Genomic DNA, 230,686 nt, shown 5'->3' on the forward strand with positions numbered 1-230,686 from the left:
ACCACACTGCTCGTTCCGTCGCCACCCGGGTACGAAGATCCAAACGTGACCGACATTGGTGATGGCGGAGTGGTGGTCGGCTCGGCCGATCTGCCCAGTTCGATCTGGTTCCATCCGATGGCCTGGAGCGTGACTCACGGTATCCAGCCACTTGAAATGCTGTCAGGCACCGTCACCGGCGCCGCAAGGGCTGTAAACGACCAGCCGTGGCCAGGCGCGGTCATGGGCGGCTACTGCAACGTTGGCCAGGACTACGCAACGCTCTGGATTGGCCGGACTGTCACTCAGATCGGCGGCGCCCGCAGCGGCGTCAGCGACATCAACAATTTCGGCCACGCCGTAGGCTCGGCGTACAACCAGTTCAATGTGCCGCGTCCCACGCTCTGGCGCGACGGGCAGATGTTCGACATCGGCGGTGATCCGCCAAATGCCACGGGATACGCTTACGGAATCAACGACTTGACGGAAGCAGTCGGGAATGCCACCACGCTCCGAACGGCATTCTATTGGCGCGACGGCGTGACTACCTATCTTCCCGAACCGTACCCGCCGTGTGGGTTGCGGAAAGCGCGCGCGATCAACAATGACGGGATCATTGTCGGCCAGGCAGCAGACGCAGCATGCAATCGAATCTACGCAACGGTCTGGGTGAGAGATGAGCACTTTCAGCCCTACCTTCTGAACGATCACATTCCGCGGTACCCGGGCGTAAGGCTGATCACGGCTGACGACGTCAACGACGCCGGCCAGGTGGCTTCGTACGGCGAGAACATCGACGGCGACGGCCGCGGCTATCTGGTCACGCCCTACCTTTTCGAGATGTCCGATCCCGTGCCGGGACGCGCCGGCACGGAGAACACCATCACCGTCACCGGCCTGCAACCCGATCAGCGCCTCGTCCTCGTCTGGGGCACGCAGGAAGGCGCACAGAAAATCCGCCCAGACTGCCCCGGCGGCACTCTCCTCATCCGCGACCCGCACGCCCTGCCAATGGCCCGCGCCGATGAAAACGGCATCGCGACGATCACAATGTTCATCCCGCCCTACGCCCGCGGCCGCACGATCCGCCTGCAGGCCATCGCGCCCTTCGAGTGCGAAATCAGCCACACCGTGACGTGGACGTTTGAGTGATGTGCATGGTGTCGGCGCACCAGGTCATCGACAGTCGAATGCGCTATCGCGTGGCCTGCGCTCGCCGAGCCTCGCTTAGACCACGCCACCCCGTGCAGATTCGAGCGGCACCCGCGGCGAAGGCCCGCTACGACTGCCACACAAACGTCTCGAGGAACTCGCGCAGGTGGCGGGCGGTCGGAAACGCTCGGGCGATGAGGTCGTTGCGCAGGCCCCGGCAGATGGCCTTGATCTCCGGCGGCTGTTTGGCGTACTGCTCTCGCCCGCCCACGGCGTCGTAGAGCAGGCGCACGAGGTTCTGCACGTCTTCCTTGAAGTGCGTGGGCGTGGGCTTGCCCCAGTGGAAAAAGTCCACGATCTTCACTTCGAAGAAGATCCCCTGCCGGCGGACCATCACGTTGCCATCGTGCAGGTCGCCGTGGTACTCGCGCAGATTATGCACTTCTTCGAGCCCGCGCGCCAGCGCGTAGATGAGATGCAGCGCTTCAAAGGGCGGCAGGCGCTTGCGCGGCTGCCGGGCGACGAAATCGCACAGCAGTTCGCCATCCACGTATTCCGAGATCAGGCACGTGATCGCCAGGTCGCGATAGCGGAACACTTCGGAGTGGTGGTACTGGATGACGATGCTGCACTTGTTGAGGCGCTCGAGTTTCTTGGCGTAGAACGTAACGGCCCGGTCGTTGACGTTGCGCTGCGGAAAGAAGAGTTTGGCGGCGCGATGGATGCCGGTGCGCCGCTCGACGACCTTGTAGACCTCGCCTTCCCAACCGCCGCCGAGGCGCGACTCAACGACGTACTTGGCGCCGATGACGCGGCCGGGTCGGAGGTTGAAGGCCTTGATCTGCGGAGGCTTGCCACGCATGAGCGGGGATCATATCACCCCGCCCGCCGCTCAACGGCTGCCTGCTTGTCTCCTCGCCCGGCCCGCGGCCTGCGGCGCCAGCGACAGTGAACGGGCGTCAGTTCACCAGCGGGTACACATCGTCGCTCAAGTCCAGCGGAGTCGCCTGACCCGTTACCAGGTACGCGCCCACCGCGCCGTAGTTCTCGTTGCGGTACGGGCCGACCACGCCGTACGTGGCCCCCGGGTGCACGCGCCCGGCCGTCTGCTGATCGAGCGTCTCAAAGTAGTAGGACCACATGTCCGTGTGCGAGAGCGGGATGCGCACGTTGGCGAGCCGGCCCGCGTAGGCCTGGCCGGTGCCGCCGGCGGAGGGAATCGAGAAGTAGTTATCGAGCTTGAGAGGGACGAGGTAGTCATTCTCGACGTTGGCGATGGCGGCGGGAATCTCGTCGTTGAACCCGGTGTCCACGAGCGTGATCTGGTCCGCCTGGTAGGCCGCGAAACCTGGATCGTTGCGGCCAAGGTCGCGCAGCTCCGCGCCCGCGGCGAGCACGACGTGCGTCCCCAGGCTGTGGCCGATGAGTTGAATCGGCTGCTCGTAGCCGGGCGCGACGTCGATGATGAACAGGGCGAGTTCCTGCGCCAGTTGCCGTCCCGACTGCCGGGCCCGAGCCGTCATGTTGGTGAAGAAGACCGCGTTCCACTCCCAGCCGACCACGTTGGCCCGCTGGTTGAAGGACGGGCTGCGGCCGAATGTCGAGTTGTAGTCGATCGAGCCGAACCAGCCGTGCACCGCGACGATCGTGGGTTTGGCCGGGTCGAAGCCGTTGTAGAACTCGAAGGCGCCCTGCTGCGCCCGGGCAGTAGCCGCGCCCAAGCCGCCGACCACCAGTAAAGCCGCTCCAGCCGCGACCGCGCGCCGGTGAAATACGTTCATGAATTCCCTCCCTCTCCGCGCTGGCCGGATCATCAAAGCAGCGGCCCGGCGGCGCCGATGTGTAGTTTCCGCGCTGCATTGTACCGAAAGGAGCCATTCGGGTTGGCGGGCGCCGAGGTCAGGTCTGCTGGCGGAAAGCGATGAGCGTCAGGTCATCGGGCTTGCTGGGCATGTTCGCCCCCGGCTCCATCATCCGGCTCAGGGCCAGCTCCGCCAGCGCGGCCACCGCCCTGTCGAGCGGACCCCGCCGGACCCGCTCGATAACCTCCGCGGGGTACAGGTTGTCAAACAAGCCATCCGTCGCCAGCAGCACCGTGTCCCGGGCCTGCAGGCGGATCGCCGGGCCGATCTCGATGCGCATGTCGGTGAGGCCAATGGCGTTGGAGATGATGTGCCGGTCCTTGTGGTGTACGGCCTCATCGGGGCAGAGCATCCCGGCTTCAACGGCGTAGGCCACCATGGAATGGCTGATGCTCTGGAAGTGGATCTTGCCGCGCTGCCCGATGACGAGAATCTCCGAATCGCCGATGTGGTACGGCCGCACGAGATTGCCGTCTATCTCGACCAGCGCCAGGGTCGTCGCGGCACCGATGCCCAGGGCAAGCACGGCGGCCTGGGCGGCTTCGATGCCGTTGAGAATCGCGGTGCGCAAGGCGGATTCGTCCTCGCCCACGGCCGCCACCGACCTCGCGAGCACTTCGAGCGTGAGTTCGGCGGCGTCGGCGCCGCCGGTCCGCCCGCCCACGCCGTCGGCCACGGCGAGCACCGACCGCTGCCTGTCGACCGGCAGGATCGCCAGCGCATCCTCGTTGTCCGTGGCCTTACCGGGGCTTCGGACGCTGGCGTACTGCACCTGGCCGTGCGAGAGCGGTGCGCCGGCGGTCTCGGGCGTGTTGGTCCGGCTCAGGACCAGATGCGGGGTATTGGGGTTCATGGCGATCACGTTGGCGCGATTCCTGCCTTCGGAATATCGGGCCAAAGGGGAATCGGACTGAATCGGCAGCCGCCGCCGGGCGGGCGCGCGGCCTGCGCATGCTATGGAGACGTCATAACCGGCCCTGCCGATCGGTACGGAGGCATGCTGCAGTTGCCATTGACGTGTTCAGATTGGATTCTTGGCAGTCGAGGGTGGCTGACCCAATGGTCCTTGGATCGGCCCTGACCGGTTTGCCTCGCCGGCCGGGGCCTTCTTACAGGTCCGTTTCGCTCCACCCAGCCGCGCCAAAGCCGATCACGAAGGGTCGGGGGCGGAAGATGTCGGGACCGCAGCACCCCCACGCGACCCGGTCCCCTACACCCGACCGACCCTTTCTTTCGCCACAGGAACCGGCGGATCGCACGGATGCGATTCGCCGGTTGTTCGTTGCCGCCACCGGAGCGGCGGAGTGAGGTCGCGCGCACTACCGTGTCGACGTGGCTCACCCGCGTGCATTTCGACGCCGGGCTCTGGCGCTGGTCGAAGTGCTCGCCGCGTTCGCGCTAGTGCACCTCGCGTTCCGCTCATTCATGAAGTTCACCGAACTCGGCAGGGCTGAATTGAGCGCCGGGCTCAACTACTCACCCGGCCTGGCCATGGTGCTTGTGACTGTCGTCATGCTGTTGCTGCATCGGCGCCGACCGGCCGCCTGGGGCTTGACGCCGCGCCCCTTGCCGCTGAACCTGGGTGCGGGCGTGCTCTCGTTCGTGCTTCTGGCCGCAGCGGGCGGGGTGCTCATGGCGTGTGGCTTCGCGCTGCGGCCGGCGAATCTCACCGCCGCCGGCGCGAGTCTGATCGCCGCGGTGAACGTCGTGGTCACCGTATTCGTGCTGTGGCTGCTTCGCCGCCAGCACCACAGCGGACCGCGGCTGCTCGCAGGGGCCAGCGCCGTCATTGCACTGGCCGTCGTGGCGGCTCCGCTGGCCCTCGCGGCTTGGCGCGATGAATCGATTGCCGAGGTTTCGCTGCACATGGGCTGGCGCCTCATCGGCGCGGCTCTCGGCGAGGAGGTCTTCTTTCGCGGCTACGTCCAGTCGCGGCTCAACGAGGCGTTCGGCCGGCCGTGGCAGGTGTTGGGCACGCGCTTTGGCGTCGGGCTGGTCGTCGCTTCGCTGCTGTTCGGGCTGATCCACGCGCTGAACCCGGTTGACTATTTCGCCGGCTCATTTCACTTTGCCTGGTGGCACGGGCTGACAACCGCCGTGGCTCCGTTCGGCTGGCTGCGCGAGCGGACGGGCAGCGTCGGCGCGGCGGTGGTTCTTCACGCGCTGCTTGATCTCGCGGCGATGCTGGTCTGAACGCTACAGCGAAGCGGCCACCTTGCGGAAGTGGTAGCCGATAATCGCCAGCCCCATCGCCTCAGCAAAGGCCTTGCGATGAAAGAGTGCAACGCGCGCGAGGAACAGCCAGAACTGCCGACGGCCGCGTGCCACGACGCCCATCGTCCACATCGAACGAACAAGCGCCATCACCTCGCAGAAGCGCATGCGCACCGGCGGGCCCGAGGGCCTGTAGTCTCGTAGAAACGTGGCGATGCGCCGGTAGTAGGTGCGCGGCGTATAGAGGTCATTGACGAGACGGCGATATCCGTCAACGAGCACCTGCCGGTCGAGCTTCGGAACGAAGTTGAGCGCCACGTCGAGGTTGTTGCCGCTGCTCTGGCCGACGATGCGCTTCTCGTGCGTGAGCCGCGTAAACAGGCGCGTGCCGGGCAGAGCGGTGAGCAGGCCGACCATGGCGGTCACGATACCGGCTTCCTGGATGAAGCGATGCTGCAGATCGAAGATGTGCGGCCGATCGCTGTCAAAGCCGATGATGAACCCGCCCATGACCTCCATCCCGGCGTTGTGGATGGTGCGCACGGCCCCGACGAGGTCGCGCCGCCGGTTCTGAATCTTGGAGCACTCGGCCAGGCTTTCATCCGACGGGCTCTCAATGCCTACAAACACGCGCTTGAAGCCCGCGCGCACCATGAGATCGAGCAGTTCGGGATGGTCGACGAGATTCAGCGACGCTTGGGTGGTGAAGTGGATGCGCACGCCGCGCCTCGCCTGCCAGTCGATGAGCGCGGCAAGGAACTCCATGGCGCGGGCGCGATTGCCGATGAAGTTGTCATCGACGATGAACACCGGGCCCTTCCACCCGGTGGCGAGCAGCGATTCGAGTTCACCGATCATCTGCGGCGGCGACTTGACGCGCGACAGCCGGCCGTACATCGCGGTGATGTCACAGAATTCGCAGTCAAACGGGCACCCGCGCGAAAACTGAACGGGCATCGTCGCGTACTCGTTGACGTGCAGCAGGTCCCAACGCGGCAGCGGCGTGGTGGACAGATCAGGCCGAGCCTCACTCTGGTAAAACCGCCGCAGCGAGCCGCTGCGCAGGTCGGCAACGAGTTGCTCCATGACGGATTCGGCCTCGCCGAGCACAAACGCGTCGACTTGTTCGAACCGCTCGTGCCCCGTCGTGAACAGCGGTCCACCCGCGATGATCTTCTTGCCGGCGGCACGGCAGCGGCCGATCACCCGCGCGGCTGAAGCGGCGTGAACGATCATCCCGGAGATAAAAATGCAGTCCGCGCGAGCGATCTGCTCGTCTGTCACGTCGGCGAGATTTACATCGACGAGTTCGAGTGGCCAGTCGGGCGGCAGCATCGCGGCAACGGTGATCAGCCCCAGGGGCGGAAACGCCGCCTTGCGCCGAAGCAGCGGCAGGACGTGGCTGAAACTCCAGAAGGTATGCGGCGTGGCGGGGGAGATGAGCAGAATGCGCATGAACGGACTCCGAAACGGGACATCCTGTAATTATTAGGATGCATTCATCCCTTTTAGCCACCGTATCTTGCCCTGATTCGCCAGGCACAAGCCTTAGCTGGGCTTCGGAAAGCGATGGCAGTCGATCACGTGGTCGTTGACCATCCCCATCGCCTGCATGTAGGCGTAACAGATCGTCGAGCCAACGAACCGAAACCCCTGCTTCTTGAGCGCCTTGCTCATCGCATCGGACTGCGGCGTCGCCGCCGGAATGTCCTTGAGGGTTCGACGGCGATTGACGATGGGCTCGCCACCGACGAACTGCCAGATGTACGCGTCGAATGAGCCATGCTCGCGCTGCACCTCAAGAAAGCAGCGCGCGTTGCTGATCGATGACTCGACCTTCAGGCGGTTGCGCACGATGCCCGGGTCCTTGAGCAGGCGCGCGACATCGCGCTTGCCGAAGCGGGCGACGGCGGCCGGATCAAAGTCAGCAAAAGCGAGGCGATAGTTATCACGCTTCTTGAGGATCGTCTCCCAGCTCAAACCCGCCTGCGCGCCTTCGAGAATGAGGAACTCGAAGAGCACGCGATCATCATGCGTCGGCACGCCCCACTGCTCGTCGTGGTAGGCAATGGAGAGGTCAGTCTTTGCCCATTCGCAGCGTTTCAATTGCGAGCCGCACATCTCTGTCTCCGGGGAGTGGCGGTCAAGGGTAGGGCGCGCCGGCGCCGGGTTTCAGCCCCAATCATCGCGGCGCGGCGCGAGGCTTTGGAATACCCGCAACCACCTCGATGGTTGTCCCGTATGGTTGGATCGGCGCGGAGTCGCGCCGGCGCCTGCTTCGCTTCCGCCATTGCTCGGGGAGAATCCGTGACTATTCGAACGCCGCTCGCGCTGCGCCCGCTCATACTCCTTGTCGCGTCGATCGCGCTGTCCTCTGCCGCCATGGCTCAAGTCAAGCGACTCATGCCGCTGGGCGATTCGATCACCAACGGCTCGGAGGGTGGTTATCGCACCGTGCTCTTCAACCGTCTCAATGAAGGCGGGGAAACGATCGACTTCGTCGGCTCGCTGCGCTGGGCCAATGATCGGCCGCTGCTGGCCGACTCGGACCACGAAGGCCACGGAGGGTGGCGCATCTACAACATCCACAACAACATCGTGGACTGGATGACGCGCTACGAGCCCGATGAGATCCTGCTGCACATCGGCACCAATGACATCTCGACGGGCGCCGATGCGCGAACCGCGGCCCAGCGACTCCGCCGCCTGCTCGACACGATCTTTCAGACTGATCCGCAGGTGCGCGTCTACGTCGCGAGCATTATCCTGCGCACCGATGACCCGGCCAAGGCGGAGATCACCGAAGACTACGCCGCCCTGACGCCGTTTGTCGTCATCGACCAGCAGCGCCGGGGATTCGATGCGCGTTTCGTGCCCATGCACCGCTTCATCGGGCCGGATGATCTCGAAGACGGCCTGCACCCCAACGCGCGCGGCTACGACAAGATGGGCCTCGTCTGGTGGGCGTATCGGCAGAAGACGCCCGAAGCGGCGCTGCTGAGCATGACCACGCCTTACGCCAACCATCCCGCCGAGTTGACCGCCCAGGGCATGGAGCCGGGCGCCCAGGTGAACTTCTACGCAACCACGGCTGATCTCGGCGAAACGGAGATTCCCGATCTCGGCGTCACGCTCGATATCAATGAGCCGCTGCTGCTGGGGAGCGCAACGGCAGACAGCGAAGGCGTCGCCACGCTGCTCGTGCCGAACGTCGACGAGTCGCTCCGGTCGAGAGTCATCCGCGTGCAGGCCGCAGCCCAAGGCCGCAAGACGCAGGCGCTGATCAAGATCGTGCGCCCGGGGTGAGTGCCTCAGGCGTTAGCCCATCGCAGCCCGCATTCAAGTGCCTCTGCGGCGAATTCGAGATGCAGCACCCGCCGGCGGCGCGCACTGTTGATGGACTTCCTTGATGCATGCAGGATCAGGGGGCGTATCAGAAGCACACCGCCCGCTTGCACCGGACAATAGACTGCCTGACGCCGACACTCGCCATGATCCACAGGCATGTTCAGGTCAGGCGAGCCCCGGTGTGACGCCGGAACGACGAGCAGCGCGCCGTTGGATTCGTCGCAGTCATCCAGATGCAATCGCGCAGTAAGCATCTTCGCCAACACACGCGCCGGCGGACGCACATGCCAGACCCCCGCCTTGATGGAGCAGGGGCCGTAGCCGTCTGCTTCGCGCTTTTCGCGCACCGCGATGGTGCTGTCGCGGTGCCAGGTGACATCCCAGTTGGCGCCGGCTCGCTTGTCGAACAGAAGCGACCGGACGACGAATGCGCTCGCTCCCAAGACTGCAACCGCGATGTCTCTCATCGAGGTGTCTGCCAACGCGCGGAAGGGGCCGGACGCATCCAGCGGCGAGCGAGCGCCAGCTCGGCCGCCATCCATGGCCATCACTCGATCGAATTCCTCGCGCAATGGCGCGAGCGCTTCCTCCGGAACGACTCGCGCCGCGAGAGCGACGCCGTCCCGGTTGAGTCGGAGCTTCAGATCTTCCAGTGTGTCAGCAGTGCCGATCACTCTCATGGCTTAGCACTTTCGTCGCGATCGTAGCTGCATGAAGAGGCGGCGGGACGGAACAGTCCGCCCCGCCGCGTGAAGTTCACTCGCGGAAATAGTCGCTGCGATTGGCGCCGTCAAAAGCGGCCGGATCGCAGGCAACACTTCTTGAACCGCAGGCCGCTGCCGCACGGGCAGAGGTCGTTGCGGCCGAGCTTCTCGAGCAGTTCCTTCTCGCCCATGGGTGTGGCGATCGTGCGGCGGCCGCGCTTGACGTTCGTCTCGCTCGGGTAGCCGCGCCGGCGCTTGCTCATGGGTTCGAGTTCGGGCCGTTCCTGCTGTTCGAAAGCACTGGAAAGCAGTGATCGTCGGCGCAGTGCTGGCGCGGATCATGGTTCGGTTGTGGTTGCATTGTGCACCTCCTTTGGGGTTGACCTGATTTGCCCGTCAAGTCATGGAGGTGTGGACAATGATGGCGGAGGCATGACAGCAGTCAAGGCGCTGATGCATCGCTCACGCGCCGCACGTAGCCGTCGCCGTAGGCCGCGAGAGGATCAGCGTTACCCGCGTCGGCGAGGGACTGAAGTTCATCCAGCCACCGCAGCATTTCAGGCTCAAGGACCTCTCTCCGCCGCGATAGCCCTCCGAATCCAGATCGAACCGGCTCCCTATCAGATCAATGAGTCATGCCTGGGGATGTTGTGCGCCTGACTCGTATTGATCTGCACGAGCCGCTCGCGCTGGATCTGTTTGGCGGTCTCGGGATCGACGTAGTCGGAGTGGCAGGAGAGTTTGGCCAGGGCGAGGTCGGCTTCGTGCTCGGAAGAACCATCCGGAGAACCCCCACCTCGACCATCGCCCGCTGAGCGGGGGGAGGGAGCTTTGCCCGCCACCGCCCGCTTCGTCTTCGCCGCCAGCGCATGAATCTCCTCCGGACTCAGCACGCCGCGCTGGCGCAGCACTTCCTGTTGCTCGGCGCTCAGCGCCTCGCTGATCTTCGGCTTGTCCCACGCATAGTCCGCTTCCTTGCCGGACGCGAACTCCTGGATCTCCTTGCTGATGCGCACCGAGCACCAGTCGTGGCCGCACATGGCGCAGAAGTCGGTATCGACGTCGAGATCTTCATCGTGCAGGGCGCGGGCGAAGTCGGGGTCGAAGCTCAGGTCGAAATGCTTCTGCCAGTTCAGCGCGGCGCGGGCCTTGGTCAGTTCATCATCACGGTCGCGGCTGCCGGGAATGCCCAGCGCCACGTCGGCCGCGTGCGCGGCGATCTTGTACGCAATGCAGCCCTGCTTGACGTCGTCCTTCTTGGGCAGGCCGAGATGCTCCTTGGGCGTGACATAGCAGAGCATCGACGCGCCGTGATAGCCGGCGGCCGTGGCGCCGATGCAACTGGTGATGTGGTCGTAGCCCGGGAAGATGTCGGTCACCAGCGGGCCGAGCACGTAGAACGGGGCACCGTGGCACAGCCTGCGCTGCAGCTTCATGTTGTATTCGATCTGGTCGAACGGCACATGGCCGGGGCCTTCGATCATGACCTGCACACCCTTGCGCCAGGCGCGCTCGGTGAGCACGCCGAGCGTTTCGAGTTCGGCCAGCTGGGCGCGATCGGTGGCGTCGGCGAGCCCGCCGGGCCGCAGGCCGTCGCCGATGGAGAACGACACGTCGTATCGGCGCATGAGGTCGCAGATGTCATCCCACATGTCGTACATGATGTTCTGGCGGTTGTGAGTGAGCATCCACTTGGCGAGCAGCGAGCCGCCGCGCGAGACGATGCCGATGAGGCGATTCTTAATAAAGGGCAGATGCTCGCGGAGCACGCCGGCGTGGATGGTGAAGTAGTCGACACCCTGCTGGGCCTGAAACTCGAGCGTCTCGAGAATCGTCTGCTCATCGAGGTCTTCGAGACGCTTGCCGATGATCATCGAGTAGATCGGCACGGTGCCGATGGGGACGGTCGAGTTGCGAATGATCGCATCGCGGCATTCATCGAGGTTGCCTCCGGTGGAGAGGTCCATGACGGTGTCGGCCCCCCACTTCACCGCCCACTCCAGCTTCTCGACTTCCTCTTCGGTGCCGGACGAAACGGGCGAAGCGCCCATGTTGGCGTTGATCTTGGTCTTGCTCGCGCGGCCGATGGCCATTGGATCAAGCTCGTAGCCCAGATGCACTTTGTTGGCGGGGATGATCATGCGGCCGGCGGCGACTTCATCGCGCACCTGCTCGGGGCTCAGGTGCGGCTCGCGCTGGGCGACGCGCTTCATCTCGGGCGTGATGACGCCGAGGCGAGCGTATTCGAGTTGTGTGATCGGCTGGAAGTCAGCCGGGTATACGACGATGCGCGTATCGCCGCGCGCTTCACTGAATGAGGCGCGAGCAAAGCGTGCCTGGAGTGAACCCGGACCGCCGACCGCCTCGCTTTCAATCCACGTCGTCCAGTGGTCGGGCAGAAAATCCCACGCGGTCTTATCCGAAGGCGCGGGCATGCCGGGCGTATCAGGCGAAGCGAACGCGAGCGGGCCTCCGACGTCGGCCGAGCGGGCAAATGAGCCGGGCGTCGTGCCGTGCCTGTGCGTCGATGGGTTCGCCGCGCCGTCGAGAGGCAGCGCAAAGAGCCCGGTATGTCCGTTGCGGCTGGGTGTGGTGGTCATTCTCATCTCCATCAAAGGTGGCGCTGGCCGTGTGCCGCGCTGTTCAATCGTCCCCAGGCATGATCTGGGATTCGATCAGATCGAAGTCGGGCAGGTCGATGTCCGGCCGGAGTCGGCGAAGCATCCAGATGCACTGGGCGCGGTGATGCGTGCCGTGCGTGAGCACGTGCATGATCGCCATGCCGCGCGTAAAGGTGAATCGCTCCGTTTCACCGCTGTCGAGTTTGAACTCGACTTCCATCATCTCTTCGAAACGGCTTTCAGCGAGCACCCTGCGGGCGATCGCGGCCAGGGCCTCGGCGGCCTCGTCGTGCAGCGCCAGCAGTTGCTGCGGGCTCTGGTCGGTGCCCTCCAGGCCCGGTCTCAATTCAACGGCGCCGATGCGATCGTTCCAGCGGCGCATGGCGCTGATGATGTGCGTCAGCGTGTCGCGCAGGTTGCCCAGGCCCATGTCGAAGCGCTGTTCAAATTGCGCGGCCGACAACTCGCTGCTGTAGCGCAGCAGTCGCCGGGTGGCCCAGCGATCGTGTTCGAGGAGCAGACCAAGGGGTGTGGCGGTGTCGCCGGGCATGAGCGTCGCTTCCCTCCGCAGTTCGCCGGGCGCGGAAGGCCCGGCTGGCTGATCAGGTTCCACGGGTGCATCTCAGCCGCGACTCCATTCACTGCCGCGGCGCCCCGAGCGTGAAGGGAAAGGATAGGGCGGATGGTGGCCGGGTCGATCGGGAATCGGGAAAGTCGAGTTCGAGGTGTTCACCGAGGGGTACGTCGGCCCATCGCGTCCCGAGTCGAGGTACCGGCGACAGATGGTTGCGAGCTGATCGGGAGCGGCACAAAACGGCGACTCGCCGGTTTATGCCAATTCGACGGCGAGTTCATCGTTAATCTCATCCGCCCAGTTTTCTTGAATCGAAGGTCCATAAGAACTCCCGGTGCCCCAGCCTCAGCGCACTTGATCATACGACACGGCGCGCTGCACGCGGCGACCGACCTCGCTCGCGTAGCGCCGACCGAGATCATCAGCATTGGTCCGAGCCCAGTCGGCCAGCCTGGTCGGGCCCGCGGCAGGCTCATCGGAGTCGAGCAGACTGCGCATCAGCCCGGCGATTTCTTCGCGGGTGATGATGACATCGCCGACGAACGGATTGATGCACTTGCCGACGGCGAGGCCGAGCATGGGCGGCATGGGAACGATCCATCGGCGCACGCCGAGGATACTGCGAATCGTGCTCACGAATTCGCGGAACGTGAAGCGTTCAGGACCGACGGCATCGGCTGCCGTATTGCCGGTGCGGTAGGCGTGGTCCACCATAAGCGCGGCCATGTCATCGACGTGCAGGGGTCGCAGGGTGTATGAGCCGTCGCCGAAGAGACCGAAGACGGGGAAGCGGCGGAGCACCCACGCGATGTTGTTGACGAGGATATCGAAGCGGCCGAAGAGCACGCCGGGGCGAACGATGGCATGCTGGATGCCGGTGGCGCGGAGAGCCTCTTCCAGTTTGTGCTTGCCGCGGTAGTAACCGAGGTCGTCGGCTTCATCCGCGTGAAGGATGCTTACGTGAACAATGCGCGGCACGCCGGCCCGGACGGCGGCATCGAAGAGTCGCTTCGTGTTGGCGACGGCGGAATCGAAGGTGAAGTTGCGGTGGTTGAACCGGACCCAGTAGGTGTTGTGCAGGACGGTCGCACCGCGCAGGGATTCCTCGAGACGGGCCGGGGCATCGAATGCAAGAGGGTGGATCTCGAGTTGATCGCCGAACGGGTTCGGGCGGTTGGGGGAGTTCGTCAGCGTCCGCACGCGCGCGCCTCGCTGCAGGAGCTGCTCGGTCAGGGAGCGGCCGGTGTAGCCCAGGGCCCCGGTCACGACGTGCAGAGGCGCAGCCCCGTTCATGTTCAACTCCCGCCGCTTGCCAGGTAAGGCCGCGGCTTGACTATTCTTGCGTGCCGGGTGGTCGAAGCGAACGTCTGCGGAGAGAGCGATGAAGATGAGGAGCATCAGCAGAAACATGCGAGCATCTGCAGGAGCGGCGATGGGCGCAGTCATGTGCTTGGCCGCGCCCGCCTGGCCGCAGAGTTCACCACTCGCAGCGGCGGATCGCGATGAATCCGTCCGCCTGCTGATCATTGCACCTGAGGAACTCCGCGAGGCGCTGGCGGAGTTCGCAGCCTTCAAGCGAGACCGGCTCGGCTCGGTGGACCTCATCCCGCTCGACGATGCTCTCAGCCGCGGGGCGGCCGAGGCGCTGCAGTATCCTGACGAGACGATCGACGACCCCGCGCGGCTCAAGCACTTCCTCTACGGGCAATGGAAGGGCGAGGGCATCACGCACGTGCTGCTCGTGGGCGACGCGGACGTGCTGCCGGTGCGCTACATGGTGCTCGACCGCATCACCGCCCCAGCCTTCGACTACGCGTTCTATCCGAGCGACCTGTACTACGCCGATCTCGCGCGGCGCGATGGAAGCTTTGACGACTGGAACAGCCGCAAGGATGACTTCCACAGCCGCTACTTCGGCGAGGTGCGCGGCGAGAAGAACAAGGATGACCCGATTAACTTCGACGACGTAGACTATCGACCTGAGATCGCGCTGGGACGCTGGCCGGTGAGCACGGCCGACGAGGCGCGGGCGGTCGCGGACAAATCGATGCGCCACGAGGCGGCGCTGGAGGCGCAGCAGGATGATGCTGCGCCGGAGGCAGCGCTGATCGCGGTCGGCGGCTGGGTCGATGCGCGCGGCAACCTGGATCAGACGGCGGCGAGGCTCCAGCCGCACTGGGCGATCGAGCGGCGCTACTACCGCGACGCCGGCTCGGCGGCCGACGCGCCCGCGCCGCCGGATGAGGCGCAACTGCTCGACCTGATCAACAGCGGCGTCGATCTCATCATCCACGCGGGGCACGGCAGCGACAACGTGTGGGAGCAGTGCCTGAGCGTCGCGACGCTGGAGAAGATCGAACCGCGCGACCGGTTGCCGGTGATGTTCTCGGTGGGCTGCTCGACGGCGCGGTTTGCGACGCTGCCGCCGTACGAGGCGTATGCGGATCTCGACCTGGCGGAGCATGCCGGGACCAACGGCGGCGAAGCGTTCACCGCTCCTCCGCCGCCGCCGTCGCCGTACGCGACGGGACGTTTCAACCACACGGGGCTTGGCGAGTCTTTTCTGCGCAGCACTGATCGCGGCTGCGTGGCGTACATCGGCTGCAATACGGGCAGCCAGCCGTGCGCGCTGACGCTGCTGGATGGTTTCTCAGCGGAGATGGCGCGAAAGCGAGAGGACGGTTCACTCGTGCGCATCGGCGACTGCTGGACCGCGGCGATTTCGCACTACTACGAGGCGGAGAACCTCGCGACGATTCAGCCCGACGAGGGCTGGTACCCCGCGAGCATCTTCTTCCAGGGGATGAAGTTCATGCTCCTGGGCGATCCGACGCTGCCGATGGGGCGATAATCGTTCTGCCTTCGCGCCGACCAGACCGAAGCGCGAGCGAGGCAGACTTGCGGCGTTGTCATTGAGTCATCTGCAAACGCGCCCACATCTCATATGCGGCGAGAACTACGACCGTGTTGTACAGCTCGCGGTTCTTCTCCGAAGGCTGACCACCACCCGCATCAATCGCTGTGTCGATGGAGCGAGCAAACGACTCGACATACTCGCTCAGTATCGGTCGGATGGCGGCGATGAACGCGGAGCGATCGTTCTGCAGGGCTCGCGGGAGGCGGGGCCGGGGGATTCTCGTGTAGAAGTGCTCGTACGCCTGGTCGTAGTCGGCCGCGTGCGCGCACAGCCGGGCCACCGCGTGGTCGATCGGGCGATACCCGTTCTCGTCGACTGCGAGGGGATCAGCGCCGGCCGCGAGGAGCGCTTCAGCTTTCACATCGGCATCGATCTGACCGTCCGCCACGTAGAACAGGAGCGGGCGCGGCGGTCCGCACTCGCCGCCGCAGCACCAGTGGCTTGAGCCGACGGCATTCGGATCGGCGCCAAGTTCACAGAGCACCCGCACCTCGATTCCGTACCCGAGAAATACCGCCTTGGCGAGCGGGGTCTCGCCGAGGTGGTTCTTCTGCTCGATGTTTACGCCCAGTTCCTTTAGATAGCCGAGCGTGTCGCGGACTGAGGTTGCTTCGGTTGCTTCGCCGCTCACGTCAATCGCGGCGTGAAAGGCGTTCCAGCCCAATTCGGTAACGGCGCGGAAATCAGCCCCCGCCTCGACGAGCGTTCTCATCACACGCAGGTCGCGATCCGACGACGCGACGGCTGACATGAAGATGGTGTAGCCACGGTCATCGGTCTCGTTGACATCGGCTCCGGCGGCAATCAGGGCGCGAACGCGATCGAGGCCGAGCTCGCCATCGCTGACCGCGCTGCGCAGCGGCGACCATCCCAGGTCGTCACTCTCCTCAAGCGACAGCCCATGATGCATGAGCAACTTGACGATCTCAAGCGATGAGGCGTAGTACATCGCCGTGCGCCGGCCGTCATCGCGGACATCGACTTGCGCCCCGCATTCGATCAAAAGGCGTACGCAGGCCGCTGATCCGCTGCTCGCCGCCTGAAAGAGGGGAATCTCGAAATGGCTCGGCGCCTCGGCCGGCTTCTCGAACTTCGAACCGACGTTTTCGGCAACCGAGCGAAACTCCTCCGGCATGCCCATCGCCTCCAATTGCGCCATGAGCGTCGCCTTGTGGTCCTTCGTCCGCTCCATCATGCGGCGATGTTCTTGAGCCGCGCTGTCGGCATCCCACACAGGATTTACCGGGAGCCCGCGGTCGAGCAATACGCGGAGCCGATCGACGTCGCCCGTCTCCGCGACGGTGGCGACGAGGCGCGCGGCGGTTCGACCGGACAGCGGAATGGCAGCGCCGGCGTCGAGCAGCAGGGTGAGGCGAGCCGCGTCACCCCCGGTCCGGTTGAACCACTCATGAACGCAACATGCATAGATCGCGGCCGATTCGCCTTGTCGAAGCAGTGCCGGGTCGGCTCCGAGCGCCAGGAGGACGCGCACGGTCTCGGCCGTGGCGCCGTCGCCCGATGCGGCCGCGGTCATCAGAGGTGTTCGATCACGGTAGCGCGCGTTCGGATCAGCACCGCCAGCGATCAGGCGTTCGATCGCATCACGATCCCCGCGACGGGCCGCGCGGTGCAATAGAGGCTCCTCGCGGGCGTTCTCAGGCGTCTCCTTACGCAGAGGATCCGTGCACTCGCTCATGCCCGCTTCCCTGTGCGAACTTGACCAAAATCCGCTTCAATGATGTCTACAAAACAAAGCCGACACCTGCTGCGGCTGGCTCGAGCTTTGCAGAGCGAATCGTCCAACCGGCGATGAAGCGCTCAACCGCTCTTGCGGCTCTTGCGCGTCGTCTTCCTGCTGCTGAACGACTTTTCGATCTGCTCGACGGCGTCGAGGTTCTTGCAGCCGGACTCGCCCTGGTCCACGTCCACCTTGCCGATGCGGCTGGCGGTGTTGAACGCGCGATCGCGCAGGTGCTCGTGATGCGTGCCGATGGCGATCAGCGCGAGGTTCATCCCCTCGCGGGCCCGGTTGGCCGATGAGTGAATCTCGCGCTCGATCTGGTTGATCGCCGCGTCGAGCAGGGCCGGGTAGATCATCACGCCGTCCTTCAGTGCGGCGGAAATGATGCCGAACCCGCAACGACGCTCAAACTCGCGCTTCGAGCGCGTCCAGCGGTCGATGCGGCTGCCGGCCTGCGGGCTCCGCGCCACCAGCGCCGAGAACGAATCCGCCAGCACGTAGTTGTCCACCTGCCGCACCCACTGGTCCAGTTCGCTTGCAGTCAGCGCCTGGGGATCGGCCACGAGCGTCGCAAGCATGCGGGCGTCGTGGTTGCCCGTCGCCCACAACTGGCGGGCGAGGTCGTGGTCGTTGTGCACCTTGCGCGCGATGGACTTGAGTTGGGCCGGGCTCACGCCGAAGCACTCGCCCTTGATGCCGTGCCTGACCGCCGCTTTGCGATTCGCGACGGTGCCCGCCTTCTTCAGGGCGGCCATGGTCTTGTCAAACGCAGGCGACGTGGGAATGGCCGCCGAGGCGCCCGAGTGAAGCGAGCCGTGATGGCCGTTGCGCGCGACGGGCGCGGGCCGCGTCTCCACGACGGGCGCCGCGGCGCCGGCGGCCGCGCTCTTGCTGCGGGGCGATCGGGATGGGGTTTTGGTTTGCGCCATCTTCATGGACCTCTTCTGGTCGACTGCTTGCCTGACGCCACGTCAGTGCCGAAAAGCGCTGAGACAAACCACCCGTTCGGCCTCTGGAGTCGGGAACCGAACCTGAGAGGCCCTCCGTTTGCCCGCCCGGACCGGTGGGCACATCGGGCCGCCCCAAAAGCCAGCGTTAGTGTAGGACACGTCAGGCCCGCGGTAGAGAGCAGCCGGGGCGTTTTGGTGCGAAAAGGCGGCCCTCAGCCGAGTATCGAGCCCAGCCGCAGGGCCCGGCGGAGGTCCACAATCTGCCCGCAATGGGTGCCGTTATGGAAGACCATCCGCGAAATCAGACTGCAAAGAGGGGTCTCAGCTCTGCCCCACCGGGCAGTTTGATCCAGACGCGAGTCCTCGATGGTGCGGGCGGCGTGCGCCAGCCGCTCGCAGGCTGCATTGAAGATCGCTGTGCTCCGCGCCAGGCCGGGGTAGCGCTGCGGATCGTCGGTCGGCTGCGAGTCGAAGGAGACGGACTCGGTGCCAAAGCGGCGCGCATCGCCGCGATCCGCCCGCTCAATGAAGTCGGCCTCGGGCAGCGCCTGACCATCGAGCCGCTCGGCCGCGCGGTGCATCGTCAGGGCGCAGTGGCCCAGGCACCACGCCACGTGATTGGGCAGGCCGGGCGCCTGGGTGGTGCAGTTGGAATCATCGAAGCCGGCGAGATACCGCCGGAGCAATTCGCCGCTGTCACACACGGCCCGGGCGAGCATCTCTCCACGCGTCATGAAGTACGTCTCCTGCTCAATCTGGCGAGTCGCAGCCGCTGCGAATTGAGGCGGCTTCCCCGGTCCGGAGCGCAAAGCAGCACACTACCATCGCTAAACAGGCGCATTGACCCCGGATTTGGAAAGGACCCGCAATGGCCCCGAACAGCACCGACTCCAAAGAGAAGATCGTTCACCTTCTGCAGAAATCGTATAACGCCGAACTCGAAACGGTCATGAACTACCTCGCCAACTCCGTCAACCTCGACGGGATCCGGGCCGAGCACATCAAAGGCTCGCTCCAGGCGGACGTCACCGCCGAACTGGGCCACGCGCAGCAACTGGCAGCCCGCATCAAGGTCATCGGCGGCTCGGTGCCAGGCTCGTTCAAACTGCGATGGACACAGGAAGCTCTCCAGCCGCCGCACGAGAGCACGGATGTGCTGGCGGTCATCAAAGGCGTCATCGCGGCCGAAGAGGAGGCGATCCGCGGCTACGAAGAGATCATCAAGGCCTGCGACGGCGTGGACTACGTGACCCAGGACCTGGCCATCACGATCCTTGGCGACGAGCAGAACCACCGCCGCGAGTTCATCGGCTACCTCAAGGAAATGGAGGCCGACCGGGCGTGAGCGGCGAACCGCGCTTGCTCTTCGTCTACGGCACGCTGCGCCGCGGCGGCGGACAACCCGCAGCCCAGCGGCTCCACCGACACGCGACATTCGCAGGGGAGGCTGTGATCAGCGGCCGCCTCTACGATGAGGGCCGCTACCCTGCAGCCGTGCCAGAAAGCGCGGTGGGTGAATCGATCCACGGCGAACTGTTCGAACTGCACGAGCCTGACCACTGCTGGCCGTGGCTCGACGCATACGAAGGCTACCGCCCGGCCGACGCCGCAGGCTCGCTGTTCATCCGCCGTCTGGCCCAGACTCGGCAGGCGACAGGCGTTCGACAAGCATGGGTGTACTGGTACAACCGGTCCACCGAAGGCCTGGCGCGGATCCCGACCGGCACTTACGTTACCCCTCAGGCTCTGCGCGCCCTCACGGCCTCAGCGTCAGGCGCAACACCGCCGTGCGCTGCAGAAGCACGAACTGATCGCCAGTGAGCTCAGGCAGCGGCTCGGCCACCAGGGCCAGACCGTTGTTGAGTTGAGGGTTGTCACTCCACAAGTGGATGGCGTCGAGCAGGCTGACGTTGTGGCCGAGGCTGATGAGTGAGCCCAGAACGATCGGGCTGGGCTGGCCTGAATCCGGCAGCAGGTGCGGCGGAAGATCGACCATGCCGAGTCCCGGCGGCGCGATCGCCGCCTTGAGATCCGCAAAGCCCGGGCGGTCCCGCCACCACGGCAACGCAACCGTGTAAGCGCTGATCGGCCCGATATCGGTTTCCGAAGGGCTGTTCGCATCGCTCCCGAACTGGACCACCACCTGCGCCGACTCGACATCATCGAGAGTCTTGCCTTGTGGAAGGAGGCTGGAGATAGACTCGATGTCGAATCGGTACAGCGCGATCGCCTCGGCGCGGTCGCTCGAATTGCCGAAACCGATTGGCAACAGGTCCGTGTGCCACGTCCCCAGACTCGTCGCGGCCGCCGAATGCGTCAACGGGACATCCACGTGCAGCGAGATCGGTAGTCCCACGGCCGAACACCAGTAGTCCACCACGGCATCCCGCATGGCCAGGTATTGAGCCTGCTGCTCTGCATTCATCCCCTCCTGAACGAGGTCATGCTCTTCCAGAGGATCAGCGGCGAGGTCATAGAACGCATGGCCGTCGGGCGGAATAAAGCCGACGGCGCCGGCTCGCGTGATCAGCTTGAAGCGATCGTCCGCGAGTGCAACCCACTGTCCCTCCACCTGCTCGGCCGGGCCGCGACTCGAGAGCGTGTAGCGGCGCTGCGCTCCCGGTTCACCCCAGCCGATCTCTCCGGCGAAGCTCAGACCGTCGCGTGGGCCGCGACCGCGCATATTGACGGGCAGTGCGGCGATGTCGGCCAGCGTGTCGAACACATCCACGGCGCTGACGAGTCGGTCGAGCTGCCGACCGTCGGCGGGAACGTTTTCGCCGAACACCACGAGCGGCACGCGCACGCCAGGCTCATAGAGCGAGCCCTTCCCGGGGCCCTCGGTCACCTCTGAAGGTGTGCCGTTGTCGGACGTGGCGAGAACGACCGTCCTGCTTTGCGATCGATATCGCCCGTCGCCGTTGATGACCTGCAGCTCGACCAGCATTCGGCCCAGTTCCGTGTCCAGCGCTTCAACGACCGCACGATACCGGTCGCGCTCCGTGTCGAACTGGCGATCAGGTTTGTAGTACGGCTCGCCCGAGGGTAGGAGCGAGTCGTCTACGCGCCACCAGCCGAGCGGTTCGCGCTGCGACGGGTCGGTTCGATCATGCGGATCGTTGGTGCAGAAGAACAGCGCATACGGCGCCGAGGGATCCGGACGCCCGCGCACCGCATCGACGGCCTGATCCACCATCATTGTGATCAGTTCATCGCCGACTGCAATCGGGTCGTCAAACGGGAGGAACTCGCTGCCGTCGATGAACACGTCAAAGCCCTGCTGCTGAGGAGTCACGCCGCCTTCTGCATCGACGCCAAGATGCCACTTGCCCACCAGTGCCGTGTAATAGCCCTCCTTGCGCAGCGCCTCAGCGATCGTCCATTCCTGCGTCTGGAGCGATCGCTTGATGCGCTCCTGCGGCGGTCCAAGATCTCGACGGACAATGTGGTATATGCCCGTCTCATTCGCACTGCGGCCCGTCAACAGGCACGCCCGCGTCGGCGAGCACACCGGATTGACGCGAACGGTCGTAAACGAGCGACCTCGCCGCGCGAGATTTGCCAGTTGCGGCGTGTGGCAGTTCAACCCGTTGGACCAGTCGGCGCCTTGAACCGCGTCGATGCCCTGATCGTCCGTCAAGATGAAAATCAGATTCGGCGGAGACTGTCCAAGGGCGCCCGCGGTCGCAGCCAGCATCATCGCGCCAATGCACGACCACACACAGCGCCCGCGCGCCGATAGCGTCGCAAAGCGTCCCCCCCTCGATACGCGCATTCGCATAGAACACCCTCGCCCGTCGGCTGGATCAGCCCACGTCAGCCCCGGTTATCGGTCCCCGACGGAATCACCCTCGGGGCGAATATACCACAGACGGCTGAGCACGCAAGGGTCATTCGGTTAAACAGAACGAGAAATAGCCAGAAAATGGGCCGGTGAGATGATCCTACACGTCGATCCGCTCCCGCCCGTTCAGATGGGCGAGAAATTGGGCAGATGCGTTCGCCGGGAATGCTCTTCTCCGGCACGGTGGTGTGCCCTACTCAAACTCATGCACGACAAGTTGGCTGATCTGGCAGTTGTCGGCATCGACGGCCTGGATGAGCACCTCGCCGAGGTTTGCTGCGTTGCGCGGGATGAATCGCGTGAGCGTGGCGATGCCGTTTGCATTGGCGGTGGCGGTGCCGGCGCGAATCGGGTTCTCAAGTTGGAGTGTGACGCCGTCGGTATGGTTGCAGCCGGGCACGAGGGTGCCCCCACCGGTCGTGCTGTAGAAGAAGTGAACGCGCGAGCCCGGCGTGCAGCCGGTGGCGCGGATGCCGTTGAGTGTTCCGGCGGTACCGGGTTGGGGGCCCTGAAGCGTCAGTGTCGGGCGGATGGGTGTGAGCAACACTGCGTGGTAGAGATAGTCACTGCCGCCGATGTGATCGCCGTAGGCGACGATCTCGCCGTGGTCGTTGATGTCGGCGACGTTGAGTAGTTGCCGCCAGGTGTGGCCCGGCGGCAGCAGTGTCATCACATTCACCATGGGACCGGAGCCTTCGTAAAGAAAGCCGCTGGTGTGTTCGAACCGGCGATCGACATCCAGGAATCCGACGACCTGGCCGGATTCATTGATGGCATAGGCTTCGGACTGTCCGCCGATGGACGGATTGTGAATGCTGCGGATGACGCGATCCTCCCACAACACGGCATGCCTGAGACTGCTTGAGTGAATGGCGTAGCCCGCGATGACTCCACCATCATTAATGTCCTCAGCTTCGCTCTGGCTGCCATTGGGTAGGGTTCCCAGATCAACCATTTCACTACTCTCCCATACAAAGGCGCGCTTCGCCGGCCCTTCATCACGAAAGGAGCCGCCGACGACCTGGTGGGAATTGTTGATTGCCGATGTGGAACTCCCTTGCCGGCCAAGATCCCCCAGATCAGTAAATTGGCCGTCAATCCACAAGAAGGCGTGGTATCCTGAATCTGGCAAGTCGGATTGACCGGCAACCTCACCGACATCATTGATCGAATGCCCGATGGAATCCTCGCCACTCAAAGTGCCGAGATCGACGACCGTTCCGTCGGCGCGCCACAGCACCGCGTGCTGAACGCCCAAGGCGATGTAGCTGTAGCCTGTCACCTCGTCAGAGTCATTGATGTCATTGGCCCTGGTGTCGAACCCTTGAACCAGAGGCTCAAGATACTCCACAACGCCATTGCGCCAGATGAATGATCTGACATCGACGTTCGACGCATCGAGCAGGCTCCCGACGATCACACCGTTGTTGTTGATGGCATACGGCGTATTTGCGCCCGCGCCACCGATGTCTCCCATGTCCACGATCGCGTAGCGCGCGGCCTCCTGGCCGCGCGCTGTGGAGCAGTGACCGGCCACTCCGAGCAACGCAGCGACAAAATGAGCCCATCGACGGGTTGACAGATGGATCATGCCATGCTCCTTCGACGGCGAGGCGATTCATGGGCCTGTCACGCCATGGACAGCCGGCCCCACCCTTCGTACAACCGCGAGCGCAGTGGCGTTCTTCCAGAAGCACCAGACAATTCAGCCAGAGCCGACGAGAGAATGCGGGCCGCATCAGCGGGCCGCCGGCATCGCATAAAGTCGTCGTCTACGCCATGAGCATCCGGCGCGCACGGATCGGGTTCAGCCAATCCGCTCCTGCGCGTTCATATGGGGACGCAGCACGGCCGGGATCGTCACGCTCCCATCTTCGTTCTGGTAGAGTTCGAGGATGGGGATGAGCAGGCGCGGGCTGGCGGCGACGGTGTTATTGAGTGAGTGGCACACGACAGGCTTGCCCGTCTCCGGATCGCGATAGCGGATGTTGAGCCGCCGGCACTGGTAGTCGTAGAGGCGCGAAGCGCTGTGCGTCTCGCCGTAGGCTCCACCCGGCACGCCGTCGGCGTCCTCTTCGCCCCGGCTGGGCATCCACGTCTCGATGTCCACCATGTCGGCGTTCTTCACGCCTAGATCGCCCGTGCAGCACTGCAGCAGCCGATAGGGCAGTTCGAGGCGCTGGAGCAGCGACTCGACGAAGCCGATCATTCGCTGGTGCCACTGCCGGCTTTCCTGCTCGTCCGCCCGGCAGATGACGACCTGCTCGACCTTGTCGAACTGGTGAATGCGATACAGCCCGGTCGTGTCTTTGCCCGCAGCGCCGGCTTCGCGGCGAAAGCACGTCGACACCGTCGTGTAGCGCAGCGGCAGCTGCTCGAAGTCGAGAATCTCCTCCTGGTGGTAGCCCATGAGCCCGACCTCGCCGGTGCCAGTGAGATAGATGTCGTGCCCGCCGCCGCGCTCGCTCTCGCGAATCTCATACGCCTGGTCGCGGCCGCTGGGGAAGAACCCGGTGCCGACCATCACCTGTTCGCGCACGATGACGGGCACGCTCAGCGCCGTGAAGCCGTGCTCGTTGGTCATCATGTCAAACGCATAGCGGAGCACGGCGTTGTGCAGGCGCATCCCGTCGCCGGTGAGCACGTAACTGCGCGACCCGGCCATCTTGACGCCGCGCTCGAATTCGAACAGCCCGAGCCGCTGGCCGATTTCGACGTGCGGGCGCGGCTGGAAGCCCTTGTTTTGCGCGAAGGACTCGTTCGTGTCGAACCAGGGGCAGTTCCAGCGGCGGATCTCGACGTTGTCGCTCGCATCGCGCCCGACGGGCACATCGGCATCGGCCGGCTGGGGTATGCGCAGCCAGATGTCGCGGCGCTGGGCCTCGAGCGCGCTCACCGCGCTGGAGAGTTCGGCCTCGCGCGTCTTGATCTCGGTCGGGCGGGCCTGCAGCCGCTGCATCTCCTGCTGCAGCGCGGGCTTTTCCGAATCAGGCGCCTTCTTGAGCCGGCCGGCCAGGGCGCCGATCTCTTTGCCGATGCGGTTCTTTTCAGCGGTCAGGTTCTGCAGTTCGGTCTGCGCTTCGCGCAGTTCGGTATCCAGGCGCAGCAGTTCGTCAATGTCAACGCTGACGCCCTTGTCGGCCGCAGCCTTGCGGAAGCGATCGGGATCATCGCGCAATTGCTTGAGGTCAATCATGGCGGGCGCATGGTAGCGGCCTGTCGCGAAGCGGCCAGATGCGCTACTTCGACGTCGGCGGGGCGGCCCAGTGCATCTTGGTCGTCAGCGTGCGCCAGTAGTTGTTGCCCGGGTTGGCCACGAAACTGACCCGCCTTGCGTACTGGCGGATCGACACGCGGTCCCCGGCGCGAAGCGCGGCGAACACCTGCCCGTCGATGACCATCGTCGTGCCCGGGTTGGCCCGCTCGACGCTCACGATCAGCGAAGTCGTCGGCGAAATGATGATCGGCCGAAACGCGAGGCTATGGGCCGCGATGGGCGTGATGGCAAAGCAGTCGAGGCGCGGCTCGATGATCGAGCCACCCGATGACACGCTGTAGGCAGTCGAACCGATCGGGGTGGAGATGATCAGCCCGTCGCCGTGCACCGAAGGCGTCGGCTCGCCGTCGAGCGTCAGGAAGAGTTCGATCATGCGAAACGGCGGTCCGGAAGTGATGACGCAGTCGTTCAGCGCGAGGTGGCGCTCGCGCGCGGCGGCGATGTCGCTGACGTCCGCGCCCTCCGGAAAGACGTGCACTTCGATGAGCATGTGCGAGTGCACCGCGAGTTCGACACCATCATCGAATATGTCGTGCGAGGCGGTGAAGAGGTCGGTCATGTGAAACTCGGCGAGGAAACCGAGCCGGCCGAGGTTTACGCCCAGCAGCGGGATGTCGAAGTTGACAAACCGCCGCGCCTGGCTGAGCAGCGTGCCATCGCCGCCGAGCACCACGGCGAGGTCCACGCCGGCAGTGGGCGGCTGCTCGCGCGACATCGCTTCGAACTCGGCCACGATGACAGCGCGCTGGGCGAGCCACTGGCGGAATTCGGGCAATACCGCCCGGATCTCGGGGCGGTCAAGATTGGAAACGAGAAGCACGCGCCTGGGCATGGCGAGAGAGTATATCGCCGACCGCCCCGCGCTGCGGGCGCAGCGACGCCCCTACCCTTTTGGCTGCACCGCTCGAAAGCATGACGGCAACGGACCAACCCACGTGACCGATACCCTTCGCATCAACGAGATCTTCCACTCGATTCAGGGTGAGTCGTCGTGGATCGGGCTGCCTTGCGTATTCGTGCGGCTCACGGGCTGCCACCTGCGCTGCACCTACTGCGACACCGAGTACGCCTTTCACGAGGGGCAGCGGCGGTCGATCGACTCGGTGGTCGAGGAAGTTCTGCACCATCCCGCCCCGCTCGTCGAGATCACCGGCGGCGAACCGCTGTTGCAGGAGGGCGTGCACGATCTGCTGAAGCGCCTCTGCGACGCCGGCCGCACGGTGCTCGTCGAGACCAGCGGCGCGTGCGACATCTCGGCGTGCGATCCGCGCGTTATCCGCATCCTCGATTTCAAGACGCCCGGCAGCGGCGAGGAGGCTCGCAACCTGTGGAGCAATGTCGATCATCTCACGGGGCGCGATGAAGTGAAGTTTGTCATCACCGACCGCGCCGACTACGAGTGGTCGCGCGAGATGGTGCGCGAGCACCGGCTGCTCGATCGGGCCGGCTGCGTCCTCTTCGCCGCGGTGTTCGAGCAGCCGCGCGGGCTCGAGATCGCCGGCTGCCCCTCGCTGCCGTTGGCAGACCTGGCGCGCTGGATCATCGAGGACGGTTTGCAGGTGCGCCTGCAAACGCAACTGCACAAGATCATCTGGGACCCGCAGACGCGCGGCGTGTGATCCGCTGGAACCCTACTTCTGCAGAGCCACATCCCCGCCGGCGACGATCGAGAACGCGACCACCGACTCGGCCTGGTTCTGGCTCTGCTCGTCAATGATGCGCACCTTCAGGCGATAGCGGCCCATCGTGAGATTCGAGGGCAGCTGGATCTGCCGGGGCAGGAAGAAGTCATGGCGCACCTTGCCGCAGATGTCCTCAGCCGGAGCGGCAGGCCAGGCGTAGACCATCTGCCCGTCGCGCTCGGTGTAGAGTTCGAGTTCATGGCGTACGCGCGTGACGTACTTACCGTCGCCGCCGGGCACCGATTTGAACCCTTCAATCTCGACGTAGGTGAGCAGCGGCGTCGGCCGCATCGCCGGGAACTTGTACGACTCCACCTCGTCATAGAGGCCGAAGTTGACGATGCGGCTGCACAGCCGGAAGTCAGCAATGCGCAACTGACCGGCCGCGTTGAGCGTGCCCGCGACCTCCTGCGTCTGTTTCAGCAGCGCATCAACGCCCGCGCCGGAAGAGAACGACTCGCCCGCCTTCGCAAAAAAATCCTGGTACGCACTGAGCACCTCGCGCTCGCGATCGGTCAGGTCGTGGATGGTCTGCGGGTCGGTGCGCCGCTGGCCGTCGAGCATCAGCAAAGCCGCGGCCACGAGATGCTCGCGCAGTGGCGAACTCGAATCCGCCGCCTGCATGGCCAATTGACTCTTGAGCGGCGGGATCAGATCCGCCAGTTTCAAAACGGGCGGGGCGCTCTGGGCCTGCGAATCCGCCCGCTGTTCAACACTGGCAAACGAAGCAGTGGGATTCGGTGACGGGGGGCCGATGAGGCGTAACGACTCGGACGACGCCTGCGGGCCCTCGTACACCGGCGGATCTTCGCGGGGCGGCGGCTGCACCGCGTGCCACATCACCGGCGGGCGCGCTGAAGTTGCGATTTCCGATTGCTCGTCGCGAAGGCGCTGGGCTTCCTCGTTGGCCCGGAGCCGCGCTCCGTTCTGGAGCTTCATGCGCTCCCAGCTGTCCAGCGGCATGAGCGGTGCGGCGACCAGCTCCTCGCCGCCCACCTGCCCGCCAGCCTGAGAAGGGGTCTCGAAATCCGAAGCGGGAGGCGCTTCGCGCGCACCCAATGGCGGCAGCGCCTGGGAGGCGTCGTAGCGCATGGGTCCGGCGGACTGATTCGCAGGACCCGTGCAGGACCCGATCGCCACGATTCCGGCGACAAGACACGCCGCGCAGCCAATGCCGGCAAAGCCGGAATGCAGATTGAAAGGAAGGAACTTGCGGTTCATCGACTCAGCCTCCTGCTGTCAAGCGGCCATCCTGGCCGGTGTCGAAGTACGGATTGCTCAGAGCTTCATCGTCCGCCCGAGCCGAGGACCGACAGAAATCGCACCGCCAGTTGTTCGACGGCTCGCTCGGAAGTGCCAAGGCTCTGCCTGGGCCGGTGCACCGCCCGCAGGCATTCGCGCATGAGTTCGGCCAGGTCTGTCGCCGTGCACCGCCTGGCGGCCGACAGAAGCGCACTGACGGACGGCCCCCACAGCCGAAGCTGGCTGCACACGACCCGTTCGTTCTGACCCGCGTCGAAGAGCCGGCGAGCCGCGTAGATCTTGCGCGAGAGGTCGGTCATGGCGTAGAAAATGGGTACGGGATCGAGCCGGCTGATGGTCATGAGTTCGATGACCTTGCCCAGCGCCGTGGCCCCGTCGCCGGTGAGCAGCGCGTTCTGCACTTCCCACGCCTTCTCCTCGCGCGAGAGTTGAATCTGCTCGGTCACGAGATCGACGTCGATGACCCCGCCCGCAGTCTCGGTCATGAGCGACAGCCGCGCCAGTTCGGTATCGAGGCGCGACAGGCTGGCGCCGATGCGCTCGACAAGCAGCCCGGCCGCCCGCGGATCGATCGTGCAGCCGTAGCGCTTGGCGCAGCGCTGGATGCAGAAGGAGATGGCCATGGGCGGCTCGAGCGGCTCGCACTTGACTACGCGGCCGACGCTTTCGACCATCTTGTCGAGTTTGCCGGGATTCCACGCCCCAGCGCGGAGCACAAGGGTGACCGACTCCACAGGCGATTCGGTGTAGTGCTCGATGCTGCGGCGGTTTTCGCCTCGCTTAAGGAACTCATCCGCCTCATCGACGACGATGATCTTGTACTGCTGCATCAGGCCGAGGCTGCGCGCCTCGTCGAGGACGTCGGCTGCGGCGGCGCTGCCGCCGTCGAAGTGGAGCACATCCACCTCGCCCCGCTGGGTCTCGATCGCCTCGCGCAGCGTCCGCAGGTGCTCGGTGCGGAGGTAGTTCTCCGGCCCGTGGAGAATGACCACCCGCGCCGAATCGTCCAGAGGCCGGCCGGCCGCACCGCCCTTTGATTTGGTTGCTCCGCGCTTGGCCATGCAAGTGGTGTCATAGTGGCCTGCGAGCCGGCGGGCAAGCGCGGCCATTCATCCCGAGCGGCGGTCCCGCTCTTGGAGGACGCCGTGGAGCAATCGGGGCGAAATTCCCCCTCCGCCAGCCGGGAGCTTCCCCTAGGCTGTATGTCCAGCCGAGGGCCATTGGATGCAGGAGCCTCCCGCCTTCCATCTGCCGCAGACCTCCGTGGGCAGCCACTGCTTCCACGCGATGGTCAAGCCCGTGGGCGCGGCGTGCAATCTGAACTGCCAGTACTGCTACTACCTGCACAAGGCGGATCTGCTCCATCAGCCGCGTCTGCCGCGCATGGATGACAACACCCTTGAGCAGCACATCCGCCAGTACATCGAAGCCCAAAACGGCGAAGAAGTGATCTTCTCCTGGCAGGGCGGCGAGCCGACGCTTCTGGGCCTCGACTTCTTCCGCCGCGTCGTGCAATTGCAGGATCAGTACCGCAAGCCATTCCAGCGGATCGAAAACGACCTGCAGACGAACGGCACCCTGCTCGACGAACAGTGGGCCGCCTTCCTGAGCGAGCATCGCTTCATGGTGGGTCTCAGCGTTGATGGTCCGGCGGAGTTGCACGACCGCTACCGCGTCTCGCGCGGCGGGCAAGGCACGCACGCACGCGTCATGGTCGCTGCGAAGCTGCTTAAGGCCCACGACGTCATGTTCAGCACGCTCTGCGTGGTGAATCGCTGCAACTCGCGCCAGGCACGCGCCGTCTACCGCTTCCTGAGTCGGGAAGTCGGCGGTAGGGTGATCCAGTTCATCCCCTGCATCGAGCCGCGCGACTTCCGCAACGCCGCTCCGGCTCAATGGGACCCATCCGAACTGCCGGTGGTGGGCACGCGGCGCGCCGCCCCCGCAGCCGCGGATTCGATCGTCACGGAGTGGTCGGTCGATCCGGTCGACTGGGGCAATTTCCTCTGCGACGTCTGGGACATCTGGTTCAAACACGACTACGGCCGCGTTTACGTCGACCTCTTCGAGACGGCGGTGGCGCAGCGCCTCGGCCTCCCCGCTCAAAAGTGCACCACCGCGGAGTTCTGCGGCAAGGCGATGGCGATCGAGCACAACGGCGACGCGTACTGCTGCGATCACTTCGTCTATCCCGAGTTCAGAATGGGGAACATCCACACGACCCACTGGGGAGACATGGCCTACAGCGAGCGCCAGCAGCAGTTCGGCTACGCCAAGCGCGATACGCTGCCGCGCTACTGCCGCGAGTGCCCGCACCTCCCGCTGTGCTGGGGCGAATGCCCGAAGAACCGCTTCGTCCGCACGCCGCAGGGCGAGGCTGGGCTCAACTACCTTTGCCCGGGACTCAAGCGGTTCTACGGCCACATCCGGCGCGATCTCGATGAGATCATCCGCCGGATTCGAAGCGAACAGTTCACGCGCTGAGCAGAGCGCGCCTCAAACGCGCTTGCCTTCGACCGTCAGCCCCGTGGTGCGGCGGCGCGTGGAGGTTGCGGCGCCGTCGGCGCAGTTCGGGCAGCCGGAGTTGCCCGGCCGGCCGAGCAGCGGCCGAACAATGAGCCAGATCCCGCCCAGCGCCGCGGCCGTCACGACGTAGAACTGCCAGTCCCCCAGCGGCAGGCCGTCCATCACGCCACCCCCATGAGCGTCAGCCCCTGATAGGTGATGAACGCGGCGACCCACGCCAGGCACGACATGTACGCGAGTTGCAGGCCGGCCCACTTCCAACTCCCCGTCTCGCGGCGGGTCACTACAAGTGTCGGAAGACACTGCATCGCCAGCACGAAGAAGACGAGAAGGCTGGCGCTGGTGGCCGCGGTGAACACCGGCGAGCCGTCATCGCGCCGGGCATTTCGGATCCGGTCGATGAAGCCTGCATCTTCCGCGGCAGCCTCGTCTTCACCGGTGAGAAGGATCGACATCGTCGCCACGAAGACTTCGCGCGCTGCAAAGCTCGTCAGCACGCCGACGGTGAGTTGCCAGTCATAGCCCACCGGTGCGAACACAGGCTGGGCCAGCCGGCCGAGCCGGCCGGCGTAGCTTTCTCGCGTCGCGTGGCTCGCCTCAAGGCGCTGCGCCTCGGTCACCAGGGCCGTGGCGCCATCAGGATCGTGCGGCATCATCTGCCGCGCCTGCTGGCGCATCTCCACTGCCTGCGCCGGCGCCTCAACATGCGGATAAGCGCTGAGCCACCACAACACCACGCTGATGGCCAGGATGATCGTTCCCGCGTTTTTGAGGAACACCAGGCCGCGATCGATCGTCGTCCACACTGCCGTTCGCAGCGCGGGCATCTTGTAGGACGGCAGTTCGAGCACCATCGGCCGCGACCGACCGCGCAGAATCGTCCGCCGCACAAGCAGCGCGGTGATCAACCCCGCCACCGCCCCCAGCACGTAGCAACCGAAGAACGCCAGACCCGCCAGCCACGGCCGGTCGCGAAAGAGCAGCGTGGTGAGCAGCACGTACACCGGCACGCGGGCCGAGCAACTCATGAACGGCGCCACGAGAATCGTCGCCAGCCGGTCGTGCCGATCGGGAATCAGTTTGGCCGACATGATGCCCGGCAGCGCGCAGGCGTGGCTTGAGAGCAGCGGGACGAACGCCTGGCCCGGCAGGCCGAAGCGGCACATGATGCGGTCCATCACGAATGCCGCGCGAGCGAGGTAGCCCGTGTCCTCGAGCAGGCTGATCAGGAAAAACAGCAGGCAGATCTGCGGCAGGAAGACCACCGTCGCCCCCACGCCGCCAATCACCCCTTCGGCGAGGAGATCGTTGATCGCTCCCGCCGGCAGTGCCGCGCTGATCCATTCGCCCAGCGCGCCGAAAGCGGTTTCGATGAAGTCCATCAGCGGCGTGGCCATCTGGAAGATCGTGATGAACAGGAGAGCCATGACGGCGGCAAAGATCATCAGCCCGAGCACCGGATGCGTGAACGCCTTGTCGAGCCGCTCGGTGAACGTGTCGCTTGCGGCGCCGATCGCTTCGGCTCCGCCCACGCTGCGGGCGACGGCGCGGTCGGCCCAATTCTCGAGCAGCGCCGGATCTGACGCGATGGCGCGCAGGCTCTCAACCGACGCATGATCTCCGTGTGCTTCGCGCACCGCCGCAAAGTCGTCAGCGGTGCGCACGAGTTCGTCGCGGATCTCGGCGGCGCCCGTTCCTCTCCTGGCCACGGTGGGCACGACCGGGCAGCCGATCTGCCGCGACAATTCCTGGGCGTCGATCGTCAGCCCGCGCCGCTGGGCGATGTCGGTCATGTTCAGAGCGATGACCGTGGGAAGGCCGTGCGCCAGCAGTTCACCGACCAGAAGCAGATTGCGCGGCAGGTTCGTGGCGTCCACGACGATGAGCACCGCGTCCGGCCGCTGATAGAGCGCCGAGCCCTGCATGATGTCGCGGCACACGCGCGACTCGGGCACCTCCAGCGTGAGCCGGTACACGCCGGGAAGATCGATGATCTCCAGCGCCACGGGATGGCGGCGATCAGCCGGGCAGTGGCCGACGCGCGCTTCGGCCGTGATGCCCGGAAAGTTGGCGGTCTTGGCCCGCAGGCCGCACAGGCGATTGAACAGCGTCGTCTTGCCCGTGTTCGGGTTCCCGAACAGTGCGACGCGGAGCGAACGAGGCTCGCCTCGCGGCGCGCGCCGCTCTGCCGCGACGTTGCGGACCTGTGTCGCGCTATCCGGAATGACGCGGGTCATGCTACGGCCGGACGGTCGGTGGGAGAACGAGAATACGCTGCGCCAGGCTCCGCGCCAGGCCGATCCTCGTCGATTTGACCTGCACGATCCATGGGTCGCCGATCTTGCAGATCTTGAGTTGGCAGCGATCCGTCATGCCCATGGCGTTGAGCATGTCGCAGTCTTCACAGCGCAGATCGGCCCGGTAGAACGTGGCGCACTGCCCGCGGCCGAGTTGCGTCAGGCTGACGGCGGCATCATCGGCTGGGGCGTGCGGGGTAGCTGGGAGAGACATGGCGTTACCTGGACCTCTCTGGGAGTAATTGAGACTCGTTCTCAATCGCTGCCATATTCATAGGCTGACCGGAGCCTTGACTCTAGTTTGCAGGCCATGATTGTCGGCTTCTGCCCCCGCCGCGAGCGCATAAAAGGACAATCCAATCACTTTCAGGGTGATTTCCCTGATGAACCCGCTGGACGCGCGAAGCCCGGAGGCGGAGCCGCGACCGCTCAGGCCGTCCACTGGCCCGCGTAATCGATCGGCCACGGGGTCGCCTGCCGCTCGGCGGCCTCGAAGAGACGCTTGGTGATCTGCCGCAGATGCAGAAGATCGTGCGCCGCCCACGAGGCGAGCAGTTGACCGGCGGGCACCGCTCCGACGCGCGGATGAACGTGCACGGTGGTCCAGTCGGGCGCTTCGAGCGACTCAAGCCAGCGCAGACTCGCCTGCCGCTCATCCAGGAATCGCCGCAGCGCCGTCCGCGGGTCTTGCGACTGATAGTCGCGGTCGCGGGCGGCCGCCTCGGGGTCGATGCGCGGCCAGTCGGTCTGGGGTTGCTTGAGAGTGAGTTTCACTCGCGTGCGAAAGTCTTCGACCTCTTCATCCGCCAGGTGGCAGAGGATTTCGGTGATGGACCACGCGCGTCCATCCTTGCCGCGCGCTCTAAGCGTTTCTTCATCGAGATCGCGCACCAGAGGTGCGAGCACAGCGGGAAAACGCGCGAGCATGGCGATGCAGTGGTGTGCGTTCATGAGCGATCTTAGTCGCAGCGTATCTACCGGTTTTCCACGTGAAGACCTGTTCATCCGACCCCCGCGTGAGTGTCTCACTGAGGCACTGACCTGATCCGTTCACGTGTCCCGCGGAAGTGTTGTTTCGAGTGATGAGTTCAAGCGGCGTTCGTCGATACAAGACGAACCGCCACGTCGCGGCGCCTGCCGTGTCCTTCGTGATGCGAGAGTCATCCAGCCTGGAGGGGCTGGAACGAAACCGAGTCCGGCGTCAAGCCTGAACTGCTGCCGAATCCGTGCGAGCCGCTTGCGGCGCGACGCGGTCACCCGCTTATCCGCGGCCGGCGAGGGGACGGCTCGTGCGAATCGCTTGCAGGGACGGCCTGCGCCGGACTCGACTACCTGGAGAGAAGGAGATGATCTCATGTCTCAGTCGAATGTTCGAGCGAACCACCGCCACGCGGTCGCGCCTTCAGCGCCGGCCGAGGTGCACTGCGCGCCCACGCCCCCATCGGCCGACGGTTCGGCCCTGCCGAGCCCTGGTCCAGCGCCCGGCGAACGATCCGGTGATCAGCCGGCGCGGCCGGTCAATGCGCCGGGTCGCTCGCTTGATGCGATCATGCAGGCATTTCGCCAGCAGCGCCGTCTCACGCAGGCGCAGGGGTCGCCGGCAGCGGTGATCGCCGACATCCTCTCGCGCACCGGCGGCGGGTCGCTGCTGGCCGACCTTAAGCGGCACGATTAGTCGTTTCGGGGCGCGATTCTTGTCGCACGCGCCTTCGCCGGCCGCTACAACAGTGCATGAGTCACCTGCCCCATGGACTGACGGCCGCCGCACGCGCCCGCCTGCGACGCGAACACACGCCCGAAGCGATCCAGTCGCGCCTCAGCGCCGGGATGCGGCACAGCTATCTGCGCGACTTCATCTACGGCGCCATCGACGGCGCTGTGACGACCTTCGCCGTCGTCGCCGGCGTCGTCGGCGCTGATCTGCCGCTTGGAGTCGTGATCATCCTCGGCCTGGGAAACCTGTTCGCCGACGGATTCTCGATGGCCATCAGCAACTATCTGGGCACGCGCGCCGAGCATCAGATCCGCACGCGCACGCGCCGCACAGAAGAAATGCACATTCGCACGATACCCGAAGGAGAGCGCGAGGAGATCCGTCAGCTCTTTGCCGGCAAGGGCTTCACGGGCGAACAGCTCGACATGGTCGTCGATGTGATCACCGCCGATCCGAAGCGCTGGGTGGACACCATGCTGACCGAAGAGCACGGGTTGGCGCTGGAAGGCGTCTCGCCCTGGCGGGCGGGACTCATGACGTTTATCGCCTTTGTGCTCATCGGATTCATTCCCCTGCTGCCGTATGTCTTTGACCTGATCGCCTCGGGCGCCTTTGGCGGCGCTGCATTCGAGTGGAGTGCGGCGATGACCGCTGCTGCGTTCTTCATCGTCGGCGCGATCAAGAGCCCGTTTGTGGATGAATCCTGGTGGCGCTCGGGGCTTGAGACGCTGCTCGTCGGCGGCATCGCCGCCGCCATGGCATTCGGCATCGGCGCAGCGCTGCAGGGATTGGCATAAAGCTTCAGTTCATCCATGCGCCATCTTGCGCAGCACCGTGTGCAGGATTCCGCCGTTGCGGTAGTACTCCACCTCCACCGGCGTGTCGATGCGGCACGTCGTGGTGAACTCAACGATCCGGCCGTCGCCGCGCGTCGCCCGCACCTTCACATCCTGGCGCGGCCGGATCGAGTCATCGACCTCGATGTCGAACGTTTCTGTGCCGTCCAGGCCCAGCGACGCCGCCGTCTGGCCGTCCTTGTACGTCAGCGGCAGCACGCCCATGCCCACCAGGTTGCTCCGGTGGATGCGCTCGAACGACTCGGCTATCACGGCTTGCGCTCCGAGCAGGAACGTGCCCTTGGCGGCCCAGTCGCGGCTCGAGCCCATGCCGTAATCCTTGCCGGCGAGGATGACCAGCGGGCAGCCGTCCGCGTGCCGGTTGATGTCGCTCTCCGAAGTCTGGCACGCGCCGTAGGCGACGGCCGCCTCGAAGATGGTTGTGATGTCGCCGGTGTGGAGACCGTTCGACTCGCCGAGGTACTTCGTGAAGCCGCCTTCCTTGCCGCCGGCGAGGTGGTTCTTGACGCGGACGTTGGCGAATGTGCCCCGCGTCATGACGCGGTCGTTACCGCGCCGCGAGCCGTACGAGTTGAACATGCTCACGGGCACGCCGTGCTCCGTAAGGTAGCGCCCGGCGGGCGAATCCTTCTTGATCGAACCCGCTGGCGAGATGTGGTCCGTCGTCACGCTGTCGCCGACCTTCACGAGACAGCGGGCGCCCCGGATGGCCCTGATCGGCTGCGGCGATGCAGGCATGTCCACGAAGAACGGCGGCTCCTGCACGTAGGTGGACTGCTCGTTCCACTGATAAATCGAGCCGCTGCCGGCGTCGATGGCGCGCCACTCATCGCTGCCGGCAAACACGTCGGCGTACTGCTCGATGAACTGGCTGCGCGTGACGAACTGCTCGACGGCCTTGTTCACCTCGTCCTGCGTGGGCCAGATGTCCTTGAGAAACACGTCCCCGCCGCTGCGGTCTTTGCCGATCGGATCGACGGCGAGATCGATGTCCATCGTCCCCGCGATGGCGTAGGCGACCACGAGCGGCGGCGAGGCGAGGTAGTTGGCGCGCACGTCGGGGCTGATGCGCCCTTCAAAATTGCGATTGCCCGAGAGCACTGCGCACGCGACGAGATCGCCCTCCTTAATGGCAGCGCTGATCGGATCGGGCAGCGGGCCGCTGTTGCCGATGCACGTCGTGCACCCGTAGCCGACGAGATAAAAGCCCAGCGCTTCGAGGTCTTTCATCAGGTTGGAGGCATTGAGGTACTCGGTGACCACCTTGGAGCCGGGCGCGAGGGACGTCTTGACCCACGGCTTGCGCGTCAGGCCGCGCTTGGCGGCATTGCGCGCCAGCAGGCCGGCGCCGATCATCACGCTCGGGTTGCTCGTGTTCGTGCAACTCGTGATGGCGGCGATCACGACGTGGCCATTGCGGAGCATGAACTGCTCGCCTTCGTACTCCGTCGGCACGCCATTGACGTCGGCGTCGATGGTCGCGACGCCTCCGGGCCCGTTCGTGCCTGGCGCGCCGCCCTCGCTGGCCCAGTTCGTTTTCGTCGTGCGCTCGGCGCGATTCGGCTTGCCGAACGTGTCCACCAGATCGCGGTTCCATTGTGAGCGCGCGTCCGTCAGCGTGATGCGATCCTGCGGCCGCTTGGGCCCGGCGATGGAAGGCTGAACCGTGCTGAGATCGAGTTCAAGATCGGCGCTGTAGCGGATGCGGCGCGACTCCTCGCGCCACATGCCCTGCGCCTTGTAGTACGCTTCGACCGACTCGATCAACTTCTCATCGCGCCCCGTCAGCCGCATGTAGCGCAGCGTCTGGGCATCGACGGGGAAAAAGCCGATCGTTGCGCCATACTCGGGCGCCATGTTGGCGATCGTGGCGCGGTCGGCGACGGCGAGATGATCGAGCGCTGGGCCGTAGTATTCGACAAATCGACCTACGACGCCGTGCGCGCGCAGGATTTCGGTCACGCGAAGCACGAGATCGGTGGCCGTGGCGCCGGCGGGAAGGCGGCCGGTGAGTTTCATGCCGACCACTTCGGGAATGAGCATGTAGATCGGCTGGCCGAGCATGACGGCCTCGGCCTCGATGCCGCCCACGCCCCAGCCGACCACGCCCAGGCCGTTGATCATCGTCGTGTGGCTGTCGGTGCCGACCAGGCTGTCGGGATAGATCGTGCCGTCTTTCTCCCACACCACCTTGGCAAGATACTCGAGATTCACCTGGTGGACGATGCCGGTGGCCGGCGGCACCACGCGGAAGTTGTCGAACGCGCCCTGGGCCCACTTGAGCAGTTCGTAGCGTTCGGTGTTGCGCTCGAATTCCTTCTGGCTGTTGATGGTGAGCGCCACGCCGGAGTTGAAGGCGTCCACCTGCACGGAGTGGTCGATGACCAGGTCGCAGGGGACGAGCGGGTTGACCTTTTTGGGATCGCCACCCATGCGCTGCATGGCGCTGCGCAGCGCGGCGAGATCAACGACCGCCGGCACGCCGGTGAAGTCCTGCAGCACGACGCGACCGGGCATGAACGGGATCTCGATCTCGCCGACAATGGTCGCGTCGTAGCTGGCGATGGCGCGCACATCCTCTTCGGAGACGATGTAGCCGTCGAAGTTGCGCAGGCACGCTTCGAGCAGAACCTTGATCGAATAGGGCAGCGAATCGACGCCGGCCATGCCTTGGGCAGCCAGAGCCGGCAGTGAGGCGTACTTGAACGACCGCCCAGCGGCGCTGAGCGTCGCGCGAGCCTGGAATGGATGCGAATTCGATCCGGCCATGGGTGAACTCCCGTCAGAATGAGATCGGCAAGAGGATGGAAGCGATCGCTGGTCCCGCCAGACTAATCTAGCACACGCGTCAGGATGTTCCAAACGAGCCGCCTCCACCTTCGCGCGAGCCGCGCGGCCACCGCCGCAATGCGGGGTTTTCCCCGAGGCTCGTCAGCGGCGCTCGCGCCATCGCCTACGATCGCCCTCCGCCGCCAGCAGGTGGCAGTGCCCGAGAGACGTCCGCCATGCACTTCCACAAACAGCCCAGTCCGCTGAGCCTCGCTCCGATCCGGGATCTGCAGATCACCGAAAATACCGTCGCGGCCGGCGGGCAGATCGTGCTCGGCGGAGCGGGAACGCGCCTCGCCGCCCGGGTGCTCGCCGGCGGCATGTTTGAACTTACGTTCAATCGCGGCACCGCCCCACTCCCGCGCCACACGCCGCCGTTGCACGGCCTCCCGCAGGCGGATCCGCACGCCCGTTGCGAGCACGATGGCAGTGAAGTGCGACTCGCGTCGAGCGACGGGAGCATGCTCACGCTGCGACTGCCCGACCTGGCCATCGGATTGGCGTGCGGCTCGGGCGAAGCGCGGGCGCCGCTCATACCCGTGAGCGCCGAGCAGATCATCGGTTTCTGCGGCGAGAGGTTCGGCATGGGTCTGCCGCTGCCGGCCGACACGCCGTTCTACGGCTTTGGCGAGAAGACCGGCCCGCTGAACAAGAACGGCCAGCGGATGAAGTTCTGGAACCTCGACGTGTGCAGCGACATGCCGCTGGGCTGGCAGAGCGATTCATACGACCCGACCTATTGCGCCATTCCCGTGGCGATCTGGCCGATGCGCAATGCAAGCGGCTCGGTGTGCTACGTAGCGATCCTCGTCGACAACTCCGGCCCGGCGTGGTTCAACTGCCAGAGCGCCGACTTCGGCCTGCCTGAACTGCTCTACTTCGGCACGTACTGCGGCGAGCCGCGCTTCATCTTCATGACCGGCTCGACAATGGGAGAAGTCTGCGCCAAGCTGCTGCGCCTCACCGGCGCGCCGCCGATGCCGCCGCTGTGGGCACTTGGCAATCATCAGTGCCGCTGGGGCTACGACGAGCAGCGCCTGTACCAGCGCATTGTCGCCCAGTACGCCGAGGAGCAGATCCCGCTGCACGGCTTCTGGCTCGACATTGACTACATGGATCGCTACCGCGTATTCACCTGGCACGAGCAGCGGATTCCGTCGCCTGAAAGACTGGCACAGTGGATGAGCGAACGCGGCGTGCGGCTGGTGACCATCATCGATCCCGGCGTGGCCATCGACGAGGATGATCCCCTCTACCGCAGCGGCTGTGAACAGGATCTGTTCTGTCATGCTCCTTCGGGTCGGCACTTCGTGGGCATGGTCTGGCCCGGCCAGACGGTGTTTCCCGATTTCTCGCTGGCCGAGACGAGGCAATGGTGGGCGGGGCAAGTCGCGGCGCACCTGAAGCGCGGCGTCCACGGCATCTGGAACGACATGAACGATCCCGCCACGGGCATGGCCGACGTCGATGACATGCTCTTTGCGCGCGGCGCCATCCGGCATGATTACCTGCACAACCTCTACGGCACGTTCATGGCCGAGGCGACGTTTCGAGGCTTTCGAGAGCACGACGCCAAAGCGCGGCCGTTTGTGCTGACGCGGTCGGCCTCGACCGGCATTCAGCGCTTCGCCGCCGTCTGGACAGGTGACAACGAATCAACATGGGCGCATCTGCGCATGGCTATTGCCGAGACGCTCAACCTGGCGCTCTCGGGCGTGTCGTTTAACGGCGCCGACATCGGCGGGTTCATGAACACGACCAGCGCCGAACTGCTCGTGCGCTGGTACCAGGCGTCGCTGCTGTTTCCGTTCTTCCGCAATCACTCGCACAAGGAGTCGGCCCACCAGGAGCCGTGGTGTTTCGGGTCGGCGGCGCGCGACATCATCCGCGACGCGATCAACCTTCGCTATCGTCTGCTCGGGCGCCTCTACACCGAGTTCGCCCGGCACATCGAGTCCGGTGAGCCAATCGTGCGGCCGCTGTGTTACTTCAGCGATGATCCGCTCTACCGGGATGTGTCCGACGAGTACGCGCTGGGAGATGACATCATCGTCGCGCCGGTGGTGCAGTGCGGCGCTTCAAAGCGGTACGTCGTGTTGCCGCCGGGCCAATGGTTCGATCTCGCTGAGCGCCGCTGGCTGCAGGGCGGTGCGGCTTTCGAGCGCGGCGCGGCGCTCGAAGATGTGCCGCTCTTCATCCGCCGCGGCACGATCATCTGCGAACCGATGCCACCGGGCGGGTTATTCGTCGGCTGGGACTGCGATCTCACGAAGGTGAATTGGCGCCTCCACTGCTTCGGCGACCGCTGCCGGGGCGTGCAGGTGATCGACGACGGCCTGACCTGGACCGACCAGCCGCCGCCGGCGCATGAACTGGCGCTGCAGGACGGTCAGTTCAGCGGCACGTTCCCGCTCGATCGCATCGCCGAAGTGATTGTGCATGGCGCAGACATAGCCGCACTCTCGATCGGCGTTGAAGTCCTGCGCCGAATCGATCCCAACGAGGGCGTGGATGCTCAGAAGGCGACCGCGCCGCTCGCAACGCTGGTGCGTTTGCGCGAATCGCGCGCGTGCGCAAGATTCACGAGATAGTCGAACTCAGACCAGAATCTGAGCGGCCGGATTGCTCCATTGCCCGAGTTCCTGGCGGAACTTGGTGCCTTTGTCCACGATGAGCGTGCCGGTCGCATCGACCTCGACCTTGAAGCGCTCGAGCGGGCGCGGAGCCGGGCCTTCGAAATTGATGCCCGTCTTGCGGAAACCCGAGCCGTGGCAGGGGCACTTGAAGATCTGCGCGGCCGGAAGCCAGTTGGGAATGCAGCCCAGGTGCGTGCAGACGGTGTTGATCGCGACGACCTTCTTGATGCCTTCCTCTTCGAGCGTGACGACCCAGATGTTCTGCGGCTTGTAGTCTTCGTAGACGCCTATTTCGGTGTAGGCCGTGAGTTTGCCGACGCGGACGCGCGTGGGCGGCAGGATCGGCGCCTTGGGAATCATGAACGACTGGAACCACGCGAGGGACGTCGCGCCGACGAAGACAAGCGCGCCCCACGCCGCGGCGACCGTGACGCCGAAACCGCGGCGCGTCATGCCGGCGCCGGAACTGACTTTCTCGGCGCGCTCTCGGATGCGCTCGGCGACGGATTTGCCGGGCCGCGTGTAGCCGGTGCCGACCATGGTGGCGAACTGGGCGTCGGGCGGCGCGCCCACCGGCAGCGCCTGCTGGATCGACTCGGGCTGTACCTTGGCCGTGCGCACCATGGCGCGCGGCCCGCCCGCTGACCGGCTGCCCGAGACATGCGCCGCTTCGAGCAGCTGCATCCACTTGGGATCGGGAGGAGCGTAACTGACGGCTGCAGCGGCCGCGCCTCCTCCGCCCTTGCCTCCCTCGGCGCCGGCGCCTGCGGGAGCTCCTGCGGCTTCCTTCTGCTTGGCCCACTCGGCCGGCTCGGGGCCTTCGACCTCGATCGCCTCAAACTTGATCACGTCGACCGGGCAACCCTCGGCCGCGGTGATGATCGAGGGCGTGAGCGGGCGGGTGAAATCCGCCTTGAGGGCCGGCGGCCGGATGACGCAGGTCTCTTCCTGCACATCGAAGACCTCCGGGCAGTCCGTCTCGCACGAGTCGCAGACGATGCAGCCGGGTGCGATCCAGACCTTGACGATTTCCTTGTGCGTTTCCGCCATTTCGACGCGCTCTCGCTGGAATCAGGTGCTTCCGCGGGTCCAGATCGACGCGACCGAACCCTGGGTTCAGATCATACGCTCCCGCTGAACCATCTTCAGATGATTCGGCTCAATTCATGCATCAGCCGTCCGATTCGCCGCTCGCCGCGGACTGCTGCTGCGCCTCGCGCGCGTCCAGGGCCGCTTTGGCCGCGGCGCGGACGGCGCTGTCGGGATCATCCGCGGCCAGTTTCGCAATCAGGTCCCAGACCGCCGGCGACTCGACCCGCACGGCAAATCCCTTGAGGCGCGGGTCGAACCCGACCACCACGTTGATGGTGCTGGTGATGATCTTCCGCTGTGACGCGGGATCGATCAGCCGCCCCTCCGGCACGCGGGCGTCGTAGGGCTGCTGACTCAGCCACTGACGGTCCAGCAGGGACATCACCACCGGGATGCCGCGCTGGTCGCCCATCACCGCCAGTGCCGTCCCGGCATTCCAGGCGATATCCCTGGAGGCGCCCGAGGCGGCCCCCAGTTCCTTAGCCAGCGCCTCGCGAACGGCGATGTCGCCCGGATCGGCCGCCACCGCGAGCACTGACATGGTGATGGGCACCAGCGAGTCGATCGGACGGTCGTCGCGCGGGTTTTCGGTCGGCCGCGGCGCGTTGCGCAGGACCTGAAGCAGTTCGGGCGCCAGAGGCCGCAGCGCCGCCATGTCGCCCCGCCAACCGTGCAGCCCCGAGACCGCGGCAAACCAGTCGTCAGGATCGTCCGACTGCAGAAACTCGCGGAAGACTTCTACCGTGGAGGGGTCGCCGAGCAGCCCGAGCGTTCCCATGATGGCGCGCGAAAGTTCTTCGTGCCCGCCGCGGTTGAGCCTGGCGATCTTGGGCAGTTCGCTGGCGAGTCGGTGCTCGTCTTCCTGCGAGAGCCCCGGGCCGGCCGGGTCGGACGCCTCTTCGATGATGCTCAGCAGACTCAGCGCGGTGCGGGCGCGCTCCTGGTCGGCCGGGGCGCCGCCGCCGGTCTTGCTCAGTGTTTCAAGCACGTTGCCCAGGCTCTGGGCTTTGCCTCCCAGCGACACGACCACGAGCCAGACAGCCAGCACGCCACCGACGATCAGCGCCGGGATGAGCACCAGCTGCAGCATCTGTCGACCGAAACCGATCGACGGCGCACCGACTGCCGCGCTCTGCCGGGCCGCTGCCTGCTCGTGCAGGGCATACGCCTCGCGGTCTTCCCGGCCGATGACCTCGACGGGATCGGGTTCGGCTGCGCCGTCACTCCGGGGAACGTCGCTTGACATGGCACCACCATCCATCGCGCCGCCCGGCGATCGTGAAAAAAAGCACGGGGCAGGCGCTAAAAAAAGCGGGATGTCCGAGACGGCATCCCGCTGTCGCGCCAATGGTAGTCGGCGGCGGCCGGATCTGCCACGCCGCGCCCATCTCAGAAGAGATCAGTCGGCGGGGCCGCCGGACCATCGCGCCCCGGCTCGGCGACCGTCAACACGGCGCAGGTGATCGAGCCGACCCCCGCCTGCCTCTCAAGGGTGCGGCAGGCTTCGGTGAGCGTCGCGCGAGTCGTCGTCACATCATCAACGAGCACGATGGAGCAGTTGCGCAGGAAGTTCAGACGCCTCACGCTGAACGCGCCGCGGATGTTCTCGCGCCGCTGCGACGGGCTCACGGCCCGCTGGGGCTTGCGCCCTTTCCTCTTCATGGCCCGAGCCAGGGGCAAGTCCAGCACCGAGGCGGCCCCGGCGGCGATGATGCGCGAATGATCGATCCCGCGCCGCCATCTCCGCCACGCCGAGGCGGGCACGGGCACGACCGCGTCGGCCTGCACGCCTGCATCTTTCAGGCAGCGGCCGAGGCGCTTACCCAGTTCCAGACCCATCGCATCCCACGCGTGAAATTTGATCTCGTGCACCCAGTCGCGCAGATCGCCGTGGTGCCGCCCGAGCCGCACGAGGCGCTCCCAGGGAAAGCGGCGCTTGCGGCAGGCGGCGCATCCCTTGCCCTCGATGAACTCGCCGGGGCCGGTTGAGCCGCCGCAGCGCGGGCAGTACGCCACACCGATGGCGTCGGGCACGAACGGCGGCCGGCCCTCCCGCGGGTCGCCGTCGAGCAGGCGCGCCGGATGCGGCCGCGACACCCCGATCCATTCCCGCTCGATGCATTCTCCGGCGCTGAGCCAAGCCGCAGACCAGTTCATGGCGAAACAGCATAGACCAGCCCGCCGCGATGGCCCGGCGATAATCAGCGAATGACCAGCGACAATCGCCAACCCGAAGTCGTCGCCCGGTGCGACGACTGGATCGTGGTGAACAAGCCGCGCGGCTGGCACAGCGTGCGCCTCGCGCATCCTGATGCAGAAGGCGACGCGGAGCCGGTGCTTCAGGACTGGCTGGCGCGGCAATGCCCCGCGCAGGCGGAGCTGACCGAAGCCGGGCTCGTGCACCGGCTCGATCACCTCACCTCCGGGTGCATTCTTGCAGCCCGCAGCGCCGAGTCGGCAGCGCGCCTCAAGGGGCTCATCGCCGCTCCGCACGGCGGCATCGCCAAGACCTACCTGGCCATGGTGCAGGGGCCAATCGGCGCCGGCTCGTTCGATCTCTACTTCCAGTCGCGCTACCGCCGCTCGCGCCGCATCACCGTCCGCGACACCGGCAGCGAGCGCGAACGCGGCAGGTGCGCGTGGCGCGTGCGACAGGAGGCGCCCGGTCGCACACTGCTCGAGGTTGATCTGATCGGCCCGGGGCGGCGGCACCAGATCCGCGCCGGCCTGGCGCACCTCGGCCACCCGCTGCTCGGTGACGATCTCTATGGCGGACCGGAATGGGACGGCCGCTTCGGCTTGCACGCGTGGCGCCTGGTCATCGAAGGTCATCGCGTTGAAGCGCCCGCACCCGTCGAGTGGTGCATCTGAACGGACCTGCTATCGTCGGCCATGCATCGAGCGGACGTGGCGATCATCGGCGCCGGCGCTGCGGGTCTGATGACGGCGATCCAGGCCGGTCGGCGCGATCGATCGCACTCAGGTAGCCGCCGCATCGTGCTGCTCGACGGCGCAGCGCGCATCGGCGCCAAGATCCTCGTTTCCGGCGGTGGGCGGTGCAACGTCACGCACGACGTCGTCGATGAACGCGCCTTTGCCGGCTCATCGCGCAATGCGATCCGCAAGGTCCTGCGGGCGTTCACCGCCGAGCAGACGGTCGCCTTCTTCGCCGAACTGGGCGTCACTCTCAAGCGCGAGGAGACCGGCAAACTCTTCCCCACCACGGATGATGCATCCACGGTCCTCGAAGCGCTGCTGCGCGAAGTGGAGCGCATCGGCGTGGCGCTCGAGCCGGCGCATCGCGTCGAAGCAATCGAGCGAGACGGCGGCGGCTTCAGAGTCTGCGGGCCGTGGGGCGAGTTGGATGCCCGCCGCGTCGTGCTTGCCACGGGTGGCAAGAGTCTTCCCAAGACCGGCTCGGATGGATTCGGCTACAACCTTGCGCGAAGCCTCGGGCACTCGATCACGCCGCGCATCTTTCCCGCGCTGGTGCCGCTGCGCCTGCCCGAGGGGCACTTCATTCGCGCCCTGAGCGGGCTCACGATCCCGGCGACGCTGGAGGTTCGAACCGCATCAGGCAAATCGCTGGTCTCGTTCACCGACTCGACGCTGTGCACGCATTTCGGCCTCTCGGGCCCGTCGGTCCTTGACATCAGCCGCTACTACCTCGACGCCCGGGCCGATGATCCGCAAACTCAACTCGTCATCAACTGGCTGCCGCTCACGAGCCGCGACGAGATCGACCGTCTGCTGCAGGCGCGCGATGGGCGGAGCGTGTCGAGCGTGCTGCGCGGCCTTCTGCCCGAGCGGCTGACCCGGGCGCTGTGCGAGCAGGCAAAGATCGATCCGGCTCTGCCCGTCAGCCGCCTCTCGCGCGAGTCGCGCCGGTTGCTGGTGCAGCACCTGACGGCTCTGCCGCTGCCGATCTCCGGCGACAAGGGCTTTGCCGTCGCGGAAGTGACCGCCGGCGGCGTGCCGCTGAGCGAGATCAACCTGAACTCGATGGAGTCGCGCCTCTGTCCGGGCTTGTTTCTCGTCGGCGAAATCTGCGACGTGGATGGCCGCATCGGCGGGTACAACTTCCAGTGGGCCTGGTCGAGCGGCTACGTGGCGGGGAACTCGGTCTGATCCGATCGATTTCAAGCGAGACGAAACTTGGCGCACTACCATCGTCCCGACCGCCTGGCGCATGAGTGAAGCGCAGACTAACCTCGCGACGAACCTCGGCGGAGTTTTGCTTCGCAACCCTGTCGTGTTGGCCGCGGGCACGTGCGGGTACGTCGATGAGATGGCCGATGTGATCGACCTGTCGCGCATCGGCGCGGTCACGACCAAGTCCATCACCGCCGAGCCGCGCGAGGGCAACCGGCCCTGGCGCATTCTCGATGCGCCCGCCGGGATGCTCAACGCCATCGGCCTGGCCAACATGGGACTCGAAGCGTTCGTGCGCGACCAGTTGCCCCGCGCCGCCAGTTGCCCGGCGACGGTCATCGGCTCGGTGGCCGGCAACAGCATCGCCGACTACGTCTCCATCGCGTCTGCCTTCGACGCCTCGCCGCACATCCCGGCCATCGAACTGAACGTGAGTTGCCCGAACACGGCTGACGGCCTGGTGTTCGGCGAGGATCCACAGTCGCTGCGAAACCTGCTGGCCGAAGTCCGGCCTGCCGTGACTCGCTCGAAACTCATCGTCAAGTTGAGCCCCAACGCGCCGTCGATCGTGAAGATGGCCCAGGCCGCGATCGACGGCGGGGCCGAGGCGCTCACGCTCATCAACACCTTCACCGCCCTGGCCATCGACGTGCACACCCGCAAGCCGCGCATCGCCAACGGCACGGCGGGCTACAGCGGCCCGGCGATCCACCCCATTGCGGTGCGCATGGTGCGCGACGTCTATCGCAGCGCGGCCCGGCCGGCGGGCGTGCCGATCATCGGCCTGGGCGGGGTGATGCGGTGGGAGGATGCGGCTGAATTCATCCTCGCCGGGGCGACGGCCGTGGGCATGGGCACGGCGCTCTTTGTAGATCCAAAACTGCCCCTGCGCGTCGTGGCGGGGCTGGGGCGGTGGGTGAGCAGCCAGGGATGTGCAAGTGTTTCCGAACTCATCGGCCAGGTGGAGATGTAGAAACAAGGGCGGATGGTCCGGCCCGGCCAGCGCGCATTGAATCCGCCGACCCCGCCCTTCGAGGGCCGACTTCGCAGAGAGAAGCATGCATCAGAAGAGCAGTCAAATTCCAGACCGCCCCTTGGCGCGCCTTGTGCTCGAAGACGGCACGATCTTCCACGGCCGCGCCTTTGGCGCCACCGCCGACGAGTCGGGAAATCCGCTGACCACGGCCGGCGAAGTCGTCTTCAACACTGCCATGTGCGGCTATCAGGAGTCGCTCACCGACCCCTCCTACGCCGGGCAGATCCTGACGATGACCGCTCCGCTCATCGGCAACTACGGCGTGAACGCGGAGGACATGGAGAGCAAGTCCATCCAGGTGGCCGGATTCGTCGTGCGCGAACTGAGCCGGGTCGTGAGCAATCACCGGGCGACGGTTGACCTCTCTACTTGGCTGGCGCAGGCAGGCGTGCTGGCGATCGAAGGTATGGACACTCGCGCCCTGACGCGCCTCCTGCGCACCGAGGGCGCCATGCGCGGCGTGATCAGCGCTGATGCCTCACTGACCGACGATCAACTGATCGAGCGGGCCAAGGCCAGCCCGAGCATGGCCGGCAGCAATCTCGCCGCAGACGTGAGCAGCCGTGAGGGATACGGCTGGACGCAGAATCTCGGGCACTGGGCCGGCCTGACGGATGAAAGCGGCCATCGCAGCCGAACCCGCCGGCCGCGCGTAGTCGCCATCGACTGCGGCGCCAAACAGAACATCCTGCGCCATCTCGCCGAGCGCGGCTGCGAGGTGCAAGTGCTGCCCTACGACGCTTCCGCCGAGCAGATCCGCGAACTCAAGCCCGACGGGCTGTTCATCAGCAATGGGCCGGGTGATCCCGCCGCAGTCGATGCGACCATCGACACGCTGCGTCAGGTCGCCGGCGAGGTGCCGACGTTTGGCATCTGCCTCGGACACCAGCTGCTCTGCCTGGCGCTGGGCGCGAAGACGTACAAACTGAAGTTTGGCCACCGCGGCGCCAATCAGCCCGTCAAGAACCTGCTCACCGGCCACGTCGAGATCACGAGCCAGAACCACGGGTTCGCCGTCGAGACCGACTCCATCCAGCAGGCCGACTGCGAGCCGACCCACATCAACCTCAACGACGGGACGCTGGCAGGGTTCCGGCACCGAAGCAAGCCGATCCTCGCCGTCCAGTACCACCCAGAAGCATCGCCGGGGCCACACGACGCGGCCTACCTCTTCGACTGCTTCCTGCAGATGATGGAGAGTCGCCGGCCGATCACACGCGAAGAAATGAAGGCGGCCTGGGAGTCGGTCAAGCCGGGGGTCGTCACGGTCTGAGGGCCGGTCGCGGTCGGGCGGCGCCCCGGATCGCGGCGGCGCTGGCCCGGAGACCTCTCTTAGGGTGTTGTCCCACTTCCCGAACGCCGATGGTGCCTGCTATAGTTACCGAATTGACAGGCGAGCGGGCTGCAGGCTGGTTGAGGACGTCAAGCCTCGCCCGGGTTTCCCGGCATTTTTTGGACTTTCTCCGCACCGCACACCGCCGATCACGCACACGCGAGAAGAAGGACGCTGCATCTCATGAACACGTCAGCCACGGCCGCCAATCGCCAATACGCAACTGAGACTCTGGAGAGCGCCGTAATCCGGTTCTGCGGCGACTCGGGCGACGGCATGCAGCTCACCGGCGGCGAGTTCACCACGACCTCCGCGATGTACGGCAACGACGTGGCGACATTTCCCGACTTTCCCGCCGAAATCCGCGCCCCAGCGGGCACGTTGCCCGGCGTGTCGGGCTTCCAGGTCAACTTCGCCAGCACCGAGATCTACACGCCCGGCGACAAGGTTGATGTGCTCATCGCGATGAACCCTGCCGGGCTCAAGACCAACATCGCCGACCTCAAGGGCGGCGGCATCCTCATCGTCAACGAAGACGCGTTCAACAACAACAACCTCAAAAAGGCCGGGTACGCGAGCAACCCGCTCGAAGACGAGTCGCTTAAGGAATTCAGACTCTTCAAGATTCCCATCTCGCGCCTGTGCGAAGAGTCGCTGGCCGAGACGGGCATGGGGGCCAAGGCGATTGGCCGGGCCAAGAACATGTACACGCTGGGCATCGTGTACTGGCTCTTCGACCGCTCGCTCGAGCCGACCATCAAGCACCTCACCAACCTGTTCGCCAAGAAGAAGAACCAGCCGGAACTGGCGGAACTCAACATCAAGGCGCTCAAGGCCGGCTACTACATGGGTGAGACGGCGGAGATGTTCCAGAGCCGATACGTCGTGCCCAAAGCCAAACTGGCGCCGGGCAAGTATCGGCAGATCTCCGGCAACGAAGCCACCGCGCTTGGGCTGATCGCAGGCGCGAGGCTGGCCAACAAGACGCTCACTTACGCCGGCTATCCCATCACGCCGGCGTCGGACATTCTCCACTTCCTCAGCGCGTATAAGAACTACCACGTCAAGACGCTGCAGATGGAAGACGAGATCGCCGCGATCTGTGCCGCGATCGGCGCTTCATTCACCGGCGACATTGCGATCACCGCGTCCAGCGGGCCGGGCATCGCGCTCAAGGGCGAAGGCATTGGCCTCGCGGTCATGACCGAACTGCCCGTGGTCATCGTCAACGTGCAGCGCGGCGGGCCGAGCACCGGCCTGCCGACCAAGACCGAGCAGGCCGACCTCCTGCAGGCGGTGTACGGCCGCAACAGCGAGTGCCCGTGCATCGTCATCGCCGCACGCAGCCCCGGCGACTGCTTCGACGCCGCCGTCGAGGCTGTCCGCCTGGCGGTCAAGTACATGACGCCGGTCATGCTGCTCACCGACGGCTACATCGCCAACGGCGCCGAGCCCTGGCTGCTGCCGCAAGTCGGCGCGATGAAGCCCATCGAGATCAAACACGCCACCGAGTTCAACGGACACAGCGACGACGCCGACGGCGAAGGCAACAACGTCTACCTGCCCTATCTGCGCAATGAGAATCTCGCCCGGCCATGGGCGATTCCGGGTACTCCCAAACTCGAGCACCGCGTCGGCGGCCTCGAGAAAGCCGAGAACACCGGCAACGTGAGCTACGACCCGCGCAACCACCAGCGCATGGTCGATCTCCGCCAGGCCAAAGTCGAGAAAGTCGCGCAGGACATTCCGCCCACCGAAATCCAGGGCGAGTCGAGCGGCGATGCGCTCATCATCGGCTGGGGCGGCACCTACGGCGCCCTCCATGCCGCCACCGAGCGGCTGCTCAAGCACAAGCAGAAGGTGGGCACGGTGCACCTGCGGCACATCAACCCGCTGCCGCCGGACCTGGGCGACATCATCAGTCGCTTCAAGCACATTATCGTGCCGGAACTCAACAAGGGGCAGCTGATCCGCATCATCCGCGATCACTTCCTCGTGGACGCCGTGGGCATCAACAAGGTGCAGGGCAAGCCGTTCCTCGTCTCCGAACTCGTCGCCGAGATCGAGGGCATCATCGCCCGCTAGACATCGAACGGCGCCTCGACGCGGACCGTACCAAACCAAGCGACCGGCCAATGGTCGACAGACCGACTGAATCGAGAAACTCATGACGCAGATCGAACTTCCCAAGTACACCGCCAAAGACTTCGCCACCGACCAGGAAGTGCGCTGGTGCCCGGGCTGCGGCGACTACGCCATCCTCGCCGCGGTGCGCAAGGTGCTGCCTGACCTGAACCACCGCAAGGAAAACTACGTTTTCGTCTCGGGCATCGGCTGCTCGAGCCGCTTCCCGTATTACATGGGCACCTACGGCATCCACGGCATCCACGGGCGGGCGCCGGCCGTGGCCACGGGCGTCAAGGCCGCCAATCCGGAACTCGATGTGTGGCTCGTGACCGGCGACGGCGACGGGCTGTCCATCGGCGGCAACCACCTCATGCACATGCTCCGCCGCAACGTCAACATCAAGGTGCTGCTGTTCAACAACCGCATCTACGGCCTGACCAAGGGCCAGTATTCGCCGACCAGCCTCGAAGGCCATCGCACGAAGTCCACGCCGATGGGTTCGATCGACCATCCGATTCATCCCATCAGTTTCGCGCTGGGCGTCGAGGCGACCTTCGTGGCCCGCTGCACCGACGTGAACAAGGGCGGGCTCAACATCCTCGGCGACGTGCTCAAGGCCGCCGCCAACCATCGCGGCAGCGCGTTCGTCGAAATCTACCAGGACTGCAACGTCTTCAACCACCAGGCCTTCTTCTACGCCACCGAAAAGGACACCGCCCGCGAGACGACCGTGCTGCTCGAGCACGGCAAGCCTCTGGTGTTCGGCGCCAACCGCGACAAGGGGGTCCGCCTCAACTCCACGCGACTCGAAGTCGTCAGCCTCGACAAGGTCAAGGAAGATGACCTGCTCTTCCACGACGAGACGGACCCGGCGCTGGCCTTCCTGCTCAGCCGCATGAGCCACCAGCAGGGCATGCCCGAGCCGGTGGGCGTGTTCCACCGCATCCACAAGCCGTGCTACGAAGACATGCTCACGGCGCAGATGAACAAGGCCATCGAACAGCGGGGCGAAGGCAATCTCGAAAAGCTCATCCACTCAGGCTCAACGTGGACTGTGGGCGAATAAGCGCCGCTGAAGCCGGTCTCCCGCCGATGTGCGAGAATGAAGAATCGCCTGCGGAGTAAGCCGCAGGCGATTTGCTTTCTGCGGCCAGCATCGAAACGACTGGTCCACCATCTGCAGAGCGGCGGCGTATGTTGACGAGTGCGATCGACGTGAAGTGCTTCAGATGGACAGCAGTACGTGCAGGGTCGAGAAGTTCAGAAAGCCCACACCGAGCATGACGGCCACGGCGAGGATCAACCCTTCCACTTCGTCGTGCTCCTCGAACGCCTGCGAGGCGCTCCAGAACGCCAGGCCCAGAGCGCAGACGATGCCCGATGCGAACGCAGCGATGTAGGCATACGTCCCGTACCCCGCCTTGGCGCCGAGAAAGAGCATCAGCCAAGCGACCAGCGCCCAGATGAACATGGGCAGCACGCCATACGCGAGCCAGCGGAACGACAGCAGCCAGTAGAACATTACGGCCTGATCGTTCTTGTGGAGAATAGCTTCGCGATACTCCGTGCCGCACTCCGGACACTTGTCGCTCGTGATGCCGCGCATGTCGTAGCCGCACTTGGGGCAGGTCCGTTCCTTCTCAACCGGAGTCGGAGGCTGCCAGAGCGCCACCGGACCTCGCTCGACCGGCGGCATCACGTCGTAGGTCTCGTCGCCGAGATCATCGAGCGAATCCTCGGTCGGTTGCGGCTGCTGCGGCGCTGCGCCCATGGGCGATCCCTCTGCGCCCAAGTGTACCATCGCGGCGGGGCGATCGCTTGTCCCGCCCGGGCCGATTCCGGCCGCGCAGCATGATCCCCGGCGCGCCCCGCCCGGCCGGCGCGGTCTACTTCACGTAGAGCAGTTCGCGGTACGTCGGCAGCGGCCAGAGGTCATCGGCGACGACCATCTCGAGGCGGTCGCAGTGCTCGCGCAGCCGGGCCATCATCGGGATGATCTCGTCGCGGATCGCCGCGCCGTGGGCGCCGATGTTGTGGTGCTCCTTTGCGAGCATGGCGTCGAGTTCGCTGATGCCGCCGCGCAGGTTCGTGACCATCGCGATGATCTCGCTGAGCATCTGCATCTCGTGCTCGCACTGCTGGCCGGCGGCCTCGGTGGCTGCGATCGCCTCGGCGACCTCGCACTGGTAGCGCAGCGCGGCTGGGAGAATGATCGTGCGCGCCATCGACAGCAGCGTCGCCGCTTCGATTGCCAGCGTCGTGTTGTAGCGCTCAAGTTTGATGTGGAAGCGCGACTCGTACTCGCGCTTGTTGAGCACGCCGTGGCGGCTGAACAGCGCCGTGTATTCCTTGTTGACCATCGAGATGAGCGCATCGACGCTGTTGCGGATGTTCGGCAGGCCGCGCTTCTCGGCCTCGTCCTGCCAGGCCTGCGAATAGTTGTCGCCGTTAAAGATGATCCGGCCATGGTCCTTGTAGATCTGCTTGACGACCTTGGTGACCGCGTCGCGCACCTTGACCGGCGTGGGGTCCTTGCCGATCTCCTTGCTCAGCGAGTCGGCGACTTGCGCGAGCGTGTCGGCCACCACGGTGTTGAGGACCGTGCAAGGCCAGGCGATCGACGCGGATGACCCTACGGCGCGGAACTCGAACTTGTTGCCGGTGAAGGCGAAGGGGCTCGTGCGGTTGCGGTCGCCGAAGTGGCGCGGCAGATGCGGCAGCGTGGTCACGCCGAGCTTGAGCGTTGCGGCGCGTTTGGAAGCGCCCTTGCCCGTCACGATCGATTCAAGCGCTTCGCTCAACTGATCGCCGAGGAAAATCGACAGGATGGCCGGCGGCGCCTCGTTGGCCCCGAGCCGGTGGTCGTTGCCCGGCGAGGCAATCGACGCGCGAATGAGCGGCGCGTACTGATCCACTGCGGCGATCACCGCGCAGAGAAACACGAGGAACACCATGTTGTCATGCGGCGTGTCGCCGGGCTCGAGCAGATTCACGCCCGTGTTGGTGGACATCGACCAGTTCGTGTGCTTGCCCGAGCCGTTCACACCGGCGAAGGGCTTCTCGTGCAGCAGGCAGTGCATGCCGTACTTGCGCGCCACGCGATCGAGCGTGGACATGGTCAGCATCTGGTGGTCAGCGGCGATGTTCGACCGCTCGAAGGTCGGCGCGATTTCGTACTGCCCGGGCGCAACTTCGTTGTGTCGCGTCTTGACCGGCACGCCCAGGCGGTAGAGGTCGCGCTCCACTTCGAGCATGCACGCGAGCACCCGCTGCGGGATCGCGCCGAAGTAGTGGTCCTCGAGTTGCTGACCCTTGGGCGGCTTGGCGCCGATGAGCGTGCGGCCGCAGGTGACCAGGTCGGGCCGCGAAAAGAAGTAGTGCGAGTCGATCAGGAAGTACTCCTGCTCGGCGCCGACGGTGGTGTACACGCGGGAGACATTGCTGCCGTCGCCCAGCAGGTTGAGCACCCGCATCGCCTGCTGGCTCAGTGCATCGTCGGAGCGGAGCAGCGGCGTCTTCTTGTCGAGCGCCTCGCCCGTCCACGATGCGAACGCGGTGGGAATGCACAGCACCGTGCCGTTGGGGTTCTCGCGAATGAATGCGGGGCTCGTGCAATCCCACGCGGTGTACCCGCGCGCCTCGAAGGTGGCGCGAATGCCGCCCGAGGGGAAACTCGACGCGTCCGGTTCGCCCTGGATGAGCGCGCTGCCGGAGAATTCCGTAACGGCCTTGCCGTCGGGCGTCGGAGAGAGGAACGAGTCGTGTTTCTCGGCCGTCAGTCCCGTGAGGGGGTGGAACCAGTGGGTGTAGTGCGTGGCGCCGCGCTCGATCGCCCACTCTTTCATGGCGCTGGCGACGACGTCGGCGACGTCAGGCGCCAGCGGCTCGCCGATCTGGATGGTCTGCTGGAGGCGGCGGAACACGTCCTTGGGCAGGCGCTTGCGCATCTGCTCTTCGTTGAAGACGTTTTCGGCAAAGAGCGCTTCGGCGCTCTTTTCGAGGAAGTTGATCGACGGACTCTCGGACCGCCAGCGAATGACGGAAAGAATGGCGTCGTGCCTTGCCGCTCCAAGACTCATCGCGCTCCTGCTCCTTCTGGTGCGAGATTGAGGTGACCCAGTCGCGGCGGCTCCAGCCCGATGCGCACGCCGCGTGAAGCAGCAAGCATCGCGGCCCGAACGCAAAAGGCAAGAAAAACCCGCGTCCGCGCTGAGACTTTCGCCTGTTGCCTGCCGCTTTGCCCCTGCCCGACGAGGCGGCTCTGGCCGCCAGCAGAAGCCGAGGGCCCCGTAAGCCGTTGAAACGGGCGGGGATGCGCCTGCCGGCGATCGCCGAGCGCGGCCGCCGGATCAGGGCCCTTCGTCGAGCAGTCGCCGCAGCGCCTGGCGGTAGTGCTGCATGGCCTTGTCGGCCTGACCGAGTTTCTCGTAGACCATGCCGAGGTAGTAGTGGCTCCGCGCCGGATCGGTGTTGAGCACGAGCGACTCGGTGAGCATCTTCTCGGCCTCTTCCAACCGGCCTTCGTGGAAGAGCAGAATGCCGCGCAGCAGTTTGCCGCGCCGGCTGGCGGCGTCGGACTTCATGACTTCATCGACGAGTGCGCCCGCTTCGTCAAAGCGCTGCATGGCGATGCACAGCGATGCGAGATCCAGCCGTGCTTCCATGTCCGCCGCATCGACTTCGATGGCGGTTCGCAATTCGCGCTCGGCCTGGTCGCGCAGCCCCTTCTCGCGCAGCAGGCTCGCGGCCGCACGGTGGCGGGCAGCGCGATCCGAGGGGGTGTCGTGGTGAAAGCCCTTGGCCGCGAGGTGCTCTTCGAGCTGCTTGTCATCGAGCAGACCCAGCGCATGGCGCCCGTACGCGTCGAGCATGTGCAGGTAGTCGGGCTTGTAGCCGGCGATCACGTGCGACAGGCGGCCTTTGGCATCGACGACGATCGTCGTCGGCAGGACGATGATGCCGAGTTTGCCATAGAGCACTCGGTCGATATCGAGCCCCATGGGCCCGTGCAGGCCGGCGCCATCGCGAAAGTCCCGGAACCAGTCGGCCTGCACGACGTCGGCCGTAACATACTGCAATTCGAGGTCATCGCGCTTCAGATCCGCGACCACCTGCTGGGATTCGACCATGACTTTGGTGGAACTGACCTGCTGCGCCGCGACGTAGACGAGCACCAGTGCGTGGCCCCGCGTCGAAGGATTGTCCAGCGGCGCATCGCCCAGCGATTTGAGTGAGTAGGCCGGAACGGCCTGCCCGACCTTGACGACGCGCAGTTCATCGCCGAGCGCGGTTGAGGCGACCGCGATCGCGGCGATCGGCGCCCACAGAATGCTCCAGCGTGCAGTGCTCATGACTTGCCCCTTGTCCACGGCGGCCTCAACAGCCGCGCTACTTTCCATCCGCGGCCGGCGCGGCCTGGCCGGCATTGCCTTCGCCGGGCCAGACGGCCGGCCTTTCGACCGGTTCGTATTCAACGGGATGATCACGGTTGTATTCGTACGGCACGTGGCATCCCGGCGCACACCTGCCGCCCGCGTTGAGCTTCTCGAAGTTGATCGGCAGCATCCAGCCTCCGGTGCCAAACGGCACGGAGTCGCGGATGTGATTTTCCTTGTTGCTCGCGTGCGTCTCGTGGCAGGCGCGGCAGGTGCGGCCCTTCGTGTCCTTGTTCACGTGCAGGTAGTGCAGGTTCAGATCGCCGTTGCGGAAATTGGTCAGCGCCGTCGTCCGCTCGTCGTGCACGAGATCCTTGTCGTGGCACGAGAAGCACAATGCGTAACTCTCCTCGCGGAACGGAGCGTAGAACTGCGGCGGATACTCCTTGATGAGCAGGCGGAAGTTGCCCCCGCCGTGAATCTCGTGGCAGGCGGCGCAGTTGCCCTGCGCCACTGGCCCGTGCAGGCTCTTACCCGTGGCGAAGACCGCCTTCATGTTCGTCAGGTCGCGGCCGTCGGGCATCTTGATCGTGCGGTCGTGGCACTTGAGGCACAGATCCACCATGTCTGTTTTGAGGATCGTCGCGTGATCAGACGCGTGCGGCTCGTGGCAGTTCAGGCACTCCTGGTCCGTGGTCACGGCCGCGTGCTGCGTCGTCGCCGTGTCCACGATGTGCTTGATCGACTCGTGGCACGAGAGACAGAGTTCCTTCTTGTCGGCGAGCAGCATCATCGGGTGATCCGACGCGTGCGGGTCGTGGCAGGCGGTGCAGTCGGTGTTCACCGGGCCGTGCACGTAGCGCATCCGCTCGACCTGCTCCTTGGTTGACGTGTGGCACTGCAGGCACAGGTCCCGCCCCTGCGTGAGCAGGAGGTGGTCGTACTGCGAAGCGTGAGGCGAGTGACACGCCGCGCACGCGCCGGCGGCCACGGGGCCGTGCACCGTTGATTTGCCGGCAAAGACGTTGTCGTGGCACTGCTTGCACAGCGCCGCCGAACTGTCGGCCTTGAGGATCAGCCGGCTCGTTCCGCCGTGCGGGTCGTGGCAGGCAAGGCAGTCGCCCGTCTTGAGCGGCTCGTGAACCGTCGTAGCGCCCTGCACGTTCATCTCGTGGCAGAAGAGGCACAGGTCCTTGGCTTCGCGCACGAGCGAGAAGGTGTGCAGCTGCGTATCCAACGGCGCGTGGCATGCATCGCAGGCGCCCACTGCGGCGGGGCCGTGCATGACTTCATGCGCCTTCACGTCGGCGTGGCAGCCCGAAGCCAGGCATGAGCCTGGCGCAATCTCGCCGGATGGCCGTTCGATGGGCGGTTGATTCAGCGCGGCACCGGCATCTGAAGAACGCTGCATTCCCATCAGCAACGATGCGGCGCCGATCGCTGCTGCAGTGGCGAAGATGGTCCAAGCCGATTTCATGGCTGACCTCCAGATTCCTTTTCCGGACCGGCGGGAGTGGCACTCTCGCCTGTTGTGGCATCCTCACCCGGCGTGCGGTGATAGGTCATGGCGACATGGCAGCCCGGGGCGCACTTGCCGCCATCCTCCGTGCGCTCGAATCCGAGGGGCATCATCCAGTTCGAACTCTCAAAGGGCACTTCCGTCGCCAGGTGCTGCTCGAGATCCGAGCCGTGGATCGCGTGGCAGGTCTTGCAGGAGCGTCCCTTTTCATCCCGATTCACATGGAGGTAGTGCAGGTTGCGATCGCCATCGCGGAAGTCGGTCAGAGCCGTCGTCTTCTCCGCGAGGACGAGATCTTTCGAGTGGCAACTGAAGCACAGCGCGTAGTTCTGCAGGTCGAAACTCGAGTAAAAGCCCGAGGGGAACTCCTGCTTGAGCAGCCGGGTGTGCGTCGAGCCGTGCACGTTGTGGCAGGCAGCGCAGTCGCCCGACTCGACCGGCCCGTGCAGGAAGCGCCGGCCGGTCACGCTGGCCGTCATGTTTGGAATGGTGCGCCCGTCCTCCGCCTTGACCGGCCGGTCGTGGCACGCCAGACACAGCGTCGTCTGCCGGTCGCGCAGCAGTTTGGGCCGGCCCGCGGCGTGCGGATCGTGGCAGTTGGCGCACGAATCCGCCGTGAACACGGCGGCATGCGGCGTGGTGGCGCCGGCGATCGCCTCTTCCAGGCCAGAGTGGCAGTCGAGGCAGAGCTTCTCGGTCGGCTGCTTGAGGTGGAAATCGAAATCCGACGTGTGCGCCGCGTGGCACGTCGTGCACTCCTGCCGCGCCGGCTCGTGCACGTAAGGCGCGTTGGAGATCACGTATTTCGTATCGGCGTGGCACGCGAAGCAGTGCTCGGATCCGCTGCCGCCCCGCAGCAGGTGCGCGTTGTTCGATTCATGCGGCTGGTGACAGGCCGAGCACTCCCCGGCCGCGAATGGCCCATGCGCGTGCTTGCCCTCTTCGAGGACATGGCAGGTCGAGCAGACCTGATCGATCGTCTCGCGAACGAGCAGAAACTTGCGGCCGGCATGCGGATCGTGACAGCCGGTGCAGCCGGGCGAATCGAGCGCTTCATGCTTGTGCAACTGCGTGTTGCCGGTCTGGTGGCAGAAGTTGCACGTGTCGTTTCCTGCGCGGACAAGCGGATAGACATGTCCGCCCGTATCCGCGGCGTGGCACGAGAAGCAGTCGCCGGCGGCGAGCGGACCGTGCAGGCGATCGGCCGCGCCGAAGACGGCGTGGCATTCGGGGGTGATGCAGGTCGCGCCTTCAGGCAGCGCCTCCGTCGGCCGCGGCGCGGGATGATCGGCTGCAATGAAGTGCGGCGTCGGCGGCGCGGGCTCGGACGGTGCCATGTAGCGCATGGCCGTGTCCGCCGTGCGTCGCGCCTCGACTGGAGGCTGCTCGCTTTCCTTCTCTTTCTTGCAGCCGCCGACGAGCGCCATCATCGCCGCCAGTGAAATGGCGATCACCCGCGCGCCGAGAGCCGGCCGCGGCCTGGATCGCATCGCACTGGTGGGCGGCCCTTTCATTACGGCTCGTTTTCTGCGGGGCTGGCGCCGAGTCGGCTGCCGATCTCATTGCAGTTGTCGATCGAGAGATTGAGCAGCGCCGTGGCATAGGTGATGTTGTGCACGCCGTGCGCGGTCCGGACGAACTCCACGTTCTGGCTGGCGTCGTTGAAGAGCCGCTGCAGCGCCAGCCGCTCGGCGTCGTCGGTGATGCTCGCGCCGTCGAGTGCGACGCGGGCCTCTTCCACCGCCGCCTGCGCCTGGCTGAGCAGCAGATCGACGGAGTTCTTCCATACGTCCAGCACGCCCGTGTAGCGCGTCCCGTGGCAGGTGTCGCATGCCTTCTGGGCGGCGAGGTAGGTGTAGCCTGACACGCCGTGCGAAGCGCCGCTGGTCTCTTCGAGGTGACAGGCGATGCAGTCCACCTGCGAGGTGAACATGGGGCTGGGCATGTTGGGTACGCCGAAGCCGCCGACGCCGCTGTACATCTTCGCCGGGCCCGAGTGCGTCGCCGAGTGGCACTGCGCGCAGCCTTCGGAGGACTCGCCGGTCTCGTGAATCATGCCGGCCAGCGAGAGCGCCCGGTTCGGATTTGCCGTGAGATGATGCTCGATCTGCACGTGGCAGTTTGAGCATTCGAGTTTGTGTTCGCTGACGTGGGCCCGGTGCATGAGTTGCGTTTCGCCGTACTTGGCCAGTTGCTGGGGCTGATTGTGGCAGGTCCAGCACAACTGGCGCGGCACCTCGCCGTCGCCCTTGATCGCCTCGGAGTGGCAGTTCTCGCAGGCCACCTTGCGGTCGAGATACTCCTGGTGGTTGAAGAGGCCCGTGGCGAGTCGGATGTCACCCTTGGGTGCACCGTGGCACGAGCCGCAGCCGCCGAGCACTTCTTCATCGCGCCCGTGCTTGACGCCCTTGAAGTGGCAGGTGAAGCACGTGTCGAGCGTCACCACCAGGTGCTGGCCCTGCACGATCTGCGAGTGACATGAGGAGCAGCGCAGTTCCTTGCCGCGGCGCAATTCGCCCAGGTGCGGCGCGTGATTGAAATGGATCTTGATCTTGTCGCCGCGCTGCGTGGGCACTTCCCACTCCACCAGCCCTTCGAGGAGGCGCTGGTCATGGCAACCCTCGCGCAGGCACGACTCGTCGCGGATCTCCGCGTGCGGCTTGGATCCGTAGGTCCGGGTGACGTACTTGGCGACCTGGCTGCTCGCCTGCCACTTGCCCTTGAGCGTGTTCTTGATACCTGGTTCCATGTGACAATCGACGCACGGCACGTCCTTGTGCGTCGATTCGTGCCAGGCCTGGTAGTACGGCTCCATGAGATGGCAATTACGGCAGAAGTCCGGCTCCATCGAGTACTCCGCAAACGCCAGGCTCCCTCCCACCACGATGAGCACCGCGTAACCCATCTTGGCCCACAGCGTCAGGCCGAAGGGGACATAGCGGCGTTTCACCCGCTTGACGCCCAGGATTCTCCACAAAGTGGGAATCGGCCGACCTGAATCCGGGGCCGTTTTCTCAGTTTCGACAGTGCCAGACATGTCAGACTCCATTCCCGAGACCTTCCGCAGGACCCCATTGCAACAGTTGCAACCCGCATGCCCCGGAGGCGTCACAGGGCCTGAAGTCCTCCCAGAATGATGAGCACCACCATGCCCGTTCCGATGAGCATCGCCACCACGCCGACCACGATCGCGGTGATCCGCTGCCAGCGGGGCGCGGGGCCGGTGCGGAACTTGTCAAGCCGCTGCCGCTCCACGAGGTGCGCGTATTCCGCGGCCCGCTCGTGTTTCATTTCCTCTTCCGGAACGCGGCCGGTGAAGATGACGTCATCCACGGGGAATTTCTCGAGTCGCAGGTGCGCGTTGAAGAAGTGGATGGTGAAGATGAACCCGACGGCCAGCAGCGCCTCGTAGCCGTGCACGACCATCGCGATGTTGAACGCCCAGCCGGGCAGCACGTGCGCTGCAGTCTCGGGGAACCACAGGAGCAGACCCGAGCCGCCGATGATGAACGTGCCGACGATCTCAGCCCAGTAGTCGAACTTTTCCCAGTACGTCCAGCGGCCGAAGGCGGGCTTGCCGCGCCCGGTGATGAACCAGCGGAACATGCCCACGCAGTCCTTCACGTCTTTCCAGCGCGGGAACAGCGAGTGCGGGCCGAACAGCCAGCCGAACACCGTGCGGGTCGGGCCAAGCGGGGTGGATCGCGCTTGCTGAGCCACCTCGCGGCCGGCCCTGAGGACGCCGATCACATGCAGGACGAAGTTGAACATCAGCATGATGGCGAAGAAGCGGTGCCACGTTCCTGCGGCATCGACCCCGCCAAACACGCTCGCCAGGGCGCCGGCCCAGGGCCGGTCGGAGAAGAACAGCGGGATGCCGGTGAACGTCAGGCCGAAGAAACTCGTGATCACCAGCACGTGATTGACGCGGTTGATGCGCGTGAAGCGGCGAATGGCCACACCCTTGCGCAGATCCGGCCGCGGGCCATTGCGCCGCCGCTCGATGACCATGCGGATGAACCACAGCAGCGAGTGCAGGCCAAAGAAGCCAAACGCGGAGCTGATGACGATCAGGAAGTACAGCCACACGCCGTGCAGCAGCGGATAGCGGTCGCTGTCGCGGTAGTCCGCGTGCGGGTCGAACATCGCGAAACTGGGCGTGGCGCCTTCGTGACACTTGGCGCACACCTGGACCCGGTGGTCGCCATGCAGAGCCGAATTGGGATCGCTGATGGGCAGGATGTCGTGGGCGCCGTGGCAGTCGCTGCAGCGCGCCGGCCGCGTCGAGCCCAGTTGCGTCACCTGGCCGTGGTAACTGTCGCGGTAGGTTTCGTAGAACGTGGCGCGGCGGGAGCCGGACATCGCCGGGTCGTTGTGGCAGTCGCCGCACTCGTTGACGATGTCAAGCATGAACGAAGACACGTTCGTGCGGGTGATGCTGTGCGCGGTATGGCAGTCGGTGCACACCGGCGCCTTCTGGCCGTTCTCTTCCCCGTTGACGCGCACCTTTGCGTGCACGCTCGTGGCGAAGGTTTCGCTGATGCCCACGTGGCAGCGGCCGCAGGTCGCGGGCACCTGGTCGCGGTGGACCGGCGAGCGTTCATCGGTCGCCGGATGCACTTCGTGGAAGCCGTGGCAGTCAGCGCACGTCGCGGCGACGACGAGACCGCCCTGCGTGATCGCCTTGCCGTGCACGCTCTCCAGATATGCGCTCACCAGCGCCTCGCCGCCCTGCTCGACGGAAGAATTGGTCGCGTGCTGGCTGTGGCAGCCGGCGCACGTGGCGACAATGTTCATCGGGTACGTCTTGGAGTTGCGGTCGCGCGGCGGGAGAATGTCGTGCCCGCCGTGGCACGTCGAACACGTTGGGGTCTGGCCGTTGCCCGGCTGGGGGCTTTCAGCGTGCACGCCGCGCGTGAACGCCGCCGCCTCGGACGTGTGGCAGGAAGACGTCGTGCACGACGCCGGCCGCAGCGTCTGAGCATGCGGCAGGGCCGCGGCGTCGGCGTGGCAGTCGATGCACGAGAGCATCGAGTGCTGCGGGAAGGGAATCTGGTCGGCTGAGATGTACAGCGCCGGCCGGGTCGCCGGCTCTTCCTCGCCCGGCACGGTCTGCCGGTCCGTCTGGCCGATCATCGATCGCCGCTCGAATGGATCCAGCGTGGCGATGTGCGCCTGGCCGTGACAGTTGAGGCAGCGGCGATTGTCGGTAGGCGAGGGGGCATCCTGTTGCGCCGGCGCCGCAGCGGCGACCGCGAACAGGATGCACACAACCATGAAAGCCTCCCGGCACCGGGAATGCGATTGAGGCTTGGACCGCTCAGCGGCGAAGCGCTTTCCAGACTGTCTGCTCAGAGGAATCACGATCCACCCGCTTCACGCAGTGTGCTCCCGGTCGAGGAAGGATGACTTGTAGTACACGAGCAGGCCGGAGAACGCCAACAGCAGCACCACCGCGGCAGAACCGACCTTGGTCTGCTGGCGCTGCTGCTCACGCAGCCGCTCGATGAGTTCATGCGTTGCCTGAATCCGATCAACCCCGTCGCCGATTTCCGCGGCGAAGTTGTTGATGTCGCGCATGTTGAAACTGTGAAACACCTGCCGCAACCGCGAATTCACTTCCGCGGCGTTCTGTTGCGCCTGCTCGAGCGAGAGGTTGCGATAGCCCCACGTGGTAAGATCGCCGCTGAGATCGGTCGATTTCGCAACCTGCGCTTCCGTCTCGATCAGAATCTCCTTGATTCGCTTGACGGACTCCATCGTCGCCGCCCGATGGCACGGCGAGCAGCGGCCGCCCTCGGCTCGCGAGCGCGTGTCGATGATCTCGGGCGAAGGCTGGGTGATCTTGTGGCTGCCCTGGCCGTGACAGTAGAGACACGTCGGGTCGCCGAAGTCGCCGTGCGGGCTGCCGAGGTGCTTTTCCTTGATGTCGGCGTGGCACTTGCCGCAGAAGTACGACACGGCCCGGCCGCGCGTCTGGCTCACGAATTCGCTCTCGTTGAGGTAGGTGACGAGGAAGTCCGCCTGCCGCTCGAGGTGCGCCGCCCGCTTGAACGCATCATCCGACTCGAACTGATCGCGCCGCAGCGCCGCGTTGCCGCCGTGGCATCCGTCGCAGCCCACGTTGGCCGCGTAGTGCACGCTGTGCTTCCATTCCAGTTCGACGATCTCGCTCGACCGGCCCGGCAGGTTCATGTGGCACTGCACGCAGTTGCTCTGTGCGTAGGGATCAGCCGCATGCTGCTCAGCGGGTGGAGGCGACGCTTCAGGTGGCGATGCGGCCTGGGCGCGCGAGGCGTGCAGCGCGATCGCGCCCAGCCCCGCCATCAACAGCAGGCCGTGGTGTTTAAGACCGGCGAACGGCGGCTCCGTCTCCGGCTGGCCCTCGCGGTAAAGCACGCGCCGGATCGCCCGCCGCTCGTGCGCCACCAGCGCGTAGAACACAATGATGGCGATGGCCGTGAAGATGAAGAACAGGGGACGGTGTCCGAAGTACTCGGAGAGCGGCGCCAGTTGCTCGCCCTCCGCAGTCATCCTTTCGGGCCAGCCGCCCCAGAACGTGAAGATGATCGCCAGCGCCGCCACAGTCGTCACCGCGATGCGGTAGAACCACTTCGGCCGCGTGCGCGCCCGTTGGCCGCGATACCAGAACGGCAGCAGCACGATAACGAGTATGACCGGCCCCTGGCTCAGAACGCCCCAGGTCTTGCCGCTCAGCCCCAGAAGCGTTGTCGGCCAGACGCGCAGGTACTGATACACCGCCAGGAAGTACCACTCGGGCTTGATGCCCACGGGCGTCGAGCCGCGCGGGTTGGCGGGCTGCTCCTCGTGAACCATCCCGTGCACGCCGAGCATGTCCAGCAGCACGGGCAGCGTGACCAGAAACATGATGATCGCCAGGCACACCAGCACGGAAACCGTCATCTTGATGATCTCGTTGGGCCAAAAGGGCTCCAACTGATCGGGTTCGTATTGCTCGCGGTAGTCAACGCCCATGGGCGTGTCCTTCCTGGTTCGCTCAAAGCGGCTTGGAAATCCCCGTCCGGCGGATCATGACAAAGTGCATCCCCATGAACGCGCTCATGATCGCCGGCAGAATCCAGATGTGCAACGAGAAGAAGAACCCCAAAGTCTCCCCCGTGATCGCCTTGCCTCGGCGGACCCACTCCACGATGCCCGCGCCGAGAAAGGGGACGGCGCTGGGAATCTCCGTACCCACCTTGGCGCCCCAGTAGCTCAGCTGCGTCCACGGCAGCAGGTAGCCCGTAAATGCCATCATCGTCGTGAGCAGCAGCAGCAGCACGCCGCTGACCCAGTGCAACTCGCGCGGCGCCCGGTAGATCTTGTAGTAGGCGATGCGAGCCATGTGCATGAGCACGAGCGCGATCATCAGGTTCGCCGCCACCGCGTGAATGCGCTGCACCAGCCAGCCCATGGTCACGTTTGACTTGATGAACGTCACGCTGTCCCAGGCGCTTTCCGGGTGCGGCTTGTAGTACATGAGCAGCAGCATTCCGGTAAACACCTGCACGAGGAACGTGAAGAACGCCAGCCCGCCGAAGCAGCCCGCCCACGAAAGCGTGCGCGGCACCCACTTCTTCGTGACGTTTTTTTCCAGTTCGGGCGTCACGTCGAAGCGGTTGTCAATCCAGCCGTAGATGCGTCGAATCACACTCATGTCAGTCTCTCAGGAGATGATGAGATTGCCTTCCTTGACTTCGAACGGAATTTCAACAAGCGGAGCGCTCACGGGGCCGCTGACGACCTGGCCCTCGCCGCTGAACACGGCGCCGTGGCAGGGGCAGTGGAAGTTGCCGTGGGCCGTGTCCCAGACCACGTTGCATCCCAGGTGCGTGCACGACGCGTTGAAGACACGCGGCCCGGCTTCGCTCATCACGACCACGACCTGCTGGCCGTGGAAGTCGGCGTAGTACGCCTGCCCCGGCGTCAGCCGATCAAGCGGAATCTGCACCGGCTTGGATTCACCCAGCCGCACGGGCAGTTTGAGGAACGCGACGATCGGGTAGACCACGGTTCCGACGGTGATCGCCGCAGCGCCGCCGATGCAGGCCTGACAGAAGCGCCTTCTGCCGCCGTCATGCGGTTCGCGTGGCCCATCATGGACGTGATCGCTGGCCATGGTCATTGCTCCGCTCCCTGCCGCTCGAGCAGCAGTTCAGCCGCCCGCTTGTAACTGGCGGCGGCCTCGGGCATCTTGTTGCGCTGTTCGAGGATCATGCCCATGAGGTAGTGCGCGCGGGGCTGGGTCGGATCGCGGTCGAGCACTTCGCGCACGAGCGTCTCGGCCTGGTCCAGTTCGTTGGCGCCGCGCACCGCCTGCACGTACGCCACGCCGAGCGTCGCTTCGACGAGATCGGGATTCTCCGCCAGCACGGCACGAAACTGCGCTTCGGCTTCGGCGATGCGATGGCGCTTCAGGTTCAGCCGCCCGAGGCCGAGCCGCGCTTCGACGCTCTGGGGCCACAGCGCGATGGCCTCGCGGTACTTCTCGTCGGCCATCTCGTCGAGGCCGCGCCGCGCCAGTTGCCGCGCCAGCAGCGTTACACGACCGGCGCGAATCTCCACCTCGCTCAGTTCGCTTGCTGCATCCGGGTGAAGCGCCGCTTCAAATCGCTCCACGCTCAGGCGCCCGAGTCCGACGAGCAGCGCGTCCGTCACGATGTCGCCCATGCGCGGCGTGACGCCTGCCAGGCTGTAAATCACCCGGCCGTCGCCGCCGACCACCACGACCGTGGGCATCACGCTCACGCGGTAGGCTTCGTACGCCCGCCGGTTCGGATCGTGCAGCACGACGCCGGCAAAGTCCAGCGCTTCAGCTTGCGTCTTCAGATCGAGGCGCGATGCGTTTTGGGCGATGACCAGCACGGGCGCGATGCGGTCGCCCGCCAGCCGGGGATCATCGAGCACGCGCTCGATCACCGCGCATCCTTCGCGCGTCGGCTGGTGGTAGAGTTCGCCGAAGATCAGAACATACGGCCGGCCCTGCACGCTCTGGGCGTCGAAGACGTTGCCGTCGAGGTCCGCGAGCACCAGCGGCGGCGCCTCCGAGCCGCGCGGCGGCATGGCGGCGCTTCCCGCCGCAATACACGCTGCCGCAGTCAGCACAGCGCCCCATCGCACGGCGGACGCAAGAAGATCGAGTCTCATTGGCGGCCTCCCTCGGGCACACTGGCGGGCTCGGCCTGCGACAGATCACCCCGGGCGTAACTCTGTTCTTCATGGCAGCCCGGCGAGCAGCGCCCGCCATCATCCATCGCTTCAAAGTTGATCTCGAGCATCCAGCCGCTCGAACCGAACGGCACCGCCTCGCGGATGTGGAACGGCCGCTTGGAAGCGTGCACCTCGTGGCAGGCCCGGCAGGTCCGCCCCTTTTCCTGATTCACATGCAGGTAGTGCAGATTCTGATCGCCCTCGCGGAATCGCGTTACACCAATGCCCGATCTGGCCGTCACCATCTCCGGCAAGTGGCACGTGAAGCACAGCGCGTAGCGATCAAGATCGAACGCCGCGTAGAACTCGGGCGGATACGTCTTCACGAGCAGGTTCGCGTTCTCAGCCGCGTGCGGCTGATGGCACGACGAGCACGAGCCGGCGCGAATCGGGCCGTGATGGTCCGGCGAGTCGTGCAGCAGCAGCGCCATGTTCGTCAGCGTTCGGCCGTTCCCCGTTACAAGTGGCTGGCTGTGACAGGTGAGGCAGGTGTCCGGCTCGGGCCGTTTCTGGAGACTGGGCAACGTCGAAGAGTGCGGCGAGTGGCAGCCGGTGCAGCCGTTGGCCTGGTGGACCGCGCCGTGCACCACCGGCGCGGCATCGATCTTCTCCATCATTTCGCCGTGGCACGTGGCGCATAGCTCATCAGTCGCCGCGCGCAGCATGAACGGGTTGGGCGAGGCGTGCGGGTTGTGGCAACTCGTGCAGCCCTGCTCCATCGCTTCGTGCACGTGCAGCCCGGCGCCGCTCTGCGCCACCTCGGTGTGGCAGTCGGCGCAGAGTTCGTTCGTGTCCTTGACGAGCAGGTTCGCCTTCCAGGAAGAATGCGGCTCGTGGCAGAGAATGCACGCGCCGGCCGCGACCGGGCCGTGCACGTGCACCAGCGGGTCTTCTTCGTGCACGTGGCAACTCACGCACAATCCGCGCGTCGGGTCGGCGATGAGCATCATCCGGTGTTCCGAGCCGTGCGGATCGTGACAGCCGGTGCACTGTCCGTTGGCCACCGGCCCGTGCACGACGGTCCGATGCTCCATGAGGTGGCAGTTGGAGCACAGCGTGTCCTGGTTGATGGTTTTGAAGGTGTGCTCTCGCGGCTCGTCGTACTGGTGGCAGGCGTCGCACTTGCGCTGCGCCGCCGGGCCGTGGACGAACTTGTGATCCAGCGTGGAGGCGTGGCAGCCTGCCTGGGCGCAGGATTCGACGGCCGTAGTGGGTCGTGGAGGTGCGTCTTCGGCAATGACAACGCCGTGTGACAGCAGCCCCGCCGCGGTTGCCGCCAGCCAAGCCGGTGACAAGCGGCTCCTCCATAACGTGATTTCGGGGTATTTCGACAATGCAGCCTCCATCGCGCCGGCTGGACGCTTGCACGTTCCGTGCCGCGCCGACCAAGCACTGCACCCCGGTTTCCGGACTCGATCGCTCGATTTCGAGGGCGCGGGCACGGAAGGAGGCCCCGCGCCCGGGGCGACTTTCCTGTTTGTGAGAATGCGCGGCGCCCAGGCTTCCCAAATGCGGAATGACAGAACCGGAAATCCGCACTCAGCCGCACCGCCGAGGGCCTCGCGCTCGTGGTATGGGACTTGCGACGACACTCCATCAACGAATGGAGCCCTCATGAAACATCCGCTGACTGTTCTCACTGTCGCCCTGCTCATCACCGCGCCCAATTTCGGCGCTGCCCGACCCTGGCAGACGCCGCCGGGGCACCCGGACGTCACCCCGCAGGGCCACCCGGCCGTGACCGACGCGCCTAAGCCGCCGCCCACGGACCATCCGCCGATTCCGGCCCCGCCGTACGCGACATCCGTCGAAGTCCTCGTCAACACCGCGTTCGAAACGATCTCGGGGGGGCGGGGCGAAGCGCGCGACTGGGACAAGTACCGCGATCTCTTCTTCCCCGATGCGCGTCTGTACAGTGCGCAGGTGATGGGCGACACCGCCGTCGTGGGCGGCATGACCGTCGATGAATTCATCGCCCGCGAGCAGAAGTACCTCGAAGGCTCGGGGTACTTTGAGAAGCCCATCAGTCTGAAAATCGAAGAATTCGGCCACATCGCGCAGGTGCGCAGCGTCTATGAATCGCGCCGCCGCGCCGAAGACGAAGCGCCCTACACACGGGGCGTCTACAGCATTCAGCTCGTCGAGTCGGGCGGCAGGTGGTGGATCCTCAACATGCTCTGGCAGCGCGAAGACCCGCAGAATCCGATCCCGGACGAGTATCTGCAGTAGCGCCCGCCTTCGACAATCATCTGTCCTCAGCGCAACTCGGGCCGGCCCGCCGACTTTCAGGCGGGCTGGCCGAGTACAATTTCACCCAGACCCGCGAGGTGTAATGCCAAAGTCGATTCTGATTGCCGAAGATGAACAGGTGCTGCGCGAGTCGCTGGCCGAACTGCTCACGCAGGAGGGCTACGAGGTGGTCGCGGCGCCGGATGGGAAAGCCGCCCAGGCCGCCGCCATCGAGCGGCCGTTCGATCTCGTGCTGTCGGACATCCGCATGCCCGAGATGGATGGCATCACACTGCTTGGCCATCTGGCGCGCCTCGCGCCGCAGACGCCGGTAATCATGCTGACCGCCTTCGGCACCGTGGACAGCGCCGTCAAGGCCATGCAGGCGGGGGCCGTCGATTACCTGCTCAAACCGGTGCAATTCGATGATCTGCTGCTGCGGATCAAGCGGGCCATCGAACACGGCGAATTGGCTCGCAGCAACCAGCGAATGACCGACCAGCTCGCGGCCGAGAGTTCATTTCACAACCTCGTGGGCGAGTCGGCCCCGATGAAGCGGCTTTTCGGGCTGGTGCACAAACTCGCCGCCGTCAAGAGCACGGTGCTGCTGCTGGGAGAGTCGGGCACCGGCAAGGAACTGTTCGCACGCGCCATCCATTACAACGGCATCACGCGCGACAAGGCCTTTGTCGCCGTCAATTGCGGTGCCATTCCCGAGACCCTCATCGCCTCGGAACTCTTCGGCCACCGCAAGGGCTCGTTCACCGGCGCCACGGCAGACCGCGCGGGCTACTTCGAAGCGGCCAACGGTGGCACGCTGTTTCTCGATGAGATCTCGACGCTCCCGCTGGGGACGCAGAGCATGCTGCTGCGCGTGCTCGAAGAGCGCGTGGTCGTTCCTGTAGGCGACACCAAGCCGCGACCTGTGGATGTGCGCATCATCGCCGCAACCAACCGCGATCTGCGCGAAATGGTCGCCGCCGGTCAGTTTCGCGAAGACGTCATGTACCGCCTGGACGTGGTGAAACTGGAACTGCCGCCGCTGCGCCACCGCCGCGAGGACATCCCCCTGCTCGTGCACCACTTCCTGCAGAAGTACGCATCGCAGATGAGCAAGCGCGTTCCCGGCATCACCAACGGCGCGATGCGGGCGCTGCTCAATCATGACTGGCCCGGCAACATCCGCGAACTCGAAAACGTCATCGAGCGCGCCGTGATCTTCGCCGAAGGCGACGAGTTGGGGGTACACGATCTGCCCTTCAAGGGAGTCGAAGAACCCGAGCCTGGCGAAGAACTGCGCGAGGCGCTGCGCCAGTTCGAGCGGCAGCACATCCTCTACTGCCTCCGCCGACACGAGTTCGACAAGACCACCACCGCCGAGCACCTGGGCATCGGCCTGTCGAGCCTCTATCGCAAAATGGATGAACTCGGCATCGCCAAACAACCCGAATAAAAAAGGTACCTGGCACCTTTTGTTAAGATGGGTGGTTTATTGCGGGTCAAAAGAGCAGCTTGAGCAGGTAGTCCAGCCGGCCGCGCAGGACGATCCGCTTGCCCGACTCGCGCATCACCTCGCGGATCTGCTGCCGGTAGGTCGGGTGATAGCAGTGGCTCGGGCAGTGCTTGCACGCCGGCTTGGGGTCAAACGGACACGTCGCCCGTTTCACCCAGGCGTGCTGCAGCAGACGGGCGCACTGCGGGCAGAGCACCGGCGGCCGGCGCATCACGTCCTCCCACCCCGCCGCCGTGATCGGCGCTTTCTCACTTTCTCGATTCTGGTGATTCGCGCTGCAGTACATCTCAATAAAGAGACCCAGCAGCCTCAGGTCTTTGCGGAGTTTCCGGTCCTCCGAAGCGTCTGATCGGAGCACCGGCAGGCGAAAAGTGCGATTGGCGGTTGAAAGGCTCATGGTTCCCGGCCATCGCACGTGCAAATGCCGTGCCCGGCCGGCCTGGCGCGCCGTTTGTAGATCAAGGCTCGATGCTCCGACGTCGCCTGCTACTGGGACTTGGCTCCATGATCGTCCTGTTCGCCGTACTGGCGATCGGGTCGGTCCTGCTGCTCAACCGCCTCGTCGGCGAGATCGACGACATCAAGGCCACCAGCACCACCTACATCTCGCAGTTGCACGATCTCGGCGGGCACGTCACCGGCGTCGAGTCGGCGCTCTACGCAGCCGGGCCCCAGGCGGTGCCCGCGGCGGCACTTTCGCAGACCGCGGCCGACATGCGCCAGGCGATCGACCGGCTCGGCGCCGCCTCGCTCAACTGGCCCGAGCAGTCCCCGGCGCCCGGCCTCGCCGGCCGGCTGGTCGAAACCGTGCCGGCTTTTGCCGACCGCCTCGACGCGCTGGCGCGGCTCTCGGATGCCGCGGACATCGGCGAAGCGCGCGACCAGGTCCTGCGCAGCCACGTCGGCGTTCAGACCGACATTCTCGAACTCACCCGACTGGCCCGGGCCTTCGCCGCCGACAGCCAGACCGCGATCACCAACCGCTTCCGCTGGATTGTGCTCGGCGTGGCGGTGGCGTCGATTCTCGTCGTCAACGTCTCGATCCTCGTCGGGCTGCGGACGGTTGGCCTCGTGCTGCAGCCGATGGAGCAGATCATCGCCGCCACGAGCATCTGGGCCCGCGAACGCTTCGACCACCGCATCGCACTCGACCAGCCCGATGAGTTCGGCCAACTGGCGCGTGCGCTCAACCAGATGGCCGATCGCCTCGAGGTCAGCGAACTGCGCAAGATCGAGACGCTGCAGCAGACGGCGCGCATGCTCAATCACGAGTTGAACAACGCCCTGGCGATCATCAGCCTGCAGGTGCAACTGCTCGACCGCAGCCGCAACGCCTCGCCTGAACTCAAAGACCGGCTGGATCGAATCCGCGCCTGCCTGGCGCGCATGACCAACACGGTGGACCTGCTCAAGCAGGTTCGGCGCATTGTGCTTACCGACTATGTGCCGGGCGAGAAGATGCTCGACCTGCCGCGATCGATCAGCGAGGGCGGCAGCGCCGAGGACGAGCCGCCGCCGGCCGAAGTCGCCGTGGTTCCCGCCTCGACCTCCACTCCCGCTGCCCAAGGCCCGCAACTCACGTGACGCACGCATTCTCCCCCGCCAACAACCGCCTGCTGCTCAGCCAGGTACGCTGGCTGGTGTCGCTGCGATGGGGCGCGGGCGCCGCCGTCGCGATCGCCGCGCTCATCGATCGCGTATGGCTTCAGTGGTTCCCAAACGCCACGGCCGCGCTCATGCTGGGCATAACGATTCTCGGCTTCAACGCCATGGTGGCCGCCTGGACGCGCCGCAGCATTCCGCTCATGCGCCACCCCCGCCGCCTGCTTCTGGCCGTCTGGCTGCAGATCGGCGTCGATCTCTCCCTTCTGGCGATCCTCACGGTGTGGACGGGCGGGCTGGGCAGCATCATCAGCGGCTTTTTCGTCTTTCATATGGTCTTCGCCAGCCTGCTGCTCGGCCAGGTGATGTCCTATCTCGCGGCGACATACGCCGTGTGCATTTTCTTTACGCTGCTGTGCACGCTTGGCCCTTCGCCGTCCAGCCGCGCCGACGCTCTGGCCGCAGTCGGCTTCATCCTGACGCTCTACCTCACGGTGTTCATCGCCAATCACCTCACGACCCGTCTGCGCCTCAACGAGCAGCGCCTTCACGAACACTCGCGCCGCCTCCTGGAGATGTCCCACCGCCTGCGCGATCAGCAGCAGGCGATGGTGCAGCACGAGAAGATGGTGGGTCTCGGGCAACTCGCCGCGGGCCTGGCGCACGAGATCGCCAACCCCCTAGCCTCGATGGACAGCGTGCTGCAGCTGATGATTCGCAAGCCCGAGCGAGCCACCGAGTCCGCCATTCGCACCCTGCGCGAGCAGATCGACCGCATCAGCAACATCATCCGTCAGATGACCGCGTTTGCGAGGCCCGACGATCCAACCGGCCCGCCGGTTCCGATCGGCCAACTCATCGAGCGCGTGAAGCGCATCATCCAACTCGACCCTCGCGCGCGGCACGTGCAACTGATCGAAGATCTCGATCACCGTCTCGCGGCCCAGTGGCTGGTTCCCACCGCCCTTGAGCAGGTGCTCGTCAATCTCTCGCTCAATGCGCTGGATGCGATGGCGGGCGTCCCGGATCCGCGCCTGACCATCCGCCTCATCCACCGCGCTCATCACAACGTGATCGAGGTGCAGGACAATGGCTCGGGCATCGCGCCCGAGGATCTGAACCGCATTTTCGAGCCCTTCTTCACCACCAAGCCGGTCGGAAAGGGCACGGGTCTGGGGCTGTCGATCTCGTATCGGCTCGTTGAGAAGCACGGCGGCACGCTGCGCGTGAACAGCACCGTCGGGCACGGAACGACGTTTAGTATGGTTTTTTCCAGCCCGCGAGCGGCGCTGCGAGCCTCGGAGCCGGCCGACCCGGAACCTGAGCCGGCCCGCGTTTGACCGCGTTCGCCAACGCGCGTACAAAGGGCCGTCCGCAAGTCTGACGCTGGGAATTGAGCCCGATGCGCACGCTGCTTCTGCTTCGACACGCCAAGTCGAGCCATGCCGACGAGGGCGTAGCCGACCACGATCGACCTCTCACCAGGCGCGGCCGCCGCGATGCTCAGCGCTTGGGCCGCCTGCTCGACGAACTCGATTTGATGCCGCAAGTGATCATCGCCTCGACCGCGCAGCGCACGCTGGAGACCGCCGAACTGCTCGTTGAAGCGAGCGGGACCGCGACGCGCATCGATCCGGATGAGCGGCTGTACCTTGCCTCAAGCGGCGCGATCCTTCGCATACTGCAACAGGCGCCGATACAGGCGCGTTGCCTGATGGCCGTCGGTCACAATCCAGGACTGGAGGAACTGCTGACCGGCCTCACCGGCCGGGCGGAGCAGATGCGCACGGCCACGCTCGCGCAGATTGAATTTCCCATCGACTCATGGACCGACGTGAAAGACGGCACGCGCGGCCGGCTCAAACAGATGTGGCGGGCGCGCGATCTGGATGACTCATAACGAGTCCGGCCAAGCGCCTTTCAACGCTTTGGCCCGACGCCCTCCACCTGGCGCAGGCGCCGCGCCAGCGCCGTGAGCGCGGTGTACTCGCCTTCGACGAGCAGTTCATCCCCCGGCTCGAGCACGGTCTCCGGCCCGGGGAAGAGCCGCGACCCATCGCTCGACTTGCGCCGCACGACGCCGATGCCGTGTTCACTCATCAGCTCCCCGACCTTGCGGCCGCACATCGGCCCGCCGTCGCATACCTGCCAGCGCTGCATGACCACGAGCCGGTCGTCGATGGCGAAACTGTACTCGATCGATCGATCGACGGCGGCCATGGTGAACGACGGAGCCGAGATGGCCGACTGCGACATCGCCAGGTGAATGTCGAACGCATCGCCCACCTTGTCGGCGATGTTCTGATCGAACATGCGCATCACCACGGGCAGGTCGGGAACGAGGTGGCGCGCATCGAGCGCGATTTCGAGATTGGCCAGGTCGTCATCGGTGGCGAGGATGATGCTCTTGGCCTTGCGGATGTTCGCCTCTTCGAGAAGGGCTTCGCGCCGGGCGTCGCCGATGAACAACGGCGAGCCGTCGCGGCGCACGTCTTCGAGGAACTGGTTGTTGGCGTCGCGCTCGAATACGACCACCGCTTCTCCCAGTTTGCGCAGCAGTTTGAAGACCCGGTAGCCGAGCCGGCCGAGGCCGACGAGCACCACGTGATCGTGCATCGATGTCGCCATGGTTCTGCACCAACTCCGTTCGTAGCGCCGGCGGTCGCGGAGCATCAGGGAGAAGTCCACGATGCCTTCGATGATGATGGTCAGCCCGAACACCGGCATGAGAAAGAACAGCGGGCGGATCGCCCATGACTCGGGAAACCGCTCGGGCGGCTCGCCGAACACGAGGCTCCACGAGTAATACACCGCCTCCCACAGCGAGAGGCGCTCCGGAGCGTGGTAGACGCGAAAGATCAGCGCGCCCGTCGCGACAATGAGAACCATCAGCAGCAGGCGCAGCCGAAAGTGTGCCACGGCGGTGCGGAAGAAGCACCATTCGCGCCACCAGCGCGAGCCGACGAACCGCGTCCGGCCATGCTCTGTTGGGATGTGCAATCGGTCGAGCCGTCGCCCGGGCATGCGCAGCCTCCGCAGGCACAGCGTATCCCCTCCGCGGCGATTGTTCCCGAGCGACTCCGATGCGCGGGCCAACTGAGAATCAGCGCCGCCGGTCTGGCTTGGCGCAGGGCGATCTGTTAGGATGATCCTGGCCGGCCGCACGGAAGTCCGGCCGGCTCCATTGACTTTGAGAGAGGGAGGCTGACATGCTTCACCTGATGCGTCGATCCGGATGCGCCGCCAGCGGCGCTGTGTTCGCCGCCTTTCTGGCCGTGACGGCGGTGGGGCTGCCCGCGCGCGTGGCGCTCGCCCTGCCCCCCCTGCCCGATGACTTCGTCAATGACGAGACGATGGTGCTCGTGGTTGTCGATCTCGTGCAGGCCACGCCCGCCGCGATCGACGCCACCGGCCGGGGCATCATCGAGAACATTCCCGAACTCGGCGAACAGATTGCCAAGTTGCGGACCGACTATGAACCGCTGGTGCGGGCGGGCGGTCGCCTCATCGTCATCGCCGGCGCCGAGCCGGAGAATGACGACCTCTTCGCGTTCATGCCCGTGGCGGGAATCCACGTGGACGCCGACAGCTGCGACGAAGCGGCGCTGACGGAGCTGCTCAAAAAGCACGCCAACGAGTTCACAAGTGAGCCCGTCATCGAGCGCCAGGGGGATTGGATGCTGCTCTGGCAGTCGCACCGTCTCAAACTCACCAACCCGCCCAAGGACGGGCCCGATCTCGAGCTGCCGGGCTTCGATCCCGAGCGCTGCAATCGCGTGCGCGCTGCATATGAATCAATGAACGGCCGGGCGATGGCCATCGCCTTCATCCCCACGCTGCGCGACCGCGACGAAGCGCGGGAACAGTGGGACGCCCTCCCCGACGAAATACACGAGTCGCCGGCGGGAGCGGCGATGCTGCTGCGCATGGCGGTGCAGATGCACGGCTGGATCGATCTCGGCCACAACCCATCCGTCACCGGCGTCATCGAACTGCCCGAGGCGTCGATGGCCGCGAAGCTCAAGGCGATCATCGACTCCTTGCCGGGCCTGTTCATGATGCAGCTCGAATCGCTCGAGGATGAAGAGGCGATTCAACTCGAGCAGGAAATGGAGCCGGAAATGGCGCTGACGTTTCGCGTTCTGCGCTCGCTCTCGTGCGTGCACCAGGGCAGCAAAGTGACGCTCTCGATCGGGCAGGCGGATCTGCGGCCGATTCTCGATCTCGCCGGGCCGATCCTCGTTAAGCAGCGCGAGCAGGCAAAGCAATACCAGGCCATGAGCCAGTCGCGACAGATCGGCATGTCGCTGCATTTGTACGCGAATGATCACAACAATCAGTGGCCGAATTCACTCGACGACCTCGTCACCGCCAAAATGATGACGCGCGAACAACTCGACGAGATGCTCACGCATCCGGTCACTGGCGAAAAGAACGCATTCCAGTATGTCAAACCGGACAAGCCGCTCGATCAACTCGAGGAACCCGCCCTCGTCGCAGTGCTCTACGAACTCAAGAACGGCCAGATCAATCGCGCAGGCATCACCTGCTACGCCGACGGGCACGTCGAGGTCGGCGAGCAGTAGCGGCCGCCAGGCACCCTACGATTCGCGCGTGCCAAAGCCAGCCAATCGCCAGCCACCTCGCCACGACGGCGCTGCTCGACGACCGCCGCGCAAGCCGCCGCTGCGCCTGCAGACCACGACGCTGTGGGAATACCCAAGCCAGCACTACGACTCGCCCAACGTCGGCGCCATGCAGGGCGACAAGGACTACGCCGGCGCGACGCCCTCGTGGGTCATCTGGCAACTGCTCACGCGCTACACCCGTGAGACCGACACGATTCTCGATCCCATGTGCGGCAGCGGCACGACGCTGGACGTGGCGCGCGACCTTGGCCGCAAGGCGATCGGCTTCGATCTCGCCCCTTGCCGCCCCGACATGGCCAAAGCCGACGCGCGGCACCTTCCGCTCGAGTCGCACAGCGTCGATTTCGTCTTCATCGACCCGCCCTACTCGACGCACATCGACTACTCGGATGATCCGGACTGCATCGGGCGGCTCGACGCGGGATCAGACGACGGCGGCAAGGCGTACTACGCCGCGATGCGGCAGGTCATCGACGAGTCGTTCCGCGTGCTGCGCAACCGGCGCTACTTCGCGCTGTACGTGAGCGATTCTTGGCGCAAGCGCAAGGGCCCGGCGGGCAGCGGCGCGGGCATCTTCATGCCAATCGGCTTCGAGCTGTTCAGCCTCATGCGCCGGCGCCTCCAGCCCGTGGACATCATTGCCGTGGTCCGCCACAACCAGAAGTTGAAGCGCGGCAACTGGCGCAAGGCGGCCGAGCAGGAGAACTTCTTCATGCGCGGCTTCAACTACCTGTTCATCATGAAGAAGGTCGGCGATGCCACGCCCGGCCGCGCAGGACGCGGCGGCGAGTGAGCCATAAGATTGCCGCTGCACCAACGCAGGGCGGAGGCAGGCGGAACATGGAATCGAGCGTCGCGTCGAACATCGCGCGGGGAGTGCTGCTGGAGAATCACGGTGATCGCATCGTGCTGGGCATTTCCGGCACGGATTATCGCCTGCACCTCAACGTCGCCGCGCCGATTGCCGCAGCACGCGGCTCGTCCATCACGGGCCGCATCGAAGCGCACGCGCGGCGGATCGACGTCACGCGCACCGGCGGGCACTTCATCGACCCGGTCTACGGCCGGCCGCGTATCATTCAGGGTCGCGTGATCGAGACGGCCCTGGAACATCCGATGATGGTGGTCAAAGCAGTTGTGCCGCTGCACATCCGCGTCCGGCCGCCGCAGAATCCATCAGATTTCGAGATCGGCGCGATTGTGAACTTCTCGGTCGATTCGGGCGCGCAGTTCATCCCCGTGGATGAGCCGCACTGAGGCGAGGGAATCGTCATGCACGATCGAGCGGCTCAAGGCGAGCCGCCCACCAGGCCGCTGGTCATCAGCCCCGATACGCGGCGCGGCTCGGGCAGCGCCGACGCGCGCACCCCGCCCGGCCAGACGCTTACGAAGAAGTGGCCAGTCCTGCACTACGGCTCCGTGCCGCACATCGACCCGGCGAAGTGGCAACTCAAAGTCTGGGGATTGTGCGAGAACCCCTACACGCTCGACTGGCGCCAGTTCAGCGATCTGCCGCACGTGGACCTGCGCTGCGACATCCACTGCGTCACGCACTGGTCGCGCCTCGACAACGTGTTTACCGGCGTGCCGACGAGGCTGCTCATCGAGATGGCCCGGCCGCGCGCCGACGCCAAGTTCGTCATGCAGCACGCCGCCAGCGCGCCCGGCAACGACTGGACAACGAATGTCTCCATCGACGAGTTCACCGCCGAAGACTGCATTCTGGCGACGCACCACGATGGCCGGCCGCTCGAGGCTGAGCACGGCTACCCGATCCGCGCCGTCGTGCCCCGCCTCTACTTCTGGAAAGGCGCCAAGTGGATCACCGGCATCGAACTCCGCGCCTCCGATGCGCCCGGGTTCTGGGAGGTGAACGGCTACCACATGCACGGCGACCCGTGGAAGGAAGAGCGCTTCGGCTGGTAACGCCAGCCGTTGGCGGCGAAAGGCTCCATGACTGGAAAACTCTCTCATGTCGATGAACGCGGGCGTGCCAGCATGGTGGATGTCGGCGGCAAGCCGCCCATGCGCCGCCGCGCCGTCGCCGAGGGCTTCTTCATCGCTCAATCCGCGACGCTCGACGCCGTCATGGACGGGCAGCTTCCCAAGGGCGAGGCCCTGGCGGTGGCGCGGGTCGCGGGCATCCTGGCGGCAAAGCGATGCGACGAATTGGTTCCCCTTTGCCACAGCCTGCCCATCGAGGCCGTGCAGGTGGACTTCGAACGCCGTGAACATGGAATCCGCATCACGGCCAGCGCGTCATTGACGGGCAAAACGGGCGTTGAGATGGAAGCCCTGACCGCCGTAGCGGTCGCGGCACTGACGCTCTATGACATGACCAAGGCCATCGATCGGGAACTGCGGATCGAAGGCATCCGGCTGCTTGAGAAGACCAAGGCGCCGGCGGCGGACGGTCGGTAAGTGGGGCCTGCACCGGAGTTTGGGGCCCGGCCGGGCGGGCAGGCAAGAATTGGTCCCCGCCGGGGCATCTGGCCGAAGTCAACGCATGGCAGGGGCCGGACCGGCCTTGGTTGGGGGTGGACTCCCCGCTACCATTGCCCTTATTCATTCGATTTCCTCACGGGTGGTTCATCAATGATCATCGACCTCGAAACGCAGGTGTGGACCAATGCGTCGCAATTGGGAGCGGAGTCCACGGACTGGCGACTGAGGGAAGACGTAGAAACCTGGACTTCGATTGACGCCTCTCCCGCCGTGCATGAAGCGGCCATGTCGTGCGTGGATGTGGCCGTCGTGCTCGGGTTCCGCAGCCTCCACCTCGACGCGCACATTACTTCGGAGAGTGTCGCGGCATTTGTCGGCCGCCAGCCAAACCGGCGCATCGGATTCGCCGGCATCGACCCGATGTGCGACGGCGCCCTCGATGACATCGACAAGGGCCTGGCCCTTGGTCTCTGCGGCGTGGTCATCGCGCCCGCCACTCAGAATTTTCATCCGACCCACTCCCGGGCCATGCGCGTCTACGAGCGCTGCCAGGCCCTGGGCGTTCCCGTCCTGGTGCGGACCCAGCGCCGCCCCACTGCCGCGACGAACATGTCCTACGGCCGGCCGTTGCTCTTTGATGAGGTGGCCCGGGCATTCCCGAATCTTCGGCTGGTCATCGGCGGACTCGGTTATCCGTGGACGGACGAGTCGTTCGTGCTCATCGGCAAGCACCGGCACGTGTACACGGATCTGGCCGGCCAGGTCTCGCGACCCTGGCAGTTGTACAACTCGCTGATGGCCGCCTTCGAACACCGCGTGATGGAAAAGATCCTCTTCGCCTCCGGCTTCCCCTTCGACACTCCCGAGCGGGCGATCTCGCGCATCTACTCGCTCAACAGTTACAGCCACGGCACGGACCTGCCCTCGATTCCGAGGCAGCACCTTCGCGGCATCGTCGAGCGCGATGTCTTCCACTGCCTGGGCATCGAGCGCCCCGGCGGTGCAAGCCTGACCGGCGGCATGTCGCTTCCCCCAGAGACAGTCGAAGTCATGGAAGAGGATGATGATCTTGATGCCCAGATCACGACGCTCACCGGCATGCTCCGGGAGAACGTCGAACCCGCGCCGCGCTGGAACGCCTGACCACCGCTCGCTGCTGGCGGCCCGATTCGCGCGAGCCCTTTTCGTCGCGCTGTGTCTGCTGCTGATGACCGGCTGCGGCCTGATGGGCCACTCCGGCGGCAACATCGAAGTCGTCGGCCTGGGCGACGATCCCGCCCGCCTCTCCGGCGATCTGAAAACGGCCGTCTACCGCTCGCGCGACGCCAATACCGCCACCTTCCTGTTCAGCGACCTCTCGCTGGACGATCTCAAGAACGGCCGCTTCGCCGACGGTCGCGTCATCTGCGTGGACATGGCCTGGCGCCCCAAGGCCGGCTCGACTCCTGTCGATCGCACCGCGACGAACTGCACCGTCCGGCAGGTCATTCTCACCGGCAGCGCCGCGGGAATCTATGACGGCGCCGGGTTCCTGGCTCCCGCGGACAGGGCGGGAAGCAACTCGTTCGGCGGATCAATCTCGGACGCGGTGCTGCGCCTTACCGAGTCCAGCAGCGGGTTCGATGACCTGCTCGGCCCGGCTGAACTGAGCGGCTCGTTCACGGCCCGGCGCGATGACGCATCGGTCGATCAGATCGCTGTGCGCCTCAACACCGAAGTGACGCGCCGCCTGGGCCACCGCTTTTACGTGCTGGGCTTCTGAAAGGCGTTCTGCGTGCACTCACTTGAGCCCTCCCGGGCGGTTGTGCCGCGCGGCGGGCGGCTCTACACTGTCCCCGCTGGCAGGCCGAACTCTCAGGTGAGGAACACACGGGTGAGATGGACATCACAATTGCTGGCCGGCTTGATGCTGGTCTTGGCGCTGGGTGCGGTGGGACGTCCCGGCGCTGCACGCGCTCAGGACGCGCCGCCTCCGGCATCGCCGCCCGTCGTCGATGCCTTCGAAGGCCTGCCCGTCCGGCGCGTCGAATACGTCGGACTCAAGCGAGTCAGCCAGACGCTGGTGGAAAACAACATCCGCACCGCCGTCGGCGAGCCATACTCTGCCGCCACCATGCAGCAGGATGTTCGCAATCTCACGCGCCTCAACCAGTTTCGCGTCATCCTGCCCAAGGCCGAACTCACGCCCGACGGCCAGGCCGTCATCGTCACCTATCAGTTCGACGAGTGGCCGCTGGCCGAGGACGTGCAGGTCACCGGCAACCAGGCGGTGAATGACCAGGACATCTTCAACGCCATTCTCATCCGCGTCGGCGATCCGCTCGACACGTTTCAGATCAACCGTGCCCGCGAGCAGATCGTCGAACTCTATCAGAACCGCGGTTTCTACCTCGCGCAGGTCGAAGTCGATCCCAACGTCCTGACGGACTCAAACATCATCCTGTTCAGGATCCGCGAGGGGCCGCGCGTCAAGATCAAGGCCATCGAGTATCGCGGCAACGTGGCGTTCAGCAACGAGCAGTTGAAGTCGAACCTCAAGACCAAGACCGCCATCTTCCTGCTGCGCACCGGCCAGCTCGATGAAGACGCCTTGGCCAACGACATCGCCGCACTCACGGACTACTACAAAGACCGCGGCTATCTCGACGTGCGCATCGAGCGGCAACTGGACCTCTCCAACGATCTCAAAGAAGCCAAAGTCGTGTTCCTTATCGAGGAAGGCCGCCTGTTCACGATGCGAGACGTCGTCGTCGAAGGCAGTCGCCGCCTGCTGCCGGCGCAGGTCAAGGCGCTCATATCGATCAAGACCGGCGACGTCTACAGCCGCGACCGCATTCAAAAGAGCCGCACCATTCTGATGGAGAGCCTGGGCCGGTTGGGTTACATCGACGTCGTCGTGGAGACGCAGGCGACGCGCGACCCCGAGCAGCCTTTCGTCGATCTGCTGATCACCATTCACGAAGGGGCGCTGGCATTCACGGGCGAAGTGACCACCAAGGGGAATCACCTCACCAAGAGCGAAGTCATCCTGCGCGAGGTGGACGTCCTGCCCAACCGCCCGCTCAACAGCGTCTACATCGAAAACGCCAAGCGCGACATCCGCGCCACGGGACTGTTCCAGGACGTGAGCATCACGCCCTCGCAGCCCGACCTTTTCGATCCCAGTGATCTTTATCGAGATGTGAACATCGAAGTCAAGGAAGGCGACACCGGCTCGATCAACTTCGGCGCCGCAGTCAGTTCGGACCTGGGCGTCTTCGGCTCCATCGGCCTGACGCAGCGCAACTTTGACATCGCCGACTTTCCCGAGAGTTTCGACGAGTTCATCCGCGGGCGGGCGTTCCGCGGCGCCGGCCAGGTGTTCAACATCAACATTCAGCCCGGCAACGAGTTCAGCAACTACAGCGTCAGCCTGAGTGATCCCTACGTCTTCGGCACCGATAACGCGTTCTCCTCTTCGCTCGCGTACACCGAGCGGGTGCTGGAGAGTTACGACGAGAAACGATGGGGCGGCTCGCTGCGCCTCTCGCGTCGCCTGGGCGAAGTCTGGACCGGCTACGTCTCCACGCGCTACCAGTCGATCGATCTTTCCGACATCGACCAGTTCGCACCCGTGGACGTGTACGACGTGCAGAATGAGAACATCGTCACCGGCCTGGGCGCGGGCATCATCCGCACCACCGTCGACAATCGCGCCCGGCCGTCGCGCGGCAGCCGGCTCGAGCTGGGCATGGAGCAGATCGGCGCTCTGGGCGGCGACTTCGACTTCACCCGCCTCAGCGCCGAACACACCGTCTTTCTCACCATGGCCGAAGACTTTCTCGGCCGCAAGTCCATCCTTCAACTGCACACGCAGGTCGGCTACCAGTTCGGCGGCATGAGCCCGATCTACGAACGCTTCTTCCTCGGCGGCCGGTCTTTCCGCGGGTTCGATTACCGCACCGTCGCGCCGCGCGGCTTGCGGCCCAACGGCCGCGTGAGCCCCGAGCCCACCGGCGGCGACTGGCTCTTCTTCGTCGGCGCCCAGTACGAATTTCCCGTCTTCGAGCGCTTCATCGGCGGCGTGGCCTTCATCGACACCGGAACCGTCACCGAAGACGTTAGTTTCGATCAGTATCGCGTCTCCGTCGGTCTGGGCGTCCGCCTCTACATCCCGCAACTGGGCCAGGCGCCGCTCGCGTTCGATTTCGGCTTCCCGATCGTGAAAGAGGACACCGACGACACGCAACTGCTCAGTTTCAGCATCGACGTGCCGTTCTGACGCTTGCGGCGGGAATGCGAGAGCCCTCGACCTGTCTTTTCTGCAGACGCCCGCTTGCCGGGCAACGTGCACAGTTTGCCCGGTTGTTGCCGGTCCAGCCCATTCCGAGCGTCACCAATCGCTATGATCACGGGATACGTCGGGCTTGCGGTGGACGCGATGCCGAACGTAATACAAACATCGATTTCCATTCTCAGAGGGTGGTTCCCATGAAGATCTGGTTCAAGAGAAACAGCGCCACGTTGCTGGCCATCGCCGGAATCTGCATTGGCCTGATGGCGACGCTCCGCGCTTCGGCTCTGTCGCGCAAGCCCGCGACCCCCACCGCCGTGGCCGTGGTGGACTGGATCGCGATCACCGACAAGTCCGCCGAGTGGAAGGAGATGCAGACGCAACTCGAGACGATCGGCGACGAACTCGAGCAGCAGAGCAGCGCCATGCAGAAGACGATTGCCGACCTCAAGGAAAGCGTCAGCGTGCTTCCCGAAGGCAGCGAGAACCGCCGCAAGGAGGAGGACAAGTTCATCCTTGAGTCGCTCAAGTACGACTCGTGGAAGAAGTTCGCCGAGAACAAGTACGGCTCGGAGAAGGCGCTCCGGCAGGTGCAGCTGTACAACAGGATCACCGCGGCCGTGGCTCAGGTCGCCGAGCGCGACGGCTGGGACATCGTGCTGTGGGACGACGCGCGCAGCAAGAAAGTCGACGAGGCTAAACTGGACGCCGCGGCCGAACTGATCAGTCGCCGCCAGGTGTTCTACTCGCGCAAGGACGTGGTTGATATCACCGACGAAGTCATCCTGCTCATGAACAACGAGTTCAAGGCGGGCGGCTGATCCCGCCGCCGGCTGACTGACGGAGACACCATCGATGACGCAGCAGGCCCACGATCAGGCCATCAACGGAGCGGCTGGAAAGTCGTTCACCGTCGGTGCGCTGGCGCAGCGGCTTGGCGCTGCCGTCGAAGGCCCTGAGTCGCTCGTGGTCAGCGGCCTGAACGCGCTCGATCTCGCCGGGCCGACGGACATCTCCTTCATCGGCTCCGACTCGTACGCGGCCCGGTGGGTGGAGTCGAAGGCCGTGGCCGCTGCAGTCACGAAAGATCTCATCGTGCCGGGCCACGATGCAAACCGTCGCGCTCTGCTGCGCGTGCCCAATGCCGACCTCGCCCTGGCCGAGTTGCTCTCGCTGTTTGCTCCAGTCGGCTCGCCCGTCAGGCCGGGCGTCCATCCCGACGCCACAGTCGATCCGACCGCGAGCATCGACGAGACCGCCGCGATCGGCGCGCGTGTCACAATTGCCGCCGGCTGCCGCATTGGCGCTCGCACCGTCATCGAACCGGGCGTGCAGATCGGCAGCGACGTGGTCATCGGCGACGACTGCACGATCCGCGCGGGCGTGGTCATTCGCGAGCGCTGCATCCTCGGCCATCGCGTCAGCATCCACTCCAACTCCGTCATCGGTTCTGACGGGTTCGGCTACCGACCCGACGGGCGCGGCGGGATGCAGAAGCTGCCCCACATCGGCATCGTCGAGATCCACGACGACGTCGAGATCGGCGCGTGCACGACCATCGACCGGGCCAAGTTCGGCAAGACGGTCATCGGCGCGCACACCAAGATCGACAACCTTGTGCAGATCGGCCACAACGTGCGCATCGGGCGGTGCTGCGTACTCGCGTCGCAGACGGGTCTGGCCGGTACGGTGGTGCTTGAAGACTACTGCCAGCTCGGGGCCAAGTCCGGCGTTGCCGATCACCGCCGACTCGGCGCCGGCGCGCGCCTGGGAGCCATGACGGGCGTCCACAAGGACGTCGAGGCGGGGGCGGAACTGGTCGGCGCTCCCGCCACGGATCGGCGGCTGTTCTGGCAGATTCAGGCCGCCCTGCGTAAACTTCCCGACCTTGTCAAAACCGTGGCGCGCCTCGAGCAGCAGAGCCGGCGCAGCAGCGATGATCCAGACCCGGCATGACCGACGTGCTTGAATCCAACTCGAAGTCGGCCGCACGCGTCTCTTCGGCGCCGACCGAGCCGGAAGCGTCCCGGGATGGCGCGCCCCCGCCGGTCAGAGCTGTTGAACGGCCCGCCGCCGCTTCAGCCGCCGAAACGCTCGAAGACGAGGCCCTGCACCAGCACACGCTCGCCGGACCCACTGAAGTCACTGGCCGCGGACTGTTCCATGGGGACCTGGTCACGTGCACGATTCTCCCGGCCCCGCCGGATCATGGCATCGTCTTCGAACGCATCGATCTGCCCAAGCCGGTGGAAATCCCCGCGACCATCGCCAATGTCACGCCGCGCAACCGGCGCACGACACTCAAAGTCGGCGATGTCACCATCGAAACCGTCGAGCACTGCCTTTCCGCCCTGGCCGGTCTGGCCATTGACAACGCCGTGATCCGCCTCACCGGCCCGGAACTGCCCTGCGGCGACGGGTCCGCTCTGCCCTATGTCAACGCCATTCAGAAAGCGGGCATCGTCCGCCAGGATGCGCAGCGCCGCTACTGCCAGATCACCGAGCCGATCACCGTCGAGGAAGGCGATGCGCTGATTGCCGCCCTGCCGGCTGAGCGCGACGACCTCCAGATTCTCTACGACCTGAATTACCCCGACGAGCCTCGGATTCCGCGGCAATTGCACGCGTTTCATCTCAATTCCGAGTCGTACGTCCGCGACATCGCCCCGGCCCGCACCTTCAGCCTCAAGGAAGAGGCCCAGGCGCTGTGGGATCGCGGCATGTGCCACCACGTCACGCCACGCGATGTGCTGGTCATCGATCAGAACGGCCCGATCGACAACGCCTTCCGCTTCGATAACGAGCCCGTGCGGCACAAAATCCTGGATGTGATCGGCGACATCTACTTGCTCGGTCGGCCGATTCACGGTCGCATCGTGGCCTACCGCTCGGGCCACTCGCTCAACCACCAGCTCGTGTACCGCCTGCTCGAGAAACTGCGGGCCGAACAGGGCCTCCAGACGCACCTGCAGCGGCAGATGGATGTCCGCTCCATCATGAAGGTGCTCCGTCACCGGTACCCCATGCTCATGATCGACCGGGTCGTGGAGGTGCACGGCGACCAGCGGGCGATCGGCATCAAGAACGTGACGATCAACGAGCCTTTTTTTCAGGGTCATTACCCGGGGACGCCCATTATGCCCGGCGTGATGATCGTAGAGGCAATGGCGCAATTATCGGGCCTGCTGCTCAGCAGTGTGCTGGAGCACCGCGGAAAGATTGCCGTGCTATTGTCGCTGGATAAAGTTAAGCTTCGCCGCCCGGTGCTGCCGGGGGATCAGATGGTCATCGAAGCCGAGACCATCCGGGCCCAGGGACGGACGGCGAATGTGAAATGCAAGGCATTGGTCGGCGGGCAGTTGGCCGCTGAGGCCCAGATCAAATTCGTAATGGTCGATGCCGAGGACGAAACAGATTAGCCGCCGCCTTCCCGCGGCGACGGCCGAATCGGTGTGGTTGGACAACCCGCTGCAACTGGCGTGACCCGTGCCCGCTGCGATTCACGATTTCGCAGCCGCACAGCCGATTCCTTGAGGAATCAGTCCGTTCCATGAGATCCATTCACCCCACCGCCATCATCGATCCGCGAGCCGAACTCGGCGAAAACGTCGAGATCGGCCCCTACTGCGTCGTCGGCGCCTACGTCGAGATCGGCAGCGGGAGCCGCCTGCTCAGCCACGTCAGCATCACCGGCCCGACGACGATCGGCGTGGACAACACCGTCTACCCCTTCAGCGTCATCGGCGCCGATCCGCAGGATCTCAAGTTTCACGGCGAGCCGTCTCCGTGCATCATCGGCGACCGCAACGTCATCCGCGAACACGTCACCGTGCATCGCGGCACCGAGGTCGGCGGCGGCGTCACGCGGGTCGGCAGCGACAACCTCATCATGGTCGCGGCCCACATCGCCCACGACTGCCTCGTCGGTTCGCACTGCGTCATCGCCAACCAGGTGATGATCGGCGGGCACGCCGTCGTGGAAGACTGCGCCAATATCGGCGGCGGGGCCGGAATCCACCACTACACCACGATCGGCACGATGTCCTTCGTCGGCGGCCTGTGCCGCGTCAAGAAAGACGTCCCGCCGTACGTCAAGGTTGAGGGGGATCCGATGGAGGTGCGCGGCATCAACACCATCGCCCTGACGCGCCGCTGCTTCAGCGAAGATGAAATCAACGCGCTCAAGGAAGCCTACAAGCGGCTCTTCCTCCATGCCCGCACGAACGGCGCCGACCGCCGCCACGCATCGAACATCAACGGCAACGGCAATGGCCACGCGCACGCCAAGCGAGCCGAGCGAGCCCTGGCGATGTCCGACCGGATTGAGCAACTTCTCCACGATTACAAGCATTTCCCGGCGGTCGTGAGGCTCTGCGAATCGCTCCGCAGCGCCGCCAGCGGCGTTCACGGCCGCTCGCGCGAACTGATGCGCGAAGACTCCAAGTACGCCACCCAGGCGAAGTAGACAGCCGTCGCGACCCCTTCTCCAGCCAAAAACACAAACGCCCGAATTGCTTCGGGCGCTGTGGTTGCACAATGAATGTCGAATCCAGTCAGTTGCGCTGCCGCACGAGTTGCTTGAGCAGGCGCTCGAGGTCGCGCTCGTCGAGCGCGCCGCCGCTGCCATCGGGCATGGCGTACATCTCGGTGATCTGCGGCGCCCGGCGGACCCACTTGATGAACTCACGCACCACGCGGATCCGGTCGTCGAGCGTCGAGGCCGGATTCGCATACTCCCGGTACAGGCGCGGCAGGTCGATCTCCGCCTGCTCGTATGTCTGCTTCCACTGATCCATGATCTTGCGGCCGGCGTCGGAAACTTCCACCCAGCCGCTCAGGTTGAGCATGCGGGCAAACTCCTGTTTGTCGTCCACCGTGCCAAGGCTGATGTTGTAACGCTTGGCCTGCGAAGCGGTCAGGGTGAGAATCTCGCCCTCGCGGCAGATGACTTCAGCCCCTTCCTTGTAGTGGTCGTAGAAAGTCACGCGGCGCTCGCCGTCGGGCAATTCCTCGACTTCCGCCGTGAGAATGTACTGCGGATCGATCATGCATCGCGTCACGAACGGGTGGTAACCCGCGCGCTGCGACCAGTCGCAGGCCTCTTTGATGAGCTCCTCGAGGGCCTCGCCGGTAACGGCCTTCTCGCCGCTGCCGTCGTTGTACCACGCGGTGGCGGCGCCCATGTGCCCTTCCTTCATGAAGTAGATCTCGCGGCACATCATCGAAGTCATCGCCGCCGCGGAGATGGCCGACTTCACCCACACAACGATGCGGACCTCGTCGCGAACCTTGGAGATGTAGTCGCGCAACTTGAGCACTTCAGAGAGCGCGCCGCCGGGGCTGTCAATCTCGAGTACGATCACGTCCGGCTTGAACGGGCGCGACGCCTCGATCGCCTCCTCGAGTTTGTCCTGACGGAACGTCTGCCCGACCCCGCCGTGCATCGGGATGACGAACACCTTCTTGTTCACCAGATCAGCCGCCTGTGATCCGGTGTCGTCGGTCTTGGCGCCCGTCGCTTTCGTGCCCACGGTCTTGGCGGAAGCCGACTCGGTCGGCGACTCCTGGTCCTGGCCCGCGTTGCGGTCGAGTTTTTCGACGTCGTCTTTCCAGAACACGTAGGTCTGGATAATGCCGCCGACATCGACTTTCATGCGCACGATGTCTTTGGTTTCTTCGAGCACTTCGCCTTTGTACGTCTTGCCGTTCTTGAGCGTGATGACGTCCTCGGCAAAGGCGCTCAGCGCCAGCGTGAGCATGAGCATTACGGTGAGCAGGCTCTTGAGAGCACGGGTCATGGTTACTTCCTCAATTCAGCAGTGCGGTGTTGGAGCGCCATTCATGGAACGAACTCAGTTGCCGGGCTTGCCGGTCGGGCCGCCGCCGGGGTTGGTGGATCCCGGACGGTTCTGCTCGTTCAGGTTGCGCAGTTCCTTCTTGTACGTGTCGATTTCGAAATAGATCTGCTCAGGGTCGATGAAGACTTCCAGCGGGGGCCACTTCTTCATGAGGGCCTGCACCTCGCGCAATTTGGAGATCTTCTTGGCGATCCGACGCTCGACCGGCTCGTTGTACGTGTCGATCAGGTCCATGTCGGCCCGGATGTAGCGGTACTCCTCGAGGGCGTCCTTCCAGCCGTCGGCCCACTTCTCCGCCCAGTCGTCGGCGTGGCCTTCGACGTAGCGGTACTCGCGGAAGCCCAGCTTGAACATGAGATCGTCAACCGAGCGGTACGTACCGCCCGAGATGCCGTATTTGTCCGCGTCCTTGGCCGAGAGTTCCAGGGCGTTGGCCGGCTCATCGCCGCTGTTGGCGTCAAGGACGACTTCGCCTTCGGTGTCGTTGCGGAAGTGCGGGCGGTCGCCTTCGTAATCCATGCTCAGCACGCACTGAGGGCGGATCATCGCTTCGCAAAGCATGGCGTCGTGGCCGCCCTCTTCAGCCATGCCGCGGCAGATGCCCACCCACGCCGAGATCATCTTGGCGCGCACGGCGGGATCCGAAAATCGCTGACTGAGCATTTCGTTGATGGCCCAGCCGCCGCCCATTTCGCCATCCGGCTGGAAGTAGATCTCGGGAAACATCAGTGCGTACGCCAGCGCCACGCCGCGAGCCTGCTTGATCCACACCACAACATGGATCTCCTTGCTGCGGGCGTCTCGCTTCAGGTCTTCGAAGAAATTGCGGTACTTCTCGATGTCAACGCCCGGGCCGAGTTCCTGCTCGCAGTCGAACTCAAGGATGATGGTCTTGGCTCGCGCCTCTTTCGCTTCATTCCAGATCATCTGCATGATGCGGATGTGCGAATCGAGGCCGACAATGCCGTGCACCGGCACCTTGTACACGACGTGGCGCGGATCGTTCGGATCGTACAGCGGACTCTTGGCCTCAGCAGGCGGCAGTTCGGCGTTGGTGTCGGACCCCGCCTCGTCGGTGACGGAAATCGAGTCGTGGAGAATCTCAAGGATCTCCTTGCGCGGCCACGTCTGCTTGGTGCGCATGCCCAGGTGGATCACTTCCATGGTGATCGAATCGTCCGTCTCTTCGACGATGTTGCCGGTGAACTGCCGGCCGTCGGCGAGGGTGATCTGATCGAGCATGTCCGCCCCGTCCTGCGCATAGGTCTGGGCGGCGCCAAACAGCACCGCCGAGGCGCACAGACAGGTGAGCAAACTTCGCAGTCGTGACGTGATCATTGAGGGCCCCTTTTTGTACGATCGACGCGGCGTCGATCCTCATCATGTAGCGCAACGCCATCGCCGGCGGTTCCGGATGCCGCCAGACATCCATTCAGACGCGACCAACGGCCGGAAGTTCCGCCGCCCAAGCCTTTTACCCGGCTGGCGCGAGAAAAACGCCCGGTGTCGACGATTCTACCGGCTCGGGTGCGGGTTTTCGCCCGAATCTGCTTGGGCGAGCCTCATTGCGACAGCAGCCGCCCCGCCAGCGCCAGGCCCTGCTCCGGCTCCGTCAGCCGGCCTTCCAGCTGCTCGTCATACACGGCATCGAGCGCCTGTTTGAACTTCGGCCCCGGCTCGTATCCGGCGGCGACCAGATCATCGCCCGAAACCAGCGGCACGGGGGCGAGCCCTCCCGCATGACGGCTCAACCGCCCGACCTCAGCGGCCACGGCATCTCGCTGCCCCGGATCGACGGCCCCCAGCACCGCCAGCGCCGCGCCGAACCACGGTCCGGCCGCCAACCGCTTTCGCGCGGCGACGGGCATCCCGCTCCACTCGTGTTGCAGGCGCGGCAGGTGCTCGAACACCGCCCTCAGGCCATCGCGCTCGTCGTTGCTGAGCACCAGCGACTGGCGCCAGCGGCGGACGGTGTCAGCCGATTCGACGCCTCGATCATGCGCCCACGCCGCCAGGGACGCGATGACGATGTTCAGGTGCCCCATCGCCGGCTCGAGCGCCAGGCGGGCCACCGTGTCGGGCGGCCGGTTGCAGGCCGGCTGATCGAGCACGGGGCCGTCCAGACCCAGTTCGTGCAGCAGCGCCGTCGCCCGCCCACGATGCTCGTCGAGCAGCATGAGGCGGATTTCCTGGCCGATGCGTTCGCGGCTCACGCCGCGCAGTTCGGCCGCGTCGCGTCGCACGGCGGCGGCGGTGGCCGGGTCGATCTGAAACCCGAAACGGGCCGCGAAGCGCACGGCCCGCAGCGCCCTCAAATGATCCTCGCCGAGGCGTGCGGCCGGGTCGCCGATGGCCCGGATAACCCCCGCCGCGATATCCGCCAGGCCGCCGACGTAGTCGATCACTTCGCCGCTGACCGGGTCCATCAGCAGGCCGTTGATGGTGAAATCGCGCCGCCGGGCATCGTTCTCGGCGTCGGTGAAGGTCACCGAATCCGGCCGGCGCTTGTCCGCGTAGCCCGACTCGTGTCGAAAGGTGGCCACTTCAACGGTGCAGCCTCGCTCGCGCACGAGGATGACGCCGAAGTGCTCGCCGACGGCCTGGGTGTTGCGGAAGATCTGTCGCACGCGCTCGGGCCGGGCGTCGGTGGCGACGTCGTAGTCCTTGGGCGCTTGTCCCATGACCTCATCGCGCACGCACCCGCCGGCGAGATAGGCGACAAACCCCTGCTCGCGCAGCGACCGAACGACCGACGTCGCCGCGTCGCGGGCGGGGGAAGCGGGCGAACTGAAGTGCGGCGCGGCCATGACGGGCAAGTGTAGGAGTAGGTCGGCGCTCACCGGTGTCGATGCGATCGAACGTACTCGTCGAGCCAGTCTCTTCCGACGTAATACATGTCGCCCTCCACATCGGTGCGAGCGAACGAGCCATGAGCTCCCGGCCCGAGACCGGCCGGCAACCTTGGCCTGCTCGCGACCGCCGTGGAAGCGCCGAGATCGAACAGGATCGCCTTGATGAGCAGCTCCTGCTGGCGGTCTTCGCATTCGGCGAGTGTTGCCTCGAGCGGGGCGATCACCGCCGATCCAAATCCGGCGAGTGCGGGGGCTGCCGCCTGTGCATCGCCGGGGATCTGGTTGTCCTCGAGACATTCGATGAGCACCGGATACGCTGCGTCGAGTGATTCGACAGAACCAAGATAGCCGCACAGCAGGGCGCACAGCAGTCGCTGTTGAGAATCGTCCGTTCGCCGGAGTGCTTCATCCAGCCGCCGTCGAATCATCGGCTCTGCCTGGCCGTGGCGGTAGAGGAAGCGCAGCCCAACGCGGGCGTTGCGGTAGAGCCACTCACTGTCGTCGCGAAGCGCCTCGATCGCCGCATCGATCACGCCGGCTTCGGCAGCGGGAGAACCACACTTTTCATCCAACCGCGCCAGCACGATGAAGGCGTATTGCCGCTGCTGCCAGTCTCGCGAACGCACCGCCTCGACGAGCAGCGGCCGCACGGCAGCGCCCATCTTTCCCAATTGGGACATGGCGGCGTGCGCGTTGAGTTCAAGCTCGTCAGCATGCAGATCGCGCACGAGCAGCCGCGCCAGCCGTAATTCGACCCATTTCGATTCGCCACCGTTGCTCACGCGCGCGGACAGTTCCCGGCGCATGGTGGACTGCTGCCAGGGTACCCCCGTCTCCTGGATGGCGATGAGAGCCACCGTCGGCGTCCATTGGATCCAATCGTCTGTTCGTGTTGAAACGGCCGCCAGGCAGCCCGTCGCCAGAATCGCGCCTGCCAGCGATGCTCGACCGGGCCGAAAATGAAACCGGGCGTGATGAACGCCGTCGGTGCGGTGCGCCCGGCCGCACTCGGGACAGCGCACTTTGCCTTCGTCTGCCGCAACCTGCTGGGCGGAGAGGTCGTAGCCGCAGGTGTTCCGGAAGAAGTAGCGATGAGGAAGCAGCAGATCAAACCACCAGACGGCGTGGTTCGTCGGGCAGTACATGGGTGAAGGCCGGCCCGACCGTCGTCGCCGGCGCAGCAGCCGCACCATCTGAAGGCGCACGGCCAACCAGACAAACGCGAGGAGCGACAAGCCTCCCAGCGTCAGCGCGCTTCCGACGAGAATGCGGTCGAGCAGCACGATCGGCCCGTCCTGTTCTTCGCCCAGCGCCGCGGGTCAGAATTGCGAGCCGTGGCGCGAAGGGCCAGTCTCATCATCATCGCGTGCAGCAGGCCGAAGACTGTACAAAATGCGCGGCGGCCTTCACCGCCCCGGATGGTCCAGGTGCACGGTGGACAGCCCCGAGGTGATCGGCTTGCGGCCAGCCTGGGTGAACCGGGCCACGAGGTCGGCCGATTCGATTCTCAGGTCGTCCCCGGCGCGGTGATCATCGTCGAGTAGCGACACTTCGATGTAATAGCACGGCCCCGGCAGCGCCCTGGTGCGTGCAGCGCGCATCTGCTCGGGCGTGAACACCCACTCGCGCAGCGGCTGCGTCTGCGGGTCCGCGTAGTCGCCCACGCGATACATCGAGATCGTCAGCGTGCCGTCCTCGTGCAGGGGATACGGATACGGCTCGGACCAGAGGTAGATCGTCGCATCGAGACGATCGCCCATGCCGTTGCCGTTCATGTCGCGCGCATACAGCGTCGGGTGAAAGGCGAGGCGATTGACCAGCAGCGAAGACGGCTGGGAAGGGATCGTCGCCGGCTGCGGATTCAGCGGAGCCTGGCCGTCTTCGTATTCGGTCACGCAGCCCGCCGGGCCCAGCGCCAGCGCAGACAGCGACAGGATGCAGGCGCATCGAAAAATTCTCACGATCGCTCCTCCTCTCGACTCGCGGGCTCCCGAGCCGCCGGCTGATCGCTCGGCTCGTCGCGGCGCGGCTTGCTCCTGCCCGGCGCCGGGTCTTCCCAGAGCGTCGGGTCGATGTCGCCTGCCCGGATCTGCTCTTTCGTCTTAGCCGGGATCGTCATGTCGATGATCGCCTCATCCGTGAACTGGCGGGCCTCCTCAACCGAGCCGACCACGTGCGGCGTGATGACCACGAGAAACTCTGTCTTTTCGCGCCGGTGCAGCCGCGTGCGGAACGGCAGGCCGAAGATCGGAATGTCGCCCAGGAACGGGACCTTCTGGTTGCGCGTTTCGGTTCGCGTCGAGAACAGCCCGCCGATGACCACCGTCTGGCCGTCCTTGACCGTCACGACCGTGTCCACGGTGCGCGTGTCGATGATCGGCGCCTGGAAATCTTCGCTCACCTGCGTCGTGCGGGCCGACAGGCTCGAGATTTCCGGCTTGACCTCCATGCGCACGAACCGGTCCGGGCTGATGGAGGGCAGCACGTCGAGGATGATGCCGATGTCCTTGCGCGTCACGCTGGACCTCGCCGTGCCGGTGTCGGAGATCTGCACGTCTTCGACGATGCCGATGTTCTGGCCGACCTGGAAGGTCGCATTCACGTTGTTGTTGACGAGGATCTGCGGCCGGCTGAGCACTTCAAGACGCCCCTGCGCTTCGAGGGCGCGGATGAGCAGTTCGAGATCGTCCGTGGACACGGAGAGATTGGGCACACCCAGGCCCGACAGCGTCGCCGCAGCCAGGCCGAACGTCGAGCCGGCCGTCACATTCTCGCCGCCCAGCGGACCCACGCTGACATCCATGCCCCACTGCTCATCCGAGTCGAGCGTCACCTCGGCGAGCATGACCGAGATGAGCACCTGCGGCGGGTTCTTGTCCAGTTCCCTGATCATGCTCTCGATCTTGTCCATGTAACGCGGCGAGGCGGAGATCATCAGCGTGTTCGAATCCTCCACGCCGACGACGGATACTTCGCGCTCGAGCTGTTGCAGGATCGAGCCGGCGCGATCCGGCCCCAGCGTGCGGAGGATGCGCTCCTGCTCTTGGGTCAGGAAAGTGTTGAGCGCCTGGGCGACGTCCGCGGCTCGCGCGTTGCGCAGCGGGTAGACCTGTTCGAGCCGCTGCGTGCCCGTCTTGGAATCGAGTTCGGTGATGACCTCTTCGACGAGATCGAGATAGCGCGGCGTGCCCGAGACGATGAGGCTGTTGGTCCGCGGATCAACCGTCATGGACAGTTGCTGCCGCTCGTCGGTCGCGGTGACCAGTTCGGTGTCGTTGAAGGTGGCGACGACGTTGTCGCCGGGCGGGCCGGACGCCGGGTCGTCGTCGCGCGGCCGCAGGATGAGCCCCTGCTCTGGCAGGTTGAACAGTTGACCGAGCAGTTCGGCCATCTGCAGCGCATCGGAGTTGACCAGTTCAAAGATCCGCACCCGCTTCGAACCCGTCTCGGATGAATCGAGTTCATCGATGAGTTCGCGGATCATTCGCATGGACGACGCCGGTGCGGAGACGACGATCGAATTGGTGCGCAGATCGGGAGTGAAGCGGATCGCCTCGCGCACGGCCATGGAGATTTCGGCCTCGGTCGGCTCGCCGTCGCGCTGATCTTCCAGTTTTTCGCGCGTCGAGTCGCGGATGAAGCGAATGATGGTCGCCTGGTCCTGGGTGCCGCCGCCGCGCCGCCCGCCGGAGAGCACGTTTTCAAGCAGCGGGACGATCTCAATCGCGTTGGCTGCGTTGAGCGGGATCATCTGGATCTCGCGCACGTCGGTCACCTGCGTCGATTCGAGTTCGTTGATCAGGTCGCGCAGCGCGGCAATATCCGAAGCCGGCGCCGAAATGGCGATGGCGTTGAGCCGCATGTCGGGTGAAACGCGAATGGTGCCATCGCCGCGCGTGCGGTTGGCTTCGGTTACGTAGAGCGCGTTGAGCTGATCGACCATGCGGTCCGCACGCGAATTGCGCAGCGTGATGATCTCGACTTCGGCGCCGGTGGAGGCGAGGTTTTCGGCGTCGCTGAGCGTGGTGATCAGGCCGCGGATGATTTCAAGATTCTCATCGCTGGCGGCGACGATGAGGCTGTTGGTCGCCGCGTCGGGCTGGATCACCGTCCGGTCCTGCGCGCCGGCCGACTCGCCCAGCGAGCGCTCGCGCTCGCGCATGAGCGCCTCGAGGCGCGGGGCCAGCACTTCGACGCGCTGCCCGCTGATCGGGATGACGTGCAGGCTCAGCGCCGGGTTGAACGGCGCGTTCTCCAGGCGCGTCACGAGTTCGTTGATGCGCTTCAGATCGTCGGCGCTGGCAGTGACCAGCAGGCTGTTGGTGCGCGAGTCGGTGAGGACCAGCGGCTTTTCGCGCGAGGCGAGTTCGCTGGGCAGATCGGCGTACTGCCGATCCATCACGCGCTGAATCGTGTCGGCGACTTTGGCGGCATTGCCGCGATTGAGCGGGATGATCTGAACGTCGTTGGCGGTCGAGGCGCGCGTATTCTCGAGCGAACTGGCCAGTTGCTCGATCACTTCGAAACTCTCGTTGCCCGCCGTCACGAGCAGGCTGTTGGTGCGCGAGTCGGCGACGATGACCGCCTGCTGCTGGTCGGCCGTCTCCGGCTCGGTCTGGCGCAGGCGATCAAGCCGCGAATCCATCAGCCGCTGGATGAGCGGCGCAATTACCGTCGCAGACGCGTTGCTCAGGCGGATCATGCGGATGTCGTGCAGCTCGGCCGTCTTCTCGGAGTCGAGCGACTGCAGGAGCATCTCGGTGACCGCGAAACTGCGCGGGCTGGTGGTGATAATGAGCGAGTTGGTCCGTTCGTCAGCCTGCACGGCAAGCCGGTCTTCATCGCGGATCGCACCCGTCTGCGCCTGTCGATCGAACAGCGCCGTGAGAATGGACGCCACGCGGCTGGCCGTGGCGTGCCCGAGGGGATAGATGCGCACCGCGTTGGACGGCGCCGCCGCGGGCACGTCGAGCATCGCGACCAGTTCGCTCACGGCTTCAATATTCTCCGGCGTGCCGACGACGACGATCGCGTTCAGTTTGCTGTCGGGCCGAATGACCAGCCGCGTCATAGGCACGAAGAGATCGGCATCGACCATGTCCTGCGGCCCGCCGCCGCGCCGGGCGATGCGCAGGCGCCCGACCTGCTTCTGCATGGCCTGCGCCTCGGGGCCGGTCGCCTGGCCGCGCACGAGCACTTCATCGAGCATCTCGGCCAGCGCTTCAGCGTCGGCGTGGCGCAACGTGAGCACGCGCGGCTCAACCCACTTGGCGGCGATGTCGCTGTCGAGTTTGCCAATCAGCACCTCCACCAGCGCCACCGACGCCTCGCGGCCGGCGACGATCAGCGTGTTCGTCCGCTCGTCCACCGTCATGGCGACATCCTCGAGCAGCGCGCCGCCCACCTCGGTCAGCGGACGACCTTCAATGTTCGTGCCCGGCTGTGTCGCGAGTTTACGGCCCTGCGAGAAGAGATCTTCCGCGATCGACTTCATCATGGTCGCGGCGATGTTGCTCAGCGGGAACAGGCGCACCGTCACCGCTTCCGTCACCGGGAGCTTATCGAACAATCGCACGATCTCGGCCAGCGCTTCGCAATTGGCGGGCGTCGAACTGATGAGCACGCCGTTCACGTTCGGCGCGGGCAGCACGCGAATCGGCTGCGTGAGATCGAGATTGAGATCTTCCTGCGTGGCTCCATCGCGGCGCAGGCTCAGCCGCCGCACCTGCTCCTGAATCGCCACGGCCATGGGCGTGTCGGCGTGCTGCTCGCCGGGCTTGAGCAGGTCGCGGATGATCGTCGCCACCGCGCTCGCCTCGGCCTGGCGCAGTTCGATGAGCCGCACCTGCGCCTGCGCAAAGTCCGGCGCTGCATCAAGCGCTGCGATGATCGAGAGAATGCGCTCGCGATCTCCCGGATTGCCGACCACGGCCAGCGCGCGCCGTCCGGGCAGAACGCTGACCTTGAGCGGCTCGCCGAGGATTCCCGCGGCCCCTTCCCGCTGCTTGTCGAGATCGAGCGATTCGAGAATCCGCTTCATCTCTTCGGGGGCAATGTTTTCGATGGGCACGACGAAAATCTGCTGCCCGCCGGATGGCCCGAGGCGATCGAGTTCTTCCACCACCTGCACGATCTGCGAGTAGAGGCGCGCCGAAGAGGCGATAACGAGCGTATTGGCCACGCTGTCCACCTCGATAGCCAGCGGCTCTTCCATGGATCGGGCCGTGGCGGTGAAGGTTTCGCGAATCGCCTCCGCCACGCGCGGCGCGCTCGCCTTGGCCAGCGCCAGCACCCGCACCGACATGCCTTCCTTGCGCGAAGTCTGTTCGAGCGCCCTGGCCAGCGCCTCGATCTGCGAGAACTCATCAGGTTCGGCGCGGACGATGATGGTGTTGGAGGCGGTGTCGGCGGAGATGACGATCGACTTGCGTCCGCCGCGGCGGGCGCCGGCCCCGCTGCGCTCATCGGCGTACATGCTGGTGATCGTGGCGGCCACTTCGGCGGCTTTGGCCTCGTTGAGCGGGATCAGCTGAGCCGGCGGCAACTGCGCGTAGTCCGCCACGTCCAGGCTCGTCACGATCGCCTGGATCTTCTCGAGGTTGCGCCGAGACGCCGAGACGATGATCGAGTTCGTCAGCGGCTCGGCCGCGGCGCGGACGACGTCGGTGTCATCCACGAGCACGCGAGGCACGTTGCCGCCCTCGCCCTGTTCGCCGTTGCCGCGACGCACCGGCTGCTCGCCGCCGCGCCGCGCTTCGACCTGCGGCGCGAACGCCTGGTTGATCGCCGCGCTCACCGACGAGGCGTCTGCGTAGCGCAGTGCGATGACTTCCAGTTGCAGCGTCGCGTCGTATTCCTTGCCGTCCAGTTTGCTGATGAGTTCCTTGATTCCCGGCCACTCGCCTTCCTCGGCCGAAATGACCAGGCTGTTGCTCACCGGGTCTGAGACGATCGACACGTTCTGCTTGGAGGGCGTGTCCGCTTCGCTCGCCCACCGGCCGTAGAACATGTCCAGCGCCGAGGCGACCTTTTCGGCCTGCGCGAACTTGATCGGAATGAACTCGGTCGTGCGCACCGTCGCCGCAGGCAGGTCGATCTGCTTGAGGATCTGCTCGACCTCCGCGTGCTGTTCGGCTGTGGCGGCGATGATGAGGCCGTTGTCGCGGGGCGAAGTAGAGACGGTCGGCACAGGGTCGCTCGACGTGCCGCCGCGCTGCGCGAGCAGCGTCGAAAGCGTGAGGCGCACATCGCTGGCCACGATGTGCGTCAACGGGTAGATGCGATACTCGCGCACGCTCTTGACGGGCGCTTCATCCAGTTCGCCCACGAACCGCGCGATGAGCGGCATCGACTCGGGGGTGGCCACGACGATCACCGCGTTGTTGCGCGTGTTGGCGGTGATGCGGGCGTCGATGGCAATGGGCTGCTGGCCCTGCTCCTGGCCTTCGAGCATGAAGCGCGTCACTTCCTCCTGGATGTTCCGGGCCTGGTTGCGCTGCGGCTGGCGGCTCAGGTCGAACGCGTCATTGAGCACATCGGCCACTTCCGCGGCGCGGGCGTTGGCAAGCGCAAAGGTCTGGATGAGTTTCACTGTCCCCGCCGGCGGCGCATCGATCATCGCGAGCACCGCGTCGATCTCCTCGAAGCGGTCTTCGGGCGCGCTGATGACGATGCTGTTGGTGCGCGCATCAGCGGTGACGACCACCTGCCGCGCCGGCGGCTCATTGCGCGTGGGGAAGAGATCGCGCAGCGTGCGCATCGCGTCGCTCGCGTCGCCATGCTCGAGCATGTGCAGCCGGAAGGCCCGGTCGTCGCCTTCGCTGGGCACGTCGATGCTGCTCAGCAGATCGCGGATGGTGGCGATCTGCTGAGCGGTGGCGGAGACGACGATCTTGCCCGATTCGTTGGCCGGCGTCATCGTGATGCCTGGATCGGGCAGATTCGCCGCTCGGGCCCGATCGTTGAAGAACCGCACCAGGCTCTGGGCCACGTCGCTGGGCCGCGCGTGCGCGATAGTGAGGATTTCAATCGTCTGATCGGGCCTGAGCGACGCCTTGTCGAGTTCGGCGACGAAGTCCGCTATGCCGTCGAGTTCAGACTCGCGGCCGGACACGATGAGCAGCTTGTTGTCCGGGTCGGCGATGATCTTCACCTCGTCCGGATCGGGCGGGTAATACCACCAGAAGTTGTTCGACTGCGAGGCGCCGTAGCTTTCGCGCGCGGCCCGGCTGATGATGTTCACATCGCCGTTTTCGATCTTCAGAATGCGCACCGAGCGCACCGCCTGCTGATCGGCCGGCGCGTCCAGAGCGCGGATCACGTTTTCGATGAGCGCAAAGTTCTCACCCGTGCCGCTGACCACGAGCGAATTGGTGCGCCGGTCTGGCTGGATGCTGATCTTGCCGCGCGACTCCGACCGTCCGCCCCACCGGCCCACCGCATCGTCGTAGGTCAGTTCCCAGCCCATGCTGCTGACGATGTTCGACACGTCCTCAGCCTTGGCGAACTTGAGCGGGATGATCTCGTACTTAAGGTCCTGCGCTTCGCTGGGCGCATCGAACGCCTTGAGCAGGTCCTGCATTTCGGCAAAGTCCTGGTCAGACGCCGCCACGAAGACCGTGCTGGAGCGCTGATCGCCCACCACGCTGATGCGCCGCGGCGGCCGCGCCTGGCCCGGCCGCTGATTCAGGCGGGCCCGGTCCTCGAAGAACTGCTGCAATGCGCTGGCGGCGCGTTGGGCATCGGCCCGCTCGAGCTTGATCGCGCGGATCGGCAGTTCCTTCGTTTCGAATCGATCGACTTCCTTCACAACATCCTGAATCGCCCGCAAGTCTTCCTCGCCCGCGCGGATGAGCAGCAGTTGGGACGGATCATCGGGTACGATGACGATGCGCTCGCGCCGCTTCGGATCGCCGCCGATGAGAACCTGGTCGATGATCTGCTTGAGACGGCTGGGCGTCGCGCTCTGTGTTTCGAGAATCGTCAGCGGCGGAGCGTCTTCGATGGGCGTAAACCGGTTCATCGCCGCCAGCACCCGGCCGATCACTTCGAAGTCCACGTCGTTGGCGCTGACGATCAGTCCCCCGCCCGGCTGGTCGGGTATGACGGCAACCTCACCCGTCAATCCACCCGCCACGCCTCGCCGGCGCATCTGGGTGAGCAACCCGTTGATCGTGTTGGCGATCTGGCCGGCGTTGGCGCGTTCATCGAGCGCGATGTAGTGGATCTGCTCGGGCAGACCGGGAATCTGCGACTGGATCTGCTCGGCCAGCTGCGCCAGCCGGTCGTTGGCCTGCGGTGAGCCGACCACGATCAGGCTGTTGGACGCTTCGTCCACGGCGATGATGACATCCGGCTCCTGAGCCGGCGGATCGATCGCGAGCACCGACGCCGCGAGCGCAGCGGCGAAGCCGTCCAATCGCGTCGCATCCTCGTGCTTCAGTTCCGGCGCCACGGACAGATCGGCGCCGATGGGCGTCAGTTGAGCGCCATCATCACCGGCGTCCTGCTCTTCGCTCTTCTGCCGCCTGATGAGTTCATCGATGCTGATGATCTCGACGCGCGCGCCGCTGCGCTGTTCGAGCAGCCGGCGGAGCGTTTCGGCCGTCTGGGCCGCATCGGCCTTCGATCGGTCGATGGGAATCATGCGCACTTCGCGCGCTGCGCTGATCGTGGCGGTCTCGAGGTCGTTGATGATGCCTTCGATGACGGCGAACTGTTCGGAGGTGCCGCGCACGATCAGGCAGTTGCTCCCCGCGTCCACGCGGATGACCGGGGGAACCGCGCTGCCCGTCGTTTCGTCGCCGAGCACGGCTTGCAGATTCGCAGCAACGTCCTGCGCCCGCGCATTGAGCAGCGGCAGCACGCGCACCGAGCGCTGCGGCCCGGTCGCGATCTTGGTCGGATCGACGTCAAGTTGCCGCACCATCTCTTCGGCGAGGTTGAGCACAGAGGTCGGCGCGCTGATGACCACGGCGTTAAGTCGCGACTCCGCCGCCACGCGCACATCCGGCCCGAGATCGGGCAGTTGCCAGCCGCGCCGCATGAAGTCGAATCGCATCCACTGATCCATCTGCTCGCCGCGCAGCAGTTGCTCGACCATCGGCGCCACCCGGTCCGCCTGCGTGTGCTTGAGGAATACGGTGCGCACCTGCGGCTGATCGGACGCCTGGCCCGAGTCGAGGCTCTCCACGAGCGCGGCGATCTCCTTCATCTCGTCGGGGGTCGCGGCAACGACGATCGAATTCGTCGATTCTTCGGCCATGACGCTCGCGACGCGGCCGGGCGGGCTGGAGCCCTGCCGGTTCTGGAGCAGACTCGAGATCGCCGGGGCAACGTTGGCGGCCCTGGCCTGCACGAGGTTGAACACCTGCAGTTCAACCGTCTCATCGCCGTTGCGCGGCTGGTCGTACTCGCGGATAATCGACTGGATGATCTGGTGCTGCGCCGGCTGGGCGGCGACGAGCAGCGAATTCGTCGCTTCGACGACTTCGACCAGCGGCGCCGGTCCGATGGCGCCGCCCTGGAACGATTTCGAAGCCGACACGAGATCGGTGAGGAACTTCGCGGCCTTGGCCGCGCTGACGTTCTGCAGCGCCAGGAGGCGCACATCGCGTCCGCTGCCCAGCGTCTGCTGCAACTGCGTGAGGATCGCCATGTAGCGCGACATCGCCGGCGCATCGGCCACGACGTAGAACACGCCCGCAGTCGCATCGTGCTCGACGCTGACCTCAGTCAGTGCCGCGTCGGCCTGGCGCTGCTGGGCGTAGATCTCGCCGGCTCGCGCGAGAATCTGCGCCGCGTCGGCATTGCCGACGTTGACCACGCGGAACTGCACGTCGCGGCTGCGCTTCTCATCGAGCGTCTTGACCACCGAGTCAATCACCGGCGCCTGCTCGGGCAGCGCCGTGACGAGAATCACATCCAGCGCATCGACGGGCACGATCTCGGGCGCGACAAACGGCGAGCCGTCATCCGGAGTGAGCAGTTGGGCGCACAGCGTCTTAAGCGGCGCCGCGATTCGGCTGGCCTGTCCGGGCGAAACGCTGATCTGCCGGGTCTCGCGCTCGATGGGCAGAGCCGATTCGACCGTGGTGAGCAACTGCTGCCAGCGGGTGATGGCGTCGCGCCGGCCGATCAGCGTGATGGCGTTCGACTCCGGATCGCGCTCGACGACCACCTGGCTCATCGGGTCCGCCTCGGCTGAACCGACCTCGCGGCCGTAGAGGTCGCTCACGCGCCGGATCACGTCGTCGGCGTCGCCGCGCGCCAGGCGGATGATCCGCACCTCGCGCGGGCGGTCGGTCGGCTCGACATCGAGCGTCTGCGCCAATTGCCGCACGAGTTCGACATCCGACGCCGGGCCGGCGAGGATAAGTGAGCGACCGTCGGGTGAGGGCAGCGTATTGACCAGGCGCGCCTGCCGCGGCGTCATGAGTTGCCTGAGCGCCTGCTGCACGCTGGCGGGCGCGGCAAAGCGCAGCGGCACGACAGCCGCGGTGCGGGCGAAATTCACCGGGTCGTCTCCCCCGCCGTCCACCTCTTTAAGCAGCGTCACCGCCCGCTCGAGCGCGATCGCCGAGCCGACGATGGTGATGCGATTGAGTTCTTCCAGCGGCAGGATGACGGGCTTCTCTTCGTTCTTGAGCGGCTTGAACAGGTCAGTGAGCAGCCTCGCCGCTTCCTGCGTCGAGATGCGGCCGAGGTTGATCGTCGTCATGTCCGTGCCGTCGGCCCCCTGCTGGCCGGGCACGTCGAGCATGTTGATCATGTCCTCGAGCGTTTCGAGCCGGCCGATGGGCCCCTTGGCGATGATGGTGTTCGTGCGGCTGTCGGGCTGGATGCGCAGGCCGGCAAGGTCGTCTTCCTCGAGTTTGACCTGCTGGCCCTGCTGATTGATGACATACTTGACAATGCGCTCGCTCATGAGGATCTTGAGCGTGTCCACCAGCGCGCTGGCCTGCGCGTTCTTGATGGGGAAGATGCGCACCTGGTCCTGGTAGTCGCCGGCCGTGTCGAGCGCGTCGATGATGGTCTGCAGCCGGCGGATCTGGCCGGCGGTTTCCGTGACCAGCAGCGCGTTCTGCTGAGGCAGCGGCGTGAGCCCGCCGTAGGCGCCAACCAGCGACTGCAGCCGCTCGGAGAGTTCAGCGGCGGTGATGTTCTGCAGCGGGATGAGGACGGTGACCAATTGCTCGTTGGTCACGTCGCCGGGGATCGTCCCGGCGAGATAGGTCGGCCCGGGATTGGTCTTGTCGAATGTTCCGAGGTACAGAAACTCGCCGTCGCGCGACAGCGTTACGCCCTTGGTCTGCAGGATGATGTTGAGAATGCGCAGCGCTTCGGTGTACGAGTAGGAGTCGGGCGAGAAATAGGTCAGCGCGCCCTTGGGCGGCTCGACCTTGGCAATCACCGGCAGTCCTACCGCCCGGCTGAAGAAGTCGATGACGTCGGCGTAGGGCGCATCCTTAAAGTTGAACTGCACCGTCGGCTCGGGCGCGTCAGGCGCCGGCTGCGAGGCTGGCTGCGCTTGTGTTGAAAGCGCGGGCTCCGGCGCCGGCTCGTCTTGCCCATGTACCGCCGAGGCGAAGCCCAGCGCGGCGAGAGTTGCAACGTGCAGCAGGCAAGACCTGATGCTGGTGTTCAGCATGGCGCATCCACTCCTTCACTCAACCCACCCCCGAGCGGGGGCTCGCCCCTGCGGGCGACTCGAACATCAATGCGTGCCGACAGTCTACTGGTTTACCGGCCGACGTTCTTCAAGACTCTGTCCGATTTGGATCGAGAACAGCGATCCCTCGATGCTGACGACCGCCTGCGCCCGCGATATCTCCTCCACCTGCGCTTCGAGAATCCGATCCCCGGCCCGCAGCTGCTTCGCCTCGCTGGTCTTGCGGTTGCGCAGCCAGAGTTCCGGCTGCTGGTCGATCCAGACGATGCCCGTCACCACCCAGTCGCCCCACGGCACGGGCGCCGGCGCAGGCGGCTGGACCGCCACGGCCGGCTTGACCTCGGGCTTCACTTCGGGAGCGGGCGGCGGCGCGCGGAAGAGGTTCTTGCCGCTGATCGACGCGTACGAAGGCGCCTGCGCCAGACCTGGAGCCGGCTGGGGCGGCGGATCGGCGCCCGGCAGGATCACGGTCGTCAGCGAGACCGACAGATCCACGACTTCTCCCCCCCGGCGCGGCCGCAGCGAGAAACGATCGATCCGGCTCAGGTATGGCTCGGCCGCGATGACTTCAACCGCGCGCACCGCCTGCTCGAAGGTCCCCTGCCCACTGAACTCGGCGCCAAGCGTGTAGAAATCGGGCTGGGCCGTCAGGCTCTTCCACCGGCGGTCGCGGTACTCCGATCTTGCCGGGGATGCGACAGACTTGGGGTTGCCGGTGGACACGCGCAGGTCAGTCAGGCCGATGCCGTGCCCGATCGTATTGAGCCGCTCGCGCAGGATGCTGACCGCTTCCTCCGACGTCCCCGCCAGCGTTCGCGCTGCTGCGTCGCGCAGCTCCCGACGCTGTGCCACTTCCTTGTTGATCGTCTCCTGCAGCCGCGCGATGGTTGTGCGCTCCTCGTCAATCCGGTTGAGCAGGTCGCGGCGCGGCGCAAAATACGATTTCGACGCCGTGGACCACAGCAGCCATGCAGCGGCAGCGCCGGCGACCGAAAGGAAGATGAGCCGCGCCCGCGTCATCCGCCGCTTCCTCTCCGGCTCGATCGGCGACCGCGACCACCCGCCGGCGACGTCTCCTCAGCCGGGACGCTCGGCTCCTGCGGGGCGATCTGCTCGGGCGCGCCCGCCGCGGCGGCTTCGCCTGGTTGCTGGGAAGTTGCCTGCTCGGGCGCGGCGCCGGCGCTCGACGCCAGCGGCTGAGTCGCCCCGCCACCGGCCGGCGGGACTGGCAGCGGCGTGATCAACCTCAACCCGAACGCTTCGGTGTAGGTCTTGTCATTCGACGACGTGTCGGCGACGATCGGCTCGGTGCGGTAGGTATCGAGATCCACGAACGCGGCGCGGATGGCGTCGGCGATCGGGCGACTGACCGCGGCTCCGCTGAATTGCAGCGAAGCCTCCATCTCGACCCCGAGCCACTTGCCCTCTTTGCGGCGCATCACCGGCTCATTCATCGACGCGCTGAACGAGCCGAGAATCGCCTGCTGGGTCTGCGGCAGGTGTTCGGACACAAACGCGAGATGATCGAGCCAGTTGAACCGCGCTCTCTCCCAGCGGCTCAGGTGTTCGAGCCGAAACCGTTCATGCTCGTAACCGAGAAAGTCGGGCAGCAGGGCGTCCTTCTCGTCGGTGAGTGACTTGAGTTGCCCCTCCAGCCGCCGCAGGTGCATGTTCCCGGCCGTCCAGATCGAGCCGAGCACGATGATGATCGCGGCGACGGCGCCCAGCACGCGCTGGCGGCGGTGCGCCGCCAGATCGGGCGCCTGCTTGGGCTGGAAGAAGTTGACGCCGTCAAGACCCTCGGCCGCCGCAAGCCCGACGCCCACCAGCGGCCAGGCGGGCCCGAGCGTGGCCGTGTCGCCGGACACCTTGGGGTGGCTGAGCAGCACCTCGGTCGGGCGGCCCAGCAGGCTGCGCACTTCCGTCGCCACGCCGCCGGCGAGCCCGTCATTGCCGATGACCACGATGTGCTCGACGTCGGGCGACTCTTCCGTGGCGCGGTAACTCATCCACGAGCGCTTCGCCTCGGTCGCCAGCCGCCTCGCCTCTTCGTGGCGATCGACCTTCTCGGAGGCCGAGATCACTTCCGCGGCGCGGGCGAAGCACACCCGGCCATCGCACGCAACGACCAGCTCCACTTCGCCGTAGCGGCGCAGGTCAATCGCCAGCAGCGAGCCGCTGCGCTGCCGCGACATCTCGGCGATGAGCGAGCCCGTCGCCAGCGGCCGCAGCGCGATGCGGTCGATCCTGAATCCGCCAGCCAGCGCCAGCGATTTGTAACGATCGATGAGTTCTTCGCGGACAGCGGCGGCGATGACTTCCGATTCGCCTTCGGATTCGCGCTCGGCCGCATAGTCGATGATCGACCCCGCCGCAGGGAAGGGCAATTGGCCGGCCATCTTGATCGCCACCATGCCCGGCAGTTCGTCGAGGCGCGTGCTCGGCAGCACGAGATGCTTGAGACCCACCGACTGTCGAGGGACGACGAACACCACCGGCCCGGGGCCGAAGCGATGTTCCTTCATCGTCCGCGCCATCCACTTGCCGATCCACTCGTCGTCGCTGGGCTCGATGTCCGGCGGGATGTCCAGCGACACGCGAGCCCCCACCTTCACTCCCGATCGCGCAGCCGTAAGGTGCACGGCCGTGAACTGGTCGCTGCTGAGGTCGATGGCGGTGAAGCGGCTCACGCGGCCGCGCGGCGAAAACATGATCAGCGGTCTCCTGTCCAGCGCCCGATTGGCTTGACGCGCGGCTTGGGAGGCGAAGGCTCGGCCCCGTCCTCCGGCGGCGGGCTGTCCTCGCCGGAGGCATCGTAGCGACCCGGCTCGGGCGGCGCAGCCGACGCGTTCTCTTCATCATTGTCAAACGTCGCCGGATCGATCAGGCGACCCGACGCATCCCGACGCGAGGTGTACCGGGAACCCGGCTCGGGCGCTGCATTCGGCTGCCCACCCGCGCGGCCTGGCTCTTCTGCACGTTCCGCGTCATCCTCCTCGGCCGCAGGCGGGGCCGGCACGAGGCTCCGCAGCGCGATCACCGTTTCGAGCATCGTCACGTCGCGCAGGTATGCAACGCGCGGCTGCGGGCTGGAAAGGTCGATGACCGCCTCGTACACACACTCCGCCGCCACGTCAGACCCCTCGCCGTCGCCCGTCAGCACGCGCCCGAGCACGAGGACGCGCCACGCCGAGGTGCGCCACGTCAGTCGCGGCGCCGCGGCGATCCACTGCTCGCTCGTGAGCGCGCCCGAGTTGACCAGCCACGACACGCCGGCTCGCTCACTGGCGCTGATCGTCTCGCGGGCCGAGATAATCGCCGTCGCCAGTTCGCCGTCCAGGCCGGGTAGAGCCGACAGGACTTCGAGCGGCGCGCGGTTGAGATCGACGTGCCCCTGCGCGAAGTGCTGGTCATCGAGGCAGAAGCCGTCGATGTACTCGTCCGGCTTGCTTTCATCTATGTCCGCCTGCGACAGCAGCGTGTACCACGTCTTCTCGTCGATGACGAGGTCCGGCTCGTTCTGGCGGAAGGTGCGCACCGTGTTGGCCAGTTCATCGCCAAAGCGCCGCGCGATGCGCCGGTGCATGCTGTCGTCGTATTGCGCGTTGAGATTGATGCGGTATCGGCCGCTGGACTGGAGCACGGGCTCGATGCTGTAGACGGTGAGCACGTCCGCCAGGCCGCGCGGCGCCGGCCCGCCCACGCCTCGCTCGAGGTAGCGCAGGCGCCGGTCAAACTGCGCATCGGCGTCGGGCGATTCCGCCGCAGCGCGCTGCACGTCGATGCGCTCGAGCGGGCCGTAGAGCATCTCGGGCGTGATGCCTTCGACCAGCAGCAGGTCGGCAATGGAGTCGAAGCGCCCGCCGGGCCGCTGCTGGCGCGCCGCGACGATCGCCTGGGCCTGCTCGGGCGTGAGCATGTCACCGAGGCGCGAGAGCGAATCGGCGTCGGCCTTGTTGAGGTCGAGTTTGGCGCTTTCGGAGACGAACAACTCATCTTCGAGCCCGACGGGCAGCAGATAGACCATGCCGCGCTCCGTCTCGCTGCCGTAGAGGCTCCAGTTGTCGGTGATCTGTGGCTCGGCGCCGTTGAGCAGATCGGATCGCTGGCGATCGAGTTCCGCCATCACGGCCTGCACGCCCGACCACGCCAGAGCGTGCGCCTGCGAAGTGCGGTTGACCAGCGCCGCGCTGCGCATCTCGGCGCGACCGAGAAACGAGAGGCTCGTCATGATCAGCGCCGCACCGCTGATGATGACAAACACCACCAGCAGGATCACGCCGCGGCGATCCGCGCGCGGAGGCTGCAGCGCACCGGCATTCCCGGTGGAGCGCCTCACTGTGAACCTCCGGTTTCGAGCGGCGGCGGGGCGTCGAGCGCCGTCTCATCGCTGTAACTGCGCCCGTACTCAAACTCCGGCGCATCGGGAATGATGATGAGCCGCACGCGATCCGGCGGCGGCCAATCGCGCCGCTCCTCTTCCATCACTTCGACGGGAACGTCAGTCGAATCCGGCGAGGCTGGCCGCGGCGAGCCGAACATCGCCGCCAGCGGATCATCCGGCTCTTGCGCCAGCAGGTCTTCCTCGAGGCCCGGCTCCTGCGGATCGCGCGGCGGAGCGACGAACCACACCGCCACCTCCACCGCCACCGGCAGCCGCCCGCTCGCGCCGCTGTCAAACCGTTCGACCCAGCCGCTGCCGTTGTGGTAGCGCCACTGCACATAGCCGAGGTCGTCGGCAATATTCGACAATGCCGGATCCGCCGACGCCGCGCCGCGACTGCCCTGCAGCAGTCGCGCGCCGTCATCCCAGCGGAACTCGCTTCGCTGCAGGTCACTCAATGCGGTCGCCAGGCCCTGCGACTGGCCCATCGCCCCGACGCTGCGGCTGAGCACCTTGATCGACGAGCCGTCGCCCACGATCCCCGCACCCTGGCCCGCATCGCTCGCCACCGACGTGCGCAGGTCCTGCTCGAGGCGGTCGAGAAACACCCGCACCGCCTGCGACCGCCGCATGTGCCGGTTCAGTCGATCGCGGCTGGCGGTGAGATTCATGCCGAACGCGAAGACGAGCCCGACGAGGACGAGCAGCAGCCCAAGCGCGACGAGCGTCTCCATCAGCGTGAAGGCGCGGGATGGAGGTTGATGCAGCCGACCACCCTTCATCCGCCACCACCTTCCAGCGGCAGCGGCGGCGCGCCATTGAGCAGCGGGTCCGACTCGAACTCCTCCGGCGCCGACGCATTGAGTCGGATGAGTTGATGGAGCACGGCCAGCTCGGTCTCGTTGCCCACCGAGCCGCTGCGCGCATCGAGAACGCGGATCGTGACGTTGGTCAGCGGGCTGAAGCGCGACGGCTCGGTCTCGACGACGAGCCGCCAGCGCGCCTGGGGCATCTCCGCATTGAATTCGACCTCGCTTTCGCTGAACAGTTCCACATCGACGAGCGAGTCGTTCAGTTGCTCCGCGGTCGTGAGCCCCGCCTCAAGAGCCGCCATCTTCGACACGGCCAGGTCGGCGGCAATCTGCCGGTCGCGCGAGCGCGCCAGCGACGCCGTCATGCTCGTGGTCGAGACGAGGATGATCGATCCCGCCGTCACGAACAGCGACAGCGCGATGAGAATCTCCAGCAGCAGGGCGCCGCGGCGGGCGATCATGGCCCGGTCTCCGTTTCCGCTTCACTGTCGGGTTCGAGCGCGTCGCCGACGTCCGCCGGCGCTGACTCCATGACCGTCACGGTGGCCTGCCCGGTCCAGGGATTGACCTCGATGCGCGATTGTCGCCCGGCCGCATCCACAATCGTGAAGGACGCATCACCAAAGGTCGATCCGTCAGGCATGTAGACAAGAAGGGAGACGGGCTGCGCGTCATGCAGCGAGAAGCGGGCCGCATCGCCCGCAAGCGCCCAAGCCCCGCTCAGGGGCGCCTGCCCATCGGCGTCATCCTCCGCGGGCGGGCGGGTCTGGATGCGAAATCCCTCTGGCAGAACCAGACGCAGTCGCGAGCCTCCCAGCGCCAGCGCCTTGGGATCCCCACCCGCCGCCGCGCCGAGGCGGGCCGACAGGGGCTCGTCTTCACTCGCTGCATCGGGTGTCGCTGCGCTGTCAACCCGATCATCAGGCGAAGCACCCGCGTCCTGTTCTTCGAGTGCGCCGGTGTCGAGCCACGCCGCGTAGAGCGCGCGCTCGCCTGGCTCCCACAGCATCTGCACCGGCCGCCGCTGCCTTTGCGACTCCGCGCGCGACAGCGCCAGCATGGCGATGACCTGATCGGCCGTGGCGTCGAAGCGCGTGCTTTCGAAGCGCCGCGTCATGGCCGGGATGGCCACGGCTGCGGCCGCAATGAGCAGCACGAGCACGATGAGAATCTCGATGAGCGTCAGGCCCGCGCGGCGAGAATGGGCTGGCGACCTCCGGCGGAGCGATCCCGGCCGCGCGGCGGCGAGCCGCGGGCGGACCTTCTCAGCCGCAGCGTCGATGCTCGCGGACAGGCTGCACCTCCCACTCGGTCAGATTCCGCTCTCGCCGGCGTCGGTCTCTTCGTCGTTGGACTCGTCGAGCTTGATGTCGTCGGCCGTGCCCTCTTCGCCGTCCTTGCCGTTGGACCAGAGTTCGTACTTGCGGCCGTCGGCTTCCTCGCCCGTGACCCCCGCCTCTTCATCGATGGGCCGATAGCCGTACTCGTTTCCCCAGCGGTCCTTGAGGTTCTTCTTTCCCTGGGCGAAGTAGTTGCCCATGTGCTTGCCTTGTTCGTTCTCGTCTTCGAGTTTGGTCTTGTCCCAAAGCACGGCGATACCTTCATCCTCAGTGGGATAGCGGCCCATGTCGAGATAGAACTGCTCGAGCGCCGACTCGATCATGCGCAACTGCACGCGCTCAGTGTCTTCAAGCGCCTGGTCGCGGCGGGGCATGAGATTCACCGCCACGATGGCGCCGATCGCCAGGACGATCACCAGCACGATGAGCACTTCAATGAGCGTAAAGCCCGCGGCAGCGCGTCGGCGCATCGCGCGGGGCGAGAATCGGTGAGCCATGTTCATCTCCTTGCACTCGGCGTCAGATGGGCCGCAACGGCGTTGCGTCGATTATACCGACCGGACCCCGTTCGGATTTCACCTCAGCCCGGCCCGGAGCCGGTGCAGTTCAGCCGCCGGCCTGGGCGCTGAGCAGCACGAGCGGCACGACCAGCGCCAGAATGATGAAAAGCAGCGTGGCGCCCAGCAAAAGCAGCAGCAGCGGCTCGAGCAGCCGCACCGCCGTGCTCAGCAGCCGATCGACGCGCGACTCGATCGTCTCGGCAATCGACACCAGCACCTCTTCCAGGTTGTTGGCCGACTCGCCGATTCGAATGACTTCAATCACGTCCTCTTCAAACAGGCCGCTCGACGCCAGCGGCTCGGCGAGCGTCTCGCCGGATTGAACCGACTTGGTCGCCTTCTCGATGGCCTCGATCATCACGGCGTTACCGGTCGCCTCCTTGCTGATCGACATGGCCTGGAGCATCGGAATGCCGTTGGCCAGCAGCGTGCCGAGAATGCGGCAGAAGCGAGCCACTGCTGTGCTCGACACGAGCGGCCCGATGATCCACACGTGCAGCACGTGGCGCGACGCCCACTGCCGCACTTCCGCCTGCTGCCGGGCCCACCACGCGAAAGCAATCAGCCCGGCCGCGGCGACGAACACGAGCCAGCCGTGCTGCGTGAGAAGATCGCTGGCGCCCATGACGATGCGCGTGGGCAGGGGCAGCGTGCCGATGCCTTCGAGCATCGAGCGGAACTTGGGAACAAAAATGATCATGACCGACACAACCACGATCGTGCCCACCACCACGAGCACGATCGGATAGATCATCGAACTGAGAATCGTCGAGCGCAGCTCCGCCTGGCGGTGCAGGAACATCGCCAGGCGCTTGAGGACCTCTTCGAGAAACCCGCCGCGCTCGCCGGCGCGCACCATCGCGATGTGGATGGTTGGAAACGTCCGCGGGTGTTTGGCCATCGACTCGGCCAGTCCCTCGCCATCCGATACGTCTTCCGCGATGCGGCCGATGACCGCGCCGAGTTTGGGATTGCTCTTGCTGCGGCTGAGCAGTTGCAGCGCGCGGAGAATCGGCACGCCGCTGTGGAGCAGTTCGCCCAGCTGCCGGTAGAACGTGGACATCGCCCGGGTCGAGACGCGCACGCCGCGCTCCGAAACGCCCGACTGCTCGCGCACCGAAACGGGGAAGAGCGACTTGGCTTCGAGATCGGCCACGACGGCTTGCGTGCTGTGCCCAGCCGCCTGGCCGACCACGCGCTCGCCCGCGGTGTTCCTGGCGATGTACTCGAAGACGGGCATGGGAAAGGGTAGGAAGGGGCGTGGAGGAGTCGAGGCTGAAGGCGAGGGGACACCGAGGCATCGAGGAGTCGAGGAGTCGAGGCTGAGTGCCGTGGTCAAGCGAGGCTTTGGGAGCGCAGGCCACGCGAGCGCGCGGATCGCGGGCAAACTCCTCTGAAACTCGTGCGCGCTAAAGCGTGGCCCGCCCGTCGCAGCCTTCGATCAGACTCAGGCGAGGAAGCCGACCTCCGGACCATGGCACCCGGCCATGCGAGCGAAACACGAGACCCGCGTCCGACTCTATGATTGCCAATGCTCCTGCTCACCCGCACCGTCCGCTTCTGCATTGGACAGCCCGGCGCGCGGGTGGATGAGGCCACCGGCGGCCGGCACAACACCTTCGCCGCCTGGCCGAGCATGCGCGGCCTGGGCCGGTACTACGAGATCGACGTGCAGTGCGCCGGGCAGGCCGATCCCGTCACGGGCTACTTCCGCAACATCCGCGACATCGACCAGGCGGTGCGGAATGGCGCGCTGCCCATCATCGACGCCGCGATCCGCGACGATCCCAACGTCGAGCCGTGGACGCTCATGACCCGGCTCGTGCAGGCGGTGAACGAAGAATTGGGCGGCTGCGTACGGCAGTTGACGTGGCGCCTCACGCCCTTCTACAGCGTTTCGATGGAGACCGATTCCATGCCCCAGTGCGTGATCCGACAGCAGTTCGAGTTCGCCGCGTCGCACCGGCTCGATTGCGAGAGACTTTCGCCGCAGGAGAACCGCCGCATCTTCGGCAAGTGCAACAACGAAGCGGGCCACGGGCACAACTACCGCGTCGAAGTCGCCGTGGCGATCGATCCCGGCTCGCCGTTCAGCCTGGCGGACCTCGAGGCGATCGTCAGCCGCGCGCTCATCGAGCGCTTCGACCACAAGTATCTCAATGTGGACTGCGCCGAGTTCGCCGATCTGAATCCGAGCGTGGAGAACATCGCGCGCGTGTCGCACGATCTGCTCGAGCCCGAGCTGGCTGCCGCGCGAATGCCGCTGCGCGCTGTGACGGTCTGGGAGACGGAAAAGACCAGTTGCACCTACCCGGGATAGAAAGTCGCCTTGCCGCTCATTCGCGTTGAACATCCCGAGGCGCTCTGGCTGCTGCTGCTGGCGATTCCGCTGGCCGCGGCCGGCTGGTGGCTGCTGTCTTCCTCGGACCAGTTCCGCAAGGGCGTGATCGTCGCCTTGCGCGTGATCGTTTTCGTGCTGCTCGTGCTCGTGCTGGCGGGGCTGTCGCGCGAGGAGAAGCACGATCAGCTGACGGTGATCGGTCTGGCGGATATCAGCGGCTCGGTGCGCCACTTTGCCGATTTCCCGCCCGTCGCCGAGACCGCGCCGCCTGACAACCTGGCCTATATCCGTAAGTGGTTTCGCGAAGCGGCGCGACAGCGCCGCACCGGCGACCGCTTCGGCCTGATCGTCTTCGACGGAGCAGCGCGCGCCGTCACCGCGCCCACGGCGGCCAGGCAATACCACGATCACCCGTTCGACATCGTGCAGCGCGAAGGCACCAACCTTGCGCAGGCCATCGAGTTCGGCCTGGCGATGTTCCCGCCGGACTCGGCCCGGCGGCTCGTGCTCTTCACGGATGGAGTTGAGACCGCAGGCTCCGCGCTGGCCGCCGCGATGGATGCCGCCGGCGTCACGCAAGGCAGTCGCGGCGTGCCCATCGACATCGTTCCCGTCTCCTATCGCGAGGGCGCCGAGGTGCAGGTCGATCGCGTCGAAGTGCCCGCCAACGCGCGGCCGGGCCAGCGCATCACGGCCCGCGTCGTGATCCAGTCCACCGCAGCCGCGTCGGGCCGGCTCGATCTGCTGCTCGAAGGCGAGCCGCTCGATCTCAACGGCCGCGAGCCGGGCCGCTCGCGACCCGTTCAACTCAAGCCCGGCACCAACGTGCAGCTCATTGAAGTCGAACTGGTGCCCACGGCGGTCAATCGCTTCAACGCGGTGTTCACGCTCGACGACCCATCGCAGGACACGATGCTCGAGAACAACGTCGCCGAGGCGTTTACCGTAACGCCTCAGCAGGGCGCGGTGCTCGTGGTCAACAACGTCTACAACGGAGACGGCACGATTCTGCCCAAGGTGCTCGAGGAAGCCGGCCTGACCGTCAAGATCGTCGGCCCGCGCGACCTGCCGCCCAGTCCCGTCGAACTCCAGGCCTACGACCTCGTCATTCTCGAAAACCTCCCCGCCGAGGAAGTGCCCGCCGACCAGCAGAAGCTGCTCGCGCAGTACGTGCAGGACTTTGGCGGCGGTCTAGTCATGGTCGGCGGCTACGACAGTTTCGGCGCCGGCGGGTGGATCAACACGCCGCTCGATCCCATCATCCCCGTGGACATGCGCATCCCCGATGAACTGCGCGTGCCCACCGCAGCCATCGCCATCGTGCTCGACCGGTCCGGATCGATGAACGACGCGGGCGGCCCGGGCCAGACCAAGCAGGAAGTCGCCAACGAAGGCGCGGCTGTCGCCATCGGCACGCTCGACCGCATGGACTACATCACCGTCATCGCCTTCAGCGGCGGCGCCGACGTCGTCGTGCCCATCCGGCGCGTCGGCGACTCAAAAGACATCGCCAAAAAAGTGCGATCAATCACCGGCGACGGCGGCACGAACATGGGCCCGGCGCTGCGCCAGGCCGAGCAGTCGCTCAAGAGCGTCGAGGCCGACGTCAAGCACGTCATCTGCCTCACCGACGGCCGCAGCATGCCTGATGACTTCATCGGCATCGCGCGCTCCATGCGGCAAAGCGGCATCACGCTCAGCACCATCGCGGTCGGCCAGGACATCGACGGCCCCCTGCTGAGCCAGTTGGCGACGGAAGGTGGCGGCGAGTTCTACGCCGTCATCAACCCGCGCATCCTGCCGCGCATCTTCGTCAAGGAGATTCGCGTCGTGCGCCGCCCGCTGGTGCGCGAAATACCCTTCACGCCGTTTGTCGAAGCGGCCGGCTCGCCGCTCACGGACGCCCTGCCGCGCCCGATTCCGCAACTGGGCGGACTGGTGCTGACCCAGCCGCGCGACAATCCGGATGTGAACCTGCTGATGGTTGCGCCCGAGGGCCAGCCGATTCTCGCGCACTGGCAGGCGGGCCTGGGACGCGTCGCGGCGTTTACCTCCGACGCGCACGACCGCTGGGCCCGCGAGTGGATCGACTGGCCCGGCTACCGGCAGATGTGGACAGCGCTGGCCCGCACCATCGCCCGCCCCGCCGGAAGCAGCAACTTCGAGCTCATGACGACCTTCGATGGCGACCGGCTCGTCGTCACGCTGCGCCACATCGACGTCGATGAAGACGAGTCGAAACAGCCCTCTCCCACCATGGTCTCCGTGCCCGGAGTCGCCTACATGCCCGACGGCCGGCGCCTCGAGCTGCGCCTGCGCCCCACCGGGCCCGGCGCCTATTCGGCGGTACTTCCGGCCGAGGACAGCGGTCACTACGTCGTCGCGCTCACGCCGCGCCTGGCCGGCGGCGCGGTGGACCTGGTCATCGGGGGCGTCAGTCGCAGTTCAGGGATCGAATACCGCCGGCTCGTGAGCAACATCGACCTGCTCGAAGAGATCGCCAGTCGCACGGGCGGCCGACTGCTCGACTGGCAACGCCCGGCCGAGGCGGATCTCTTCGACCGCAAGGAAATCCCGCCCAGCATCGGGCTCGTGCCGATGTGGGGGCCGCTGCTCATATTGGCGACGCTGCTGTTTGTCATGGATGTGGCGTCGCGCCGCATCGCGTGGAGCACGCCGGCGATCGTGGCCGCCCTGCAGCGAGCCCGCGCTCGCGTGGGCATGGGCGGCGTCGTCACCACGGGCGAGGCGACCGCGGTCGGCTCGCTGCGGCGCGCCGTCGATGCGATCGAGCAGCGGCTCAATTCCGAGCGCGAAACCTTCGAGCAGCGCCGCCAACCGCAGCGCACAGGCCAGGCCGAGCCCGGCGAGCCGATCGAACTGGCCACCGAGATCGAGGCGGCAGCGCGTGCCGCCGCGGAACCGACGCCGGAAGATCTTGAGAAGATCGAACGGGAGCGCGAAACCCGGCGGCGGGCCCTGGCTCAGAAGCGGCGCGAAGCGCTCGCGGCGATCAAGGGCAAAGAGCGCCCTCCCGATCCCAAGGCAGCCGCCGAACCGCCGCCGCCCGCCGACGGCCCGCGCACCTCCCAGACGCTCGCCGAGCGCATGCGAAAACGCCGCGAGCAGGAGCGAGGCTGACGGCGATCACTCCGCCCCGTCTGCCCGGCGCGACCATTCGAATTCCAGCGGCTCGAGTTCGGCCGCCAGCGACGCCCGCTCATCGCTGAGCTTCTTCGTCTTGCGCCCATCGGTGTGCACGCGCACGTCCATCAGCGACTCGTCAATCGCCCGGATGCGATTCTCGATCTCTTCGATGCGCGCTTCGAGTTTGGACATGCTCATCTTCGTGAGCGAACCGCTCGAAGCGGGCGCCTTATTCACATTCTTCGACTTCACGACCGGCGCCGGGGGCTGCTCGCGCTTGCGCTCCGCCGCCTGGGCTTTGGCCTGCGCTGCCGCCGCGTTTTCGCGCTGCCGGAGTTCTTTCCACGCCGTGTAATTGCCGGCCATCTGCCGCACCTGACCCTGGCCGTCGAGCGCGATGATCCGGTCCACGCACGCGTCGAGCAGCGCGCGGTCGTGGCTGATGAGCAGCATCGTGCCGTCAAAGCCCGTCTCCGGGTTGAGCGCTGCTTCGAGCCGTTCGGACGACGGAATGTCGAAGTGGTTCGTCGGCTCGTCGAGCACGAGCACGTTGTGCCCGCCCGCCACGAGGCCGGCGAGGATCACGCGGCTGCGCTCGCCGCCGCTGAGCACGCGCAGCACCTTGTCCTGATCATCCCCGCTGAACAGAAATGCTCCCGCCAGGTCGCGCGCCTGCTGCTCGCTGGCGCGCCGCCCGCCGTCGATCGACAGGATGACGGACTGCAGGTACTCCCACACCGTCAGATCGAGATCGAGCCCTTCGTGCAACTGGCTGAAGTGTCCGATGCTCACGTTACTGCCGATGCGCACCTTCCCGCCGTCGGGGTTCATCTCGCCGATGAGGCACTTGGCCAGCGTGGATTTGCCGCTCCCGTTGGGCCCGATGATGCCGATGCGCTCGCCGCGCCCGATGGATATCTCCAGGTCGTGAAACAGAGTGCGGCCGTCGTAGGCCTTGCTCAACCCGTCGGCGCTGAAGACGATGTCGCCCGTGCGCGGCGCCTTGGGAAGGTTCAGCCGCATCACGTTCATTTCCATCGGCCGGTCGATCGTCTCGTTGTCGATGTAGCGCTCGAGGCGCGAGAGGCGCCCCTGCGCCTGCCTCGCCCGCTGGCCCGCGCGGTAGCGGTCGATGAACTTCTGCTCGCTGCGGATGCGGTCCTGCTGCTTCTCGTACACGCGCTGCTCGACCACCTTGCGCTCCGCCCGCAGTTCGCGGAACTTGGCGTAGTTGCCCGGATACGTCGAGACGCGGCCGGGCTCGAGTTCGATGATCCGATGCACGACGCGATCAAGCAGGTACCGGTCGTGGCTGACGAGGATGACCGTACCCTTGAACTGCTCGGCGAGGAAGTTCTCGAGCCACTGCCGCCCGTCGATGTCGAGGTGGTTCGTCGGCTCGTCGAGCAGCAGCAGGTCCGGATTCTCCAGCAGCAGCCGGGCCAGCGCAACCCGCGAGCGCTGCCCGCCGGAGAGCGCGCTGACCGGCAGTTCAAACTGCTCATCGACGAAACCCAGGCCGTGCAGCGTCTCCTTGATCCGGTGCTCCACCGCATAGCCGCCGAGGCGGTCCATCTCTGCTTCGAGGCGCTCGTAGCGCTTCATGATGCGCTCAAGTTCGTCGCCGCTGGTCTCGCCCATGCGGTGGGCCAGTTCGTGCATCTGCTCGTGGGCGGCGTGGAGTTCGGCAAAGGCGCTCTCCGCCACGTCAAAGAGCGTCATCGCCGCGTCGAACTTCGGATCCTGCGCGAGGTAGCCCACGCGCGCGCCGCGCTGCACGATCGCCTCGCCGCTCTCGGCCGCAAACTCGCCGGCAATCAACCGCAGCAGCGTCGACTTGCCCGCGCCGTTGCGCCCGACCAGACCGACCCGCTCGCCCGGCTCGACTGAAAACGTCACGCCGTCGAGCACCCGGCGGATGCCGATCGAATACGTCACATTCGTCAATGCCAGAAGGGGCATGGTGGAGGGAAGTCTACTTCTGAAGTGGAACGAAACGCCGCCGCGCTCACATCGGCTTGTCGCCGATCGTCTGGTCGAAGACCTCGAGCAGTTTGGTCTTGTCGAAGATCATCTCGGGCCGGGACATGCCGACGATGGCGTACTGCGGCGTGAGTTCGATTGCATCGACCGGGCACGCCTCTTCGCACATGCCGCAGTAGATGCACCGCAGTTCGTCGATGTCGAACTGCTTGGGGTACTTCTCCCGATCGTCCCAGGGCGACTCTTCGGCGACGATGTGAATGCAGTGCGCCGGACAAGCCGTCGAGCACATGAAGCACGCGACGCACTTGACGCGCCCGTCCTCATCCTTGTTGAGCCGGTGCACGCCGCGGAAGTTGCCAGGATAGATCCCGCCGTCGAGTACGTCGTGGTCCTCGCGCCGCTCTTCGGGGTACTGCAGCACGCGGTCGTGGTACGCGCCCTTGCCGTCGCGCCCGATGTTGCCCAGCATGTGGCGCAGCGTCACGCCCAGGCCCTTGAACACGGCGGGCAGAAACGCCGACTCGTAGCGCCCCAGACTCGGGGGCGTCAGGACGACGACATCTTCATCGCGCATTGGCATAAGGCCAATTGTAGCGGCCGGCCCGGCGCGGCGGAAGTCGGGGGATTCCCGGACCTCCACCCACGGGACTGAGAATCCAGCATCAGCGCGTGGAATAGCCGCGCCGCCGGGCGCATCTCCAATGCAGCCCGCATCGAGCCGATGCGGCAAGTCAGATCGGACGGCCAGGCGCAGCCACTTGGGCCGCGTGAAAGCGGCAAGGCGATTGTGCGTCCGACTCGAACGAGAAAGGAGACCGTCATGCTCACCCGCGCCAACACCTCCCTCTTCCACCGCCACCTCGCGCTGGCCGCGCCCATCTTCGGCGCTGCACTCTGGCTGCTGGCGCCGGCGAGCACCGCCCTGGCCGCCGACCCACCCTGCCGCCGCGGACCCACCGTGCACCGCACCTCCGTGCGCATCGTCATCGGCGGCCGCCTCGGCGACCGGCGCGACCGCAGCCGCTGCGACAGCCGATGCGATGACCGCTGCGACGGCCGGCACGACGACCGCTGGGGAGACTGGGATCGCGGACGCGACTGGGATCGCGATCGGGGACGCGACTACGGCCGCCACGACGACCTGCTCTACCGGGGCGATTCGCGCTTCGGCGGTGACCGGTACTACGGCCTCGACTCCCAGGCCTGGTGCGAACTCACCAGCGGCCGCTACACGCGCGCCAAGCGCGACTTCCTCGACCAGATCGAGTGCCACCCCTGCGAGCCCGTGCCGCGCATCGGCTACTCCATCGCGTGCGGCCGGCTGGAGCACTGGCGCGAGGCCGAATCCTCGATGCGCCGGGCCGTGGAGCTGGATGTCAAAGCGTTCGACGCCATCTGCGTCGATTCCGATCTTCGCCGGGAAATCCGCTGCCTCCTCGACCAGTACGAATCACAACTGCGCCACTGCAGCACCGAAGCCGATGTGCACTTCATGATCGCCTCGCTGCAGAGCCTGCTTGGCAACTGGAACGCGGCGCTGTGCTCGATCGAAAACGCCCAGCGCTTCGGCGACTGCTCCGTCTCGGCCCGCGAACTCGAGTGCTTCATCGAGTCGCACCTCAAGTGCGAACCGCATCGTGAAGGAAGAGAAACAGGCCGCGGACGCCATTGATGGATGAGCCGCGCCCGCGCCTGCCGCGGCGCGGCGGTCATCCAAATTCGTATCCGCCGGACAATCGGGGCGAGCCACTTCGCCCCGGTTGTCATTTGGAGCCCGGCTGCACCCGCAGGTCCTGCTGCGCGTTGATCGTCGAACCCGGCGCCGGCGGCAGTCCCAGCAGCGCCAGCGCCAGATTGCCCGCGTCGCCGTTGCGGATCGGCTGGAGCCGCCGCGCTGCTTTATCTTCGGCGCTGCCTGGCCGGCCGGAACCGGGATCGCGGCGCGTCTCGGCGTTGATCTCGTACAGATCGACACGCTGCGCCTGATCGCCCAGCCACACCACGAACGGGATCGTGTAGTTCGCCGCTTTCGTTTCGTCGAGGTGCGTCTTGAACGGAGCGCCGCCGCCGTGGTCCGTGGTGAGAATGACGGCGGTGCGGCCGCAGTGCGCCTCGTCGCCGTCGACCGCCGCGAGCAGGCGACCAAGTTGCGCGTCGATCGACTGCACCGTCTGCATGTAGGGCGAGCCGACCGCGCGGTCCCACCCGCTGCGGTGCCCGACGAGATCCGTGTCGGCGTAGTGCAGGAACACCAAGCCGCGATCCCACTCACGGAGCGTCTCAACGGCGCGACTGGTAACTTCCTCAATGCTCGCGCACCGCGCCGCTCTGGTGATGGTCAGGTCCTGCTCATCATCGCCGCCGTTGAAACTCTTGACCCACAGCGAGAACTTGCTTTTGCCGTAGTAGAGGGCCGTCGACACGCCGTGCTCGTGTGCGACGTCAAAGATACTGACGATCTCCCGGCCCGCGTGCGACTGCAGCGTGGCCAGCGGCGGCGGATCGGTGTTGGCCGTCCACAGGTGCCCGTGCGGTCCCTTTACGGGCCGGCCGGTGATCATGCTGGTGTGGTTCGGCAGCGTGAGGGTGTAATCCGGATCGGTGCGGGCGTTGTGCGTGCTCGCCCCGCTCTCGAGCCGCGCGAAGTTCGGCAGCGCATCGGCGCCGTGTTCGGCCACCAGCCCCGGGAGCAGGCCATCGACACTCACGACGAAGACAAAGTTATACCGCGCTTCAACCGGCGCCGGCGAAGGCGCTTCGGCAGGCCCCGGTTCAAGCACGGGAGGATCGGCGAACCCGGCGAAGCACAGCGCCGCGACGACAAAAAAGGAGAATATGCGTTGCATGCCTCGACCCTCGCTCCACGCCATCGACGGACTTCACTTGGCGAGCAGCGCCGGCGCCACGTCAAAGTACGTAAGCACAAAGACCAGCGCGATGCCGATGATGTTAAGCCACAGCCCCGCCCTGCACATTTGCGCGATCGTAATTTCACCAGAGCCGAACACGATCGCGTTGGGCGGCGTGGCCACCGGCATCATGAACGCCAGGCTCACGGAGATCGTCGCCGGCACGATGAGCAGAATCGGCTCGATGTTCAGCCCCAGGGCGATGGCGCTGAGCACCGGCAGGAACGTCGCGATCGTAGCGGTGTTGCTCGTCAGTTCGGTCAAAAAGACCAGCAGCGTGATCACCGCCAGCACCAGCAGCCACTCCGGCACATTCTGCATCGACTGCACACCAAGGCCGATCGAATCCGCCAGCCCGGAACTCCTGACCGCCGCGGCAAGGCTGAGTCCGCCGCCGAACAGCAGCAGCGTACCCCACGGCAGTTTCACCGCCTGTTCCCAGGTGAGCAGGAACACGCCACGCTTCCAGTCGATGGGCAGCCCGAAAAGCACGAGCGCGGCGCCGATCGCGATCACCGAGTCGTTCACGCCCGCCAGCGGCCGCCACGGCGGCGCGCCGATCTCGATGAGCGCCAGCATCGGCCGCGTCACCCACAGGATCGCGGTGATGAGGAACACGATCAGCACCGCGAGTTCGGCTCGCGACATCGGACCCTGGTTCTCGAGTTCGCGCCGGATCAGCGCCCGGCCGCCGGGAATCTCGCGGATCCTGATGGGATACACGATGCGCGTGAGCACCGCCCAGGCAATGGGGATGAACACGACGACAAACGGCACGCCGACAAGCATCCATCGCGCAAAGGAGATCTCGATGCCGAGTTCGGCAAGGTGTTCCACCATGAAGATGTTGGGCGGCGTGCCGATGATCGTGCCCACGCCGCCGATCGACGCGCCGTACGCCGTGCCCAGCAGCAGACACACAGCAAAGTTGAACTGCCCGCCGGCGCCGGTGGGAACCTGCCCGCCTGTCTTCTCGATCTCGCGCCGCACGAGCGTGATGACGCTGATGGCGATGGGCAGCATCATCACGACCGTGGCGGTGTTGGAAACCCACATGCTCAGTGCCGCGCTGGCGATCATGAAGCCCGCCACGAGCGCCGCCGGCCGCGTGCCCACGAGCAGGACGATGCTCAGCGCCAGGCGCCGGTGCAGCCCCCAGCGCTCCATGGCCAGCGCCATCATGAACCCGCCCATGAACAGGAAGATCACATCGTCGGCATACGGCGCGGTCGCCTTTGCCGCGCTGATCTCACCGCCGGTGAGCAGCGGAAACAGCGCGATGGGCAGCAGAGCCGTCGCCGCAATCGGGAGCGCTTCAGTGATCCACAGCGTGGCCATGAACACCCCCACGGCGGCGACGACGCGCCCGGTGGAGCCCATGATGACCTCGCCGCCGGCGCCGCGCACCTCCGCCGGCACCAAGGCCCACACGACCAGGCCCAGAGCCGGCGCCAGCCCAAGACCGATCCACCGCGCCAGGTGCGATCGCGCCTCGGTCGGCTCGTCGGCGCGCGGCATGTTCGAGCCGGTCGCGGTCATCTGCGAATCTCAAAGGAATCGAATTCACCCGAGGCGGCGGAGCGCTCAATGCGCTCGCTTGAGATGAAGCCGGGCATGTCAGCGCGGATGAGGGCGAGCAGTTCGTCGAGCCGCTGAGGCGTGTCCTCGGCCGTGAGACGAACGGACCCGTCCGGCTGATTGCGCACCCAGCCGGGAATGCCCAGCCGCCGCGCGGCCCTGGCGGCGGTGATTCGAAATCCGACCCCCTGCACGCACCCCTCGAAAACTACCGTCCATCGCTCGGTCTGCGAGCCGCTCATGTCCGCCTCCATCGGGCGTGTCCCGGGCATTGAAGCACAACGCGCCATCGAATCCAGCCGGGGCGGCGGGATCGGGTCCTCCTCCCTGTTTCAAATATTTTTGAAACAACTAGTGGCCGGCGAAGAGGCGGCCGCTATGCTCGCAAGAACCCCCATGACCGCTTCCTCCAAGCCACATCGGGCCGCCGACCACAGCCGCCAGGGCCGCTCGGGCCAGCCGCTGCACGAGGGGCAAAACCGCTTCGTCAGCATCTGGGGCGAGATGGGATCTTCGTGGGGCATCCCGCGCACCATGGCTGAGGTCCACGCCCTGCTCTACATCGTGGGCCAGCCGCTCAACACCGACCAGATCATGGAGCGACTCTCCATCAGCCGGGGCAGCGCGAGCATGTCGCTCAAGTCCCTCCACGACTGGGGCCTCATCAGCCGGGTCCACAAGCGCGGCGACCGCAAGGAATACTACCGCGCCGAGCAGGATGTCTGGCAGGTCTTTCGCATCATCACCCGCGAGCGCAAGCGGCGCGAGATCGACCCCGTTCTCATGGCACTGCACGACTGCCGCGATCTCACCGGACCGCGGCGCCAGCAGGATGCCGGCGATCAGCAGGTCGAGTCGCACAATGATCGCCTCGATCGGATGATCGAGTTCATCGAACTCATCGACTCGCTCGCGGACCAGTTCGTCAGCCCGGCGGGCAAGGGTCTCCAACTGGCCGTGGGCCTGCTCGGGAAGGTGGTCTGATGTGACGCGCGCTCCGCAGGTCATTGAGGCCCCCCGCAACCGCCTTGCCGATGCGCCCGCGGCCGACGCCACGCGCACGAGCCTGGCCCGCGCCACATGGAGCATCCATGTGCCCGGCGAAGGTGGCGACATGCCGACCACTGCCCTCGCCGGCGCCGAAGTGGACTGGCTCGAACGGCCCGCGCCTCGCCGGCAGACCGACGGGCGTCCGCCGGTGCTCGTCCTCACCTTCTGGCGCCAGTCGGCGCCGGGCGACGACGCCTCGCGCCGCGTGCTGGCCGTGTTCTCGAGCGATGCTTGCGTGGGCGCTGCCAGGCACACGCCGCAGGTCGCGTCCTTCGATCTCGCGGAGGCGCCTTCGGGCTTGAACCTCGAGGTCCGGTGCGGCGGACCGGTCTTTCGGATCGCACAGTGGAAGGCTGCGGGCGCTGCAGCGCCTCTGGCGTGGTGCCGGAGCATTGCACCCAGCCTGCTCGGCCTGGCCGGCGGGCAGTATCGCCTCGTCGAGGCGTCCATCGAGGCGAACCTGGCGCTTCGCCTGGCGCAGCGCGCCCGGCGCTCGCGCGAAGCGGTGTGAGCCACCACGTATCCACAATTCGTTCGCAATGTACACACGCGCGCCCTGTGAAAAAAATTTACACGGCGCAAACACTTGTGTTTGCAATGTTCCCGGACGTGTGGACGCGAATTGCGCTCACGAGATGCTTGTGAATCGCTCACCGGTGTGGTATTCTGTAGCCGAACCAGGACGGTTCCGAGGATCGGGCCGAGGGTGGTCTCAAAAAGTTTTCATTCCTTCTGATTGCTGCCGGCCCCCATCGCGCCGCGCAGCCTTCCACCCGCCCCGCTCCTCCACGATAGTGTTTGCCCGCCGAGGTGCGAACGGACTCCCCCGCAGGTAATGACAAAAGAGTGTGGCATCGGCGCCGCGAGGCTCCGATGACGGGGTGGACTTGAACCGTTTCGGCTGATATTCGCATCGAGACATCAGAACTCGAAGGAAGAGGGAACAGTGGCTGCAACCGCTGCGGCAAACGGTATGGCTGCGCGCCTGTGCGAAGACTTGGCACATCGACTTGGACCCGCCAAGTTCGGCCTCTGGTTTGAACAGACTGCGCAGCTGCACGTCGAAAAAGACCGCCTGCGGATCACCGTGCCCACCCGCTTTCACGCCGACTGGATCGAACGCCACTTCCGTCAGGATCTCCGCGATTCAACCGCAAGCGCCGCCGGCGTCGATCTGCCGCTCGAACTCGCGGTTGAGCCCAAGGCCTTCCCCGGCCTTGCCGCCGAGGCGCCCTCGGGAGCCGCGCCCGTGGCGCCGCACCTGCCGCGGCGGCGCCGGACCGGCGGTTCGCTCGGGTCGCGCTTCGACGCGCGCTTCGACCTTGAGCGCTTCGTCGTCGGCGTGAGCAACGAGATGGCCTACCGCGCCGCGTGCGCCATGGCCGACGGCAACGCGACGTTCAACCCATTGTTCATTCACGGCGGATGCGGGCTGGGCAAGACCCACCTGCTCCAGGGCATCTGCCGCCGCTGCCGCGAGAGCCGGCCGGACTTCCGCCTGCGTTACGTCACCGGCGAGCAGTTCACCAATGAGTTCATCGCCGCGGTGCGCTCCAACGATCTCGATTCCTTCCGCCGGCCGTATCGGGAACTGGACCTGCTGGCGATCGACGACGTTCATTTCCTCTCCAACAAGAAGGCGACGCAGAACGAGTTCCTGGCCACCTTCGACGCCATCGGGCTCGTCGGCTCGCGCGTCGTGCTCGCCAGCGACGAGCACCCGCGGCAGATCCGCCAGTTCCACCAGCGGCTGGTGAGCCGCCTGCTCTCGGGCATGGTCGTCGAGATTCAACTTCCGGACATCGAGACGAGGCGGCAGATCATCGCGCGATGGGCGCGCGAAAAAGGGCTGACGTTCCATCCGGCGGCGGTGGAGGCGCTGGCGGAACGCTGCATCGGGTCCGTGCGCGAGATCGAGGGCACACTGACCCGGCTCGAGGCGCTGGCGATGATCAGCGACGGCCAGCAGGCGGCTCACGGCACATGCGGCGGCGAAGTCGGCATGGTGCTCGTGAGCCGCCTGTTCGGCGAGCAGGCGGAGGATCTGCGCCCCAACGTCCGCGTCGAGTCGATCATGTCCACCGTCGCCCAGCGCCTCGGCGTCGAGCCCAGCCGGCTCGCCGGCACCAGCCGGCACCGCGACGTGGTGCTGGCGCGCTCGCTCACGGCCTATCTGGCGCGGAAACTCACCACCCGGAGTTTCCCCGAAATCGCCCGCGCCATGGGCCGCTCCAATCACAGCACTATCGTCACCGCCGCCCAGCGCATCGAGCGCCAACTCTCCGCCGACGCCCGCGTGACCCTCCGCGACGCCGAGGCGCCCATGTCGTTGCGATACCTTGTCGATTCCCTGCGCGTCGCCCTCACGCGGCCGCGCTCCGCCGCCTCGACCTGATTCGGGCGGCTCCAACCGAATCCCCTCCGACCGCGGCGTCGGCCACCCCTTCGGCCGACGCCGCGCGTTCTTCTGGACCGGCGCGAATTCCACTTTCGCACGCGTCAGGCGGCACGCCTGAATAGACTCCAGCGATGCGCTGCACGCCACTGCTGAGCTATTTCCTGCTGCTGCTGGTCCTGACCGTCGCCGCACCGGGCGCCCTGGCCGGCGACGATCGATTCGATGACGCCGTCCGCGTCATGCGCCGCGCCACGACCGTGCGCTCGACCGGCGAACACGTTCTGTTTCTGAGCAGCCTGCGTCAACTGAGCGACCCAGATCTGCAGCCGCTGTTCAGTTCGCTCAGCCAGGTGAAGAACTCGACGATCCAGACCAACGCGGTGCTCGGCCTGGCGGAACTGTCCAAGACCCACCGCATCGACCCGTGGAAGCTCAGCCAGATCAAGGACACTCGCTTCCGCGCCATGGCCATCATCCAGGCGCGCAAGGACGATCTCATCGGCCCCGAGGAACTGCGGCAGATCCTCACCTGGGACGATCTCACCGAAGACCTCCGCGTGTACGTGATGATGGTCCTGGTGGGCGTGGACGAACCGGTCGATGTCGAAGCGCTGCGCAAACTGATGCAGGACGGCAAACTGCCCGGCACACGCGCCTACGCCGCGCTGGCGCTGCGCCACCTCGGCCACCCCGAAGAGACCGACGAGCCTCTCAAGGGCGTCGATGCGCTCCCGCCGCAGGTGCGCGACAGCGCCTTGCGCGAAATCTTCGGCACGATAGAATACATGAAACTCACCGGCGCCGCCCCCTGGGTGCGCGAGCAGATCAAGAGTGGTCAACTCAGCCCCGGTACCGAAGACGCGGCGCTGCACGTGCTGCTGAAACTCGATCCGAAATCCGGCGCCGAACAATGGCAGGCGCACTACGCCGACGCGGCCGGCGCCGGCGTCAAGGTGCGCCTGACGCTGATGCTGCTCGACGTGGCCGGTCAGGTGGATGCGAGCCTCTTTGCGGCGGCGGCCGGAGACGAAAACGAACTGCTCGCCACTCTCGGCCGCGCCGGTCAGGCGATCGCCGCACAGCAAAACGACGTCGGCGTGCTCGTGGACCTCATCGGCCAGCACCACGTTCCGAGTACGGCGTGGGTCCTGAATCATGCAGGCGATCTGCCGCCCGAACAGGCCTCCCCCATCTACGCCGCCATGATCGCCGACACGCTCGAAGAGGGCGCCTCTCGAAACGACCGGCTCGAACTGGCCCGGCTGGCCAGCGCTGAACTCATCAAGATCGACGCGACCGCGCTTCGCACCGTGCTCGACCAGGCCTTGGCCCACCAGCGCCTGGTCACCATCGAGAGCATCCTCTCAGGCGCGCTGACCGGCGCGAGTCCTGAGGCGCTGCGACTCATCGAAGACGTCGAGCAGTGGAACTCCAACCGCGCCCAGTCACTGGCGCTGATCATCAAGGCGCGCTATGCCGAAGCGCTCACGGACGAAGACCTCGCGCAACTGAGCCTCGTGTTCCGCGGCGGCGGCTCGGTGACCGACGCAGCCGAAGTGCAGGCGGCGTGGCTCTACCTCCGCCGCACCCAGCAGCAGGGCCAGGCGCTCGCGGCTATCCTCAGCGACCTCTCAGACGGCGCCGACCATTGACACATTGAAAGATCGAACGCCATGAGCAACGGCCAGGACATCCCGCTCAGCAGACCGGACATCACCGCGCTGGAAATCGACCACGTCGTGAAGGTGCTCAAGTCGGGTCGGCTGAGCATCGGGCCGGTGCAGGAGCAGTTCGAAGCGCTCGTCGCGGGCCGCGCCGGCGCCGAGCACGCCGTCGCCGTGTCCAGCGGCACATGCGGCCTGCACCTGGCGCTGCTGGCTCTGGGCATCAAGCCCGGCGACGAAGTCATCACCACGCCCTTCTCCTTCGTCGCCTCTTCCAACGCCATTCTCTACGTCGGCGCCAAACCCGTCTTCGTGGACATCAACCCGCGCACGCTCAACCTCGACCCGACCCAGGTCGAGGCGGCCATCACGCCGCGCACCAAAGCGGTGCTCGCGGTCGAGGCGTTCGGCAATCCGGCGCACATGCCCGAATTGGCCAGCCTGTGCTACAAGCACGAGATTCCGCTCATCGAAGACTCCTGCGAAGGCTTCGGCGGCTCCCATCGTGGCCGGCCCATCGGCAGTTTCGGCCGCGTGGGCGTATTCGCGTTCTATCCCAACAAGCAGATCACCTGCGGCGAGGGCGGGATGATCGTCACCGACGACGAGCGCATCGCCAACCTTTGCCGCTCAATGCGCAACCAGGGCCGGCCCATCGATCCCGCCGACTCCGCCGAACCCTCCTGGCAGAATCCCGGCTCCTGGCTTATGCACGAGCGGCTCGGCTACAACTACCGCCTGAGCGAAATCCACGCCGCGCTCGGCGTGGCGCAGTGCAAGCGGCTCGATGAAATCCTCGAAAAGCGAAACACCGTCGCAAGCAAGTACATGTCGCGCCTCATGGGGATGCCCGACGTCATCCTCCCCACGATCGATCCCGAGACGACGATGTCCTGGTTCGTGTTCGTCGTGCGTCTCAGCAGCGAGTTCCACGCCGAAAACCGCGATCGGATTCTCGCGGGGATGCGCCGCCACGAAGTGGGCGTGAGCAACTACTTCCCGCCCATCCACCTCCAGCCCTTCTACATGCGGCAGTTCGGCTTCAGCGCTGGCGACTTCCCCATCACCGAGTCCGTCGCCCAGCGCACCATCGCCCTGCCCTTCCACACCCGCCTCGGTGAGCGAGAGATCGATCTCGTCTGCCAGACGCTCGAAGTCATGATCCAGCGCGAAAAGTTCACCATCGATCGCGGCTCGTGACTCGCCCCGGCATCCAACTTGTCTGCTTCGATCTCGGCGGAGTGCTCGTGCGCATCTGCCGCACCTGGGAAGAAGCGTGTGCCCGCATCGGCCTTGACGTGCGCTCAAACGACGCGTGGGAGCGCACACGCCCCCAGCGCCGCGAACTCACGCGGCTCTACGGCATCGGTCGCATCGACTGCGCCTCGTACGCCCGCGGCATCTCCGAACTCATGGGCGGTCTCTATAGCCCCGAGGAAATCACGCGCGTCCACGATGCCTGGACCATCCAGGACTATCCCGACGTGCACCACATCGTCTCCGCACTCAACGAACGCGGCACGCCGACTGCCTGCCTCTCGAACACGAACCACGGCCACTGGGTGCGACTCGCGCACGAAGACAGCGGCTGCGCCTGCCCGGGTCAACCGGAGTTTCCCGTGGTGCGTCTCATCCGCCACCGCTACGCGTCGCACCTCATGGGCCTGGCCAAACCCGACGCCGCCATCTACGCCGCGTTCCAGCGCGCCCTCGGCGTCGCGCCGGGCGGGATTCTCTTCTTCGATGACCTCGAAGAGAACATCGCCGCAGCGCAGCAGGCCGGCTGGGTGGCTCGACAGATCGACTATCGTGTTGACACGGCGCCGCAGATCGAGTCGCACCTGCGCGAATTCGGCCTGATCTGACTCCGCCGCCCCGCCCCTACCATTTTCCCGTGTCGGATGAGCCTGATGATCCCGGCGACGAACTGCAGCAGCCGGCGCGACCCCTTCCCAAGGGTCCGCTGCGCCCCATCTGCCCGGGCTGCGGCTATGACTTGAGCGGCACTCTCGAGTCGCCGCAGCGCCGCTGCCCCGAGTGCGGCCGGGAATGGACCATCGATGAACTCGCCCTCCAGCACGTGCAGCAGGTCTCAGGCCGGCGGTCGCCCAATCGTTTCTTCGAGGCGGTTTCGCCGGGCCTCACCATCGCCGGCCTGCTGCTCGTCGGGCTCATCTTCGGCCCGCCCGTGACGTGGCTGACCATCCCCGTCGCGGTGGTGCTGGCGGTGATCGCCACGGTCGAGTGGGGCCGCGATGCGCATCGGCGCGCTCTCAAGCAGAAGCAAAACAGGCTCAGCCGCCTCGTATACGTGGCGCTCATGACTGCGCTGTTTCTGGCGGGCAATGCCGTGGTGGTCGCGCTGCTCGGGCTGCTCATGCTCCTGGCGGTAACGTCGTGCAGCCTGACGGGTTCGCGCTGACGGCCGCACCCCGAAACACGCCCCAATCCGCCGTCGCGGCCTGTCCCCTCGGGGCAGCGGCGACTACCGTTGTCCCCTGCCGCCCGCAACTGATCTGGAGGACGCCCGTGCCCGCCCTCGTGAGTGATTTCGAAAAGGCCATGGAGTCCATCGCCTCGCTCGCCTGCGCCGAGCGCTGGGACAACGTCGGCCTGCTCGTCGGCAGCCGGTCGGCACCGACCACGCGCGTGCTGCTGACCATTGATCTCACTTCCAAGGTGCTCGACGAGGCAATCGGCCAGGGCGTCGATCTCATCTGCACCTACCACCCCGTCATGTTCAAGCCGATCCAGCGGCTCAACGATTCGGATGCAAAGAGCGAGACCCTGCTCCGCGCCATCCGCGCCGGCATCGCCGTCTATTCGCCGCACACCGCGCTCGACTCGGCGGCCGGCGGACTGACGGACTGGCTGGCCGACGCCGTGGGCCAGGGCTACCGCCGGCCGCTGGTCGTGGCCGAGTCGCTGCCCGCCTCTCAGGAACTCAAGGTCGTCACCTTCGCGCCGGCGGACGCCATCGACCGGCTGCGCGACGTGATGTCCAGCGCCGGGGCCGGCCGCATCGGCGCGTACGACCACTGCTCGTTCAGCGGGCCCGGCACCGGCACGTTCCGCGGCGACGCGAGCACCAGCCCGGCCGTGGGCGCCAAGGAGCGCTTCCAGCGCGTCGAAGAGCAGCGCCTCGAGATGGTCTGCCCCGCCTCGGCCCTGCACGTGCTCATCTCAACGCTGCGCCAGTTCCACCCCTACGAAGAACCGGCCGTCGATGTCTACCCGCTTCGGGCCAAGCCGCTGTTCAACGTCGGTGGCGGGCGCAAGGTCGTGCTCGATCAGCCGACGACGGTGGCCGAGATCGCCGAGCGCATCAAGTCGCATCTCAATATCCCCGCGGTCAAGTCGACCGATCCGACGCAGCTCGTGCGGCAGGTGGGCGTCGTGCCCGGCTCAGGAGGCGATTTCGTCGAAACCGCGATGAGCCAGGAGTGCGAACTGTTCATCACCGGCGAACTCACCTACCACACCGCGCTCAGCGCGTGGACCAGAGGCTGCGCCGTCATGCTCACCGGGCACGCCAACAGCGAGCGCGGCTTCCTGCCCATCCTCGCCAGACGCCTCGGCGAAAAACTCGACGGCGTCGAGATCCTCCTCAGCAGCGCCGATCGCACGTTCTTCGAAATCATCTGATCCGCTCCTGCCCGACGTACGAAGAGTTTTTTACCGCAGAGACCGGGCAGAGCGCAGAGGGATTCAGAAAACGTGCTTTGAGCCATGCGTCAATCCTGTTCTTTCTGCGGTCTCGGCGGTTGATAAATCTGATCGAAGCTTGCGGTTCACTTCTTCGGCTTGAAGAGGTCGTCGATGACGTTGTCGATCAGGTTGCCGCCGATGTTCTTGAAGAACTCGTCCGCCACGCGCTTGGCGCCCTTGGGATCGGGCTTGATCTCCGGCTTGTCGATCGGGCCGCGCACCACGAGATAGAACGGCACGTTGAGCGGAATGTCCGTCAGGAACGCCGGCGCGATCTTGGTCATATCCGCAAACACGCTCTTCCAGCCGATGAGCGGCACCGACGCGAGCAGATCGAGTTTGCGATTCACCAGGTCCACCTTGCCGCTGGTCGTGATCTCGAACGCCTGCGACTGCATGATGAATTGGTCGTACTCCAGCACGCCCTTGGTGATCCGCCCCGTGATCGGCGGGATCGTCGTCTCGACGCGGTCGGGTTCGCTCTGGTCGGTCTTGGGTTTCAACTGCCCGAGGAACTCGCCGAGAATCCCCTTGGTCGGCACGTACAACTGCCCGAGATCGAGCGTGAACTGCCCGTCGAGCTTCGACACGTCGCCGTCGAGCGGCAGCACGAGCCGCGGTGCATTGAATGCGATCGGCCCTGCCTTCTTGCGCACGTCGTAGAGCAGCGGGTTGACGTTGGTCAGCAGCGTCGAAGACATTTCCGGCGTCACTTCGAGCGACGCCGATACGGGATTGGCCGCCTCGATGACCAGCGTGTTGTCGCGGAGATCCGCCTTGGGAATCGCGAGTGTGCCGTTGGGCGTGGTGAACGACGCGGCCAGCGTGCCGCCGCCGGCGTGTGCATCGGCCAGGTCGAGGCGAAGGTCCATCGCCGGGCCAAGGGCTGCCACGAGTTTGCCGTTCATCCGCGCCAGGGCGTCGATGATGGCCACGGGCGCGCTCTTCATTTCGCCGCGCAGGCCGTAGCGCCGATCCTCCGCCGTCGAAGAGGCCGCTCGCACCGAACTGGTCAGTTCGATTCCCCGGGCGGGCGCGCTGCCCATCTGCGTAGCGCTGCGCAACTGTGCGATAATGCCCTCGGCCAGGTTCGTGCCGCCGATGGTCAGCAGCGTATCCGACAGCGACAGGTCCGTCTCGCCCTGCCGCAGCGCGAGGCGCGGCACGCGCACGTCGGCGTCGATGGCCAGCTGGCTCGGGTCGTAGACGCCGCCGCTCAACGCCGCCAGCGGCAGCGAGACGCTGCGCACCGTCGCGCTGAAGTCTGAATCCTCCAGCGCCGTCCACGTCACGGGCGACTCGCCGGCGCCGCCGGCCCATTCATTGAGCAGCGATGTGAGCCGCGCGCGATTGAGATGCGCCGTCACCGTGCCGGGCGTATTGACGACGAGCCGATCTTCCGTGATGCGACCGGCAATGCTCGCGGACGCCTGGTCGAACTGTGCCGACACGCGCACGTCATCGGTCAACTCACCCTGTTCGTTGACGACCGAGCCCAGTTCCAGGTTTCCCCGCCGGCCCAGCCACGACGTGAGCAGTCCGGTGTCGAGCGCCAGCGTGCGTTCGAGGCCGGTGACGTTGATATCGCTCACCGTGACGCGGCCGCGCGACCGCGTCCAGTCGCCGCCGATGGTGTAGCGCAGCTCGGATGTCACGCCGGCGATCGGGCTCTGGCCGTCACTCACCTGCCCGGTCAATGCATAGCGGCCCACGCCGTCGAGCCCCGCGGCCCAGTCGCCGTTGAGTTTCGCATCGACGGCCGTGATCGTGCCGGGCACCTTTGCAATGCCGGTCAGCACCGCGCGCGGCGAGGAGGCGTCGAGTTTGAGCGGCCAGGTGTTGAACTCGGCGCCGGCGGGCGCCGCGCCGGGCGTGCTCAGCGCAAAGGTCAGGTCGGCCGGCTCAGCCAGGGCCGCGACGGGCTCGGGCCCCAGCAGCGCCGCCACCAGCGCCGGCGTGGCGCGCTGCGTGCCGCGCAATTCAAACAGCGGCTGCTCGTTCTGCACGGCATAAGTCAACTCGGCATTCGTGCGCTCGCCGCGCACGGACGCGTTGGCTGACAAGCCCGCCGCGTGCACCAGCCCGTTGACCGACACGCGCACCGGCCCGCCGAGCGTCTCGGTGACCACGTCCTGCCGCTCACCCGCCCAGGCGGTGATGATGTCGAGCGCCACGGGCACATCAACGGTCTCGAATGCGATCGTCCGCGCCGCTGTATCGAGTGCGTTGGTCACTTCGCCCTTGGCGTTGAGATTCAACGCCGACCCGTTCTGCCTGAGCGATGTCTTGATGTCGGCTGCAATCGACTTACTCATGGATTCGGTGCGGAAGTCGATCGCGAGATGGTCAATGTCATACTGCTTGGGCGCCTGCGCTTCGCCCTCCGCCGCCGGCGGCGCGTAGATGCCGCGAGCGCCATCGAGCACCACCGAACCGCGCAGCGCCGCGGCTTTCCATGAATCCGGATTCGACTCCGTGGGCAGCGCGAGTTCAAGCGAGTCGAGCCGAACCTGCACGCGCCCGCCTTCGATCAACTCAACTTCCGGCGCCGACTCGGCCAGCAATGCAGCGAGGCGGTCGCGTAGGGCTGGCCGGACGGTCAGCGAGACCAGGATCGGCGCGACTGTTACGGAACCGCCGACGGCCTGCGTCGTGACCTTCCCGCCTTCGAGTCGAAGCAGCGCGTGTGCGTCACCGAGCCCCGGCGTGGACGTGGCGATGAAATTCAAGTCGGTCGAATCCTTGCGAAGACGATCCTGCCGCGCAGCGACTTCAAGGCCGCCAACCATCGGGCCCAGTGCATCGACAATCCACCCATCCGCGCCGGCGAGCGAATCGATCAGCGAGGTCGGCACACCGCCGGTTTGCACGCGCCCTTCAACACCCAGCGTTTCAGCCGACCACTGGCCGCTCGGCTGGAACGCGTGGAGCAGACCCACATCAACATCCAACGGGGCCATCACCGGATCATTGGACGCGGCCAGATGCGAATTAACCTCAGCGCTTCCCTTCAGATTGACGCGCTGCGTGGGGTCAACGCTGGTCACGCGCACGGCTAGGTTGCGCACCTCTGCAGCCTTCACGTCTTCGCGCCCGGTTTCAAACGACGCCGCGTCGATCGCCAGCGTCGCATCGACCCTCGCCGTCGAAAGGTCGAGCGGCGCCTCGCCCGTGGGCAACTGCACGGTCAGCGTCTGAATGTGCAGGTTCGCCGTGGCTCGCTGCGAGAGCGTGAGGCCCGACAGCGCGTCGATGCCGACGAGCGCCTCAAGAGTTTGCTGCTCGGCGCGCAGTTGAGCGGTTCCGGTGGTGACGTTCAGCCGCCGCTGGGCGTCCACGGTAGCGACCAGTTCGGCCTTGGCGCGCGGCGCATCGAACTTCAGCGTCGCCTCTCCGCCGTTCATTCCGCCGCTGGCGATGACACTCACGCTGGCCGATTCGCCGATGGCTGCGCTGAGCCGCCCGCGCTCGCCGAGCATCTGTTCGATGATCGGCACGGGAAGATTTTCGCCCCTGAGATCGACGTTGATGCGCGCCTGGTCCACCTGCAGCGATCCATCCGCCGCGGCAAAATCGCTCAGCGACGCATCGATGTGGAACGAACCCTCCGATGCGCCCACTTCGGTCGCGCCGGCCAGGTTGACCGTCATCGGCGAGCGGCCGTCGATGGCGAAGCGGCCCTGCACATCGCGCACCGCCATGGCCGGCTGTGCCGAACCCGGCAGCGGCACGTATTTGACGTTCACCTGGTCGAGTTCGACCGCCGCCTTTACCCCTTCGGGGATGATGATGTCGCTGAGGTCTTCAGCCTTGCCGGTTGGCGCCGGCTTCGAGTCGCGCCCCGGTTTTGGCCCGGGCGGCGAATCGCGCTTCGCCGGCGACTCGTAGACCGTCACATCGCCCGATAGCGCCACCGTGCCAAAATCGCGCGACCCCTGCGCCCAGGACCACAGCGAGCCCTTGAACGAAGCCGACACGTCGGCAATCTCGCGCCCCTGCGCATCGCGCACCTGCAGACCGCTGATGGACTGATTCCCGCTCCACGTCAGATCGAGCGCGTCGATCGAGATCTGCGCCGCCGGCGAAGAAATCTTCGATGCGACGAACGATCGACCCGCCGAAGTGCCCAGCAGCCAGGGCAACTGCCACAGCGCCGCAAGAATGAGCACGACGACTGCCGCAAAGGCGATCGCCAGCCATTTCATCCATCGCCGCGGCTTTCGCCGCACCTGTGTCTCTGCGCTGCTGACCATCATCGCTCACCCGTGCCTTAAGATCGGCTAATCCTAGCCCTCAGCGCGGCAACATGAGAATCGCCGGGGCGCGGCGTCGTCTTTGCCAGCACAGGCAGGTATGCCTCTGGACGACCGTGCGGCGAAGGCCGGTGATCGGCGAGCGCTGCTTCCTCACCGGCACGGCTCGTCTCGGCCTTCGGCCTCGTCACGCACGATGCGGTGAGCCACGACTATCGCATTACGGCGCCGTGCAGCGCACCACGACCTCTTCGATCTTCACGAGTTCGCCCCGGCCGAGCGAGCCATCGCGCCGGACCATCTCCACGCAGCCCTGCGCCAACGCCTTGTCGCCGATCGTCAGGCGCGTCGGAATGCCGATGAGGTCCGCGTCCTTGAACTTCGGCCCCGGGCGCTCGTCGCGGTCATCCACGAGCACATCGAGCCCCGCCTCGGTCAGGTCGCGCTCGAGGCGGTCGGTCACATCGCGCGCTTCGCCCTCGTACTTGATCGGAGTGATGACGACGTCAAACGGCGCAATCGACGCCGGCCAGCGGATGCCGTTCTCATCGTTGTTCATCTCGATGGCCGAGGCGACGATGCGCCCGATGCCGATGCCGTAGCAGCCCATGATGACGGAGCGCTTCTGCTGCTTCTCATCCGACACGGCAAAGCCCATGGCGTCAGAATACTTCGTGCCGAGTTTGAATACGTGCCCGACTTCGATGCCCTTGCTGGCCTTGAGTACGCCACCGTCGTTGAGCGGCGACGGGTCGCCCTCCATCGCGTTGCGGATGTCGGCGACGTGCACCTGCACGCCCTTGTCGAGCACTTCGCGCTTCCAGTTGAAGTGCTTGACGTGGTGGTCCATCTCGTCGGCGCCCGTCGCCCAGAAGCCGCCCTGGGCCGCATCGGCATCGACAATGACCCAACACTCCGCGCGCCCCGCCGCGGCCGCCGGCGAGACGTAGCCGATCGCAAAACCCGCCGCGCGCGCAGCGCCTTCGCTTCCTTCGCTCTGCAGCGTGAGCGACCGGTCGATCTGCTCGCGCAGCGCATCGCGCACCTTGCCTTCGTTCACATCGTGATGGCCGCACACCACCGCGAGCACCCAGCCGCTCCGCTCGCCGGCCGACCACGGCCAGACGATCGTCTTGAGCATGCGCTGCGGCTTGACCTTCAGAAAATCGGACACGCCCTCGATGCCCGGCAGGTTCGGCGTGTGCACCCTGGCCAGTTCACCCGTCGGCGCCGCGCTGAGATCGTGCGGCCGCTCACCGATGCCGCATTTCTCTACGTTTGCGGCGTAGTTGCCCTTGTCGCTCTTGAGGATCGTGTCTTCGCCCACCGGCGAATTGCACATGAACTCGTGGCTCGCGCTGCCGCCGATCGGCCCGCTTTCGGCCTCGACGATCGAGTAGTCCAGCCCGCAGCGGTCAAAGATGTTGCAGTACGCCTGGTACATCTTGTCGTAGGTCTCGTTGAGCCCGCCGGGCCCCTCCACCTCGACGTGGAACGAGTACGCATCCTTCATGAGAAACTCGCGGCAGCGCAGCACGCCGAAGCGCGGCCGAAACTCGTCGCGATACTTCGTCTGGATCTGGTAGAGGTTGAGCGGCAACTGGCGATACGACGTGACGTACGCCATCATGAGTTCGGTGATGACTTCCTCGTGCGTCGGCCCCAGCGCGCTGGCCCGGCCGTGGCGGTCGGTCAGTTTGAACAGGTTGTCGCCGTAATCCACATCGCGCTTCGTGTCGGCGTAGAACTCCATGGGGATGAGCGCGGGCATGAGCAATTCGCTCGCGCCCGCGCCGTTCATCTCCTCGCGGACGATGTTCATGACCCGCTGCAGGACGCGCAGGCCCAGCGGCAGGTAGTCGTAGAGCCCGGCGCCGACCTGGCGGATCAGCCCGGCGCGGAGCATCAACTGGTGCGACGGGACCACGGCATCCGCCGGCACCTGCCGCGACGTTGGAATAAGCGTTTGCGACCACTTCATAGGCCACGATGGTAGGCGGCGGCTGTCGCAGGCGGGTGCTTCGGGGACATGGCCCAACTGCCAGGCACACTACCATTCCGCCGGCCGCACGGGGCGGCTCAAGGAGCAACGCATGCTTGCCGCGTGGGGTTGGATCGGTCTGGGTCTTCTGCTCACCTTTGGCGGGGCCGAGGCGTTCGTTCGCGCCGCCGCGTCGATCGCCGCGCGCCTCGGCGTGCCGGCGCTGGTCATCGGCCTGACGGTCGTCGCCTGGGGCACCAGCGCCCCCGAACTGGTCGTCTCCACCTTTGCGTCGCTCAACGGCCAGGGCGGCATCGCGCTGGGCAACGTCGTCGGCTCGAACATCTTCAACATCGCCGCCATCGTCGGCCTCGCCGCCGTCGTCTACCCGATGCGCGTGCACGTGCAACTCATCCGCCTCGACATCCCGCTCATGATCGGCCTGTCAGTGCTGCTCGCGGCGCTGCTGCTTGACGCCGAGATCTCGCGCATCGACGCGGCTGTTTTCGTCGTCGGGATGATCGCCTACACCGTCTTCTCCTTCCGCGCCGCGGCCAGACAGCCGCCAGCCGAGGTCGAAGCCGAATTCGCACAAGGCAACCCGCCCGTTCATCGCCATCTGCTGCTCGATCTCGCCCTGTTCGTCGGCGGCCTCACCGCTCTGGTGCTCGGCTCGCGGGCGCTGGTCACCGGCGCCGTTGAGATCGCCCGCGCTCTGGACATCAGCGAAACCGTCATCGGCCTGACCATCGTCGCGGCGGGCACGAGCCTGCCTGAACTGGCCACCTCCACCGTCGCCGCCGTGCGCAAGCAGCCCGACATCGCGATCGGCAACATCGTCGGCTCGAACATCTTCAACATTCTCGGGATTCTGGGTATCGCCGGGCTCATCGCGCCGATGCAGGCGCCCGATCTCTCGCGCCTCGACCTCGGCGCGATGCTCGTGTTCGCCGTCGCGCTGCTGCCGCTCGCCTGGACGGGCCTGGCGATCAAGCGCGCCGAGGGGGCGTTGCTGCTGCTGGGCTATGGCGTCTACCTCTGGCTCATGTGGCCCAGCTCGGCGAGCGCTTGAGTTTCAAAGCATCTCACGCGGAGGCGCGGAGATCGCAGAGGAAAAGTGTTGCCGCGAAAAAGCACAGAAGACTCAAAAGTGATCGCAGATGAGAGTCCTTTCTATCACCGGCTGCGTGCCTCCGCGCGGCTGCTTTGACGACGTTGCTTCCCTCTTGTGTCTTCTGTGCCTTTTCGTGGCAAACCGATCTCTCCGCGATCTCTGCGCCTCTGCGTGAGAATGCATCTCCGAGATAAATGTACCTGTCCCGTTTATTCAGTTCGTGCCGGCGAGGCGGCGGACGGTCATGTCGAACGTCCGGCCGTTGGGCCCGAGCATGGCGCGGTGGATCGCGTACACCACCGCCGCGTACGCCACCGTCGCGATCGCCGAGCCCACCACCAGCGCGATGCGGGCGCTGGAAATGTCATCGGCGAGCGCATCGGTCATGCCCACTTCGGGATAGACGATGCTCAAAATGGCCGACGCCGGCGAGAGCGATGAGAACACCGGCCCGATCACGCTCACGCCCTTGCCCGCCTGATAGGTGCACAGGCTGAGCATGCCCACCACGGCCACGATCACGCCGACAGCCGCGATGACCGAGCCGATCGTGCCGCGGCTCTTGAGACTCCAGCTCAGCCCGACCATCACGCAGAAGGCAATGAACGGCACGAGCGTGAAGGGCAGCAGCAGCGCGCCCTCGGGCAGGATGAACGGCACCGAGCGCGACATGGTGTTGGCCGTCACGCTCACCGTCACGCCGCCGACCGCACCCACGCCGCCCACGAGCACGTAGAGCGCAAAGATGAGCAGCGTCGCGATGGGCACGGCCATCATGGGAATCATGAAACTTACGATGCCGCGCAACTTGCCGCTCACGTAGTACGCCGGCGTGATGGGCGTGGTCAGCAGGATGTCCAGCGTGCCGTCTTCGCGCTCGCGGCTGATCGCCGTGGCCGACACGTTGATCGCCGTGAGCGTGATGATGGCCACCTCGGTCGAGATGATCGTCAGCGCCGCCTGGCGCAGGGCGACGAGGCTCATTTGCCCGAAGTGGTACAGGCAGATGGCGCCGATCGCGATGATCAGACCCAGCCCGATGAAGCCATAGCGCGCGATGATGGCGCCCATCGTGTTGCGCTTGCCCGACGCCTCGCGCCAGGCGATGGGGTTCTGCCAGACGTCGCGCGTGCCGGCGATGCGGGCGCGGCGGGCGCCGAAGCGCTGGAGTCGCTTGAAGATCGACGAGCCGCCCTGCCGCGCGCCGATGACGCGGAGAAAAATCGTGGACCAGCCGATGAGCGCCAGGCTCAGCAAGCCGCACAGCCAGCAGTACATCGCCACCGGCGAGCCGAACCACGCGCGGTAGAGCCAGCCCCGGCCGATCAGGTCCGCCGCGGCATAGGGGTGATAGTTCTCGCTGTCGAGCAGCACGCGCTGGGCGAGGAACGGATTGAGCGGCGTGACCCACGTCGTCTCGCCCGCAGAGCCGCGGAACGAAAAGTCCAGCGACCACGTGACCGCGATATAGATCACTACCGTGATGTAGAAAAGAAACACCGCCCGGCGGCCCGCCTGCCGGCTCACGCTCAGCGCAATGGCGATCGCGCCGACGAGGATCGCCGCCGCGGCGCCGATGGCATACGACAGAAAGATCGACCGCCCCGGCACGCCGCCGAAGTACTGCGTCACGGCGAACAGCGGCAGGCTGCTCACGAGCATTGCCAGGATGAAGAACAGCCGGCCGAACAGGTTGCCCAGCACGATCTGCAGCGAGTTGAGCGGCGTGGTGAGCAGAATGTCCCACGTGCGCGGGTTGGCCTCCTGCGCAATCGCCCCGGCCATGAACACCGGAGCCAGCAGGCAAATCATGCCCAGCTGCAGATACGCCACGAACTGGAAGGCCTTGGCCCCCGCCGACGCCATCTCGCGCAGGTCCACCCCCTGCTGGCCCAGCAGCGCTGCCAGCAGCGTGATGGTGATTGCCGCGAGGTAGCCCGAGCGGATGAGCAGGTGCCGCGTGCGCTTGGAGCCGTTGGAAACCAGGCGCACGGCGATGGGGTTGGTGATGATGAGGCGCAGTAACCAGTTGAGCACGGCCGGCATGGCGGTCAAGTGTAGCCGCGCTGCGTGCCTGCCCGCCTCTGGCGGCGAATCCGGCGCCGACTCACACTATCACCCCGCCGCAAAAACCTCCGCCAGCCGCGCCAGCCGGGCCGTCGCCCCGGCGACCTCCGCCCGCACGGCGTCGGCGTCCATCGCGGCCGCGGGGAAGCGGTTCTGCCGCCGGTAATACTCCATCGGATCGGCGCCGTTGGGCTTGATGGTGATGCGATACCTCCACCCGTCAAACACTTCGTATACCGGAAACAGCCCGCTGCCCACCGCCAGGCGCACCAGTTCGACCGACTCGGCCGGCTCGGACTTCCACCCCGTCGGACACGGCGAGTGAATGAGCAGAAAGCGGAACCCTTCCAGGTGCAGGGCCGTGTCGAGTTTGCGCGCGAAGTCCTCCGGATGCGCGATCGACAGTGTCGCGGCATACGGAATCCGGTGCGCCGCCATGATCGCCATGATGTCCTTCTTGCGCTCCAGTTTCCCGACGGGGGTCGTCGTCGTGCGCGCCCCGGGCGGAGTGGCCGAGCTGCGCTGTCCGCCCGTGTTGCCATAGATCTCATTGTCATAACAGATGTAGATGATGTTTTCGTTGCGCTCCGCCGCCGCGCTGAGCGCCGCCATGCCGATGTCGTACGTGCCGCCGTCGCCCGCCCAGCAGATGACCTGGTGCGGCTCATCATTGAGGTCGCGCACCGCCGCCACGCCCGAGGCAAACGCCGGACTCGCCGCGAACGTCGAAGCGAGCACAGGCACGCTGTAGCCCGTGGTCGGATAGCCGCCCGCCGTCACAATCCCACAGCACGCAGGGATGACGAGTTGACACCTTTGCCCGGCGCTCTTGAGCGCACGATCGAGCATGACCAGACCCACGCTCATGCCGCAGCCGCCGCAGTTCGTGTTGCCGGGCCGCACCAGGCACTCGTCACAGCAGGTGATCGGATCCTGCGTCTCGAGGGTGACATTCATCGGTCGATCCCTTTCCAGACCGGCTTGCCGGCGCTGCGCCGACCGAGCAGGTCGTCAATGACTTCATCGAGCATCGCGGGCGTCACGTCGCCGCCGCACACGCCGGTGAGATAATCCTGCACCATGACGTCATCGCGCCGGCCCTGCATCGCCGCACGAAGGTCGTGCCACCACACCCCGCCCACCCCCGCGGCATAGTCGCGGTCGAGCACGCCAATCTTGGTGGCCCGGGGCATCGCGTCGAGCAGCGCGTCGACGGGCAGCGGACGGAACATCTTCATCTTCACCATGCCGATCTTCTCGCCGCGCGCCCGCCGAGTCCGCACGACTTCGCGTGCGGTCGAAGCAATCGTGCCAGAAGCGATGAGCACCGCCTCGGCATCCTCAGTCTCGAAAGCGCTGATCGCGCCGCCCGGATCGCGGCCGAAGATCTTCTCAAAAGCGGCGCGATGCTCCTCGTACACCGCCCCCACGCGCTCCATCGCTTCGTCGATCTCGAGCCGCTGCGAGAGCGTCTCGCGCGGCCAGGTGAGCCCGCCCACCGTCGTCGGCCGCTCGAAGTTCAACTGATGCGGCAGCTCCAGCGGTGGCAGGAACCGATCCACCAGGTCCTGCTCGGGAAGGTCCGTCTCCATCTGCGTGTGCGAGAGGATAAACGCATCCATGATGACCATCACCGGCAGCAGGATGCGCGGATCTTCCGCCAGCCGGAACGCCAGCAGCGTCGAGTCGAGCACCTCCTGGTTCGTCTCGCAGTACAACTGGATCACCGGAAAGTCGCGCAGGTAGAGCGTGTCGCCCTGGTCGGCCCAGATGTTCCACGGCGGGCCGAGCGTGCGATTGACCGCCGCGAGAACGATCGGCAGGCGGTAGTAGCCGGCGACCATGATGTTCTCGGTCATGTACGCCAGCCCGTTGGACGAACTCGCCGTAAACGCCCGGGCCCCGGCCATCGCAGCGCCGATCGACACACCCATGGCGCTGTGCTCGCTCTCGACGGCGATGACGCGCCCTTTCGTAAAGGGAAACCGGGCGACGAATTCGACGATTTCCGTCTGCGGCGTGATCGGATAGATGCCGCACGCTGCACCGCGTCCGACCCGGTTCGCCTCGGCGGCGACGCTCAGCGCGTAGCCCGCCGCGTGATTGCCCGTCACCACTTCGATGGCCATGACGGCCTTCCTTTCACCTCGCTGCGGCCCTTACAGGCGCGACATCACCACCACGCCACGCGGGCACTCGGCAGCGCACACGCCGCACCCCTTGCAGTAGTCGTAATCGAAGATGAACTCGTGCCCCACGCGCTTGAGCACGCCCTCGGGGCAATACGTCACGCAGCGATCGCACTCGTTGCACACGCCGCAACTCAGGCACCGCTCGGCCTCACTTGGATCAGCCGCCGTCGCGCGCACCTCGCCGAAGTCGAGCCGGCGCTCCTCCGCCGGGCGCGACATGCCGTGATGCGCCGGCTGCGATTCAAACAGGTGCAGCCTCAACCCGTTGGCGTGGATCACTTCCTGCGCCTCAGAAGTCAGCCCCGGCTGCTCCTGCCCGGTGAACACGTAGTGAATGGCCATCGCCGCGCGCCGCCCGCTGCCGATCGCCGCCGCGACCGTGCCGTCGTTGCCGGCAAGATCGCCGATGGCGTAGACGGGCGTCTCGAGCAGACCCATCACGTCTTCGCCGTCGTGCACCACCGTGCCTTCGGGAAAGATCGACAGTTCAGGCGACTGGCCCAGCGCCAGCAGCACCCGGTCGCACTCGATCGCAAAGTCGGAACCGGTCACTTCCACCGGACGCCGCCGGCCTGATTCGTCCGGCTCGCCCAGCTTCATGCGGCGGCAGATGAGTCTGCGACGCGGGCCGCCGCGCGCCGGCTCAATTCGAACTGGCAGCGTGAGGTAGTCGCACTGGACCCCCTCTTCGATTGCTTCATCGATCTCTTCCTTGATCGCGGGCATCTCCTGCCGTGTGCGGCGATACACGATGCGGGCGCTTGCAGCACCGAGTCGCAGCGCCGAGCGCGCCGCATCGAACGCCGTGTTGCCGCCGCCCACGATCACCACCGCTTCATCATCGACGCGAATCTGGTTCCGCACAGCGCGATCGAGGAAGTCGATGCCCTGCATGACGGAGTCGCCGTTGCCGCCTGCGCCGAGATCGAGGCTGCGCAGTTCCTGCAGGCCCGTCGCCACGAGCACCGCATCGAATTCCAGAGTGAGCCGGTACAGATCGCGCCGCTCGATGCGCGTGTTCAGCCGCGTCTCGATGCCGAGGCTCACAATGCGATCGATCTCGCGATCGAGCACGTCGCGCGGCAGGCGGTACGGCGGAATGCCCGTGCGCAGCAGGCCGCCAAGGTCGTCACCCGCCTCGATGAGCGTCACGGCATACCCGAGCAGCGCGAGGTGATACGCCGCGGTCAACCCCGCCGGCCCCGAGCCGATGACGCCGATGCGCCGCGGCAGGCGCGGCTGCGCCTCGAGCCGCACCTGCCCCTGATCGCCCGCATAGCGCTCCAGGTCGCGCACGTTCACGCCTTCATCCAGCGCGTGGCGATTGCACGACTCCATGCACGGCGCCGGGCACACGCGCCCGCACACCGAAGGAAACGGCGTCGTGCGCAGCAGCGTCTCCAGCGCCAGGTCCGTCTGCTTGCGCGCCAGCGCCTGCAGGAATCCCTGCACGTCGTTGCCCGCCGGGCACACGTGGTTGCACGGCGGCGTCCACTGCCGCCGGTGCGGCTGCTGCGTCGCCCACTGCCCGGTGCGGATCGCCGGCCGCTCCGCGCCTCCTCCGCCAACGATGCCTTGCACGCGCGCCGTCGGCGTCGCAGGATGCGTCGCCCGTGCGCCCTCACGATCGATGTCATCGACGAACACCACGCGCTGATGCGCCTGCTCGGCAGCGCTGAAGTTGCTCCCGCGGAACCCGAGATGCTCGAGCGCTTCGTGCACGCTGTCGAGTTCGAAATCAAGAATCCGCGCCACCGCGCCCGCCAGCGCCGTGTTGACGATCGGCACGCTGCGCGTTCCAAGTTCGTTCTCGCGCGCGATGGCGGTCGCATCCACCGTTGCTACGCGGTAGCCCGGAAAGCGCTCCGCGAACTCGTAGGGCAGGCGCGGGTCGTTGATGAGAATCCAGCCGTCGGGCTTGAGCCCGCTGGTGATCGCCGGCCCCACCAGCGTGGCGTCGAGCACGATGACGTGATCCGGCTCGTAGATGAGGTTGCGATTGGTGATCGGCTGCCGGTCGTAGCGGCAGAAGGCCTGCAGCGGCGCGCCCGAGCGCTCGGCTGCGTAGAGGCCAAACGCCTGCACCGAGTACCCGTGCAGGAATCGGCTGGTGGCGATGATCTTGGCCAGCGTAACGCCGCCCTGACCGCCGCGGCCATGAATCCGGATCTCGATCATCGGCAACCTCCCGGGCTGCATCATGTCAGCGACATGACCCCAGGATCACAGCGGCCGATGAGCCTTCCCCCGATAACGCGGCCCGCCGATCCGGGCGATCAGTCCCTGATCCGTGTGATTATCGAGGATTGGGCGCGCGAGGCATACGGGGCGAGATTCCCGAAAGCGCACCGCCATTCCAGGTGAGAGAGGACGCGGCAGCGCCCGCAAAGGCCGGAGCGGGATTCGAACCCGCGAATAACGGATTTGCAATCCGTCCCCTTGGACCGCTTGGGTATCCGGCCGGTCGAGACCAAGGGTAGACGACGAGCCCGGAAATGACAACGCTGGAGCTTGAGGCGCCGGACGTCCACTCGGATGCGAAGCGGACGTTCGCCGGGGCCGGCGCGCATTCGGGAATACCATGCATCAGCCCCCGTGCCCAAGGAGATCGTTCTGTTCCTCTTGCCGCAAGCATCGTTCTGGGCCATAGTGGCTGCGCTGATCGTGCTGTCGCTTGGAGCAGTGCTCCGAGCCGTTTGCACGCCAAAATTCGATCGTGGCGCGGCACGATGCGGCCAATGCCGCCATGAGATTATTGATGTCACCTCCGGGATCTGTCCTGAATGTGGCGGCAGACTTGTGTCAGTTGGCCTGCACAGTCGGCGCAGCTACCTGCAATCCAGAGGATCGCTTCCCGGCTTAATCTTCGCATGGTCCGTTCTGTTCTTGACGGTTGGCCTGGTTGGTTTCGAAACTGCGGGCCCCGGGACTTCAGTTGCCGACTGGCTTGGCGTGCCGGAGATCACACGCAACTCGTGTCACGGCAGCCTCTACCCGTACGACGTCCGCGATCAATACACTGGGCGGCCAAATCGTGACAAGACGAACTATCTGGTCGAGATCTACAGCGACTACTTAGGTAGCCCCGATGGACCGTTGGCCGGAGTGTCCACTATCACTTTCCGATCGTATAACGCGGGCGAGATGCGGCTTGATCACAGCACCGAAGAGATCGATCTGATCGACAGCACGGGGAATGTCATTGTCCGCCGTGAAAGGTTGATCACACCTGATCAGTTCGCCAACATCATCCGCGTCGCCGCCCCGGGCATCAGCGATGAACAACTGGCGACCGACTCTCGAGGATTTGTTCAATTTGTTTCAGAGCTTGTTGCCAAGGGACCAGATTGGAACTCCGAAGATCGGCAATCAGCCAATGACCGATGGGACCATGTTGCCCTCGACGGGGAGCCGGTCTTCAAGTTCTCTGGGGGTGGCTGGAGTCGAAGCGGCTTCGCTCCGATGTTCAGTCGTCGCTACGGCATCACCAAAGTCGGGTACATTTACGCTTCAGCCGGCCTGGTGTGGTTCGCAATCTATCTGCTCAGTCTCTTCGCCTTGGTGCGCCGACGTTCGAAGTTGCTTCATGTGGCTTGAAGAATCTGCTGCACCACAAACCCACACCGCACCTCGCCCTCAACCCGCCTCGTCGCCAACTCAATCGCCGCATCTGATTCGTCGATCGCGATCCAGTTCCGCCCCGAACGCTGCGCCGCCACCGCCGTCGTTCCGCTGCCGCAGCACGGGTCCATCACTGTGCCGCCCGGCGGGCACAGCGACTCGATGAGCACCTCCAGCAGCCGCAGCGGCTTTTGCGTCGGATAGCCGCAGCGCTGCGCATCCGTCGCCGCCAGCGCGGGAATGTCGAGGACCGATTCCAGCGGCTTGCCGCCCTTGAAGTCGTAGCGCTTGCCGTAACTCATCATGTACCGGCCGAGCTCATCCTCATGGCAGTACTTGCGGCGTTGGGCCTCGGTCACTTCGCCGCGCTGCTTCTTGAAGTAGTGCCTGCTCGTCCGGCCGTAAACGAGAATCGCATCGTGCTTGCGCAAAAAGTGGCGCGAAGCCGTGGCGTTGCCCAGGCCGTACTTCCAGATGAGTTCGTTGATGAACCGCTCCGCGCCGAAGTGCTCGTCGAGCAGGCAGCGAGCGTGGGCCGAAGCGCGGTGATCGACGTGCACCGCCATCGAGCCCGTCTCGCGCAGCGCCGGCCGGCACAGGGCCACGAGATCATCGAGGAAGTTGAGGTGCGCCGCTTCGTCCCACCGGTCGGCGTACGCCGTCTGCCGCTCGGCCCCGCCCCCATTGCGCCCAGCGCGGAGGTAGTGATCGCGATCGGTTCTGAACGGCGGATCGACGTAGATGAAATCCACCGACCCCGCCGGCACGCTCGCCAGCGCTGCGCGAAAGTCGCCGTGCACGAGCCGGTTGCCCCCCGCCGGGCCGATCGTCCGGACCACTTCGAGGCGACCTTCTCGCGGCTGCGGCCGCCTTCTCCGGCCGGCCTCGTCAAACTTGCCGGGCCAGACGAGTTGCGCGCCGGCCGCCGCGGCGCCGGGCGCAGCGACCTCCACGGCTCGCAGAGCCGGTTTCGACGCATCCTGGGCCGTTCGCGGGCGCGGCATGGGCCAATCATAAGCGATCCAGCCGTCTTGACGGCACGGCGTGACGCGCCGATACTTGCCTTCCCGCCGCGGCCGCCCGCGACGAGCGGGCTTGTAGCTCAGTTGGTCAGAGCGCACCGCTGATAACGGTGAGGTCGGAGGTTCGAATCCTCCCAGGCCCATTGAACGCCCGGCTGCCACCCCAGCCGGCCAACGTGCCCCAGCCGATCCGCCGCCGAGAGACTCCGGCGGCGTTGGCGTTTTTGAGGGTGGCCCGCCGCGCTGACCTGAAGGGCCCAGCGCCCGCCGATGTGCCTGAAGTGGCCGCTCGCACTCATGGCACGGCCACGCGGCAGCCCCGTCCAGATAGATCCGGCGTGAACGCGGAAGAGACGCGGTCGTTTTCCGGCTTTTTGCCGTGATTGCGGGTTTGTCCATGCCAATGCCGTGCAGTTGTGGTAGGCTGGAAGAGAACCCGGCGTCTGGCAGAAGCGGAAGCGCGGCGGATGCGACCCAAGGGGCGATCGATGAGGTGCGGAGACAGTTCCCCTGATTGTCCGTGATGCACCAAGCTTGGCGGTGCAGGCGAAAGCCTTCTCCGCCAGTTCCTCCAGAAGCATACGAGGTGACACATGTCGCGCACCAATCTCATCGCTCTTCCCGCGCTGACGGCGCTTCTCATTTCCGCAACCGTCATGGCGCAGGACTACCGCTATGCGGTCATTGAGTTGCCGCGGCTCACGGAGACGTATCAATGGGCGGGAGCAGTGGACGTGAATTCCCACGGTGACACCGTCGGTTTCACGTCCACGGCGGACTTTCGCATCCATGCGGCACTCTGGCCGGCAGAAGGTGGAGTAGTTGATCTCGGAACGCTCGGAGGACAGTATAGCGGTGCGATTGGGATTAACGAAGCCCGCGAAATCTGCGGCTGGGCGGTTGCAGACCCGAATGGAAGCATTTTTGACACACGTGCATTCCTGTGGCGCCAGGGCCAGATGTCAGACCTCGGTACGCTCGGAGGGGAAGACAGCTATGCGTTCGCTCTTAATGACAACGGACTGGTTGTCGGCGAGGCGGCTTATGAACTGACGAGTGGCAGGCGCAAGGCATTTGAATGGGTCGATGGCGAAATGGAGGAGCTTCCCGGAATCAACCCCGAATTTGGTAGCCGGGTTGCCTTTGACATCAACGCCGACAACGAGGTTGTCGGGTACGGTTTGGACCTCCAAGGTCAGTGGATTGGGCTTCTATGGTCTAACGGTCAGGTTGTTGGATTACCAACACTCGGGGGAGATGGCGCAACTGAGGCATATGGCATTAACGAGAAGGGCGTGATCGTCGGACACTCGCACGTATCCGAAGGCATCGGTCACGCTGTCAAGTGGGTCAATGGCCACATTGTCGATATTCATACATCCTCCATCGGCACAATCAGTATTGCACGCGGGATCAACAATTCTGGACAGATCGTCGGAGATGCGTATGGCGGGTTGCGTGCGTTCATTCTGAATACCGGGGAACAGATGATGCTGCTCGATGATCTCGTTCCGCCTCGGCTCAGTCTGGACTGGACGATGCAGCGAGCAAGCCACATCAACGACGCTGGTCAAATTCCGGTAACTGCGGAGTATGACGGCGACACCTGGGCACTCCTCCTCACGCCTGTCAACCCGATGATGTCACTCCAGGACCCCGTTCCCGGTAGCGCTGGCACCGTGAACCGGCTGCGAGTAACTGGCGCCCCCCCTGGCGCGCGCGTCTACTTCTGCTACTCCCGCCACGGTGGTGGCACGCGCATCCCCGGCTGCGACCTGCAGCAGAACGCGCTGCAGCTCGACAACCCGACCGTCATCGGCAGCACCATTGCGGACCAGGATGGCGTCGCATCGATCACGCGCCCCGTCCCCCTCATCGCCCGCGGCCAGACCATCCTCTTCCAGGCCGTCGTCCAGAACGAATGCGCCATCAGCCAGTTGGTGGTGCATGAGTTCCAGTAGGAGCGAGCCCGAGTGACACCGCAGACAAGCACATGCCAAACAATCGTACCAGTCCCGTTTTCCTGCCCGGCGCGTCCATGATCGGCTCGTTCGTGCCGCGCCCGAACGCGCCGACGACAGACTGTAACTGCGCGCCGCGGCCGTGATTTGCCGCTTGATCAGAAAGGACTTGCACATGATGCATCATGTGTCAATGAGACGACGTGCTCTGTTCATCTCCGGCATTCTCGGAGCATTCGCACACTGCGGCGTAGCGCGCGGCCAAGGGGCCGCGAGCTACGCGATTGTGGACGTGGGAGACTTCGGCGGCCGATCTGCCACGATTCCGCGCGCAATCAACAACAACGGCGTGATTGCTGGAACGACATGGGACGCCCAGAGCAATGAGATTCGCGTCTTCGTCTGGCGCAATGGAGTTGTGGAGTACCTGGAACCGCTCGTGCCCGGGCTCGATGCAAGAGCCAACGACATCAACGACCTCGATGAGATCGCTGGTTACAGCTACACTGCCTTGGGAGCTCGGCACGCTGTGAAGTGGCTGGCTGATGGAACGCCTGTAGACCTCGGCACGCTTGGGGGAGAGGACTCTGGCGCCTACGGGATCAGCGCGTCAGGTCAGGTGGTGGGCGGCGCTGACTTGCCAGTGGAAGGGAGTCATTCCTTTCTTTGGGAGAAGGGCCGGATGATCGACCTCGGCGATCTTGGTCGCCCTAGCGGCGGAGCGAACGCGATCAACGAAGTCGGCCAAATCGTCGGTGCATCAGGCATTCTTCCCTTCAGCTCCCGTGCTTTCCTCTGGGAGAACGGCGAGATGATCAACCTCGGCACGTTGCCTGATGGTTCCCAGAGCATTGCATACGACATCAACGATGTGGGAGTCATAGCGGGCGAGGCGAGTAACTCAAGCAGTCTTCGGAATGCCGTCCTCTGGGAAAATCGCATCATCCGGAATATCAACAATCCATCTCTCGGCCGGTATACTGGCGCCTACGCCATCAACGCGTCAGGCCAGGTAGTCGGCTACATCGACGTGGACTTTACACTCGAGCAGTTACAGAGTTTCTTCTACGAAGATCCCGGTCCGATGGTCGATCTTCGCTCGCTCCTTCCGGCGCATCACACTTGGAGGCAGTTGCTGGTATCGCTCGACATCAACGACCACGGCGAGATCATCGCCTACGGCGACCGTGTTGGCGGGAGCGACTACCTCTATCACGCAGTCCTCATCACCCCCGTCCATCCGACGCTGACACTCCAAGGTCCCCAGCCCGGCACCGCCGGAACACTCAACGGCATCCGCGCCACCGGTTGCACGCCCGGCGCCCGCGTCCACTTCTTCTACAGCACCACCGGCGGCGGTACCCTCGTGCCCGGCTGCAACCACACCGATGGTGTCACCCTCCAACTCGAGAACCCCATCCGCGCCGGCACGGCCACCGCCAACGCAAACGGCATCGCCACGCTGACGCGCTTCATCCCCGGCAACGCCTCAAACCTCGGCGAGGTGCTCATCCAAGCCGTCGATGCCGACAACTGCCAGATCAGCCAACTCGTGGCGCATCAGTTCGAGTAGGAGCGAGGCCAGGGATTAGGCACTTGGCATTAGGCATTAGGGAAAGGCAGCGAGGCGCCGAGGCGCCGAGGAGAGGCATCAGGCACTTGGCATCAGGCAGCGAAGGCGAGAGCCGGAATCCACTTGATCGGACACGAAACCGGCTTTGGGGCTGCAACGCGTGCGAACCCGTTTTGACGCCTCGCTCGATGCCTGCCTTCGCGGGCATGACGCCGAGAACGTGATCGCCGAGGCACCGGGCAATTGAACCCGGACCGCGACTGCGGCTCGCGGCTACCGTTGTCGCGTCCTGCTGCGACGTGTGACCGTTCTGTTTCGAGCGCACCTGATGCCCCAGCCCACGCCGAATGAGCCAGCGCCGCCAGCACTCCGCCGCGACGTCGGGGTGTTCGGCGCGACGATGATGGGCATGGGCTCGATCGTCGGCACCGGCGTGTTTGTCAGCATCGGCATCGCCGCCGGCCTCGCCGGGCCGGCCGTCATCCTCGCCATCGTCATCGCGGCCGCGCTGGCCGTCTGCAACGCCCTGAGCAGCGCCCAGCTCGCGGCCAGTTACCCCGTCAGCGGCGGAACATATGAATACGGCTATCGCCTGCTCATCGCGCCCGCGGGCTTCACCGCCGGCTGGATGTTCCTCTGCGCCAAGAGCGCCTCGGCCGCCACGGCTGCGCTGGGCTTTGCCGGCTACCTGCTCCACGGCCTGGATGCATCCGCCGAGCGCTGGCTCGTTCCCGTCGCCGCAGCGTCCATTGCGATCCTGACGATCATCGTCCTCGCCGGCGTGCGCCGGGCGAATCGGGCCAACATCGTCATCGTCTCGATCACCCTCGCCTCGCTGACGGCGTTCGTCCTCGCGGGGCTGCCCACGGTCGCGCAGCGCGGCAGCGCCAACCTGACGCCGTTTTTCGGCGGCGCCGGCGACAGCGGCTGGGATTCGCTGCGCGGCCTGCTCCACGCCTGCGCGCTCATGTTCGTCGCCTACACCGGCTACGGGCGCATCGCCACGCTGGGTGAAGAAGTCCGCTCGCCGCGCCGGACCATCCCGCGCGCGATCATCATGACGCTCATTCTCTCGGCGTCGCTCTACGTCGCGGTCTCCGTCGTCGCCGTGGGCTCGCTGGGTTCGGCCGGATTGAGCGAGGCGACGCAGTCACAGGCGGCGCCGCTGGAGATCGCCGCCGAGCATCTCGCCTGGCCGCAGGTGCACTGGATCGTCGCGATCGGCGCCATGACGGCCATGCTCGGCGTGCTGCTCAATCTCATCCTCGGCCTGTCGCGGGTGCTGCTGGCCATGGGGCGGCGTCGCGACATGCCCGCGGCGGTCGCGAAGATCAGCGCCCGCCACAGCACGCCCTTCGTCGCCGTCATCCTCGTCGGCATCATGATCGCCGGCCTGGCGTGCATCGGCAGCGTGAAGACGACGTGGTCGTTCAGCGCCTTCACCGTGCTCATCTACTATGCCATCACGAATCTCGCAGCGCTGCGCCTGCCCGCAGAGCAGCGGCTCTACCCGCTCATCTTCCCGTGGGGCGGGCTGGTCGGCTGCGTCTTTCTCGCGTTCTGGGTGGAGTGGCAGATCTGGGTCGCGGGGCTGGGCCTGATCGCCGCAGGGCTGGTCTGGCACGCGGTCGCCCGCACCCTCGCGCGCGAGCCGGCATGATGGCCGCCGGCGCATCGCGACTCAGCCGGGGTGCTGATGCCTCGACGTCTCGATCTTCTCGAGGGCATCCACGACGAGGCCGGCGTAGCGGCTCAGCGGGCACTGCCGCGTGGCGCGCGGCAGACAGAAGTCGCCCGCCGTCGGATCGCTGTGGCACGACTGGCAGATGAGTTCGCGCATGGCGTCTTCATACGGCTTCATCGATTCGGAGTGAATCTGATGCACGATCAGCCGGATGCGCGGCAGGTTCTGAAAGATCGTGCACGCCGCCTCGCATGGGCGCGGCTCGTCGAGCGGCCAGTCGCCCTCGGCCGGCTCGCGCTGGCTGCACTGGGTGCACACTTCGGCGCGCACGCCGCGCTTCATCACTTCGAGTGTGGGAAGATGTTGCATGGCGGACCCCCCGGGCTCATTGGCCCGCAGGAAAGTGGATCAGAAGTTGCCTCGGCCGCGGCCGGGGCGCGTGAGCCGGGAATGCTCCAGCCACGTCCACAGCGCAAAGCCGCCGATGAGAATGAAACTCACTGCATAAGCGAGAATGGCATATTGCGTTGCGTTCACGCCTGACCTCCTGCCGGCACGAGGCGCGGCTCATCAAGTTCTTCGGCCGGTTCGCTCGCGGCCCGCTGCAGCCGGTTGATCCGCATCGACGCCACGAGCAGGCCCGCCGCAAGCATCGTCATCGGAACGAACCACGCCAGCAGCGTCAGGCGCATCTCCGGCGCCATCGAGATCGACTTGGGGTGAATGTCGGGCAGCAGTTTAGTGGACAACCACACGAGCGGCACATCCATGAATGCGATTACGCCATACACGGCGCAGATGAGCGCCCGCCGCTGGCTCGACTCGATCGACGGCCGGATCATGAGATAGACGACGTAGAGCAGCCAGAGGATCAGGCTGAAGGTGAGGCGCGGCGTCCACTGCCACCACGCGCCCCACGCGCTGCGACCCCAGATCATGCCCGTGAGCAGCACGATGCTCGCCAGTAGCACGGCCACTTTGGCGGCGGCAAAGCCAAGATCATCCCACCACGAGCGGCGCTGCAGCAGGTACATCACGCTGGCAATGAACACCACGAAGCAGGCGACGAACGTGTTGATCGCCGCGGGAAGGTGGATGTAGAACACCTTCTGCACGTCGCCCATCGTCTCCTCGCGCGGCGTCCACCAGACCATCATGGCGGTCACCGCGGCGAGCAGGCCAAACGTCACCACCCAGTAGACCGGGCCGACGATTCGCACAGGTGTCGATTTCATCGCAGAACTCCTTTTCACGCTTCGAGCACGACATCGAACACGAGCCACGAAGCAGCCAGAAACATCAGATCGAACGCGATCAGCAGCGCCAGGCCGCTGCCGGCCAGCGACGTGCCGTGCTCGAACAGATTCGCCAGCACGCGCGTCGAGATGAGAACGACCGGCAGCGTGATGGGGAACACGAGCATCGCGAGCAGTCCGCCCGCCAGGCGCGTGCTGCTGGTCAGGGCAGCAAAGAGCGTGCCTACCGCGGCGTAGCCGATCATGCTGACGGCCATGACCAGCGCAAAGCCGCCTGGCGCCACCGAAAGATCAAACTGGAAAAACATGATGCCCACCGGCGTCACGACCAGCGCCAGCGCGAACATGAGCACGAGATTGGCCAGCAGTTTGGCGATGTAGATCGAGCCGCGATCGATCGGCGCCAGCAGCAGGCCGGCCAGGGCGTCATCGTGGCGCTCGACGGCCATGGTCTTTTCGAAGATGAGCACGCCGCCGAACAGGTACGCCACCCAGAGAATGGCCGTAGCGGTCAAGCCGCCCGCACCGCCGCCCGAGCCCAGCCCGAGCGCCAGCACGACGACGATGAGCACCGCGAGCACCACGACCAGTCCAATCGTCTGCCGGCCGCGCGCTTCGATGCGCAGGTCCTTGAGCGTCAGCATCGTGATGTGGCGGATCGCGCGTGTCATCGCTGCTCGATCTCCCGCAACACCTGCTCGACCGTCAGCTCGCACGCGGCGGCGTCGAGCGCCAGCCGCCCTTTGCGCAGAACCAGCACGCGCTCGGCCAGCCTCAGGGTCTGGCGCACGTCGTGGTTGGCCAGGAGCACTGCCATGCCTTGCTCATTGAGTTGGGCCATGAGTCGCTCCACCGTGTCCACCGACGGCGCATCGAGCCCGGCGAACGGCTCATCGGCGAGCAGCAGCCGCGGCTCGTGAAGAAGCGCCCGAGCGATGGAAACCCGTTGGACCATGCCTCGACTGAATGTCTTGACAGGGTCGTGCGCCCGATCCACAAGGCCCACGAAATCGAGCAGGTCCATCGCCCGGGCGCCTGGCTCGGAAAGATCATGAAGCCGGCCGAAGAATACGAGATTCTCCAGGGCCGAAAGGTCTCGATAGAGCATCGACTGGTGGCCGATGAGCCCGATGCCGGCCCGGATGAGCGCGCCCTGGCGGCGCGAGTTGCGGCCGAAGATCTCGAGTTCGCCTCGCGTGGGCGTGGTGAGCGTCGAGAGCAGCCGCAGCAGCGTCGTCTTGCCGGCGCCGTTGGCGCCCAGCAGCGCCGCGTAGCAGCCGGCTGGCACATCAAACGTCAGGTCGCGCAGGATCGGTCGATCATCGAGCACCTTGTGCACGCCCACGGCGCGCACCGCCGGCAGCGCCGCCGCGCTCTCGCTCTGTGCGAGGCGAAGTGTGCGGCCGGAGTCGGACTGCCCAGAACGGGCCTCGATCGCCCCGGCTCGACTGAACCGCGGGGTGTCCGCATGCTGGATGGTGAGTGGAGCCGTCATGGCGGTGGTGCTTCAGTTCGTCGCCTGCGCCTGGCGCGGCGCCTTGAGGAAGATCGCCGCGATGCCTGCCAGCAGCACGATGCCGCCGCCGATCGCCGCGAACAGTTTGATCTGCGAGTTCGTCTGGCTCACGGATGCGAGGTCAGCCGAAGCCGGCAGCGCGCCGATCGACAGGCCGACGAGTTGCCCCGGCTCCATCGCGTCCGCCTGGAACATGCGAACGTTGGCCTGCCCCATGGGCTCGGAGCCGGCGTCAATCATGCCCTTCAATTCCACTTCGCTGCCGTCATCGACGAAGAACGCGACCATGTTGTCGGTCGGCGCCGGCGCCGAAACGAACAGTTCCGACGCGTCCTGGCCATTGGGAACGAGATACGCGAACGTGAACTGACTGCGTCCGGGCATCATGGGCATCTGCACGCTCAGCAGCCCGTCAGGATCCAGCCGCGTGCAGCACCAGCCGTGAAACCCGCCGACCAGTTGCACCTGAGCGGCGCCCTTGGGCAGGCGGAACTGTGCCGCATCGCGCTTGGGCTCGGGGGAGTCATCGACGGGCGCGCCGAGCCACGTGCTCTGAGCCGGGTTGTTGGTAATGACCGTCTCGTGCACGAGGATGCCTTCGGCGCTGCGCTCGATCTGCACGTGCCGCATGGCGATGTGCCAGTCCGGGCGCTCGTCGGTCGTGTCATAGACCGTCACTTCAACGGTGGTTTCCGGCGAAGCGGGTGAGATCGCCGTGCCCGTGTTCTGGTAATGCACGCCGGCGAACCCGACCTGCACGACCGGCGTGACGTCCATCGCCACCGGCAGATTCTCGAAGACAACAACGCCGTGCTCGTCGAGTTCGGCCTGCTGCGAGTGAACGACCTGGCCGCGATGCACCAGCAGAATCTCCACCGGCGCCACGCCCACTTCGGTCCCATACGGCGTGCCCTGAACGGCTCGCACCGCGACGCGGCCGATCGCGGCCTGCGCCATCCGCTCGCGCAGCGCCGCTTCATCGAGCGGCGTCGGCTGCACGGCGCCGGCGGGATCGGCCGCCGGGGGAGCGCCCGCGTCGGGATTGGCGCCGGGCGCGATCTGCCCGAAGGCGGCGGCAGAGCAACTCGTGATCATCGCGGAGAGAAGCAGAAGACGTTTCATGGATTCACCTTCCAGCAGTGTGGTCAAAGAGGGGGTCACGAAGGGCACGAAGCAGGTGCGGCCGGCCCGGTGCGCAGATCGCCTGTGGAGGAAGCAGCCCTGGTGAGCGCGGCTGCAGGCGCCGGCGCCGTCGCCGGGCGCTGCCGCCGTCGTGGTCCGCCACCGGAAGTAGTGCTGTCCTCGCTGTCGTCTGGTCGCATCGACGAACCTTCGTTGGCCGCAGGTGTCATGCCCTTCGTGCGCCCCTCCTGTGTGAGTTTACCGTTCGAGGCGGCGCTCGCCGCCTTACTGAGTCTCGGGAGCATGCAGATGATCGAACCGATGACCAGGATCGTCGAACCGATCCAGATCCACATCGTGAGCGGGTTAATGATCACCTTGATCGCCGTCACCTTCCCGGCCGCTTCCCAGCCGGCGAGGATGAGGTAGAGATCTTCGCGCCAGTTCGAGCGAACCGCCACCTGGGCCGACGGCTCATCGGGGCGCTTGTCGTAGAAGCGCCGCTCGGGCGACACATCCACAACTTTGCCCCCCGGCAGCGTCGCTTCGATCGACGCGACCACGGCGGTGTAGTTCTCGCGAGGCACTTCCTCAAGGCCGTTGAACTTAAGCGTGTAGCGCCCGGCCTGGAACGACTCGCCGGGACCGACCTGGTGCGTGCTCTCCTCGGGGAAGAGGCTCGATCCGGCAAAGCCGATGACCATGAGCGCGACGCCCAGGTGAACCACAAAGCCGCCCCAGCGGCGATGGTTCGAGTCGAGCAGCCTCCAGGCGACGGGCAGCGCGCCCGCGCCGCTGTGTGCTCGCTCGGCGCGAACGCAGTGAGCGAAGTGCACGAGCACCGCGATGACGGTCACCGCCGCAAACAGCGTGACGAGCAGCGCCCAGATGTTGTGCACGCCCAGCAGCGCGGCAGCGGCCGTCAGCGCCGCACCGGCGATGCCCGGGCCGATCAGGCTGCGGCCGAGCCGCTTGCCGGCTTCGTGGCCGTAGACCAGCGCCGGCGCCGTGGCCATCAGGCCGATGAGAACCAGCCCGATGGGCGCCACCGTGTTGTTGTAGAACTTCGGCCCAACCGTCATTTCATTCGCGAACGTGCGGCTGATCACCGGCCACATCGTGCCCAGCAGCGTGATGGCCGTCATGATGACGAGCAGCACGTTGGCGATGAGCACCACGCCCTCGCGCTCGAGCATGCTCGACAGCCGACGCTGCGGCGCCAGGCTCGACCAGCGCCAGGCGAACACCGCAGCGCTGCCGACGACGAGCAGAATGATGAACGCGAAGAAGAACGTGCCCACAAGCGACTCGCCGAACGAGTGCACCGAGGACACCACGCCGCTTCGCGTGATGTAGGTGCCGAAGATGCACAGGATGAAGCTCGTCGCGACCAGCGCCACGTTCCAGCGCTTGAACACGCCGCGGTGGTCCTGCATGATGACCGAGTGCAGCAGCGCCGTACCCGTGAGCCACGGCAGCAGCGAGGCATTCTCGACCGGGTCCCAGCCCCAGTAGCCGCCCCAGCCCAGTTCGATGTACGCCCACCACGCGCCGATCATGATGCCTGCGCCCAGCGTGACCCAGGAGAAGAGCACCCAGCGGCGGATGTCGGTCAGCCAGCGCGCATCGGTGCGCCGCTCGGCCATGGCGCCGATCATCACGGCGAATGGAATGGCAAAGCCGGCGTAGCCGAGGAACAGCGTCGGCGGGTGGATGATCATCGCCAGGTCCTGCAACTGCGGGTTCAGGCCCTTGCCGTCGGCGGGCGCGAGGCCTGTGACCACTTCAAAGGGGTTGGCCGCAAAGAGCAGCAGCGCGCCAAAGAAGCCGCAGATGGCGCCGAGCACGCCGATCGTCACCGCTTCGCCCGTGCCGCGATTGGCCCGTCGGCTCACGATCGCGATCGTGCTCATCCAGGCGATCATCCCGCCCCACAGCAGCAGGCTGCCTTCCTGACCGGCCCAGAACGCCGCAAACTTGAATCCCACGGGCAGAGCCCGCTCCGTGTAGGACGCAACATAAGCGAGCCGGAAGTCGCTCTGGAGCAGTGCGACCAGCAGCAAGGCGCTCGCGGCGGTGAGGCACGCAGCAAAGGCGCCCACGCCCCATCGCGCGGCGCTGAGCGCCCGCGATGACTGCAGCCGCACTGCGGCGAGGCTGGCGATGATCACCGCCATGCAGGCGAGCGTCGCCACGGCGAGGATGGATGTGCCGATCGTCGGGATCATTGGTCGCTGTCTCCGTAAGCGTCGGCGCCGTCTTCCGCCATTTCGCTGGCGTGCGGCGACGACGGGTCGTACTTGCTGGCGCACTTGGTCAGCAGCATGTCAGACTGAAATACGCCGTTCTCATCGAGCGCGCCTTCGACCACGACCTCGTGGCCGGGCTTGAACATGTCCGGCACCGCGCCCTTGTATTCGACGCGCAGGCTCTTGCCGCTGCTCACGAGATCAAACTTCGCGTACAGCAGGCCCGGGTTGCAATCCACGTTCTCCAGACCCACGCTGCCCGTCAGGCGCACGCGGCGGGAATGAAACTCCGCCTTCTCGATGAACGCATCGGCGTCCATCGAATAGACCCAGCCGGTTCGCACGCCGGCCTGCACGAGGTAGACCACCGCTCCGCCGATGACCAGCAGGGCGATGACGACTTTGGTTCGGATGCTTGTCATGTCGATTCTCCGGGAACGCTTCCCACTTGCCCTGTAACAACAGCGGTGCCACGGCCCAGGGCGATCCGAAAAACTCCGGCGCCGCTCACGGTCAGCCTTCGCTGGCGACGCCTCGCCGACCGGAAAAACAGGGCGTGATGCCCGAATTCCCGCTGTCGCACGGCTGCATTTGCATGCCGCGCCGCCAGGCGCGCACCCGCGATTCTGCGGCGGCCGCGCCCCGCGGGCCGCGGCGCTCGTGCGCCAGCCCGCCGCGCATTCTCAGCGGTGGGAACTGCCTCGCCGCGGCTTTCTTGGCGGTGGGATCACCCATCTCCCCTGGAGGGCGCATCGGCGGTGCAACCGCCCTAGCGGGCTGGTTTATCGGCTTTCAGCCCGGTGACAGTCGGGGAAACCGCCCCGTACGCCGTGGCACGGTTCTTGTTCCATTACCGTCGGCTCGCACAAAGTAACGGATGCGGGCGGGCGGCTTTGAACCGGCGGCCGAAAAAAAAGGGCCGCGAAGATAAAAGGAGATGTACCATGAAACGGCGCCATTTGATCCACCTCACCACCATGACCGTACTCGCGTGCGGCGCAGCGGGAGCCAACGCCCAGATCGTGGGAAGCGCTCACGACTTCACCAACGCGGGCTGGGCTGACAACCAGATCTGCAAACCCTGCCACACCCCGCACAACGCCATGACCGTTGACATCAACGGCTACGGCACCGACCGGCTGTGGAACCACGCTCTGCCCGCACAGAGCCAGGTCTACAACACCAACGAAGGCGACCTCACCCGTGACGAAGCCCTCGACGCCAAGAGCATCCTCTGCATGGGCTGCCATGACGGCACCGTCGCCCTCGACTCCTTCGGCGGCGTGAACGGCAGCACGATGATCTTCGGAAACGCGCTCATCGGCACCAACCTGACCAACGACCACCCGATCGGCGGCGCTGCTGTGTGGGACCCGACCTATGAAGGAAGCCGCTACAACCCGCGCCTCACGTGGGAGAACTCAACGATCGGCGGCGACAGAATGGGCCGCCTCCAGGACATGCTCGTCAACGGCCAAGTCGAATCGGTCATCAGCTGCGTCACCTGCCACGAGCCTCACCGCCGCGGCGGCAATGACTTCCTGACCCGGGTTGACAATACCGGAAGCGCCATGTGCCTCGCCTGCCACATCAAGTGACACGCGGCCTGGCTTGAATCAGATCTCTTCACCTTCCCCCTCCCGGGCGTTGATCGGCGCGGCCCGAGAGGGGGAACGGCTTGACGGACTCGATAATGGAATTGGAGCCGCCCGCCCCCACCCGTCGTCGTCCTGATCGAGCCCCCCGAAACATCGCGCCCTTTGAGACACGAAAGGGCATGGCCATGACCTCTCGCATGCACATCCCATCTCGTCGCCGCATCGGTTCCGCCGCGTTGCTCGCCCTCGCCTTGCTGGCGATGACTGCCGGCTGCTCGTCGAACCCGAAGACCACTGAGGCACCGACCGCGGTCGCCACCGAGTACGCCTTCTGGCCGCCCTATCCCGACGAGCCGCGCCTGCAGTACGTCGTCTCGTTCAAGCACAGCGGCCAGATCGCCCCGCGAAAGTCCAGCGCGCTTGAGGACATCATCTACGGCAAGGAAACCAACGTTGACGCCGCGGTCAACAAGCCCTATGGCGTAGAGATGTGGAACGGCCGCATCTACACCTGCGATATCCGCGGCGGCGCCGTCATGGTCTTCGACCTCCGCAAGAAGCAGACGCGCATCATGGGAACCACCGGCCGGGAAATCCTCGTCCGCCCCACTGACATTGCCATCTCCGACGACGGCACGAAGTACGTCGCCGACCTCGGCCGCAACCTCATCTTCGTCTTCGACGCCGATGAGCGCTTCGTCCGGACCATCGGCATGAAAGACCTGCAGCCGGCGGGCCTGGCCGTGTTCGACGATCGCCTGTATGTGAGCAACTTCGTCGGACAGCGCGTTGAGATCTTCGATCGCCGCAACGGCAATCACCTCGGTTCCTTCGGCGAACCCGGAGACGGGGACGGCCAGTTCGTCCGCCCGCTGGGCATCGAAGTTGACGCCCAAGGCAACATTTACGTCACCGACGTCATCCGCTGCCGGCTTCAGAAGTTCAGCCCCGAAGGCGAGTTCCTCCTGGGCTTTGGCGTCATCACCAACAACATCGGTTCGTTCGTGCGGCCCAAGCACATCGCCGTGGACAAGGAAGGCACGATCTACGTCGTGGACGCCTCGTTCCAGAACGTGCAGCTCTTCAGTCCCGAGGGCTACATCCTCACCTTCTTCGGCGCGGCCGGCGCGCACCCGGGCGCCATGTTCCTCCCCGCCGGAATCACGATTCACTACGGCGACATGGACCTCTTCAAGCCCTACATTCACCCCGACTTCGAGGCCCAGTACCTCGTGCTCGTCACCAACCAGTTCGGCGACGACAAGGTTTCCGTCTACGCTTTCGGGCAACTCAGGCCGGGCGTCAGTGTTGAGGCGATCCGGGCCAGTCAGGCCGATATCAACCTGGGAGTCGAGGATGCCGACAAAGCCCAAGGCGTCAATCCCGAAGTCACCCCTGATGACGAGCAGCCTTCAGACCTGAAACCGTGAGGGATGCGTGATCGATGGCGAATCGATCGACCGGTCATGGATACCGCGCTGTCGGCTGGACCCTTGCGCTGGCCGTTCTCACCCTGTGGAGTTGCGGCACACCCGAGGAACGCTACCGAACCCTGAGCATCTTCTTTGACGACGTGCCGATGCCCGAGTCGATGCGGCCCACCATCGACGAGCCCGGCGGCGACCGCGTCGCCATCTCCGTCATCACCCACGCCCCCTTCGCCAACGAACAGTGCAGCGACTGCCACGGCGAAGTCGGCAAATTCACCATGTCGCTCGAAGGCTACTCCGGCGTCACCTCCAACGTCTGCCTCAAGTGCCACGAGGGCAAGTCTACTGAGCATCCGATCATGCACGGCCCGGTTGCCGCCGGCGAGTGCCTCGCCTGCCACGAGCCGCACGAATCGCGCTACCCGCACCTGCTCAAGCGCGCCAGCCCGACGCTGTGCCTCGAATGCCACGTCGGGGCTGAGGTCCAGGCCGGCGGCGCGCCCGAGCACGCCGACCTCGCCGTGGACTGCCTCAACTGCCACTCGGGCCACGGGAGCGAACTGCCCTATTTCCTTCGCATACCACTCGCGCCCGAGGCGCCCCCGGCGGATCAGCCCGCCGAAGAAGTGACGCCCGGCGGCGCGGCGGATGAATCCGGGGCCGGCTCATGAAGTCGCGCGGCGCCCAGCATCGCGCCGGCGCCGCGGCCACGGCTGCTGCGGCCGCCTTTGGCGTCGCCGCCGCCGCTCTCGCGCAGGATCCCGCCCCTCCCGAAGAAGGCGGGCCCATCGTCGTCGGCGAACGCCAAGAGCAGTTGGACTCATTCGTCATCCAGCGCTTCCGCACCGCGCTCGAATTCCTCTATCGCTACCGCACCGACGAGCGCAAGCGGCCCGGCGAGCCGACGACGCGCGAGACCGAAGAGATCATCCGACCCAGTGTCGAGTTCTCCACCGACGCCTACATCGTCCACCCCAACTTCATTCAACTCTCCTTCACCGGCGGCCTGCAACTTGACCACACCACGCTCGACAGCACCACGCTCAATCTCAACGAAGACACCACCACCCTCGACACCAACTACGACTTCCGCGCCTTCATCCTCGGCGAGTCGTCGCTTCCGGTCACGCTCTACTCCCGCCGCTCGCAGACGAACATCGACCGTCTCTTCGGCCCCTCGCTCGACTCCACGCTGACCGAGCACGGCGGCATCGCGCAGTTCGTCAACGATCGCGCTCCGACCACGATCCAGTTGTTCCACCGCGATCAGCAGCAGACCGATGCGGGCGGTCAGACGGACTTCGGCGTCGTGCAGGACACCTTCGACGTCCACAGCAACATCCGCGTCGCTGACCGCCAGTCTTTGAGCCTCGACTACACGCTCGACTCCATCCGGCAGTCCGGTGCCGGCCGCCGCGCCCAGGACTTCATCCGCCACGACGCCACCGCCCTGCACGTGCTCGACTTCGGCGACCGCGACAGCCTCCGCTCGCAACTCCGCCTGTTCGACCAGAGCGGCGACTCGCAACTGCGGCGCATCAGCCTGGACGAATCGCTGCGGCTCTATCACAGCGAAACGCTCCAGACCCGCTACGACCTCTTCTACGAGAACCAGTCGCGCGCCGATTCCAACCAGGACTTCCTGCGCGGCAACTTCAACGTCCGCCACCGCCTCTTTGGCAGCCTCGTCACCAGCGCCAACATCGGCGCCTCCACCCTCAACACCGATGGCTTCACCAGCAACGAGTACTACGGCGACGTGACTTTCGACTACACGAAGAAAGTGCCCTATGGCATCTTCACCGCCTCGGCCAGCGTCAGCGAAAACATCCGCGATAACGGGCCGCGCGGCACGCCGCTGCGCATCTTTGACGAATCGCGCACCTTCAACGACCCCGCCCCCATCACCATCGCCAGGCAGAACATCCTGCCCGGATCCATCGTCATCACCGACATCAGCGGCCTCACCTTCTACGACGAAGGGCTCGACTACACCCTGATGGTGTTCTTCGACCGCGTCGAGATCCGCCGCGTGGTCGGCGGCAGCATTGTCGATGGCCAGACCGTACTCATCGACTACACCATCGGCCCCGAGTCGGCCAACACCATCACCACCACCGGCCTGGGCTTCAGCGCCCGCTACAGCATCAACGACGGCTTTCTCAATGGCCTGGGCCTGTACATGCGCTACCTGCAGCGCGATGCGAGCATCGACAGCCCGCGGCCGAGCGAGTTCATCCTCGACGACTCGCGCGACCTCATCTTCGGCGCCGACTACATCACCGGTCCGCTTTCGCTCAATGCTGAGTACGAGACCTACGACAGCGTCGTCTCCCCGTTTGACGCCACGCGCTTCGAGGCCCGGTACGTGCACACGCTGGGCCGGTTCTCCTCGCTGAGCCTGCTGGGCAGTTACCAGATGATCGACTACCCGTCGCTCGACAACCACGTCGATCTCGCCACGGTCACCGCGTCGTGGAACCAGCAGTTGACAAACCAGTTGCGCCTCAACGCTCAACTGGTCTGGCGCGATGAACGCGACGATCTCCAGGGACACACCCAGGGCTTCGAGCAGCGAATAAACTTGAACTGGCGCTACCGCCAGACGGAGATCTATGTCTCCGGACGCAACTCGATCTTCGATTCCTCAGCGGAAGAGCGGCTGGCGCAGAGCGTCGAAGTCGGCTTCCGCAGGACCTTCTGAGGGCCACATGCCAGCAACGCTGCGCGGCTCCAACCCGATCGCTCTCTGCACCGCACGCGCCCTGTCCGCTGCCGCTCTGCTCGCCGCGCTGCTGCTGGTGCCGATGGGCTGCGCCAAGCCGGCGGGCGAACTCTTCCCGCCGCTGGCCGCGCCGCTAAGTTGGCCCAACCCGCCCGACGAGCCGCGCATCCACTACGTCGGCCAGATCGCCACCACCGCCGATCTCAAGGCCGCCAAACCCTTCGGCGAAGCGCTGCGCGAGCTCTTCGCCGGCAAGCAGCCGATCCTCGGCATCGTCAGCCCCATGGCCGTTGAGTTCGACGATCAGCAGCGCCTCTACGTGGCCGACACGGCTGCGCGCGTCGTGCACGTCTTCGATCTCGACAAGCGCAAGTACGAACAGTGGATGCCCCCGGCGCCCGACACCTTCATCACCCCCGTCGGCCTCGCGCGCGCCGGCGATGGCCGCCTCTTCGTGGCCGACTCGTCCACGGGCGTGGTCTGGCTGTTCGACTCGACCGGCCGGAGCATCGGCATGTGGGGGCTGGGCCATCTCATCCGCCCCTGCGGCCTGTCGTTCGACGAAGCCGGCCAGCGCCTCTTTGTCGCCGACGCCGGCGCGCATCGCATCGCCATCTTCGGCCCCGGCGGCGAACTGCTGTCCACGCTCGGCTCGCGCGGCACGGCGCCCGGCTCGTTCAACTTCCCCACCGACGTGGTTATCGATCATCAGGGCCGGCTCTACGTTTCCGACTCACTCAACTGCCGCATCCAGCAGTTCGGCTCCGATCTCATGCCGCGACGGCAGATCGGCAGCCGGGGCGACCTGCCCGGCTACTTCTCGCGCCCCAAGGGCATCGCCGTGGACAGCGCCGACCACCTCTATGTCGTCGACGCCCAGTTTGAGGCGGTGCAGGTCTATTCGAGCGAGGGGCAGCTCCTCATGGCCTTCGGGCGCGAAGGGCGCGGCCCGGGCGAGTTTTGGCTGCCCGCGGGCATGTGCATCGACGACAGCGACCGGCTGTGGATCGCCGACACGTACAATCGCAGGGTGCAGGTCTTCGACTACCGCCCGCCGGCGCCCACCAGCGACACCGGCCCCAACCCCGGCCCAAGCCCTGCGCCCAAGGGAGTGACGCCATGAACAGATCCGTTCACACTCTCAGTATCTGTTTGAACGCCGCCGGGGTGCCGTGGTCGAAGCGACGCTCTGGGAGCGCCGGCCACGCGAGCACTCTCATCGCGCTCGCATTCATCTTCATCGCCGCATCAGCCGCGACGGCGCAGCAGCAGAGCGTCGTCGATTCCGTGCACAACCTTTCCGCCAGCGGGCCCGGCGAAGTTCGCGCCGCGGCGGAGGAGCAGGTGTGCATCTTCTGCCACACGCCCCACCACGCCTCGCCGATCGTGCCGCTCTGGAACCGTTCGATGCCGCTGGACGCCTACACGCCCTACACCAGCCGCGCGCTCGACGCCGAGCCCGGCCAGCCGACCGGCGATTCAAAAATGTGCCTGTCGTGCCACGACGGCACGATCGCGCTGGGCGCGGTGCTCTCGCGCCCCAACCCGATCGTCATGCGCAGCGGCATCACCGTCATGCCGCCGGGCGGCTCCAATCTCGGCACCGATCTCTCCGACGATCATCCCGTCTCGTTCCGCTACACCTCGGCCCTGGCGGCGCAGGATCAGCATCTCCGCCTGCCGGCCAACCTGCCGCCGGAGGTGCGCCTCGACGCGAACCAGGAGATGCAGTGCACAACGTGCCACGATCCGCACAACAACGCGCTGGGCGATTTCCTCGTGATGCACAACGAGGATTCAAACCTGTGCCGCGCGTGCCACCAGATCGACTCGACTGACATCCTCGGCCACAGCAACTGCAGCGCCTGCCATACGCCCCACACCGCCGCCAGCGGGCCGTACCTCCTGCGCGGCACGAACATCACCGAATCATGCATGGATTGCCACGACGGCACCGTCCCTGACGCGCCCAACATCAGCCCCGACCTGCACAAGATCAGCGTGCACGACACCAACCGCGACATCGACCCGAGCGAGCCGATTCCCTTTGACGTCACCTGCACCGACTGCCACGAGCCGCACACGATGAAGCACGGCAGCGCATCGGCCCCGCAGGCGCCGCTCAACTTCGGCGACGCCAGCGGCGTCACGCTCACCGGCGCCATCATCCCCGTCGCCCAGTTCGAGTATGAAGTCTGCTTCAAGTGCCACGCCGACCGCAGCGCCGTGCCGCCCGTGGTTACGCGCCAGGTGATGACGGACAATCTGCGTTACAAGTTTGACTTCACCGCCGTGTCCTATCACCCCGTCGCCGCGACCGGCCGCAACAACGACGTGCCGAGCCTGCGGCCGCAGTGGACCACGGCGAGCATGATCTACTGCTATGACTGCCACAACTCCGACGCGGGCGTCCGCAGCGGCGGCGGCGGGCCCGACGGCGTGCACGGCTCGAGCCACGCGCCCCTGCTCGCGCGCCAGTATTCGATGATCGACTACACGAGCGAGAGCGCGACGAGTTACGCGCTGTGCTACCACTGTCATGAACGCAACAGCATCCTTGGCGACGAGTCGTTCCCGACGCACCGCAAGCACATCGTCGATGAGCGCACCACCTGTTCGACCTGCCACGATGCGCACGGCATCTCCTCGCACGGCAGCACGATCAACAACAGCAACCTCATCAACTTCGACCTGTCGATCGTCTTCCCCGACCCGTCCTCAGGGCGCCTCGAGTTCATCGACCAGGGCCGCTTCGCCGGCCAGTGCTTCCTCAGCTGCCACGGCGAAAACCACTCGCCACGCGCGTATGGGGATTGATGCCCAATCGGAGCAACGATGCACCACGCCGCGGTGCCGTGGTCAAGCGAAGCGCGGTGCCGTGGTCAAGCGAGGCTCCGCGAGCGCAGGCCACGCGATGGCGCAAACGGTGAGCGAATTACGCAGAAGTTCGTATGTGCTGAAGCGTGGCCCGCCCGTCGCAGCCTTCGATCAGACTCAGGCCAGGAAGCCGACCTCTGGACCACGGCACCCGCATCACTGGATGTGCACGGCCGGCGGCCACCCGCCCGCGCTCAATCCGACCGGATGTACACCTTGCGCCTCGAGCGGACGCTCGAGCCGCCGCCGCCCATCGAGCCGAGATCGACGAGCACGGCGATCACGATCAGCACGATCCACAAGCCCGTGATCGAATGACCGGGCGCCGAGTGCCATGCCAGCGCATACGCCAGCGTCGTGAACGGCAGGAACAGGAACCCCAGAAACGCCCAGAGGTCGTTCTTGTACGCCGGGCCCAGCCAGTCCGAAAAGATCACGATGAGCACGATGGCCACGCGCGGGGCGAAGATGGCGATGAGTCCTGCGAGACAGGGCATGCACAACGCTACGACCGATGCGGGCGGCAGGCTACAGGATTTGACCTGCATCGGCGACGGCAAAGCGCCTTGAGCCCCGCCGCCGCGCCTACTGTCGGCGGTCGTGCTTGGCTGGCTGAGCCCATCTTCGCTCCACCCGATGGCGCGCCGCAACTACCGCCCCGAGCTGCTGGCCGTGTGCACCTGGCCGGTCACCGCGGCGATGTTCGAAGGCGCTGTCACCGGCATTCTCGCCAAGAAGGCCTTCGACGACACGCCCGACTGGATCATCGCCACCCTCGCCGCAGCCCCGGCGTTCTGCAACATGTCGAGCCTCATCTGGGCCCGCCTGGCCAACGGCCGCCGCACGCTGCACAACCTGCTCATGCTGCAACTGGGTGTGGTGGCGCTGGTTGCGTGCATCGCCCTGCTGCCGCGCACCGAAGCGGGCCTCTACCTCTTCACCTTACTGGCCGTGGGGGCCCGGCTGCTCATGACCGGCGTGATTACGCTGCGCGCCGTGCTCTGGCGCGCCAACTACCGCCGCCACGAGCGCGGCGCCATCACCGGCCGGCTCATTCTCATCCAGACCATGCTCGTCTCGCTCACGGCGCTGCTGCTGGGCGCGGTGATGGACATCGACCGAGACAGTTTCCACTTCGTCTATGGTGCCGCGGTCTTCTTCGGCCTCGCGGGCGTGTGGTTCTTTTCGCGGCTGCGCCTGCGGCACCCGTTTCTCATCCGCCCGAGCCTGGCGCCGCGCGAGCATCCGCCCGGCGGGGCCCTGGCCGGCCTGCTCGCCGAGTGGGGCGGCACGCTCAACGAGATGATCGTCATCATGCGCAGCGACGCCGCCTACCGCGGCTTCATGGTCTGCATGTTCATCCTGGGCATCTCCAATCTCGCCCTGGACGGCCCGCTCATCAAGGTCGTCGATGAGCAGTTTCACCTTTCTTACCTGGGCTCGCTGCTGCTGCTCAACTCCCTGCCCCTGGCGCTCATGCCGGTGTTCATTCCCATCTGGTCGCGCCTTCTGGGCCGCTGCCACATCATCCGCTATCGCGCGATCCACGGCTGGACGTTCGTCATCGCCCAGTTCCTCGTCTTCGCGGCGGTGATGAACGACTCGATCGCCCTGCTCACCGCCGGCCTGGCGGTGCGCGGCGTGGGCGTGGCCGGCGGCGAACTTGCCTGGAACCTCGGCCACAACGACTTCGCCTCCAGCGAGCGCGCCAGCACCTACATGACCATCCACGTCACGCTCACCGGCGTCCGCGGGCTTATCAGCGGCTACGTGGGCATGTGGCTTTATGCCGGATTCCCGACGACACACGGCGTCGTCCCGCTGCTCGGGGAATACGCTTTCCTCTTCTGGGCCATCATCTGCACGCTGGGCGCGCTGGGCTTTGTCTATCTCAATTTCCGCCTGGCGCACCTCACGCGCCGCGGCCCGCAGGAGCAGCGTTGATGCAGCACATCCTCGGCCACAACCGCGCCATCGAGACGCTCCAGGCCGCGCTCCAGGCCGGGCGCCTGCACCACGCGTGGATCTTCCACGGCCCGCCGGGCGTGGGCAAGCGCACGACGGCCGAGGCGCTGGCCGCGATCCTGCTCGACCCCGACGCCGCGCCCAATCTCGCCGGCGTGATCGAGGCCGACCCGCAGAGCCGCACGGCGCGCCTCATCGCCGCCGGCACGCATCCTGATCTCCACGTGGTCCATCGCGGCCTGTCGTCGTACGTGAGCGACGCGCGCACCCGCCGCGGCAAGCAGACGAACATCCCCGCCGAAGTGGTGCGCGAGTTCATCGTCGATCCCGCAGCGCGCTCGGGCCACAACAGCGCCTCGCGCGCTTCAAAGGTGTTCATCGTTGACGAAGCTGAGCTGCTCGACGACAACGGCCAGAACATCCTGCTCAAGACGCTCGAAGAGCCCCCACCGGGCACGGTGCTCATTCTCATCACCGCGCACGAAGATGAACTGCTGCCCACCATCCGCAGCCGCTGCCAGCGCGTGGCGTTCGGCCCGCTCGATGACGACGCGATGGGCAAGTGGATCGCCGCCGCGGGTTTCGATCTCCCGGCAACGCAGCTGCGCTGGCTGGTGCACTTCGCGCAGGGCTCGCCCGGTCTGGCGACGCAGGCCGTGCGGCACGGCCTGTTCGAGTGGCACGAGACGCTGGCGCCGATGATCCGCGATCTGCAGGTGGGCGCATATGCGGCGGAAATGGGCTCGACGATCGCCAGACTCATCGACGCCCACGCCACCGCCAGGCAGAAGGAGAACCCCAACGCCAGCAAGGAGTCAGGCAACCGCGAAGCAGCCGACTTCGTCTTCATTCTCCTGTCGCGCGAGATCGGGGCTCTGCTGGGCGCGGCGATCGCGGCGGGCGGCGACGTGGAGCCTCACCTGAGCGCCATCGAATTGGTCCACGAAGCCGAGCGCCAGCTCGACTCGCACCTCAATCTGACGCAGGTCTTTGAAAACCTCGTGATCCAGTGGGCGAACCTGTTCGACAAGGCGGCCACGTGAGCGCGGCCCGGCCGGCTTTAGCCCTGCACGCTGATGGACAGGCCGGCGACGCGATCCTCAGCCGGTTCGCGCGGGCTCGATGGCCGCTGTCCTGAAGCCGCGGCCTTCAGCCCGGCTCGCTCCTCGCGCAACTTCTCCATCGCCATGACCCACGTCTCGCGCTCGTAGTCGAGGAGCTTGATGACCTCGTCGACAATGTCGGCGTCGCGCTGCGAACTGGCTTCCATGAGCCGGCGGTACATGTAGGTGTACAGGGCCGCCAGGCGCCGGCACAGGTCCGGCGCGATCTCCGGCCGCAGCGCGTTGATCAACTCCATCAGGATGTCCTGGCACTGGTGAATGCCCTGGTAGCTCTTCTCGAAATTGCGCTCGCGCAGGCCGTCGGCCCCCTGCCGAGCGAAGCGCAGGGCGCCTTCGAGCAGCATGAGCCGCAATTCCTCGGGCGTGGCCGAAAAGACGCGCTGGCGGAGATAGGCGTTGGCCTGGTCGTTCATAGATCTCATCAGATCGGCCGGCAGGCCGCTCCACGTTCATCTTGCCGCCAACGTCCGCATAAGGCGTCCGCGCGAGGTTATGCCACCGGGCGAATCGCCCCAAGCGCCGACTGCTGCTGCTGGAGCGACGCCAGGGCCGTCTCCATCGCGGCAAACTGCCGCGTAAGTTGCTCCCGCCGCGCTTCGAGCCGCACGTCGAACGCTTCGATCCGCTTCTTCTGAATCTCGATGAGCGTGTCGTAGTTCTTGCGCACGACGGTCATGGTGCCGTCGATCGAGTCCGTCATGTCCTTGACGAGCTCGTTGAGCCGCTCCACCACGCCCAGCGATTCGAAGATCGGCTCGGATGACTCATACGAGATCCCGTTGCCCAGGTCGATCGACTGATCGTCGGCCAGTTTGCGCGCCGCAAAGACATTCGCCACGGCGTCCGGATCGGAGGTCAGCGCCTCGCGCAGCGTCTCTTCGTTGAGCACGAGTTTGCCGCCCGTGCCGACGTTGATGCCGATCTGCGCCAGGTTCTGGTACGAAGTATCCACCCCCAGCGCGCTGCCCTGCACCGTGCGGTACAACTGCGCCTCGATGCTCGCGATCGTCGAGTTGCCCAGCAGCACGCCCCGTTCTTCGGTTTCGGAGTCGTAACTGCCGAGGTCGTTGATGCGCGTAATCACCGCGTTGAACGAGGTGATCCACGATTTGACCGTCTCGATCTGCTTGGTCGTGTCCTCGGTGATCGTGAGCGTCACCGGCGTCTCGCTTGGCGACTTCAGGTCGATCTTCACGCCCGTCACGACATTGTCGAGCGTGTTGGTCGTGCTCGTGACGAGCACCGCCCGCGCCGGATCAGTCGAGCCGAAGAACACCACGGCGTCCTGGGCCTCATTCAGTTCCGTCAGCCCAAGGTCCACGCCCCCCGTGTCGATGATGAGATCGCCCGCCGTGCCCGAGATCTTGCTCGTGAGCGACAGGTAATACGGCTTCTCGCCAGTGCCGTTGTTGATCAGCGACGCCGACACGTTGAAGCCGGCGTTGTTTAGTTTCGTAATCAGATCATCAAGCGTGTCCGTCGCCTCGAGTTCGAGCGTCTGTTCGTACGAGCCGTTGATGAAGTTGTTGTCCGTGACGTCCTCGGCGCTGCCGAGGATGTTGAGATCCTTGGCGGTCGAGCCCGTGACGCTCTCGACCTTGATCGGTGCAAACGGGTTGTCTGAGGTGCTCTCGATGAGCAGGCCGTCGCCCGTGTCGTTTACGCGCGCGTTGATCGCCAGGCCCTTGGAGTTGATTTCGGCGATGATGTCCTGGAGCGTCTTGGAGTCGGAGCCGATGTCGATGACGGCGTCCTCGCCCTCCCCGTCGGTGATTCGGAACGATCCTTTGCCGATGCCCCGGCCGTAGTTCATGTTGGTCAGCAGCGTCGAGCCGGCGACATACTGCAGTTGGAGGTTCGTGCCCCGCACGGTGTCGCTCGCCACGCCGGCCGGATCGGTTTCGATGCCCAGCGCCGCGGCCGCGTCGCCCCCGACAATGAAATTGCTCCCCCCGCCGACCGTGTCCGTGAGGAGCAGCCCGTTGCCGGCGGAGTTGAGCGAAGCGGTAACGTTGAGCGTCGCCGAGGCGTTGATGGCGTCGATGATGTCGCTCATCGACGAATTCGGATCGAGCGTGATCGTGTCGAAATTGCCCGCCCGGTCGGTGATCTCCAGCGTCGTGCCGCCGCCCAGGCCGCTGCCGCCGTTGAGGCTCCGCGTGAGCACCGAGTTCAACCCGGCCTTGATCTGATCGCCGCCGATGACCGTCGGCGTGCCCGGATCGGCCGACTTGAAGATGCCCAGGTCGATCGCGCCCTGCGTCGCCCCGGCCGTGCCGGCGAGCACCTGGAACGTCGAGCCGCCCGTGGTGCTGTCTGTCAGTTCGATGCTCAACCCGTCGGCGCTGATGTCCAGCGTCACCGCGCCGCTTGTCTGCGACTCGATGCGGTCCTTGACGCCCTGCAGCGTGGTTACGGCCTCGAGCGTGTCCTCGCCCGAGGTGATCTTGCCGAGCTTGATCTCGTAGATCGTGCCGTCCGCCGTCTGGATGTTGAAATCCGTCAGGTCGATGCCGGAGTTGATCAGCACGCCGTTGCCGTCGTTGAGCGTGGCCAGGCGGGTGTTGAGGCCGATGGAGTTGATCTGCGTGCCGACGATCTCGCCCACGGCCGTGCCGGCGATGCCCAGCGACGTGGCGGTCGTGTAGCCGGTGGCATCTTCAATCTTCAGCGAGCCGCCGCCGCCGGCGTTGTCGGTGACCGTAAGGCCTGTGCCGTCGCTGCTGATCTTCGCGGTGACATTCACCGTCTCGTCGGCATTGATCGCATCGAGCACATCCTGCATCGTCACCACGCGCGAGAGGTCGATGGTCGAGACGGCGCCCGACGAGTCGGTGATCTTGATCTTGCCGCGACTGACGCCGTTGCCGTTGTTCAGCCCCGCCAGGGCCGTATCCGTTTCGAGCCGACCCTTGCCGTATTCGAACGACAGGTCGGTCATATTCAGAGGCGTCGCGTCGCGATCAGCAAAGCCCGCGGAGAGATACTGGTTGGTCGAGACGAGTTGATCCACGAGGAACGTGTACGTTCCAGCCTGAGCCGAAGCCGTCGCGGTGCCCTTGAGCACGGATTCATTGCTGCTGGTGGCGGACTTGAGGTCGAAGGTCTTGTCCTTGCCGAACTTGGCGGATGCGGACTGCAGCGCCAGCAGCAGGCTGTTGAGACCCAGAAACGCCGACTGCTCCGCCTGCAACTGGGCCTGGCGGTTGAGGGCCAGCACCTTGGGGCGCGATTCAACGGCGAGCAACTGCTCGATGAGCGAGCCGGTGTCGATGCCGCTGATGAGTCCGACGCTGGTGGAAATGCCGGTCATGTCCCGTCTCCCGGAGAATCGAGCCGCCCCTGCCCGCCGACTGCAGGCGCGCAGTGGCGGCGAGGCGCGTGCGCTCAGTCAGCAATCGAGGTGCCGGTCTCCGTGATTATCGACCCGGGGCCCAACCGCCCTTCAGCCTCATCCACGAAGCGCAGGCCTTGCGCCATTCGGCAAGATCGACCCGTCGAGGCGGCGCCTTTAAGGATGGACCCCGCGCTGCGCCATAATCGGACCGCTCCCCCCAATCCCGCAAGCCTTGCCTTACCTGACCTGCCCTAAAGGCCGATCTTCCAGCCATGACCGTGGCTTCGCAGAGCACGCGCTCCGACCGCGTCGAGGTGATCCTGCAGCAGTTGCACACGCTGCCGACCCTCTCAGCCATCGCTATGCGCCTGCTCTCGCTCACGTCCGACGACGAAAGCGAAGTCGGCGACATCGTCAAGATCATCGAATCCGACCCGTCGATCACCGCCAAGGTGCTCAGCCTCTGCCGGCGTTCCGAAACGGGCCTGGGGGCGCGCATCACGACGGTGGACCGGGCCGTGGTCATGCTCGGCTTCGAGGCGATCCGCAACGCAGTGCTCTCCGTCGAGATCTACAACCTGTTCGAAAGCACGCGTTCGGCTCCGCAGCGCGGCCTGGACCTCGACGACATGGCGCCGGGCAGGCCGTTCGACAGCGCCGGCTTCTGGATGCACAGCATCGCCGTGGCCGTCGCCGCCGAACTGCTCGCCAAGAGGCGCGGCCTCGAGCCGCGCATCGCGCCCGACGAAGCGTTCGTCTGCGGCCTGCTGCACGACCTGGGCAAACTCGCCCTCGAGCGGCTGCTGCCGCGCGGCTACGAGCGCGTCGTCGAACTCACCGAGCAGCGCCAGGGCAACATCGCCGAGATGGAGCGCCGCGTCATCGGCCTCGATCACCACACCACCGGCAAGCGCCTCGCCGAGCAGTGGAACCTGCCGCACATCATACAGGACGTCATGTGGCTGCACGGCCAGCCGGTCGAGTCGCTGCCCGTCCTGCCCCACGAAGGCATGATCGCCCTCGTCACCCTCGCCGACCACCTCGTGCGCAAGCAGCACCTGGGCTTCTCGGGCAATCACGTCTTCGCCGACGACCTGGCCACGCTGTGCAAGCACGTCGGCGTAACGCAGAAGGACGTGGCGGAAGTCGGCAGCGCCGTGCACGTCGAGACCGCGGCCCGCTGCGAGATCCTCGGCCTCTCCGAGACGCCGCCTGAAGGGCTCTTCCTCGCCTCCATCGCCCGCGCCAATCACGCGCTGGGCCGCATCAACGAAGCGCTCGAACATCGCTCGCAGTCGGCTCATCGCAGCGAGCAGGTGATGCGCGGCATCATCGACTTCCATCAGCAGGCCACGCCCGGCCAGTCCATCGTCGCGGTGTGCGGCAACGTCGTCGCCTCGGCCTCCAAGGAGTTCGGCCGCGGCTTCTACGCCATGCTCTACGCCTCGGCGCGCTCGGACGCATGGCAGATCGGCCAGTTCTCCTGCGACGGCCGCCTGCTTCGCGCCCAGACCATCGAAGCGCCCGCAGCCGGTCTCGATCTCGACACGCTCTCGGACGAACTGCAGGTGTCGGTCGGGATGATGGGCCTGCTGCCGGCGCTGAGCGAATCAATCGGCGACGCGTCTGACATCCGCAACGTGCGCCTCCTGCCGCTGCGCAGCGCCTGGGGCGTGTCGGCGGTGCTGCTGCACGACCGCCCGGTGCGCGAGATGGGCCTCTCGCGCACGCAGATGCTGGCGCTGTGCGAGACGTGGGCCAGCGCCATCGCCGCCGCCCGCCAGCACGAAGGCGCCCGCCAGCTGGGCGAACAACTGGCTGAGTCCAACCGCATCCTCACCGAGACGCAGGCCAAACTCGCGCGAAGCCAGGCGCTGGCGTCGCTGGGCGAAATGGCCGCCGGCGCCGCCCACGAGATGAACAACCCGCTGTGCGTCATCTCCGGCCGCTCGCAGGTGCTGGCGAGCCAGTTGGAGAACCCGCGCGACCGCCGCATGGCCGAGCAGATCGCCGAGCAGGCCCAGCGCCTCAGCGACCTCATCACCAGTCTGCACCTGTTCACCGAGCCGCCGCGGCCCGAGCCTGCCCGGGTCGCGATCAGCGAACTCGTCAGCCGGGCCGTCAAGGCCGCGCAGGAGCGCGTCGGCAAGCGCGCGCCGATCTCGGTGCGCCTGGCGTCGGACCTGCCCGACGCGTACCTCGACGCCGACCAGGTGAGCAGCGCGCTGGTCGAACTCATCGTCAACGCCAGCGAGGCGCAACCCAAGCATTTCGTGGATGTGCAGGTGCTCATCGAGCCGCGCAGCCAGCGGCTGAACATTATCGTCAAGGATGACGGCCAGGGCATGAGCGCCCACACCCTCAACCACGCGTTCGATCCGTTCTTCTCCGTCAAGCCGGCCGGCCGCCAGCCCGGACTCGGGCTCTCGCGTGCTCAGCGGCTCATCGCGGCCAACAGCGGGTCGATCGAATTCGAATCGCAACCCGAAGTCGGCACGACAGCGCGGATCGTGCTCAAGTCGTGGCAGGTTCCCGACGACGAGCAGACTCCCGCTCCGCGCCCCGGCGCGCTGCGGCCGGAGGAGACGCAAGCGGCATGAGCGGCATTCGCATCCAACTGAGCATCACACTCGGCCAAGGCTCGCTTCCGCGCGGCCCGGCCCGGAGACTCACGCCGTGAAAAAGGCTCGCAGCAAACCCATGCAGGTCGATTCACCGGCGCAGCCGCCGGCCGCGCCAGTCGCGTCCGGGCGCGTGCTGGTCATCGACGCGGACACCACCACCGCTGCGGCAGCGCAGCGCGCCGTTGCCGGGTCAAACGTGCTCATCGCTTCGGCTGCAAGTCTCGCCGAAGCCGCCCAGCGCCCTGACCTTGGCGTCTGCGACGCCGTGATCCTTGCGGCGCGCACGGTCGCCGACATCGAAGACACCGCCTTTCGCCTGCGCGAGGCCCGTGCCACCGCCAGCCTCGTCGTGCTCTGCGCCGCGAGCGACTTTCAGCTCGCCGTGCACGCCATGCGCCACGGCGCGGTCGATTGTCTCACCATGCCGCTCGACGAGACCGACCTCCGCGTGCGGCTCTTCGACGCCATCGCCCGCTACCAGCGGCAGCGCCAGCAGCAGGAGCGCTTCGACCAGCTCAAGCGCATCTGCAAGCGCATGAACACCACGCGCATCGACGTCACGAACCAGGTCGATTCACTCTGCAACGACCTCGTGCACGCCTACCAGGAACTCACGGACCAGATCTCCAACGTCACGGCCGTGACCGAGTTCGCCGCCGTCATCCGCCAGGAACTCGACGTCGAGGAACTGCTCCGCACCACGCTCGAATACCTGCTGCGCAAACTCGGCCCGACCAACGCCGCCGTGTTCCTGCCCGCCGCGGGCGACGACTTCACCCTCGGCGCCTACATCAACTACGACTGCTCGAAGGACACGGGCAACTTCCTGCTCGAACACCTCGCCGACGTCATCACGCCGCTCATGCTCGAAGAGCGCGAACTGCTCGAGTTCATCGACAACGTCTCGCTGACCGACTGGATGGGAGACGACGCGGCGTTTCTCGTCGATTCGCACCTGCTCACCTTCGGCTGCCAGCACGACGGCGAGTGCATCGCCATCTTCTTGCTCTGGCGCGATGTGAACGCGCCGTTCGCCCCCGACCTCGTCAAGATGCTCCGCTCGCTCTCGGCGGTGTTCACGCGGCAACTGGCCCACGTCATCCACGTCCATCACCGCCACCTGCCCGATGATGACTGGCCGCCGCACGAAACTGGCGACGAAGGCGGATTGGCCGCGTAAAACGCAGCGCCCACGCACCGCGCTCACCTCGCCAGGCGCCCCTTGAGCGTCAGCGTGCGCGACTCTTCGATGAGCACGGGCACGATCTGGCCGACCAGCGAAGCCGCCCGCTCGCGCGGCACGTCAAACACGGTGATGAGATCGCCATCCGTGCGGCCGCTGAGTTGCACTGTGGGCGACTCGTGCCACTCCACCGGCGGCGCGGCCGTGCAGCAGCCTGTTGAACAGTCGCCGTCATCATCCGCCAGCGCGTGGCCGTTGAGCGTCAGCCCGACCGTACCCCGCGCGCCGGCCAGCACCGGCTCGCGCCGCGCCTGCACCGTGGACATGCCCTCGACGAACACATCCAGCGTGCGGCCGATCTGGGCCGTGTGGATGGCGTGCGAGATCGCGCCCTGCACCTGCAGCAGCGCGTTGTTGCGCTGCCGCTTGACCTCGTCGGGCACGTCGTCGGGCAGGCGGTCGTAGGCCGGCGTACCGGGGCGCGGCGAATACTTGAACACAAAGCAGTTCTTGAACCGCGCCCAGCGCATCAGATCCGCCGTCGCTTCAAAGTCCTCTTCCGTCTCGCCGGGGAAGCCGACGATCACGTCGCTGGCGATCATCGCGTCGGGAAGGTACGCGCGAATCCGCTCGATGAAGTCGCGATACTCCTCCACGCTGTAGCCGCGATTCATCGCTTCGAGGATACGGTTCGAGCCCGACTGAACCGGCACGTGGATGTAGCGGCAGATGCGCGGGCAGTCGCGAATGGTCTCGAGCACATCATTGCCGAAATCGCGCGGATAACTCGTCACGAACCGCAGCCGCCGCAGTTGCGGCACTTCATCGTGGATGCGACGCAGCAGGTCGGCAAATGTCGTGACGCGATGGCCCGTGAGCGGGTCGCGGTCGTGCCCGCCGGTGAACGATCGCCCCTTCTGCGATTGCACGACGCCGTCAACGACCACCGCTGCATCGTGCTCGAATCGATAGTGATTCACCGTCTGACCCAGCAGCGTGATCTCGACCACGCCGCGCTCCACCAGGGCGCGGCATTCATCGACGATGTGATCCGGCGGGCGGTGCATCTCGGCCCCGCGCGTGAAGGGCACGACGCAGTAGGTGCAGAACTTGTTGCAGCCGCGCGTGATGCGAACGTAAGCGCTGCGGCCGGCCGAACGCTGGTCCTGCGGCGCGAAACTGCGCGAAAGATCGAGCAGTTCGAGTTGATCCTCGGCCGCGGCCAGCGTGCCTGAGCGCCGCGAGGTGCTTCCCTGCAGCGCGATGGCCGGCTCGCTCGTCGTGCTCGCGTTGCGCAGCAGCAGCGGCAGCTTGTCGAGTTCGCCCGGGCCGCAGAGCAGATCGACGTGCGGAAACTTGCGCAGCATGTCGCGCCCGTCGCGCTCGGCCATGCAGCCCAGCACGCCCAGCAGCAGATCCGGCTGCCTCTTCTTGCGGCTCTTCATCAGCCCGAGGCGCGACCACACCTTCTGCTCCGCCTGCTCGCGCACCGAGCACGTGTTGTACAGGATCACCCCGGCCTCATCCGCATCCGGCGTGAACCGATATCCCAGCGCGCGCAGCTGCGTCGTGACCAGCTCCGAGTCCAGCTCATTCATCTGGCACCCGAAGGTCTCGAGATACACGAGTTTGCCGACGTCCGCGGACATGTCGCAAATGATAGGGTCGCGCCCATAGAAATGATGGGCGCGCGGCTTTTCTGCCCGGAGGCTCGCTCGGGCATCCGCCGCGAGGCTGAGTCTTCCTTCATCCTCCCCGCGTATCATGCCTCCAATGGCACGCGAGCGCATGGTGACTTCGGAACGGCTCGACTCGGAAGAGGAGCGGCTCAACTGGTCGCTGCGCCCCACCGTCCTCGACGACTACATCGGCCAGCCTCAACTCGTGCAGCGCCTGCGCATCGCCATCCAGGCCGCCAAGCAGCGCGGCGAGCCGCTCGAACACATCCTCCTCCACGGCCCGCCGGGGCTCGGCAAAACCACGCTCGCGCATGTCATCGGTCACGAGATGGGCGGCCAGGTCCACCTCACCTCCGGCCCCGCGCTCACGCGAGCCGGCGACCTCGTCGGTCCGCTCACCAAGCTCAAGCGCGGCGACATCCTCTTTGTCGACGAGATCCACCGCCTGCCCGCCGCTGTCGAGGAGTACATCTATCCGGCGATGGAAGACTTCCGCATCGACGTCTCCGTCGATTCGGGCATGCACGCGCGGTCGATCACGCTCAACGTCGAGCCCTTCTGCCTCATCGGCGCCACGACGCGCGCCGGGCTCGTGTCCGGCCCGCTGCGCAGCCGCTTTGGCATGACGCACCACCTCGACTTCTACAGCGATGAAGACCTGCACACGATCGCGCGGCGTTCGGCCCGCCTGCTCGAAATGCACTGCGACAGCGACGCCACGCTCGCGCTGCCCGCGCGGCGCAGCCGCGGCACGCCGCGCATCGTCAACCGCCTGCTTCGCCGCATCCGCGACTACGCGCAGGTGCACAACGACGGTCTGGTGAACGCGGAGATCGTCGCCGAGGCGCTCACGCTCGAAGGCATCGACGCGTGCGGGCTCGACCCGCTCGATCGCAAGTACCTCAAGGTGCTCGGCAGCACGTTCCAGGGCGGCCCGGCAGGCATCGACGCCATCGCCGCCACCATGAGCGAAGAGTCCGACACGCTCGAAGAAGTCGTTGAACCCTACCTGCTGCAGTGCGGCTATCTCACGCGCACCCGCCGCGGCCGCCAACTCACCCAGCAGGGCGCGGCCCACGTCGGCGTCACAATCGCCGCCCCCGCCGCCGACGCTCCACTCTTTGAGGGGTAGATTGAACCCGCTTAAGGCTCCGCGAAGGGGAGCGCGCCTTGCCCGCCAGTCACCGCTTTGCCACCGTTACCTTTACGAGCTTGTCTTCGCTGCACAGCACGCCGCCGGGCGCGCCGTCGATGACGTCCTGGATCGTCATCGCCTTGAGCCGGCGCTCCATCTCCGCCATGATGTTGTCCATCTCGCTGTGCAGCGGGCACAGGTGCTTCTGGTGGTCCGAGCGGTCGAGCGGGCACGCGCGGATGCGCGGCAGCGGATCGATCGCGTTAACCACTTCCAGCAGCGTCATCTCCCTCGGATCGCACACGAGGCGGAACCCGCCGCCGCGGCCGCGCCGGCCGCTCACGAGTTTCGCCCGGCCCAGCGCCTGCAGCACTTTCACCGCGTAATCCGCCGGGACTTTCGTCTCGCGCGCCACGTCCACGGCGGTCAGCACGCCGCCGTCGCGGTCCGCGGCCTCGGCCAGCACGATGATGATGCGCAAGGCGTACTCGGCTGTGGTGGACATCATGAGGCGGATCTCTCCTGCTGCCGCGCCATTCAGAGGCACTGAAACCGATCAGCGGTTGGCCAGCTCAAACTTCTTCATGAACTCGACGAGTTTGGCGCACGCCTCGGGAGGCAGCGCGTTGTAGGTGCTCGCGCGCATGCCGCCCACCGAGCGGTGCCCCTTGAGCCCGTCAAAGCCCGCCGCTTTCGCCTCGGCGATGAACTTCTCCTCCAGCGCCTCGCTGGGCGCCCGGAAGCAGATGTTCATGAGCGAGCGGCTGTCAGGCTGCGCGGTGCCTCTGAAGAAGTCGCTGTTGTCGATGCAGTCGTAGATGACCTTCGCCTTGGCTTCGTTGCGCTCGGCCATGGCCTTGAGCCCGCCGATCTGCTTGATCCACTTGAACGACTGCCCCATCACGTAGATGCCGAAGGTGTTGGGCGTGTTGTAAAGCGAGTTGTTCTCGGCGTGCGTGCTGTACTTGAGCATCGTCGGAATGTCATCGCGCACGCTCTTGAGCATGTCATCGCGGATGATCACGAGCACCGCGCCCGACGGGCCCAGGTTCTTCTGCGCGCCCGCGTAGATCAGCGCGTACTTCGACACGTCAATCGGCCGCGAAAAGATATCGCTGCTCGCGTCGCAGATCAGCGGCGCGCCCGGCGGCACATCCGGCTCGCTCTTCCACTCCGTACCGAAGATCGTGTTGTTGGAGGTGATGTGCACGTACGCCGGACGGGCCGAGTAGTGGATGTCGGCCGCGGCGGGAATGCGGTCGAAGTTGGTCGGCTTGCTCGACGCGGCGACGTGCGCGTTGCCGAACAGCTTGGCCTCTTCGACCGCCTTCTTCGACCACGTGCCGGTCAGGATGTAGTCCGCCGTGGCGTGCTTGCCCAGCAGGTTCATCGGCACCATCGCAAACTGCAGCGACGCCCCGCCCTGAAGGAACAGCACCTTGTACTTGCTCGGAATGCCCGCGATCTCGCGGCAATCGGCCTCGGCCTCCTCGATCACCTTCGTGAACGCCTTGCCGCGGTGGCTGTGCTCGATCAGCCCGACGCCCGAGCCCGCCAGGTTCCACAGGTCCTTTTGCGTCTGCTTGAGCACCTCTTCGGGAAGAACCGCCGGACCCGCGCTGAAGTTGTAGATTCGATCGCTCATGACTCACCAATCCTTCGTTCGAAAGCCGCCCGCCGCGCCGCCCGCTCAGCCCTTGGCGATCGGCCGGAGGGTGACGCTGATGATGTTCTCGTTGCCCGTGCGGATGCGCTGCAGCGTGGTCTCGTTCGGGCACCCGACGAGGTGCACGCGCGCGCAGGTCGCTTCGCCGCCGTGGTAGTTGATGTTCTCGACCTCTTCGACGTTGATCGATTCATCCGCGATGGCCCGGAACACATGCGAGAGCACGCCGGGCCGGTTGCGGTGCCGCACCGAGAGCACGTGCGTGGCCGGGCTGGCCGCGTGGAGGTTCACGCAGTTGTGCACGTCATGCTCGGCGATGAAGCAACTCATGATGCGAATGACTTCGTGCGCGATGGCGATCTGCGCCTGGTCGGTCGAAGCGCCGATGTGGTGCGTGCCGTACACGCCGTGGTGCTGGGCCAGTTCGCTCCAGAACTCGCCGGTCGGGCTGCCCGGCTCGCCGCGATAGACATCCAGGCCGCAGCGCAGGCCCTTCTTCTCGATCGCGGCCAGCAGTGCCTGCTCGTCGACCACCTTGCCGCGCGAGGTGTTAATGAGATACGCGCCCGGCTTCATGGCGTCGAGGAACTCGGCGCTGACGAGGTTTTCCGTTTCGCCAGTGGCCGCGACGTTGATCGACACCACGTCGCCCAGCCGCGCGACGTCCATGGGTGTGGCGCAATATCCGATGCCCAGCGACTCGGCCTCCTCCGTCGTCAGGTTGCGCGACCACGCGACGACCTTCATGCCGAACGCCTGGGCCCGCTTCATGATCTCCCGGCCGATCTGACCGAGGCCGACGATGCCCAGCGTGCGCCCGTGCAGCCCGCGCGCCTTGCCGTATTCCTTCTTGTTCCACTTGCCCGCGCGCAGGTCCGCCGTCTGATCGGGGATGCGGCGATCGCACGAGCAGATCAGCCCCATGACCAATTCGGCCACGGCGATCGAGTTCTTGCCCGGGCAGTTCGCCACGAACACGCCCATGCTCGAGGCGGTCTTCACGTCAATGCTGTCGTAGCCCGCCCCGGCCCGGATGATCAGCCCCAGCCGCGTGCCCGCCTTGATTGCTTCGCCCGAGACCTTCTTGCCGCGCACGATGAGCACATCCGGCTCGATCTCGCTCATCAGCGCCGGCAGATCTTCAGCTGGCACGTCGGGGTTGTGAATGACCTCGCAGCCGAGTTCTTTCAGCCCGTCGACGCCGACTTTCTCGAACTTCTCCGCTATGAGCACCTTCATGGTTCACCCCGCCTCGCAAAACTGGCCAGCCGCATCCTCTTCTCTGCTCAGTCGAGTGTATGCACGAGCAATCCGCTGCGGAGTTTGGGCTCGAACCACGTGCTCTTGGGTGGCATGATCTTCCCCGCGTCCGCGACCGCCATCAACTGCTCCATCGTCGTCGGGAACATCGAAAACGCGATCGCCATCTCCCCGCTGTTGACGCGCCGCTGCAGTTCCACCGTGCCGCGAATGCCGCCGACGAAGTCGATGCGCTTGTCGGTGCGGATGTCGCCGATGCCCAGGATCGGTTCAAGGATGCGCGACTCCAGCAGCGCTACATCGAGCGAGTTGATCGGGTCGCTCCGGTCGATGCTCTTCTCGTCAATCTCAACGAGGTGCCATTCGTGGTCAAGGTAGACGCAGAATGACCCGGGAACCGGCGGCGTCGATTTGTCCGTCGCGCTCACGCGCCCCACGCCGCGCAACTTCTCCAGCACCTCGGCCGGCGTCTGCCCGTTGAGATCCTGCACAACGCGGTTGTACGCCATGATGCGCACCTCCGAGGCCGGGAAGAGCACGGCCAGGAACCAGTTGTACTCCTCATTGCCCGTGTGCCCGGGGTTTTGCTCGCGCAGAGTCTTGCCCGCCCGCCAGGCGCTGGCGCAGCGGTGGTGCCCGTCGGCCACGTAGACGTGCGGCACCTTTCCAAACGCCTTGACCAGCGCCGCCGCGTCCGGCGCCTTCCAGATCGTGTGCCGCACACCATCCACAGCCGCAAAATCGTAAAGCGCTTCACCCTTCGCTGCCTCGGACATCAGCCGCGCGACCTCCGCCTCGTCCTTGTACGTCAGGAAGACCGGCTCGGCGTTGGCGTTCATCTCCAGCACATGCCGCGTGCGGTCATCTTCCTTGTCGCGCCGCGTCTTCTCGTGCTTCTTGATGAAGTCATGCTCGTAGTCATCGATGTGCACGCAGGCGACGATTCCCGTCTGCGCCTTACCGTCCATCACGAGGCGGTAGATGTAGAGGTCCGGCGCTGTATCCCGCGCGAGCGTTCCCTCCGCCTGAAAGCGATTGAGGTTCTCGAACCCCTTGGCATACGTCGCATCATCATGCGGGTCCATGTCTGCGGGCAGGTCGATGTCCGGCCGGCACACGTGCAGGAAACTGATCGGATTCCCTTCGGCCAGGGCGACCGCTTCCTCGCGGTTCACAACGTCATAGGGCACCGAAGCCACCTTGGCGGCGAGTTCGCGCGTCGGTCGCAAGGCTCGAAAGGGATTGATGCGCATAGCAGGTCTCCGAGAGGACAGAAGCTGGACTCGGGTGAGGGTAAGACCGCTCCCGGCCCCTGCCTAGCCCGCAGCCGGTAGTGCCTTTCCCCGAAAGGGAATGAGGGGTGAATCGCATCGCCGGCTCCAATAAGACGCCCGAACGTGCCAAAGGCGTAAAAACTGGGCGGCTTTCCACCATTTGCACCGCATCGGCCCCATTTATCGTGTATAACCATCCCGGCACAATCCGGGCGCTTCGCCGCCCGCCCCCAGCGATCGGAGTTCCCATGCGCGCAAAGCGAACCTGGTTCCATGCAGCGGCGGCCCTGGCCAGCCTGCTGTCTGCGGCTGTCCTGCCGGTCCTGGGCAATGGCCCCGCCCTTGACGGACCGGACCTCGCGGGCGGGGTGGTCGCTATGCGCGGCGTCTTCTTCGTGCCCAATCAGGGGCAGTGGGCGGATGAGAGCGTGTACTACGCCATGCGCTCGCGAGGCATGGACCTGGCCTTCCGCGAGTCGGCGCTCTCGATGCATCTCGCGCGGCCAATCGAAGATGCGTCGAATGCAAGCCAGGACAACGGCTCTGCGCCACCCCGGTTTGCCTCGCTCCACGATGACCGGCGGCCCTTGCGCGAAAGCCCGGGCGTCGACGACTTTGCCCCGGCAGACGAGCATCTGACCCTCACGGTCAGTTTCCCCGGCAGCAACGCCGTCACACCGCGCGGCGCGCAGCCGCAGGCGGCGAGGTTCAATTACTTTGTCGGCGGAGAAGGGCGCGGCAGCGCAAGCAACGTCCCCTCGTTCGCCTCGGTGGTGTACGAAAACCTCTATGAAGGAATTGACCTGCACGTCAAAGGCAGCGAGCAGGGCGTGCTCAAGTATGAATTTCACTGTGCGCCGGGCGCTGACTGGTCGCAGATATGGATTCACTACGACGGCGTTGATTCGCTGTGCATCGACCACGCTGGCACCCTTTCCATCGAGACGGCGGCCGGCACGCTCGCCGATGGCGCCCCGAACGTCTGGCAGTATGATGAGCGGAGTCGTGATGTTCTGCCGGCGCACTTTGAACTCATCGACGAGACCACCTATCGCATCGCCGTCACGGGACCGGTGGATTCGGCCAGAGAATTGGTCATTGATCCAGACGTGGCGTGGATGCTGTACTTGGGCGGAAGCGGCAGTGTGGATTATGCCTATGCTGCGGCAGTCGACTCAGCGGGCAACACTCTTGTCACCGGCGAGACGGAGTCGCGCGACTTCGAAGGCCGCATAAACGAATCTCATGGATGGGATGCGTTTCTGGCGAAGGTCGATCGATCGGGGGATCTGGTGTGGGTGACGTTTCTGGGAGGGAGGGGTTACGAAAGCGGACGAGCCATCGCCCTGAATGAGCGCGATGATGCATTCATCGCGGGCAATACGAACTCTCTGGACTTTGACGGTCGCACCAATTCCAACCACGCGGTTCACCTCGCAGACGATGGATTCGTCCTTCGCGTCGATGCAGCTGGCGCGCTCCAGTGGATGACCTATATCGGTGGAGGGCTCGCGGACGGCTCAAGCGGCGTCGCGGTTGACGCGAACGGCGATGTGGTCGTCGCGGGCCACACCGGTTCTGACGACGTCGAGGGGAGCCAGAATGCTCCGCATGGGCACAGCGATGCCTATCTAGCAAAAGTTGACGGCACAGGAACACTGCAATGGGTAACTTACTTGGGCGGCAGTGAGGACGACTTTGGTGCCGCGGTCAGGATCGACCGCGATGGGAACGCGGTTTTCACCGGTCAAACCACATCCGACGACTTCGAAGGTCGTATCAACGAGTATCAGGGCGAATACTCGGATGTCTTTGCTGTCAAAGTCAGCCCTTCTGGTGGCGTCCAGTGGATGACTTATCTCGGCGGCACCAAGAACGAGTTCAGCACGGGAATGGCTCTTGACAGTCAGGGCAACATTCTCGTGTCGGGCGCGACCATCTCTGAAGATTTCGAGGGACGCCTCAACGAGCGCAACCGGCGAGGAGCCGCGTTTTTGCTCAAACTTGAGACAAACGGAACACTCATCTGGATGACTTACCTGGGAGGATCGGAGCCCGAGGAAGGGTTAAGTGTCGCCGTTGATTCCTACGACAACGCGTACGTCGTCGGCTGGACATTCTCCCTTGACTTCTTCGGCCAACTGAACCACCTGAACGGCGTGAACGACGCTTACGTCGTCAAAGTTGATTCAACCGGCAGTCCTGAGTGGATGTACTATCTCGGTGGAAGCGATTACGACGTTGCCGTGGCTGTGGCTATTGACATCACCGGCGAAGCACTTGTGGCCGGCCATACTCAATCACTCGATTTTGACGGCCGGCTCAACGAAAAACATGGCGGCCAGCACGACGCCTTCGTCGTGCGCGTCAGTACCACACGGCCACGCCTGTCAGTCACCTCAACCTGCCCCTCCGGCGGACCGATCGGCGTCGAGTGGCGCGATGCGACACCTGACGCCCCTGCGGTTTTGCTTTTCGCGCGCAACTCCGGAGCGTTTTCAATCCCAGAGGGCAACCCCTGCTCTGGAACGGTGCTCGGTCTCGGGACGAATCTCCTGCAAGCCGTCCTGCAGATCAACAGCGATTCTGACGGCTCGCGCACCCTCAACGCCACCGCCGGCCCCGGCGCCTGCGGCGGACACCTCCAACTCCTTGATGTCACAGTCTGCACCCCCAGCAACGTCGTGCGAATCGAGTAACTCGCCCCCCCGGCTGTAAAAAGTGTCCCGCCGCGCTGCCCCTGCGTGCGGACGTACCGGCCACCCGGCACGCGCGCGAACCCCCCGCGCGGAGGCTGCCGCAACGTCGATTGCGCTTTGACTTGCCCTTCAGCCCCCCACCCGCACGCCTGCCGAACCGCCACACCCCACTGGGTCGATCAGACCTTCGCCTACCGCCGCCGCCGCCGGGCTGCTGTACCGTCTCTCATGAATCCTGCTTGATAAGGAGCAGCCCCATGAGCCAGTCCACCTTCAAGTTGTTCGCCATCGTCGGGTCGCTGGTCACCGACCTCGCCGTGCCCGGCCTGCTGTACCACTGGGTCCAGCTCGAGCAGACCGCCGCCGAGCACACCGCTGGCCTCGACATCTCCGCCCAGCTCACCGGCCTCCTGGCCGCCACCGCCCAGCCCACCGACGATCCATTCGCCGCGATCGGCCAGGCCGGGATTGCCGGCGCCCTGGACCTCACCTTCGACGCCTCCTGCCCCTCGGGCGGCTACGCCCGCCTCTCTTGGTCCAACGCCACGCCCGGCGGCGAAGTTGTGCTCATCTACGCCCGCGAAACCGGCAGCTTCCGCATCGCCCGAGGCGGACCCTGCGGCGGCGTCAGCCTCGGCCTCGGCGAACACCTCATCCAGGTCGTCTTCCACGGCGGCGCCGGCGAGACCGGCTCGCGAACCATCAACACCTACACCGGCCCCGGCGCCTGCGGCGGCTACCTCCAACTCCTCGACCTCACCACCTGCCAGACCAGCAACGTTGAGTTGATCGAATAACCACCGGCCCGCTCGAACCGCGCGCTCAATCCACACTCGACCATGCGGCTCACCCGGCCCGCGCACCGCACCGCGCACGCGCACCGCGGCTTTCGCACACCGCGCTCGCACCGCGCCGGCTCCACGCCCGCGCACCCAACCGCCGCGCGCCTAACCCCCCGCCCCCTCCGGCACGCGCAGCTCACGACGCATGATCTTCCCCGTCGCGTTGCGCGGCAGCTTCTCCATCAAGTACACATCGCGCGGCACCTTGTACTGCGCCAGCCACTTCCTGCAGTGCGACCGCAGCGCCACCTCGTCAAACGTCGCGCCCTCCACCAGCTCGACGAACGCCACCGGCGCCTCGCCGCGCGATTCGTCGCGCACCCCGATCACCGCGCTCGCCGCCACGCTCGGGTGCTTGTTAAGCGCCTCCTCGATCTCGCGCGGAAACACGTTCTCACCGCCGATGATCATCATCTCCTTGATGCGCCCGGTGATGTACAGAAACCCATCCGCATCCTCCCGCGCCATGTCGCCCGTGCGCAAGTAGCCCTCTTCATCAAACGCCGCCGCCGTCTCCTCGGGCAGCTTGAAATACCCCTGCATCATGTTCGGCCCGCGCAGGCGCAATTCCCCATCCTCGTTCACGCCCATGCGCTGCCCGCTGCTGTCCACGATCTTCACTTCAATGCGCGGCAGGGCCCGCCCCACGCTGTGCCGCCGCGTCTCGCTCGGCCGGCACCAGTGGCTCACCGCGCTCGTCTCCGTCATGCCGAATCCTTCGTTCAGCGTCACGTTTAACCGCTCGCGAAACGCCTGCGACACCGCATCCGGCAGCGGCTCGCCGCCCGACACCACAAACCGCAGGCTGCTCCAGTCTTCCGCCGTCTGCTCCTTCACGTTCAAAAGCGCCGTGTACATCGACGCAATCCCCATGAACGCCGTCGGCCGGTGCCGCTTCATCAACTGCACGATCTTGCGCGGCATGAACCGCGCCGTGAATATCACCTTGAGCCCATGACTCAGCGGCAGCAGCGTCAACGCCGTCAACCCGAAAACATGAAACTGCGGCAGCACGCCCAGGATCACGTCGCGCTCGTTGAAATCCACCCACTCCATGCACTGCTCAACGTTCGCCGCGATGTTGCCGTGCGACAGCATCACCCCCTTGGGCTTGCCGCTCGTGCCCGACGTATACAGCAGCACCGCCAATTCATCGCTCCCCAGCCAGCGCGGCCAGCGCAAAAGCGGCGTCTGCCGAAAGTTCATCGCATCCAGACGCACCAGGCGCGGCCCGCGCGGCGCCTCGCCCACGAACTCCAGCATCGGTCCGACCGTCACGATCGTGTCGATCTCCGAATCATCCACCACGTACTGCAGGTCGCTGCCCTTGAGCAGATAGTTCAGCGGCACCACCGTCCGCCCGAGCATCCACACCCCCAGCGCCGCCATCGGAAACAGCCCGCCCGTGGGCAGCATGATCCCCACGTGCCGCGCCTCGCTCACGCGCTCCACCTCCGCCGCCACGTGCAGCGCCCCCGCCAGCACATCAACGCCACGCCACGACCGCTGGTCATCAACCATCATCACCCGCGCAGGATGGCACACGATCTGCCGCAGTATCGCCCAGGGCACACTCATGCCACAATACTCGACCCTTTCGCCGCGATATCAACAGGCAGCAGGCCTCCACTCCCCAAAGCCCAGGCATAGCCATGCCCGGGCGTTGTCCCGCAAATGAAATCTCAAATCGCAAATCACCCCATCACCCAATCACCCCCTCACCCCATCACCCCCTCACCCCCTCACCCCCTCACCCCGCCGCCCTGCCGCCGCTTGATCCACCCCCTCCCGCCCGCTATCAAGCATCCGGACTTATCCACAACCTCCACCCCCACCCGCCATGCCCGAACCGCTCCAACAAGACGAACAACTCGAACACATCGACATCCCCGCACACGCCTTCCGCACACTCGTCGAAAGCGTCGGCGTCAAGCGCTTCGCGTCCGGCATGGGCCTGTCCACCCGACAGGTCAACCGCATCCTCAGCGGCGCCCAGCCCAACCCCATCGACCGCCTCATCAAAAGCCTCTCGTGCTGCGACCCCGACGTCGGCGACCGCATCCTCGATCTCATCTGCCAGGAGATGGGCGGCTACTTCATCCGCGAAGAAACCATCGACGCCGCCTCCATCAACGCGGTCCGCGAATGCGCCGAAGCCATCGCCGCCATCAGCGACGGCCACATCTCCAAGATGGATGAACTCGTCATCCGCGAAGCCGTGGCCGCCTTGACCAGCCTCGCCCAACTCGTCCGCCGCCAGAAGATCCGCCGCATCACCGTCATCACGGAGTGACGGGACCAATTCCCCTCCTCCGGCTCTGCTCGCCACGAGGACCCAAGCCCGCAGCGCAAGCAAGGACCGCAAGGCCCGCAAGCCCGCAGCGCAAGCAAGGATCGCAAGGACCGCAAGCCCGCAGCGCAAGCAAGGACCGCAAGGCCCGCAAGCCCGCAGCGCAAGCAAGGCACACCGCCCGATCCAAGCCCCACGCGTAAGCACGAAGCCCCTTCCCCAAGCCACCAACGCAGCCCCGCTCTCCTGCTCCCCTCCCCGGCCCGAGCCCGGCCGAAGGCTCACCTCTCCCAGCGCCTCGTTGGACTGAGTCTGTCGAGTCGCCGCGCCATGCCCGGGCCGCCGTGGCCGCTTCCTCCGGCTCTGCGTGCCATGAGCCCCATCGAATGGCAGGGGAGGGCCAGGGTGGGGGTGATTCTCAACGAGCCCGAAGCGTCAGCGAGGAACCAACGACCGTCTGCGATCCTGAGCCTGTCGAAGGGCGCGTGTAAGCAAGGGGTGTTGGACGACCGAACTCGACAAAAACGACCTCGATCTGACGCCTGAGCCTTCCGGCCCCCTCACCCCTTAACCCCTTCACGCGCCCTTCCGGTCAACCGCTTTACCACCCATCCCCGCCCGAGTCCCAAGCCCCGCCAAAGCCCGCAACTCCATCTCCTGCAACCCCTTGCGCCGCTCTATTGCGTCGATCCACTTCGAAGGCCAATAAATCACCTCATGACGCCGCGCAGAAATACCGCGCTAATTCGTCTGAAACGCCACGATGTGGCCGAATAGAATAGAGCTCCAATGCGTTGGCGCAGAAAAACTGCGCGAAGCAGTAAAGGGACGGGTCTTTCCATGCTACTTCGGCTCTTCGGTGAAAACTTCCTCTCCTTCCGAGACAGGTTCGATTTGTCCTTCGTCGCCGCCGATCTCCCCGGAGAGCGCGGTCGAGGAACGTCGCCCATCTTCCCCACCGGCTCAGACGCGCCGCTGGATGTTCTGCGTTGTGTGGCACTATTCGGCGCAAACGCTTCGGGGAAGACAAATCTTCTTCGCGCTGCATCAGCCCTGGGGTGGCTAATCCGAGACTCGAGCCGAACTCTTGAGCCGGATCGGCCCATTAGCTTTTATAAGCCGTTCGCTCTGGAGGAGTCATTTGCGAACAATCCATCGAAGCTAGGCGCGACAGTTCTTCATGAAAACGTGCTTTATGAGTACGAGTTGTGGTTCACGGCAACTCGAATCGAATACGAGCGCCTTATTCGGCTTGACGCTCCAGATACCCCCCTAGTTCTCCGCAACGCACCCGATTCTGTCGAGGGGGAGCTGCGCTCAGCTAGTCGCCAAGTACAGGCGTTGCTTGCGAAGCCTCGAACCAACGTACCCATTCTCTCCTTCCTGGCTCAACATGGACCCGAGTCGGGTCCAGGAAGCGCAGTTGCACTTTCGAGGAGCTTTGCTACAAGGCTGCGATTCCGCGACTACTCTACTGCCCAAAACTCTGACTTTCATGATCCTGTCGCACGACGAATCCACCAAGAGCCTAGTTTTCATGAGTGGGTGCTCTCCAAGTTACTAGTCCCCGCCGATCTCGGTATTCAGAAGCTCGAAACTGAGGAGATTGATTTTCCGCCGGGGTTGTCCGGCGCACCGGAGGAGTTTCGCAAGCACTTTGTAGATAGGGGCCCATACTATCGTACATTACTCGTACACAAGGGCAATCCGAACTTTCGCTTCGATCTGGACAAGGAATCGTCGGGCACTCGCAAGATGTATAACCTTTCATCCGATTGGTGGTCTCTGGCTCATCGTAGCGTTACGACATTTGCAGATGAATTGTCTGCAAGCCTTCACCCGCTTCTTGTTGACCATCTCGTTCGATCGATAAACCACCGCTCCTGGGAGCCAGATCCGATGTCTCAGTTGGCCTTCGTCACGCACGATACAGGCCTTCTAGAATCTAGAGCGCATGAGCCCGCTGCGTTGCGACGCGACCAGGTCTACTTCACCAAGAAGCAAGAGTCGGGCGCATCCATCCTATACTCACTCGCAGAATTCAAGAACGAAGCTCGAGGAGTTCATAATCTTCGACGACGTTACCTCGATGATCGCTACGGTGCCATTCCGCACATTGAGAGAATCCTGATGTGAAGTCTCCGAAATATCAGCATATGTTGGATGGCCTGAGACGGCGCGAAGGCTGGCGCGAAACTACGCCTCGAATTGTTCTCATATTCGAGGATTCTCGTTCTGCGCCAAACTACTTCGAGGCGCTCAGGACATTCCGCCAAATTAGCAATCGAAGCATTATCGTCGACTACGATGAATCCGTGACTGACCCACATAGCGTCGTCAAGAGAGCGGTACAGTATCGGCAGGAGATGATTGAGGAGCACTCATTTAGCAAAGACGACGGTGATCAAACGTGGGTCGTTATTGACGTGGATCGACATGAGCGAATTCATGAAGCCATCCAGCTCGCCGAATCGCAGGGTATTGGCGTAGCGGTATCAAATCCCTGCTTCGAATTCTGGATCTTGCTGCACTTCGAGGAATGCGCTCCAGCCATCGCTGACTGTTCCGAGTTAATACGCAAGCATCTTCGCAAGCACATTCCGAAATACGAAAAGGGAACCGCAAAATTCTCCGAAATTGTTGCGATGGCGCCGCAAGCTTGCGAGAGAGCTGCAAGACAGTATAAAGCAAAGGCAGAGTGCGACCCGCTCAAGTGCGTGCCTTGCACCCTAGTGTACCGTCTTATTCAGGTGTTTCCGCCAGCGATCTCAGCCGAGTGAGCGGCTCAACAAATCGACGTCGGCGCGAGTCTCTTCCGGTTACTTACGGATCGAAAGACGGGTGGACAGTCGCATTCCTTGGTTCGCGGCTACCGTGGGCTGCAGTTGGGTTTGGCGCCGGAAGGCCACGCGCGCCGAGCGTGGGCTCGTTCGTTTTCTTCGCGATCGCTTGGCGTTCCGTCAGGGACGTGGCTCGGACCGTGGCGGCACTTCACACTCCGGGCCACCCCGGCGGACCAGCATAGCGAACTCGCCTCAGCAGCGTCAGCGCGAAAAACCGCTTCTCCGCCGCAAATTTGCGCACAAATCGCGGTGAACTGGTTTACCGTTTCGGCGCACGGGCGTCTCGGCATTGATCGACTCGCACGGCCCGCACCTAGCTCGACTTGCAAACCCTTCGCTTCTCGATGGTTTGCTGCCCGATCCGCAGATCAATTCGCACGCCGGCGCGCCGCCGCGACACTGCCTGGATCGCCTCCATCGCCCTCTCTCCGTGGACTTCCCATGCCTCTGCCACTCACTCCATCGCCGTCTCCAGCAGCAGCGACGACGACAGCAGCACCGTCAGCGCCCCGGCCCCGCCCAGCAGCATCGCGGTCGTGCATTCGCGCCTCGAACTGATCCGCCCCCTCATCGCCGCCGGCGCCGAGGTCAACGGCATCGTCGAGTCCACCGCCATGACGCCCCTGCACACCGCCGCGATGTGCGGCAATGAGCAGGCCGTGAAACTCCTCCTCGAACTCGGCGCCGACCCCGCGCTGCGCACCACGCGCGGCCAGAGCGCCGCCGAACTCGCCGCCGGCCCCCACCGCGACGACATCACCTCGCTCCTCAAGAAGCACACGAGCAATTGACGAGCAAGCGGCGGCTTCGACAGACTCAATCCAAGGAAGCGCCAAGAGAGTAGAGAGTAGAAAGTCGAACAGGAGATTCGACCCCTCGATCCCTTGATGCCTCGATGCCTCCCCTAGTGCCTAGTGCCCAGTGCCTAGTGCCTCGTGCCCAATGCCCAGTCCCCAGTGCCTCTCCTCTTGCGCCTTCTGCGCCTCTTCGCGGCCAACACCCCTCCGCGATCTCCGCGGCTCCGCGTGAGACTGACTTTCCCTGATGCCTGATGCCAAGTGCCTGGTGCCCCTCTTCTCTGCTCCCTGCCTCGGTGCCTTTCCTCCTCACCCCTTCTCCCCGTCACCCCTTCACCCCCTCATCCCCTCACTCTTCGTGCCCCTTTGTGCTCTTCGTGCCCTTTGTGGTGAGAGAATTCGCCCCCCGCGCGCCAGCGCACCGGGTCAGGCGCGACTTGTGCGCGACAGCGCCAGAAACGCAGAAAAACGGATTAAAACTCACCTGCACCCCCTCCAGAAAAATGAAAATCGACGAAAATCACCCAAAAGCCGCGACCATTTGGCGCTCTGGGCAAAATGAGCGTCATGGCGCGCACGGCGCTGCTCGAAAACCAGCGCACAGAAGCGATCCCGTGCGCAGGGCGTGCGCGCCACCCGGTGCGCGCCCGTGTTGGCACGCGATTTGCCTCGCACATTTCTGAAAATCGCCCCTGCCGCCCGCGCCACCCGGCACAATTCTTGCACGGCCCCCCACTGCGCCGCGCCCGGCCCCCGCACTCACACTGCAGAATCGACACCCACCGCGCACGCCAGCGCACGCGAATCGGTATCAGGTGATGACGCGCTGCAACGCCCCAACACGCCGCGACGGCGCCCCAGGCATGGCCATGCCCGGGCGTTGTTGCCTCGATGCCTCGCTCCCTCGATGCCTTCCCGATCACCCCATCACCCACTCACCCACTCACCCCATCACCCACTCACCCCGCTTGACGCCTGATGCCTCGATGCCTTCCCCTAGTGCCTAGTGCCTAGTGCCTAATGCCTAATGCCCAGTGCCTCTCCTCCCCATCACCTCCCTCACTCCATCGCCGTCTCCAGCAGCAGCGACGACGACAGCAGCACCGTCAGCGCCCCGGCCCCGCCCAGCAGAATCGCGATCGTGACGAACGCGCCCAACAAGCCGAGACCATCGATCAGCCCCTGCGCCAGCAGCGGCCCGCTGGCGGCGAAGACCCACGCGCCGCCCATCATCAGGCTCGACGCGAAGCTCGTCCGATGCGGCAGCAGGCGCTGGGCCACGGCAATCGACACCGGCGTCGCCGATGCAAACCCGACGCCGGCGCAGATGGCCAGCGCGACCGCGACCCACGGCGACGCGAGCGGGAAGCAGATGATGGCGGGCACGCCGATGATCGCCGAGCCGACGAGGATGCCCTTCTCCCTGCCGGGCCGCACGACGAAGGCGCCCAGCAAGCCGCCGATGCCCATGCCGATGGCCATCGACGCCTGCATGCGGCCGTTGAGAATCGACGACGATTCGCGCAGCGAAGCGTCGAGCGCCGCGGCCCCGCTGGCGCTGAGCGTGATCGACTCGGCCCAGCGCACCACCAGCGTGACCAGCGCCTGGTTGACGGTGAAGCGGGCGATGTTGCCGGCGTACAGGATGGCGACGGAGCTCCAGCGGCGGCGGACTTCGGCCGGCGAGAGAGCCGCAGCGCGGTCGCCGGCCTGGGTGTGCCGATGCGGGATCGCGCCCACGGCGAGCCAGAGGGCGATGGCGCCGACAACGCCGGGCACGACAAACCACATGAGCGAGCGCAGGCCGAAGGACTCGTTGAGCCACGGCACGAGCAGGCTGCCGGTGGTGCTGCCGATCATCCCGCCGGTGAAGAAGACGGCCACGCCCATGGATCGGCGCCGGCCGGAGAGTTGGCCCATGGCCGAAGCGCCCACGGGGTGGAATGCGCCGATGCCGGCCGTGGCGACGGCCTGGAGGATGAGCAGTTGCGAATAGGTCGTAACAAAGCCGAGCATCGACAGGGCCAGCGCCGCGCCCAGCAGGCCAAGTGGCCCGAAGATGCGGGTGTTGTAGCGATCGCTCGCGGCGGCGACGACGGGCTGGATGAGCCCGCTGCACAGCGAACCGACCGCCAGCAGCAGCGCCCCCTGCCCCTGGCTGATGGTGATGCGCCCCTCGAGGACGCTCAGCAGCGGGATCACCGTCATGGAAAAGCAGTCAACGATGACGTGGGCGATGACGAGGACCGAGAGGCGCTGGGTGACAAACGTGATGGCGGCCGGCGCTGCAGCGGAGACGATGGAGGGCCCGACGGCCGCAGCGGGCGGCTGGATCACGACGCCGACCGCGGCCGGCGCTGCGGCAGCGCCGGGAGTATCAACTGCAACGGGGGACGACATGGACGATAGTAGTCGAGCCTCGCTGCGCTCAGGCGTTCGGGCAGCACCTGAATCGGCGCTGTTATCGCAGGGGATTTGCACTCACGCCACGGGCGGATGGATCGGCACTTCGAGCACGAAGCAGGCGCCCCGGCTGCGCTGCGTGGATGCGTCCAGCCGCAGCTCGCCGCCCATGTCGCGAGCAAGGCTGCGGCACAGCGCCAGGCCGAGGCCGACGCCTGCGGAGGCTTCCCTGGTTGCCCGCTTGCCGCGCTGGAACGGGGCAAACAGCCGCCGCGCGGTTTCGCCGTCGATGCCCGGGCCGTGGTCGCAGACGTGGATGAGCACGCGCTGGCCGCCGCGTTTGAGTACGAGGTCGATCCGGCGCGGGTCGTTGCCGTTGGCGTACTTACACGCGTTGTCCACGAGGTTGGTGAGGATGCGGCTGACGCTGTCGCGATCCACGTGCACGGCCTGGTCGGCGCCCAGTTCGCTGTTGATGCTCAGTTGCATGCCGCGCTCATCGCACTGGCGCTGGAGCAGCGGCGCCACTTCATCGAGCAGCGCCCGCACCTTGACGGGCTGGGGCGAGGTGTGCTGGCGGCCCTCTTCGAGCCGGGCGTACGCGAGGACATTTTCGACGAGTCGGGCAAGACGCGATGATTCGCTTCGCAGGGTTTCGAGGTACTCGCGTCTGCGGGCCGCGTCGGGCACCATGTCATCGGCGAGCATCTCGGAGTAGAGGCGGAATGTGGTGAGAGGCGTGCGAAGTTCGTGGGTGACGGCGGAGGCGAAATCGCTGCGGCGCCGGCCGTAGAGCAGGCTGGCGTGGAGCATCAGGCCGCCCACGCTCAGCGCCAGCAGCACCACGGCCCAGACGATGACCAGGGCCAGGCGGGTGGGCGTGAGGCCGGCGGCGCTGGCGGCGACGGCGGGAACGCCTGTGACGCTGGCGGGAACGGTGGCGAGATTGACCAGCGGCGCCGCGTCGCCGGCGTCGCCATCGTCGAGGCGCGGCACCAGATCGGCCTGCGGCATAAGGTCGGCGACCTCTTCGATGAGCGTGGCGCGAAGGCGCGGCCAATCAACAAGAAAGCCCTGCAGATGCTGCTGTCCGCCAGCGCGGATGCAGCGGAGGTAGATGAGTTCAGGCTGCGACGCCGCATCGCCGACCCACAGCGGCACGAACGGACCGACGTGCACGGCGTCCGACTTGGTGAAGATTGGAGGCGGCGACAGCGATCCGATGTCAGCCGTCTGAGGCTGCGGCGCCACCTCGAACTGCTGCGACTCCGTCTGGTGGGCCTCGTTGCTCTCGATGCTTCGCGCTGCCCGCTTGACCTGCTCGATGTTCGACCAGGCGATCTGCGCCTTCTGGTAGTTGCCGCCGACGTCGTCCTGCGACTGGAACATCTGCGCCGGCGGCGGCTCGGGCGTCATCGCCAGGGCCGCTTCGGCGTCGAGCACGCGGGCCCGGAGGTCGTCGATGGGGATCAGGATCGCGATGCGGTCGAGCACGGTGTTGCAGCCGAGGATCTGCTCGGAAGTGAGCACGGTCGACTCGGCGAGATCGCGGTGATTGCTCGTGGGCACCTGCGGCGAACTGAGCCGGTTCTGCGCGTCGATCTGAAAGTGGAGCGTGATGATCGGCTCGCGGAAGGTGAGCAGCGGCGAAGGGGTGAGCACCGCGCCTTCGTCGATGGGAGTGAGCATGCGGGTGTAGGCCCGCTCCTGCGGGTAGTAGGACAGGTACTCGAAGTAGGGCCGGGCGGCTTCGCGGGCGAGGCGCGGGCCGAGCCAGGAATCCATCCGCCACAGCGCCAGGCGCAGGACTTCCTGCCGGCGGGCATCGGCGCGGGCCCGGATCTCCGATCGTTCGAGCGCGAGCACCGCCGAAGTCACCCACGCGAGCGCCAGGACGACCAGCGCTGCGCCCAGCGCGAACCATTTCCACCATGCGGAGGGAGGTCTGCTCATCGCGGCTCGATCTCCACTTCACTGCTGAGCATGTACCCCTTGCCGCGCACGGTGGCGATCATCTCGGTGTCGTGCTCGTTCACGGCGAGTTTGTCGCGCAGTCGGGCGACGTGCATGTCAACAGTGCGCGTCTCGACGCCGCGCGGGTCGATGCCCCACACGCGGTGGAGCAGTTCATCGCGGCTGATGATGCGGCCGGCGTTGGCGGCGAGGTAGCGCAGGATCCCCGCTTCGCGCTGCGAGAGCGTCGCGCAGCACGCGCCGCCCTGCACGACTTCGCAGCGGTCGAGGCGGACGATCATGTTGCCCAGGCGCAGGCTCTGCACGTCACTGGGGCGTTCGGGGCTGCGGCGGAGTACGGCCTCGACGCGGGCGAGCAGTTCGCGGGCGCTGAAGGGCTTGATGACGTAGTCGTCGGCGCCGCTCACAAGGCCGCGGACGCGGTCGTCTTCGCTGCCGCGCGCTGTGACCATGATGACGGGCAGCGTGGGGCGGGCGGCGCGGAGATCATCGAGGATGCTGTAGCCGTCGCGGCCGGGCAGCATGACATCGAGCAGGACGAGATCGATGGAGGCTTCAACGGCCATCGCCGCGCCGCGCCGGCCGTCGGCGGCTTCGAGCACCTCGTAGCCGGCGTAGCGGAGCGCATCGACAAGGCCTCGCCGGATCGCCGTGTCATCTTCAACTACCAGGATGGTCTGTTGCGTCACGACTCGATCCTCGCGGGCAAGGGATCATACCGCATGGCATCCCGCGGCGGGCGCGGCAGCGGCGTGGCGCCGAAAGGCGCCACGCCGCAAGGTGTTCGGGGGGAAGGCTCCCGAACGAAAGGGGTCGCTGCCGGAATCAGCAGTCGTCAATCGTCAGCTGAGTCTGCTCATCCTGAGGCTGCTCGGCCGCGGGCTGTTCGAGCGCGGGGTCAGGCTTGAACTGGAAGCCCTTGGCCTGAGCCTGAGCGCGAATCGCTCCACGCAGAGCTGCGTCGAACGAGCGGTCGGCGTCGCCCTGGTGCTTCTTCATTTCTTCGTTGACGTAGGCCTGGCGCTTGGCGCTGTAGTCGGTGATTTCTTTCTGAATTGCTTCGCGCTTTGCGTTCACCTCGGCGATGTGGGCCTGCTTCTGCTCGAGCGTCATGCCGCGCATGGCTTCGGGGAGTTCCTCGTCCTTGACCTCGGCGAGTTTGAAGTCCTCGGCCTTGCAGGCATCGACGAGATCCCAGCCTGCGTTCCAGTAGAGGCCGCCGCCCTTGGTCGAGCAGCGCTGAGCCGCGGTGGCGGTGTTGAGCGACTGGGCGTTGGCGTCCTGAAGAGCCTGGTTCATCTTGCCTTGCTCGCCCGCAGCGCCGTAGGGGATGTAGGTCTCGTTGATGGCGCTGCTCAATTCAGCCAGCTTGTCGTCGAAGGGAGAGGCGATGACGATGTTGCCGTTGTTGTGATCGATGGCGGCGTAGTGTCCATCGGCGAGCAGGGCGACTTCGCGCCAGGCCGGCGCGATCTGATCAGCCGGATTGCCGCAGTAGATGGCGTTGACCATGACGCCGCGCGAGATGAGGCTCTTGCACACATCGGGATAGCGGAACTGCTGGTCCTGATCGGCGGATTCGTTGCCGGCGACGACGACGAGCTTGAGCGTGCTGTCGGAGGGCGTCCAGTCGAGCTGTTCGCCGGCTTCGCGCAGGACACGGCCGACGAGTTCGGTGCCGCCGTTGGTGCGCAGGGCGAACAGTTGGCGCGAGACTTCGTCGAGGTCTTCGGTGAAGGGGCAGTCGATCTTCACCCAGCCGTCCTCGGCGATGTGGCCGTCGTTGCCGTAGGTGAGCAGCGCCACGCGCAGGCGGGGCGTGGGCGTGGCGAGCGCCAGGTCATTGACGATGTCCCAGAGTTTGAGTTTGGCCGCTTCAATCAGGCCATCCATGCTGCCGCTCGTATCGAGGCAGATGGCCAGTTCGACCGTGCGGCGGCCGGCCTCGCGCTGATGCAGCACGATCGGGGGGAGCGCTCCGACGCCTTCCAGGTGAATCAAGACTTGGCGCTCGTCCATCGGCAGGATCTGCTCCTCGGCCGTCTGAGGCGAGGGGTTGTCAGGCGGCGCGGCAATGGCGAGACTGCACGTAGCGGCGAGCAAAGCGGCGGTGAGTTGAGCGGTGTGCATCGGAATCTCCTTAGGTGGTGGGTTGTAGCGCTCCCTTCGCAGAGCCTCCGGGTCGCGGCTCAACGAGGGGTGTCAGCGGCACGTTACGGTGATGGCGCGTTGCGCACGAGGATGTTGCGGCCTTCGTAGCGGAGCATGATGTCGCCGTCGAGCGAGAGCACGCCCTGGCGATTCTGGGTGATGAGCGCCTGCAGGATGGTGATGTGCTCGGGGCTGCCGAACTGCACGGTTTCGTCAGGCGTGATGGGCTCGCCGGGAGTTTCGCTGGGCGTGATGAGTTGCGAGTCGATCCAGCAGCCGTCGCGCTTGAAGAAGGCGCGGTCGCAGACCTGCTGCACGGCGGAGATTTCGACGCGATTGAGTTTGTCATCCACGTACCGGTTCTGGTAGTTCAGTTTGGCCTGGAGTTTCTGCTCGTTGAAGTTGACGCCCTGGTTGACGGCGCTCTGGCCCCAGCGCTGCTGGACGGCGCGCGTGTCGAGGTTCGTGTTGCAGTTGGCCTGAAGGTTGTTCCAGTCAGAGAGATCGGTGCCCTCGGTGGCGAGGAACGCGGTGTACTCGGTGAGGATGCCGAACTCGGTGGACAGGCGCAGGATCTCCTCGGCCAGCTCGCGGTAGCGCGGGTCTTCAAAAACCGGCGTGTTGTTGGTGATGCTGCCGACCGAGGCGGCGCCGGCCTGGCGAATCTGATCGACGAGATAGGCGATGCGCCGGCTGGCCCACAGCCGCGGCACAAACGCGTTGCGGGTCGTGGCGCTGCCCAGGTCGAACTCGAACTCGAAGGTCTTCTGCTCGCCGAGGAAATCGCCCGTCAGGCGGAAGTGCAGCGGCGAAGCGTCGGCATCGGGCCGGCGGTACTGGCCGAGCACGATGAGTTGATCGCCGTCGAACAGATCCGGCAGCGCGGAAGGAATGAGTTCGCGCACTGCGGCGCCGGTGGTCACCTGGCCCTGATCGCCAATCGTGTCCAGACTCGCGTTGGCAAGGACCGGGCCGGACAGACGGCGGAAGGTCTGCGCGACCTTCAGTTCGACGTCTTCATCCGGCTGCACGTAGACCGACACGGCGCGCGTGGCGTCGGAAAGGCGATCGAGCAGGGGGACGTTGACGTCGTTGCCCACGCCGAAGGTGAAGATGCGCCGATGCTGGTGGTTGCCCTTGTCGGCCAGGGCGCGGATGTCGACCTCTGAAGTCTGGCCGACCGTCGGCAGGCCATCGGTGAGGAAGAGCACGAGAGGCAGGCGGCCTTCGGTCGATTCGTGCGTCTTGAGCGCTTCGACGAGGGCGTCGTGGATGTTGGTCCCGCCGCCGGCGCGCATCATGTCGAGGTAGACGCGGGCGGCGGCGGCGCTCTTGCTGTTCTTCTCGACGGGTTGATTCGAGAAGAGCGAGACGGTCGTTGAGAAGTCGATGATGTTGAACGCTTCGCCATCTTCGAGGCCTTCGAGCACCTGAAGGGCTGCGGCCTTGGCCTGGTCCATCTTGGGCCCGGCCATGGAGCCGCTGCGGTCGATGACGAGCGTAACCTCGCGCTTGATGCCGGGGCGCTGGTCTTTCGATTCGCCGGGCAGGCCGGCGACGAGCAGGAAGTAGCCGCCTTCGATCTTGGGATCGGGATAGGCGTAGAGCGAAGCGGTGACGCCCTGCTGCTCGCGCAGGTAGGAGAGGCGAAACGAGCCGGGGTCCATCACGCTGCCGGGCGCGATGCTGGCCTTGAGGTGATTCGGCGAGATGCGCTTGGTGTCGAGCGTGTGGCTGGGTGAATAGACCATTGAGATCGGCGGCCGGGACTGCATGTCAACCTGCACGTTCCACGGATGCCGGCGGTCGAGCGATTCGCTTCGGGGCAGGATGTAATCGACGCGCGGGCCGTCGACGGGGAGCAGGTGCTCGTAGGTGAGACGGACCTTTTGCGTGCCTCCGGCGGGAACGGGAAAGACGCTCGAGCGGACGAGGTTGTAGCCGGCGAATTCGAGCAGCGCGGGGTCGCGGACTCTTGCGACGATGGCGTCGTAGAGGCGGCGGGCTTCATCGCGGCGCATGACCTGGGCGGTGGGCTCGGCGGACGCGCCCTCAAAGAGGAACGAGCCGACGACCGCGCCGTCGGGCACCGGCAGCAGCAGCACCGCTTCGGCCTGGGCCGATGACGCGTTGCGGAGCGACACTTCAAGGGTGGTCGTCGCGGTCGAATCGAGGATGCGGACCTGCGCATCGACCTTGTCGATGAGGATCGGGTCGCCTTGGCGAGTGACGTTGAAACTGCGGGCCTGGGGTACGACGACCTGCGTCGCGCTGCCGAGGTTGGAGCGGATGATGATCTCGATCTGCTGGTCCTGGGCGGCGGCCGGGCCGGCGAGGAGACCGAGGAGGGTGAGGAGGGTGGTTATCAGGCGTGGTCGTCGCGATTGCTGGCTGAGCATGTGCCCGGCTCCTTGCTCGGTGTTGAGGCGGTCTCCTTTCAATATACGTTCAATGCGGAGGTGCTTGCGCAACAACGGCGTAACGACTTGCGGCCCACTTCTTTGGGAAAAACAGGTCGTGTTGACCGCTGAACCGCCTTGACAGCGGCGCGTCGGTTCCGGTATGCTGACAGGGATGGATCATGGCGAACGTGTCCTCGCCGGATTCTGCCTGTCAGGACCAGTTGCGACACAGAGAGGGGAGGAACGCATCTGTATTCGCGCCGGCAGTCGCGCGGCGCGTTTTCATTGGCAGGATGATCGGAAGCGTGGAACGGGGGCCACCCCGGCTTTCGATCGTTCAGGTGCTTGTCAACATCAAAGGAGAAGAAGAATGAGAAAGTCAGCGATGTTCGCCGCTCTCGCATGCTGCTCGATCGGAGCAGCGGCGTTTGGCCAGTGCGACGACAGTATCACCTCGACGTTTAGCGGCGGCAACGGTCACCGCGGCGCCATGTGGGATCTCACCTGCCTCAATCCCGACGGCATCACGATCACGAGCTTCGACTTCAATGCCCGTGCAGGGACGAGTGGCCAGGCGATCGTCGAGGTCTACTACGTCACCGACCACACGTCCTACGTCGGCAAGGAGAACAACGGATCGCTCTGGACCCTGCTGGGAACCGAGACGATCCCGTCGATCAATCCGAACGGCACACCAACCCCTGTGAACATCGGCGGCCTCACGATTGCGTTCGGTGAGACGTGCGGCCTGTATTTCACGCGCAGCGACGGAATCAGCATCGAGTATACCAACGGTCCGCTCGGGGCGTTCCAGAACAACGACGTGCGCTGGGAGGACCGCGGCATTGGCGGAGAGTACCCGTTCCTTCTCTCGTTCAACAATCGCATTTTCAACGGCACCGTGTACTACGACTGCGGCGGCGGTGGCGGTTATCGCCTGACTGTCGGCGGCACGTGCCCGGGCACCGTGACCGTTGACTGGGCCGGCGCCACGCCCAACGTGCAACAGGGAATCGCGTTCGGACAGGGCCAGGGCAGCACCATCATCCCCGGCGGGCCGTGCGCCGGAACGATGCTCGGCATCCAGGGCGGCGTGCAACTTGTACGCACGGTGAGCACCGGCAGCGGGAGCGGCGGAGTCGCGGGCAACGCGGGCACCGGAGCGTGCGGCGGCTACCTCCAGCTTGTTGAAGCAGGATCCTGCAACACGAGCAACGTGGATCAGATTCCGTGAGCTGATCGAATCGCCTTGCTTCAATCAAGCCCCGTCGCTTCGTGCGACGGGGCTTGCTTTTTTCTGGCTGGTAACCGTGAACTGCGCCTGCCCCGTATCAGATCTGCCCGACCCAGCCGCGGTTGTGTTGTTTGAACAGTTGGCGCAGCGATGCGACCTGCTCGGCGGGCAGCGGACCCTTGTCGAGCAGTTGCACGTTGCGCAGGAAGTGGTCGGCGCGGCGGGTGCCGATGATGATGCTGCTTACGCCCGGCTGGAACGCGGAGAAGCGCAGGGAGAGTTCATCCCAGCTGAGCGGCTCGGGCGTGAGCTTCATCGAATGGGCCCGCTTCCAGTACTCTTCGCAGTATTCGCCGGCGGGCTGCTCTTCGAAGCGCCAGAACGCGTTGGCGAGCGGGCGCTTGATGATGACGCCCAGGCCCTTGGCCTTGCAGTGCGGCAGGGCGCGGTCGAGGCAGGACTGATCGCAGATGTTGAGCGAAGTCTGAATACTGGCGAAGCGGCCGGAGTCAATGGCCCAGAGCAGGGCTTCGTTGTCGCCGCTGTAGGCTGCGTGGCGGATCTTGCCGGCCTCGACGGCGCGGTCGAGCGCGTCGATGGCGTCGCCCTGCCGAAGGACGTCGAGGCCGCACGAGTGCAGGTGCATGATGTCGATGCGGTCGGTGTGGAGCAGCTGGAGCGAGCGGTCGATGCCGGCGGTGATGGCGCGGGGCGACCAGTCTTCGTTCATGTCGCGGTCGTAGCCGCACTTGCTGCTGAGAACGAATTCATCGCGGCGGCTGGCGATGGCCTTGCCGATGCGCTCTTCGGAAAGGCCGTACATCCCGGCGGTGTCGATGAGGGTGACGCCGGAGTCGAGCATGGCGTTGAGCAGGGCGTGCACGTCGCGGTCGCCCACGCCGCCTGTTTCGCCGGGCGCGTGCCAGATGGCCGCGCCGCCGAAGCCGATGGCGGAGACGTTCAGGCCGGTGTTGCCCAGTGGGCGCTGCTGCATCTCATCCTCCTGTCACATTGAGCGGCACATGACGATGGTACGCGCGGCAGGCGGAGGTTCGCGGCCTGGTGTGCGGCGCGTGGCGCGGGATGCACCCTTACAATGTGCGGCCATTTTTGGAAGCCGCCCATGACGCCGCAGCCGAGCACCGCGCTCGACCAACTGATTGATGAGTGCATGATCAACGACCGGCATCGCCTGATGCAGAGGCTCCGCGCGCTCAGCGGGCGGGCGGAAGCGCGAAGGCCGCGCGGCCGGGTCGCGGCGGCGCGGCGGGCGGGTGATTCGATCGGCGCGCTGGAAGCGGACATTCGCAGGTCGATGGATCGCGTTGCGACCCGCCGCGCTGCGGTACCGCGCATCACGTATCCACCCGATCTGCCCGTCGTTCAGAGGCGCGCCGAGATCGCCGAGGCGATCCGGATCAACCAGGTGGTCGTGCTGTGCGGCGAGACGGGCTCGGGCAAGACGACGCAACTGCCCAAGATCTGCCTCGAACTGGGGCGCGGCATCACGGGCGCCATCGGCCACACCCAGCCGCGGCGGGTGGCGGCGCGGACGGTGGCGGCCCGCATCGCGGATGAACTCAGCGTGCCGCTGGGGAAGCAGGTCGGTTACAAGATCCGCTTTGGCGATCAGACGAGCGAGAACACGCTCATCAAGATCATGACCGACGGCATCCTGCTCGCCGAGACGCCCAGCGACCGGTTTCTGAGCGCGTATGACACGATCATCATCGACGAGGCGCACGAGCGCAGCCTGAACATCGACTTTCTACTGGGGTACATCAAGCAACTGCTGCCGCGGCGGCGCGACCTGAAGGTGATCATCACTTCGGCGACGATCGACCCGCAGCGCTTCAGCGCGCACTTTGACGATGCGCCGATCATCGAAGTGTCCGGGCGGGCGTATCCGGTCGAGGTGCGCTACGAGCCGCCTGCCGCTGAAGCGGATGAAGACGAGGCGCCGGACCTGATCGACGCAACGGTGAGCGCCGTGGATGAACTCATCGGGCGCGAGCGCGGCGACATTCTCGTATTTCTCAGCGGGGAGCGCGAGATCCGCGAGGCGGCCAAGGCGCTGCGGCACCAGGCGTCGCGCGGGGTGGATGTGCTGCCGCTGTATTCGCGGCTGAGCAGCGCCGAGCAGAACCGCATCTTCCAGCCGCACCAGCAGCGGCGCATCGTGCTGGCGACGAACGTGGCGGAAACGTCGGTGACGGTGCCGGGCATCTCGTGCGTGGTGGATCCGGGCATGGCGCGCATCAGCCGCTACAGCACGCGGACCAAGGTGCAGCGCCTGCCGATCGAGGCGATCTCGCAGGCGAGCGCCGAGCAGCGCAAGGGGCGCTGCGGCCGGGTCGGGCCGGGGGTCTGCGTGCGGCTGTATTCGGAGCAGGACTTTGCAGCGCGGCCGGAATTCACCGAGCCGGAGATTCTCCGCACCAACCTCGCCAGCGTGATCCTGCAGATGAAGGCGCTGCGGCTGGGGGATGTCGAGCGGTTTCCTTTCATTGAGAGGCCGACGGCGCGGATGATCCGCGACGGCTATCACACGCTGCATGAACTCGGCGCCGTCGATGCGCACAATGAACTGACCGAACTCGGCCGCGAACTGGCTCGTCTGCCGATCGATCCGCGACTGGGGCGGATGATTCTTCAGGCCGATCGCGAGCACTGCCTGGCGGAGGTGCTCATCATCGCCGCGGCGCTGTCGATACCTGATCCGCGCGAGCGGCCGCACGACCAGCAGGAGAAGGCGGATGCGGCCCATGCGCGCTTCGCGCACGAAGACTCGGACTTTCTCGCGTTCGTCAATCTCTGGCGCGCGTACCACGATGAGGCCCGGCGCTTGTCGCACAGCAAGGCCCGGCACTGGTGCCGGCAGAACCACGTCAACTTCATGCGCATGCGCGAGTGGCACGACATCCACACTCAACTGCGCGAACTCGCGATCGAGAGCCGGCTGCGAATCAACACGGAGCCGGCGGAGTATGACACGGTGCACCGGGCGGTCTTGTCGGGCCTGCTGAGCAACATCGGGCTGCGCACCGACGGGCACGAATACACGGGAGCGCACGGCACGAAGTTCTTCATCTTTCCCGGCTCGGGACAGTTCAGGAAGAGCCCGGCGTGGATCATGGCCGCCGAGATCGTGGAGACGACGCGGCTGTATGCGCGCTGCGTGGCGAGGATTCAGCCGCAGTGGATCGAAGCGCTCGCCGAGCACCTCGTGAAGCGGCACTACTCCGAGCCGCTGTGGAGCGAAGACACGGCGCAGGTGACCGCGGCTGAACGCGTGTCGCTGTACGGCCTCGACATCGCATCGGGCCGGCGGGTGCACTACGGCCCGATCGAGCCGAAGGCGTCGCGCGAGCTGTTCATTCACCATGCGCTGGTGGAGGGCGAGTGGCGGACCCAGGCGCCGTTCTTCGAGCACAACCGCCAACTGATCGCCGAAGTCGAGAAGGTAGAAAGCAAGGTGCGCAAGCGCGATGTGCTCGTGGATGTGCACCAGCGCTTCGCGTTCTATGACCAGCGCCTGCCGGCGGATGCGTACAGCGGGGCTACGTTTGACAAGTGGTGGAAGGAGGCCCAGCGAAGCACGCCTCGCCTGCTGCACATGACGCGCGACGATCTCGTGCAGATCGAGCGCAGCGCCGCTGACTTTCCGGATCGCATGACTCTCGGCGAACTCACGCTGTCGCTGCGCTACGTGCACGATCCCGGCGCACCCGATGACGGGGTGACGGCGATCATTCCGGTCGAAGCGCTGCACGAGATCGACGCGGCGCCGTTCACCTGGCTCGTGCCGGGCATGCGGCTGGAGAAGATGACGGCGCTGATCAAGTCGCTGCCCAAGGGCACGCGCACCGCATTTTTGCCGGCCGGGGACTTTGCGCGCACTTGCGCTGAGAGCCTCCACCCCGACGAGCGGACGCTCGAAGCGGCGCTCGGCGAGGCGCTGCACGGCCTGCGCGGCATTCCGATCAAGCCGTCTGACTTTCAGATGGACAAACTCGATCGCCACCTGCTGATGAACTTTCGCATTGTCGATCGGCGCGGCCACATCGTCGGCGAGGGACGCGATCTCGAACAACTTCGCCGCGACCTGGCCGGCAAAGTGCGCTCGCAACTGCAGTCGATGAGCGACCAGCGCTACTCACGCAAGGGGATCACCACGTGGGATTTTGGCGCGCTGGCCGAGTCGATCGAGATCAAGCGAGGCGGCATGACGGTGACCGCGTACCCGGCCGTGGTGGATGAAGGTTCGTCGGTTCGCCTGACGATTCTCGATACTTCCGCCGCGGCGCTGGCGGCGAGCCGGCTGGGCATTCGCCGGCTGTACGTCATCGCAGCGCATGATGAACTCGCGCATCAACTCAAGACCATGCCGCAACTCAATCGGCTCAAACTGCTCTACGCTTCGCTTGGGCCGCCGAAGCTGCTGCACGAGCAGATCATCGAGACTGCAGCAGAGCAGGCGTTTCTGGGTGATCGTGAGATCCCGCGAAGCCGCGAACAGTTCGAAGCGCGGCTCAACGATGGCTGGGTGCGCATCGGTGAGGCGATGTTCAGTATCTGCTCGCTCGTCGAGCCGATTCTCGCGGCCCGGCACGAAGTGCACCTGCGACTGGATAAATCCGCGCCGCCGACGTGGAAGCCGATCGTCGATGATCTCAAGACGCAACTCTCGGAACTGTTGCCCGGCGAGTTTCTGCGCATCACGCCGCTCGCGCGACTTCGGCACATTCCGCGCTACGTGGCGGCGATGCAGCGCCGACTCGAACGCCTGAGCGGCGCTGGACTGGCGCGCGATGCGCAGCATCGGCAGGTGATCGAAGTCCACCGGACCCGGCTCGCGCAGGCGATGGCCCGGCGCGATCCGAGTCAGGCGACTGATCCACGGCTGGTCGAGTACCGATGGCTCATCGAGGAGTTGCGCGTGTCGCTGTTCGCGCAGGACCTTGGCACGGCGGAGAAGGTGTCGCCGCAGCGGTTGGATAAGTTGTGGGAGCAGATGGCTTAGGTTGCAGATTTCGGATCGCACGTGCAGTACGATTAGCAAACGATGAAGCAGAGAATATACCTCGACACTTCGGTGATCAGCGCCCTCGATGATCTTCGGCATCCAGAGAGGGCACAGATGACCCGTGACTTCTGGTTGCGTCTGGACGAGTTTGAGATCTGCTCGAGCGAGGCGATTCGGATCGAAATCGTCAGCACACGGGATGATTCCCGCCGTGGTGAGATGTTGCGCCTTCTTCCGCAGATCATGATTCATCCACTCACGAGCGAGATGAGATCACTTGCCCGGAGATACGTGGATGCGGCGGTTTTCGGAGAGTCAGTCGTCATCGACGCCCTCCATGTGGCAGCGGCCGTTTTGACGCAGTGTGAAGTACTCGTTTCCTGGAATTTCCGACACTTGGTCAATCGGAGGCGGCGGGCGGCGGTAAACGCAATCAACGCGGAGCAGGGACTTCAGTCCATCGAAATCGTCGCTCCACCAGAGGTTTGAAGCCTAGAATCCGCTGTGAACGGTGAGCCGCTTTATTTCGATTATCCGGCTGCTGCCCGAGCGGCTGGGATCAGCACCGAGCAGTTGCGCCTTCTCGAGCAGATGTTCCGAGCTGATTATCCGACGGACGACATGCTTTACGAACTGCACGTGCTGAGGGCGTGCAACTCGGTGAGTGGCGGCCTGGCTTCACTTGACGCCATTCTGCGCGAAGCCAGGGAGCGCGGCGCATCTGCGGCTTGAGCGCCGCCGAGCGACTTGAACCGGCCGAATCCGCGAGGCACCAGGCCAACTCAGGACCTGACGGACGCGCGGCCGCGCGGGGCGACGAAGGAACAACGCTCGCCGAGGCTCCGGTTCGCGCTGTACTGTCAGGTTTCGCCTGACCTGCTCGTCTGGCCCGCCTGTCACGTCGGCGTGTCGCGGAACGGCACGGCGGCAATCTGATGGTCGTCTTCGTACACGATCACGCCCGGCCGATCTGTTCTGAGGATCTCGGTCGCGATGCCGTACCTGTTCAGGACGATGCAGAGTTGATGCATGCGCTGGATGTGATTGTGGGCGGTTCGACGGTACCATGAGATGGCGTTGGGCGCTGCGTTGTGCTTGCGCGATCTCGAAAGCCGGTCAGGTTGATCGAGGTGATCCTGATACCAGTTCAGAGCCGCCCGCATGTCGGCGCGATCGGCCGCATCGATGACCTGGTCAGACTTGAGAAGGTCAAACGCAGCCTGAAAAACGCCGAGCCGGCGATGCGAGTCTTCATCGATTCGATTACAGACGAAGCGGAGGTACATAGCGAATAAGCATATGTTGCCGGCGGCGCTTACTTCTCTGCATCCATGAACTCGAACAGCTTCTCCTCCATTGATTCATCCAAGACTTGGCGCTGCTGGACATCCTCGACTCGCTGGAACACCTCGTACAGCTCGCGAAGCTGCTCATCAGTCAGCGATTCGAAATAGGGCCAATAGTTGTGCGTGTCGTAAGCGGCCCTGTGGGGTCGACCGTGCCCGCGCGATCTGTGAAGGAGACCGTAGCCATCGCCCGCGTACGAAACCCAGTGGTGCTTGAGGTTCTCGCCTCCGAGCCGCGTCTCAATGGGAGACGTCTTGTACCACTCATCGGTGCTGAAGCCGAAGATCCACTCGCGATAGCCCATATGCGAGCACGTGTATTCGCAGGCAAATGCGCGATCGGTGTAGATGGTGGGGTCCAGCAACAACAGCAGGATTGCTCCGGCGGCGACGATTGAGCCGGCAATCAGGGTGCGCCTTCGCATGCTGAACGATAGTTGCTTGATCAGGTCAGGACCTGACGGTCGGGCGGCCGCGAACAGTGGTCTGCGTACCGCGCTCGCCGATGCTTCGGTTCGCGTCGTACTGTCAGGTGTCACCTGACCTACGCACTTTCGCAACGCGCGGCGCGCAACGCTGCGCCGCACGCCACGAGAACACCTTCGGAGTTCAAAGAAACGCGACTCACCCTTCCGGGGGTGGCGCTCGAAAACTCGCTTCACCCCCGGCCACTCACGATCACGCCTTCGGCGTGCAGAAGTCCCGTCATACCCGCGCGACCCTTACAGGCGCGGCTCGTCCGGACGGACATTCGGAGCGCCCCCACCCCGGCCCTCCCCCGCAAAGCCGGAGGAGGGAGTCCAGCACGTTACTTCTTCATCCACCGCTTCCACCAGTCGGTGATCTGGTGCAGGCGGTGGAGGCGCATGTCGGGCGGGCCGCCTCGGCTCATGCCGTGGCTCGTGCTGCGCGGGTAGCGCACCATGCGGGCCGGAACATTCTGCAGCTTGAGTGCGGTGAAGACCTGCTCGGCCTGTTCGATGTTGCAGCGCAGATCGCCCTCGCTGTGGATGATGAGCATCGGCGTCTTGACGCCCTTGAAGTACTTGATCGGGCTCGCGTTCCAGCGAGCTTCGGGCCGGTCCCACGCGTTGCCTTCCCAGTAGTGATCCGGCAGCGACATGTAGTCGCTGTTGCCAAACTTGCTCACGAGATTGGACACGCATCGGTCGGTGATCGCGGCGCGGAACTCGTCGGTGTGGCTCACGGCCCAGTTGGTCATGTAGCCGCCGTAACTGCCGCCCATGATGCCGATGCGACTGCGGTCGATGCCGCGATGGTTTTTCATGAAGGCGTGCACGGCCTGGATGTCGACCCAGTCGGCCACGCCCCAACTGCCGCGGATGGCGGCGGTGTGTTCGCGGCCGTAGCCCTTGGAGCCGCGCGGATTGGAAAAGACCACGACGTAGCCCTGGGCCGCGAGCATCTGGAACTCGTGGAAAAAGCCGATGCCGTATTGCCCATGCGGCCCGCCGTGCACTTCGAGAATGCCGGGGTACTTGCGGCCGGACTTCGCGTCGGGGGGCATGAGCACCCACGCCTGCACCTGCGTGCCGTCGGCGGTCTTGATCCAGTGCTCTTTGATGTCGGCGAGTTTGAGTTGATCGAGCAGCGGGCCGTTGAGGTTCGTCAGGGGCGCAATCTTGAATTGTGCTGTGCCGGTTTCGGCGACGCCGATTTCGTCGAGCGTGGTCGCCGTGCCGCGCACGATGGCCATGCGCCTGCCGTCGCGGCTGAGGTTGCTCAGTTGATGCGCCGCGGCGCCGGAAGTGTGGAAGGCGATGGCCCCGCCGCTGCGCGCGACGGAGGCGATGTGCGTCTGCCCGTGCCAGCCGATCTGCATGTAAATGCGCCGGTTGTCGGGCGCCCAGCGAAGTTTGGGCGCGAACTCAGCCTCGGAGGTGTCGCTGATCGACACGGCCAGGAGGCAGTAGTCTTCGCCGCCTGTAAGGCTCTGCGCTTCGCCCTTGACGGGATCGCAGATGAACAGTTCGAGGTTTTCGGTGCTGTACGAATCATCCATGCCTACGCGGCCGGCGTAAGCGATCGTCTTGCCGTCGGGCGACCACGCGACGCTGCTCTTGGGGCCTTCGGGCAGGTTGCGGATCGGCGTGGCCCGCCGCGTCGCGAGGTTGATGCGGATGATTTCGTCCTTCCACGGCCGTGCGTAGGCCATGCGGTCGCGGTTGCGCGTCACGGCGAGTTGTCTGCCGTCGGGCGAGAAGTCGTAAGAGAAGTAGCCCGTGGTGTCGCGCGTCGCGAGCGTGCGGCTCTTGCCCGTCGAGGCGTCGATGAGATGCAGCGCGTAGCGCTGGGCGTTGAAGTAGCCGTCGCCGTCGTAGCGGCAGAACCAGTCGTCGAGGACGCGCGGCGGATCGCAGTTACCCCCCTGCTCGCGCTGCTTCTTTGCGTCGCTGGTCCAGTCGGGATCCTGCGGCCGGAAACTGGCGACGATGCAGTTGCCGTCGGGCGACCATTTGAAGTCGCGCAGCGATCCTTCGGAAAAGGCCGTCAGGTCGCGCGCTTCGCCGCCGGCGGCGCTGATAAGCGCGATCTGCGGCCGATCTTTGGTGCGGCCGCTGATGAACGCGATGGTCGAGCCATCCGGCGACCAGCGCGGGTGGCGGTCCTTGTTGCCGGATGTGAACGGCCGGGGCTCAGTCCAGTTGCCCTTGCTGTCGGCGCTGACGATCCAGAGGTTGAGCGCGTATTCGTTCTTCTCGCCGACGGTCTTGTTGACGAAGACGATGCTCCGGCCGTCGGGTGAAATCTGCGGATCGGAAAGCCAGCGGAACTGCAGAAGATCTTCGGCGGTGATGAGACGCCGGCGCGAGCTGGCGCGGCGCGAGGTGGTGCGGCGCTTGCCGCGGACTTTGCCGTTGCGCTTTGCGCGTGATGCAGCCATGATCGGGCGTCTCCTTGCGGCGGTCTGACGGGACGATCATGCTACGCCCGATGCGCGCGGCAGAATAAAGCCCAGGGAGGGCATTCCCTGGGCGTTGTGCGCGAAGCAGAAGATGTTGCGGATGCTGCTATGGAATCTGCGCGACGTTGCTGGTGGTGCAGGGACTTTCCACGACGATGAGTTGCACGTAGCCGCCGCACGCGCCGGTGCCGACCTGGCCGTTCACCTGCCCGCTGCCGCTGCCGGTGTTGATCGTGTTGACTAGGCGGAGGTTGTCTGTGCCCAGACCGAGTTGGGTGCCGCCGCACGGACCCTGGGGCAGAACGAAGGACCCGGTGTTGTTGGCGAAGGCGATGGCCAGCGGCCGGCTCGGCGTGGCGTTACTCCACGCGAGGGTAATGGTGCCCGGGCACTGGCCGCGAATGGAGAGGCCCACGCCGCCGCCGCCGCCACCCGAGCCGAGCCACTGAGCGACGTTGGCTGCGAACACGCCGCCGTCGAGGGTGTTCCACCGGTCGTCTTCGAACACGTTCACGTCGAGCATGCTGAGCACGTTGTCGGTGCCGTTGCCCGACCAGAGCGTGGCGGTGTTCGTGGTGAAGATGTTCAGCCCGCCGCTGGCGATGCCGCCGTTGGGAATCTCGATCGAGGTCACGCCGTCGGTGAGGATCGGAACCTGGTTGGCGACGTTGTACACGCCGTTGGATTCCTGGTTGGTCGAAGAGCCGCCGGCGACGGTGCAGAGATCGTTGTTCCACGAGTACCACAGCGACGGATTCTCGCCGATCATGAGCACGCGCCGGCCGGTGGCGATGTATTGCGTGAGGTTGGTCTTCTCGGTCAGCGTGAGCACGGCGTTCCACTCGCGGATCTGCACCATGATCGCGTCGTACTGGAGCATCTGCGCGTAGTCTTCGAGATTCGGCGCGATGTCGACGGCGGAAAACCAGCGGTCGATCTCGACGGTGAAGTTGTCGTAGCGGTAGTCGCCATAGCCGAAGCCAAAGCCGTGCCGCTCCTGCGAACAGAGCAGGCGCTGCTGGGCCAGAGCGCCGGCAGAACCGATGAGCATGGCTGCGGCGGCGCACACGACGGCGAATGAACGGATGGACATGGCACTTCTCCTCTCGCGGGCATGGGCCCGGCGGCTGATCGCACTCGTGGCGGCCGCGGCTGCGCGTGTTCGCCCGGCCCGCGGCTCGCCGATGCGCCCATGGTAACTGAAAGCAGCAGCGTCTGTCAATGGCCGGCGGCGACCGTCCCGGCTGGAGCGCCAGAAAAGTGCAGCCCCGCCACGGGGGCGGGGCTGCGGAGAATCGCTGTCGATGGACGCGTGGAACTCACGCTCCGACCGAAGGGATTACGGGAGCTGAGCAACGTTGCTCGTGGTGCACGGGCTGGCGTCCACGACGACCAGCTGGATGTAGCCGCGGCAGGCGGCGGTGCCGGCCTGGCCGTTGACCTGGCCGCTACCGCTGCCGGTGTTGACCTGGTTGACCAACTGGAGCTGCTGGGTGCCGAGGCCGAGCTGGGTGCCGGCACACGGGCCGCCGGGGATCACATAGGCGCCGGTGTTCTGGGCGAAGACGATGCCCATGGGCTTGTTGGGCGTCGCGCCGCTCCAGGCGACGGTGATCGTGCCGGGGCACTGGCCGCGGAGGGTGAGGCCCAGGCCGCCGAGCGTGCTGTAGGTGCGGAAGGTGTAGTCGAAGCCGGGGAACGAGCCGTAGCCCGGGTTGGCGTAGACCTGGCCGTAGGGATAGCCGTTGGCGATGTCGCCGGAGATGCCAAGGGTCTGATTGCCGGTGAAGCGCAGGTAGTAGGTCGTGTTGGCGTTGATGGCGACTGGGGCCCAAGACACGTCGACCCAGTTGCCCGAGGTGCCCTGAGCCGAACCGGTGGCGAGCATCTGGCCGCCGCCGTTGGGCAGGGTCGTCCAGAGTTCGATGGTCACGTTGTCCGTGCCGCCAATGCCGGCCTGCAGGAAGATGCCGGCGCCGCAGATGCTGTTGGCGACCTGGTGCTGGAACGACTGGGCCAGATCGCCCTGCGAGAACGCGGCCATGTAGGCGTTGTTGGTCGAGGCGTTCTGATCGATGTTGCACTGCGCGTTGGCGACGCCACAGGTGGCTGCGAGAAGCGCAGCAGACAGCAGAATCTTCTTCATCTCGTTTTCTCCTTCTCAATCCTCAAGTGGTGGGATTCACGCTCGAACCGCCGAACAGTTCGGCGATGCGAGCATTAATCATACCGGCATCCGGGAAAAAGCAACACGATTCGGCCACCTGCTTCAAACAAAATAGAAAAGGCTTGACCCGCGGTCCTGATCGCCTTTACCTCGACAGGCCGCGGCTAGGCTCCGCCGGGAATTGAGGCAGGGTTATCGCTCCCGCCCCGCCGTCGGAGGGGATTCCCACTCGCGGTCGAGCGCCATCGAAATCAGGTGATCGGCTCCGCTGCGCGGATAGGAGAGGTCGAGCCGGCCATTGAGTTCGAACGTGACCAGACCGGTAAGGAGGCTGGTACCCGCGCCGAGGCGCGGCGGCAGTGCGGGGGGCGGGCCGCCCGACTCGCGCCAGCGGAGTTCGACGGCGATGGTGTCCGCCACCGACTCGGCGCTGCGGATGCACCAGTCAATGCCGACGCGGCCGCCGGCGCAGCCCAGCGCGCCGTGCTTGATGCTGTTGAACATGAGTTCCTGAATCACCATCGCCAGCGGAATCGCCTGCCGCGGCACGACGCGGAGTTCCGACCCGCTGGAGGCGACGCGGCCGCCGAGGTCCGGGAGAATCGAGGAGCGCACCAGTTCCGCCAGGCGCAGCGGGCTCCAGTGCACGCGCGAGAGCAGCGTGTGCACGCCGGCCATGCCCGCCACGCGCGAACGCAGCGTGGCCGCGAACGACTCAACCGTCTGCCCGGATTCGCCGGCAGTGAGATCGATGAGCGAGATGAGCGCGGCGAGGTTGTTTCGGATGCGGTGGTCGAGTTCGCTCAGCATGCGATGCTGCCGCTCGATGCTCTGCCGGTGGGCCTGTTCGGCGCGCTTGCGCATCGAAATGTCGCGCACAATGGCCAGGACGCGGTCGCGGCCGCACGGGACCATGCGCACTTCGTAGTGCCGCCTCTCACCCGAGTGGCGCGCTTCGTACTCGTACATCTGCATGGAGCGGTGGGCGAGGGTGCGCTCCAGAGCGCGCTGGTGTGCGTCGATGTCGGTGCCGACCATGACTTCGCGCATGGATCGGCCGAGGAAATACTCCGGCTCGGCCATGAGCCGCGCACCCGGAGGCGCGTGGTAGTCGAGATACGTCCCGTCGCGATCGATAAGAAAGATACAGTCAGGCAGGGCGGCCAGCAGCGCCGTGCTCCGCTCCTGCCCGGCCTGCGCCTGCGCCTCGGTCTCAATCCGCCGTGTGACGTCCACGAGCACGCCGCTCGTATACGGCTCGCCGCGCTCGGGCGTGACGTGCACCATCCGGTTCTCGAGCCAGATCCACTCGCCATCGCGGCGGCGGGCTCGGAATCGCGACTGGAGTACGCCGATCGATCCGTGCGCCTTCCACCTGCGCACGCGCTCGCGGAGAGCGTCCGCATCCTCGGGGTGAATCAGCGAGAGCAGCAGGGCTGGATCGGCCACGAACTCCTCGGCCGCGTAGCCCAGCAGGTGCAGCACGTTGTTGGAGATGAAGTCGCGGCCGCCGTCGGTCTCATACAGGACCAGGTCGTGCAGGCGTTCGAGAAGCACGGCGAGGCGGCCCTCCGCGTGGCGCAGCGCATCGAGAATCGTCGCCGATTTGTCATCGCCGACGGCCTGCACAGGCTCCACGGCCGCACCGGAACTGTGGCTCGACATGCATCATCTTACGAGCCGGGGTGCGGCCCGTCGCACGACGGTGCCCATGAAAGAGCCCCGCCTCCGGTTGGAGGCGGGGCTGGCTGTGCCTCTCGATGTGCGACCGAGTTACGGAATGGTCGCGTAGTTGCTGGTGTCGCAGGCGGGAATGTCGTGCATCTGCAGGTAGTCGCCGCACGCCTGGGTGTTGCCCGAGACGGATCGATTGCCCGTACCGGAACTGAACGTGTTGATCAACTGGATGTTCTGGCTGCCCAGGCCGAGGTAGGTCCCTTGGCAGGGGCCGAAAGGAATCTCGAAGTTGCCGAGGTTGCGGGCGAAGACGAGCGCCAGCGTGACGTTCGGCCGCGCGTTGGACCAGGTTACGGTGATGCGCCCGGGGCACGTGCCGGTGATGGACAGGTCGAAGTGGTCCACTTCGCAGTAGGTCAGGTCGTCCATCGTCCAGTTGTTGAGCGGCGAGACGAACTCGATCTCATCGACGCGGAACTCGTACCCGGCATCGATCCAGCGCGGCACGCCGTCGCCGTTCATGTTCAGCGTCGCCGTGGTCGCCACCACCACGCCGGCGCGCTTGAGGCGCATGGTCACTTCCGTACCCGTGGCGCCGGAGAACCAGGCGCCTTCGACGCGCACATCGCGGCCGAAGTGGAGGCTGCCCGTCGTCCCGGTGGTGGCATAGGCCCGCTGCGCTGGCGACTTGGGCGTGTAGGGATCCTGCTGCGATTCGTAGTGGCGCCAGTTCGTCCAGGTCGCGACTCCGCCGTAACCGTTCGAGACGGTGCCGCTGCCCGCGAGATTGTCGAAACTGACGACGGTGCAGGTTTCGCAGTAGACGAGATTGTCCATCACGAAGAACCCCAGGTCCCCGTCAAACTCGACGGCGTCAACTTCGCCGTTGTAGCCGGTGGATCGATACTGGGGAATGCCGCTGCCGTCGGTTGTAACTGAAGCGCTCGTGTGGACGAGGCCGCCGTTGCGATACAGCCGGAAGCGGATAGGCGCGTGTCCTGATGGGCCGGAGAACCAGGCGCCCTGCACGATCACGGGACGGCCGAAGGAGAAGCGCGATGACTGACCCTGAGGAACGTAGACGCGCTGCGTGGGCGATTTGGCGGTGTACGGGGACTGCGGCGTCTCGTAGAAGCGCCAGGCACCCCAGTCGGCGACGCCTCCGGTCCCCGCGGACACGATGCCCGAGCCGGTGAGTTCGTCAAAGTCGGCCGAGGTGCAGTCAGGCCGGGTGAAGCGGAAGTTGGGCCCGTACCGGTCGAAGGTGGTGGATTGCGTGGGCATACGGAAGCCGCCGGAGTTGGCTTCAAAGCGGCCGTCGCCGACGTGGGTGATGAGCGGATCGAAGATGTCCTCGCCGAACGCATCGACGACGATGCCGTCGGTGTTCGAGACCGCGGAGTAATAGCCGATGGTGTAGTTCGTGCCCGCGGTGAGACGGCCGGACGCGCGGACCCAGCGGTAGTGATTGCTCAGTTCGGAACCCGTGCCCGCGGGCAGGGTCGCATCAGCGATGAGCAATTGATCACTGGTGCGCCAGATGCCGATGCGGTGCTCGATGTCCATGCCATCGTCATCGCGATCCCACACGCCCAGGTGCGTGACGACGATGTTCTCTGCCGGAACGAACTGCCAGCCGTGCATCGAGTCGGCGGCGGGTGTGCTGTCGTTGCCATGATTGAACATCGTCATGGCATCGGTGTAGTAGCCGAGCATGGGCGCGGCGTCGGGTGTCGCCAGCGGCGGGCCTCCGTTGCGGCCCGGCGCCGCCACCTCGCCGCTCTGGCCCAATGCCCCGGAACAAAACATGGACAACGCCACAGACAGCGCCAGTGCACTTTTCATTGCTCTCTCCTCTTGTTGGTTTGGTTCGGTGCCCCCGCGCGCCACGCGCAGAAGGGCGGTTTGCCACGTCCGATAGTCTGGCGATCAGCGGGGAATTGTCAAGTGAGGCGGATTAAATTGTCCAACCTTGCGCATCGAGTGCCGCACAACCATCTGTATAGGTGGCTGTGCGGCGCGGGCGCGGCCGCGTTGTGCGGCCCAGTGCGGAGCGCTTCAGCGGATCTGGAGCACGTTGCTCGTGCCGCAGTCGCCCAGGCCGATGGCCTGAAGGTACTTGCCGCAGGCGCCGCTGTCGGCGCTGCCCTGCACGTTGGCGATGCCCGATGCGTTGAAGCGCAGCACCGTGAGGCGCCGCGCGGTGTTGTCGAGACCCAGCATCGTGCCGGCGCACGGCGCGCCGTTGGGGATGCGCGCGCCGCCTGTCGACTCGGCAAAGAGCAGCGCTGCGCGCGAGCCCGGCGAGCCGTTGGAGATCGCCACCGTCACCTGCGCCGGACACCCGCCCACGAGCGACAATTGCAATCCCGATAGAGCAGCGCCGTGGCGGAGGATCTGCACGGTGTCATCGAGTTCATCGATGAGCCCGAGATCGAGATCACCGTCGTTGTCGGCGTCGAACATGACCGAGCAGGATGCGGCGCTGGTGGCCGCGAACTCGCGAAGGAACGAGAACTGTCCCGCGCCGTCATTGATGAACAGGCTCCAGTCGCCGCTGAAACTCGCGTTGATCCAGTCAAGATCGCCGTCGCCATCGAGGTCGCCGAGATCGGTCGCCAGTGGGAATTCGTCGGTGACATAGCTGGTCGCCGGGGCGAGGTTGCCCGCGCCGTCACCCAGCAGCGCGACTCCGGCGCCAGGCGAGAAGGCGTTCACGCCGACGACATCGGCGTTTCCATCGCCGTTGAGATCGCCCAGCGCGACCATCCACGTGTAGCCGCCGCTCGAACGCGACGAGGCAAGCGTGAACGTGCCGTCGCCGTTGCCGGCGAGGACGACGATGAGGGTTGAGTTGACGGTGCTGGCGACGAGATCGAGTATGCCGTCGCTGTTCATGTCCGCCGCGGCCAGGCCGTATTCGCCGGACCCGCCGCCCTCGAAGAACTGAGGCGGATTGAACGTGCCGTCGCCGCGATTGATGAGCGTGGAGAGATTGCTGCTGCTCGAGTTGGTGTTGACGATGTCCATGTGGCCGTCGCCATTGGCGTCAACGACCGCTATGCCGCGCGGCGCGCTGCCCACGTTGTACTGCGTCTGCGGCTGGAACGTGCCGTCGCCGCGCCCCAGCAGCACTGAGATCGTGTTCGTGTTGATGTTGGCCACGCACACATCGGCGAAGCCGTCGTGATTGAAGTCGGCGGGCTCGTTGGGGCTCGCGCGGCGGTTGACGGGGTACGGCCCGCTGAAGTTGTCGAACTGGCAGTTGCCTTCGGCCCTGTTGATGAAGACGCGCAGGTCGGCCGAGTCTTCGTTCACCGTGGTGAGATCGAGAAACCGGTCGCCGTTCAGATCCGTCGCCAGTGCGCCATAGGCGCGCGTGCGCGCGTTCGGATTGGTGCGCGTGCTCAGCGTCTGCACCGGCTCGAATCCGAGGCCGGCCGGCTGGGCCCGCGTCCAGAACAGGTGCGAGTAACCTGCAGCGCGCAACGCATCGCCGGACACGCCGCGGATATCGTGCGAGAGGATCACCATCACCGTCTCGCCGGCTGAAAACGGCTGATCGGGCGTAAGCGTCACGACCCGATCCTGATCCGAGTACGAGAACGATCCCGAAGCGGTGCCGCTCCAGCGCCCGAACGCCCAGAAGGACGCCGCGGTGATCGTGCTCCGATCGACAGGCTGATCGAATGTGACGCTGATGCTGGCATCAACCGGCGCGCTGAGCGAATTCGACGCGGGCGCGATGTTGATGACGCTGATGTTCTGGGCCTCAGCGGCCTGGCCGCACAGCGCCAGCGCGGCGGCGGCGAGAATCCCCCGGCAGTTGATGACAGCGATCCTGCGAATCATGGGCTCTCCTCCAGAGGTTCGGGATCGGAACAGTCCACACGTTGTGAACATGCCCAACCGCCGCCGGGTTGCAGGTATTCCTGAGAACGCGGCGGCGCGCAGGTCGGGACGGTACCGTGCAGGCCCGGCGCGATCAATCTCTGGCTTGATGACGGCACGGGCGGTACGATGGTGCATCCCAGGGAGGTGCCTGATGCGCGCAACCGTGCTCTTTGGCGTCTTACTTCTACTTCTCTGTTCTGCCGCCGTGCCGGCTCAGGACGCCCGGATTGATCCGGTGCAGCAGCAACTCGATGCGCTGCTCGCCGAACACGAGGCGTCTGAACTCGCATACCCCGAGGCTTACCGCGCCTTCCTGCCGCGCTTCGAGAAGTTCATCGAAGAGCATCGCGGCACCGAACCCGAAGCCCGCGCGACGCTCTGGCTCATTCAGCAGACGTGGTGGCTGCGGGAGGGCAACAGCATGGAGAAGGTCAACGAGGCCGCCATGCCGCTGGCCGAAGACCTGATCAAGCGTCATCCCAAGTCGCCGCAACTCGACCTGCTCGTCGAGTACAAGTACAACTTCAGCAAGGAGCAGCGCGAGACGCTGTTCAACCGGCTGCTGGAGGTCTCTCCGCATTCGCAGGTGAAGGCTGCGGCGCACTTCGGCCTGGCGCAAGGCTCGCCGGCGCGCAACGAAGACGGCTCGCCGAATGAGCACTTTGCGCTGCTCACGACCGAGTTCGCCAAGGTGAAGTGGCGCGAGACCACCTACGGCGCCATCGCCGAGGCGTACCTCAACCCGCTCTCCCCGGCCGACCTTGCGCCCGGCAAGCCCGCGCCGGAGATCGAAGGCATCGACCACAACGGCAAGCCGATGAAGCTGTCCGACTACCGCGGGAAGGTGGTGCTGCTCGACTTCTGGGGGGACTGGTGAGGCCCCTGCCGGGCCATGTACCCACACGAGCGGTCGCTCGTGCAGAAGTATGAGAACAAGCCGTTTGCCATCGTCGGCGTCAACAGCGACCCGACGCTCGAATTCCTGCGCACCGTGATGAAGGAGAAGGATCTCACCTGGCCCTCGTTCTTCGACGGCGGCGGTACGGGCGGACCGATCGCCACGCGCTGGGGCGTGCGCGGCTGGCCGACCGTCTACCTCATCGATCACAACGGCATCATCGCCGAGGGTGATCGCGGGAATCTCGATGAAGCAATCGAACGGCTCGTGAAGGCCGCTTCGCCGGCGAAGTAGCGAAGCGATGCCCTGAATCCCGAACCCGCTCAGGCGGTGGCCTGGGCCGCGTGTCTGCCTTCCAGCACTTCTTCAATCATCTTGTCGATGAACGCGGGCAGATCATCGGGGGTGCGGCTGGTGACCAAGCCCGCGTCCACGACAACTTCCTGATCGGTCCAGCGCGCGCCGGCGTTCTTCAGATCGTTCTTGATCGAGGGATAGCTCGTGACGGTGCGCCCTTCGATCACGCCGCAGTCGATGAGGATCTGCGGGCCGTGGCAGATCGCACCGACTGGCTTGCCCTTCTTGAAGAACTCGCGCACGAAGGTCGTCACATCTTCGCGCATGCGAAGCTGGTCCGGGTTCATGACTCCTCCAGGGAGGAAGAGCGCGTCATAATCATCTGCATTCGCGTCGTCGAGGGTGCGATCGACGTCGACCTCATCGCCCCAGTTGTCATCTCGCCATCCGCGGATGCTGCCGTCTTTGGGGCTGATGACGTGCACGGTCGCGCCGGCGTCGAGCCAGGCTTTCTGCGGCTCGACGAGTTCGCTTTCCTCGAAGCCGTCGGTGGCGAGGATCGCGATCGTCTTTCCGTCGAGTCTTGAGCCGCTGCCGCTGGAGTTCTGGTTCCGGTCATCGCTGCGGCCGGAATCCTGCTTCGATTGCTTCATGGCCATAGGGGCCTCCTTTGCGGGAATGTAGCAGGGCGCCGCGCCGCGCTGCAGCGCCGATGCACCGCCGAGGTGATAGGTGATTCGCTCAGCAAGGCGATGTGATTGATTGCCGCGGTTCGGATGCCCCCGCAGCGGCGTCGGCCGCGACCGGACGGGGCCACTCCAAGCGGTGGCCCCGCGGCACACCTGCCGGCGGGGCGTTGCGAACTACAATGTGAGCCCTGCGCCACCGTAGCTCAGTTGGCAGAGCGGCTGATTTGTAATCTGCAGGTCCGGGGTTCGAGTCCCCGCGGTGGCTTTGAGTCCTCGCCCGACTCCGACACAGCCGACTTCAAGCCGCGCCACACCGAGGAGAATCACTCGATCGGCAACTCGCACCACGCCTTGTGTTTCGCGTGCCGTGCGAAGTGGTCGCTCCCCCAACTGTTCAGCCCGACGGGGCCCTATTCGATGAGGATGACATTCGACGTCGCGCAGGTCGAAAAGTCGATCGCCTGGAGGTGGATGCGTCCGCAGTACTTTGGATCGACGCGATGCCGGATCGTGGCAAATCCACTCTGATCGGCCGATCCGTACGAAACCACTCGAACGGATTCGTCGAGGCACAGAATCGTGCCGCTACATGGTTGATTGGGGGGCACCTGAAAGTTCCCCCGACCGAAGGCCACGACAATCGCACCCTGAGCTCCGGGAGTGGCTCCGGTCACTCGGAGGTGTACCGTCTCAGAGCAGGAACCGCGTTGCCATAACGCCAATCGATGATCTTGGGTGTCAAACACGTACGCGGAGCCGGAGTTGCGGCCGCTGTTGTCGTCATACAGGGCGCCGACGACGGCAATCGACTGATTGATTCCGACTGCGTAGCCGAAGTAATCATACTCGTTGCTATCCGGCGCAAGCAACTTTTCAAGCTGCTGGCCCGAAGACACATCGAAGACGTAAACGGCACCGGAATTGCTGCCCCGCTCGTCACGCCCGAAGGCGCCAACGACGGCGAGCTCGTTATCGATTGCAACCGTCCAGCCGAACATGTCGTAGGCTGCTCCATCCGTTGCGCGCAACTTGCCGACTTCCTCCCCACTCAGAGTGTCGAAGAGGTAGGCGACTCCCGAGTCTGCCAAGTTCTCATCATGCAGATGTGCGCCGATGATCGCTCTGTTACCCGATATTCCAGCAGACACTCCAAACCAGTCCCCTTCTGCATTGTCACTCGGAACAAGTTTGGCCACTTCGACGGGAGCGGCAGGATCGGCCACGTCGAACAAGTATGCTGACCCTGAACCGGAACCGTTGACATCGGCAAGATACGCGCCGACAACTACTCTCGTCGTGCTGATCGCGACACTGCGACCAAAGTAATCTCCTTCCTGCCCATCACTCGACAGCAACTTCGCGGTCTGCTCACCCGAACGCACATCGAAGAGGTAGGCCGCACCAGAGTTCGGCCCATTGCTGCTGTGGGCGATGGCACCAATGACGAGCAAGTCGCCGCTGACCGCCACCGCACTGCCGAACCGCTCTCCTTCTTCACGATGATTTGGGAGCAACTTGTACATCTCTGCGCCGGTCGATGCATCGAAGATGTACACCGCTCCACTGTCGTTATCGCAACCTGGCGCGCCGATCACTGCGACATTCCCATGGATCGCTACCGACGAACCAAAAGCGTCACCCGATCGGCCGTCGCTCGCGAGGAGTTTGACTCGCTCCTCACCCGTCAGCGCGTCAAACAGATATGCCGACCCCGCTTGAGGACCATTCTCGTCGTCCTCATACGCCCCGACGACCGTGAGTTGTCCGGAAACGCCCACCGCCCGTCCAAACAGATCTCCGGCGGATCCGTCGCCCGGCAGCAGTCGCAGCAAGAACGGAGGATCACATTGGGCGTGTGCATTGATCGTAGTCAGACTAGATGCAACTATGATCCCGATCCGCAACGCGTCCGTTATGCGCTTTGCTACCATAACTCTCTCCGCTGTCTGCGCCGTTTCTCTGACGGATGTTGTGACCGAACTCAGCAAATGCTGACTCGCTCCAGGCAGACTCTGAACCCGTCGAACACGTCGAACACGTCGAACACGTCGAACACGTCGAACACGAATCCGCCCATACAACCTCCGCTTTTACTGAAGTATTCCCTCATCGTCGCGCATGGAGCACCGGAGAAGGACCTGCGAACGTTTGCACAGGGTTACAGAGACCAGCGCCCCCGCCGCGCCAGCCGCTCGTTCTCCGCGCGGTACGCGCCTGACAGGATGCTCTCCCACCACGGCTGGTTGGCGCGGTACCACTGCACCGTCTGCTCCAGGGCGGCCGGCCAGGCCGAGCGCGTGGCGCGCCAGCCCAGCGACTGCTTCGTCCACGTCGAGTCGATGGCGTAGCGGCGGTCGTGGCCGAGGCGGTCGGTGACGTACTCGATGGCCGACTCATCGCGCCCCGTCAGCCGCAGCAGCATGTGCGTCAGCTCAACGTTGGGGTGCTCGTTGCTCGCGCCGATGTTGTACACCTGGCCCGGCTGCCCGCGCTGCAGGGCGGCGATGATGGCGCTGCAGTGATCATCCACGTGAATCCAGTCGCGGACGTTGAGCCCGTCGCCGTAGAGCGGCACGCGCTGGCCTCGCATGAGGTTGATGGTGAACAGCGGGATGACCTTTTCGGGAAACTGGCGCGGCCCGAAGTTGTTCGAACAGCGCGTGATCATCGCCGGGAAGCCAAAAGTGTGGCCGTACGCGAGCACAAGCAGATCAGCCGCGGCCTTGCTCGCCGCATAGGGCGAACTCGGGTTGAGCGGCGTGGTCTCCTTGAACGCCGGTTCGCTCGGATCGAGTGAAAGCGAGCCGTAGACCTCATCCGTGCTCACCTGCAGGTAGCGCTGCACCTTGAGTTCGCGGGCGGTGTCGAGCAGCACCTGGGTGCCGAGCACGTTGGAGCGGATGAACGGGCTCGAATCGATGATCGAGCGATCGACGTGCGACTCGGCGGCGACGTTGATCACCGCATCGCAGCCGTCCATCGCCCGCCGCACCGCCTCGCGGTCGGTGATGTCGCCGTGCACGAAGTGATGCCGCGGATTGTCGAGCAGATATTCCAGTCCGGCCAGGCTCGCGGCGTAGGTGAGCGCATCGAGATTGACAATCTCGGCCTGGGGCAGTTGTTCGAGCACGTTGCGCACCAGGGCCGAGCCGATGAAGCCCGCTCCGCCAGTGATGAGCACCCGCTTTGGCTGGTAGGACTGCTGGGGCATGCTCAATCATCCGCCGCGCTGGAATGCTTGCGGGCCGGGCCCTTGCCGTTGGCGCCGAGCCGGGCGACGAGGCTGGACGCGTGGTGCAGGCTCTCGATCGTGCCTGCGTCAGACCACCAGCCCTGCAGCATCGAGAACTCCAGCTGGCCGCGCTTGAGATACGCGTTGTTCACATCGGTGATCTCAAGTTCGTTGCGCGCGGAGGGCTTGAGTCCCTTGATGATGTCGAACACGCTCGCGTCGTACATGTACAGACCGACGACCGCGTACATGCTCGGCGGGTTCTGGGGCTTCTCGACGATCTCGACGATCCTGCGGCCGGCCTGGCCATCGACGCCGTCGAAGCGCGGCACGCCGAATCGCTGCGGGTCTTTGACATCCTTGAGCGCGATGCGGGCGCCTTGGTTGCCGTTCTCAGCCAATTGGCTGCGGTACGCCGCGGCCATCTCGGCGATGTCGTTCTGAAAGATGTTGTCGCCGAGGATCACCGCGATGGGCTGGCCGTCGGCGAAGTCCTCCGCCAGGCCGAGGGCCTCGGCGATCCCGCCGGCGCCCTTCTGAAAGGCGTAGGAAAGTTTGCGCAAGCCGAACTCCTCGCCGTTGCCCAGCAGTTCGACGAAGTCGCCGGCCGCGTTGCCGCCGGTGACGAGCAGGATCTCCTTCACCCCGGCCGTCACGAGCGACTCGATGGGAAAGTACACCATCGGCCGGTCATAGACCGGCAGCAAGTGCTTGTTGGTCACGCGGGTCATGGGTAGCAGCCGCGTGCCGAATCCCCCGGCAAGTATGACGCCCTTCATGAGTTGGCCATCCTAGAGAGAAGGGCCCCGAGGATCAAAGCGGTTATCGGCGGCTTGCGGGGCTGCACTCCCCAAATCGGTCGGCGTTCGGCGGCCACTTCGTTACATTGAACTGCCCGCCGGGCACAAAGCGGCCGATGGGTAACCGCACGGCGGGCGTTGCGGTCCCCGTGTCGAAGCCGGCGACGCTGGTGAGAGTGGGCAAGGTGGGCGGCCGAGACGAGGCACAATTGCGGTGATCTGCCCCGGATAAGGGAGTTGGCCTTGCACGAGAGCCGATCTTCAGGTAAACTACGCACTGCCCTGTGGATCACGAGCGAGGAACGTATCGCAGGGGGCTGCACTCTTCTTCAACTGCTGTTCGCGCTGCGACGCGGTGGGTAACTCTTTCAGGTGGCGTGGAAGTGGACCAGGTGGCGATCGGTATGAACGTGGAAAGTGGCGCCCACCCGGCCTGGCCGGCAGGCGGTGGTGCCGCCGTCGCCACCTCGGACCCGGCGAGGCTGCACGACAGCGCCATTGAGCGCTGGCACGTGCTCCGCACCCTCAGCCGCCAGGAGAAGGCCATCGACCGGACGCTCCGCAGCGCCGGTTATCGGGTCTTTCTCCCGCTCGTGCAACACGTTCGCATCTATGGCCATCGCAAGCGCACCGTCGCGGCCCCGCTCTTTCCCGGCTACGTCTTCCTCTGGGGCCCGCTCGACGCGGCGTACTTCGCGACCGAGTCCGGCCGTGTGGCGCAGATCATCAAAGTCGCCAACCAGGCCCGGCTCGAGCACGAACTTGCACAGATCCGCCTCGCCATCCAGGGCGAGGCTCAACTTGATCCCTACCCGTTCCTGCGCGTCGGACGCCACGTGCGCGTCACGCAGGGCGCGTTCAAGGGTGTGGAAGGGCTGATTGACGAACGCCGCTCGCCCGATCGCTTGATCCTCGTGATCGATGCGCTCGGCCGGGCGACGTGCATGGAGATTGACGCTTCGATTCTCGCTCCGATTGACTGATGCCAGCCGAGGCGCGGCGTGAAAACGCCGATTGAACCCGCCTCAGGACACGAATCCGATCGATCCAGGGATGATCGGAACATGACAACCAGATGCGCCGAATCGGCCGGCCGGCCCGCCACCTTTTGTGCGCGCGACATGGGCAACGCCCGCGCTGACCTACGGTCAACCCTGCCTGACGACATTGAACGCTCGATTTTATAAGACCCTTGCTCGCAACGGCGCTCGCGCAGCCGGCGGTTATCAGTCACTGCCGCCCTCCGGCGCAAATGCGAGACGGTGCAGATCGTGCCGGTCAGCGAAACTGCCCCGATGATGCCGGCGCGAGCGATGAGGAAAGACCGGCGAGCTGGACATGCGGCTTGATCCTCTACTTACCCAATCGGACACTCTTCAAGGCGGTATCGTGCCGATATGCGGCAGGTCCGCGCGCACTATCGAGGAGTGGGTCATGATGAATTGCCGAATCGCCGTCAACACGCTGGCCGGATCGTTCAATCGACGCATGTATGCCGCGGGCGGCCTGCTGGCGGCTGCCCTGCTCGTGCTCCTCGCGCCTGCTTTGCTGGCGATGCAGGCCGCCGGCGATGACCTCAAACTCCGCGCTGCCAAGGAGCCGGCGATCATCGACCTGCACCTGCGCGAGCAGGACATCCTCTCGCGCAACGCAGCGCCGCTCGAAGCCGCCGGCAACGCGGCCATCGAACGCATCGCCGCGGCTGGACAGTCCAATCCGGGCCGGCTCGTGGCCATCCGCCTCACCGGCGCCGGCCTCAGCCTCAGCGACGCCCAGTACAGGCAGGCCCTC

The 230,686-nt window shown here is 65.6% G+C and carries 176 protein-coding genes, 3 tRNA genes and 1 riboswitch (1 of these 180 only partly in view); of the genes, 77 read left to right on the forward strand and 102 right to left on the reverse strand.

All coding sequences use genetic code 11. The features are described 5' to 3' along the window. The first annotated feature begins 45 nt into the window (after positions 1 to 45). Positions 46 to 1,131: a hypothetical protein gene (locus IT430_06935; GenBank protein ID MCC6907656.1), complete on the forward strand. Its 1,086-nt coding sequence runs from the start codon at positions 46 to 48 to the stop codon at positions 1,129 to 1,131. 127 nt (positions 1,132 to 1,258) lie between these two features. On the opposite strand, the gene IT430_06940 is transcribed toward IT430_06935, so the two are convergent. The 3 genes from IT430_06940 to IT430_06950 all read right to left on the reverse strand — a co-directional run bounded on the left by IT430_06940 (position 1,259) and on the right by IT430_06950 (position 3,846). Further along, the gene (locus IT430_06940; protein ID MCC6907657.1) at positions 1,259 to 1,993 is read right to left on the reverse strand and encodes a protein kinase; all 735 of its coding nucleotides are present in this window, start codon (positions 1,991 to 1,993) and stop codon (positions 1,259 to 1,261) included. A gap of 97 nt (positions 1,994 to 2,090) precedes the next feature. Next, a complete protein-coding gene (locus IT430_06945; protein MCC6907658.1) occupies positions 2,091 to 2,912 on the reverse strand; it encodes a hypothetical protein in 822 nt (273 codons plus the stop codon). Positions 2,913 to 3,030: 118 nt separating this feature from the next. Beyond that, positions 3,031 to 3,846 (reverse strand): protein phosphatase 2C domain-containing protein, encoded by an 816-nt coding sequence (locus tag IT430_06950; GenBank protein ID MCC6907659.1) that lies wholly within the window; start codon positions 3,844 to 3,846, stop codon positions 3,031 to 3,033. 479 nt (positions 3,847 to 4,325) lie between these two features. On the opposite strand from IT430_06950, the gene IT430_06955 reads away from it, so the two are divergent. Beyond that, the gene (locus IT430_06955; protein MCC6907660.1) at positions 4,326 to 5,186 is read left to right on the forward strand and encodes a CPBP family intramembrane metalloprotease; all 861 of its coding nucleotides are present in this window, start codon (positions 4,326 to 4,328) and stop codon (positions 5,184 to 5,186) included. Positions 5,187 to 5,189: 3 nt separating this feature from the next. On the opposite strand, the gene IT430_06960 is transcribed toward IT430_06955, so the two are convergent. Both IT430_06960 and IT430_06965 read right to left on the reverse strand, forming a co-directional pair. Further along, positions 5,190 to 6,662 (reverse strand): B12-binding domain-containing radical SAM protein, encoded by a 1,473-nt coding sequence (locus tag IT430_06960; protein ID MCC6907661.1) that lies wholly within the window; start codon positions 6,660 to 6,662, stop codon positions 5,190 to 5,192. Positions 6,663 to 6,755: 93 nt separating this feature from the next. Further along, entirely contained in the window at positions 6,756 to 7,328 is a 573-nt protein-coding gene (locus IT430_06965) for a DNA-3-methyladenine glycosylase I (protein ID MCC6907662.1), read from the reverse strand. A 186-nt stretch (positions 7,329 to 7,514) separates the two neighbouring features. Here IT430_06965 and IT430_06970 point away from each other — a divergent pair, with 186 nt between their 5' ends. After that, positions 7,515 to 8,513 carry a hypothetical protein gene (locus tag IT430_06970; GenBank protein MCC6907663.1) on the forward strand — a complete coding sequence of 333 codons (999 nt, stop codon included), beginning with the start codon at positions 7,515 to 7,517 and terminating at the stop codon, positions 8,511 to 8,513. Between the two features lie 5 nt (positions 8,514 to 8,518). Here IT430_06970 and IT430_06975 read toward each other — a convergent pair whose 3' ends face one another. From IT430_06975 to IT430_06995, 5 genes are all read right to left on the reverse strand, one after another. Then, positions 8,519 to 9,235 (reverse strand): phytanoyl-CoA dioxygenase family protein, encoded by a 717-nt coding sequence (locus IT430_06975; protein ID MCC6907664.1) that lies wholly within the window; start codon positions 9,233 to 9,235, stop codon positions 8,519 to 8,521. 110 nt (positions 9,236 to 9,345) lie between these two features. After that, positions 9,346 to 9,522: an SEC-C domain-containing protein gene (locus IT430_06980; protein MCC6907665.1), complete on the reverse strand. Its 177-nt coding sequence runs from the start codon at positions 9,520 to 9,522 to the stop codon at positions 9,346 to 9,348. 357 nt (positions 9,523 to 9,879) lie between these two features. Beyond that, complete coding sequence (gene thiC / locus IT430_06985) at positions 9,880 to 11,694, reverse strand: phosphomethylpyrimidine synthase (GenBank protein ID MCC6907666.1); 1,815 nt, start codon at positions 11,692 to 11,694, stop codon at positions 9,880 to 9,882. Between the two features lie 208 nt (positions 11,695 to 11,902). Then, positions 11,903 to 12,430, reverse strand: a complete 528-nt coding sequence (locus IT430_06990; protein ID MCC6907667.1) for a DinB family protein — start codon at positions 12,428 to 12,430, stop codon at positions 11,903 to 11,905. Next, positions 12,424 to 12,547, reverse strand: a riboswitch (TPP riboswitch). Its footprint overlaps the gene before it by 7 nt. A gap of 252 nt (positions 12,548 to 12,799) precedes the next feature. Continuing rightward, complete coding sequence (locus tag IT430_06995; protein ID MCC6907668.1) at positions 12,800 to 13,747, reverse strand: NAD(P)H-binding protein; 948 nt, start codon at positions 13,745 to 13,747, stop codon at positions 12,800 to 12,802. Between the two features lie 139 nt (positions 13,748 to 13,886). Here IT430_06995 and IT430_07000 point away from each other — a divergent pair, with 139 nt between their 5' ends. After that, positions 13,887 to 15,305 (forward strand): hypothetical protein, encoded by a 1,419-nt coding sequence (locus tag IT430_07000; GenBank protein MCC6907669.1) that lies wholly within the window; start codon positions 13,887 to 13,889, stop codon positions 15,303 to 15,305. A 58-nt stretch (positions 15,306 to 15,363) separates the two neighbouring features. On the opposite strand, the gene IT430_07005 is transcribed toward IT430_07000, so the two are convergent. From IT430_07005 to IT430_07015, 3 genes are all read right to left on the reverse strand, one after another. Further along, complete coding sequence (locus tag IT430_07005) at positions 15,364 to 17,067, reverse strand: ankyrin repeat domain-containing protein (GenBank protein ID MCC6907670.1); 1,704 nt, start codon at positions 17,065 to 17,067, stop codon at positions 15,364 to 15,366. Positions 17,068 to 17,189: 122 nt separating this feature from the next. After that, positions 17,190 to 18,047: a DNA alkylation repair protein gene (locus IT430_07010; protein ID MCC6907671.1), complete on the reverse strand. Its 858-nt coding sequence runs from the start codon at positions 18,045 to 18,047 to the stop codon at positions 17,190 to 17,192. A gap of 227 nt (positions 18,048 to 18,274) precedes the next feature. After that, a complete protein-coding gene (locus IT430_07015) occupies positions 18,275 to 18,796 on the reverse strand; it encodes a DinB family protein (protein ID MCC6907672.1) in 522 nt (173 codons plus the stop codon). Between the two features lie 134 nt (positions 18,797 to 18,930). Between IT430_07015 and IT430_07020 the strand changes: the two genes are divergently transcribed. Together IT430_07020 and IT430_07025 are read left to right on the forward strand one after the other, a co-directional pair. Continuing rightward, the gene (locus IT430_07020) at positions 18,931 to 19,407 is read left to right on the forward strand and encodes a hypothetical protein (protein MCC6907673.1); all 477 of its coding nucleotides are present in this window, start codon (positions 18,931 to 18,933) and stop codon (positions 19,405 to 19,407) included. Next, positions 19,404 to 19,883: a gamma-glutamylcyclotransferase gene (locus tag IT430_07025; GenBank protein ID MCC6907674.1), complete on the forward strand. Its 480-nt coding sequence runs from the start codon at positions 19,404 to 19,406 to the stop codon at positions 19,881 to 19,883. Before IT430_07020 ends, IT430_07025 begins: the two co-directional genes overlap by 4 nt. On the opposite strand, the gene IT430_07030 is transcribed toward IT430_07025, so the two are convergent. From IT430_07030 to IT430_07045, 4 genes are all read right to left on the reverse strand, one after another. Next, positions 19,819 to 21,702, reverse strand: a complete 1,884-nt coding sequence (locus IT430_07030; protein ID MCC6907675.1) for a sulfatase-like hydrolase/transferase — start codon at positions 21,700 to 21,702, stop codon at positions 19,819 to 19,821. The two genes, IT430_07025 and IT430_07030, sit on opposite strands and share 65 nt — an antisense overlap. 397 nt (positions 21,703 to 22,099) lie before the next feature. Continuing rightward, positions 22,100 to 23,389 (reverse strand): DUF3466 family protein, encoded by a 1,290-nt coding sequence (locus IT430_07035; protein ID MCC6907676.1) that lies wholly within the window; start codon positions 23,387 to 23,389, stop codon positions 22,100 to 22,102. 324 nt (positions 23,390 to 23,713) lie between these two features. Further along, positions 23,714 to 25,102 carry a serine--tRNA ligase gene (serS, locus tag IT430_07040; GenBank protein ID MCC6907677.1) on the reverse strand — a complete coding sequence of 463 codons (1,389 nt, stop codon included), beginning with the start codon at positions 25,100 to 25,102 and terminating at the stop codon, positions 23,714 to 23,716. 43 nt (positions 25,103 to 25,145) lie between these two features. After that, entirely contained in the window at positions 25,146 to 26,015 is an 870-nt protein-coding gene (locus tag IT430_07045; GenBank protein ID MCC6907678.1) for an NAD(+)/NADH kinase, read from the reverse strand. Positions 26,016 to 26,118: 103 nt separating this feature from the next. Here IT430_07045 and IT430_07050 point away from each other — a divergent pair, with 103 nt between their 5' ends. Next, on the forward strand, positions 26,119 to 26,802 hold the full coding sequence (locus IT430_07050; GenBank protein ID MCC6907679.1) for a radical SAM protein: 684 nt from the start codon (positions 26,119 to 26,121) through the stop codon (positions 26,800 to 26,802). 12 nt (positions 26,803 to 26,814) lie between these two features. Here the strand turns inward: IT430_07050 and IT430_07055 are convergent, their stop codons facing one another. Further along, positions 26,815 to 28,086 (reverse strand): hypothetical protein, encoded by a 1,272-nt coding sequence (locus IT430_07055; protein MCC6907680.1) that lies wholly within the window; start codon positions 28,084 to 28,086, stop codon positions 26,815 to 26,817. Positions 28,087 to 28,151: 65 nt separating this feature from the next. Continuing rightward, entirely contained in the window at positions 28,152 to 29,189 is a 1,038-nt protein-coding gene (gene holA, locus IT430_07060) for a DNA polymerase III subunit delta (protein MCC6907681.1), read from the reverse strand. Positions 29,190 to 29,352: 163 nt separating this feature from the next. Between holA and IT430_07065 the strand changes: the two genes are divergently transcribed. Beyond that, positions 29,353 to 30,612, forward strand: coding sequence for an anaerobic sulfatase maturase (locus tag IT430_07065; protein MCC6907682.1), 1,260 nt, complete (start codon positions 29,353 to 29,355; stop codon positions 30,610 to 30,612). A 12-nt stretch (positions 30,613 to 30,624) separates the two neighbouring features. Here IT430_07065 and IT430_07070 read toward each other — a convergent pair whose 3' ends face one another. From IT430_07070 to IT430_07085, 4 genes are all read right to left on the reverse strand, one after another. After that, the gene (locus IT430_07070) at positions 30,625 to 30,816 is read right to left on the reverse strand and encodes a hypothetical protein (protein MCC6907683.1); all 192 of its coding nucleotides are present in this window, start codon (positions 30,814 to 30,816) and stop codon (positions 30,625 to 30,627) included. Beyond that, on the reverse strand, positions 30,816 to 32,891 hold the full coding sequence (locus IT430_07075; protein MCC6907684.1) for a ferrous iron transporter B: 2,076 nt from the start codon (positions 32,889 to 32,891) through the stop codon (positions 30,816 to 30,818). Before IT430_07075 ends, IT430_07070 begins: the two co-directional genes overlap by 1 nt. Before the next feature lies 1 nt (position 32,892). Beyond that, positions 32,893 to 33,165 carry a FeoA domain-containing protein gene (locus IT430_07080; GenBank protein ID MCC6907685.1) on the reverse strand — a complete coding sequence of 91 codons (273 nt, stop codon included), beginning with the start codon at positions 33,163 to 33,165 and terminating at the stop codon, positions 32,893 to 32,895. 215 nt (positions 33,166 to 33,380) lie between these two features. Then, on the reverse strand, positions 33,381 to 33,902 hold the full coding sequence (locus IT430_07085) for a DinB family protein (protein MCC6907686.1): 522 nt from the start codon (positions 33,900 to 33,902) through the stop codon (positions 33,381 to 33,383). A 403-nt stretch (positions 33,903 to 34,305) separates the two neighbouring features. Between IT430_07085 and IT430_07090 the strand changes: the two genes are divergently transcribed. Continuing rightward, the gene (locus IT430_07090; GenBank protein ID MCC6907687.1) at positions 34,306 to 34,626 is read left to right on the forward strand and encodes a hypothetical protein; all 321 of its coding nucleotides are present in this window, start codon (positions 34,306 to 34,308) and stop codon (positions 34,624 to 34,626) included. Between the two features lie 56 nt (positions 34,627 to 34,682). Next, entirely contained in the window at positions 34,683 to 35,462 is a 780-nt protein-coding gene (locus IT430_07095) for a VIT1/CCC1 transporter family protein (GenBank protein ID MCC6907688.1), read from the forward strand. A gap of 9 nt (positions 35,463 to 35,471) precedes the next feature. Here the strand turns inward: IT430_07095 and acnA are convergent, their stop codons facing one another. Next, a complete protein-coding gene (acnA, locus tag IT430_07100) occupies positions 35,472 to 38,291 on the reverse strand; it encodes an aconitate hydratase AcnA (GenBank protein MCC6907689.1) in 2,820 nt (939 codons plus the stop codon). Positions 38,292 to 38,527: 236 nt separating this feature from the next. On the opposite strand from acnA, the gene IT430_07105 reads away from it, so the two are divergent. Then, complete coding sequence (locus tag IT430_07105) at positions 38,528 to 40,942, forward strand: hypothetical protein (GenBank protein MCC6907690.1); 2,415 nt, start codon at positions 38,528 to 38,530, stop codon at positions 40,940 to 40,942. A gap of 6 nt (positions 40,943 to 40,948) precedes the next feature. Here the strand turns inward: IT430_07105 and IT430_07110 are convergent, their stop codons facing one another. The 3 genes from IT430_07110 to IT430_07120 all read right to left on the reverse strand — a co-directional run bounded on the left by IT430_07110 (position 40,949) and on the right by IT430_07120 (position 44,236). After that, on the reverse strand, positions 40,949 to 42,037 hold the full coding sequence (locus IT430_07110; GenBank protein ID MCC6907691.1) for a Rieske 2Fe-2S domain-containing protein: 1,089 nt from the start codon (positions 42,035 to 42,037) through the stop codon (positions 40,949 to 40,951). Between the two features lie 121 nt (positions 42,038 to 42,158). Next, positions 42,159 to 43,325 carry a hypothetical protein gene (locus IT430_07115; protein MCC6907692.1) on the reverse strand — a complete coding sequence of 389 codons (1,167 nt, stop codon included), beginning with the start codon at positions 43,323 to 43,325 and terminating at the stop codon, positions 42,159 to 42,161. 143 nt (positions 43,326 to 43,468) lie between these two features. Beyond that, complete coding sequence (locus IT430_07120) at positions 43,469 to 44,236, reverse strand: ComF family protein (GenBank protein ID MCC6907693.1); 768 nt, start codon at positions 44,234 to 44,236, stop codon at positions 43,469 to 43,471. 51 nt (positions 44,237 to 44,287) lie between these two features. Between IT430_07120 and IT430_07125 the strand changes: the two genes are divergently transcribed. The 6 genes from IT430_07125 (at position 44,288) to IT430_07150 (ending at position 51,793) form a co-directional block, all read left to right on the forward strand. Continuing rightward, complete coding sequence (locus IT430_07125) at positions 44,288 to 44,950, forward strand: RNA pseudouridine synthase (protein ID MCC6907694.1); 663 nt, start codon at positions 44,288 to 44,290, stop codon at positions 44,948 to 44,950. Between the two features lie 36 nt (positions 44,951 to 44,986). Then, on the forward strand, positions 44,987 to 46,207 hold the full coding sequence (locus IT430_07130) for an NAD(P)/FAD-dependent oxidoreductase (protein ID MCC6907695.1): 1,221 nt from the start codon (positions 44,987 to 44,989) through the stop codon (positions 46,205 to 46,207). Between the two features lie 61 nt (positions 46,208 to 46,268). Next, positions 46,269 to 47,204 (forward strand): dihydroorotate dehydrogenase, encoded by a 936-nt coding sequence (locus tag IT430_07135; GenBank protein MCC6907696.1) that lies wholly within the window; start codon positions 46,269 to 46,271, stop codon positions 47,202 to 47,204. Between the two features lie 85 nt (positions 47,205 to 47,289). Next, positions 47,290 to 48,540, forward strand: a complete 1,251-nt coding sequence (carA, locus tag IT430_07140) for a glutamine-hydrolyzing carbamoyl-phosphate synthase small subunit (protein MCC6907697.1) — start codon at positions 47,290 to 47,292, stop codon at positions 48,538 to 48,540. Between the two features lie 243 nt (positions 48,541 to 48,783). Continuing rightward, positions 48,784 to 50,685, forward strand: a complete 1,902-nt coding sequence (locus tag IT430_07145; protein MCC6907698.1) for a 2-oxoacid:acceptor oxidoreductase subunit alpha — start codon at positions 48,784 to 48,786, stop codon at positions 50,683 to 50,685. Between the two features lie 82 nt (positions 50,686 to 50,767). Further along, on the forward strand, positions 50,768 to 51,793 hold the full coding sequence (locus tag IT430_07150) for a 2-oxoacid:ferredoxin oxidoreductase subunit beta (protein ID MCC6907699.1): 1,026 nt from the start codon (positions 50,768 to 50,770) through the stop codon (positions 51,791 to 51,793). A 159-nt stretch (positions 51,794 to 51,952) separates the two neighbouring features. On the opposite strand, the gene IT430_07155 is transcribed toward IT430_07150, so the two are convergent. The 12 genes from IT430_07155 to IT430_07210 form a co-directional block, all read right to left on the reverse strand. After that, the gene (locus IT430_07155) at positions 51,953 to 52,498 is read right to left on the reverse strand and encodes a hypothetical protein (GenBank protein MCC6907700.1); all 546 of its coding nucleotides are present in this window, start codon (positions 52,496 to 52,498) and stop codon (positions 51,953 to 51,955) included. A 115-nt stretch (positions 52,499 to 52,613) separates the two neighbouring features. Beyond that, complete coding sequence (locus IT430_07160) at positions 52,614 to 54,806, reverse strand: glutamine synthetase III (GenBank protein MCC6907701.1); 2,193 nt, start codon at positions 54,804 to 54,806, stop codon at positions 52,614 to 52,616. Positions 54,807 to 55,076: 270 nt separating this feature from the next. Beyond that, on the reverse strand, positions 55,077 to 56,078 hold the full coding sequence (locus IT430_07165) for a tetratricopeptide repeat protein (protein ID MCC6907702.1): 1,002 nt from the start codon (positions 56,076 to 56,078) through the stop codon (positions 55,077 to 55,079). A gap of 37 nt (positions 56,079 to 56,115) precedes the next feature. Further along, the gene (locus tag IT430_07170) at positions 56,116 to 57,579 is read right to left on the reverse strand and encodes a hypothetical protein (GenBank protein ID MCC6907703.1); all 1,464 of its coding nucleotides are present in this window, start codon (positions 57,577 to 57,579) and stop codon (positions 56,116 to 56,118) included. After that, a complete protein-coding gene (locus tag IT430_07175; protein ID MCC6907704.1) occupies positions 57,576 to 59,135 on the reverse strand; it encodes a cytochrome c3 family protein in 1,560 nt (519 codons plus the stop codon). The genes IT430_07170 and IT430_07175 overlap by 4 nt, the downstream gene beginning before the upstream one ends. Continuing rightward, positions 59,135 to 60,658: a NapC/NirT family cytochrome c gene (locus tag IT430_07180; protein MCC6907705.1), complete on the reverse strand. Its 1,524-nt coding sequence runs from the start codon at positions 60,656 to 60,658 to the stop codon at positions 59,135 to 59,137. The genes IT430_07175 and IT430_07180 overlap by 1 nt, the downstream gene beginning before the upstream one ends. Before the next feature lie 71 nt (positions 60,659 to 60,729). Beyond that, positions 60,730 to 62,898 carry a hypothetical protein gene (locus tag IT430_07185; protein MCC6907706.1) on the reverse strand — a complete coding sequence of 723 codons (2,169 nt, stop codon included), beginning with the start codon at positions 62,896 to 62,898 and terminating at the stop codon, positions 60,730 to 60,732. 99 nt (positions 62,899 to 62,997) lie between these two features. Then, on the reverse strand, positions 62,998 to 64,617 hold the full coding sequence (locus IT430_07190; protein ID MCC6907707.1) for a hypothetical protein: 1,620 nt from the start codon (positions 64,615 to 64,617) through the stop codon (positions 62,998 to 63,000). A 22-nt stretch (positions 64,618 to 64,639) separates the two neighbouring features. Continuing rightward, on the reverse strand, positions 64,640 to 65,299 hold the full coding sequence (locus IT430_07195) for a cytochrome b N-terminal domain-containing protein (protein ID MCC6907708.1): 660 nt from the start codon (positions 65,297 to 65,299) through the stop codon (positions 64,640 to 64,642). A 9-nt stretch (positions 65,300 to 65,308) separates the two neighbouring features. Then, positions 65,309 to 65,767 (reverse strand): ubiquinol-cytochrome c reductase iron-sulfur subunit, encoded by a 459-nt coding sequence (locus IT430_07200; protein MCC6907709.1) that lies wholly within the window; start codon positions 65,765 to 65,767, stop codon positions 65,309 to 65,311. Next, positions 65,764 to 66,789, reverse strand: a complete 1,026-nt coding sequence (locus tag IT430_07205; GenBank protein MCC6907710.1) for a tetratricopeptide repeat protein — start codon at positions 66,787 to 66,789, stop codon at positions 65,764 to 65,766. The genes IT430_07200 and IT430_07205 overlap by 4 nt, the downstream gene beginning before the upstream one ends. Continuing rightward, entirely contained in the window at positions 66,786 to 68,147 is a 1,362-nt protein-coding gene (locus IT430_07210; protein ID MCC6907711.1) for a cytochrome c3 family protein, read from the reverse strand. Before IT430_07210 ends, IT430_07205 begins: the two co-directional genes overlap by 4 nt. A gap of 319 nt (positions 68,148 to 68,466) precedes the next feature. Here IT430_07210 and IT430_07215 point away from each other — a divergent pair, with 319 nt between their 5' ends. Continuing rightward, positions 68,467 to 69,081 (forward strand): nuclear transport factor 2 family protein, encoded by a 615-nt coding sequence (locus tag IT430_07215; GenBank protein ID MCC6907712.1) that lies wholly within the window; start codon positions 68,467 to 68,469, stop codon positions 69,079 to 69,081. Positions 69,082 to 69,184: 103 nt separating this feature from the next. Continuing rightward, a complete protein-coding gene (locus IT430_07220) occupies positions 69,185 to 70,534 on the forward strand; it encodes a sigma-54-dependent Fis family transcriptional regulator (GenBank protein MCC6907713.1) in 1,350 nt (449 codons plus the stop codon). Positions 70,535 to 70,580: 46 nt separating this feature from the next. Here the strand turns inward: IT430_07220 and IT430_07225 are convergent, their stop codons facing one another. Beyond that, positions 70,581 to 70,991 (reverse strand): nitrous oxide-stimulated promoter family protein, encoded by a 411-nt coding sequence (locus IT430_07225; protein MCC6907714.1) that lies wholly within the window; start codon positions 70,989 to 70,991, stop codon positions 70,581 to 70,583. Between the two features lie 71 nt (positions 70,992 to 71,062). Here IT430_07225 and IT430_07230 point away from each other — a divergent pair, with 71 nt between their 5' ends. The 3 genes from IT430_07230 to IT430_07240 all read left to right on the forward strand — a co-directional run bounded on the left by IT430_07230 (position 71,063) and on the right by IT430_07240 (position 74,096). Further along, positions 71,063 to 72,178, forward strand: coding sequence for a HAMP domain-containing histidine kinase (locus IT430_07230; protein ID MCC6907715.1), 1,116 nt, complete (start codon positions 71,063 to 71,065; stop codon positions 72,176 to 72,178). Then, positions 72,175 to 73,536: a hypothetical protein gene (locus IT430_07235; GenBank protein MCC6907716.1), complete on the forward strand. Its 1,362-nt coding sequence runs from the start codon at positions 72,175 to 72,177 to the stop codon at positions 73,534 to 73,536. The genes IT430_07230 and IT430_07235 overlap by 4 nt, the downstream gene beginning before the upstream one ends. Before the next feature lie 62 nt (positions 73,537 to 73,598). After that, positions 73,599 to 74,096 carry a histidine phosphatase family protein gene (locus IT430_07240; GenBank protein ID MCC6907717.1) on the forward strand — a complete coding sequence of 166 codons (498 nt, stop codon included), beginning with the start codon at positions 73,599 to 73,601 and terminating at the stop codon, positions 74,094 to 74,096. 20 nt (positions 74,097 to 74,116) lie between these two features. On the opposite strand, the gene IT430_07245 is transcribed toward IT430_07240, so the two are convergent. After that, positions 74,117 to 75,220, reverse strand: coding sequence for an NAD-binding protein (locus IT430_07245; GenBank protein ID MCC6907718.1), 1,104 nt, complete (start codon positions 75,218 to 75,220; stop codon positions 74,117 to 74,119). Positions 75,221 to 75,405: 185 nt separating this feature from the next. On the opposite strand from IT430_07245, the gene IT430_07250 reads away from it, so the two are divergent. The 12 genes from IT430_07250 (at position 75,406) to lpxA (ending at position 88,028) form a co-directional block, all read left to right on the forward strand. Next, positions 75,406 to 76,782 carry a hypothetical protein gene (locus tag IT430_07250; GenBank protein MCC6907719.1) on the forward strand — a complete coding sequence of 459 codons (1,377 nt, stop codon included), beginning with the start codon at positions 75,406 to 75,408 and terminating at the stop codon, positions 76,780 to 76,782. A gap of 28 nt (positions 76,783 to 76,810) precedes the next feature. Next, positions 76,811 to 77,638 (forward strand): hypothetical protein, encoded by an 828-nt coding sequence (locus tag IT430_07255; protein MCC6907720.1) that lies wholly within the window; start codon positions 76,811 to 76,813, stop codon positions 77,636 to 77,638. Between the two features lie 47 nt (positions 77,639 to 77,685). Continuing rightward, entirely contained in the window at positions 77,686 to 78,102 is a 417-nt protein-coding gene (locus tag IT430_07260; GenBank protein ID MCC6907721.1) for a hypothetical protein, read from the forward strand. Between the two features lie 15 nt (positions 78,103 to 78,117). After that, positions 78,118 to 78,771: a sulfite oxidase-like oxidoreductase gene (locus IT430_07265; GenBank protein ID MCC6907722.1), complete on the forward strand. Its 654-nt coding sequence runs from the start codon at positions 78,118 to 78,120 to the stop codon at positions 78,769 to 78,771. A gap of 27 nt (positions 78,772 to 78,798) precedes the next feature. Then, complete coding sequence (moaC, locus tag IT430_07270; protein MCC6907723.1) at positions 78,799 to 79,266, forward strand: cyclic pyranopterin monophosphate synthase MoaC; 468 nt, start codon at positions 78,799 to 78,801, stop codon at positions 79,264 to 79,266. Between the two features lie 174 nt (positions 79,267 to 79,440). Then, positions 79,441 to 80,433, forward strand: coding sequence for an amidohydrolase family protein (locus IT430_07275; GenBank protein MCC6907724.1), 993 nt, complete (start codon positions 79,441 to 79,443; stop codon positions 80,431 to 80,433). Then, positions 80,363 to 81,052: a hypothetical protein gene (locus IT430_07280; GenBank protein MCC6907725.1), complete on the forward strand. Its 690-nt coding sequence runs from the start codon at positions 80,363 to 80,365 to the stop codon at positions 81,050 to 81,052. Before IT430_07275 ends, IT430_07280 begins: the two co-directional genes overlap by 71 nt. Before the next feature lie 111 nt (positions 81,053 to 81,163). Next, on the forward strand, positions 81,164 to 83,551 hold the full coding sequence (locus IT430_07285) for a BamA/TamA family outer membrane protein (protein ID MCC6907726.1): 2,388 nt from the start codon (positions 81,164 to 81,166) through the stop codon (positions 83,549 to 83,551). Between the two features lie 209 nt (positions 83,552 to 83,760). Next, the gene (locus IT430_07290; GenBank protein MCC6907727.1) at positions 83,761 to 84,384 is read left to right on the forward strand and encodes an OmpH family outer membrane protein; all 624 of its coding nucleotides are present in this window, start codon (positions 83,761 to 83,763) and stop codon (positions 84,382 to 84,384) included. A gap of 34 nt (positions 84,385 to 84,418) precedes the next feature. Further along, the gene (gene lpxD, locus IT430_07295; protein MCC6907728.1) at positions 84,419 to 85,519 is read left to right on the forward strand and encodes a UDP-3-O-(3-hydroxymyristoyl)glucosamine N-acyltransferase; all 1,101 of its coding nucleotides are present in this window, start codon (positions 84,419 to 84,421) and stop codon (positions 85,517 to 85,519) included. Next, the gene (gene lpxC / locus IT430_07300; protein ID MCC6907729.1) at positions 85,516 to 86,982 is read left to right on the forward strand and encodes a UDP-3-O-[3-hydroxymyristoyl] N-acetylglucosamine deacetylase; all 1,467 of its coding nucleotides are present in this window, start codon (positions 85,516 to 85,518) and stop codon (positions 86,980 to 86,982) included. Before lpxD ends, lpxC begins: the two co-directional genes overlap by 4 nt. Before the next feature lie 131 nt (positions 86,983 to 87,113). Further along, positions 87,114 to 88,028: an acyl-ACP--UDP-N-acetylglucosamine O-acyltransferase gene (gene lpxA / locus IT430_07305; protein MCC6907730.1), complete on the forward strand. Its 915-nt coding sequence runs from the start codon at positions 87,114 to 87,116 to the stop codon at positions 88,026 to 88,028. Between the two features lie 88 nt (positions 88,029 to 88,116). On the opposite strand, the gene IT430_07310 is transcribed toward lpxA, so the two are convergent. The 14 genes from IT430_07310 to IT430_07375 all read right to left on the reverse strand — a co-directional run bounded on the left by IT430_07310 (position 88,117) and on the right by IT430_07375 (position 113,279). Next, a complete protein-coding gene (locus IT430_07310; protein ID MCC6907731.1) occupies positions 88,117 to 89,361 on the reverse strand; it encodes a hypothetical protein in 1,245 nt (414 codons plus the stop codon). A 54-nt stretch (positions 89,362 to 89,415) separates the two neighbouring features. Continuing rightward, on the reverse strand, positions 89,416 to 90,759 hold the full coding sequence (locus tag IT430_07315) for a hypothetical protein (GenBank protein ID MCC6907732.1): 1,344 nt from the start codon (positions 90,757 to 90,759) through the stop codon (positions 89,416 to 89,418). A 224-nt stretch (positions 90,760 to 90,983) separates the two neighbouring features. Continuing rightward, positions 90,984 to 92,228: a CCA tRNA nucleotidyltransferase gene (locus tag IT430_07320; GenBank protein ID MCC6907733.1), complete on the reverse strand. Its 1,245-nt coding sequence runs from the start codon at positions 92,226 to 92,228 to the stop codon at positions 90,984 to 90,986. Positions 92,229 to 92,257: 29 nt separating this feature from the next. Continuing rightward, on the reverse strand, positions 92,258 to 93,556 hold the full coding sequence (locus tag IT430_07325) for a hypothetical protein (GenBank protein ID MCC6907734.1): 1,299 nt from the start codon (positions 93,554 to 93,556) through the stop codon (positions 92,258 to 92,260). A 123-nt stretch (positions 93,557 to 93,679) separates the two neighbouring features. Then, positions 93,680 to 94,234: a hypothetical protein gene (locus tag IT430_07330; GenBank protein MCC6907735.1), complete on the reverse strand. Its 555-nt coding sequence runs from the start codon at positions 94,232 to 94,234 to the stop codon at positions 93,680 to 93,682. After that, on the reverse strand, positions 94,231 to 104,922 hold the full coding sequence (locus IT430_07335; protein ID MCC6907736.1) for a hypothetical protein: 10,692 nt from the start codon (positions 104,920 to 104,922) through the stop codon (positions 94,231 to 94,233). Before IT430_07335 ends, IT430_07330 begins: the two co-directional genes overlap by 4 nt. An 84-nt stretch (positions 104,923 to 105,006) precedes the next feature. After that, a complete protein-coding gene (locus IT430_07340; GenBank protein MCC6907737.1) occupies positions 105,007 to 105,963 on the reverse strand; it encodes a hypothetical protein in 957 nt (318 codons plus the stop codon). Next, on the reverse strand, positions 105,960 to 107,654 hold the full coding sequence (locus IT430_07345; protein MCC6907738.1) for a hypothetical protein: 1,695 nt from the start codon (positions 107,652 to 107,654) through the stop codon (positions 105,960 to 105,962). Before IT430_07345 ends, IT430_07340 begins: the two co-directional genes overlap by 4 nt. 2 nt (positions 107,655 to 107,656) lie before the next feature. Continuing rightward, complete coding sequence (locus tag IT430_07350; GenBank protein MCC6907739.1) at positions 107,657 to 109,222, reverse strand: helix-hairpin-helix domain-containing protein; 1,566 nt, start codon at positions 109,220 to 109,222, stop codon at positions 107,657 to 107,659. A gap of 56 nt (positions 109,223 to 109,278) precedes the next feature. After that, complete coding sequence (locus tag IT430_07355) at positions 109,279 to 110,109, reverse strand: hypothetical protein (GenBank protein ID MCC6907740.1); 831 nt, start codon at positions 110,107 to 110,109, stop codon at positions 109,279 to 109,281. Beyond that, positions 110,106 to 110,600, reverse strand: a complete 495-nt coding sequence (locus IT430_07360; protein MCC6907741.1) for a hypothetical protein — start codon at positions 110,598 to 110,600, stop codon at positions 110,106 to 110,108. Before IT430_07360 ends, IT430_07355 begins: the two co-directional genes overlap by 4 nt. Further along, the gene (locus tag IT430_07365; GenBank protein ID MCC6907742.1) at positions 110,597 to 111,301 is read right to left on the reverse strand and encodes a hypothetical protein; all 705 of its coding nucleotides are present in this window, start codon (positions 111,299 to 111,301) and stop codon (positions 110,597 to 110,599) included. Before IT430_07365 ends, IT430_07360 begins: the two co-directional genes overlap by 4 nt. 150 nt (positions 111,302 to 111,451) lie before the next feature. Next, positions 111,452 to 111,976 carry a type II secretion system protein GspG gene (locus IT430_07370; GenBank protein ID MCC6907743.1) on the reverse strand — a complete coding sequence of 175 codons (525 nt, stop codon included), beginning with the start codon at positions 111,974 to 111,976 and terminating at the stop codon, positions 111,452 to 111,454. Between the two features lie 109 nt (positions 111,977 to 112,085). After that, positions 112,086 to 113,279: a type II secretion system F family protein gene (locus IT430_07375; GenBank protein ID MCC6907744.1), complete on the reverse strand. Its 1,194-nt coding sequence runs from the start codon at positions 113,277 to 113,279 to the stop codon at positions 112,086 to 112,088. Between the two features lie 291 nt (positions 113,280 to 113,570). Here IT430_07375 and IT430_07380 point away from each other — a divergent pair, with 291 nt between their 5' ends. Together IT430_07380 and IT430_07385 are read left to right on the forward strand one after the other, a co-directional pair. After that, positions 113,571 to 114,359 carry a 6-carboxytetrahydropterin synthase gene (locus tag IT430_07380; GenBank protein MCC6907745.1) on the forward strand — a complete coding sequence of 263 codons (789 nt, stop codon included), beginning with the start codon at positions 113,571 to 113,573 and terminating at the stop codon, positions 114,357 to 114,359. Between the two features lie 9 nt (positions 114,360 to 114,368). Continuing rightward, on the forward strand, positions 114,369 to 117,521 hold the full coding sequence (locus IT430_07385) for a VWA domain-containing protein (protein MCC6907746.1): 3,153 nt from the start codon (positions 114,369 to 114,371) through the stop codon (positions 117,519 to 117,521). A 6-nt stretch (positions 117,522 to 117,527) separates the two neighbouring features. Here IT430_07385 and IT430_07390 read toward each other — a convergent pair whose 3' ends face one another. Both IT430_07390 and IT430_07395 read right to left on the reverse strand, forming a co-directional pair. After that, complete coding sequence (locus IT430_07390) at positions 117,528 to 119,489, reverse strand: ABC-F family ATP-binding cassette domain-containing protein (GenBank protein MCC6907747.1); 1,962 nt, start codon at positions 119,487 to 119,489, stop codon at positions 117,528 to 117,530. A 46-nt stretch (positions 119,490 to 119,535) separates the two neighbouring features. Further along, positions 119,536 to 120,093: an NADH-quinone oxidoreductase subunit I gene (locus tag IT430_07395; protein MCC6907748.1), complete on the reverse strand. Its 558-nt coding sequence runs from the start codon at positions 120,091 to 120,093 to the stop codon at positions 119,536 to 119,538. Positions 120,094 to 120,333: 240 nt separating this feature from the next. Here IT430_07395 and IT430_07400 point away from each other — a divergent pair, with 240 nt between their 5' ends. Further along, on the forward strand, positions 120,334 to 121,185 hold the full coding sequence (locus tag IT430_07400; GenBank protein MCC6907749.1) for a hypothetical protein: 852 nt from the start codon (positions 120,334 to 120,336) through the stop codon (positions 121,183 to 121,185). A gap of 91 nt (positions 121,186 to 121,276) precedes the next feature. Here the strand turns inward: IT430_07400 and IT430_07405 are convergent, their stop codons facing one another. The 3 genes from IT430_07405 to IT430_07415 are packed head-to-tail and all read right to left on the reverse strand — an operon-like array spanning position 121,277 to position 124,242. Beyond that, a complete protein-coding gene (locus IT430_07405; protein MCC6907750.1) occupies positions 121,277 to 122,359 on the reverse strand; it encodes an alkaline phosphatase family protein in 1,083 nt (360 codons plus the stop codon). Between the two features lie 33 nt (positions 122,360 to 122,392). Next, the gene (locus tag IT430_07410; protein MCC6907751.1) at positions 122,393 to 123,961 is read right to left on the reverse strand and encodes a DASS family sodium-coupled anion symporter; all 1,569 of its coding nucleotides are present in this window, start codon (positions 123,959 to 123,961) and stop codon (positions 122,393 to 122,395) included. Further along, on the reverse strand, positions 123,958 to 124,242 hold the full coding sequence (locus IT430_07415) for an acylphosphatase (protein ID MCC6907752.1): 285 nt from the start codon (positions 124,240 to 124,242) through the stop codon (positions 123,958 to 123,960). Before IT430_07415 ends, IT430_07410 begins: the two co-directional genes overlap by 4 nt. 154 nt (positions 124,243 to 124,396) lie before the next feature. Between IT430_07415 and IT430_07420 the strand changes: the two genes are divergently transcribed. The 8 genes from IT430_07420 to IT430_07455 all read left to right on the forward strand — a co-directional run bounded on the left by IT430_07420 (position 124,397) and on the right by IT430_07455 (position 132,757). After that, positions 124,397 to 124,984: an ArsR family transcriptional regulator gene (locus IT430_07420; GenBank protein MCC6907753.1), complete on the forward strand. Its 588-nt coding sequence runs from the start codon at positions 124,397 to 124,399 to the stop codon at positions 124,982 to 124,984. Position 124,985: 1 nt separating this feature from the next. Continuing rightward, positions 124,986 to 125,561 (forward strand): hypothetical protein, encoded by a 576-nt coding sequence (locus IT430_07425; protein MCC6907754.1) that lies wholly within the window; start codon positions 124,986 to 124,988, stop codon positions 125,559 to 125,561. A gap of 435 nt (positions 125,562 to 125,996) precedes the next feature. After that, positions 125,997 to 127,445, forward strand: coding sequence for a chromosomal replication initiator protein DnaA (dnaA, locus tag IT430_07430; GenBank protein ID MCC6907755.1), 1,449 nt, complete (start codon positions 125,997 to 125,999; stop codon positions 127,443 to 127,445). Between the two features lie 134 nt (positions 127,446 to 127,579). Further along, positions 127,580 to 129,100: a hypothetical protein gene (locus tag IT430_07435; protein MCC6907756.1), complete on the forward strand. Its 1,521-nt coding sequence runs from the start codon at positions 127,580 to 127,582 to the stop codon at positions 129,098 to 129,100. Between the two features lie 21 nt (positions 129,101 to 129,121). Continuing rightward, a complete protein-coding gene (locus tag IT430_07440; protein MCC6907757.1) occupies positions 129,122 to 130,312 on the forward strand; it encodes a DegT/DnrJ/EryC1/StrS aminotransferase family protein in 1,191 nt (396 codons plus the stop codon). After that, entirely contained in the window at positions 130,309 to 130,977 is a 669-nt protein-coding gene (locus IT430_07445; GenBank protein ID MCC6907758.1) for an HAD family phosphatase, read from the forward strand. The genes IT430_07440 and IT430_07445 overlap by 4 nt, the downstream gene beginning before the upstream one ends. A gap of 29 nt (positions 130,978 to 131,006) precedes the next feature. Then, complete coding sequence (locus tag IT430_07450; protein MCC6907759.1) at positions 131,007 to 131,534, forward strand: hypothetical protein; 528 nt, start codon at positions 131,007 to 131,009, stop codon at positions 131,532 to 131,534. A 107-nt stretch (positions 131,535 to 131,641) separates the two neighbouring features. After that, positions 131,642 to 132,757 carry a Nif3-like dinuclear metal center hexameric protein gene (locus IT430_07455; GenBank protein MCC6907760.1) on the forward strand — a complete coding sequence of 372 codons (1,116 nt, stop codon included), beginning with the start codon at positions 131,642 to 131,644 and terminating at the stop codon, positions 132,755 to 132,757. A gap of 146 nt (positions 132,758 to 132,903) precedes the next feature. Here IT430_07455 and IT430_07460 read toward each other — a convergent pair whose 3' ends face one another. Then, complete coding sequence (locus IT430_07460; GenBank protein MCC6907761.1) at positions 132,904 to 137,025, reverse strand: hypothetical protein; 4,122 nt, start codon at positions 137,023 to 137,025, stop codon at positions 132,904 to 132,906. Positions 137,026 to 137,293: 268 nt separating this feature from the next. Beyond that, positions 137,294 to 139,054: a proline--tRNA ligase gene (locus tag IT430_07465; protein ID MCC6907762.1), complete on the reverse strand. Its 1,761-nt coding sequence runs from the start codon at positions 139,052 to 139,054 to the stop codon at positions 137,294 to 137,296. Between the two features lie 112 nt (positions 139,055 to 139,166). Between IT430_07465 and IT430_07470 the strand changes: the two genes are divergently transcribed. Continuing rightward, positions 139,167 to 140,126, forward strand: coding sequence for a calcium/sodium antiporter (locus IT430_07470; protein MCC6907763.1), 960 nt, complete (start codon positions 139,167 to 139,169; stop codon positions 140,124 to 140,126). 255 nt (positions 140,127 to 140,381) lie between these two features. Here the strand turns inward: IT430_07470 and IT430_07475 are convergent, their stop codons facing one another. The 5 genes from IT430_07475 to IT430_07495 form a co-directional block, all read right to left on the reverse strand. Then, a complete protein-coding gene (locus IT430_07475; GenBank protein MCC6907764.1) occupies positions 140,382 to 142,223 on the reverse strand; it encodes an ABC transporter permease subunit in 1,842 nt (613 codons plus the stop codon). Between the two features lie 60 nt (positions 142,224 to 142,283). Continuing rightward, positions 142,284 to 143,192: a hypothetical protein gene (locus IT430_07480; GenBank protein ID MCC6907765.1), complete on the reverse strand. Its 909-nt coding sequence runs from the start codon at positions 143,190 to 143,192 to the stop codon at positions 142,284 to 142,286. Continuing rightward, positions 143,189 to 144,364 (reverse strand): hypothetical protein, encoded by a 1,176-nt coding sequence (locus IT430_07485; protein MCC6907766.1) that lies wholly within the window; start codon positions 144,362 to 144,364, stop codon positions 143,189 to 143,191. The genes IT430_07480 and IT430_07485 overlap by 4 nt, the downstream gene beginning before the upstream one ends. A gap of 30 nt (positions 144,365 to 144,394) precedes the next feature. Beyond that, positions 144,395 to 146,605: a 2-oxoacid:acceptor oxidoreductase family protein gene (locus IT430_07490; GenBank protein ID MCC6907767.1), complete on the reverse strand. Its 2,211-nt coding sequence runs from the start codon at positions 146,603 to 146,605 to the stop codon at positions 144,395 to 144,397. A 210-nt stretch (positions 146,606 to 146,815) separates the two neighbouring features. Further along, positions 146,816 to 146,889, reverse strand: a tRNA-Cys gene (locus IT430_07495). A gap of 133 nt (positions 146,890 to 147,022) precedes the next feature. Between IT430_07495 and IT430_07500 the strand changes: the two genes are divergently transcribed. Next, complete coding sequence (locus IT430_07500) at positions 147,023 to 148,024, forward strand: hypothetical protein (protein MCC6907768.1); 1,002 nt, start codon at positions 147,023 to 147,025, stop codon at positions 148,022 to 148,024. Here IT430_07500 and IT430_07505 read toward each other — a convergent pair. Beyond that, the gene (locus IT430_07505) at positions 148,012 to 149,052 is read right to left on the reverse strand and encodes a site-specific DNA-methyltransferase (GenBank protein ID MCC6907769.1); all 1,041 of its coding nucleotides are present in this window, start codon (positions 149,050 to 149,052) and stop codon (positions 148,012 to 148,014) included. The two genes, IT430_07500 and IT430_07505, sit on opposite strands and share 13 nt — an antisense overlap. Before the next feature lie 87 nt (positions 149,053 to 149,139). On the opposite strand from IT430_07505, the gene IT430_07510 reads away from it, so the two are divergent. The 4 genes from IT430_07510 (at position 149,140) to IT430_07525 (ending at position 154,264) form a co-directional block, all read left to right on the forward strand. Beyond that, a tRNA-Ile gene (locus IT430_07510) sits at positions 149,140 to 149,213 on the forward strand. A 450-nt stretch (positions 149,214 to 149,663) separates the two neighbouring features. Continuing rightward, complete coding sequence (locus IT430_07515; GenBank protein ID MCC6907770.1) at positions 149,664 to 151,031, forward strand: hypothetical protein; 1,368 nt, start codon at positions 149,664 to 149,666, stop codon at positions 151,029 to 151,031. A gap of 193 nt (positions 151,032 to 151,224) precedes the next feature. Continuing rightward, entirely contained in the window at positions 151,225 to 152,604 is a 1,380-nt protein-coding gene (locus IT430_07520; protein ID MCC6907771.1) for a DUF3466 family protein, read from the forward strand. Positions 152,605 to 152,932: 328 nt separating this feature from the next. Next, positions 152,933 to 154,264 carry an amino acid permease gene (locus IT430_07525; protein ID MCC6907772.1) on the forward strand — a complete coding sequence of 444 codons (1,332 nt, stop codon included), beginning with the start codon at positions 152,933 to 152,935 and terminating at the stop codon, positions 154,262 to 154,264. A gap of 21 nt (positions 154,265 to 154,285) precedes the next feature. On the opposite strand, the gene IT430_07530 is transcribed toward IT430_07525, so the two are convergent. The 7 genes from IT430_07530 to IT430_07560 all read right to left on the reverse strand — a co-directional run bounded on the left by IT430_07530 (position 154,286) and on the right by IT430_07560 (position 160,853). Next, positions 154,286 to 154,657: a hypothetical protein gene (locus IT430_07530; GenBank protein ID MCC6907773.1), complete on the reverse strand. Its 372-nt coding sequence runs from the start codon at positions 154,655 to 154,657 to the stop codon at positions 154,286 to 154,288. 164 nt (positions 154,658 to 154,821) lie between these two features. Further along, positions 154,822 to 155,523, reverse strand: coding sequence for a cytochrome c biogenesis protein CcsA (gene ccsA, locus IT430_07535; GenBank protein ID MCC6907774.1), 702 nt, complete (start codon positions 155,521 to 155,523; stop codon positions 154,822 to 154,824). 14 nt (positions 155,524 to 155,537) lie between these two features. Next, complete coding sequence (locus IT430_07540; GenBank protein MCC6907775.1) at positions 155,538 to 156,215, reverse strand: heme exporter protein CcmB; 678 nt, start codon at positions 156,213 to 156,215, stop codon at positions 155,538 to 155,540. Beyond that, positions 156,212 to 157,039: an ABC transporter ATP-binding protein gene (locus IT430_07545; GenBank protein ID MCC6907776.1), complete on the reverse strand. Its 828-nt coding sequence runs from the start codon at positions 157,037 to 157,039 to the stop codon at positions 156,212 to 156,214. Before IT430_07545 ends, IT430_07540 begins: the two co-directional genes overlap by 4 nt. A gap of 12 nt (positions 157,040 to 157,051) precedes the next feature. After that, complete coding sequence (locus tag IT430_07550; protein ID MCC6907777.1) at positions 157,052 to 158,182, reverse strand: hypothetical protein; 1,131 nt, start codon at positions 158,180 to 158,182, stop codon at positions 157,052 to 157,054. 35 nt (positions 158,183 to 158,217) lie between these two features. Continuing rightward, positions 158,218 to 160,410 (reverse strand): heme lyase CcmF/NrfE family subunit, encoded by a 2,193-nt coding sequence (locus IT430_07555; protein MCC6907778.1) that lies wholly within the window; start codon positions 160,408 to 160,410, stop codon positions 158,218 to 158,220. Continuing rightward, the gene (locus IT430_07560; protein ID MCC6907779.1) at positions 160,407 to 160,853 is read right to left on the reverse strand and encodes a cytochrome c maturation protein CcmE; all 447 of its coding nucleotides are present in this window, start codon (positions 160,851 to 160,853) and stop codon (positions 160,407 to 160,409) included. Before IT430_07560 ends, IT430_07555 begins: the two co-directional genes overlap by 4 nt. 522 nt (positions 160,854 to 161,375) lie before the next feature. On the opposite strand from IT430_07560, the gene IT430_07565 reads away from it, so the two are divergent. The 6 genes from IT430_07565 (at position 161,376) to IT430_07590 (ending at position 169,001) form a co-directional block, all read left to right on the forward strand. Continuing rightward, entirely contained in the window at positions 161,376 to 162,029 is a 654-nt protein-coding gene (locus IT430_07565; protein ID MCC6907780.1) for a hypothetical protein, read from the forward strand. A gap of 179 nt (positions 162,030 to 162,208) precedes the next feature. Then, entirely contained in the window at positions 162,209 to 163,459 is a 1,251-nt protein-coding gene (locus IT430_07570; protein MCC6907781.1) for a hypothetical protein, read from the forward strand. A gap of 14 nt (positions 163,460 to 163,473) precedes the next feature. After that, complete coding sequence (locus tag IT430_07575; protein MCC6907782.1) at positions 163,474 to 164,130, forward strand: hypothetical protein; 657 nt, start codon at positions 163,474 to 163,476, stop codon at positions 164,128 to 164,130. Continuing rightward, complete coding sequence (locus IT430_07580; GenBank protein MCC6907783.1) at positions 164,127 to 166,163, forward strand: DUF802 domain-containing protein; 2,037 nt, start codon at positions 164,127 to 164,129, stop codon at positions 166,161 to 166,163. The genes IT430_07575 and IT430_07580 overlap by 4 nt, the downstream gene beginning before the upstream one ends. Before the next feature lie 7 nt (positions 166,164 to 166,170). Next, entirely contained in the window at positions 166,171 to 167,307 is a 1,137-nt protein-coding gene (locus tag IT430_07585) for a hypothetical protein (GenBank protein ID MCC6907784.1), read from the forward strand. Continuing rightward, entirely contained in the window at positions 167,304 to 169,001 is a 1,698-nt protein-coding gene (locus IT430_07590; GenBank protein MCC6907785.1) for a hypothetical protein, read from the forward strand. The genes IT430_07585 and IT430_07590 overlap by 4 nt, the downstream gene beginning before the upstream one ends. 254 nt (positions 169,002 to 169,255) lie before the next feature. On the opposite strand, the gene IT430_07595 is transcribed toward IT430_07590, so the two are convergent. After that, the gene (locus tag IT430_07595) at positions 169,256 to 169,558 is read right to left on the reverse strand and encodes a hypothetical protein (GenBank protein ID MCC6907786.1); all 303 of its coding nucleotides are present in this window, start codon (positions 169,556 to 169,558) and stop codon (positions 169,256 to 169,258) included. Positions 169,559 to 169,697: 139 nt separating this feature from the next. On the opposite strand from IT430_07595, the gene IT430_07600 reads away from it, so the two are divergent. Further along, positions 169,698 to 171,005 carry a hypothetical protein gene (locus IT430_07600; protein MCC6907787.1) on the forward strand — a complete coding sequence of 436 codons (1,308 nt, stop codon included), beginning with the start codon at positions 169,698 to 169,700 and terminating at the stop codon, positions 171,003 to 171,005. Continuing rightward, complete coding sequence (locus tag IT430_07605) at positions 171,005 to 172,069, forward strand: DNA polymerase III subunit (protein MCC6907788.1); 1,065 nt, start codon at positions 171,005 to 171,007, stop codon at positions 172,067 to 172,069. Before IT430_07600 ends, IT430_07605 begins: the two co-directional genes overlap by 1 nt. A gap of 17 nt (positions 172,070 to 172,086) precedes the next feature. Here the strand turns inward: IT430_07605 and fliS are convergent, their stop codons facing one another. Both fliS and fliD read right to left on the reverse strand, forming a co-directional pair. Then, positions 172,087 to 172,563, reverse strand: a complete 477-nt coding sequence (gene fliS / locus IT430_07610) for a flagellar export chaperone FliS (protein ID MCC6907789.1) — start codon at positions 172,561 to 172,563, stop codon at positions 172,087 to 172,089. Positions 172,564 to 172,640: 77 nt separating this feature from the next. Further along, positions 172,641 to 175,463, reverse strand: coding sequence for a flagellar filament capping protein FliD (gene fliD, locus IT430_07615; GenBank protein MCC6907790.1), 2,823 nt, complete (start codon positions 175,461 to 175,463; stop codon positions 172,641 to 172,643). Positions 175,464 to 175,759: 296 nt separating this feature from the next. Between fliD and IT430_07620 the strand changes: the two genes are divergently transcribed. Beyond that, on the forward strand, positions 175,760 to 178,087 hold the full coding sequence (locus tag IT430_07620) for an HDOD domain-containing protein (protein MCC6907791.1): 2,328 nt from the start codon (positions 175,760 to 175,762) through the stop codon (positions 178,085 to 178,087). Positions 178,088 to 178,163: 76 nt separating this feature from the next. Continuing rightward, entirely contained in the window at positions 178,164 to 179,291 is a 1,128-nt protein-coding gene (locus IT430_07625) for a hypothetical protein (GenBank protein MCC6907792.1), read from the forward strand. 23 nt (positions 179,292 to 179,314) lie between these two features. On the opposite strand, the gene miaB is transcribed toward IT430_07625, so the two are convergent. Further along, a complete protein-coding gene (gene miaB, locus IT430_07630) occupies positions 179,315 to 180,943 on the reverse strand; it encodes a tRNA (N6-isopentenyl adenosine(37)-C2)-methylthiotransferase MiaB (GenBank protein ID MCC6907793.1) in 1,629 nt (542 codons plus the stop codon). A 115-nt stretch (positions 180,944 to 181,058) separates the two neighbouring features. Between miaB and ruvB the strand changes: the two genes are divergently transcribed. Then, positions 181,059 to 182,105 (forward strand): Holliday junction branch migration DNA helicase RuvB, encoded by a 1,047-nt coding sequence (ruvB, locus tag IT430_07635; protein MCC6907794.1) that lies wholly within the window; start codon positions 181,059 to 181,061, stop codon positions 182,103 to 182,105. A 49-nt stretch (positions 182,106 to 182,154) separates the two neighbouring features. Here ruvB and IT430_07640 read toward each other — a convergent pair whose 3' ends face one another. From IT430_07640 to IT430_07655, 4 genes are read right to left on the reverse strand one after another with little or no spacing between them, the layout of a single operon-like run. Further along, positions 182,155 to 182,616, reverse strand: a complete 462-nt coding sequence (locus IT430_07640; GenBank protein ID MCC6907795.1) for an Rrf2 family transcriptional regulator — start codon at positions 182,614 to 182,616, stop codon at positions 182,155 to 182,157. A gap of 48 nt (positions 182,617 to 182,664) precedes the next feature. Next, complete coding sequence (gene serC / locus IT430_07645; protein ID MCC6907796.1) at positions 182,665 to 183,753, reverse strand: 3-phosphoserine/phosphohydroxythreonine transaminase; 1,089 nt, start codon at positions 183,751 to 183,753, stop codon at positions 182,665 to 182,667. A 45-nt stretch (positions 183,754 to 183,798) separates the two neighbouring features. After that, on the reverse strand, positions 183,799 to 185,013 hold the full coding sequence (locus tag IT430_07650) for an ACT domain-containing protein (protein MCC6907797.1): 1,215 nt from the start codon (positions 185,011 to 185,013) through the stop codon (positions 183,799 to 183,801). Between the two features lie 47 nt (positions 185,014 to 185,060). Further along, complete coding sequence (locus IT430_07655) at positions 185,061 to 186,287, reverse strand: DUF1015 domain-containing protein (protein MCC6907798.1); 1,227 nt, start codon at positions 186,285 to 186,287, stop codon at positions 185,061 to 185,063. Positions 186,288 to 186,556: 269 nt separating this feature from the next. Here IT430_07655 and IT430_07660 point away from each other — a divergent pair, with 269 nt between their 5' ends. Both IT430_07660 and IT430_07665 read left to right on the forward strand, forming a co-directional pair. Continuing rightward, on the forward strand, positions 186,557 to 189,007 hold the full coding sequence (locus tag IT430_07660) for an SBBP repeat-containing protein (protein ID MCC6907799.1): 2,451 nt from the start codon (positions 186,557 to 186,559) through the stop codon (positions 189,005 to 189,007). Between the two features lie 257 nt (positions 189,008 to 189,264). Beyond that, the gene (locus IT430_07665; GenBank protein MCC6907800.1) at positions 189,265 to 189,804 is read left to right on the forward strand and encodes a hypothetical protein; all 540 of its coding nucleotides are present in this window, start codon (positions 189,265 to 189,267) and stop codon (positions 189,802 to 189,804) included. A 150-nt stretch (positions 189,805 to 189,954) separates the two neighbouring features. Here IT430_07665 and IT430_07670 read toward each other — a convergent pair whose 3' ends face one another. Beyond that, a complete protein-coding gene (locus IT430_07670) occupies positions 189,955 to 191,427 on the reverse strand; it encodes an AMP-binding protein (GenBank protein MCC6907801.1) in 1,473 nt (490 codons plus the stop codon). Positions 191,428 to 191,689: 262 nt separating this feature from the next. Here IT430_07670 and IT430_07675 point away from each other — a divergent pair, with 262 nt between their 5' ends. From IT430_07675 to IT430_07690, 4 genes are all read left to right on the forward strand, one after another. Then, positions 191,690 to 192,142, forward strand: a complete 453-nt coding sequence (locus IT430_07675) for a hypothetical protein (GenBank protein MCC6907802.1) — start codon at positions 191,690 to 191,692, stop codon at positions 192,140 to 192,142. Between the two features lie 837 nt (positions 192,143 to 192,979). Next, a complete protein-coding gene (locus IT430_07680; GenBank protein MCC6907803.1) occupies positions 192,980 to 194,275 on the forward strand; it encodes an ATP-binding protein in 1,296 nt (431 codons plus the stop codon). Beyond that, positions 194,272 to 194,919: an RloB domain-containing protein gene (locus IT430_07685; protein ID MCC6907804.1), complete on the forward strand. Its 648-nt coding sequence runs from the start codon at positions 194,272 to 194,274 to the stop codon at positions 194,917 to 194,919. The genes IT430_07680 and IT430_07685 overlap by 4 nt, the downstream gene beginning before the upstream one ends. Positions 194,920 to 195,518: 599 nt before the next feature. Continuing rightward, positions 195,519 to 195,773 carry an ankyrin repeat domain-containing protein gene (locus tag IT430_07690; GenBank protein MCC6907805.1) on the forward strand — a complete coding sequence of 85 codons (255 nt, stop codon included), beginning with the start codon at positions 195,519 to 195,521 and terminating at the stop codon, positions 195,771 to 195,773. 1,065 nt (positions 195,774 to 196,838) lie between these two features. On the opposite strand, the gene IT430_07695 is transcribed toward IT430_07690, so the two are convergent. The 5 genes from IT430_07695 to IT430_07715 form a co-directional block, all read right to left on the reverse strand. Further along, positions 196,839 to 198,179: an MFS transporter gene (locus IT430_07695; GenBank protein MCC6907806.1), complete on the reverse strand. Its 1,341-nt coding sequence runs from the start codon at positions 198,177 to 198,179 to the stop codon at positions 196,839 to 196,841. A gap of 81 nt (positions 198,180 to 198,260) precedes the next feature. Next, complete coding sequence (locus IT430_07700) at positions 198,261 to 200,135, reverse strand: HAMP domain-containing histidine kinase (protein ID MCC6907807.1); 1,875 nt, start codon at positions 200,133 to 200,135, stop codon at positions 198,261 to 198,263. Beyond that, positions 200,132 to 200,845, reverse strand: a complete 714-nt coding sequence (locus tag IT430_07705) for a response regulator transcription factor (GenBank protein ID MCC6907808.1) — start codon at positions 200,843 to 200,845, stop codon at positions 200,132 to 200,134. Before IT430_07705 ends, IT430_07700 begins: the two co-directional genes overlap by 4 nt. A 136-nt stretch (positions 200,846 to 200,981) precedes the next feature. Beyond that, positions 200,982 to 202,286 carry a VWA domain-containing protein gene (locus IT430_07710; GenBank protein ID MCC6907809.1) on the reverse strand — a complete coding sequence of 435 codons (1,305 nt, stop codon included), beginning with the start codon at positions 202,284 to 202,286 and terminating at the stop codon, positions 200,982 to 200,984. 83 nt (positions 202,287 to 202,369) lie between these two features. Then, positions 202,370 to 204,706 (reverse strand): VWA domain-containing protein, encoded by a 2,337-nt coding sequence (locus IT430_07715; GenBank protein MCC6907810.1) that lies wholly within the window; start codon positions 204,704 to 204,706, stop codon positions 202,370 to 202,372. 373 nt (positions 204,707 to 205,079) lie between these two features. Here IT430_07715 and IT430_07720 point away from each other — a divergent pair, with 373 nt between their 5' ends. Next, on the forward strand, positions 205,080 to 205,943 hold the full coding sequence (locus tag IT430_07720; GenBank protein ID MCC6907811.1) for a hypothetical protein: 864 nt from the start codon (positions 205,080 to 205,082) through the stop codon (positions 205,941 to 205,943). A gap of 97 nt (positions 205,944 to 206,040) precedes the next feature. On the opposite strand, the gene IT430_07725 is transcribed toward IT430_07720, so the two are convergent. After that, on the reverse strand, positions 206,041 to 206,937 hold the full coding sequence (locus tag IT430_07725) for an aldo/keto reductase (protein MCC6907812.1): 897 nt from the start codon (positions 206,935 to 206,937) through the stop codon (positions 206,041 to 206,043). A gap of 129 nt (positions 206,938 to 207,066) precedes the next feature. On the opposite strand from IT430_07725, the gene hrpA reads away from it, so the two are divergent. From hrpA to IT430_07740, 3 genes are read left to right on the forward strand one after another with little or no spacing between them, the layout of a single operon-like run. Further along, complete coding sequence (hrpA, locus tag IT430_07730) at positions 207,067 to 210,966, forward strand: ATP-dependent RNA helicase HrpA (protein MCC6907813.1); 3,900 nt, start codon at positions 207,067 to 207,069, stop codon at positions 210,964 to 210,966. 42 nt (positions 210,967 to 211,008) lie between these two features. Further along, on the forward strand, positions 211,009 to 211,458 hold the full coding sequence (locus IT430_07735; protein ID MCC6907814.1) for a PIN domain-containing protein: 450 nt from the start codon (positions 211,009 to 211,011) through the stop codon (positions 211,456 to 211,458). A 15-nt stretch (positions 211,459 to 211,473) separates the two neighbouring features. Next, positions 211,474 to 211,701, forward strand: coding sequence for a hypothetical protein (locus IT430_07740; protein ID MCC6907815.1), 228 nt, complete (start codon positions 211,474 to 211,476; stop codon positions 211,699 to 211,701). Positions 211,702 to 211,865: 164 nt separating this feature from the next. Here IT430_07740 and IT430_07745 read toward each other — a convergent pair whose 3' ends face one another. From IT430_07745 to IT430_07780, 8 genes are all read right to left on the reverse strand, one after another. After that, a complete protein-coding gene (locus tag IT430_07745; protein MCC6907816.1) occupies positions 211,866 to 212,255 on the reverse strand; it encodes a hypothetical protein in 390 nt (129 codons plus the stop codon). 29 nt (positions 212,256 to 212,284) lie between these two features. Beyond that, positions 212,285 to 212,740 (reverse strand): hypothetical protein, encoded by a 456-nt coding sequence (locus tag IT430_07750; protein MCC6907817.1) that lies wholly within the window; start codon positions 212,738 to 212,740, stop codon positions 212,285 to 212,287. Between the two features lie 383 nt (positions 212,741 to 213,123). After that, the gene (locus tag IT430_07755) at positions 213,124 to 215,220 is read right to left on the reverse strand and encodes a S9 family peptidase (protein MCC6907818.1); all 2,097 of its coding nucleotides are present in this window, start codon (positions 215,218 to 215,220) and stop codon (positions 213,124 to 213,126) included. Positions 215,221 to 215,347: 127 nt separating this feature from the next. Further along, positions 215,348 to 216,334, reverse strand: coding sequence for a hypothetical protein (locus tag IT430_07760; GenBank protein ID MCC6907819.1), 987 nt, complete (start codon positions 216,332 to 216,334; stop codon positions 215,348 to 215,350). Between the two features lie 246 nt (positions 216,335 to 216,580). Then, the gene (locus IT430_07765) at positions 216,581 to 217,387 is read right to left on the reverse strand and encodes a hypothetical protein (GenBank protein MCC6907820.1); all 807 of its coding nucleotides are present in this window, start codon (positions 217,385 to 217,387) and stop codon (positions 216,581 to 216,583) included. Positions 217,388 to 217,600: 213 nt separating this feature from the next. Continuing rightward, positions 217,601 to 219,073 carry a PAS domain S-box protein gene (locus tag IT430_07770; GenBank protein MCC6907821.1) on the reverse strand — a complete coding sequence of 491 codons (1,473 nt, stop codon included), beginning with the start codon at positions 219,071 to 219,073 and terminating at the stop codon, positions 217,601 to 217,603. Positions 219,074 to 219,181: 108 nt separating this feature from the next. After that, positions 219,182 to 220,930, reverse strand: coding sequence for a hypothetical protein (locus tag IT430_07775; protein ID MCC6907822.1), 1,749 nt, complete (start codon positions 220,928 to 220,930; stop codon positions 219,182 to 219,184). Positions 220,931 to 221,143: 213 nt separating this feature from the next. Then, entirely contained in the window at positions 221,144 to 222,937 is a 1,794-nt protein-coding gene (locus IT430_07780; protein ID MCC6907823.1) for a VCBS repeat-containing protein, read from the reverse strand. A 193-nt stretch (positions 222,938 to 223,130) separates the two neighbouring features. Between IT430_07780 and IT430_07785 the strand changes: the two genes are divergently transcribed. Both IT430_07785 and IT430_07790 read left to right on the forward strand, forming a co-directional pair. Beyond that, positions 223,131 to 223,856, forward strand: coding sequence for a redoxin domain-containing protein (locus tag IT430_07785; GenBank protein MCC6907824.1), 726 nt, complete (start codon positions 223,131 to 223,133; stop codon positions 223,854 to 223,856). Positions 223,857 to 223,895: 39 nt separating this feature from the next. Beyond that, positions 223,896 to 224,171: a TlpA family protein disulfide reductase gene (locus IT430_07790; GenBank protein ID MCC6907825.1), complete on the forward strand. Its 276-nt coding sequence runs from the start codon at positions 223,896 to 223,898 to the stop codon at positions 224,169 to 224,171. 29 nt (positions 224,172 to 224,200) lie between these two features. Here the strand turns inward: IT430_07790 and IT430_07795 are convergent, their stop codons facing one another. Beyond that, positions 224,201 to 224,827 carry a type 1 glutamine amidotransferase gene (locus IT430_07795; protein ID MCC6907826.1) on the reverse strand — a complete coding sequence of 209 codons (627 nt, stop codon included), beginning with the start codon at positions 224,825 to 224,827 and terminating at the stop codon, positions 224,201 to 224,203. Positions 224,828 to 225,055: 228 nt separating this feature from the next. Here IT430_07795 and IT430_07800 point away from each other — a divergent pair. Continuing rightward, positions 225,056 to 225,128 (forward strand) — tRNA-Thr (locus IT430_07800). A 145-nt stretch (positions 225,129 to 225,273) separates the two neighbouring features. Here the strand turns inward: IT430_07800 and IT430_07805 are convergent. From IT430_07805 to IT430_07815, 3 genes are all read right to left on the reverse strand, one after another. After that, on the reverse strand, positions 225,274 to 226,695 hold the full coding sequence (locus tag IT430_07805; protein ID MCC6907827.1) for an FG-GAP repeat protein: 1,422 nt from the start codon (positions 226,693 to 226,695) through the stop codon (positions 225,274 to 225,276). A gap of 326 nt (positions 226,696 to 227,021) precedes the next feature. Further along, positions 227,022 to 228,074 (reverse strand): dTDP-glucose 4,6-dehydratase, encoded by a 1,053-nt coding sequence (gene rfbB / locus IT430_07810; protein ID MCC6907828.1) that lies wholly within the window; start codon positions 228,072 to 228,074, stop codon positions 227,022 to 227,024. Between the two features lie 2 nt (positions 228,075 to 228,076). Further along, the gene (locus tag IT430_07815; protein ID MCC6907829.1) at positions 228,077 to 228,874 is read right to left on the reverse strand and encodes an NTP transferase domain-containing protein; all 798 of its coding nucleotides are present in this window, start codon (positions 228,872 to 228,874) and stop codon (positions 228,077 to 228,079) included. A 425-nt stretch (positions 228,875 to 229,299) separates the two neighbouring features. On the opposite strand from IT430_07815, the gene IT430_07820 reads away from it, so the two are divergent. Together IT430_07820 and IT430_07825 are read left to right on the forward strand one after the other, a co-directional pair. Continuing rightward, positions 229,300 to 229,878, forward strand: a complete 579-nt coding sequence (locus tag IT430_07820; protein MCC6907830.1) for a UpxY family transcription antiterminator — start codon at positions 229,300 to 229,302, stop codon at positions 229,876 to 229,878. Between the two features lie 451 nt (positions 229,879 to 230,329). Then, positions 230,330 to 230,686 carry the 5' portion of a right-handed parallel beta-helix repeat-containing protein gene (locus IT430_07825; protein ID MCC6907831.1) on the forward strand. Its footprint extends 2,556 nt past the window's final position, so only the first 357 of its 2,913 coding nucleotides appear in the window; it begins with the start codon at positions 230,330 to 230,332; the stop codon falls past the right edge of the window.

The organism is Phycisphaerales bacterium (assembly GCA_020852515.1).
Lineage (GTDB): Bacteria > Planctomycetota > Phycisphaerae > Phycisphaerales > UBA5793 > UBA5793.

What these genes read in the sequence shown, in the direction of transcription:
- IT430_07020 (MCC6907673.1), top strand. Translation starts at nt 18,931, where the DNA reads ATGGCCCCGAACAGCACCGACTCCAAAGAGAAGATCGTTCACCTTCTG.
- IT430_07105 (MCC6907690.1), top strand. Translation starts at nt 38,528, where the DNA reads ATGCACTTCCACAAACAGCCCAGTCCGCTGAGCCTCGCTCCGATCCGG.
- IT430_07120 (MCC6907693.1), bottom strand. Translation starts at nt 44,236, where the DNA reads ATGAACTGGTCTGCGGCTTGGCTCAGCGCCGGAGAATGCATCGAGCGG.
- IT430_07240 (MCC6907717.1), top strand. Translation starts at nt 73,599, where the DNA reads ATGCGCACGCTGCTTCTGCTTCGACACGCCAAGTCGAGCCATGCCGAC.
- IT430_07660 (MCC6907799.1), top strand. Translation starts at nt 186,557, where the DNA reads ATGCGCGCAAAGCGAACCTGGTTCCATGCAGCGGCGGCCCTGGCCAGC.
- IT430_07215 (MCC6907712.1), top strand. Translation starts at nt 68,467, where the DNA reads ATGAAACATCCGCTGACTGTTCTCACTGTCGCCCTGCTCATCACCGCG.
- IT430_06975 (MCC6907664.1), bottom strand. Translation starts at nt 9,235, where the DNA reads ATGAGAGTGATCGGCACTGCTGACACACTGGAAGATCTGAAGCTCCGA.
- IT430_07420 (MCC6907753.1), top strand. Translation starts at nt 124,397, where the DNA reads ATGACCGCTTCCTCCAAGCCACATCGGGCCGCCGACCACAGCCGCCAG.
- IT430_07180 (MCC6907705.1), bottom strand. Translation starts at nt 60,658, where the DNA reads ATGTCTGGCACTGTCGAAACTGAGAAAACGGCCCCGGATTCAGGTCGG.
- IT430_07695 (MCC6907806.1), bottom strand. Translation starts at nt 198,179, where the DNA reads ATGTCGTCCCCCGTTGCAGTTGATACTCCCGGCGCTGCCGCAGCGCCG.
- IT430_07605 (MCC6907788.1), top strand. Translation starts at nt 171,005, where the DNA reads ATGCAGCACATCCTCGGCCACAACCGCGCCATCGAGACGCTCCAGGCC.
- IT430_07485 (MCC6907766.1), bottom strand. Translation starts at nt 144,364, where the DNA reads ATGGCCATCGAAGTGGTGACGGGCAATCACGCGGCGGGCTACGCGCTG.
- IT430_07335 (MCC6907736.1), bottom strand. Translation starts at nt 104,922, where the DNA reads ATGCTGAACACCAGCATCAGGTCTTGCCTGCTGCACGTTGCAACTCTC.
- IT430_07400 (MCC6907749.1), top strand. Translation starts at nt 120,334, where the DNA reads ATGCTCACCCGCGCCAACACCTCCCTCTTCCACCGCCACCTCGCGCTG.
- IT430_07370 (MCC6907743.1), bottom strand. Translation starts at nt 111,976, where the DNA reads ATGGCTCACCGATTCTCGCCCCGCGCGATGCGCCGACGCGCTGCCGCG.
- IT430_07195 (MCC6907708.1), bottom strand. Translation starts at nt 65,299, where the DNA reads ATGAGTGTGATTCGACGCATCTACGGCTGGATTGACAACCGCTTCGAC.
- IT430_07155 (MCC6907700.1), bottom strand. Translation starts at nt 52,498, where the DNA reads ATGGGCGCAGCGCCGCAGCAGCCGCAACCGACCGAGGATTCGCTCGAT.
- IT430_07045 (MCC6907678.1), bottom strand. Translation starts at nt 26,015, where the DNA reads ATGCCCAGGCGCGTGCTTCTCGTTTCCAATCTTGACCGCCCCGAGATC.
- IT430_07555 (MCC6907778.1), bottom strand. Translation starts at nt 160,410, where the DNA reads ATGATCCCGACGATCGGCACATCCATCCTCGCCGTGGCGACGCTCGCC.
- IT430_07015 (MCC6907672.1), bottom strand. Translation starts at nt 18,796, where the DNA reads ATGACGCGTGGAGAGATGCTCGCCCGGGCCGTGTGTGACAGCGGCGAA.
- lpxA (MCC6907730.1), top strand. Translation starts at nt 87,114, where the DNA reads ATGAGATCCATTCACCCCACCGCCATCATCGATCCGCGAGCCGAACTC.
- IT430_07280 (MCC6907725.1), top strand. Translation starts at nt 80,363, where the DNA reads ATGCCCAGATCACGACGCTCACCGGCATGCTCCGGGAGAACGTCGAAC.
- IT430_07795 (MCC6907826.1), bottom strand. Translation starts at nt 224,827, where the DNA reads ATGAAGCAATCGAAGCAGGATTCCGGCCGCAGCGATGACCGGAACCAG.
- IT430_07315 (MCC6907732.1), bottom strand. Translation starts at nt 90,759, where the DNA reads ATGATCACGTCACGACTGCGAAGTTTGCTCACCTGTCTGTGCGCCTCG.
- IT430_07600 (MCC6907787.1), top strand. Translation starts at nt 169,698, where the DNA reads ATGGCGCGCCGCAACTACCGCCCCGAGCTGCTGGCCGTGTGCACCTGG.
- IT430_07515 (MCC6907770.1), top strand. Translation starts at nt 149,664, where the DNA reads ATGTCGCGCACCAATCTCATCGCTCTTCCCGCGCTGACGGCGCTTCTC.
- serS (MCC6907677.1), bottom strand. Translation starts at nt 25,102, where the DNA reads ATGATTGACCTCAAGCAATTGCGCGATGATCCCGATCGCTTCCGCAAG.
- IT430_07110 (MCC6907691.1), bottom strand. Translation starts at nt 42,037, where the DNA reads ATGGCGGAAACGCACAAGGAAATCGTCAAGGTCTGGATCGCACCCGGC.
- ruvB (MCC6907794.1), top strand. Translation starts at nt 181,059, where the DNA reads ATGCCTCCAATGGCACGCGAGCGCATGGTGACTTCGGAACGGCTCGAC.
- IT430_07095 (MCC6907688.1), top strand. Translation starts at nt 34,683, where the DNA reads ATGAGTCACCTGCCCCATGGACTGACGGCCGCCGCACGCGCCCGCCTG.
- IT430_07230 (MCC6907715.1), top strand. Translation starts at nt 71,063, where the DNA reads ATGCTCCGACGTCGCCTGCTACTGGGACTTGGCTCCATGATCGTCCTG.
- IT430_07780 (MCC6907823.1), bottom strand. Translation starts at nt 222,937, where the DNA reads ATGATTCGCAGGATCGCTGTCATCAACTGCCGGGGGATTCTCGCCGCC.
- hrpA (MCC6907813.1), top strand. Translation starts at nt 207,067, where the DNA reads ATGACGCCGCAGCCGAGCACCGCGCTCGACCAACTGATTGATGAGTGC.
- IT430_07080 (MCC6907685.1), bottom strand. Translation starts at nt 33,165, where the DNA reads ATGTCTCTCCCAGCTACCCCGCACGCCCCAGCCGATGATGCCGCCGTC.
- IT430_07170 (MCC6907703.1), bottom strand. Translation starts at nt 57,579, where the DNA reads ATGAAATCGGCTTGGACCATCTTCGCCACTGCAGCAGCGATCGGCGCC.
- IT430_07655 (MCC6907798.1), bottom strand. Translation starts at nt 186,287, where the DNA reads ATGCGCATCAATCCCTTTCGAGCCTTGCGACCGACGCGCGAACTCGCC.
- IT430_07090 (MCC6907687.1), top strand. Translation starts at nt 34,306, where the DNA reads ATGTCTCAGTCGAATGTTCGAGCGAACCACCGCCACGCGGTCGCGCCT.
- IT430_06950 (MCC6907659.1), bottom strand. Translation starts at nt 3,846, where the DNA reads ATGAACCCCAATACCCCGCATCTGGTCCTGAGCCGGACCAACACGCCC.
- ccsA (MCC6907774.1), bottom strand. Translation starts at nt 155,523, where the DNA reads ATGAAATCGACACCTGTGCGAATCGTCGGCCCGGTCTACTGGGTGGTG.
- IT430_07145 (MCC6907698.1), top strand. Translation starts at nt 48,784, where the DNA reads ATGAACACGTCAGCCACGGCCGCCAATCGCCAATACGCAACTGAGACT.
- IT430_07650 (MCC6907797.1), bottom strand. Translation starts at nt 185,013, where the DNA reads ATGAAGGTGCTCATAGCGGAGAAGTTCGAGAAAGTCGGCGTCGACGGG.
- IT430_07565 (MCC6907780.1), top strand. Translation starts at nt 161,376, where the DNA reads ATGAAACGGCGCCATTTGATCCACCTCACCACCATGACCGTACTCGCG.
- IT430_07395 (MCC6907748.1), bottom strand. Translation starts at nt 120,093, where the DNA reads ATGCCAATGCGCGATGAAGATGTCGTCGTCCTGACGCCCCCGAGTCTG.
- IT430_07460 (MCC6907761.1), bottom strand. Translation starts at nt 137,025, where the DNA reads ATGAAATGGCTGGCGATCGCCTTTGCGGCAGTCGTCGTGCTCATTCTT.
- IT430_07530 (MCC6907773.1), bottom strand. Translation starts at nt 154,657, where the DNA reads ATGCAACATCTTCCCACACTCGAAGTGATGAAGCGCGGCGTGCGCGCC.
- serC (MCC6907796.1), bottom strand. Translation starts at nt 183,753, where the DNA reads ATGAGCGATCGAATCTACAACTTCAGCGCGGGTCCGGCGGTTCTTCCC.
- thiC (MCC6907666.1), bottom strand. Translation starts at nt 11,694, where the DNA reads ATGCCCGCGCCTTCGGATAAGACCGCGTGGGATTTTCTGCCCGACCAC.
- IT430_07820 (MCC6907830.1), top strand. Translation starts at nt 229,300, where the DNA reads ATGAACGTGGAAAGTGGCGCCCACCCGGCCTGGCCGGCAGGCGGTGGT.
- IT430_07165 (MCC6907702.1), bottom strand. Translation starts at nt 56,078, where the DNA reads ATGAGCACTGCACGCTGGAGCATTCTGTGGGCGCCGATCGCCGCGATC.
- IT430_07005 (MCC6907670.1), bottom strand. Translation starts at nt 17,067, where the DNA reads ATGAGCGAGTGCACGGATCCTCTGCGTAAGGAGACGCCTGAGAACGCC.
- IT430_06965 (MCC6907662.1), bottom strand. Translation starts at nt 7,328, where the DNA reads ATGTGCGGCTCGCAATTGAAACGCTGCGAATGGGCAAAGACTGACCTC.
- IT430_07590 (MCC6907785.1), top strand. Translation starts at nt 167,304, where the DNA reads ATGAACAGATCCGTTCACACTCTCAGTATCTGTTTGAACGCCGCCGGG.
- IT430_06980 (MCC6907665.1), bottom strand. Translation starts at nt 9,522, where the DNA reads ATGAGCAAGCGCCGGCGCGGCTACCCGAGCGAGACGAACGTCAAGCGC.
- IT430_07225 (MCC6907714.1), bottom strand. Translation starts at nt 70,991, where the DNA reads ATGAGCCTTTCAACCGCCAATCGCACTTTTCGCCTGCCGGTGCTCCGA.
- IT430_07480 (MCC6907765.1), bottom strand. Translation starts at nt 143,192, where the DNA reads ATGAATGTCACCCTCGAGACGCAGGATCCGATCACCTGCTGTGACGAG.
- IT430_07755 (MCC6907818.1), bottom strand. Translation starts at nt 215,220, where the DNA reads ATGGCTGCATCACGCGCAAAGCGCAACGGCAAAGTCCGCGGCAAGCGC.
- IT430_07765 (MCC6907820.1), bottom strand. Translation starts at nt 217,387, where the DNA reads ATGAAGAAGATTCTGCTGTCTGCTGCGCTTCTCGCAGCCACCTGTGGC.
- IT430_07125 (MCC6907694.1), top strand. Translation starts at nt 44,288, where the DNA reads ATGACCAGCGACAATCGCCAACCCGAAGTCGTCGCCCGGTGCGACGAC.
- IT430_07065 (MCC6907682.1), top strand. Translation starts at nt 29,353, where the DNA reads ATGCAGGAGCCTCCCGCCTTCCATCTGCCGCAGACCTCCGTGGGCAGC.
- IT430_07640 (MCC6907795.1), bottom strand. Translation starts at nt 182,616, where the DNA reads ATGATGTCCACCACAGCCGAGTACGCCTTGCGCATCATCATCGTGCTG.
- IT430_07465 (MCC6907762.1), bottom strand. Translation starts at nt 139,054, where the DNA reads ATGAAGTGGTCGCAAACGCTTATTCCAACGTCGCGGCAGGTGCCGGCG.
- fliS (MCC6907789.1), bottom strand. Translation starts at nt 172,563, where the DNA reads ATGAACGACCAGGCCAACGCCTATCTCCGCCAGCGCGTCTTTTCGGCC.
- IT430_07525 (MCC6907772.1), top strand. Translation starts at nt 152,933, where the DNA reads ATGCCCCAGCCCACGCCGAATGAGCCAGCGCCGCCAGCACTCCGCCGC.
- IT430_06945 (MCC6907658.1), bottom strand. Translation starts at nt 2,912, where the DNA reads ATGAACGTATTTCACCGGCGCGCGGTCGCGGCTGGAGCGGCTTTACTG.
- moaC (MCC6907723.1), top strand. Translation starts at nt 78,799, where the DNA reads ATGACTGGAAAACTCTCTCATGTCGATGAACGCGGGCGTGCCAGCATG.
- IT430_07470 (MCC6907763.1), top strand. Translation starts at nt 139,167, where the DNA reads ATGCTTGCCGCGTGGGGTTGGATCGGTCTGGGTCTTCTGCTCACCTTT.
- IT430_07000 (MCC6907669.1), top strand. Translation starts at nt 13,887, where the DNA reads ATGGGCGCAGTCATGTGCTTGGCCGCGCCCGCCTGGCCGCAGAGTTCA.
- fliD (MCC6907790.1), bottom strand. Translation starts at nt 175,463, where the DNA reads ATGACCGGCATTTCCACCAGCGTCGGACTCATCAGCGGCATCGACACC.
- IT430_07265 (MCC6907722.1), top strand. Translation starts at nt 78,118, where the DNA reads ATGCACGATCGAGCGGCTCAAGGCGAGCCGCCCACCAGGCCGCTGGTC.
- IT430_07355 (MCC6907740.1), bottom strand. Translation starts at nt 110,109, where the DNA reads ATGAAGGGTGGTCGGCTGCATCAACCTCCATCCCGCGCCTTCACGCTG.
- IT430_07340 (MCC6907737.1), bottom strand. Translation starts at nt 105,963, where the DNA reads ATGACGCGGGCGCGGCTCATCTTCCTTTCGGTCGCCGGCGCTGCCGCT.
- miaB (MCC6907793.1), bottom strand. Translation starts at nt 180,943, where the DNA reads ATGTCCGCGGACGTCGGCAAACTCGTGTATCTCGAGACCTTCGGGTGC.
- IT430_07540 (MCC6907775.1), bottom strand. Translation starts at nt 156,215, where the DNA reads ATGACACGCGCGATCCGCCACATCACGATGCTGACGCTCAAGGACCTG.
- IT430_07275 (MCC6907724.1), top strand. Translation starts at nt 79,441, where the DNA reads ATGATCATCGACCTCGAAACGCAGGTGTGGACCAATGCGTCGCAATTG.
- IT430_07575 (MCC6907782.1), top strand. Translation starts at nt 163,474, where the DNA reads ATGGCGAATCGATCGACCGGTCATGGATACCGCGCTGTCGGCTGGACC.
- IT430_07380 (MCC6907745.1), top strand. Translation starts at nt 113,571, where the DNA reads ATGCTCCTGCTCACCCGCACCGTCCGCTTCTGCATTGGACAGCCCGGC.
- lpxD (MCC6907728.1), top strand. Translation starts at nt 84,419, where the DNA reads ATGACGCAGCAGGCCCACGATCAGGCCATCAACGGAGCGGCTGGAAAG.
- IT430_07735 (MCC6907814.1), top strand. Translation starts at nt 211,009, where the DNA reads ATGAAGCAGAGAATATACCTCGACACTTCGGTGATCAGCGCCCTCGAT.
- IT430_07675 (MCC6907802.1), top strand. Translation starts at nt 191,690, where the DNA reads ATGCCCGAACCGCTCCAACAAGACGAACAACTCGAACACATCGACATC.
- IT430_07435 (MCC6907756.1), top strand. Translation starts at nt 127,580, where the DNA reads ATGCGCTGCACGCCACTGCTGAGCTATTTCCTGCTGCTGCTGGTCCTG.
- IT430_07345 (MCC6907738.1), bottom strand. Translation starts at nt 107,654, where the DNA reads ATGTTTTCGCCGCGCGGCCGCGTGAGCCGCTTCACCGCCATCGACCTC.
- IT430_07190 (MCC6907707.1), bottom strand. Translation starts at nt 64,617, where the DNA reads ATGGGCGTTGACTACCGCGAGCAATACGAACCCGATCAGTTGGAGCCC.
- IT430_07290 (MCC6907727.1), top strand. Translation starts at nt 83,761, where the DNA reads ATGAAGATCTGGTTCAAGAGAAACAGCGCCACGTTGCTGGCCATCGCC.
- IT430_07310 (MCC6907731.1), bottom strand. Translation starts at nt 89,361, where the DNA reads ATGACCCGTGCTCTCAAGAGCCTGCTCACCGTAATGCTCATGCTCACG.
- IT430_07160 (MCC6907701.1), bottom strand. Translation starts at nt 54,806, where the DNA reads ATGAGTCTTGGAGCGGCAAGGCACGACGCCATTCTTTCCGTCATTCGC.
- IT430_07760 (MCC6907819.1), bottom strand. Translation starts at nt 216,334, where the DNA reads ATGTCCATCCGTTCATTCGCCGTCGTGTGCGCCGCCGCAGCCATGCTC.
- acnA (MCC6907689.1), bottom strand. Translation starts at nt 38,291, where the DNA reads ATGGCCGGATCGAATTCGCATCCATTCCAGGCTCGCGCGACGCTCAGC.
- IT430_07670 (MCC6907801.1), bottom strand. Translation starts at nt 191,427, where the DNA reads ATGAGTGTGCCCTGGGCGATACTGCGGCAGATCGTGTGCCATCCTGCG.
- IT430_07135 (MCC6907696.1), top strand. Translation starts at nt 46,269, where the DNA reads ATGAGTGAAGCGCAGACTAACCTCGCGACGAACCTCGGCGGAGTTTTG.
- IT430_07070 (MCC6907683.1), bottom strand. Translation starts at nt 30,816, where the DNA reads ATGGACGGCCTGCCGCTGGGGGACTGGCAGTTCTACGTCGTGACGGCC.
- IT430_07220 (MCC6907713.1), top strand. Translation starts at nt 69,185, where the DNA reads ATGCCAAAGTCGATTCTGATTGCCGAAGATGAACAGGTGCTGCGCGAG.
- IT430_07665 (MCC6907800.1), top strand. Translation starts at nt 189,265, where the DNA reads ATGAGCCAGTCCACCTTCAAGTTGTTCGCCATCGTCGGGTCGCTGGTC.
- IT430_07490 (MCC6907767.1), bottom strand. Translation starts at nt 146,605, where the DNA reads ATGATCGAGATCCGGATTCATGGCCGCGGCGGTCAGGGCGGCGTTACG.
- lpxC (MCC6907729.1), top strand. Translation starts at nt 85,516, where the DNA reads ATGACCGACGTGCTTGAATCCAACTCGAAGTCGGCCGCACGCGTCTCT.
- IT430_07710 (MCC6907809.1), bottom strand. Translation starts at nt 202,286, where the DNA reads ATGCACACCGCTCAACTCACCGCCGCTTTGCTCGCCGCTACGTGCAGT.
- IT430_07520 (MCC6907771.1), top strand. Translation starts at nt 151,225, where the DNA reads ATGAGACGACGTGCTCTGTTCATCTCCGGCATTCTCGGAGCATTCGCA.
- IT430_07720 (MCC6907811.1), top strand. Translation starts at nt 205,080, where the DNA reads ATGAGAAAGTCAGCGATGTTCGCCGCTCTCGCATGCTGCTCGATCGGA.
- IT430_07550 (MCC6907777.1), bottom strand. Translation starts at nt 158,182, where the DNA reads ATGAAACGTCTTCTGCTTCTCTCCGCGATGATCACGAGTTGCTCTGCC.
- IT430_07055 (MCC6907680.1), bottom strand. Translation starts at nt 28,086, where the DNA reads ATGAACCGCAAGTTCCTTCCTTTCAATCTGCATTCCGGCTTTGCCGGC.
- IT430_07680 (MCC6907803.1), top strand. Translation starts at nt 192,980, where the DNA reads ATGCTACTTCGGCTCTTCGGTGAAAACTTCCTCTCCTTCCGAGACAGG.
- IT430_07815 (MCC6907829.1), bottom strand. Translation starts at nt 228,874, where the DNA reads ATGAAGGGCGTCATACTTGCCGGGGGATTCGGCACGCGGCTGCTACCC.
- IT430_07570 (MCC6907781.1), top strand. Translation starts at nt 162,209, where the DNA reads ATGGCCATGACCTCTCGCATGCACATCCCATCTCGTCGCCGCATCGGT.
- IT430_07785 (MCC6907824.1), top strand. Translation starts at nt 223,131, where the DNA reads ATGCGCGCAACCGTGCTCTTTGGCGTCTTACTTCTACTTCTCTGTTCT.
- IT430_07725 (MCC6907812.1), bottom strand. Translation starts at nt 206,937, where the DNA reads ATGCAGCAGCGCCCACTGGGCAACACCGGCCTGAACGTCTCCGCCATC.
- IT430_07390 (MCC6907747.1), bottom strand. Translation starts at nt 119,489, where the DNA reads ATGCCCCTTCTGGCATTGACGAATGTGACGTATTCGATCGGCATCCGC.
- IT430_07715 (MCC6907810.1), bottom strand. Translation starts at nt 204,706, where the DNA reads ATGCTCAGCCAGCAATCGCGACGACCACGCCTGATAACCACCCTCCTC.
- IT430_07375 (MCC6907744.1), bottom strand. Translation starts at nt 113,279, where the DNA reads ATGCCCGTCTTCGAGTACATCGCCAGGAACACCGCGGGCGAGCGCGTG.
- IT430_07415 (MCC6907752.1), bottom strand. Translation starts at nt 124,242, where the DNA reads ATGAGCGGCTCGCAGACCGAGCGATGGACGGTAGTTTTCGAGGGGTGC.
- IT430_07245 (MCC6907718.1), bottom strand. Translation starts at nt 75,220, where the DNA reads ATGCCCGGGCGACGGCTCGACCGATTGCACATCCCAACAGAGCATGGC.
- IT430_07505 (MCC6907769.1), bottom strand. Translation starts at nt 149,052, where the DNA reads ATGCCGCGCCCGCGAACGGCCCAGGATGCGTCGAAACCGGCTCTGCGA.
- IT430_07620 (MCC6907791.1), top strand. Translation starts at nt 175,760, where the DNA reads ATGACCGTGGCTTCGCAGAGCACGCGCTCCGACCGCGTCGAGGTGATC.
- IT430_07410 (MCC6907751.1), bottom strand. Translation starts at nt 123,961, where the DNA reads ATGACCGCGACCGGCTCGAACATGCCGCGCGCCGACGAGCCGACCGAG.
- IT430_07250 (MCC6907719.1), top strand. Translation starts at nt 75,406, where the DNA reads ATGCTTCACCTGATGCGTCGATCCGGATGCGCCGCCAGCGGCGCTGTG.
- IT430_07320 (MCC6907733.1), bottom strand. Translation starts at nt 92,228, where the DNA reads ATGGCCGCGCCGCACTTCAGTTCGCCCGCTTCCCCCGCCCGCGACGCG.
- carA (MCC6907697.1), top strand. Translation starts at nt 47,290, where the DNA reads ATGCATCAGAAGAGCAGTCAAATTCCAGACCGCCCCTTGGCGCGCCTT.
- IT430_07595 (MCC6907786.1), bottom strand. Translation starts at nt 169,558, where the DNA reads ATGCCCTGTCTCGCAGGACTCATCGCCATCTTCGCCCCGCGCGTGGCC.
- IT430_07260 (MCC6907721.1), top strand. Translation starts at nt 77,686, where the DNA reads ATGGAATCGAGCGTCGCGTCGAACATCGCGCGGGGAGTGCTGCTGGAG.
- IT430_06995 (MCC6907668.1), bottom strand. Translation starts at nt 13,747, where the DNA reads ATGAACGGGGCTGCGCCTCTGCACGTCGTGACCGGGGCCCTGGGCTAC.
- IT430_07360 (MCC6907741.1), bottom strand. Translation starts at nt 110,600, where the DNA reads ATGATCGCCCGCCGCGGCGCCCTGCTGCTGGAGATTCTCATCGCGCTG.
- IT430_07560 (MCC6907779.1), bottom strand. Translation starts at nt 160,853, where the DNA reads ATGACAAGCATCCGAACCAAAGTCGTCATCGCCCTGCTGGTCATCGGC.
- IT430_07770 (MCC6907821.1), bottom strand. Translation starts at nt 219,073, where the DNA reads ATGTCGAGCCACAGTTCCGGTGCGGCCGTGGAGCCTGTGCAGGCCGTC.
- IT430_07175 (MCC6907704.1), bottom strand. Translation starts at nt 59,135, where the DNA reads ATGAAAGGGCCGCCCACCAGTGCGATGCGATCCAGGCCGCGGCCGGCT.
- IT430_07010 (MCC6907671.1), bottom strand. Translation starts at nt 18,047, where the DNA reads ATGAAGATGGCGCAAACCAAAACCCCATCCCGATCGCCCCGCAGCAAG.
- IT430_07700 (MCC6907807.1), bottom strand. Translation starts at nt 200,135, where the DNA reads ATGAGCAGACCTCCCTCCGCATGGTGGAAATGGTTCGCGCTGGGCGCA.
- IT430_07115 (MCC6907692.1), bottom strand. Translation starts at nt 43,325, where the DNA reads ATGTCAAGCGACGTTCCCCGGAGTGACGGCGCAGCCGAACCCGATCCC.
- IT430_06990 (MCC6907667.1), bottom strand. Translation starts at nt 12,430, where the DNA reads ATGCCCGGCGACACCGCCACACCCCTTGGTCTGCTCCTCGAACACGAT.
- IT430_06940 (MCC6907657.1), bottom strand. Translation starts at nt 1,993, where the DNA reads ATGCGTGGCAAGCCTCCGCAGATCAAGGCCTTCAACCTCCGACCCGGC.
- IT430_07745 (MCC6907816.1), bottom strand. Translation starts at nt 212,255, where the DNA reads ATGTACCTCCGCTTCGTCTGTAATCGAATCGATGAAGACTCGCATCGC.
- IT430_06960 (MCC6907661.1), bottom strand. Translation starts at nt 6,662, where the DNA reads ATGCGCATTCTGCTCATCTCCCCCGCCACGCCGCATACCTTCTGGAGT.
- IT430_07205 (MCC6907710.1), bottom strand. Translation starts at nt 66,789, where the DNA reads ATGAGACTCGATCTTCTTGCGTCCGCCGTGCGATGGGGCGCTGTGCTG.
- IT430_07580 (MCC6907783.1), top strand. Translation starts at nt 164,127, where the DNA reads ATGAAGTCGCGCGGCGCCCAGCATCGCGCCGGCGCCGCGGCCACGGCT.
- IT430_07075 (MCC6907684.1), bottom strand. Translation starts at nt 32,891, where the DNA reads ATGACCCGCGTCATTCCGGATAGCGCGACACAGGTCCGCAACGTCGCG.
- rfbB (MCC6907828.1), bottom strand. Translation starts at nt 228,074, where the DNA reads ATGCCCCAGCAGTCCTACCAGCCAAAGCGGGTGCTCATCACTGGCGGA.
- IT430_07150 (MCC6907699.1), top strand. Translation starts at nt 50,768, where the DNA reads ATGACGCAGATCGAACTTCCCAAGTACACCGCCAAAGACTTCGCCACC.
- IT430_07085 (MCC6907686.1), bottom strand. Translation starts at nt 33,902, where the DNA reads ATGAACGCACACCACTGCATCGCCATGCTCGCGCGTTTTCCCGCTGTG.
- IT430_07405 (MCC6907750.1), bottom strand. Translation starts at nt 122,359, where the DNA reads ATGCAACGCATATTCTCCTTTTTTGTCGTCGCGGCGCTGTGCTTCGCC.
- IT430_07545 (MCC6907776.1), bottom strand. Translation starts at nt 157,039, where the DNA reads ATGACGGCTCCACTCACCATCCAGCATGCGGACACCCCGCGGTTCAGT.
- holA (MCC6907681.1), bottom strand. Translation starts at nt 29,189, where the DNA reads ATGGCCAAGCGCGGAGCAACCAAATCAAAGGGCGGTGCGGCCGGCCGG.
- IT430_07185 (MCC6907706.1), bottom strand. Translation starts at nt 62,898, where the DNA reads ATGGTTGTGTGCATCCTGTTCGCGGTCGCCGCTGCGGCGCCGGCGCAA.
- IT430_07775 (MCC6907822.1), bottom strand. Translation starts at nt 220,930, where the DNA reads ATGAAAAGTGCACTGGCGCTGTCTGTGGCGTTGTCCATGTTTTGTTCC.
- IT430_07440 (MCC6907757.1), top strand. Translation starts at nt 129,122, where the DNA reads ATGAGCAACGGCCAGGACATCCCGCTCAGCAGACCGGACATCACCGCG.
- IT430_07200 (MCC6907709.1), bottom strand. Translation starts at nt 65,767, where the DNA reads ATGACCATGGCCAGCGATCACGTCCATGATGGGCCACGCGAACCGCAT.
- IT430_07585 (MCC6907784.1), top strand. Translation starts at nt 166,171, where the DNA reads ATGCCAGCAACGCTGCGCGGCTCCAACCCGATCGCTCTCTGCACCGCA.
- IT430_07750 (MCC6907817.1), bottom strand. Translation starts at nt 212,740, where the DNA reads ATGCGAAGGCGCACCCTGATTGCCGGCTCAATCGTCGCCGCCGGAGCA.